Below are 199,760 nucleotides of genomic sequence, written 5' to 3' on the forward strand. Positions count from 1 at the left end.
CTGTATGTGCGCCTGGTGCTGGGTCACGGCCAGGCGAATGACAGCCCGCTGCACAACCTGCTGCCGCCCAATCTGCTGGTGGTGACCTTTACCGAGGCGGCCACCAAGGAACTGCGGGACCGCATCCGTACCCGGCTGACCCAGGCCGCCGAGGTGTTCTCGGACGCCGCCGAGAGCCTGGAGCCGTCCGCAGAAACCGCTCTGATCCACCGGCTACGGGATCACAGCTACCCGGACCCGGCCAGCTGGCCGGTCTGTCGCAAGCAGTTACTGCTGGCGGCAGAGTGGATGGACGAGGCGGCGGTGTCCACCATCCACGGCTTCTGCAATCGCATGCTCAGTGAACACGCCTTCGACAGCGGCAGCCTGTTCAAGCTTACCCTGGAGACCGACCAGAGCGAACTGCTGGACGACGTTGCCCGGGATTACTGGCGCACCTTTGTGTATCCACTGCCGGCGGCGCTGATGGACGAAGCCCTGAGCCACTGGAAAACCCCTGCGGATCTGCGCAAGGCGGTGCGCAACCTGATGGACGACCCGGACAGCCTCGGCACCCCGCCGGACAACGTGCAGCAGGCGATTGACCGGGTGGTGAACCAGCGTCTGGAACGCTCCCGCGCACTGAAAGCACAGCCCTGGGCTGACTGGCAGCACGACGTACTGGCGCTGCTGGACGACCTGCAGAAAGCCAGGCGGCTGCACGGTGGCAGCAAGAAAGCGATGGTTGCCAGCTGGGACATCCTGATCGCCTGGGCCGACTCCGATGAGCTGCTACCGCAGGGGCTCGACAAGGCCGGATTCAAGAACCAGACCCCCCACGGCCTCAACAACATCCTCAAAGGCGAGGACCCGGCGCCCCATCACCCGGCGTTCGACGCCATCAATGCGCTGCTGGATTTCAGCCTGAACCCGCCCAGTGCCAAGTCCGATATTCTGCGCCACGCCAGCCATTGGATGGCGGCCCGGCTGGAAACGGAGAAACAGCGGCGCTCGGAAATGGGCTTCGACGACCTGCTCACCCGACTCGACGACGCCTTGCACGGTCCCCGTGGCGACCAGCTGGCCGCCACCATCCGACGCCAGTTCCCGGTGGCACTGATTGATGAATTCCAGGATACCGACCCGGTGCAGTACCGCATCTTCGACCGCATCTACAACGTGGCGGGCAGTGATCCGGCCACCTGCCTGCTGATGATCGGTGACCCGAAACAGGCCATCTACGGCTTCCGCGGCGCGGACATCCACACCTACCTGCAGGCCCGCGTGGGCGTGCAGGAGCGCACCTGGACCCTGGGCACCAACTTCCGCTCTGCCGAGCCCATGGTCGAGGCCGTCAACCGGGTGTTCGAACACAGCGATCAGCACAGTAGCGACGGCGCGTTCCTGTTCGGCAAGGGCGACACCTCACCATTACCGTTCCAGGGCGTGGCGGCCAACGGCACCCGACGGCTCTGGTCGGTGAACGGCCAGGTGCAACCCAGCCTGACGTTCTGGACACTCGACTCCGATCGCGAATCGGATCACGAATCCGCAGGCAGCGGCAAACCGAAAGCCCTTGCCAAAGGCCACGCCACCGCCGAGGTGGCCGACAGCTGCGCCAGTGAGATCGCCCGCCTGCTGACCCTGGGGCAAAAACAGCAGGCCGGTTTTGCCCTGGCCGAGCAGCCCGATGACCTGCAAGCGGTTGCCCCGCAGGACATCGCTGTTCTGGTCAACAACCGCAACGAGGCCGCCGCCGTGCGCGACGCCCTGGCACGCCGGCGCATCAAGAGTGTGTATCTGTCTGACCGGGATTCCGTGCTGACCTCACGGGAAGCCCGGGAAATGCTGTGCTGGCTGCGGGCCTTTGCCGAGCCGCGCCAGCTGGCCTTCACCCGGGCGGCGCTGGCGACGCCGACACTCGGACAGAGCTGGCAGGCGCTGAATGCACTGCTCACCGATGAACTCGTGCTGGAGCGGGAAATCGAGCGTTTCATGGGCTACCAGCAGCAGTGGCAGAAACAGGGTGTGCTGCCGATGCTGCGCAGCTTCCTGATGGATTTCGAGGTGCCCGGGCGGTTGCTGCAACGGGCCGACGGTGAACGCCGGCTGACCGACATACTGCACATTGCCGAACTCTTGCAGCAGGACAGCCTGCAGCTGGACGGCGAACATGCCCTGGTCCACCACTACACCCAGATTCTGCGCGCGGCAGACGAAGAAGACGAACACCGCACCCTGCGCCTGGAAAGCGACGCCGGGCTGGTCAAGGTGATTACCGTGCACAAATCCAAGGGTCTGGAATACCCGCTGGTGTTCCTGCCCTTCGGCACCGCCTTTCGCGCCCAGAACGAAAAACAGGCCTTCGTACGCTACCACGATGGCCAGGGCCAACCGGTCATTGTGTTCGACCCGAGCCCGGAAGACGTCGCCCGGGCAGACCGGGAGCGCCTGGGCGAGGACATCCGCAAACTCTACGTCGCCCTGACCCGCGCGCGCTTCGCCACCTGGGTCGGCGCGGCGGCGCTCGAAGACTGGCAGCACAGTGGCCTGGGCTATCTGATCGGGGGTGACGGGCGCAATCGCATCACCGCCTGCCTGGAGCAGCTGGCCGAAGGCCGGGCGACCATCGCCGTCACCCCTCTGCCGCAGGCGGAGGCGGCCCAGTACACGCCACCGGCTCCAGACGCCCTGGGGCCGGCGCTGCAATCCACCCGTGAGGCCAGGGAAGACTGGTGGATTGCCAGTTACTCCTCCATCGAATACAGCGGGCGCTCCGGCACCGGCATCGCCTTCAGCGGTGAGGTGGAAGACGCCCAGACCCAGAACCTGCTGGAAGAAAGCAGCCAGGGCAACGGCGAGGACGGCGACTCGGCCCCCACGCCGGACACCCGCAATCACCATCACTTTCCGAAAGGCGCCGGCCCCGGCACCTTCCTGCACGACTTGCTGGAGTGGTGCACCCAGCACGGCTTCCAGCGCATACTGGAGCACCCCGCCACGCTGCGGGAACAGCTCACCCGGCGCTGCAGCACCCGGGGCTGGAACGACTGGGTGGCACCGTTGCAACAGTGGCTGCTGGCGCTGATCGACCGCCCACTGCGGCTGGACCGGGCCGGCGACACCGCCGTCAGCCTGTCGGCCCTGACCACCCTGCGCCCGGAACTGGAGTTCTGGTTTGAAAGCCGGAACGTCAGTATCCGCACCCTCGACCGGCTGGTCACCCGACACACCCTGAACGGCGCCGACCGGCCACAGGTCGAGGAGAACCGCTTCAACGGCATGATCAAGGGCTTCATCGATCTGGTGTTCGAGCACCAGGGCCAGTACTACGTGCTCGACTACAAATCCAATACCCTCGGCGAGGATGACAGCGCCTACACCGACCAGGCCATGGGGGATGCCATTCTGGAGAAACGCTACGATCTGCAGTACGTGCTGTACCTGTTGGCACTGCACCGCTTGCTGAAAGCACGGTTGCCGGATTACGACTACGACCGCCACATCGGCGGCGCGGTGTACCTGTTCCTGCGCGGTGTTGACTCCGCCAGCGGCGGCGCCTTTACCGACAAACCGCCGCGAGTGCTGATGGAACAACTGGATGCACTGTTCGATGGCCACAGCGGGGAGGTGGCGCCATGAGCCGCAAGCACGGTGGGCACAGCGACCATCAGATCGCCCTGGACCTGGGCGACAACGCGGAACCGATGATGGATAGCCGCCCACTCTCCAGCCTGGACACGACCGAAGCCCTGCTGCTGCAGTGGCAACAGGCCGAATGGATTCGCCCGCTGGACCTGGCTTTTGCGCGGCTGATCCGCGAGCTGTCGGAGGAGCAGGGCGACCGTCCCCGCCCACTGGTGTTGCTGCTGGCGGCGCTGACCTCCCATCAGGTAGGGCGGGGCCACGTCTGCGTGGATCTGACCAGCCTGCTGGCGGATGCCGGCAACACCCTGTCACTGCCGCCGGAAGAACCGGTGCGCGATCTGCTCAGCGATACCGAGACGGCAGAGCTGAGCCGGCTGAAACCCGCTGACGTCCTGGCCCGTGTCAGCCTCTCGGACTGTGAGCTGGCCCTGGTCAGCTCTATGGCTGTAAGTGATGGCTCACTGACGACCCCGCTGGTGCTCAACGACAGCCGTCTCTATCTGCGCCGTTTCTGGCGCTACGAGCAACGCATAGCCGACGGTATCCACCAGCGGCTGACGCACCCTTCGGCCCTGGCCGACCCCCAGTCGGGGCCGGCACGGACCCTGGCCACCGCCCTCGGTCAGCTGTTCCACGCCACCGACGCGGTGGATTACCAGAAGCTGGCTTGTGCCCTGGCCGCCCGCAATCGTTTCGCTGTCATCACCGGCGGACCCGGGACCGGTAAAACCACCACCGTGGTGAATCTGCTGGCCGCGCTGCAGGCGGTGGCCGGAGCAGCGCCGGAACGGGCCGGGCGCAAAGTGCGGATCCGGCTGGCGGCGCCTACCGGCAAGGCCGCGGCGCGCCTGAACGAATCCATTGGCGGTGCCGTCAGCCGCCTGCCACTGGCAGACCTGCCGGGCCGGGTGCAGCTGGCGGACATTCCCACCCGGGTCACCACCCTGCACCGCCTGCTCGGCAGCCGGCCGGACAGCCGTCGTTTCCGCCATCACCGGGACAATCCGCTGCCGGTGGATATCCTGGTGATCGACGAAGCCTCCATGGTGGATGTCGACCTGATGGCCTCGGTGTTCGACGCCCTGCCCGCCAGCGCCCAGCTGATTCTGCTGGGCGACAAGGATCAGCTGGCCTCGGTGGATGCCGGTGCCGTGCTCGGCGAACTGTGCCAGCGTGCGCTTGCCGGCCACTACGTGCCGGACACCGCGGACTGGCTGACCGCCATCACCGGTGACCGGGTACCCGAAACCCTGATCGACCCCCACGGCCAGGCCATGGACCAGGCCGTTGCCATGCTGCGCAAGAGTTACCGCTTCCAGTCCGACAGCGGCATTCGCGCCCTGGCGGAAGCGGTCAACACCCGTTCGCTGGACACCGCCATGCTGCGACAGATCCGCGACGGCGCCTTCGACGATGTGATCTGGCTCAACGGCCACACCGCCAGGCCCGATGCCGAGGCCACCCTGGAGCGGATCTGCCAGCACGCCATCAGCGGCACCCCGGCCAGCTTCCGCAACGCCGGGCAGGGCCGGGTGGTGAACCGCGCTGAATTACCGCCACCGGTCGGCTATCGGCACTACCTTGAGCGCATGCAGAACCACCCGCTGACCCCGGACAGCCCCCGGGAAGACTGGGATGCCCTGGCGCTTGAGGTGCTCGAGGCGTTCAACGACTTCCAGGTTCTCTGCGCCCTGCGCAAGGGGCCCTGGGGTGTCGAGGGGCTGAACGAGCGCATTGCGCGGCACCTGCTGGCAGAACAGTGGATTCCACGAGCGGAAGGCTGGTACCCCGGGCGGCCGGTGCTGGTCACCGGCAACGACTACAACCTGGGGCTGATGAACGGGGATATCGGCATTGCCTTCAATGTGCCCTGGGACCGCAACAACTCCGGCACGCCCAAAGACACCTTGCGGGTGGCTTTCCCCAGCAGCGACAGTGCCGGTGGCATCCGCTGGATTTCCCCCAGCCGGCTGCAACAACTGGAGACGGTGTATGCCATGACCGTGCACAAATCCCAGGGATCGGAGTTCAACCACACCTGCCTGGTACTGCCGGATCGCCTCAGCCCGGTACTGACCAAGGAACTGATCTACACCGGGATCACCCGCGCCAGGAACTGGTTCAGCCTGGTCACCGGCGACGCCCGGGTACTGAAAGACGGTGTGGCGCAGCAAGTAGTGCGGGCCTCTGGGCTGGCGTTGCGACTTGTGGATAACGAGTCTCCGGGACGCCAGTGAGGAGAGGGCTCAGCTAGAGTTATCATCACTCCGGTGCTGCTGCTCCCAAAGATGAGCGTAGTGGCCACCGGCCATCAGCAACTCTTGATGACTACCACTTTCCACGATCCGGCCACCATCCATCACCAGAATGGTATTGGCATCACGGATGGTGGACAGCCGATGGGCGATGACCAGGGTAGTGCGCTGCTGGCTGACCTCCTTGAGTGCGCTGAGGATTGCCTGTTCCGACAGCGAATCCAGTGACGAGGTGGCCTCATCCAGAATCAGCAGCGGCGGGTTCTTGAGAATCACCCGGGCAATGGCCACCCGTTGTTTCTCGCCACCGGACAGTTTCAGGCCGCGCTCACCCACTCTGGTGTCGTAGCCGTCCGGCAGGCTGTGGATAAAGTCTTCCAGGTGCGCCATGCGCGCGGCCCGATACACCTGTTCCTCGCTGGCCGCCGGATTGCCATAGGCCAGATTGCGGTACAGGGTGTCGTTGAACAGCACCGTGTCCTGGGGCACCACTCCGATGACTGAGCGCAGGCTGGCCTGGGTCACCTGGCGGATGTCCTGACCGTCAATGCGGATCGATCCCTGAGCCACGTCGTAAAAGCGGAACAGCAAGCGGGCGAGGGTGGATTTGCCGGCACCGCTGGCGCCTACCACCGCCACCGTGTGGCCAGCCGGTATGGAGAAATTCACATCCTGCAGGATCGGGCGGTCCGGGCGGTAGGCAAAGTGGATGTGGTCAAACTGCACCTCGGCCCTCTCCACAACCAGCGCCGTCGCCCCCGCCGCATCCTGAATCGCCGGCTCGTCGCCCAGCAGTTTGAACAACCGCTCCACATTCACCAGTGCCTGGCGGATCTCCCGGTAGACAAATCCGAGGGCATTGAGAGGAATAAACAGCTGCAGCAGGTAGGCATTGATCATGGTGAAGTCGCCCAGGGTGATTTCGCCACTGGCCACTTCGGCCACCGCCATGGCCATGATCACGATCATTGCCACACCGATAATCAGCGCCTGGCCGGCGTTCAGGGTGGCCAGTGACAGGCGGTTCTTCAGTCGCGCCTGTTCCCAGTCGTCCAGGTTCTGGTCGTACAACTGCGCTTCGTAACGTTCGTTATTGAAATATTTCACCGTCTCGTAGTTCAGCAGGCTGTCGATGGCCCTTGAATTGGACTGATTGTCACGGGCGTTGGCCTCCCGTACGAACTTGGTGCGCCACTCGGTGATTCTGATGGAAAACACCACGTAAACGACCACGGCCACCAGAATTGCCAGTACATAACCAACGTTGAACACCACCAGCAGGATACCGGCCACCATCAGGATTTCGAGGATCGTGGGCACGATGTTGAACAGCGTGAATCGCAGCAGAAAGCTGATGCCGTTGGTGCCGCGCTCGATATCCCGCGCCAGCCCCCCGGTTTTTCGGTCAAGGTGAAAGCCCAGCTCCCGCTGGTGCAAATGTTCGAAGATCCGCAGCGATACCCGCCGCATCGCCCGCTCCGCTACCCGCGCAAACACCGCATCCCGCAGTTCACTGAACAGGGTAGCGCCGAAGCGCAGCGAACCGTAACCGACCACCAGTACCAACGGTATCCACAGCAGCATGTCAGCACCGCGGTTCTGGTCGAGATAATCGACGATATACTTCAACGCAATAGGCGTGGCCACCGTCGCCAGTTTGGCCAGCACCAGCAGGGCCAGCGCCAGTGCCACCCGGCCGCGGAATTCCGCCAGGTAGGGCCACAGGCCGGAAATCACTTTCCAGTCGGGTTTGTGGTCGGCGGGGTAGTCGTTGTCGGCGTATGATTGCACGTCGTGTCCTTCAGTTACGGAGTAGTCGAGCGAGCTGTATGATAAGTCTTGTACGGAATCCCGATCGTATTGTTGCTGAAGTTTACAGCAGCCCACACCCAGGAGGCACACCATTAAAACCCGCCATCGCAAGGCCTTGAGACTGGTCGTCGAATTTATCAGCCCCTATCGGAGAGCCGTGGCCGGCGCTCTGGTCGCACTGGTGTTCACCGCTGGCATTACCCTGGGGCTTGGTCAGGGTTTACGCATACTGGTGGATCAGGGATTAGCCACCGAGTCACCGGAGAACCTGGCAAAGGCCATTGGGCTGTTTTTTGTGCTGGTGCTGGGGCTGGCGATAGGCTCCTTTACCCGCTTCTACCTGGTGTCCTGGATCGGTGAGCGGGTGGTGGCAGACATTCGCAAGAAGGTGTTCAACCATCTGATTGATCTGCACCCCGGTTTTTTCGAACAGAACCGGGCGCTGGAGATTCAGTCGCGGTTTACCGCAGACACCACCGTGCTGCAATCGGTGATTGGCTCCACCGTGTCCATTGCCCTGCGCAACACGCTGATGCTGGTCGGTGGCCTGCTGCTGCTGTTCATCACCAACGCCAAGCTGGCCAGCATTATTCTGCTGGGCTTCCCGCTGGTGATCGCACCGATCCTGTTTTTTGGCCGGCGGGTGCGACAACTGTCGCGCCTGAGTCAGGACCGGGTGGCGGACGTCGGCAGCTACGTGGGCGAGAATCTGACCCAGATTAAAACCGTACAGGCCTTCAACCACCAGCCCCACGACCGGCGTTTTTTTGCCGAGGTCTCGGAAAAGGCCTTCGACATAGCCCGCGCACGTATTCGCCAGCGGGCCTGGCTCACTACACTGGCGATTACCCTGGTGATGGGGGCCGTCGGCATTGTGATCTGGATCGGCGGACTGGATGTCATCCATGGTCGCATCAGCCCCGGGGAGCTGGCGGCGTTCGTGTTCTACAGCCTGCTGGTCGGTATCGCGGCCGGTGCCATCAGTGAGGTGATCGGCGAATTGCAGCGGGCGGCGGGCTCGGCGGCCCGACTGTTCGAGTTGTTACAGACCGAAGCGGCGTTTGCCCGCAACAGCGGCAACACCGTGCTGCCGCAGCCAGTACGGGGCGAGATCCGGCTGGAACACCTGGGGTTCAGTTATCCCGGTCGCACACTGCAGCCCGCCCTGAGCGACCTGACACTCACGGTGAAAGCGGGGGAAACCCTGGCGCTTGTCGGACCGTCCGGCGCGGGTAAATCCACGCTGTTCGATTTGTTGCTGCATTTCTACCAGCCCGGTGAGGGTCGCATCCTGATAGATGGTCTGGACAGTGCCGGGCTGTCACTGGAATCCCTGCGACGGTGTTTTGCGCTGGTGCCGCAGAATCCCGCCCTGTTCCATGGCACGGTGGCGGACAACATTCGCTACGCCCGGCCGGAAGCCAGCCAGGCAGACGTGGAGCAGGCGGCACGGATTGCCCACGCCGATGAATTTATCCAGAGCCTTCCCGAGGGCTACGCCACCCGCCTTGGCGATGCCGGGCTGGGTCTGTCCGGAGGCCAGAAGCAACGCTTGGCCATTGCCCGGGCACTACTGGCGGATGCTCCGGTGCTGTTGCTGGACGAGGCCACCAGCGCCCTCGACGCAGAAAGCGAGAACCTTATCCAGCAGGCCATGCCGGCGCTGACCGCGGGACGCACCACGTTGGTGATCGCCCATCGCCTGGCGACGGTCAGAGACGCCGATCGGATCGCGGTACTGGATCAGGGCCGCCTGCTGGCGGTCGGTACCCATGACGAGCTGATGCGCAACAACGACCTCTATCAACGGCTGGCCAGACTGCAGTTTCGCGATCATGCCGCCTGACGGCGACCATAGTCGGTTTGTTTCCTGTCACCGTACTACTTACACTGGTAGGTGAAACTTTCGAACCTGAAACCAGGGAGAATGGCAAAGTGAGCAATAAAGAATTGCAGGCACTCAAAGAACGCTACGTTGCAGCGGGCGCGGCAAGCCCCAATGAACAGTTTGCCGACCACGCAACAAATGCGGAACTGTGGGATGCGGACGGCAAACGCATGATCGATTTCGCCGGCGGCATCGGTGTCCTTAACATCGGGCATCGCCACCCGAAAGTGGTGGAAGCGATCAAGGCCCAGCTCGACAAACTCATGCACACCTGTCAGACGGTGATGCCCTACGAGGGCTACGTGAAGCTGGCACAGAAACTCAGTGAAGTGGTACCGGTCAAGGGTCACGCCAAGGTGATGCTGGCCAACTCCGGTGCCGAAGCGCTGGAAAACGCCATGAAGATCGCACGCGCTGCCACCGGCAAAACCAACGTGATCTGTTTTGACGGCGGTTACCACGGCCGGACTTTCTACACCATGGCGATGAACGGCAAGGCAGCGCCTTACCAGACCGATTTCGGACCCATGCCCGGGAACGTTTTCCGCGCGCCTTACCCGGTGCCGTACCACGGTGTGTCCGAAGACGAAGCACTGCGCGGTCTGAAGATGACCATGAAGGCGGATTCGCCGGCCCACAACACCGCCGCCATTGTGATCGAGCCAGTGTTGGGCGAGGGCGGTTTCTATGCCGCGCCAACCAGCTTCCTGAAAGAGATCCGCAAGATCTGCGACGAAAACAACATCCTTATGGTGGTGGACGAAGTGCAGAGCGGCTTCGGCCGGACCGGCAAGATGTTTGCTATCGAGCACAGCGGCATTGAGCCGGATATGATGACCATGGCCAAGAGTATGGCGGACGGCATGCCAATCTCGGCCATCGTAGGTACCGACAAGCACATGGATGCCTCTGGCCCGAACTCGCTGGGCGGCACCTACACCGGCAGCCCGACGGCTTGTGCAGCGGCACTGGCGGTCTTCGATGTGTTCAAGGAAGACGACATTCTGGGCAAGGCCCAGGCTCTGGGTGACAAACTGAAGCAACGGTTCAGCCAGTGGCAGGAGCAGTTCGAGCACGTGGATAACGCCCGCAACATGGGGCCAATGGCCGCGTTTGAGCTGGTCGAGAGCAAATCCAACCGCAAACCGATGCCGGAAATGGCGGCGGCAGTAACCAAGAAAGCCAAGGAGAAAGGGCTGATTCTGCTGAGTTGCGGTATGTACGGCAATACCCTGCGCTTCCTGATGCCGGTCACCATCGAAGACGATGTGCTGGAAGAAGGGTTGGCCATTGTGGAAGAAAGTCTGAAGGAGGTCGGGGCGTAACACCCTGACGGTTCCTGATGTTCAAAAACCGGGCCCCGCAGGGGTCCGGTTTTTTTATGGCGGCATACCCTTGTCGTCAGACACCGGGTTGTCGCTCAGACCCTCTCTGTCGCTGCCGACAGCCGCTTACCCCGGTCGGTGGATTCATCGTATACTGCCGAGAGTTTTCCGGCAGAGCCCGCAGGCCTGCCGCTGTTCCACCAACCAGGCAACGCCATGACTTCTCAGAATTCTTCCAGCATTCCGGATCACAAGCCAAGGCCGTGGGTCGATCTGCTGGTCAGCATTATTATTCCATCCGTGATCCTGATGAAATTCAGCGGTGATGAGCACCTCGGCAGCGTTAACGCGTTGCTGATCGGACTGGCGTTCCCCCTTGGCTGGGGGCTGTATGAGCTGATCAAATACCATAAGAAGAATTTCATCGCAGTGCTGGGTCTGATCAGTGTCGGGCTGACCGGCGGTATCGGGCTATTGGAGCTGGATGCCGGGTGGCTGGCCATCAAGGAGGCCGGGATTCCGGCAATCATCGGCCTGGCGGTGCTGATCTCCACCCGCACCCGATACCCGCTGGTACGCACCCTGTTGTACAACCCCTCCGTGCTGAACGTGGACAAGATTCAGTCTTCACTGAAAGAGCAGGGCAGCGAAGCCGAGTTTGAAGATCGCCTGCTCAAGGCCACCTATTTCTTCAGCCTGACCTTCCTGTTCTCCTCCATCATGAACTACGTACTGGCGAAATGGATTGTGGTCAGTCCCTCAGGCACGCAGGCGTTTAATGAGGAACTGGGCAGGATGACCCTGGTCAGCTACCCGATGATCGCCATTCCGTCGATGATCATGATGATCGCCATCTTTTACTACCTGTGGCGCTCTATCCGCCGGCTCACCGGCTACACCCTGGAAGAAGTAATGGCGCCCCATCTCGCCGCCCAGCACGAAGCCAGTAACTCCTCGGATTCCACCAACGGTAAGCAATAACTGCTCGGCAATTAACGGATTTCCAAAAAAAAGGCGACCCGAAGGTCGCCTTTTTTCGTCTTCCTGAAACGCTACACGTCCAGGTTGGTCACTTCCAGCGCGTTGGTCTGGATAAAGGCCCGGCGCGGCTCCACATCATCGCCCATCAGGGTGGTGAAGATCTGATCCGCCGCAAAGGCGTCCTCGATGGTCACCTTCATCATCCGGCGCGTCTCCGGATCCATGGTGGTCTCCCACAGCTGTTCCGGGTTCATCTCGCCCAGTCCCTTATAGCGCTGGATGTTCAGTCCCCGCTGAGCTTCCTTCATCAGCCAGTCCAGCGCACCCTCGAAGGACAACACCGCCTGCTTGCGCTCGCCACGCTGGATGTAGGCGCCATCCTCCACCAGTCCGTCCAGAGCTTCGCCCATTCTTGCAATGGAAAGGTACGACGACGACTCGAAGAATTCGTGATTGAACACGTGGGTATACGGAATACCGTGTACTGAAATCACCACCTTCGGCAGGTACAGATTGCGCTCGCCATCTTTCTCCACCGAGAAGGTATATTTGGTGCCGGTACGGGTATCCAGATCCAGGCCATCGCCAAGGCGCGCCACCCAGCGAGCTACCGCCGCTTCGTCCCGGAGGTCGTCAGGCTTGAGGGTGACGTTCTGCAGCATCTGCTCCAGAACCTTGGCGGGATAGGCTCGGGACAAACGCTCGATCATCGCCATCACCGCCTGGTAATCCTTCACCATGGTTTCCAGCGCGGAATCCTTGATTGCCGGGGCTTCCGGATTGACGTACAGCTGAGCGCCCTCCAAAGCGGTCTGGGTCAGGTAGGCCACCTTGGCCTTCTCGTCTTTCAGGTACTGCTCCTGCTTACCACGCTTGACCTTGTACAGCGGCGGCATGGCGATAAAGACGTGACCACGCTCGATGATCTCGCGCATCTGGCGGAACAGGAACGTCAGCAACAGTGTACGGATGTGTGAGCCATCCACGTCGGCGTCGGTCATGATGATGATGGAGTGGTACCGCAGTTTTTCCGGATTGAATTCCTCACGGCCGATACCGCAGCCCAGCGCGGTAATCAGTGTGCCGACTTCCACCGAGGACAGCATCTTGTCAAAGCGCGCTTTCTCTACGTTGAGGATCTTGCCCTTGAGGGGAAGAATGGCCTGTGTCTTGCGGTCCCGACCCTGTTTGGCGCTGCCGCCGGCCGAGTCACCCTCCACAATGAACAGTTCGGACAGGGCGGGGTCTTTCTCCTGGCAGTCCGCCAGTTTGCCGGGCAAGCCGGCAATATCCAGCGCACCCTTACGGCGGGTCATATCCCGCGCCTTGCGGGCAGCCTCGCGGGCACGGGCCGCTTCGATCATCTTGTTGACGATCAGTTTGGCCTCACCCGGTTGTTCCTGAAGGAAATCGGCAAAGGCCTGGTACAGCTCCTGCTCCACCGCGGTTTTGACTTCCGAGGAGACCAGCTTGTCCTTGGTCTGGGACGAGAACTTGGGGTCCGGTACCTTGACGCTGATGATCGCAGTCAGGCCTTCACGGGCGTCATCCCCGGACGTGCTGACCTTGGCCTTCTTGCCCAGGCCTTCGTGCTCGATGTAGTTGTTCAGCGAACGGGTCAGGGCGGCGCGGAACCCGGCCAGGTGGGTACCGCCGTCGCGCTGGGGGATGTTGTTGGTGAAGCAGTAAATGTTCTCCTGGAAGGCGTCGTTCCACTGCATGGCCACTTCCACCGAGGTGCCGTCTTCCCGATCCTTGTTGAAATGGAAGACCCGGTTGATCGGCGTTTTGTTGCTGTTCAGATGCTCGACGAACGCGCGCAGGCCGCCCTCATATTCAAAGACCTCTTCCTTGCCACTGCGCTCGTCGGTCAAGCGGATACGTACGCCGCTGTTCAGGAAAGCCAATTCCCGCAGACGCTTGGCAAGAATGTCGTAATGGAACTCGATATGAGTAAAGGTTTCCGGCGACGGAATAAAGTGAACCTTGGTACCGCTTGCATCGGTATCACCGACCACACTCAGAGGCGCGTTGGGCACGCCGTGGGTGTAGCTTTGCTCGTAGACCTTGCCTTCACGGCGAATGGTGAGGGTCAGGGTAGAGGAGAGCGCGTTCACTACCGACACGCCCACGCCGTGCAAACCGCCAGAGACTTTGTAGGAGTTGTCATCGAACTTACCGCCCGCGTGAAGCACCGTCATGATGACTTCCGCGGCGGACACCCCTTCTCCCTCGTGCAGATCTGTCGGGATGCCGCGGCCGTTATCCTTCACCGAGACCGACTCGTCCGGATGAATGATCACCCCAATCTCCGAGCAATGCCCCGCCAAAGCTTCGTCGATAGAGTTATCCACCAGCTCGAAGACCATGTGGTGCAGGCCAGTACCATCATCGGTATCGCCGATGTACATCCCGGGCCGTTTCCGAACCGCATCCAGTCCTTTCAAGACTTTGATACTGGAGGAATTGTAGTTCGATTCGCTCATTAGGGTACTCCTGAAGGGTGATTACCGGGTCCGGCTCTGATGGCGGGTTCTGACCACGCCAACCCTCTGCCACCCGGGTCTTATTCTTCCGTCAATTGTCCATGTTCCACGTGGAACATTCGATAGTCCGGTTTCGCGTTCTGCCAGAGTTCGTCCGGCCGAGGCGATTCGATGGAGGTAATAAACACCTGGCATCGTAATTCGTGTAACTTCCTGGCCAACATGGATCGGTGGCCAACATCCAGCTCCGCATTGATATCGTCGAGCAGAAACGTCACCTGTTTGCCCAGCTGGCTCAGCACCATGCCTTGAGCAATTTTCATCAGGATCACCAGGGTTTTCTGCTGTCCGCGGGAAAACGTTTCGGCCACCGGCCGCCCCTGGAACCGCAACTTGATGTCGGCCCGATTCGGGCCATACAGGGTGTGGCCCATCCGCAATTCCTGTTCCCGATGCGCGGCAAGAACTTCCGATAACGGCAGGCTGGTATCCCACCCGGCAAAGAAGTCCATTTTCATGCCTTCGACCCAGGGTGCGTCCACCTCTTTTACAAGGCTCTGGAACGCCGTCTGGAACAGCTCAAAGGCACTGCGCCTCGCGTCGGTCAGCTGCTTGGCCAGAACCGTGTACTGGTTGTCCCAGACCCGGACTAAAGCCTCGTCTAGTCTACCATTTCTCAGCGTTTGATTCCGCTGTGATGTCACTCTTTGACACTGCTGCCACACGCCGGCAAACGAAGGTTCCACGTGGAACACTGACCAGTCGAGAAACTGACGACGCTTGCCAGGGCCCCCGGCCACAATCTCGAACACCCCCGGATCAATCACGGAAACCGGTAGGTGCCTGGCCAGGACGGAGAGATTTTTCACCGCCTCGCCGTCCACTCTCAAGGTGGTCTCTTTCGATGAAACATCCCGCGCAAAACCCAACCGGTGCCGCAACTGACCCGGGCTTTGCTGACGGTCTTTGTCCGGCTCCAGTCCCTGATCCAGCCCGCCGAAAACCGTGAGGCGTTGCTGGCCATGACTGACCACGGCCTGATGACGACTGACGCGGAACGAGCGACCGAGGCCCAGGTAACCGATGGCCTCCAGAACGCTGGACTTGCCACTGCCGTTCTCACCGAACAGCAGGTTAAAAGAAGGGGAGAAAGTCACGGGTGCGGCGGCGAGATTGCGGAAGTGTTCCGTTTGCAGTTTGACCAGCGCCATAGAGTCAGAGGACTTCCGCAGAGTGTGTAAGAAAACAAAAAGGCAGCATCCGCGTAGCGAATGCTGCCTTAGTGTACAAAACCCTCAGCCCGTTGGCGACGTCCGTGATGCCTGCTCTTATGAGCATCGCACAACGGCTGGTCGGATCAATGCAGCATGTTCAGGCGCTCGTCCATGAACACGTCCATTTCCGGCGCCAGAATGTGCACATAGCGGTCGAAATACAGGAACTGTTTTAGCAACAGTGCAAACTCGCGGGGGAAATGCAGACCGTGGCTCTCGCCGATCTTCACCATATCCATCAGGATATTGTTAACGTCGTCGTCCGCCTGATCAGCTTCGTAGGGCACCTGGTCCGGAACCATCTTATCCATCTGCTGATACAGCTTGCGCAAGTCCGCCGCCAACGCCGACGTCTCCACATGCTCGTGGGTGATGCCGATACGGATCATGGCATCCGCCATGCCATCGAAGTTACCCACCATAATGGCCGAAATAAAATCACTGACCGCTTGCCAGGTGTCCGGTCGAATCCGCCCCACAATACCGAAATCGATGAACCCGACCCGACCGTCTTTCAGTACCATCAGATTTCCCGCATGCACGTCCGCGTGGAAGAATTCGCACTGGGTCAGGCTGGAGAACCAGGTATTCATCGCGGTGATCAGGGTGCGTTCCGGATCGCGGGCGTAGCCGCGAATACTCTCGAGATCGGTCAGCGGTACACCGTGGAACCGTTCCATGGTGAGAATCCGCCGGGTACTGCTCTGCTCGTACACCAACGGCACCGCCGCGTCTTCATTATGGGTGGTGCTCAGGAACTCGCGGAACACCTTCAGGTTATTGGCTTCCTTGATGAAATCACACTCTTCCATCATGGTGCGCTGAATCTCTTCCACAATACCGGACAGCGACGTCCAGGACAGCTTGGGCGCCAGCGTCTCGAGAATTTTTGCAGACAGGTACAGGAAGTTGAGATCGGTCAGCAGGATGTTTTCCACACCCGGCTTTTGGACTTTGATCACCACGTCTTCGCCGGTCAGCAATTTTGCCGCATGCACCTGGGCAATCGACGCCGAGGCCAGCGCCACCGGGTCAATTTCCGCGAACACCTGGTCGATGGGCCGGCCCAGTTCGTCGCGAATGATTTTACGAATCACACTGAACGGCAGGTTCGGGGTTTTATCGAGACAGTACTGGAACTCCTCCACGTATTCCTTAGGGAAAAACGTCGGAGAACTGGCAATGAATTGCCCCAGTTTGATGTAGGTGGCGCCGAGCGACTCAAAGGTCTGCCTGAGCAGGCGCGGGGTTGGCGGGCGATCGCCCCGCAGCCAGTTTAATCCGGTCCGCCCCAGCACCGACGCTGTCTGGCCGATGCGGAATGCACCTTTGATACCGTTACTTACCGTTCCGAAAACCATCTCGTCACTCACCTTTTTGCTGAACCCGATGTGTACCATCCCTGACTGCAACTGCTATGGTCACGCCATCCGTAGCCCGGTTCATTGTGTCCTACAGGCGCATCGGCATGACCACATACAGGCAACGGTTGTCGTTCTGGGCTTCAATCAACGCACTGCTGTTCGGATTCGACAGGGTGATCTTCACCTGCTCCTCATCCAGTGCATTCATCACGTCCACCAGATAGCCTACATTAAAGCCGATCTGCAGTGATTCGCCCTGATACTCCACCGGCAGCGCGTCTTCGGCCTGTTCCTGGTCCGGGTTGTTGGCAAACACCTGCAACTCGTTCGGCGCCAGATTCAGCCGCACACCGCGAATGTTTTCGTGAGACAGGATGCCGGCACGCTGCAGGGTGTTCTTGAGCGTAGCCCGGTCCGCAAGCACCACCTTGTCGCCGCCGCGAGGGATCACCCGGTTGTAGTCCGGGAACTTGCCCTCGATAAGCTTGGAGGTAAAGGTGTAACTGCCCACCGTGGCGCGCAGGTGGTTGTCGCCGATCACCAGGGTCACTGGTGTTTCCACGTCGTCCAGCAACCGCGCCAACTCCAGCACGCCCTTGCGGGGCACAATCACCTGCTTGAGATCACACCCTGTCGGCAGGTCAAAATGCGCCATCGCCAGACGGTGACCATCGGTGGCCACGGTCCGCACATGGCCCTGGTCCACTTCCAGCAACAGCCCGTTCAGGTAGTAGCGCACGTCCTGCTGAGCCATGGCGAACGCGGTGGCGTCCAGCATCCGGCTCAGTTCCTTTTGCGGCAGCTCGATGCGGAAACTTTCCGCCTCGTCTTCCACATTGGGAAAGTGTTCCGCCGGCAGCGTCGACAGCGTGAAGTGACTGGCACCGCAACGCAGGTGCAACCGGTCGCCTTCCAGCGCCAGTTCAATCGGCGCTTCATCGCCCAGGGCACGGCAGATATCCGCCAGCTTGCGGGCCGGCACCGTGATCTTGCCGGGCTGATCCACATGCACCGGTGTAATCCGGCCCACCAGCTCGACTTCCATGTTGGTGCCGGTCATGGTGAGGGTATTGTCCTCAGCCACCAGCAGCACATTGGACAGCACCGGCATGGTCTGTTTCTTTTCAACAACCCCGGCGATCGACTGCAACGGGGTAAGCAATGATTCTCGGCTGATCGTCAGTTTCATGGCACTCAGCATTCTTTTTCTGGAAGGTGAATGTTTGTCCGCCGCCAACCCGGGATCAGGTAGTCAGCAGCCTCATAAAATTCTGATAATCCTCGCGGATACTGGGATCCGTCTCCTGCAGTTCGACAATCTTCTTGCAGGCGTGCAATACGGTGGTGTGATCTCGGCCGCCGAAGGCATCGCCGATTTCCGGCAGGCTGTGATTGGTCAGTTCCTTGGACAGGGACATAGCCACCTGACGCGGCCGGGTCACTGTCCGGGTGCGGCGTTTGGACAGCAAATCCGCCACCTTGATCTTGTAATACTCCGCCACCGTGCGTTGGATGTTATCAATGCTGACCTGTTTCTCATGCAGCGCCAACAGGTCTTTCAGACTCTCGCGAATAAACGGCGGGGTAATTTCCGATCCCGTAAAGTGAGCATTCGCTATCACCAAACGCAGCGCGCCTTCTAACTCTCGTACGTTGGAGCGAATTTTCTGAGCGATAAAAAAGGCCGCTTCGCTGCTGAGTTTGACGTTCGCCTGTTCCGCTTTTTTCATCAGGATCGCCACCCGGGTTTCCAGCTCCGGTGGCTCCACCATCACCGTCAGGCCCCAGCCAAAACGGGACTTCAGCCGCTCTTCCATATCGACAATTTCTTTCGGGAAGCGGTCACAGGTCACGATCACCTGCTGGCCACCCTCGAGCAAGGCATTGAAGGTGTGGAAAAACTCTTCCTGTGACCGTTCCTTACGAGCGAAAAACTGGATGTCATCAATCAACAGTGCGTCCACGGACCGGTAATACCGCTTGAACTCGTTGATGGCATTCAGCTGAAGGGCTTTTACCATATCCGCCACAAAGCGTTCGGAGCGCAGATACGCCACCTTGGCCCTGGGATTTCGCCGCACGATGTCATTACCAATGGCGTGCATCAGGTGGGTCTTGCCCAGCCCCACACCACCATAGAGGAACAGCGGGTTATAGGCACCGCCCGGATTCTCCGCCACCTGCATCGACGCGGCTCGGGCCAGCTGGTTCGATTTACCCTCAACGAACGTCTCGAAAGTGAACCCTTCGTTGAGGAAACTCTGGTGCTTGATGTCACCTTCCACCTGAACCGTGCGCCGCTCGTTGGCGGATTTCGGCCTCACCGACGAGGATACAGCCGTTGCCGCCACCCCACGCTCTTCTTCCGTAACCCGGCTGCCGGACTCTTCCTGAGCTGCACTGCCGGCGTCGTTACCCGGGTCAGAACGCAGCACCAGATCGCCGGCCCGGGGTGCCGAGCCAACTTTCATATTTACCCGGGGAGCCTGGCCGCCATTAAGGTCCTTCAACACCTCTTCGATCCGCCTGAGATACTTCTCGTTCACCCAGTCCATAACAAACCGGTTGGGCGCGAACAGCATCAGCTGACCTTCACGATGGTCAGACTGCAGGGGCCTCAGCCAGGTGTTGAACTGTTGGGCGGGAAACTCGTCCCGGAGTACTTCTAGACATTGATGCCAGATGGTGTTCGGCACGACAGCCTGCCTCCGATGCCTCAGGAATTTCTCAAAACGAATCAGGTGCAATCCGCTACCAGAGATGACCCGGAATTCTAACCCGCACGCCTCCCAAGTAAAAGAGCGAAAAGCGACTCATGAACAGCCTGTGGAAATTTATTTTCTTTTCTTTCAATTTTTTACAGACTTACCTACAGGGTTGTGTACAGAAAAATAGTGGTGGATAAGGTTACCCACAGCCCTGTGTGTACAGCCTGCCCTCAACCCTGTGTGTAGCCACTTGACCAATGCAGGGATAACTTCGGTTTTTCACCCCCGACCAGGTTACCCACAATTCCTGCATCGCTTGTGCACAGCCCTCAGGCCGCTTTTTCAAGTGCCTTATGAATCGACCAACTTCTTGTTTTTAAGACGGAACCAGGCTCTATCCACAGAAAAGTGCCTCAGTAATAACAGTAATAATTAATCCTTAAGACATTTAAAAAAAGACTTATTACTATGATTACTATCCGCTGCTGACCCTTCAGATCGACACGATCCTCTGCGGATGACGCATTAACCATTGAATTCGTCGCAAGGTTTGCATAGAATGCCGCTCCTGTTTTGGCTGTTCATTTTCCAGCCAACCATGAATTTCCCAATACCTGTAATGTGAGATCATCACCATGAAAAGAACGTTTCAACCAAGCGTACTGAAGCGTAAGCGCGTTCACGGTTTCCGTGCCCGCATGGCTACTGCCAACGGTCGCAAAGTGATTTCCCGTCGTCGTGCAAAAGGTCGTGCGCGTCTGTCTGCTTAAGACATCGTTCGCCTCGTGAAGACTTTGACATTTCCGAAATCCCATCGGTTACTCACACCCAGGGATTACGGCAAGGTCTTCGACGACGTCCAAGTCAGAGTTCCGCACCGGAATTTTCTGATCCTGGCTACCCCCAATTCACTGGGGCATGCCAGGGTTGGTCTGGTGTTTTCCAAGAAAAACCTGAAACTTGCCGTTCAGCGAAATCGTGTCAAACGACGTGTACGGGAAACGTTCAGGCTCCAGCCCGATCTACCGGGGCTGGATATTATTGTTCTTGGCCGGCAGGGTCTGGTTCAGCTCGACAATCAGACTCTGACCGCAACCTTGAACGATCTCTGGTCACGCCTGATCAGAAAGAGCCGTCAAAGTCTGTCATCAACCGCCACCTCCCCTGCCGGTAAAGGAACGGATTAATGCGCAAACTGCTGCTTCTCCCGATCCGCTTTTACCAGTACGCCATCAGTCCGATGATGGCCAGTCATTGCCGGCATTATCCAACCTGTTCCCAGTACGCAATTGAGGCCATCAACCACCACGGTGCGCTGAAAGGACTTTTTCTTGCCACACGACGATTGTTGAGGTGTCATCCCTGGGCCGAAGGCGGTTATGATCCGGTACCGGGCACCCATTCCCATAACTCGAACCAGACTGAACAGTAAGTTTATGGATATTCAACGCATTGTATTGTTTGCCGGCCTCGCAATTGTCAGTTATCTGATGGTGCTTGCCTGGAACGAAGACTATCACCAGCCTCAACAGCAACCCCAGGTCACCGAACAGGCCAGCGTGTCCCAGAATGGCAACGGGGAAGATCTGCGGTTGCCGGAGGAAGGCGATACCGGCGTTGCCGCTGACGAAGAATTCTCCACCCCCGAGGGCAGCAGTCTCGGCGTCAGTTCCACTCCCGTGGTGTCAGAAAACAGTGACAAGCTGATCACCGTGCGTACCGATGTCCTGGAACTAACCATTGACCGCGTGGGCGGCAATCTGGTGGAAAGCTCCCTGCTGGACTACGACCGTTCGCTGGATAGTGAAGACTCCCTGAAAATTCTGACCAATTCCGGCAACCGCACTTACGTCATGGAAAGCGGGCTGATTGGCCGCAACGGCATCGACAGCCGTCGCAACGGCTCGTCGCCGGTATACGAGACCACATCCGCCAGCTACGAGCTGTCTGACGATGCCAACGAATTGATCGTCGACCTGACCTACACCACCGAAAGCGGCGTGGAAATTACCAAGCAGTACCAGTTTGCTCGTAACAGCTACGAGATCGACGTGCGCTACCTGATCAACAACCGCTCTTCGGAGGCCTGGCAGGCCAACCTCACCGGTAAGATTGTCCGTGACCGGGCGCCTGACCCGACGGCTCAGAACAGCCTGGGTATTCAGGCATTCCTCGGCATGGTCGTCAGCACCCCTGAGGATCCCTACGAAAAGTACGACTTCAGTGATCTCGCGGAAGAGCCCATCAACCAGTCCGTCACCAATGGCTGGCTGGCCTTCCTGCAGCACTACTTCATCGCGGCCTGGGTCCCGGAGCGGGATCAGCCGGCACAGTTCCAGTCGACACAACGGGGCCCGCTGCATGTGATGGGCTTTGTCTATCCGGCTACGTCGGTCGCTCCGGGGGATTCCGCGGAAGTGGGTGCCCGCGCCTATGTTGGCCCGAAGATCATTGAACGTCTGGAAACGGTGGCGCCGAACCTCGACCGCACCGTTGATTTCGGCTTCCTGTTCTTCATTGCTCTGCCGCTGTTTATCGTGCTGGACTGGTTCTATGGCCTGGTGGGTAACTGGGGCGTCGCCATCATTCTGCTGACGGTGGTGGTCAAAGGAGTGTTTTTCCACCTGTCGGCCACCAGCTATCGCTCAATGGCCAGAATGCGCGCCGTTGCCCCACAACTGACCCGTCTGAAAGAACTCTATGGCGATGACCGTCAGCGCATGTCCCAGGAGATGATGGCGCTGTACAAGCGGGAAAAGATCAATCCGCTCGGGGGCTGCCTGCCCATCCTGGTGCAGATGCCGGTGTTCATCTCCCTGTACTGGGTACTGTTCGAGAGTGTGCAGTTACGCCATGCGCCGTTCATGCTGTGGATCAACGATCTGTCGGTCATGGATCCGTATTTCATTCTGCCGATCCTGATGGGCGTCAGCATGTTCCTGCAGATGAGCCTGAACCCGACGCCGCCGGATCCCATGCAGGCCAAGATCATGAAAGCGATGCCGCTGATCTTCACGGTGTTCTTCCTCTGGTTCCCCGCCGGTCTGGTACTGTACTGGCTGGTGAACAACATTCTGTCCATTGCCCAGCAGTGGTACATTACGCGGAAGATTGAAGCGGAAGTGGCGGGCAGAAAGCACTGATCTGCGGATCCAGAGTCTGAACCCGTACCCTGACAGAGGCTCCTTCACGGAGCCTCTGCTGGTTCAGGACCCGGATAAACCCGCAAACTCCCGGAACAGGAACACAGAGCGCATCATGGAACACGTCACCGATACCATTGCCGCCATTGCCACGGCGCCCGGCCAGGCCGGTGTCGGTATTGTGCGGGTATCCGGTCCCCGCGCCGGCGCCATTGCCCATGCCATGCTGGGCTATCCACCCAAACCCCGGTATGCCCACTACGGGCCTTTTCACGATCAGCACAACCAGCTGATTGACGAAGGCATCGGTCTGTTCTTCCCCAACCCCCATTCCTTTACCGGAGAAGACGTCTTCGAGCTTCAGGGGCACGGTGGTACGGTCATCCTGGACCTGTTGTTACGTCAGGTCTGTGAACTGGGCGCCCGACTCGCGCGCCCCGGCGAATTTTCCGAACGGGCCTTCCTCAACGACAAGCTTGATCTGGCTCAGGCCGAGGCCATTGCCGACCTGATTGAAAGCAGCTCTGAGCAGGCCGCCCGATGTGCCGTGCGTTCCATGCAGGGGGTGTTTTCCCGCCGCATTGAAACCCTGGTGGACGCGGTTACCCATCTGCGTATCTACGTGGAGGCGGCCATCGATTTTCCGGAAGAAGAAATCGATTTTCTTGCCGACGGCAAGGTTGCCGCTGACCTGCAGCAGCTGATTGCCGATCTCGATGGCATCCTGGCAGAAGCACAACAGGGCACGATTCTACGGGACGGCATGAAGGTGGTGATCGCCGGCCGACCCAATGCCGGCAAATCGAGTCTGTTGAACGCCCTGGCCGGCCGTGAGGCCGCCATCGTGACCGCGATCGAGGGCACCACCCGGGACGTGCTGCGGGAACACATCCACATTGATGGTATGCCGTTACACATCATCGACACCGCCGGTTTGCGGGACAGCCCCGATGAGGTGGAACGGATCGGTATTGCCCGGGCCTGGGACGAGATCCGTCAGGCCGACCGAATTCTGCTGATGGTAGACGCCACCACTACCGCAGAAACCACCCCGCACCGGATCTGGCCGGATTTCATTGATCAGCTACCGCCCTCCGCACCGGTGACGGTGATTCGCAACAAGGTCGACCTGAGCGAGGAAGCGGTAGGACTGGAGCAACCGGACGGGACCGGGGCGCCGGTGATTCGTCTGGCCGCCAAATCGGCTGCAGGTCTGGAAATCCTGCGGGATCATCTGAAACAGTGCATGGGCTTTGCCGCCACCACCGAGGGTGGTTTCCTGGCCCGTCGCCGGCATCTGGACGCGCTCGAGCGTGCCCGCTCGGCCATGCTGCAGGGCCAGGGTCAGCTTGATGGTTTCGGTGCCGGCGAGTTGCTGGCAGAGGATCTGCGAGCGGCTCAGGACGCGCTGGGCGAGATCACCGGAGTGATGACCCCCGACGACCTGCTGGGCAAGATCTTCAGCAGTTTCTGTATCGGTAAATGACTCCGGATGCCCCGTCGCGTCCGTGCGACGAGGCCCGGAAGTGGATCAGAACCGGTAGGTAACCGACCCGCTGACTTCACGGCGCAGGCCATAGGTGGCGCTGCTGTCAAAGGCCGTGGCCACGTATTTCTTGTCCAGCAGGTTCTGGGCGTGCAGTCCCAGAGACACCTGGCCGATGTCGTAGGTGATCGCTGCGTCAACCAGGGTGACGTCCGGTACTTCCAGCGTATCGTTGGGACCGTTGAACAGGGCACCGTAGCTCTCGCCGATGTAGCGTACCCCCGCGCCAAGGCCGAGGCCATGCAGTGGGCCGCCATGGAAGCTGTACTTGCTCCACAGTGAGGCCTCGTGTTCCGGAGTGTATTCCAGTGGTTCACCCTCTTCCACCGGGTTGCTCGTTTTGGTGATTTCGGCGTCGGTGTAGGTGTAGCTGGCGATCAGATCCAGACCCTGCAGCACCCGTGTGCGGGCTTCCAGTTCCACACCCCGGGAGCGGGCTTCGCCCTGCTGCTCACTGAGGAAGGACACCGGATTGGTCGTCAGGTAATCTTTGCGGGTCAGGTCGAACCAGGCCATTGTCACCAGGGTGCTCGCCACCGGCTGATACTTGATCCCCACCTCGAACTGATGGGCGGTTTCCGGGGCAAATGGCTCGCCGTTACTGTCGGTGCCGGTGGTGGGCAGGAACGACTCCATGTAGCTGAGGTACGGTGCCAGACCGTTATCAAAGCGGTAAGTGACGCCGGCTCGGCCGCTGAACTCCTCGTCATCGCGGCTTGCGGTGGTGGCGGTCAGGTTGTCGACCGTCTCCGTGCGCGCCTTATCGAAACGACCACCGAGGGAGACGGTCCAGCGATCCACGCGGATCTGATCCTGCAGGTAGACTCCGGTCTGTTTGAGCTCGCCCTCCTGATCCTTGAAGATCGGGGCGTCGGCAATGGGGGCGCCGTACTGCGGATCGAAGATATCCAGGTCACTGGCGGCGCCGAAAAACTGGGTGGAGTGAACGTCCACATCCTGGTGATCCAGCCCCACCAGTACGGTGTGGTCCGCCGCCCAGGTACCGAAGCCGAACTCCACCTGAGTGTCCAGGTTCAGACCATCAATCCGGCCGAAACTGTCGAACCGTGACCGGGTAATCGTGCGCTGATCCGCCTGCAGACCGGTGGTGTAAATGGTGCGGTCGTCCACGTCGTTGCGGTAGTTGCGAACATTCTGGCGCAGGGTGACGCGATCATCGATGCGGTGCTCGAATTCATAGCCCATCGCGGTTTCCCGACGCTCGTATTCGTCATAGCCGGGTTCGCCGGTGAACCGGTTGTCGGGAATGCTGCCGTTGGGATTGGATTCCAGTGTGCCTTGCAGTGGGTAGCGCTGGGATGGCTGGGTGTCGTCATACTGCAGGTGAGCCAGCACGGTGAAGCGGGTGGCGTCGGTGGGTTGCCAGGTCAGGCTGGGTGCCAGGTATTTGCGGTTATCGTCGACGAAATCCACCTGGGTTTCGCTGTCCCGCACCAGACCCACCAGCCGCAGCGCCAGGGTGTCACTGTCATTGACCGCACCGCTGAGGTCGAACTGGCCCTGACGTAGCTGGTTGGAGCCGGCTTCGAGGCGGACTTCACGACGGCTGTCGAAGGTCGGTCGCTTGGACACGTAATTCACCAGGCCGCCGGGCCCGGCCTGGCCATACAGCACCGACGATGGGCCTTTCAGTAAGTCAATGCGCTCAGCGCCGTACGGCTCAAGGCTGTAGCCGCCGGTAAAGTCCGGGTTACTGAGTTTGAGGCTGTCACGGAAGATGCCGCTGGTGGCCACATCGAACCCGCGAATGCGCAGGAAGGTGGTACGGGGTTCAAAACCGAAGGTCTCGCCGCGGGCACCGGCGGTGTAGCGCAATACTTCCGCCAGGTTGGCGGCATTCTGGTCACGGATCTCGTCGGCATTAACGGTGCTGATGGACTGCGGCGTTTCGGTGATGGCGGTGGCGGTTTTGGTGCCGGTCAGCGTGGTGTCGGCGGCGTAGCCGTCAATCGGCGCTGTGCCGCTGTTCGCGAGCGCGTCCGCAGACACTTCGATGGCGCCCAGTTCTTCTACCTTGTCATCCCTGACCGGCCCGTCCTGGGCATGGGCGGCGGCAGGGACCAGAGCCGCGGTGGCCATCGCCAGCGCCAATACCGAGGGTGTGAAAGACCAACCGCAACTGGATCGTGTGACCATGACTTCTACTCCGAATGCTAAAAATAATGAGACGCATTCTTATTAATGTATTAATCAAAGTCAATCGTTATGGCGGTGCACGGTTGCGGTTTGCGGGGTGTTGCGGAGAATCGACCCCCGATAAGGCCGCCGTCGGCGTCTTTATCGGGGGTCGTTGCGGGTCGGTCAGGCGGTAAAGCTCATGTCCTCCGCATCCAGCTGCATCAGGTTCTTGCTGGGGCTGAGCATGCTGGTGGCATGGGCCTGGGCTCGTGGCAGCAGGCGCTCATAGTAGAACTCTGCCGTGGCCAGCTTGGCCTTGTAGAACGCCTCGGCATCGTCACCGCCGTTGTCCAGCTTGTCGGCCGCGACGGCGGCCTGACGCGCCCAGATGTAGGCCATGAACACATAGCCGCTGTACATCAGGAAGTCGTTGGCCGCGGCGCTGACCATGTCCCGGTCCTTACGGGCGGCCAGCATCAGCCGCACGGTCAGCAGGTTCCATTGTGCGGTGAGCTTGAGCAGTTCCACCGCGAACGGACGCAGCCGCTTGTCGGTCAGGTGCTTGCGGGCGAAGTTGGCGAGAATCAGGGTGAATTCGCGTACCGCGCCGCCCTGGGTCATCAGCAGAACCTTGCGGCCCAGCAGGTCCAGTGCCTGAATACCGGTTGTGCCCTCGTACAGGGTGCCAATGCGGGTATCGCGGGCAATCTGTTCCATACCGTGCTCGCGGATGTAGCCGTGGCCACCGAACACCTGAATGCCCAGGTTGGCCGCCTCGTTCCCCAGCTCGGTCAGGAAGCCCTTGAGAATCGGCGTCAGGAAGCCCAGCTTGTCGTCAAACTTCTCGGCTTTCTTTTCATCACCCTCGGTGTGGGCCTCTACCATGTGATCCGCCACCCGTGCTGCATAATACAGCATGCCCCGGCCGCCCTCGGCGATGGCTTTCTGGGTCAGCAGCATGCGGCGAACGTCGGCGTGGTGAATCAGTGCATCCGCCGAGTGCTCCGGGTCTTTCTTGCCCGACAGCGCGCGCATGGAACGGCGCTCCTTGGCGTAGTCCAGAGCCCACTGGTAAGACAGTTCCGCCGGACCCACGCCCTGAATGGCGGTGCCGATGCGGGCCGTGTTCATGAAGGTGAACATGCAGTTCAGGCCTTCGTTCTCCGGCCCGATCAGGAAACCGGTGGCACCGTCGAAGTTCATCACACAGGTGGCGGAAGCCTTGATCCCCATCTTCTTTTCCAGGCTGCCGCAGGTCACGCCGTTACGTTCACCCACACCGCCGTCGGCGCCGGGCAGGAACTTGGGCACAATGAACAGGCTGATGCCGCGGGTACCCTTGGGGGCATCCGGCAGCCGCGCCAGCACAATGTGGACAATGTTCTCGGTCAGGTCGTGGTCACCGGAGGAAATGAAGATCTTGGTGCCGGTCAGCTTGTAGCTGCCGTCCGCCTGGGGCTCGGCTTTGGTTTTCATCTGGCCCAGGTCGGTGCCACACTGGGGCTCGGTCAGGCACATGGTGCCGCCCCAGCGGCCTTCCGTCAGCGGTACCAGGTAGGTCTGCTTCTGGTCTTCGCTGCCGTGCAGGAAGATGGTGTTCATGGCGCCGAGAGACAGGCCCGGATACATCGAGAACGGCCAGTTGGCGGTGCCCATCATTTCCTGTTTCAGCAGGCCCATGGAGGCCGGCAGTCCCTGGCCACCGTAGGCTTCGGGTGCAGACAGTCCCTGCCAGCCGCCCATGGCGTACTGTTCGTATGCTTCCTTGTAGCCTTTCGGGGTTGTGACCACGCCGTCTTCCAGCTTGCAGCCTTCCTCATCGCCGGGCTGGTAGAGTGGGCTGAGGACTTCCTCGCACAACTTGCCGCATTCGCTGAGAATGGCTTCCACCACGTCCGGGGTGGCGTTTTCGCCGCTGTTCAGGGACGCATAGTGGCTCGGGTAGTCAAACACTTCATTGAGCAGGAACTTCATGTCGCGCAGGGGCGCCTTGTAAACCGGCATAACTGTACCTCTGTCCTGATGAAAAATCGGCTGGGAGGGGAGCATCCCCTCCGATGCCTAGTGTTTTACGGCATTCAAACGACCGTTCCATTGACGAAAACCGCCCGGAGGGGTGTCAGAAAAGACAATTGGCTGAAATGACGATAGCCGGTTAGTGCCTGCTTACGGGCTGATCGAAACAGGCCATTGGCCCGTATTAACTAGCCTGCTGGACAAGAAACGAACAGATATCCACCTGCCTTGGAGAGTGTAAAAGTCATGCAAATACCCGGATTCTGGAAGAAACCCGCTGGCCCGAAATCACAGGTCTGGTTATGGTTGTCGGTACTGTTTCTGGCCGGCTGTGCCGGGCCGTCTCTGGACGACTACCGCGATCGCGGGCCGGAACTGGTGCCGGACCGCTTTTTCGAGGGCGAACTTTCTGCCCGTGGCGTGGTCAAGGACTTTTCCGGCGAGGTGATCCGCACGTTTGATGCTGACATCGATGCCAGTTGGGATGAGAACGGCGTAGGCACCCTGGACGAAGTATTCCGCTTCGACGACGGCGAGGTGCAGACCCGGGTATGGACGCTAACGCCCAGTGACGAGGGCTACCACGCCGACGCCGGTGATGTGGTGGAACCCGGCACCATGCGCTGGCAGGGCAACGCTATCAATATGAACTATGTACTCCGGGTGGCATACGGCGATGGCACCATTGACGTCCGCATGGACGACTGGATGTATCTGATCACACCAGACACCCTCATCAACCAGACCACCATGAGCAAATGGGGCATTGATGTCGGGAAATTGGTGCTGGTCATTTCCAAAAAACCCTGAACACTGAATCGAGAGACGTATGCTGAAACAAAGTTTGATCGCGCTGGTGCTGGTGGCCTTTGCTGTCGGTGGCGTGCTGACGTACCAGTATGTGGATGGCGGATCAGACGACGGAGACCAGCGGGCGCGTCCGGCAAGCGTGGTGAATACCGCGAATCCGACCCGGGACACGGTGCGCGACCAGGTCAATGCAGTAGGCAGTCTCAAGGCACTGAATGCGGTGGAACTGACCACCGAGGTCAGCGGCCGCGTGGTGGAGCTGAATCTCCGCAGTGGCCAGCGAGTGGATCAGGGCGATCTGCTGCTGCGCCTGGATGACCGGCAGGCGCGGGCGGACGTACGCATGTCCGAGGCGGAAGTGGCCGATGCCCGTCGCCAGTATGACCGGGCTCGCAGCCTGCGTACCAACAACAGCATTTCCCAGGCCCAGGTGGACGAATTGCGCACCACCCTGGAAGTGGCGCAGGCCCAGCTCGAGGCCGCCAGCACCCGCCTCGACAATCACCGCATCACCGCGCCATTCGGCGGTGTGGTGGGGCTCAGTGATATCAGTATGGGGGCATATCTGAGTGCCGGCACCGCCGTCGCCACACTGGATTCCACCGATCGCATGGAGCTCGGTTTTTCGGTGCCGGAGCGGTTTCTCGGCCAGATCACCCTGGGCCAGCAGGTTCGTGGAAGTTCTCCGGCCTACCCGGAAGAGGGCTTCAACGGTGAGCTGGTGGAGCTGGGCACCCGCATTAATGAACTCAGCCGCACCCTGCCGGTGCGGGCGCTGATCGACAATCCGGACGGCAAGCTGCGCCCGGGCCAGTTCATGGCGGCGAACCTGACCCTGCGAGAGCGTGAGGCGCTGGTGATTCCCGAGCAGGCGGTTTTGCTCCGCGGTGCCGACAAGTATGTGTTCATTGCCGAAGACGGCAAGGCGCGCCGGGTTTCGGTGACCCTGGGCTCGCGCAAACCCGGTCTGGTGGAAGTGGCGGAGGGCCTGACTCTCGAGGATCCGGTGATCATCACCGGCCAGGATCGGCTCAGCAGCGGCGACCGCATTGAGGTGGTGGAAGACGACAAGGCGATTCCTGAAAACCGCTTTGCCAGCTCGCTGGAGTCGTAACGGATGATTCTTTCCGATATTTCCATCAAACGGCCGGTCTTCGCCACGGTTCTGAGCCTGTTGATTCTGGTGTTCGGCCTGGCTGCCCTGTTCGGCCTGCCGGTGCGCGAGTACCCGGATATTGATCCGCCGGTGGTGTCCATTTCCACCGATTACATCGGCGCCGCCGCGGAAGTGGTGGATACCCAGATCACGCAGGTGATCGAGGGGGCCATCAGCGGCATCGAAGGCATCCGCTCCATCGAATCCTCCACCGAACAGGGGGAATCCCGCACCAGCATCGAATTCAACACCTCCCGCAATGTGGACATTGCCGCCAACGATGTCCGCGATGCGGTGTCGCGGGTCAGTAACGAGTTGCCGGAAGAAGCCGATCCGCCGGTGGTCAGCAAGGCGGATTCCGATGCCCGCCCGATGATGTGGGTGACCCTGCGCAGTGATGTGTGGGACAGCGCCGAGCTCAGCGATTTTGCCGACCGGGTGCTGGCCGACCGCCTGTCGGTGCTCGATGGCGTGGCCGATGTGCGCATCGGTGGTGAACGCCGCTACGCCATCCGGGTGTGGCTCGACCGGGAGCGGCTGGCCGCTCGCAACATCACCGTGGCCGAAGTGGAACGCGCCTTGCGCGCCAACAACATCGAACTGCCGGCGGGATCGGTGGAATCCTCGACCCGCGATTTCACCGTGCGCGCCGAGGGCCGCTTGTCTACCGTGGAGGAATTCCGCGAGCTGGTGATCCGCCGCGATGGCAATGACCTGTTGCGTCTGGGCGAAGTCGCCAACGTGCGGATGGGGGTGGAATCTGACACCAGCCGGTTGCGGGCCAACGGCCAGACCGCCATCGGCATGGGCATCATCCGCCAGTCCAAGGCGAACACCGTGGCGGTGTCCGATCTGGTGACCGCGGAGCTGGAGAAGATCCGCGATACCCTGCCCCCGGAAGTCAGCATTGCCGAAAGCTATGACGAATCCATTTTTATTCGCGCCTCAATCAAGGAGGTCATGATCACCCTCGGCATCGCCGTGTCGCTGGTGATTCTGGTGATCTTCGTGTTCCTGCGTTCGTGGCGGGCCACCCTGATCCCGGCGGTCACCATTCCCGTGGCGGTGATCGGTGCGTTTATCGGTCTCGGTGCACTGGGCTTCTCGATCAACGTGCTGACCCTGCTGGCGGTGATTCTTGCCATCGGCCTGGTGGTGGACGACGCCATCGTGATGCTGGAGAACATCCAGCGTCGCATCGACGATGGCGAACCACCGTTGCTGGCATCCTATCGTGGCGCCAAACAGGTCGCCTTCGCGGTCATTGCCACCACGCTCACCCTGGTGGCGGTGTTTGTGCCCATCTCATTCATGGGCGGCAACATCGGCCGGCTGTTCGCTGAGTTCGGCTTTACCCTGGCGGCGGCCGTGGTGGTGTCCAGCCTGGTGGCACTGACACTGGCGCCGATGCTGTGCTCGAAGTGGCTGAAACACAGTCCCGAAACCGCCGAGGGTCACCGCGCCTGGAGCTTTATCGAGAACGGCTTGAACGCGCTGACCCGGGGTTATGAGCGCATGCTGCGTTTCTCGTTACGCCAGCCGGGCCTGCTGATCGGCCTCGGCCTGGTGGGCATGGTTCTGATTGCCGTGGTGTTTCCGAAACTGCCCCAGGAACTGGCCCCCACGGAAGACCGGGGTGTGATCATCATGCCGGTCAGTGCGCCCCGTGGCTCCACGGTTGAATACACCGATCACCACGTGCGCAAAGCCGAAGAGCAACTGATCCCTTATCTGCAAGACGGCACGGCCAACCGTTTACTGTCCATCGTCGGGTTCCGCAACGAGGCGGATAACGCGTTCATGATCATGGGTCTGGGCCCCTGGGACGAACGCGACATCAAACAGCAGCAGGTGACCAGTGAGTTGCGGGGCAAGCTATCACAGATCCCCGGCATTCGCGCCGTGGCGGTCAACCCGCCGGGCCTTGGCCAGCGTGGTTTCAACCAGCCGGTGGAGATCGTGGTGGGGGGCCCGGATTATGAATCGGTGCAGGCCTGGAGCGAGGAGCTGCTGGAACGGGCCAAGGACAACCCCAACCTGCTGAATCTGGAAACCGACTTCGAACTGACCCGGCCGGAACTGCGGGTCAATATCGATCGCGAACGCGCCGCGGACCTGGACATCACCATCGAGGATGTGGGCCTGACCCTGCAGACCATGCTGGCGTCGCGGCAGGTGACCACCTATGTGGACCGCGGCCGCGAATACGATGTCATCGTGCAGGCGGCCGATGCCGACCGGGCAACCCCGGAAGACCTGGGCCAAGTGTTCCTGCGACCGCGGGCGGGGGGCGATCTGATCCCGTTGCAGGCACTGGTGTCGGTGAGCGAGGTTGGTGCCAACCCGGACTTGCGGCGCATTGACCGGTTGCCGGCGGTGGTGATCAGCGGCTCACTGGCCGACGGCTATGACCTGGGTTCGGCGCTGACGTATCTGAACAATCTGGCGGTGGATAACCTGCCGCCAGAGGCGCGGATCAGCTACAAGGGTCTGAGCCGGGAGTTTGAGGAATCCTCTGCCGCGATCTATCTGACGTTCGGGCTGGCGTTCGTGATCGTGTTCCTGGTGCTGGCGGCGCAGTTCGAAAGCTGGATTCACCCGCTGATCATCATGTTGTCGGTGCCGCTGGCGATTACCGGGGCCCTGTTTGCGCTGTTCTGGTCCGGTATCAGCCTTAACATCTACAGCCAGATCGGGATCGTGATGTTGCTTGGGCTGATGGCGAAGAACGGCATTCTGATTGTGGAGTTTGCCAACCAGCTGCGGGACAAGGGCTACGAGGTGAAGGACGCGATCCTTGAAGGCGCCATCCTGCGCTTCCGCCCGGTGTTGATGACCACCATCTCCACCGTATTCGGGGCCATCCCTCTGGTGATTGCCACCGGCGCCGGGGCAGAGAGCCGGGCGTCCATCGGGGTGGTCATTCTCGGGGGGCTGATCTTTGCCACCACCCTCACCCTGTTCATCATCCCGGTGCTTTACAATCTGCTGGCGCGCTTCGCCAAATCCACCAACGCGGTGGAGCTGGAACTGGAAAGGCAGGCCCGGGGATCTGCCGGCGGCCAGGGTCTGGCGGCGGCGCCACAGAAACGGGCCGACGATTTCTGAGCGCCGGCGCTACAGCGTGGCGGGAAAGGTCAATTGTCCGTCGAACAGTTCATCGGGGTGCAGATCCACACACACCACCTGCTGGCCGAGTTCGGTGCAGATGCTGGTTGACAGCGTGACCGTGCGCTTGGCATCCGGCAAGGCTACGTAGGGACGGGAGACACTGATGTGCTGAGGCCGCGCCTGGGCGTTGCGGAAATATTCCCGGTGTGACCAGCAGGCGCCAGCCGAGTGATACAGCGGATTGAAACTGCCGCGGCGGATGTCCGGCGTGGCCCGGGCAAGGTTACCCTGCTGCACACCTGCCTGATTGAGCACGAAACAGCGTTTGACCCCGTCCATCTGCAGCAGGCTGGTGCAGGCCTGGTCAAACGACAGCCCGCGCGCCAGTTGATAGCAGGCGTCCATCATTTCCAGCCGCAGCAACCGCAGAAAGCCTTCATGGTGTTGCACATCCCGCAGTCCGCAGGCACTGGAACATTCGATTGTGCGGTATAAGGCCTGTTCGACGCGGGTCACCGTTCCGGTGTCAATGGTGCCCGGTCGCGCGAACAGAAATCCCTGCAGCAGGTCTGCCTCGGTATCCAGGGCAATGCGGGCCTGGGTTTCGGTTTCCACACCTTCCAGTAGCACCAGGCTGCCGCTCTCACGGATCATCCGCACCAGGCTCTCCAGCAGTAAGCGGGCGCGGGTGTGGCACTCCGCATTCACCAGCAGGCTGCGATCAAGCTTCACAATCAGCGGATTCATACGCCACAGGCGTTCGAAGTTGGAGTCGCCCATGCCAAAATCGTCAATGGCAATCTGAAAGCCGAAGGTTTTCGCCAGTTCCACAAAGGCCAGCAGCGCCTGGGGATCATCCGCGGCGGTTTCCACCAGCTCCAGCACCAGACGTTCCGGGTGAAGACCGGATTGCCGGCAGTGGTGGGCGAGCCGCTCCAGTGAGGCTTCCGGGTGAATGCAGGTGTCCGGGTTGATGTTGACGAACAGCCACGCCGGTTGGGACCCCGCCTGGAAGTTGTCCAGATGCAGGTGCAGCAGGAAACGGTCGAGCTCGGCGCTCTGGCCAAGCTCGGTGGCTTTTGTGAAGATGTCCGCGGGTGACAGTGCCTGGCCGTTGCGGGAGGCGCGCATCAGCGCTTCGTAACCCACCAGTTTCTGGTGGGTGGGGCTGAGGATGGGCTGATACACTGAGTCGAACCGGTGTTCAGTGATGATCGCCGGAACGTCCGGTGCCCGGTTCTGAACCAGGCCAGACCGGGCAAGAGCAACAACACGACTCATGGTCAGGAACCTTCGTTAACGTAAAGCCATCCTGGCCGTTGGTGATGACGGCGAATCGGGTCTATAAATACCCGGACCGCCGTGCTGGTTTTCATTTTCCACCGCGAGATTCGTGCCAACCGTCGAGATTTCGTCACGATCATGGGGTTAAAGGCGGCAGTAATTGGCCAAGGTGCCCCGGGTCACCAAAGATCGCACTTCAGTGGGGCACGTTGCCGCCCGGGTGCACTAGAACAGGACTGTTTATGACCCAACACAGCCAGTTCCGATTGCTGGGCCAGCGGCGTTTTCTGCCGTTCTACCTGACCCAGTTTTCCGGCGCCTTCAATGACAACCTCTACAAGAACGCCCTGTTGCTGCTGGTCACCTACAGTGCCGGAGGGCTGATGGGCCTGTCCGTGGACGTGGTGGTTAATTTCGCCGCATTTCTGTTCATCCTGCCGTTCTTCCTGTTTTCCGGCATGGCGGGCCAGCTGGCGGACAGCCTGGAGAAATCCCGCATTATCCGCGCGGTGAAACTGCTGGAGATCGGCATTATGGCCACGGCGGCGGTCGGGCTGTGGTTTGGCTGGTACGAGTTGCTGCTGGTGCTGCTGTTCCTTATGGGCACGCAATCCACCTTCTTCGGGCCGGTCAAATACGCCATCCTGCCGCAGGTTCTGGAGGACGACGAACTGGTCGGGGGCAACGCCCTGGTGGGCATGGGCACCTTTGTGGCCATACTTCTGGGCACCATCGCCGCGGGAGTGCTGATGGGATTCGAAGCAGCCGCCCGGCTGACGGCCATTGGTGTTCTGGCCATGGCGATTCTCGGCTATCTGGCCGCGCGGCAGGTGCCGGCCACCGATAACCGCGGTGCCGCGCCGAGGGAGCGTTTGCGCCCGGTGAAAGAAACCTGGCGTCTGATGACCCTGGCCGCGGAGCAGCGCCCGGTTTTGTTGGCGATCCTGGCGATTTCCTGGTTCTGGTTCCTCGGCGCGGCCTATCTCACCCAGTTTCCCAACTTTGCCAAGACCAATCTGCTCGGGGATGAAACCGTGGTGACCCTGTTGCTGGCCATTTTCACCATCGGCATCTCCATCGGTTCCATGCTCTGTGAAAAGCTCACCGGCCATCACATCACCCTGAAGCTCGTGCCCTGGGGCGCTGCCGGGTTGTCGTTGTTCGGCGTGGATCTGTACTTTGCGGTGCCCGCGGAACCGGTGGCCAGCACCTGGTGGACGCTGGTGTCCGATCCGGTTTACCTGCGGGTGCTGCTCGACCTGCTCGGCATCGGCGTGTGCGGCGGTCTGTTCATTGTGCCGCTCTACGCCTTCATCCAGCACGAAACGCCCCGCTTCAAACGCGCCCGGATCATCGCCGCCCTGAACGTCATGAACGCGCTGTTCATGGTGGTCAGTGCGCTCACCGGCATTGTGATATTGGGCGTTCTGGGCATCGGAATTCCCGGATTCCTGCTGTTGTTGTCACTCGTCAACCTGGTGGTGGTGGTACTGGTGTGGCGGTTATCGCGCCGGGTGATCATTCGCTCTTGTGGATAAAGGTTTGAATAAACTTCGAACAAGGGTTGGATGAATAAAATTTACTACTTAGAAAACAGTGAGATAACATTGATTTCAGGCTGCATAATAAGTGTTCGTGGATGTGGATAACTTTCTTGAAAAGTTTTCTGAGAACCTGAATCCAAGCCTCTGAAAACGTAAAGGTTTCGGATTACACTTATGTCCTGAGCCGCATGGGGGCTGGCCTGATCGGCATGGCGCGGGTGCCCCGGGTTTTCCCCGCGGGCGATTCTGGTTAAAATTTGCACATTCCGACTGCAATTTGCCGGGCGAGGCGTTATACTCGCCGCCCTGTTTTTTATCCTTATTTTCAAGCCCGAATTCCCGAGGTGAGCTGTGGATTTTCCGACCCGTTTCGATGTCATTGTCATTGGTGGTGGCCATGCCGGTACCGAGGCCGCGCTGGCGGCTGCACGCATGGGTTCGCAAACCCTGCTGCTGACCCACAACATCGAAACCCTGGGTCAGATGTCCTGCAATCCCGCCATCGGCGGCATTGGCAAGAGTCACCTGGTCAAGGAAATTGATGCCCTGGGCGGCGCCATGGCCGAAGCCACCGATCGTGCCGGTATCCAGTTCCGGGTGCTGAACAGCCGCAAAGGCCCGGCGGTACGTGCCACCCGTGCCCAGGCCGACCGGGTGCTGTACAAGGCCGCCATTCGTCATACCCTGGAAAACCAGCCCAACCTGACCCTGTTCCAGCAGGCGGCGGACGACCTGATTGTGGAAAACGAGCAGGTCACGGGCGTGGTGACCCAGACCGGCATCCGCTTCAACGCCAGAACCGTCGTGCTGACCACCGGTACTTTCCTGGGTGGAGTTATCCACATTGGTATGGATCATCATTCCGGCGGCCGTGCCGGCGATGCACCGGCCAACGCCCTGGCCAGGCGATTACGGGAACTGCCGTTCAATGTGGGCCGGCTGAAAACCGGTACACCGCCGCGCATCGATGCCCGCTCGGTGGATTTTTCGGTGATGCAGGAACAGTGGGGCGACAACCCCACGCCGGTCATGTCGTTTGTCGGCAGCCGTGATCAGCACCCGGAGCAGGTGTGCTGTTACGTCACCCGTACGACCGAACAGACCCACGACATCATCCGCAGTGGCTTCGACCGTTCGCCGATGTTCGCCGGCAATATCGAGGGGATCGGCCCGCGTTACTGCCCGTCGATCGAGGACAAGGTCAACCGGTTCGCCGACAAGGACTCCCACCAGATCTTTGTCGAGCCGGAAGGCCTGACCACTCATGAGCTCTACCCCAACGGCATCTCCACCAGCCTGCCGTTTGATATCCAGCTGGCAGCGGTGCGGTCGATTCCCGGGTTCGAGAATGCCCACATCACCCGGCCGGGCTATGCCATCGAGTACGACTTCCTCAACCCCCAGGATCTGCGCCATACCCTGGAAACCAAGTTTATCCAGGGCCTGTACTTTGCCGGCCAGATCAACGGCACTACCGGTTATGAAGAAGCCGGCGCCCAGGGGTTGCTGGCCGGCATCAATGCCGCCCTCAAGTCCCAGGAAAAAGACGAATGGTACCCGCGCCGCGACGAGGCCTATCTGGGTGTACTGGTGGATGACCTCATCACCATGGGCACTTCCGAGCCCTATCGCATGTTTACCAGCCGTGCCGAATATCGGCTGATCCTGCGGGAAGACAATGCCGACCTGCGCCTGACCGACACCGGCCGCAAACTCGGCCTGGTGAATGACGACCGCTGGCAAAAGTTCAACGTCAAGCGCGAAGCCATCGCCGGTGAGCGCAGCCGTCTGGAATCCACCCGGATTCACCCCGACACCGACGCCGGCGAACGGGCCAACGGCTTTCTCAAGCAGCCGCTGACCCGCGACCAGTCGCTGGCGGAACTGTTGCGCCGGCCGGAAATCGGCTACCGCCATATTGCCGACATCGGTGCGGCGCAGGCGGAGGACCCGGTGGTGGCCGATCAGGTGGAAATCGAGATCAAGTACGAGGGCTACATCTCGCGCCAGACCGACGAGATCGAACGCCTGCGCCGCAACGAGCACACGGCCCTGCCGGTGGATCTGGATTACGACGCCATCGGCGGCCTGTCCAACGAGATCAAGCAGAAGCTCAAGACCGTGCGTCCGGAAACCGTGGCCCAGGCCTCCCGCATTCAGGGTGTGACCCCGGCGGCGGTGTCTCAGCTGCTGGTGCATCTGAAAAAGCGCGACCTGCTGCGCAAACAGACGGCCTGATCCGCGACCATGAGCAACGCACTCTGGCAACGCCAGCTCGAAACCGGTCTGGCGGCTATGGGCCTTGAGCTCGAGGCTTCCGCACAACAGCAGTTGCTGGACTTTCTGGCCCTGCTCAACAAGTGGAACGGCGCCTATAACCTGACCGCGGTGCGTGACCCCGGGCAGATGGTGTCGCGGCAATTGCTGGACAGCCTCAGCGTGCTGCCGTTTGTCACCACCGACCATCTGCTGGATGTGGGCGCCGGCGGCGGCCTGCCCGGCATTCCGCTGGCCATTGTGCTGCCGCAGAAACGGTTTACCCTGCTGGACAGCAACAGCAAGAAAACCCGGTTCCTTACCCAGTGTGTGCTGGAACTGGGCCTGCAGAATGTCGAGGTCATCCATGGCCGCGCCGAAAGCTGCGACCCGCAACGCTTGTTCAGCCAGATCAGCAGCCGGGCGTTTACCGCGCTCGACAACCTGGTGAGCTGGTGCGGCCATTTGCTGGCAAATGACGGTGAGTTCCTTGCCATGAAAGGCCAGTTTCCGGATGATGAAGTGGCTGCTCTGCCAGCCGGATGGCAGCTGACATCCCGTCATTCGTTGCAGGTGCCGGGCTCCGAGGGTGAGCGGCATCTGCTGACCCTGAGCCGGAACGCCCAACCCCAGTGATCAAAGGAGGCAAGACATGGCGCGCGTGATTGCAGTGACCAATCAGAAAGGCGGTGTGGGAAAAACCACCACCTGCGTCAACCTTGCTGCCTCACTGGCTGCGACCAAGCGGCGGGTGCTGCTGGTGGATATGGACCCCCAGGGCAACGCCACCATGGGCAGCGGTGTCGACAAGAATGCCCTGGAACTGTCCGGTTACGACATGCTGACCAAGCGCGCGCCGGCGTCAAAAGTGATCATCGCCGCCGAGGCCTCGGGATTCGACATCATGCCCTCCAACGGTGACCTCACCGCCGCGGAAGTGGAGCTGATGAACGAGATCGGCCGCGAGCACCGGCTGCGTCTGGCGCTCAACACCGTGCGCGACAACTACGACTACATTCTCATCGATTGCCCGCCGTCCCTGAGCCTGCTGACGGTGAACGCGCTGTCGGCCGCCGACACGGTGCTGATCCCGATGCAGTGCGAGTATTACGCGCTGGAGGGCCTGGCGGCATTGATGAACACCGTGGAACAGATCCAGGAAACGGTGAACCCCAATCTGCAGGTGGAAGGCATCCTGCGCACCATGTATGACCCTCGCAACAGCCTGACCCTCGACGTGTCCGGTCAGCTCAGCGAATACTTCGGCGACAAGGTCTACAAGGCGGTGATTCCGCGCAACGTGCGGCTGGCGGAAGCGCCCAGCTACGGCATGCCGGCGCTGAAGTACGACCGGGTGTCCAAGGGCGCGGTGGCGTACCTGGCGCTGGCCGGGGAAATGGTGCGGCGCCACGGCTCGCAAAAGACATCCACGGCCGTTGCCGTGTAAACTAGCTCACCTTTGCACACTGATTTTCATCGGGAAGAATGACAAACACCATGGCGGCGAAGAAACGAGGACTGGGTGAACGCGGGCTGGGCGCGCTGTTGCAGGGTTCCAGGGTCAATCTCGATCAGGAACTGAAAGACCACGACGGCGAACTCCGTGAAGTACCGGTGGATCTGATCCAGCGCGGGCGCTTCCAGCCCCGCCGCGATATGGACCCGGCGGCGTTGCAGGAACTGGCCGACTCCATTCGTCAGCAGGGTGTGATGCAGCCGGTGGTAGTACGCCCCATCGCCGAGGGCCGTTACGAACTGATCGCCGGTGAACGGCGCTGGCGTGCGACCCAGATGGCCGAGCTGGACAGCATTCCCGCCATCATCCGCGATGTGCCGGATGAAGCCGCCATCGCCATGGCGCTGATTGAAAATATCCAGCGCGAGAACCTCAATCCCATCGAAGAAGCCTTTGCCCTGCAGCGCCTGCAGGATGAGTTTGGTCTGACTCAGGCCCAGGTGGCGGAAGCGGTGGGCAAGAGCCGCACCACCATTACCAATCTGCTGCGCCTGATCAGCCTGACCGAAGACGTGCGGTTGATGCTGGAACACGGTGATCTGGAAATGGGTCATGGCCGCGCCATGCTGACCCTGCCGCCGGAACAGCAGATGCAGGTGGCGAAACAGGTGGTGGCGAAATCCCTGTCTGTGCGCCAGACCGAAGCTCTGGTTCGTCGCATCCAGCAGGAAACCCCGGACCGCAAAAAACGCAGCGGTGAGGTGGATCCGAACATCCGGGCACTGCAGGACGATCTGGCCGAGCGCCTGGGAGCGCGGGTCTCCATTGATCACGGTCAGCGGGGCAAGGGCAAACTGGTGATCGAGTACAGTTCCCTTGACGAACTGGACGGGATATTGGGCCATATCCGCTAGGGTTTGTGACAATTCATTCCAAAGTACCGTATGTCACTGAAACCACCACATGTCGTGACGGGGTTGGTCAGGAAGCACAATTTGTGTGAAAGTGCCGCGATCTGGCGTGAATTCTGGTTATTTTTCCACCAAAAATTCGTGCGGGTTGTGTTGAACACCTACCGGTTAACACATATAATTTTGCGCGCTTGGAATGACAGCAGGTGGTATGAGTAAAAACCGATCACGAATCACCCACCTGCCCCTGGCCCGGTGGCTCACCATCGAGTTTTCGCTGATCGTCATTCTGAGTCTTTTGTGGACCATTGAAAGTCGTTTGGCCGGTTATTCCGCCTTTGTCGGCGGTCTTATATTTGTCATACCAAACGCGTATTTTGCTCACCGGATGTATCGGTTTGAAGGTGCCCGAAACGCGCACCGGATGGTGGGCAACATGTTCAGGGCGGAAAGCATCAAGATCGCCCTTACCGCAGTGTTCTTTGCGGCCGTTTTCATCTTAATGGAGCCAGTACACGTACCGGCTCTGTTATTCACTTTTGCTGTGATGGTTATGATGAGTGCAGTGTTGCGCTTCCTCATCCGGCCGCAACCACAGCGATGACTGGACGAGAGCAGTATGGCAGCTGATACCCCAGTAGAGTATATAAAGCACCACCTACAGAACCTCACCTACGGAAAACTCCCGGAAGGCTACGAGCGCGCTGACGGTTCCCTTGTTGACGAGGCCACCTGGACGTTCGCACGTACCGCCCAGGAAGCCTCCGATATGGGCTTTATGGCTTTCCACGTTGATACCCTGGGCTGGTCCCTGTTCATGGGTATGCTTTTCCTCGGTATTTTCCGCTTCGCCGCGGCGCGGGCGACCACCGGCGTGCCGGGCGGTCTGCAGAACGTGGTAGAAATGACCGTTGAGTTTATTCAGGGTGTGGTCAGAGACGGTTTCCACGGACGCAATCCGCTGATTGCCCCGCTGGCACTGACCATCTTTGTGTGGATTCTGCTGATGAACTGTCTGAAGCTGATCCCGGTCGACTACATTCCCTCCATTGCCCACGCGCTGGGTCTGGAGTACTTCAAGATTGTACCCACCACCGACCCCAACGGTACCTTCGGTATCTCCATCGGTGTTTTCCTGCTGATCATTTTCTACAGCCTCAAGGTCAAGGGAATTGGCGGTTTCACCAAAGAGCTGTCCATGCAGCCCTTTAACCACTGGTCGCTGATTCCGTTCAACCTGTTCCTGGAAATTCTCGTACTTATCGTCAAGCCGATCAGCCTCGCGCTGCGTTTGTTTGGCAACATGTACGCCGGTGAGGTTGTCTTCATTCTGATTGCACTGCTGCCGCTGTGGATCCAGTGGACGCTGAACGTGCCCTGGGCCATCTTCCACATCCTGGTGGTGGTACTGCAGGCCTTTATCTTTACAACGCTGACTGTGGTATACCTCAGCGCGGCGCACGAAGATCACTGATTAAACGCTTTAATACACAAACCCTTAACTATCTGAGAAAACTGAGGAGTCTTCAATGGAAATGGTATTTATTGCAGCAGCGATCATCATCGGTCTGGGCGCTCTGGCTACTGGCATTGGCTTCGGCCTGCTGGGCGGCAAGCTGCTCGAGTCCACTGCTCGTCAGCCGGAAATGGCTAACCAGCTGCAAACCAAAACATTCATCATGGCAGGTCTGCTCGACGCGGTTCCCATGATCGGCGTTGGTATCGCGATGTACCTGATCTTCGTTGTTGCTGGTTAATCAGCCGAAAGATGCGGGCGCCACTTCACTGAACTGAGGTCGCGCCCGGTTCTCCGGACACCAGGACGCAACGAATAGCAAGAGGTACATTGCCGTGAATATAAACCTTACGTTGATAGGGCAATCGATTGCCTTCGCTATTTTCGTCTGGTTCTGCGTCAAGTATGTATGGCCGCCGATCACGGCTGCCATGGAAGCGCGCCAGAAGAAAATTGCCGACGGCCTTTCTGCCGCAGATCGCGCGTCACGCGATCTCGAGCTTGCGCAGGAAAAAGCCTCCAAGGAACTGCACAAGGCGAAAGAAGACGCTGCAGCCCTGATTGACCAGGCCAACAAGCGTGCCGCCCAGATTGTCGAGGCGTCCAAAGACGATGCCCGCAAGGAAGGCGAGCGGCTTATTGAGCAGGCCAGGGCGGAAATTCAACAGGAGCGTATTCAGGCTCGCGACGCACTGAGAGCAGAAGTGGCAGCACTTGCCGTTGCCGGTGCCGAGAAGATTCTGGAAACCTCTGTAGACGCCAAAGCTCACAGCGAGATGCTGGAAAAGCTGGCCGCAGAACTCTAAAAGAGGGTCATCATGGCAGAACTGACGACGTTAGCCCGACCCTACGCGAAAGCCGTTTTTGGCGCCGCGCAAGACCAGAAAGCCGTTGATCATTGGGATCAGGCGCTGGCTTTCGCTGCTCAGGTAGCGGCTGACCAAGAGGTAAAGAACATCCTGGCCAATCCTGGCCTGTCTGAGCAACGCAAGGCGGAACTCTTCGCAGACTGTTTTGAAGAGCCGCTGCCTGAAGCACTCAGAAACTTCCTGTTGATTCTTGCTGAAAGAAAGCGTCTGGCCCTGTTGCCGGAAGTTTCAGCCCTGTTCGCCCAGTATCGCGCGGATCTTGATCGCACGGTGAATCTGAAGGTGAACACGGCGTATGAAATGACCGCCGAGCAACAGCAACAGTTGATCGACGCACTGTCCAAAAAGCTGGAGCGCAAGGTTTCCCTGGAAGCCGCTGTCGATCAGTCTCTGATCGGCGGGGTAGTTGTTCACACGGGTGACCTGGTTATCGACGCTTCAGTCCGAGGCAAGCTGGCCAGAATGGCCAAGGCTCTGGGCTCCTGATTTCAGCACAAGGTTTGAGGACAAAGGCATGCAGCAACTGAATCCATCCGAGATCAGTGACATCATCAAGAAGAGAATCGAGAAGCTCGACATCTCTTCCGAAGCAAAGAACGAAGGTACGATTCTCTCCGTTTCTGACGGTATCGTACTGATCCACGGCCTGGCCGACGTCATGTACGGCGAGATGATCGAATTTGCCAACGGCACATTCGGTATGGCGCTGAACCTGGAGCGTGATTCCGTCGGTGCGGTGGTACTGGGCGACTACGAAGACCTGGCAGAAGGCCAGAAGGTTCGTTGTACCGGTCGTATCCTGGAAGTTCCGGTCGGTCCGGAACTGATGGGCCGTGTGGTTGACGGTCTGGGTAACCCGATCGACGGCAAAGGCGATCTGGGCACCTCCCTGACCGCCCCGGTCGAGAAAGTGGCCCCGGGTGTTATCGCACGTCAATCCGTTGACGAGCCGGTTCAGACCGGTCTGAAAGCGATCGACACGATGGTTCCCATCGGTCGTGGCCAGCGTGAGCTGATCATCGGTGACCGTCAGATCGGTAAGACCGCGGTCGCCATCGACGCGATCATCAACCAGAAAAACACCGGCATCAAGTGTATCTACGTTGCCGTAGGCCAGAAGCAGTCTTCCATCGCCGCCGTAGTGCGCAAGCTGGAAGAGCACGGCGCCATGGACCACACCATTGTGGTTGCTGCCGGTGCTGCCGACCCGGCCGCGATGCAGTTCCTCGCCCCGTACTCAGGTACCTCCATGGGCGAATACTTCCGTGACCGTGGTGAAGACGCTCTGATCATTTACGATGACCTGTCCAAGCAGGCCGTTGCGTACCGCCAGATTTCACTGCTGCTGCGCCGTCCGCCGGGCCGGGAAGCCTATCCGGGTGACGTATTCTACCTGCACTCCCGCTTGCTGGAGCGCGCGTCCCGTGTCAACGCGGACTACGTAGAGCAGCTCACCAATGGTGAAGTGAAGGGCAAGACCGGTTCGCTGACGGCACTGCCGATCATCGAGACTCAGGCTGGTGACGTGTCTGCGTTCGTACCGACCAACGTGATCTCCATCACCGACGGTCAGATCTTCCTGGAAACCAACCTGTTCAACTCCGGTATCCGTCCGGCGATGAACGCCGGTGTTTCGGTATCCCGGGTCGGTGGTTCAGCCCAGACCAAGATCATGAAAAAGCTCGGCGGTAACATCCGTCTGGCTCTCGCCCAGTACCGTGAACTGGCGGCGTTCGCCCAGTTTGCCTCGGATCTGGACGAAGCCACGCGGAAGCAGCTGGAGCACGGTCAGCGCGTCACCGAGCTGATGAAGCAGAACCAGTACAGCCCGATGTCCGTTGCTGAGATGGGCACCGTACTGTTCGCAGCTAACGAAGGCTTCCTTGACGATGTCGAGGTCAGCAGTGTGGTCAAGTTCGAAGCGCAGCTGATTGACTGGATGCGTGCCGAACAGAAAGACCTGCTCGACAAGATCGGTGCAGACGGCAATTTCAACGACGAAATTACCGCCGGCCTGAAAGCTGCTCTGGAGAAATTCAAGACCACTCAAAGCTGGTAAACCCGAGGCCCGCTGCGGCGGGCCCGTTGGTTCACATGAGTGTCTAACTTGAAAAGGCAGTGACTTATGGCCGTCGGAAAAGAAATACGTAACCAGATCGGAAGCATCAAGAGCACGCAGAAGATCACCTCCGCCATGGAAATGGTGGCGGCGAGTAAAATGCGTAAAGCTCAGGAACGCATGCAGGCAACCCGCCCGTATGCGGACAAGATGCGCCAGGTAATCGGGCACATTGCCAAGGCAAACCAGGATTACCGGCACCCGTTCATGCTGGAGCGTGACGTCAAGCGTGTGGGTTACATCGTGGTGTCCTCGGACCGGGGACTTTGCGGTGGCCTGAACGGCAACGTGTTCAAGCTCCTCGTGCGCGAAATGCGTGAATGGAAAAGTAAGGGTGTTGAGACCGACCTCTGTGCCATCGGGCAGAAAGGCGCCTCCTTCTTCCGCAACTACGGCGGAAACGTGGTCGCCGCGCTGACCCACCTGGGTGATAACCCCAGTGCAGAGCAGCTGATCGGTAACGTCAAGGTGATGCTGGATGCCTTCGAGTCAGGCAAGATCGACCGCCTGTACCTGGTCGGTAACCGGTTCGTGAACACCATGACGCAACAGCCGCAATCAGAACAGCTTTTGCCGTTGCCGGAAGGCGAAGATGAAGAAGTCGGTCACCAGTGGGATTACATCTACGAGCCAGATTCACGCCCCATCCTTGATGGGCTGCTGCCACGTTATATCGAGTCCCAGGTGTATCAGGGCGTGGTGGAGAACCTGGCTTGCGAGCAGGCTGCCCGGATGATTGCCATGAAGAGCGCGACAGATAACGCCGGCGACATTATCAGCGAGCTCCAGCTGGCTTATAACAAGGCGCGTCAGGCAGCCATTACGCAAGAAATTTCGGAGATTGTGAGCGGCGCGGCCTCGGTCTGACGCTGCCCACAGTCCTACTGGTTTTATTGACTATCAAGATAACGAGGAACCGAGCATGAGTAGCGGACACATCGTTCAGATCATAGGCGCGGTTATCGACGTGGAATTTCCACGTGACTCCGTTCCGGGCGTTTACGACGCACTGCTGCTTGAAGGTGGTGAGACAACTCTGGAAGTCCAGCAGCAGCTGGGTGACGGCATTGTACGTACCATCGCCATGGGCAGCACCGAAGGCCTCAAGCGTGGCCTGAAAGCAGAGAATACCGGCAAGCCGATTTCCGTACCGGTTGGTACCAAGACGCTGGGCCGGATCATGGACGTTCTGGGTCGTCCCATCGACGAACAGGGCGAGATCGGCGAGGAAGAGCGTTGGGGTATCCACCGCAAGGCGCCGGGTTACGCTGACCAGGCCGCGTCTGCCGACCTGCTGGAAACCGGCATCAAGGTTATCGACCTGATCTGCCCGTTCGCCAAAGGTGGTAAGGTTGGTCTGTTCGGTGGTGCCGGTGTTGGTAAGACCGTCAACATGATGGAACTGATCAACAACATCGCCAAAGAACACTCCGGTCTGTCGGTCTTCGCCGGTGTAGGTGAGCGTACCCGTGAGGGCAACGACTTCTACTACGAGATGAAGGACTCCAACGTACTGGACAAGGTAGCGATGGTTTACGGGCAGATGAACGAGCCCCCAGGAAACCGTCTGCGTGTCGCCCTGACCGGTCTGACCATGGCCGAGAAGTTCCGTGACGAAGGTCGTGACGTACTGTTGTTCGTAGACAACATTTACCGTTACACCCTGGCCGGCACCGAGGTATCAGCACTGCTGGGCCGTATGCCTTCCGCGGTAGGTTACCAGCCGACACTGGCCCAGGAAATGGGTGAGCTGCAGGAACGTATTACCTCCACCAAGAACGGCTCTATCACCTCCATCCAGGCGGTATACGTACCGGCGGATGACTTGACCGACCCGTCTCCGGCCACCACCTTCTCGCACCTCGACGCCACCGTGGTATTGAGCCGTGACATCGCTTCCAAGGGTATCTACCCGGCGATCGATCCGCTGGACTCTACCTCCCGTCAGCTGGATCCGCTGGTGATCGGCGAGCAGCACTATAACGTGGCCCGTGGTGTTCAGAACGTTCTGCAGCGTTATAAGGAACTGAAGGACATCATCGCCATTCTGGGTATGGACGAGCTGTCAGAAGAAGACAAGCTGACAGTATCCCGCGCCCGTAAGATCGAGCGTTTCCTGTCCCAGCCGTTCCACGTTGCTGAGGTATTTACCGGCTCTCCCGGTAAGTACGTGTCTCTGAAAGAGACCATCGCCAGCTTCGAAGGTATTCTCAACGGCGATTACGACGACATGCCCGAGCAGGCGTTCTACATGTGCGGCGGCATCGAGGAAGCGATTGAGAAAGCTAAGGCAATGAAGGCGAAGGAAGGTAAGTAACCTTTCTTCACTTTCTGACCCAAGAGGCGTAAGAAATGGCTATGACCGTACATTGTGACGTCGTAAGTGCCGAGGAAAAAATCTTCTCCGGACTGGTAGAAATGCTGACCGCTACCGGTACCGAAGGGGAGATGGGTATCCAGTATGGCCACGCTCCGCTACTGACCGCGCTCAAGCCCGGTTCCGTGCGGATCGTCAAGCAGGGTGGTGCTGAAGAAGTGCTGTACGTCTCCGGGGGTTACCTGGAAGTGCAGCCCAACATCATCACTCTGATGGCCGATACCGCTGTTCGCGCGAAGGATGTGGACGAAGCAGCGGCACTGGAAGCCCAGCGTGAAGCCGAGAAGGCACTGGCAAACAAAACGGGCGAATTCGAGTATTCCCGTGCCGCAGCCGAGCTGGCAGAAGCTGCCGCTCAGCTGCGCACCATCCAGAAACTGCGCAAGAACATTCGTTAACAGCGATTGCCAGTTTCGGGTTCGCCTGATCTGAAGCCGCATCCTGACGCGGATTGCAGGTTTCTTTCCGAATCGCTCGATTCGAGGGAAACCGGCAGTCTGCCAGGGACGCGGTTTTTTCGTTTATGCCTATCCAACCCGACCATAGAACCGGGGGTCTGTTGTTATGAGTCCGTTACACGTCGTTATCCTGGCCGCCGGCCAGGGTTCGAGAATGAAATCCGCGCTGCCGAAGGTCCTTCATGGCGTGGCCGGGCGGCCGATGCTGCATCACGTCATCGCCACGGCCCGTCAGCTCGGCGCCGAACAGATTCACGCGGTGATCGGACACGGCGCAGACCAGGTCAAGGCGGCTACTGCCGGCCAACCGGTCAACTGGGTACTGCAGGAGCAGCAGCTGGGCACCGGGCACGCGGTGGCCCAGGCGCTGCCGGACCTGCCGGACGACGCGCGGGTGCTGGTGCTTTATGGCGACGTGCCGCTGACCGGTGTGGATACTTTGGAAGGGCTGGTCTCCAGCATCGACAACGACACCCTGGGCCTGCTCACCGTCACGCTGGACAACCCGCAGGGCTACGGCCGGATTCTGCGGGATGAACAGCACCAGGTGACCGCGATTGTTGAGCAGAAAGACGCCAGCGAGACCCAGCTGCAGATCCGCGAGGTCAACACCGGCATCCTCGCGGTCTCCGCCCGCCGTCTGAAAGACTGGCTGCCGCAGTTATCGAACCGCAACGCCCAGGGCGAGTACTACCTTACCGATATTATTGCCATGGCCGTGGACCACGGTATGGCGGTGGCGGTGTCGCAGCCCGGGAATGCGTACGAGGTACAGGGGGTCAATAACCGCCTCCAGCTGGCGGAACTGGAGCGCTGGTATCAGCGCCGTGAAGCGGACCGGCTGATGACCGAAGGCGCTACCCTGGCAGACCCCGCCCGGGTGGATGTCCGTGGCAACCTGACCATTGGCAACGACATCCTGATTGACGTCAACGTGGTGTTTGAAGGTGACGTGGAGCTGGGCGACGGTGTGTCCATCGGCCCCGGCTGTGTGATCCGTGATGCCCGTATAGCGGCCGGCGCCGACATCAAGGCCTACTCCGTGATCGAAGGTGCCGAGGTGGGCCGCTTCGCCCAGGTCGGGCCTTATGCCCGGCTGCGTCCCGGCACCCGCCTGGCCGACGACACCAAGGTGGGCAATTTCGTGGAAACCAAGAAAGCCGTGGTTGGTGAGGGCAGCAAGATCAACCACCTGAGCTACGTGGGCGATGCCACACTGGGGCGTAATGTGAATGTGGGTGCAGGCACCATCACCTGCAACTATGATGGTGTGAACAAACACCAGACGGTGATTGGCGACGGCGTCTTCGTCGGCTCGAACACGTCGCTGGTGGCGCCGGTAAACGTTGCCGGGGGCGCGACCGTCGGTGCCGGGTCCACCATTACCCGGGACGTGGCTGACGGTGAGCTGGCCGTGGCCCGCGGGCGTCAGCGCAATATCGCAGACTGGAGCAGGCCGGTTAAAAAGTCCTGAACTATCCGGCAACACAGCAAATTTTCTGACAGGTGATGAACACATGTGTGGCATTGTAGGTGCGGTATCGGAACGTGAGGTGCAGGGTATTCTTCTGGAGGGCCTGCACCGCCTGGAATACCGGGGTTATGACTCCGCCGGTATGGCGATCATCGACGGCGATAACGCCGTGCATCGGGCCCGGGAAGTGGGCAAGGTGGCGGCCCTGGCTGATGCCATCAGCACCAAGGCACTGCAGGGTACCCTGGGCATTGCCCATACTCGCTGGGCCACCCACGGCGAGCCGTCAAAGCTCAATGCCCACCCCCACATGTCCGGCGATCGCCTGGCCATCGTGCACAATGGCATCATCGAGAATTACCAGGAGTTGCGGGACGAACTGAAAGCCGACGGCTTCGAGTTCACCTCCCAGACCGACACCGAGGTGGTCGCCCACCTGATCGAGAAACACTACCGCAGCGCAAGCAGCCTGATTGACGCGGTGCGTGCCGCTATCACTCGCCTGCGCGGTGCTTACGCCCTGGCGGTGATCCACGCCGACGAGCCCGACCACCTGATTGTATGCCGTGAGGGCAGCCCGCTGGTCATCGGCGTCGGCATTGGCGAGAATTTCATTGCCTCCGACCAGCTGGCGTTGCTGCCGGTCACCGACCGTTTCATGTTCCTTGAAGAAGGCGACATCGCCGACATCCGTCGTGACCGGGTGGTGATCCACGATCGGGACGGCCAGGCGGTGGAACGTGCGGTGACTCGTTTCGAACACGGTGCCGACTCCGCTGATAAGGGCGAATACCGCCATTTCATGCTCAAGGAAATCTACGAGCAGCCGCGGGTGATCAAAGCCACTATGGAAGGCCGGCTGACCAAAACCCGGGTACTGGAACAGGCGTTGGGCACCTCCGCGGAAAAGCTGCTGGAGAACGTGCGCCACGTGCAGATCATCGCCTGTGGCACCAGTTACCACGCCGGTATGGTGGCTCGGTACTGGATCGAAGAGCTGGCCGGCGTGCCCTGCTCCGTGGAGGTGGCGTCGGAATTCCGCTACCGCAAGCATGTGATCCAGCCCGACACCCTGTTCCTGTGCATCTCCCAGTCCGGTGAAACCGCCGATACCCTGGCCGCCCTGCGCCAGGCGAAGAAGGCCGGTTTCCGCGCCGCGTTGGCGATCTGTAACGTACCGGGCAGCTCGCTGGTGCGGGAATCCGATCTGGTGATCATGACCCAGGCCGGCCCGGAAATCGGCGTCGCGTCCACCAAGGCCTTCACCACACAATTGACCGCGCTGCTGATCTTCACCCTGGCGCTGGCCCGCCACAACGGCCTGAGCGCGGACACCGAAACCGAGATTGTTGCGGCCCTGCATCAGTTGCCGGGTCAGGTGGATCAGGTGCTGGCGCTGGATGGCGAAATTGCCGAGATGTCCAAAGCCTTTATGGACAAGCACCACAGTCTGTTCCTCGGCCGTGGCTCCCAGTTTCCGGTGGCCCTGGAAGGCGCACTGAAGCTGAAAGAGATTTCCTACATTCACGCCGAAGCCTACCCGGCCGGTGAGCTCAAGCACGGCCCGCTGGCGCTGGTGGACAGTGAAATGCCGGTGGTCACGGTGGCGCCCAACAACGATCTGGTGGAAAAGCTGAAATCCAACCTGGAAGAAGTCCGCGCCCGCGGCGGCCAGCTGTTCGTGTTTGCTGACAAGGCAGCCGATGTGAAGCCCCAGGACGGCATCCACGTGATGCAGATCCCCTCGGTGCACCCGATTACCGCACCCATCGTTTACACCATTCCGCTGCAGCTGTTGTCCTACCACGTGGCGGTGCTCAAGGGCACCGACGTGGACCAGCCGCGGAACCTGGCGAAAAGCGTCACCGTAGAGTAGGAAAGAAAAGAGGGTCCCGCTGACACGTTACCTCAGCGGGACCCGGTTTGTGCTGCTGGTTACCCGCCCGATCACTCAGAAGATATTGTAATGCCCAACACGGTCATCTCAGGTTTCACCCACAACTTTCTCGGCAAGGCACCGGTCTGGTACAAGCAGATCATCCTGCTGTTCCTGGTCATCAACCCCATCATGCTGGCGGTATTCGGCCCGGTGGTTACCGGCTGGTTGCTGATCGCTGAGTTCATCTTCACCCTGGCCATGGCGCTGAAGTGCTATCCGTTGCTGCCCGGCGGCCTGCTGGCCATCGAGGCGTTACTGATCGGTCTCACTACCCCGGATGCGGTGTATCTGGAGGTGCTCACCAACTTCCCGGTGATTCTGCTGCTGATGTTCATGGTGGCGGGCATCTACTTCATGAAAGAGTTGCTGCTGGTCACCTTCACCCAGATCCTCGTCGGCGTGCGCTCCAAGTCGGCGTTGTCACTGCTGTTCTGTGCGGCGGCGGCGCTGTTGTCGGCGTTTCTGGATGCCCTGACCGTGACCGCGGTGATCATCAGCGTGGCGGTGGGCTTTTTCTCGGTGTACCACAAGGTGGCGTCGGGCAAGGGCTACCAGCACAAGGACCACAACGCCGGCAGCGACGACCACGTGATCGAGCTGCACCGGGAGGATCTGGAGAACTTCCGCGCGTTCCTGCGCAGCCTGCTGATGCACGGCGCCATCGGTACCGCCCTGGGCGGCGTGGCCACCATGGTGGGCGAACCCCAGAACCTGCTGATTGCCAAGGTGGTGGGCTGGGATTTTGCCGAGTTCTTTCTGCATATGGCGCCGGTCAGTGTGCCGGTGCTGTTTGCCGGTCTGCTCACCTGCTGGCTGCTGGAGAAACTGCGCTGGTTCGGCTACGGCGGGCGGTTGCCCAAGCCGGTGCGCCGGGTGCTGGAGGAGTTTGCCGATAACGAGCGCAACAAACGCACCAAAGCCGATCAGGCGGCGCTGTGGATCCAGGCCATTGCCGCCCTGATTCTGGTGGTGGGGCTGGCGTTCCACCTGGCGGAAGTGGGGCTGATCGGCCTGCTGGTGATCATCCTGATCACCTCGTTTACCGGCATCACCGATGAACACCAGATCGGCAAGGCCTTCCAGGAATCCCTGCCGTTCACCTCATTGCTGGTGGTGTTCTTTGCCATCGTGGCGGTGATTCATGAACAGCACCTGTTCAAGCCGATCATCGAATACGTACTGTCGCTACCCGTGTCACAGCAGCCGGGCATGTTCTTTATCGCCAACGGTCTGCTGTCGATGATCAGTGACAACGTGTTCGTGGCCACCGTTTACATCAGCGAGATCAAGCAGGCGCTGGACGCCGGCAGCATCAGCTACGACCACTTCCAGACCCTGGCCATTGCTATCAACACCGGCACCAACCTGCCCAGTGTGGCCACTCCCAACGGACAGGCCGCGTTCCTGTTCCTGCTGACTTCCGCCATTGCACCGCTGGTACGGCTTTCCTACGGCCGCATGGTGGTGATGGCGTTTCCCTACATGATCGTGATGGGCTCCGTTGGCCTGTACATGGTCATCAATCACATCTGAACAGCTTGGTAATCTGCTCTCCGAAGGTCTCCGGGCCAGGCGGGGAGCATGCCATTCTGACGTACTGAAATAAGCGGAACTGTTTATGATCAAATCGATTCAAGACAACTGGCTCACCAACATACGCGGTGACCTGCTGGCCGGCATCGTAGTCGCGCTGGCGCTGATTCCCGAAGCCATCGCCTTTTCCATCATTGCCGGCGTCGACCCCAAGGTGGGCCTGTACGCATCGTTCTGTATTGCCGTCATCATCGCATTTGTCGGCGGCCGCCCGGGCATGATCTCGGCCGCCACCGGTGCCATGGCGCTGCTGATGGTCACCCTGGTGAAAGAGCACGGCCTGGAATACCTGCTGGCGGCCACTCTGCTGACCGGTGTGTTGCAGATTGGTGCCGGCTACCTGAAGCTGGGCGGGCTGATGCGCTTTGTGTCCCGCTCGGTGGTCACCGGTTTCGTCAACGCCTTGGCGATTCTGATCTTCATGGCTCAGTTGCCGGAGCTGACCAACGTTACCTGGCACGTTTACGCCATGACCGCCGCCGGCCTGGGTATCATTTACCTGTTCCCACTGCTCCCGGTCGTGGGCAAAATCCTGCCCTCACCGCTGATCTGTATCGTTTCGCTGACCGCCGTGGCCATGTTCCTCAATCTGGATATCCGCACCGTGGGTGACATGGGTGAGCTTCCGGATACCCTGCCGATCTTCTTATGGCCGGATGTTCCGCTGAACCTCGAGACGCTGATGATCGTCCTGCCGTATTCCGTGGCACTGGCCGTGGTGGGCCTGCTGGAATCGATGATGACCGCCACCATTGTGGACGACCTCACCGACACCACCAGTGATCGTAACCGTGAGTGCAAGGGCCAGGGCATCGCCAACATCGGCTCCGGCCTGCTCGGTGGCATGGCCGGCTGCGCGATGATTGGTCAGTCCATCATCAACATCAAGTCCGGTGGCCGCACCCGCCTGTCGACACTGACCGCCGGTGTGTTCCTGCTGGTGATGGTGCTGGTGCTCGATGCCTGGCTGGTGCAGATTCCCATGGCCGCACTGGTGGCGGTAATGATCATGGTGTCCATCGGTACCTTCTCCTGGGATTCCGTGCTCAACCTGAAAAAGCACCCGCTCTCCACCAACATCGTGATGGTGGTTACCGTGATTGTGGTGGTGGCCACCCACAACCTGGCGTTCGGCGTGCTGGCCGGCGTGCTGCTGGCGGCACTGTTCTTTGCCAACAAGATCGGTCACTTCATGATCGTCAGTTCCGACCTGGATGACGCCAGCGGAACCCGCACCTACCGGGTGGTGGGCCAGGTGTTCTTCAGCTCCTCCGAGAAATTCACCGCATCGTTCGATTTCAAGGAAGCGCTGGACAAAGTGGTGATCGACCTCAGCCGCGCCCACTTCTGGGACATCACCGCCGTCGGTGCGCTGGACAAGGTGGTGATCAAGTTCCGGCGTGAAGGTGCTGATGTCGAGATCCTCGGCCTCAACGAAGCCAGCGCCACCATCGTCGATCGCTTCGGTGTGCACGACAAGCCGGATGCGGTTGACCAGCTGATGGGGCACTGATATGACTGTTGAATCCGTACAAGACAGCAACGAGGTAACGATGACCCGGGTCGTAGCATGCATTGATGGTTCCCGAGCGGCCCAGGCCGTGTGTGATTACACGGCCTGGGCCAGCCACCGCCTGCAGGCGCCGGTGACGCTGTTTCATGTGCTGGATCAGGAGCGCTATCCGGCGGAAACCGATCTGGCCGGTACCATCGGCCTGGGCAGCCGCGAACACCTGATGGAAGAGCTGGCGGAACTGGACCAGAAGCGCAGCAAGCTGGCGCTGGAGCAGGGCCATCACATGCTGAATGCCGCCGAGGAGCGGGTAACCTCCCACGGCGTTGCAGACGTGATCAAGCGCCAGCGCCACGGTGACCTGACCGATTCTCTGCTGGCCATCGAGCACGAAACCCGCCTGCTGGTGATGGGGCTGCACGGCGAAACCAGTACCGAGCGCGATATTCACATCGGCAGCCAGCTGGAAACCGTGATCCGCAGCGTACACCGGCCGATCATGCTGGTTCCGGACGACTACGCCGAGCCCCGCAGCGCGATGCTGGCGTTCGATGGTTCCGCCACCGCGTTCAAGGGGGTGGAACTGCTGGCCAGCAGCCCGGTGTTCCGGGGTTTCCCGCTGCACCTGGTGATGATCGGACCGGACACCAACGATCGCTGGGAGCAACTGAAGGAGGCCGAGCGCCTGCTGGCGGCGCAGGGCTGCGAAGTGCACCTGGCGATTCGCGCCGGCGATGTGGAAAAAACCCTGCACGCCTATCAGGAAGAGCACGGCATCGACCTGCTGGTGATGGGCGCCTATGGCCATTCCCGCATTCGTCAGTTTCTGGTCGGCAGCACCACCACCAATATGCTCAAGACCGCGGAAAAACCTCTGGTGATTCTGCGCTAATTCAGCGGCCTAGTTCCAGATCCCCATACCAGGCGGTGGCCGACTCCCCGGTGTTGTCCGAGTCTGACATGATGGCCACACCCCGTATGGGGGGCGGATCCTCCCCGAACGCCGCGCGGTAATCCGCTACCAGATCCCGTTTCACCGTTACCCATTCACCGGCCTGCTCGTTACCCGAGGTCACGGCGATCATCATGGTTTCCTCCGAGTACGGGTTGGCCACGGTTTCTCCCCGTGGCAGCCGGTTGGCCCAGATGTAATTGATGGCATTGCCCGGCAGCTCCTCCCCGAACACGGTGGCCACGGTTTTGCGTTTGGCGCGCTCGAACCAGCTGGCTTTCTGCGGCTCGAACTCGAACGCCACATAGATGCGGGCAGGGTAGTCGTCGCCGGATTTCTTGCGGGCATCGCCCTGGTCAAAGACATTGGACACCTTCCAGCGCCACGTCAGCATCAGCGATTCGCCGGGCTCCAGATCCAGGCGGGCAATCAGGCCGGAGGCGCTGTTGTCGGTGCTGGCTTCGATCACCTGGGTGCCGTCTTCCTCCACCAGGCGATAGTTGGTGTGGCGATCAATCTTGGGGAATTCCAGCGGTTCCCAGCCATCGTCCAGATCCGCCATGGTGGAAAAGGGCGTGATGCGGGTGTCCGCCCAGACCCCGGCGGGCAGCGCGATGAGGATCCCCAGCGCCAGGGCTGTCAGCGAAAGCGGTCGGCTCATAATGTCCCCCTGTTGGTGATGGAAGCGTTACCCACAGTGACCTGTGTGTCGCTAAAAAGTGCCTTGTTGCGTCTGATATTCATGTATATAGTGTTCTCATCCTTGGTCAAATACCAGATGTAGTGTTTGTTTTGTAAACACGCCGACGGTATCGGGAATCCGGTGAAACTCCGGAACTGACGCGCAGCGGTATTGGGGAACAAGCGTGCACTATGACACTGGCAACCGCCGGGAAGTCGCCACGCAAGGCCGAACCACACGGTTCACGCCCCTGAGTCCGAAGACCTGCCAGGGAAAACAACTGCACCTTCGCGTATAAGGTGAGCAGAATCGTAGGTCGGATTAGCGCAAGCGTAATCCGACGATGCCCTCTACCCGATTCTCTGCCTGCGCGAAGGACATGGAAACCACGCGTATTCAGGAGAACCGACATGTCCAGCTCTGCCCTGGCCGAAGCCCAGCCTGCCTCTCAACCCGAGACCACAACGCCAAACCAGGCCGAAACCCTTCAGGTCATTAAACGTAACGGCACCCTGGTTGGATTCAACTCCGCCAAGATCAGTGTGGCCGTCACCAAGGCCTTCCTCGCCGTGGAGGGCGACAAGGCCGCCGGCTCCGCCCACATTCACGATGGCGTTCAGCGCGTCACCGAGCAGGTGATCCAGGCCATCAGCCGGCGCCTGAAAGCCGGCGGTAAGGTCCACATCGAAGACATTCAGGATCAGGTAGAGCTGGCGCTGATGCGGGCGGAAGAGCAGAAAGTGGCCCGCGCCTACGTGCTGTACCGGGAAGAGCATGCCCGCGAGCGCGCCCGCCAGGCGCCGATGGAAGCGCATCCGCACCTGACCGTGAAACAGGCCAACGGCGACACCGTACCGCTGGACCTGGGCCTGATGAAACTGCAGGTGGAGCAGGCCGCGGCAGGGCTGGAAGGTATCGACGGTGAAACCCTGGTGGAAGACGCGCTGCGCAATCTCTATGACGGCATCGCCGAGGAAGACGTACTGTCGGCGCTGGTGATGACCGCCCGCGGCCGCATCGAACAGGAACCGGACTACAGCGCGGTCACCGCCCGGCTGTTGCTGGAGCAACTGCGACTGGAAAGTGCCACGGCGCTGGAGCTGCCCCGCAGCCTGCCGCTGGCGGAGATCTACCCCCAGGCCCTGAGCGCCTTTATCGGGGCCGGCATCCGCTACGAACTGCTGGACGACGCCATGGCGGGTTTTGATCTGGAGCGCCTGGGGGCGGCGATCAAGCCCGAGCAGGACCTGCAGTTCGGCTTCCTCGGCCTGCAGACTCTGTACGACCGCTATTTCCTGCACTGGCAGGGCGCCCGCCTGGAACTGCCCCAGGTGTTCTTCATGCGGGTGGCCATGGGCCTGGCACTGAAAGAGGACAACCCCAACGAGCGCGCCATCGAGTTCTATAACCTGTTGTCGTCTTTCGACTACATGGCCTCCACGCCCACGCTGTTCAACAGCGGCACCCGCCATTCCCAGCTGTCGTCCTGCTACCTCACCACCGTGGGGGATGATCTGGAAGACATCTACGGCGCTATTCGCGACAACGCCATGCTGTCCAAGTGGGCCGGCGGTCTGGGAAACGACTGGACGCCGGTGCGGGCGCTGGGCGCTCACATCAAGGGCACCAATGGCAAAAGCCAGGGCGTGGTGCCGTTCCTGAAAGTGGTGAACGACACTGCCGTGGCGGTGAACCAGGGCGGCAAGCGCAAGGGCGCGGTGTGCGCCTACCTGGAAAGCTGGCACCTGGACATCGAAGAGTTCCTTGAGCTGCGCAAGAACACCGGTGACGAACGCCGCCGCACCCACGACATGAACACCGCCAACTGGGTGCCGGACCTGCTGATCGAACGCATGCGCGAAGACCGCGACTGGACCCTGTTCTCCCCCAGCGATGTGCCGGACCTGCACGACCTGGTCGGCAACGCCTTCCGCGAACGCTACGAGCATTACGAGGCGCTGGTGGCGCAGGGCAAGATCACGTTGTCCAAAAAGATCCCCGCCAAGCAGCTGTGGCGCAAGATGCTCACCGTGCTGTTCGAGACCGGCCATCCGTGGATCACGTTCAAGGACCCGTGCAACCTGCGCTCACCCCAGCAGCACAAGGGGGTGGTGCACAGCTCCAACCTCTGTACCGAGATCACCCTCAACACCAGCGCCGATGAAATCGCCGTGTGCAACCTGGGCTCGGTGAACCTGGCCGCCCATATCCACGATGGCGAACTGGACGTGCAGCGTTTGGAACGCACCGTGACCACCGCCGTGCGCATGCTCGATAATGTCATCGACATCAACTACTACGCGGTGCCCCAGGCCCGCAACTCCAACCTCAAGCACCGCCCGGTGGGCCTCGGCCTGATGGGCTTTCAGGATGCGCTCTACCAGCTGGGCCTGCCCTACACCAGCGCGGAGGCGGTGGAGTTTGCCGATGCCGCCATGGAGCAGCTCAGCTATTTCGCCCTGCGCGCCTCCGCCACGCTGGCCGGTGAACGCGGCGCCTATGAAAGCTACGAAGGCTCCCTGTGGCAACAGGGCATTCTGCCCATTGATTCCATCAACCTGCTGAAGGACGCCCGCCGCGACGGCGACCTGGTGGTGAACACCACCACCCGCCTGGACTGGGCGCCGGTGCGGGAGCTGATCGCCCGCAATGGCATGCGCAACAGCAACGTGATGGCCATTGCGCCCACGGCGACCATTTCCAACATCGTCGGCGTGTCTCAGTCCATCGAGCCGGCATACCAGAACCTGTTCGTGAAATCGAACCTGTCCGGCGAGTTCACCGTGGTGAACCCCTCGCTGGTGCGTGACCTCAAGGCCGAAGGCCTGTGGGACAACGTCATGGTCAACGACCTCAAGTACTTTGACGGCAGCGTGCAGCAGATCGACCGCATCCCCAACGAACTCAAAGCCCGCTACGCCACCGCGTTCGAGATCGACGCCCGCTGGCTGGTGGAAGCCGCCGCCCGGCGGCAGAAATGGCTGGACCAGGCCCAGAGCCTGAACCTGTACATGGCGGAACCCAGCGGTAAAAAGCTGGACGCGCTGTACCAACTGGCCTGGGAACGGGGCCTGAAGACCACCTATTACCTGCGCTCCCTGGGCGCCACCGGCGCCGAGAAATCCGCCCCGGTCGCCGCGTCGCTGTCCATGGCACCCCAGCCGCAGGTGTGCAGCATCGACGAACCCGACTGCGAAGCCTGCCAATAAAACCGTAGGTCGGGTTAGCGAAGCGTAACCCGACAACCGGGCAAAACGCATACGCCAATGTCGGATTACGCTGCGCTAATCCGACCTACGACGACGAAGATTCTGAGGTAAACAAATGCTCAACTGGGACGACGAACCAAACACCCAAACCAGACCGGCCGCCACCGGCGCACCGGCCCCCGTCAACGTTGACGACAAGCGCGTGATCAACGGTGACACCGACATCAACCAACTGGCACCGTTCAAGTACCCCTGGGCCTGGGAGTACTTCATGAACGCCAACAAGAACCACTGGACCCCACTGGACGTGAACATGGCGCAGGATGTTCACGACTACCACCACCGCCTGACCGCGCCGGAGAAGCACGTGTACGAGAACGTGCTGGCGTACCTCACCACGTCCGACATCCTGGCCATGCGCAACATCGGCCTGGCGGTGATGGAGAAAATGAGCGCGCCGGAGCTGCAGATCTACCAGGCCCGCCAGGTGTACGAGGAAGCCATGCACACCTGGGCCTACCAGCACTGCATCGAAACCCTCAACCTGGATCAGAGCGAGATCTACAACCGTTACCGCGTGGTGCCCGCCATTAATGGCAAGATCCAGATGGCCAACCGCCGCCTGGATGCCGCCATGCGTTCCGACATGAACCTGCGCAACCGCGACGATCTGGAGGAATTCGTCATGTCTTACCTGTTCTTCGCGGCGGTGTTCGAAGGCACCTGGTTCTACAACGGCTTCAGCCCCATCTTCGCGCTGCAACGCCGCGGCCTGATGCGGGGCACCGGCGAACAGCTGCAGTACATCCTGCGGGACGAAGCCATGCACTTCTCCTTCGGCCTGAAGGTGGTGAACCAGATTCTGGAAGAGGAGAACATCACCCTCGATCCCAAAGCGGTCAGCCAGATGTGGGAAGAGTCCGAAGCGGCGGAGACCGCCTACGCCAACTACATCCTGCGAGACCCCATCCTGGGTTATTCCGCGGAGTACCACAGCGAGCAGTTCCGTTTCGTGGCCAACCGTCGTGCCCGCACCGTGGGCATGGACGAACCTTTCCCGGGGGCGAAGAACGTGTCGCCGTGGCTGGATGAGCAGGCCACCATGCGTAAGGAGAAGAACTTCTTCGAAACGCGGGTGATCGAGTACCAGACCGGCGCCCAGCTGGAGTGGTAGCCGCTCAGGCGCTGAGGCTGTCCATCAGCCTTTGACGGAACCATTGATGTGCGGGGTCGGTGTCCATCACCGGCGCCCACAGCAGGTAGACCGGCAGCGGCGGAAGGGTCGCCGGAAATGCCAGGGTCTGCAGGCCCAGGGCGCCGGCGTACTGGCGAGCCATGCGCTCGGGCACCGTGGCGATCATATCGGAGCGGCTGCAGGTAGCCAGCATGCTGGCAAACTGGGTGACCCGGGCGCCGCTGCGCCGCTGCCAGCCCGGTTCATTGAGAATCTGATCCAGCGGCAGGCGGCGGTTGCGGTCCGGCAGCACTACATGCTCGGCCTGCAGGAACTGTTGCTTGCTGCATTTGCCCTGAATAACCGGGTGGCCCTGCCGCGCCACCACCACTAACCGCTCCTCCAGCAGCACCTGTCGCCGTAACTGATCGTTCTCCGTGGCGAAGGCATCCACCGCGATGTCTGCTCGTGCGGTCGTCAGCTTGCGGGGCATGTTGTCGTCGGCCAGCGCCACTTCCACCACCACATTCGGCGCCTCCTGACGGATGCGCGTCAGCAGTGATGGCAGCACCACCATCTCGAAGTAATCGTTACTGAGCACCCGAAAACAGCGCTGGCTGGTGGCCGGCACAAAGCGGTTGGCCGGGTCCAGGGTGTCCCGCAGGGCGCCCAGCTGCTGGCTGAGGCTGGCGTGCAACTCGCGGGCGCGGGGGGTGGGCATCATACCCTGGCGGGTGCGCACAAACAGCGGATCCCCCAGGGTATGGCGCAGGCGCTGCAGGGCCGCGCTGATGGCGGGCTGGCTCATGCCCAGGGCATCGGCGGCCCGCGACAGCTGGCCGGCCTCCATAATGGCGTCGAACACCGGCAGCAGATTGAGGTCCACGCTTCGTAAATTCAGCTTCATGGATAATACTTATACCAAAGTTTGATTAGAAAAATATACCAGCGCGCCGTACCGTCATAACATCCAAACAACCCTCGTGGGGAAAACAACAATGGACGATCAAAAACTGACGATGCTGGTCACGGCTTTTATTGTGATCACCGCCCTGTGGGAGGTGGTCAGCGGCCGCACCCGGGATGGCCGCAAAAACCAGCAGGACTGGCGCATGGCCTTCCTCGCCACCTTCATGATGGTGGCGGTGCAGCGACCGCTGGTGTTGCTGTTGCTCACCCTGGGCCTGTCCACGCTGATCCCCGGCAGCGCCGGATCGCTGGCGTGGCTGGAGCAGGCCTATTTCTGGCCCACGCTGATCGTGTTTTTCTGTGTGGAAGAATTCATTCACGGCAGCTTCCACCTGTTTGCCCACAGCCGCCGCCCTAATAACCGGGTGCTGCAATGGGTGCAGGCCTTCTATAAGATGAACCACCGCCCGCACCACATGTCCGGCGGCCTGGACAACAAAGGCCAGCTCACCGTCACCCAGACCTTCGTGAACGGCTGGGCCTGGTGGCTGATCATGCCCAATTACACCTTCCAGCTGCTGTGCCTGTACCTGGGGCTGGTGGAGGTGTTCGTGATTGGCACCGCCTTCAAAGGCCTGTGGGCCGCCCACACCCACGTGAACTGGAACTACGACCTGTATTTCCACAACCATCGCTGGGCCTGGGTGCGCAAAACCATGTGGGCGCTGGCCCATATCCTGGTGTTTCCGACCCAGCATCACCACCACCACGCCCGCGGCCCCAACTCCGCCCGCAACGTAACCTCCACCCTGGCGATCTACGACTGGCTGATATTCGGTACCCTGGCCATCGAAACCCGCAAACCCAACGTGTACGGCTGGCGCCAGAAAGCGCCCGAAGCCAACAGCGTGCTGAAACGCTACTTCTGCTGGGATGTGCGCCCCTATGTGCCAAAAGCGCCAGCGCCGGCCTCGGCGGCTACCACCTCTCAACCTTCTGCCTGACCGCTAGAGCCAGCCGGCAAAAGACTGGAAAAATGATCATTGCGACCATGAACTGGGTGAGTTTATAGAAATCCGTCATTTTCAGATTCAGATCAGTGAGATGGAGAGATGCGCGAAAAAGTGGATAGTGGTCGTGGTGATCATTTTTGTTTGGGATGGGTGTCTGGAAAACAGCCAGAACTTATTGACCTGACAGGATTTTCTGCCTAGTTTTGGGGAATTGTTGAATTGAGATATGAGTCATGGGAAAAGTGATCATGGGGACTCATATACAAATGTTAAATGTAAGGGGTGAACGTCGTGGAAGACCTGGAAGGTGATGCTAGGGTACGGGTGCATTATTCCGAGATTCTCTGGGTTGTTACCGGTGGCAAAAACCGCGAAGGTAAAGAGATTTTTGGTATCCAGGATTCCATCCAACGTGTCGTCTGTACTCTTGAGGGCTACTCTGGAAAGTATGTCCGGTATCGAGACCACTACTACCCTCTGCATTCAAAGGCGGAGTTTGAAGAAATGAGGAAAGTAGCTATATCAGAAAGTTACATGTTTTACTCTAACCACCATGGGTTCAGTCAGGACAATAAAAAAATGCGCGATATCTCCAGCGCTTCGTTTATTTATGAACATGAAATGGGGCCGCTTGCCATTTAACAAGGCAATCAAATTCGTTCCGGCCTACGGCCTCCACCGGACGCCCTTGTCAGGGCGCCGTTTATTGCTGGCGTTATACGGAATCATGAATATTCGACTTAGAAGTTTTGCGATGGCTTTCGGTTTAGCTCCGGTAGTAATCGCTCCGCAGCTTATGGTGATTGAGCTCTGCGATTACTTTCAGATCGTGTGGCCCACGTTCGTCCTGGGCCCTATGGCGATTTTGGTGTTTGGGCTAGGTTGGGTGCACTACGTCACTGGCATGAAGTGCAAAGCATGTGATGGGCATTACGGGGTTTCTTTCAGCTTTATCAGCGTATTGTCGATCCCAGAAAGATGCATGAAGTGCGGTACGCCTGCCGACACCGCATAACAATGCACTGTTGCCGTACAATTTTTCCACCGCTTCGCGGTTCCAAAGTTGCCGCAAAGTCTCAGCGTTAGCTGTGATTGCCTCACGCGAAAAGTGATACTATAGTGTCACTTTCAGTCTGATTCAGGGTGAGCCCATGAAAGTTGAGCTTGTTACGAACCTAAAGCGCCAAGCCACAAAGATTCTGGCAGATCTGCATTTGTCTAAAGAGCCGATACTGATCACGGAGCATGGTCAGCCATCCGCGTACCTTGTCGATGTGCAGGATTACGAGTTTATGCAGCGCCGACTTGAGCTGCTTGAGGGGCTCTCACGGGGAGAGCGTGCTGTACTTGAGGGAAGAACGTACAGCCAAAGTGAGGCCAGGGAGAAAATGAGTAAATGGCTGAAGTAATCTGGACGGAGCCTGCCCTTCAAGAACTGGATGCCATCGCTGAGTACATTGCTCTGGACAATCCTGTTGCCGCAAGTCATTTGGTCCAAGAAGTTTTCGATAAGACCGAGCGCTTGGAAGATTTTCCCGAATCCGGACGGATTCCTCTAGAGCTCCCTAATTCGGTATACAGGGAGGTAGTGGTTCCACCGTGTCGCATTTTTTATCGTGAGGATAAGAAGCGGATTCTCGTCCTCTATGTCATGCGAGAGGAGCGGCAGCTTCGTGCGTACATGCTTGGGAACAGCTAACCAGGCGCGTCACTCGGATGCCTTTGTCTCCGCTTCGCTACGTCAAAGTCACCGGTGCGCTTGGGCGTTAGCCACCATATCCGATAAGGCTTTCATTCGTGCGCTAGGCGGTTGCTTGCACCATCCGACAGGAATCGGTTAATGCCATTTTTTGAAGTTGAGCAAAAGCATGATGACTTCATGCAACAGAGCCGGATCTGGGTGTTCTTCGGGGCGGCCATACTCTCCCTGATCGCAGGCTACGTGAATGTCGTTATGCTTAGCTTTTTTGCGGTGCCTGTAAGCCATATGAGCGGTGCTGTCTCACATCTTGGTATTGTTTTAACCGATGTCGGCCTCAAAGATCTGTTATTGGTCACTTCAATTGTGGTCGGGTTCTTCAGTTGTGCCTTGGTCTCCGGGATCATTCTGCGTGACACCTCATTCAGAATGCGGCGTCGCTACGGTGCGATATTGCTGCTGGAAGGCGCATTGCTGCTCGTGACAATGTTTCTGGCATTAGAGGGCTTAAAGGCAGCAGTCCCGATCGCCGCGATGGCTTGCGGGTTACAAAATGCAATGGCGAGCAGTTATCGTGGCCTGACACTGCGCACGACCCACGTTACTGGAATAGTCACCGATCTGGGCGCGTTGCTCGGCAATCGGCTTCGGGGTCGTGAGGTTAAGAGCTGGAAGTTTGGCCTGTTGCTGTGTGTACTGATTGCCTTCTTTATCGGCGGGATGGGCGGCGCCCTTTTGCTCAGCCTCTTCGGAATGTGGGCCTTAGGAGCCGCGTCCGGGCTATGCTTAATCAGTGGAGTAACAGTGATTTTTATCGCGATGGCTGCGGGCGTGGCGGGAACATAGTCTCTGGTGACCATCCTGATATATTGCTCTGGAATCTGGCGAATAAAGCAATGCGCGCGACGAGCGTGTGATTGCAGCGTTATGCGTCACTGCTCAAGAAGAACATCACTGTTTATCTCGCGAGGAAATGACAATGAACCAAACCGGTCAATGCTTGTGTGGATCGATTAAATACGACATCACAGGCAGTCCCAATTTAGTGGCCGTCTGTCATTGCAGGGATTGCCAGCGCAGTGCTGGCGCACCACTGGTTGCGTGGGCCATGTTTCCTGAATCATCAGTCAAGGTTACAGCCGGTGTGCCGAAGACAGTCAATTCATCCGGCACGGCCATGCGTTCGTTCTGTCCAGAGTGTGGCACAGGGCTGTTCTACCGAAATGCCGATGTTCTGCCGGGTCTTATTGACGTTCAGACAGCCACTCTCGATAACCCGAACTCGCTACCGCCCGCGGTTCAGATTCAAACGGCCGAGCGCCAAGCGTGGGTGCCCCACCTCAGTACACTGAAGGCTTATGATCGGTTTCAGCACGCCAGTTGGGTGGTCTCACCCGTGTCCACCTCCACGTAACTGATCTTCACGGTCTTGAAGTTCAGGTCCACGAACAGGTGGCAGTAATAGTCGCCATGGCGCCAGGCCATGGCGACGCTTGAGTTGTTGGAGTAGTTCAGCTCGAAGTGCCCATCGAAGGCCGGGTAGTTGCTGCGGAATTTCATCAGGCGCAGCAGGCGTTGCACCACCGGTTTCTGGATGTCCCGCTCCACCTCTTCCAGGCTGTAGTAATGGCGGTTGATGTCCCGCAGTTCGCCGCTTTCTTCCATCAGCTCGTGATCATTGCAGCCGGCCAGCAGCCCCACGTAGTAAACCTGCGGAATGCCCGGCGTGAAGAACTGGATGGCCCGGGCGGCGATGTAGGCGTCGTCGTTTTGCATCAGCGCGTCATAAAAGGTGCAGGTTAGCTGATAGATGGCCCCCACGCTGTGAATGTTGGCCGCTGAGCGCCGCATGATGGGGTCTGCGCTGCGGGCGTCGATGTTGTCGATCAACACTCGGATTTTCTCATCCGGTAACACGCCTTCCACATCGGGAATGCAGATGCCGTCGTGGGTATCCAGCACGGTGACCATGTTGCGCGGGCACATACGCAGCCAGTTTTTCAGGTAGTTGCTGTTGGCGTCCAGCAACGAATACAGCAACAGCGGCGGCAGGGCAAAGCCGTAGGGGTGCATGTTGCGCCGGCTGATGGCGTACTGGTAGCTGGAGTGGTCGTGCACTTCCGGCAGGCATTCCGCGCCGTGTTTCAGGGCGACCTGGTTGACCCAGTCGAGGATCTGGTACACCTCCGGTTCCACCAGAAAGCAGCTGGTGCCGATCCGTTTGGTGGTGTACCCGAAAGCATCCAGACGCAGCAGGTTGACGCCTTTGGAGGTCAGAAACCCGATGTAACTTTCCATCAACTGGTAGGCCAGATCGGACTCGTAATTCAGGTCGATCTGCTGTTCGGTGAAGGTGCACCAGACCCGGGTTTTGGTGCCGTCCGCCAGGGTCACTTCGCGGAAGGGTTCTTTCTCCTTGCGGATGTGAATCTTCGCCATGTCGTCGGGTGAGATCTCGCCGAATTTGTCCACGTGCACAAACAGGTCGGCGTAGTCCGAATCAAAGCCGTTGGTGATGAAGTCGGTAAACTCCGGCGACTCGTCCGATATGTGATTGACCGTCAGGTCGACGCACAGATCGTACTTTGCGGTGAAGGCTTCGATGTCGTCCCAGGTGCCCACCTTCGGGTCCACTTCCTTGTGGGTGAGCGGCGAGAAGCCGCCATCGGCGTTGGAGGGAAAAAACGGCAGGATGTGCAGGCCGCCGATGGCGTCGGACAGATGCGTGTCGACCACCGTGTAGAGGTCTTTCAGGTTATGGCCGATCCGGTCCGGGTAACAGATCAGCTGCACCGCATTTTTAAGCATCATGGTTCGGTGTCCTTGGTTCAGGCGGCGCAATGACCAATGGGCAGAATTTTTCCCAGTTTGATGGCGCGTCGTTGTTCGGCCGTGTCGATGAATTCCCGCCCCCAGTAATCGATGTCGTAACGGCTGACCACTTCGAAGGCCTCGCTGAGCCGGTTCTGCGCTTCGCTGCGGCTCATCGCCAGGGCGTAGTAGCAGGTGTCCGCCAGGTCCTGGGGGTGATGGGGGTTGGCCAGAATAGCGCCGCGCAGTTCGGCGGCGGCGCCGGCGAATTCCGACAGCACCAGCCGGCCGCTGCCATTGGTCAGGCCCTGGGTGGCGATGTATTCCTTGGCCACCAGGTTCAGGCCGTCCCGCAGCGGGGTAATCCACATCACGTCCGCCATGGTGTAGTAAGACACCAGCTCCTCGAACGGCAGCGCGCGGAAGAAGAACTGCACCGGGGTCCAGCCCACTTGTGCGAACTGGCCGTTGATGCGACCGACGGTTTGCTCGATCTGCGACAGCAGTTCTTCGTAGATGGTCATCCCGGCGGCCGCCGGCACGCAGACCATCATCAGGGTGACCTTGGTTTCCAGCTCCGGGTGCTCGTTGAGCATGCGCTCGTACGCATCCAGTTTTTCGATGATGCCTTTGGTGAAGTCCAGGCGCTCGACCGACAGAATCAGCCGCACGTCCATCAGTTCTTCGCGCAGGGTTTCCATGCGGTCAATCACACTCTGTTGCGTCAGGGCCTGTCGCACCCGGTTCAGGTCCAGCCCCACCGGGTGAGCGCCAAGCCCGATCTTGCGGTCATTCACCTTGATCTCGGTGCTCATCTCATCCAGGCCCACAGCACAGCCGTAGGTCAGAAACCGTGGCGCACAGCCTGCTTTTTCAGTGACTTCCAGGGGCGTGACACCGCGAGCCACATCGACAAAGTTTTCCGCCTGCCGCGGAATATGGAAGCCGATGTGATCGCACTGCAACAGGCTGCCAACGATTTCCCGGCGCCAGGGCAGCACGTTGAACACGTCCGCCGAGGGAAAATAGGTGTGATGGAAAAAGGCGATGGTGAGGTCCGGGCGCATCTCGCGCAGATACGCCGGGACCATCCAGAGGTTATAGTCGTGAATCCAGACCACCGCGTTTTCCGCCGCTTCCTCGGCTGTGCGCTCGGCAAACCGCTTGTTCACCTTGAGGAACACCTGCCAGTGATCATCGCGGAAGGTGGCCCGTTCCCAGAAGGTGTGCAGGGTGGGCCAGAACGCCTCTTTGGAGAACCGCTTGTAGAAAATGTCGACGTCGTCTTTGCTCAGTGGCACCCGTGCCGCGACCAGTTGTTCATAGCGGTCGGTATCGACTTCGGTGTGGGTCTGAAAGGGGCCGAGTTCAGGGTCGTCAATCGACCAGGCTACCCAGGACCCGGCCTTGCCGTCGGCAAAGAAGCTCAAGAGTGTGGGAATAATGCCGTTGGGTGATTTCGGGCGTCGGCGGATCAGCTCGCCGTTTTCGACCACTTCTTCGTAGGGCAGGCGGTGGTAAACAATCACCAGGTCGGATTTGCCGGAGTTCATGGCGTCCGGCGCTTCCGCTTCAATGCCCAGATGGCCGAGATAGCCGAAGTGTTCGAAGGCTTCGAGGATGCCGCCACAGCCGGTCGCGTCGGCATGCAGCACCCGTGCCTTCTGCTCGGTGGCCTGCAGCAGCGCGGACTCGGATTCCCCCACGCAGACGCCTTTGAAACCGTACTCGTACATCGACAGGTCGTTCAGAGTATCGCCTGAGACCAGCACGGATTCCGGGTCTACGTCCAGATGTTCCACCAGGCGAGACAGGGTGCGCCCCTTGTTCACGCCCCGCGGCAGAATGTCCAGGTACTTGCCGCCGGAGAACAACACATTGCAGGACAGGGCCTCGACCCGGGCGATCATCTCATCGGTGACCACATCGCTCGAGCAGAAATACGACACCCGGCGCTCCTGCGGGACTTCCTGTCGCTGCAGACCGTCAAACGACTGCAGGACATCTTCAATCATCTGCTCGCCGGGCCAGAGATCGTCAATTTCGCCTTGCAAGGGCTGAATCGCCTGCTGCGAGTGGCCGTTGACCACCGTGCAACCGACGTCACAGATGATGTAGTCCGGTTGCGGAATCGTTGGGTCGGACAGCAGCGGCAGCACCGATTCCAGTCCGCGACCGGTCACAAACACCAGATCGATTTCGGGGTGGGCGACGATCAGTCGGTAGAGTTTGAGGCGGTTTTCGGGGTCGCCCGCGAGAAAAGTACCATCGAGGTCGGTGGCCAGTAACATGGTTTGCTCCTATGAAGGCTTTCACTCATGTCAGGAGTTCTCTGCACCTTTCATACCGGAATCCGTTTGATCGGGGCTCCCCATGGCGCAGCGATTGCAAGACAACCGGGTATCCCGCCGCAAAGGCCATTCCCGGGAGGTGTGTATCTGGTCACTCATGCGCCCTATTGGTGCAATTCTCGTCAGCGTCGCGCTATTACAGCTCGGTAGCGGCCTGCTCAACACCTTGTTGGCCGTCACGGCGAACGAGCAGGGGTTCTCCACGGCCCGTATCGGCGTCATCATGTCCGGGTTTTTTGTCGGTTTTGCCTGCGGCATCTTTGTCAGCGGTCGCCTGATCCGGCGGATGGGGCACATTCGCACCTTTGCGTTCTGTGCGGCCCTGTGTGCCTCCATCGCGCTGCTGCATTCCCTGTGGGTCGATCCCTGGGTGTGGTTGGTGCTCCGCTTCATTTACGGACTGTCGTTGGTCACCCTGATGACAGTGACGGAGAGCTGGCTTAATACCCGCGCTGAGAAGCACGAGCGCGGGCGGGTGTTCGCCATTTACATGGTGGTCAATCTTGGCGGCATTGCTCTGGCGCAGCAGCTCCTCAGGCTGAGCCCGGGTGAGCTGTTCGTGCTGTTTTCGGTGTCGGCCGTCCTCAGTTGCTGGGCGTTGCTGCCTATCACCATCAGCAGTCGCAGCCAGCCCCACATTCCGGAGCGTGCCAGGAGCAGCCTGAAAAAAATTATCAGCTTTGCGCCGCTGGCCGTGGCTACCTCGGCTCTCTCTGGCCTGGCGATGGGTGCGTTCTGGGGGATGGCGCCGTTGTATGCCAGCAAGCTCGGATTCGGGTTGTCTGAGGTGGGCGTGTTGATGAGCCTGACCATTGTGGGCGGTGCGCTGCTGCAGATCCCGATCGGCCGGTTTTCGGATACTCAGAACCGCCGGAAAGTGCTGATCGTTGTGGCCGCGCTGGCGGCCGTCATGTGCCTGATGATGCCGTTTGCCTGGAGCAACGGGTCACTGATGACGGTGTTCTTTCTGTGGGGTGGGCTGTCGTTTTCGCTCTACCCGTTGGGCGTGGCGCAGCTACTCGACCAGCTGCACCCCGATGAGGTGGTTTCCGGTTCGACCGACATGCTGGTTCTGCACGGTGCAGGCGCTGCTCTGGCGCCTTTGATCGTGGGTGTCATCATGAATCTGGTGGGGCCTCAGGGCATGCCCCTGTACATGGCGGGTATTCTGGGCGTGCTCACCCTTTATGCGATCTATCAGGTGCGCCATGTCTCCGTGCTCACCGCCGGTGAGCAAGCGCATTTTGAGCCGATGGCGCAGACCTCCCATGAGATCGTTGAAATGATCGAGCGATAGAAACGTACGTTGGTCCGGACTTCCAGAAGCTCTTCTCCGAAAGGTCATTCATGGAGAAAGCCGATAGGACCACTACTCAGCCCCGCCTCCACCAGCGGCTGGCGGAATTCCTCGGTTTCCTCGGTCATGGCCAGACCCGTGGGGGCACCGATGACCCGGTCGCCGTCCATAACCTGCCACGCTGCCGCAAATCGGTGGTACGGTTTATTGTCGTTTTATCTTGCGCTGGTCCTGGTAAACGACCAACCGGTTTCGCCCCGAATTCTTGGCCTGGTACATGGCCTTGTCCGCCATTGAGACCGTCTGGTCGAAACTGCCGTTCTGCCAGGTGGCGATGCCCATGGAGGCCGTGACCCGCAGCGCCTGCCCTTTGTAGAGTACCCGGCATTCTGCGATGCTTTTCAGTATTTTCTTGCCCATGACCCGCAAGTCGATCTGCGCAGAGTCGTAGACAAGGATCATGAACTCTTCACCACCCCAGCGGCCAAAACTGTCCGCCTTGCGAATGGTCTGCTGAACCGCTTTGGCAAAGGCCTGGAGGATGAGGTCTCCGGCTTCGTGGCCATACTGATCGTTGAGCTGCTTAAAGTGATCGATGTCGAGCAGCATGATGGAAAAGGTGCTTCCCGAGCGGCTGCAGCGCAGTACTTCCAGATGGCCCCGGCTGATCAGGTTGCGGCGATTGTGTACACCGGTCAGCTCATCGGTCAGGGCCAGGCGTTCAAGCATATGGTTGGCTTCCTCCAACTCGCTGGTGCGAAGGGACACTTTGTTTTCGAGGGTTTCATTGGCATCCCGTAGCTTAGCGAGCAGGCTCTCCAGTTGACGTTGCTGTTCAATTTCCCGAGAGATATCTCTGACGATCCCGACAAAATGCGAAGTTTTTCCCCGCCAATCACGAATGGGATTGATGATGAGGTTATTCCAGAACAGTGTGCCGTCCTTGCGAAAATTGCGCACGGTGATGCGGATCGGCTCCTCCCGCAGAATCGCCTCTCTGATTCTCCTGACCTCGGGCTGATCGTGTTCAACACCGTTCAGGAACCGGCAGTTACGACCAAGGATGTCCTCTTTTTTATAGCCGGTCATGTCGATAAAACCCTGGTTGCAGTAGATGATCGGCTGATCGTCTCCGGCCTCGGTGATCAGCACGCCTTCACTGGTGGCTTCCAGGGCGCTTTTATACAGGTGCAGGCTACCGCTTTTTCGGCGGATCTGGGTCACAAAGGCGGCGATGAAGAGCACGATCACGGTAAACAGCATTATCTCCTCTTGCAGCAGAATAGCGGCGGATTCCGGAGCGCCTGCTAAAAAAGGGCTTTGGCCTTGAGCGGTAGTGATCGCCCCATAGAGCACAACCGCTGCGGTAAGAGCGGATGCGGGCATCGGCCCCAGGCGCACCGCAGCCCAGAATGGCGCCACCATCACCAACAGAGGCGACAGGACAAGCATATCCCCGTCACTGATACCCAACGAAAACACGAAAAAACTGGTGAAGAGCGCGGTAATCACCAAGCCTGCCCACTCGATGCCGCCGGCCGACCGATACAGGGCATCGGGCCAGTAAGCCCGGTAATTGAACATCATGTGCAGGATGGGGGTCAGCGCGACCAGGCCAGTTGCATCTCCGAACCACCAGATACGCCAGAACACCAGAAAGGGCAAAGGATCAAGCAGGACAGAGGTATAGATGAAGGCGCCGGCCAGAGCGGCAATGGGGGAAGCAACGAAAAATGTGATGAGAATGAACAGCGCCAACGCACGCGGCTCGGCCCAGTCCGGATGGCTGCGCTCACTGGGGCTGAACCGCTGCAGAAGTAGCGCAGCTATGGCGCATTCAGCCACGTTGACGAGCCCGAAAAGCACGGCCGCGTGAACCGGGAAGACGGATTGGTCGGCCAGCACTTCGGCCAGTATCACGACAATGGCGAGCCCTGGCCAGTGTCGCCAGGACAGGGTCAGGAATGCAGCCAGTAATACCGCATTAGGCGGCCAAAAAACGACGACCCCTGAGGGCAGGCTGAGAAAGTGCACACCGATCAGTGCGGAAATGTAATAGAGCAGGCCAACACCGAGATAGGCCAGTAACGACACGACCATGGGCGTCTCCTTCGCTCATGCGTGATGTCTCCGGATCTCGAAAATGGCCCTTATGTTGCTCCGAACTATTTTCTCCGGCTATCCAAGGAGCCGGTAAAGAATTCTCCGGGGCCTTCAAACCTAAAGTAAGCTGAATAAAGGAATACATGCAAGCAGCGTTTACACCATTGGCTGGCGCTCTCAGCAGTTCAGCTCCTTCCGATAAAACATCAGCGATTTCTCCGTCTCCACAGACTGATCGATGTCTTTCCAGGGAAAGGCCGCGTGAACCTCTGGCATGGGCTGATAACCGAAGCGCTGCCAGACCGGACCGAGGGGCTGGTAGTCGGTCGGCTTCATTGGGTGTTTGTCCGGCCGCTGGACCGCGCAGAATACGCTGAGGGTTTTGCCCAGCTGGCGGGCACGGGCTTCCCGCTCTTCAAAGAAAGTCCGATACAGGCCATGGCCGCGGTAATCCGGGAGTAGCACAGACTCGGCGCAGTAAAACACCGACCCGGTATCCAGCCCCGCCTCCACCAGCGGCTGGCGGAATTCCTCGGTTTCGTCGGTCATGGCCAGGCCCGTAGAGGCACCGATGACCCGGTCGCCGTCCAACGCCAACACGCAAACCGAGGTCTCGGAGTCCACATAGGTCTGCAGATAACGGCGTTCGTACGCCAGCGAGCCGTCGTAGAGGTAGGGGAAGTCGCGAAACACCCGAATGCGCAGTTCGGCTACGGCCGCGAGCCAGGGAGAAAAGTCACTGCCGGTAACAACCAGGGTGCGCAGGTGGTCTGGTGTCATGGATAGCCTCTGTGTCTGGTGTTGATTGGCGGCAGTCTATCAGTTACAAGAAGATTCGATCATCTGGCACGGCGCCGCAAAAAACGGCGACAGGCATGACGCGTCGAGGAGAAGCCGGTTCACCCGGATACGCAGTTGCCGGTGTCCTTACTTATCATCGTGGAGTGAAGCGGGCACGTATGAGCGGTCTGACTCAAATCGTTATACTCACCTTGATCGCCGGGCTTGCGATGCCCATCGGAGCGTCGCTTGCGGCGGTAGAGCGAATCAGCCCGCGCTGGCTGGAAACGGAAGTGCGCCACGGTGTGGTTGCCTTTGGCGGCGGCGCCCTGTTGTCTGCCGTGGCGCTGGTTCTGGTCCCGAAAGGCGTGAGTAATCTGTCCCCACTGCTGGTGGCCGCCTGTTTCGCGGGCGGCGGCGGCCTGTTCATGATGCTCGATATCCGTTTGGCGGCCAACAAGACACCCTTCAGCCAACTGACCGCCATGTTGTCCGATTTTGTGCCAGAGGCCCTGGCGCTGGGTGCCACCTTCACGGTCTCTGCAGAAGCCGGTCTACTGCTTGCCGGTATCATTGCATTGCAGAACTTGCCGGAAGGTTTCAATGCCTTCAGAGAAATTACAGCGTCCACGGGGTTCAGCCGGCGGCAGATCGTTGGCGCGTTTACGCTTATGGCCGGGTTGGGACCCATCGTAGGCGTTACGGGTTACTTTGTGCTGTCCGGATACCCGCAAATTGTTTCCGGAATCATGTTGTTTGCTGCAGGTGGTATCCTGTACATCGTCTTTGAGGACATTGCACCGCAGTCCAGGCTGAAGAACCACTGGGCACCGCCGTTGGGCGCTGTTGCCGGGTTCTTGCTGGGTGTTCTGGGTCATATGGCGGTTGGGGCGTAACCCGATGCGCAGAGTTCGATACATACTAAAAGAGAAACGCTGATATGAATTTTGATCTGGTGGTTGTGGGTCAGTTGATGCTTGTTTTTGCGGTCGTTGTGGGGCTGGTGAGCTATTTCCTGGGCCGTCGCAAAGTCACAAACCCGATACTGGCGGGGGTGATCGGTTTCGTGTTTTCCATCGTTCCTGTCTTTGGACTGTTGTATGTTGTTGTCTTGATAACCAAAGACGATCTCGACAAGGGTCGTGAGGACCCCTCGTAACGGGTATAACGCGATCATCCACCCAATCTGACCAGACAGGACTCTTTATGGCCGATCACACCTACACCCCACCGAAAGTCTGGAAATGGGACGCCGCCAGCGGCGGGGCCTTTGCCAATATCAACCGCCCCATCGCCGGGCCTACCCACGACCAGGAGCTGCCGGTTGGCAAGCATCCGTTGCAGCTGTATTCCCTCGCCACGCCCAACGGGGTGAAGGTTACGGTGATGCTGGAAGAGCTGCTGGAGATGGGGTTTGCAGGCGCCGAGTACGATGCTTACCTGGTGCGTATTACCGAGGGCGATCAGTTTGGCAGTGGCTTTGTGGGTGTGAACCCGAACTCCAAGATTCCGGCAATGATGGACTACAGCACCAATCCGCCGATCCGGTTGTTCGAGTCCGGTTCGATTCTGCTGTATCTGGCCGAGAAATTCGGCGCCTTCCTGCCCAAAGATCCGGCCGGCCGCGCCGAGTGCCTGAACTGGCTGTTCTGGCAGATGGGCAGCGCGCCGATGCTGGGGGGCGGGTTTGGCCACTTTTACGCCTACGCGCCCGAGAAGTACGAATACCCGATCAACCGCTACACCATGGAAGTGAAGCGTCAGCTTGATGTGTTGGATCGCCAGCTGGCGGACCACCCGTACATTGCCGGAGATGAATACACCATTGCCGATATGGCGATCTGGCCCTGGTACGGTGCGCTGGTCAAGAACAAGGTCTACGAAGCAGCCGAGTTCCTGGAAGCCCACACCTACACCAACGTGATCCGCTGGACCGACGAGCTGGCCAAACGCCCGGCCGTGCAGCGGGGCCGTATGGTCAACCGGGCGTGGGGTGAGCCGTCAAGCCAGCTGCATGAGCGGCACGACGCCAGCGATTTCGAGCTGCGCACTCAGGACAAGTTGGGCGCGGCGAATTCCACCTCGTAATCCTTGAGCCGGAACGCGTTCAGGCGACGCTTGAGGGCGCCCAGTGACCAGGGCCAGGCGGCGAAATTGCGGCCGTTCTGGTCGAGGTAGTAGCTGCTGCAGCCGCCGGCATTGAACACGGTGGTCTGCAGGTTTTTCTGCACCCGCTCATTGTGCTGCTTCAGTACCGACGGCTTGACCGTCAGCCGGCTGATGCCCTTTTCGCGGATTTTCCACAGGCCGTCGATGATGTAGTCGAGCTGCGCCTCCGCCAGGCGGATAAATGAGTCGTACACCAGCACGTTGGGCCCCAGAATCAGGAACGCGTTCGGCGAGTTTGCCAGCGTGGTGCCCAGATAGGCCTCCGGCGAGCTGTCTTTCCACAGGTCAGCCCAGCGTTCACCGTTGGCGTTGAACACCTTGTTGCCAATGGGCGGGTGCGACACGTCAAAGCCGGTGCCCCAGATGATCACATCCACTTCCCGACGTTCGCCATTGGCGGCAATCACCGTGTTGCCTTCCACCTTCACCAGCCCGCTGGGAATCAGTGTGGTGTTGGCTGCCTGCAGCGCCTCGTAATAGTCGTTGGCGAACAGCAGGCGTTTGCAGCCGATGTCGTAGTTCGGGGTCACCGCCTTGCGCAATTGCGGATCCCGAATCTGCAGTTTCAGCAGCTGTCTGGCGGCCACATTGACCGGTTTGAGGAACGCCGGGTTGCGCAGGCCGAAATTGATCACGTTCAGTGAGCTCGCGACGGCCTTGCGCCAGGTGCTCTGGATCACCGGAAAGCGATCGATTACCCGCTTGCCGTTGTCGCCCAGCACCATATCGGGCTTGGGCAGTACCCACGGGGCGGTGCGCTGGAACACGTGAAGTTCGCCCGCTTTGGGCTGGATGCGGGGCACGAACTGGATGGCTGAGGCGCCGGTACCGATGACGGCTACGCGCTTGCCGGTCAGGTCGTAGTCATGGTTCCAGCGTGCGGAATGGAACATCTCGCCGGTGAACGAATCCAGGCCCGGAATCGGCGGGATCTTTGATTCGGTGATCGGGCCGGTGGCGAACACCACGGTGCGGGAGAGGTACTGGCCGCTGCTGGTGTCCAGTCGCCAGAGCTGGTGTTCATTGTCCCAGGCGGCGCGTTCGAGCTCGTTGTCAAACTCAATAAGCGGGTTAATACCGAACTGGTCGCTGACCTTTTCCAGGTAATCCAGAATTTCCGGCTGCTTGGCAAACAAGTTGCTCCACCGACTGCTGGGGGCAAAAGAATAGGAATACAGCGATGAGGGCACATCACAACCGCAGCCGGGGTACGTGTTCTCCCGCCAGGTGCCTCCGACTCGGCTGGCCTTCTCGATGATCTTGAAGTTGTGATAGCCGGTTTTCTTCAGTTTGATGGCGGTGGCCAGGCCGGAAATGCCGGCGCCCACGATAAACGTGTCGTAAATGTGTTCCGCGTTGGCGGCGGCGTTCATATTCGGAGTTGCCATGAATCGTAACCGTTAGTGAATGCTGTGATGTGAAAGGACGGCCTTACCCGACTACGCCCGCACCGGCGGGACAATTTGCTTCAGCAGGTAAGGGGCCAGCAGGCCGGTCTCGGGATTGAGCAGGCGTTCCTTGTAGTAGGCCAGGTATTCCGAGGTGTCGTGGTCATTGGGGTGAAAGTCCGGGCGCAGGTAATCGAACACATGGCCAAGGGTACTGCCGTAAACGCCATCACCGCGACCGATCATCAGACCCAGGCTGCGTTTGGCGTCTTTCCAGAAACGCAGGCTGATGAGGTTGCTGGGTTTGCGGATGAACGGGATCAGCACGCCGCCGAGCGGAACCAGAAACCAGATGGTGATCAATGCCAGCGCGAAGCCGCTGACGCGCAACGCGTAATTACCGGAAAGTTGCTGGAATACGTCGTAGGCAATGTCCTTGTGCTCGGACTCTTCCAGCATGTGCCACATCCACAGCCCGCGCTGCTTTTCATCTTCGCTGTGAAAGAAGTTTTCCTCGTGCTTCATCATGAATTCCGCCAGCACGGCGGTGAAGTGCTCGATGCCGGCCATCAGCGAAAGCTGCAACGGCTGCGGAAAGCGTCGGAAGCCATAGTTGAACACGTTGCGGGCCAGAAAGCGGTAGAAGGTGACCGGGAAGCGGTGTTCCTTCAAGACCTCGTTCCATTCCTCATGCACCTTGGAGTGCAGCGCTTCCTGCCCGATCAGGGAGGTGACCCGCTGTTTCAGCACCGGATCGGTCAGGAAATCCCGATGGTAACGAGCCGTTTCGATCACCAGGTCCTCGCCGTAGGTGAGAAAGATCGACAAGGCCTCGAAGTAGGCGGAAGCCAGCTCCGTATTGACGTAAAAATTGGGGTCGGCGTCCTTGGCGTCGAAATCGAATTTCATGTGTCGGATCGGGACGTCGGTTTCGCGGGTTTGTGCCGGAGTGGCCGCGAATTCAAGTGTCTCTGCGGTGGCGGTGCTCATCGTGATTTCCTCGGGTGCCGGGGTTACAGGTGCAAGCCCGGCTTAAAAAATGTGTGAGGTTAAGAGTAAGGCGATGGATTGTTCGGGTTCAATTCGGAACCTGCACACCCGCAAGGGGCGGCGTTGGCGGCCGGTCACTGCGTTGCATCGGCCGGATACCGCCAAAAATCGAATGCTTGTTCGGATTATTGGTCGTCTTTCTGGCCAGGTTGGGGAGCATCGCCCGTCAGAGGGAGGTGTTTTCGGCATTTGTGACTATGCTTTGCACAGGGCCCTGAATTGAATGCCGGGTCCTGTGCAGCGGGCAAAAAAACCGGAAATACGGGGGATTTTGTGGCGGAACGGAAAGGGATCACCGTGTTTTACGATGACCGGGTCTTGAAGCATTTTCCGGATGCAAATGCGGCGTTCTTGCCGGGACGGCTGGACAAGCGCATACGCACCATCCTGTCGGGCCTCAACGTGCAGTGGAAGTACCCGGAGCACCCGGGCCGCATCGAGGCCATCATGAAACTGCTGGAGCAGGAACCCATTGCCGGGCTGGCTTTCGCGCCCGGGCAAGCGGCAACGCGGGAGCAACTGGCGCGTGTCCACACCATGTCGTTCCTCGACGATATCTTTTCCCTGCGGGATGAAAGTGCCTGGTTGGATGTGGACACCACAGCGGTGTCGCCCGGCAGCGTGGAGGCGGCAGAGGTCGCCGCCGGTACCGCCATTGCCGCGGTGGAAGCGGTGATGGCCGGCCAGACGGAGAGCGCCTTCGCGGTGGTTCGTCCACCGGGTCATCATGCCGAGCCGGCCCGGGCCCGGGGGTTCTGCCTGTTCAATAACGTGGCGGTGGCGGCCGCCCACGCTCAGGCGGCACTGGGATGTGAGCGGGTGATGATTCTCGATTGGGACGTTCACCACGGCAACGGTACCCAGGACATTTTCTGGGCGGATCCCGACGTCCTGTTCATCGATCTCCACCGCGCCGCGCCCTTCTACCCCGGTACCGGTTCGTTACCGGAGGTGGGTGCCGGGCGCGGTGAGGGTACCACCGTGAACGTGCCGCTGCCGGGCGGCGCCGGCGATGTGGCCTACTTCAAGGCGATGCAGGAGATCGTGGTGCCGGCAGCAGACTATTTCAAACCGGATCTGGTTCTGGTGTCCGCCGGTTTTGATGCGCACTGGTTCGATCTCGCCATGAACGTCAGTTACGAAGGTTTCGCCGCCATGGCCAGCGTGATGCAGGCGGTGGCCAGGAAGCACTGCGATGGGCGGCTGGTGTGCGTTCTGGAGGGTGGCTACAACACGGAATCACTGGCCCGTGGCGTGCATTCGGTGCTGGAGATGCTGGCCGGCGGCTCGGTGCCGGACCCCCGGGTGTGTGGCATCGAGGAAGTTGAGGCTGCCATCGAGTATCACCGGGGCGCGTTTACCGACGACAACCCGGTCTAGGCCTGGCCACTGCGGAACGCGACTGACCAAAGCGCCGCCGGCAGGACTCAGTTGCAGCTGGCCAGCTGATTGATCCAGTCTGCGATCAGTTGGGCACCCACGGTGTCCGGCTGCAGGATGCTGATGGGCGGCATGCGGAATGACCCTTCGGCAAGCATTCTCAGGTATAGCAGCGAATTGTCGGCGTCCCCCGGTGCCAGCAGTTGCGCGCCGGGTCGGTCCGGATCGGTGTTGGTGGGTGAAATGCCGCAGGTCCGGGTATCCCCCAACGTGGTGCCGAAGCGCAGATCCATCGTGCTCTGGGTGGTGCCGCCCGGGCGGTGGCAATGACTGCAGTTGCTGTGCAGGTAGCTGCGCGCCCGTTGGCCGAGGGTAGCGCTGTCGTCGGTGCTGCGGCTCAGGGTCTGGCTGCGCTGGGCCGAGGTGATGGGTTCGCTCAGCACGCCAATGCCGGCCAGGGTTGTCAGCTGATTGGCGGTATTCCCGGTCTGCGGATAGGTGAAATTGCTGTTCAGCTGTGAGGTTTCCAGCCCGAGACTGAAGCCCGCCGCCGCAGTGTGGCACAGGCTGCACTCACCGGCTGACGGGTAGTGCCAGACCTGGCCGCCCACGTCCACGTCCTGGCTGCCCTCCACCAGTTCGGCGTCGCTGCCGGCGTCATCCCATTGGTAGCTGTACCCGGACCAGCTGCCATCGGCGTTGTGCAGGAACAGCCGGGTTTCAATCAGGCTCTGGTCCAGCAGGAAATTCTTCACCAGCACCGAGCCCCGGGGTAGGGCGAAATCACCGCTGCTGTCCACGGTGATGCGGGTGTTGTCCGGCAGCGCCACGTAGCGGGTTTTGTCGGTCCCGTCGGACCAGAAGGGCTCAATCACGGTGTAGGGGATCAGCCCGTCGGCGGGCTGCCAGGGGGCGCTGGCCTGAACGCAGCCGGTGTCGGACAACCGCTGGGGCAGCTCGACTTCCTCGCTCACCGGATCGATCCGGAACAGGCCGGAGAAGGTCACCAGATAGAGCTCGCCGGCGGTGTCCTCGGCAAAGGAGGCCACGTTGCGGCCGGTCTCCAGCAGGGTGCGGCGCTGAAAACTGCCGTCGCCCTGCGGTGCCAGCGCCCACAGTGTGCCGGAGCCAAAGTCGGCAAACAGGTAATGGCCCTGGAGTGCAGGAATGTTGTTGCCGCGGTAGACGTAGCCGCCGGTAACCGAGGTGCCCTCGGAGCGACCGTAAGCCGCCATCGGATCGATAAACGGGCCGGAGGGCGATGCACCGCAGCTGTTGTCGGTGCGCTCGAAGCCTTCGAAACAGCGCCAGCCGTAGTTGCCGCCGGCGCTGATGCGGTTGATTTCCTCGAACCGGTTCTGGCCCACATCGCCGGCCCACAGCTCATCGCTTGCGCGGTCGAAACTGAAGCGCCAGGGGTTGCGCAGGCCGTAGGCGTAGATCTCCGGCAAAGCACCCGATATGCCACTGCCCGCCGGGCTGCCGTCGGCATTGAGCCGGAGGATGCTGCCCAGCCGTGTGGACAGATCCTGGGCCTGATTGGTGGGGTCGTTGGCGCTGCCGCCGTCGCCCAGGGCGACGTACAGCCGGTCGTCGGGGCCGAAGACAATGTGGCCGCCGTTGTGGTTGGAAAAAGGCTGGGATTGTTGCAGCAAGTCACTGCGCAGCAGGGCGCCGGCGCCGTCGACCCGCAGGCTATTGCCGTTGTCGGCGGATTCGAAACGGGCGACCACCGAGGTCATGCCGCTGCCGGTGTCCTCGGTGAACGACAGGTAGAGCAACCCGTTGCTGGCGAATTCGGGATCAAACGCCATGCCCAGCAGCCCGCACTCGCCGCAGTCACTCAGGGTATAGGTGTCGGACAGGTCCACCAGTTCGGTGCGGCTGGGCCCGGCGAGTTCGACTCGGTGGATTACGCCGCCCTGTTCCACCACATAGACAATGCCGGCCAGACCGGGATGGGGGAGCATCAGCAGGGGTTGGCTGAAACTGAGGGAGGGCGCCACGGCGCTCAGCCGGACTTCTCCCGAGCCTTCGAAGGCGAGGCATTGCGTATTGCCCGGTCGCTCGGAGAGTCCGAGCGTGCTTCCGGAGCCGCTGCCTGAACCGCCGCCGCAAGCGGTGACGGACAGGCAGAAGAGTAGCAGAAGACACCGTGTCATGAGCTCTGTCCTCCCTGCAGAGCTTAAATCATAGCCCATCCAGGGCGTGGCGCCAGGGTTACTCGGTGGTGCGCTCTTTCATGTCCCGGGCGCCGTCCTTGAAGTTTTGCCAGGTGGAGGACGTTGCCTCCTTGGTATTTTCCCACGCGCTTTCACTGGTTTTCTTGGTGTTCTCCCAGGCCTGACGCAGGCCGCTGCGGGTCTGGTTCCACCAGCTTTCGTCGTACTCCGGCAGATTTTTCACCGCGTTGCTGTCGGCTTCCATGTGGATCTGATAGTCCAGATCGTCGAAGCGCTTGATGCCGTCATCGTCCGCTTCCAGGCGCACGGTGAAGCTGCCACGTTCAGCCACCACATCGCGGCCGCCAAGGCCCAGCACGTCGCCGGTCTTGATCACGAGGGAGTGAATGGCCATGTCATCGCCGAGCAGAATGTCTTCCACCTCGCCGATTTCTTTGCCGCTGCTGTCATACACATCCGCATCCAGCAGCTCATCGGCGGAATACAGACCCTCAACGGCGTGGGCGGAGGTGCTCAGGGCCAGACTGCCGGCCAGCAGGGACGCGGTCATTGCCTTGATCATAGGTGTACGCATATCGGAACTCCTGTAAGGGTTGAATCCTGAAACAGACCCGGAAACAGCGCAGGTCCGGTGCCTGCTCTCAACTCCAAGCTAACAAAGGCCAGCAGCAGTACCTAGTGACGTTCCGGCAATGATCCTGTAGTCAAATCGTGACAAACCGCCGTTATGGTGTGAGAGGCGTCTGTGGGCGAGGATTGCGGGGAAAGGCCGGCACAGCGGTTGATTTACCGCAAACAGCCCGCATGTAGGGGGCACTGAGGATCGTTCGGGTCTGTTTGACTGAGGTTTCCAATGATAGGGGTTCCCTATACCGAGTTTGGAAATAATCAATTTAAACCACGAACAGAAAATCCGTATCTTTACACTCGACTTTCCAACAACCCTTGAATCCATTAAACAGGAGTTAGCTTACATGGGTATCATCAATAGCGAGATCAAGCCGTTCAACGCCACCGCATTCAAGAGCGGTGAGTTTGTTGAGATCAGCGAAGCAAATGTAAAAGGTAAGTGGGCGGTATTTTTCTTCTACCCGGCCGACTTCACGTTTGTATGCCCGACCGAGCTGGGCGACGTGGCTGACAAGTACGAAGAGCTGCAGAAGCTGGGCGTTGAAGTGTTCTCCGTGTCCACCGACACCCACTTCACTCATAAAGCATGGCACGACAGCTCCGAGACCATCGGCAAGATTAACTATTACATGGTTGGCGACCAGACCGGCACCATCACCAACAACTTCGGTGTGATGCGTGAAGGCCAGGGCCTGGCCGACCGTGCCACCTTCCTGATCGATCCGGACGGCGTGATCCAGGCGATGGAAATCACCGCTGAAGGCATCGGTCGTGACGCCGACGACCTGCTGCGCAAAGTGAAAGCGGCTCAGTACGTTCGCAACAATCCGGGCGAAGTGTGCCCGGCCAAGTGGAAAGAAGGCGAAGCCACTCTGGCGCCGTCTCTGGATCTGGTTGGCAAGATCTAAGCCACTCCCTGCGAGTAGCTCAGAAGCAGAAAACCCCGGTTTATCCGGGGTTTTTTGTGTCCGGTGCAGCCCCCGTGCCCCGTGCCTTGAGGCGATAGAACTCTTCGACCACACCGGCCATGGCCTCCGGGCAGTAGGGGCGCAGGCCGCTCAGCACCAGCCGTTTGCTGACTTCACCCACGGCGTTGCCGCCGGCGATCAGCTGGTATTCCAGCAGAACGTTGCCGCGCTTCCCGGCGGCGTCCAGGGAGGCGTTGCTCAGCTCGAGATCCGGCGACGGCAGCTCCAGACTGGTGAGGGTGAGGCTCATGCTCTCGTACATGACCATCGGCCGGTCGGGATTGAACATCACCCCGTTCGATTCCATTAACGGTTTCAGGGTATGGGGGAAGTTTTTACCGGAGGCCGCAACGTAGGCGCGGGTGATGTCCTCGATCAGTTGTTCGTCTGTGGTGCGGGCACCACTGCGGGCCACTTCGATGTAGACCTTGCCGGCGTCATCGCAGACGTCTATGCCATTCGCGGTGTCCACGAATTGCAGCGGCACGCCGGCACCCAGCAGGCTGCGGAAACGGAAGGTCATGTGTTCCGAGAGCCCGAAGCGGGCCACTACGATGGCGAACAGCAGGTCGCCGGGCACGCAGAAGCGGCGGGCATCCGGGTCGTGAATGGGGTTGAAGTCCCCCGCAATTTCTTTGGCGAACTGGCTGGCCTGCGGAGCGGAGATGTGTACGCGCCCGTTCTGGACGGAGTGGAAACGATCGAGAAACATGCGCTGCCTATGCTGGATGCCAGAGTGTGATGGTTCGGTGTCTCTGGCACACGATACGCTGACAAGCGGCCGTTGGGTATTCGCTATTGGTCAAGACCCCGGAGTCGTAATTGGATCAGGATAGCAAAGCTCTATCAAACAGTTTGGGGCAATTAATTTGAGCATTGGCTTGCCAACCCGTATCTTCGCTTCAATCTAATCTATTGTCCCGTTTCAGCATCTTAAAGGAGAAGCACGACTATGTTGGATGCCAGCATCAAGGAACAACTCAAAGCCTACATGGACAAGCTGCAGCAGCCGATCGAGCTGGTGGCCGCCTATGATGACGGCCCCAAGTCCCAGGAGCTGCGTGAGCTGCTGGAAGAGCTGGAGCCGATGTCCGCCAAGATCAGCCTGCGCACTGAGGAAGATCCTGACGTACGCCGCCCGTCCTTTGCCATCAACCGTGTGGGTACCGACATCGGTGTACGCTTTGCCGGCATCCCCATGGGCCACGAGTTCACGTCGCTGATTCTGGCGCTGCTGCAGGTGGGCGGCCATCCGTCCAAGGCCACTCAGGACGTGATCGAGCAGGTTCAGTCGCTGGACGGTGAGTTCGAATTCGAGACCTACTTCTCCCTGTCCTGCCAGAACTGCCCGGATGTGGTGCAGGCGCTGAACCTGATGAGCGTGCTCAACCCGAAGATCCGGCACACCTCCATCGATGGCGCGCTGTTCCAGGATGAGGTGGAAAAGCGTGAAGTCATGGCGGTGCCGAGTGTCTATCTGAATGGTGCAACGTTCGGCCAGGGCCGGATGACCATGGAAGAAATCGTCGCCAAGCTGGATACCAACTCCGACGCCCGTGAAGCCGAGAAGATCAACGGTAAAGACGCGTTCGAGGTGTTGGTCGTCGGCGGTGGCCCGGCAGGCTCAGCCGCGGCCATCTACGCCGCGCGGAAGGGGATCTCCACCGGTATCGCTGCCGAACGCTTTGGCGGGCAGGTCGCTGACACCATGGGCATCGAGAACCTGATTTCGGTGCCATACACCGAAGGCCCCAAGCTGGTTGCCGCCATGGAGCAGAACGTCAAGGAATACGACGTCGACATCATGAACATGCAGCGCGCCGAGAAGCTGATTCCGGCACCTCGCAAAGGCGGTCTGCACGAGGTGCGTCTGGCCAACGGTGCGTCTCTGAAAGCCCGCACTCTGGTGCTTTCCACTGGCGCCCGCTGGCGCCAGATGGGTGTCCCGGGCGAAGAGGAATATCGTAACAAGGGCGTGGCATACTGCCCGCATTGTGATGGCCCGCTGTTCAAGGGCAAGCGCGTGGCGGTCATTGGCGGTGGCAATTCCGGTGTAGAAGCGGCCATTGATCTGGCCGGTATTGTCGGCCATGTCACGCTGATCGAGTTCGGCGCGGAGATGCGAGCGGACGAAGTGCTGCAGAAGAAACTTCGCAGCCTGAAGAACGTGGAGATCATCACTTCCGGCCAGACCACCGAGATCACCGGTGAGAATGGCAAGGTGAACGGTCTGCAGTACACCGACCGCAACACCGATGAGAGTCATCATGTGGCGCTGGAAGGTGTGTTCGTGCAGATCGGTCTGGTGCCCAACACCGAGTGGCTGAAGGGCGACATCGAACTGAGCCAGCACGGCGAGATCGTCGTCAATGAGCGGGGCGAAACGTCCCTGCCGGGTGTATTCGCGGCTGGCGACGCCACCACCGTGCCGTACAAGCAGATTGTCATCTCCATGGGTGAGGGTTCGAAAGCCGCCCTGAGCGCCTTCGACTTCCTGATCCGGAACTCCGCAGACGACAGTGACAGTGAGGGAGAGAGCGACAGCGCCGCGGCGTAACCCGTCGTCCCGCGACTGTGAAACAGGCACCGGTAACGCCGGTGCCTTTTTTATGGCGGCGGGAAATCCCCTTGTCTGCCCGCCGGCACGCATATAGCCTTGCAGGTCTGTGTCGGGTTGCCGCGCTATCCAAGAGGTATTAAAACCGCATGTTGTCTCGTGCCTGTCTGCTTTGCATCGGTCTGGTCTGTTGTCTGGTGATTCGCACCGTGGATGCTGACCCGCGCCCTCACGTGGTGTTCTTGTCCCCCGACGACTCCAACTTCTGGTCCATGACCGCTGGATTCATGGAAGAGGTTGCGGCTGACCTCGACATGGGTCTGGAAGTCCGTTTTGACCATGACCGGCACCGGTTCAGCTACCAGCAGCTCGCCGAGCGGGTACTCAACCGGAAGCAGCGGCCGGACTATCTGGTGTTCATGGCCAAGGAAAACGTTACCGAACCCATGCTGACCCTGGCCCATGAGGCGGGGGTGAAGACTTTCACCTTCAACACCGAGATTCCACAGGCCGCCCAGGCGACGCTGGGCTTGCCGCGCGAGACGCTGGCCAACTGGATCGGTCATGTGGTTCCGGACAACGTGCAGTCCGGACAGGTTCTTGCCGAGATCCTCGCCGGGCAGGCGCGTCAACTGAGCAAGGCCGAACACCGCGCACCCACCAGGATGATCGCGCTTAGCGGAACGCTGGACTCGTCCGCCGCCAAGGACCGGAATCTGGGGTTGGAGAAGGTGGCCGACGGCGAACAGATCAAGCTGATGCAACTGATCTACGCCGACTGGAGCCGGCAACAGGCGGAGGAAAAAACCCGCGTACTGTTATCGCGGTATTCGGGCATCACCGCTATCTGGAGCGCCAGCGACGGCATGGCCATGGGCGCGATTGACGCGATCAGGCAAACCGGCAGAGCATCGGGTCAGGACATCGTCGTCGGCGGTATGGACTGGGAGCCTCAGGCACTGGCGGCTGTTCGCAGGGGGGAGCTTGCGGTGAGCCTTGGCCGGCATTTTATGGGAGGCGGGCTGGTGCTTTTGCTCCTGCACGATTACCACAAAGGCTACGATTTCGCCTCGGCCTCGGCCTCGTCATCCGCTGCGCTGAAGTATCAGCTTCAGCCGGCCACACCAAGTAATCTGGACAGGGTAGAGCGGGTGATGCGACCGGAGAGTTGGCGGAGGGTGGATTTCCGCGCCTTCAGCCGGGTTCATAATCCCGATCTGGACGGGCAGGCATTCAGCGCAAATCAGGTGATGGACGGATTCATGGCTGCACTCGCGGCTGACGCTGGCGCCAGCCAGCAACCCTGAATCCGCCGAGCCGCTTTCAACCGAGATCGGTTTGCAGACTGCCGGACGTCGCAGGCTGCCCGGACGCATCTGAAAAAAGATGGGGATAGGCGGCCTCGATGCCTTCAACGATGAACCCATGGGGTACGTCATCGAACACGCCATGGTCATTCACATATTCCATGTGCGCGCGGCCGGACTCGGTGAATTCCTGGAAAATGGAATCGTTCACCCCGTCGAATTCCAGCGGCTCCACTTTCATCAGTTCGCACAGCTGGCGGTTGAACGCCGGAGTGGCCTTCACCCAGCGTCCACCCAGGTACAGTTCGATGAAACCGTGCATCCGGAAAATGTCTGACTGGAGCCACTCGATCAGCCTGGGGCTGGAAAGGTGGTTACGCACGTCCGCCAGACCCAGACGGCTGGGAATGCCGATGGAACGGGCTGCCGCCCCCAGCAGTACCGCTTTCGGAATGCAGTAGGTCTCACCGCTTTGCAGGGCGTAGCTGGCGCTGAACGTGGCCGGATCGGTGCGGAACACGTAGGGGTTGTAGTTGATGCTGTCCCGCACCGCGAGGTACAACGCCCTGATCTGCGCAGCCGGGTCGTTCGGTACACCGTCAAGCTGCTCACTAATCCAGGATTTCAGTTCCGGGTTGTCGAAATCAAAAAAATCGGTGGGTTGAAGGTAGCGTTCCATAGGGCTGATCCAGGTTCGGCGCATCGGACCTTCATCGTGGCCAATTAGCAAGCTACACGCAATAGCCATTTCCACCAAGGCCGTTGCCCGGTTTGCTCACGGTTTTCAGGCGCGCCGCCGGGTTCCCTCGGTATGTTCAATTGGCAAGCGGTACCCTCCAGCGCCGGAAATACCGCCTGAGGACTGACCCGTTGAACATACGGCAACCGGGAGCTTGGCCAATTCCCTGGTTGCCGTAACTCGTTACCGTTGGTCCATAGCTGGCCCCACGTTGTCTAACCTGTGTCAGGGCCTGATAAGAATCCACACGGAGCGAGGCCGCTACCATGAGCCAACAACATTTTGATGTACTGATCATCGGCGCCGGGGTGTCCGGCATTGGCATGGCGTGTCACCTGAAACGCGAGTGCCCGGGCAAATCCTTTGCCATCCTCGAACGCCGCCAGTCTCTGGGTGGTACCTGGGATCTGTTCCGCTATCCCGGCATCCGGTCCGACTCTGACATGTTCACCTTCGGCTACAATTTCCGCCCGTGGACCGGTGGCAAGGTGCTGGCGGACGGCGCCTCCATCAAAAACTACGTGAAAGAGACCGCCGCGGAAAACGGGGTCGACAAGCACATCCGCTACGGTCTCGCGGTCAAGACTGCGGACTGGTCGAGCGCTGACAAGTGCTGGCATGTGACGGCCCAGCGCGAGGAAACCGGCGAGACCGAAACCTTCACCGCCGGGTTCATGGTGGGCTGCACCGGCTACTATAACTACGACAAGGGCTACAAGCCTGACTTCCCCGGTGAGGAGAACTTTAAAGGCCAGGTGGTTCACCCCCAGCACTGGCCGGAAAACCTGGATTACACCGGCAAGAAGGTAGTGGTGATCGGCAGTGGTGCCACCGCCATTACCCTGGTGCCGACCATGGCGGAGAAGGCGGCTCATGTCACCATGTTGCAGCGCTCGCCGACGTACCTGATGCCGCTGCCTTCCACCGACAAGGTCACCCTGGCGTTGCAGAAAGTGTTGCCCGCCAAGACCGCCTATAAGCTGACCCGCGCCCGCAACATCTCCGTTGCCCGCTTGCTGTATGAGCGTTCGCGAAAGAGTCCGAAAGCCATGCGCCGGCTGTTCCTGAGCGTGATCAAGCAACAGGTGAACGGCAAGGCTGACATGCGCCACTTTACCCCGGACTACAATCCCTGGGACCAGCGCCTGTGTGTGGTCAAGGACGGTGATCTGTTCAAGGCGCTGAAGGCGGGTAAAGCCGACATTGCCACCGATCACATCGAGTGTTTCACCGAAACCGGCATTCGCCTCAAATCCGGTGAAGAGCTGGCGGCAGACATCATCATTCCGGCCACCGGCCTGGAGGTCCAGATGCTGGGCGGGATCGAGCCGGCGGTGGACGGTGAGCCAGTGGTGTTGAAAGACAAGATCATCTACAAGAACGTATTGGTGGAGGGTGTGCCCAACGCCGGGATGATCTTCGGTTACACCAACATCTCCTGGACCCTGAAAGCAGACATTGCCAGCGAGTACCTGTGCCGGCTGATCAATCACATGGACCGCAAGGGTACGCGGGTGGTGATTCCGCGGGATACCGAGAACAGCCGTGGCGAGGATACCATTCTGGGCGCGCTCAGCTCCGGCTACATCAAACGTGCTGAGGACCGTCTGCCAAAGCAGGGTACCCACGGCCCGTGGAAAGGTTCGCAGAACTACCTGGAAGACGTGAAGGTGCTGCGTTTCGAGCCCATTGAGGACGGCTACCTGGAGTTTGACGGCAAGCGTTCCCGCAGCAACTCCGAGGCCGGTAGCGTCGGTTTCCTGCGGCCGTTACGTTCGGCGCTGTTCGGTTCGTGACAGAACCGGAAGCCGCAAACTGGTTACCATAGTCAACTATGAGTCTGTGCAAGAATGTGTCAGGCTCTTGGCCTCTCGTATTTTGAGCACAGGCTAAGTTGTATGTCGCGCACCGCCAAGAAAAGAAACAAGCCCCTGTGGCACCCGGTTTACTGGCCGTCATGGCTGATGGTTTTCACGCTGTACCTGCTGTCGCTATTGCCCATGTCGGCCAAACAGCGGTTTGGCCGGCGCCTCGGGTGCTTTCTGGAGCGCAAGCTGAAAGCCCGTTCACGGGTTGCCCACACCAACCTCAGTGCCTGCTTGCCCGAGCTGGATGACAGCGCGCGACAACAGCTGGTGCAGGACAATTTTGTGGCCTGCACCCGCGGCTTTCTGGAAAGTACCCACGCCTGGTGGCGGGACATGTCGGGCTATTACGACACCACCGAAATGCTCGGCCTGGAGCATCTGGAGGTCGCCAGAGCGCAGAACCGCGGTGTACTGCTGATCGGTGGCCACTACAGCATTTTTGATTTCGCCCTGCCGCTGATCGCCTGCAAGCTGGACAAACCAGGGTACATGTACCGGCCCAACAACAACCCGGTTATCGACCGCATGATCGAAAACGGGCGGCGCCGTCACTTCAATATCCGGCCTTTTTCCAAGCGGCAGTTACCGCGGATGATGACGTTCCTGAAGGAAGGTGGCCAGGTGTGGTTTGCCTGCGACCAGGATTTCGGCCGTAAAACCGAGCTGTTCGTGCCGTTTTTCGGGGTGGATGCCGGCTGCATTACGTCGCCCAGCTACATTGCCCGGGAATCCGGCGCCGCGGTGATCTGTGTCAGCCACCTGCGGCTGCCCGACGGTCGTTATCGTGTGGAGTTCTCCCCCATTCAGGAGGATTTTGGCCAGGACACAGCCCGCGACGCCGAAACCTGGAACCGCTTTATTGAGTCCACCATCCGCGAGTATCCCGACCAGTACCTGTGGCTGCACAAGCGGTTCAAGAGCCGGCCAGAGGGTGCTGAGAAAATCTATTAGAGTGCGCTATGTCTTCACAGCCTTTCACCACCTCGGAACTGGCTCTTCTGGTCTACCGGGCCGCGCAGGATCGCGAGCGCTGGCCGGAACTGGTCCATGGCCCTCAAGGAGACGGCCAACCCGTTCGATGAAGAGGCGGTCTATGGGGATCGTGAAGCCCGTAGCCGAATCATGGAGGAGTTGCTGCCCCATATCCGCCAGGCGCTGGAGATCGAGCAGGCCATGCGCCAGGGCGAGGCCGCTCGTGACCTTCTGAGCCAGACTCTGGAAATGCTGCCAGTGGGCATTGCGCTGGTGGATGACAGCCTCAATATCCTCACCATGAACCGGCAGGCCGATATCAGCCTGCGGGAGAGCCGTATTCTCGGCAGTCACGGTGGTCGTGTTCGCATCAATAACCGCGACCAGCACCGTGCCCTTCACCAAGCGATTCAACAGTCATTGCAGGCGGGCAGCAGTCATACCCTGATGCTCAGTGATCAGCGCCCCGGTGGTGCCATCTCGCTGATGGTGTGTCCGGCCGACGTTGTGAGAGCCACCGATCAGCAGGAACCGTCTGCCGTCACGCTGTTCATTTCGAATCCGGAAATCAACAACCTGGTGAATGAGCAGACCGTAGCCGACCTGTATGGCCTGAGCGAAGCCAGTTCAAATCAATCTTCCGTAAGACCGATACCAACCGTCAGGCGGATCTGGTGTCGTTGATTCTGTCCGGCCTTGCGCCGATCGGTAATAGCCTGCCAACCGTCGCCGACCGCAGTGGATCTGGCCCGGCGCAGACTGATCCGGGCGGGCGACCATTGAAGGGGTTGTTTCGCCTGGCTGTGACGCTGGCGGACAAGGCGCCGTCACTGGCGGAGCGGATTCTCAACCAGATGGCCCGCAGTATACTGCGGAACCCTGCAAAACATCTGGGGTCGGATGCTGACCGGCAGCTGCTGGCAAATCCGCAAACCCGGCATCAGTATGCGCGTGCCATGGCGGAGTCGTGCAGTCGTGGCTCAGGTGGCTTCGTGGAGGATCTCAAGGCTGTTGCGCGAACACCGGAACTCTCGCCTGACCAACTGGCGCTGCCGGTCTACCTCTGGCACGGTCAGTTGGACGGCTAGGTCTCCGTAAGACAGGCCATCTGCCTGGACGAATGGCTGACGAACAGCGAACTGACTCTGCTTCCCGATGGCGGCCACTTTTTCATCTATGACCGCTGGGAAGCCATTCTGGAGTCATTTACAGGTTGAGGGACGTCCTTGCCAAGGCGACTATTTCCCGCCCAGATAACGGCGAATTGTATCCTCCCAGCTCGCCGTTTCCGTTACCGCCAGTACCCGCTCTGATACCGGCCCACGGATTTCGCTGCCCGCAGGCAAGGCAAAACCGTAAAGCTGTTGCTGGAAGATGTCCGGAAGCACAGTGAGCCGTTTCTTGCCCAACTGCAGATTGCGGTACTGCATCAGCGCCCGGTCATACACCACGGCGTCTGTCTCGCCATTGGCGACCGACAGCATGGCGGCGGTCAGGTCCGGATAGAGTTGATGCCGAATGCGCTCGTCCCGCAGATAAGCCTCGCTGGCCGTTCCGGCGATGGTCGCGACATTGGCGCTGATCAGATCTTCCGGCCCCTGGATCTGATGCTGAAGGTTGCTGACGGTCAGTGAGGAGGTGATAGCGGCGGTAAAGCTGGCCACCATGATCAACCCGGCAAACATCCACGCCAGGGCGACGGCGCGCCCGGCAAAGGACACCGGGGCCTTGTCACCGTAACCCACGGTGGTCATGGTGACGGCGGCCCACCAGAAACTGGCGCCAATGCCCTTGATGGGATCACCGCCGAACTGTTCCGGATTGCGTTTGCGCTCGAACAGCCACAGCACGAAGCCCACGCCCAGCAGCAGCGCACCGAGCGCAATGATCACGCTGACAAACTGCCAACTGATCAGTGCCCGCAAGCTCGCCCAGAGGCCTTGCTCCGGTGCCGGCGGTACGGCAATGGACAGGCCTGTCTGGAAGAACGGGTGGGTGAAGTCAAACTTCACCTCCCGCTCGGCGGTCATGGTCAGTGCACCGACGGCGACGTCGATATCGCCGCTTTCCACCTGAGCAAGCAAGTCCCGGAACGAGAGCGGAACCAGAGTGTAATCACGGCCGATGCCGTCGGCGACTTCCCGCCACAGATCTACACTGATCCCTTCCCATTCACCGGATTCTGCCTCCACCACAAACGGTGGCACCGGGGTGATCCCCACCTTCAAGGGCTCGGATTGAGCTGACAGCTGGCCTGCAGCCAGTGTCAGCAGAACCAGAGCGAACAGACGGCTCCATGTTTTCATTATTTTCTCCTATCCATGGTGCGTTATTCGAACGAAGAGCTGATTACATCGCGATAGTTCCGGATGCGCTGCACGTAGTGCACCGGCTCATAGCCACGGGCATAGCCGTAACGGGTCTGTGGGTAGTACCGCTTGTCCGCTTTCAGGGGCAGAACTTCTTTCATGTCGTCCCACGAATCCGGATTTTTACCCAGGTCCCGCGCCAGCTGGCGGGCGTCCAGTAGGTGCCCCCGGCCGATGTTGTAGCTGGCCAGTGCCAGGAAAGTGCGGTCCGGTTCCGGAATGGTATCCGGCAGACGACGATGGCGGTCGGCCAGGTAGCGGGCGCCGCCATCAATGGCGGCAACCGGATCCAGCCGATCGGTTACGCCAAGAGATTCAGCGGTGTTTTTGGTCAGCATCATGATGCCGCGTACGCCGGTTGGCGACACAGCGGTGGGATCCCAGTGGGACTCCTGGTACGACAGCGCTGCCAACAGATCTGCAGGCATGCCGGTGGTGGTTTCTGCTTCGGCAAAGTGACTGCGGTAGTCGGGCAGGCGGTCGTCGATGCGGCGGTTAAGGGCCCGCAGGTCGACAAAATCGAACTCACCGATGTAGGCGTAGTAACGATTTTCCATGTAGCCGATAGCCTCGTCACCGGCCGTGCTGTTCATCCACTCACGGGCACTGTTTGCCAGATCGGCGGCACCGGCCGGAAGATACCAGCCCAGGTTTTTGCCGGTGGTCAGGTTCATCGCAACTTCAAGGTTGGGGAAGTGGCGGCGCATGACCTGCACGATGTTGGAGTCGGCAACGGTGCATTTCAGCGACTGCTCTGCCACGGCGGCAAGCAGGATTTCCGTGGTTCGGCTGTCGTCTTCCTTAAATTTGATGCCTTCGTGTTCCGTCGCCAGGCCGTTCAGGGTTTCGACATAGCTTGAATCCGCAGTCACGGTGATGGCGACGTCGGTCAGAGCATCAGGCGTGCGGGGCAATGGGCGCATTTCCCGGTGGCACACCAGTTGTTCGGTGATCTCTGTATGAGCGGGGCCCAGAGTAAAACGTTCGGTCCGCGAGGGCAGGTGTGTTAACCCGGCAGCGGCGAGATGCGTTGCGCCGGACTCCAGGGCCTTGATGACCTCGGAGGTGGAATCGTACATGGTCCAGTTCACCTGCCAGCCCTGGCTCTCGGCAAAACGGCTGATCAGGCTGTGCTCGGGACCGATGGGATTTTCGTGGCGATCCAGATAGTAAGTGGTGGAGCCATTTCGGGTGGCGACTTCCAGAATGCCGGTTTCTGCGGGGGGGGCCAGTTGTTTGGCCGGCTTGGAACCGGTACTTTCGCTCTGGCCACATCCCACCAGTGTGGTGAGAAGACAGGCAGACACAGCGTACTTCAGAATCGGAGTCATCACAGACCTCTATTTTTTAAGCATTGTCCGACAGGTTACGAATCGGTCATCCGACTGTATCACCGATGAAACAGTAAAATAGGTATTTACCGATATCCGGACCTCCGGTCAGCGAATGATTGGCCTGTTAAGAGCGAATGACAGTGGCGATGCCTGGCGGGTTTTCCAGAGCTTCCCTAAACTGGGACCCTCACGCCCGATGGATGCCTTATGCACGCCTTGTTCAGTTCCTGTCTTGCTTACGCCGCGCTGCTTGCCGGCGTGCTGGCTTTTTTGCCCGGTGCGGGGCTGTTGGGAGCGCTGGCGGTCAGTCTGGCCGTGGTGATGGGCTGGCGCTCCATGCGAACGGTGCCGCGGGGTGTGTTCGTGGTGGCCGGGTTGGCGTTGGTGTTCGCGCTGGGGCGTGATCCGGCGCTGATTGCCGGTGCTGCCACCAACATGACCCGCCTGGCAGGACTGATCCTGGCAGTGCTTTTGTTGTCGTCGGTCCTGGCCCGCTCCCGGGACCTGCAAAAAATCTCCTCCAGTTTATTCAGCGGTCCGCCCCGCGCTCGCTATGCCAGTGTCACATTCGGCACCGCGCTGGTGGCTGTTCCCCTGAATTTCGGTTCGGTTGCCGTGGTGGGCAGCCTGATTGCCGAGCGCATTCGCACCGATGGCGACAGCAGTGCCGCCCGCAACGGCACTCGTGCTGTGCTCCGTGGCTTCGGCGTGTCGCCGATCTGGTCACCCCTGTCGATTTCCGTGGCGCTCACCCTGACATTGTTGCCCGGGCTGAGCAGTGCGCAGTTGCTTTCCGTTGCCCTGCCGTTCGCTTTGCTGATCTTGCTGGCCGGTTTTTTCTGGCGTGAAGCTGAGCCGGTTGCGATCTCGCTGCCGTCGGAGGACCGTGCCGGGTGGGCGAGCTGGTTGCGGTTCGGCAGCATTATTGCCGCCATCTGTGTCGGAGTGTTCCTGTTCAGCCACACCTATGGCCTGAGTTATGCCCGCTCGGTGACGCTGAGCTGCCTGTCGGCAGTTGTGGTGGGCTGGGCGTTGTCCTGGTTCATTGGCAACAACCCCAGGCTGCCGAATATGGCCAACGTCAGCAACGAGCTGGCCATTGTGGGCGGTTCGGCGTTTATCGGATCCATCATCAGTGCCGTGGTGCTGGGCCACATGGGCGGCTCGATCAGTTTGCCCACCTGGGCCTGGCCACTGCTCGCGGCGCTGGTGCCCTGGGGCTTTTTCCTCGCCGGGCTGGCGGGGGTCAACCCGATCGTGATGGGTACCCTGGCCGGCGGTATCCTGGGCTCGGTGTGGCCCGGCGGTGCCCTGTTGGGCCTGGGCTTCGCCATGGTCTCGGGTTGGGGGATAACCGCCTTCGGTACCCCGTTTGCGGCCAACGCGCTGATCATGGAGCGGCTGACCGGTTACCCGGCGCGAGATGCCTCGCTGCGGTGGAGCCTGATGTTGTCATTGAGCGCACTGGTTCTTGCCAGCGCGGTCGCTTCCATCCTCACAATCGGGCTTGGGTGATCTGGCTGGAACTGGGGCATTGCGTGAAAAATAAATAGCGGCCTACTGAAAAGCACCTATAGCTATTTAGCGGGCCCTCTGTTAACGTGCCCTCATCCTGCCTCTAAGGATTTCCGCAGTCTCCGGCCCAGTGCCGCTTTGCGACCCATCCGATACGACCTGTCAGAGGACGTCACCCCGTTACCAGCGAGTGACCGTAGTCGTCTTTTTTTCCATGAGTTTTCATGGCATCTGCCCGCATTCGCCGAAGACGGTGTTCGTGGAGGCAGAATTAATCAAGAGTACTTATATGAATTTTTCTTCCCTCGGTTTGTCCGAGCAGCTCGTCCGTGCCACTTCCGATCAGGGTTACGATACCCCTTCGCCCATTCAGCTTCAGGCCATTCCTGCGGTGCTGTCGGGTCGCGATGTGATGGCTGCGGCCCAGACGGGCACCGGTAAAACTGCCGGGTTTACCTTGCCGATCCTGCAGCGCCTGGGTGAAAACCCGCGCAGTGGTAAAGGCCCCCGCGCGTTGATTCTGACGCCGACACGGGAGCTGGCAGCACAGGTTCACGATAGCGTGAATCTTTACAGCAAATACATTCCCACCAAGGCCGCGGTGGTTTTCGGTGGCGTCAAAATCAATCCGCAGATGATGAAGTTGCGCAAAGGCGTTGACGTTCTGGTGGCAACACCGGGCCGGTTGATGGATCTGTACCAGCAGAATGCCGTGCGCTTCAACGAAGTGGAATTCCTGGTGCTGGACGAAGCCGACCGCATGCTGGACATGGGTTTTATCCGCGACATCCGCAAGATTCTTGCGTTGCTGCCGGCGAAACGCCAGAACCTGCTTTTTTCTGCCACTTTCTCCAGCGAGATCCGCGGCTTGGCGGAAGGTCTGCTGAATAATCCGGTGCAGGTCGAAGTCGCTGCCCGCAACACGTCGGCGGAAAACATTATTCAGTCTGTGTATCCGGTCGATCAGAGCCAGAAAACCGCTCTGCTCAGCAAGCTGGTACGTGATAACAGCTGGGAACAGGTACTGGTGTTTACTCGTACCAAGCACGGTGCCAACCGCCTGACCCAGAAACTGGAGAAAGACGGCATCACCGCCGCTGCCATTCATGGCAACAAGTCCCAGGGGGCCCGTACCCGCGCGTTGGCGGATTTCAAGGCTGGCGAAGTGCGGGTGCTGGTGGCAACCGATATCGCTGCGCGTGGTCTCGATATCAAGCAGCTGCCCCAGGTAGTGAACTTTGAGCTGCCTAATGTGCCGGAAGATTACGTGCACCGTATCGGCCGCACCGGTCGTGCTGGCGAAAGCGGCCACGCGTTGTCGCTGGTCAGTGCCGACGAAGGCAAGATGCTCGCGGGTATCGAAAGGCTGATCAAGAAGCAGTTGCCGCGCAAGAGCATGGAAGGCTTTGAGCCGACCAACAACCTGCCGCTCAAGCCGAAGGCCAAAGCCGATCCCAGCCGTGCGCGCAATCGCAACGGTAATGGCGGTGGTAACGGTAAGCCCGGCGGCAATGGCCGCAGCTTTGGCCCCAAGCCCGGCGGTCGCAGTGGTGGTCGCGGCCAGAACGGCGGTGGCGGCCAGGCGAGGCGCTCACCCCAACGTGAAAGCGCCTGATCCACAGCGCGCTGTTAAAAAGCCGTCGAGGCTCTGAACTCGACGGCTTTTTTATGTGCAATCCAATGGTGCGCGATTTTGCCAGTTTGTGGAGCGCATGACCTGAAACAGTGCGCTCGGCAGTATTACAAATCTATGACGCGGTCGTCATAATTACTCAAGTTATTGTTTTTAAAGTTTATTAATTTTTGGCACGGTCGTTGCTCAGCCTTAGAGGAGTGTTTCCAAACTGTAACCTTTAAGGTGGTCCAATGAAAAAGCAATCCCTTCGAATGATGGTTTCCTTGTTGAGCGCTGGTGTCATCGGAGCCGTTGCCGTTCCTTCAGTAGCCTCTGCAGAAACCACAGCCAACGTTAGTGTTGTCAGTAACTACATCTTCCGTGGCGTGACTCAGACCGACGGCGACGCAGCCGTTCAGGGCGGTCTCGATTATGCGGACGAGTCAGGCCTCTATGTAGGCGGCTGGGCGTCTACGGTTGATTTTGGTACTGCAGACCCAGTTACGTCTTATGAGATCGATCTCTACGCGGGTTTCGCTGGGGAAGTTGAGGGCGTTGGTTACGATGTCGGGTATTTGTATTATGCTTACCCCGATTCGGACACCAACATTGACTTTGGTGAAATTTATGGCGAACTGAGCTACAGCTTGTTTGCGCTTGGAGTAGCGTATACCGTCAACAGCGAAAATAAAGATTCCGTTTTCGACACCGGTGATATTTATTACTACGCATCGGCTGGTGTTCCGTTGGCGAACGATTTCAGCGTAAGCCTGACAGCCGGCTACTACGACTTCGACGTAGATGGCGATCCAGGATTTGACGATGTAAGTTACGCTCATTACGCTGCTGGTATTGCTAAAGATGCCGGTGAATTCGGTGAGGTTAGCTTTAACTTTGAGTATGCTGATATTGAAGAAAGTAATCCCGTTTTCGGGTCGCTCCGAGCTGAAAAGCCTCAGTTCTGGCTGGGCTGGAGCAAGAGCTTCTGATCATCTCCAGACTCTAAAACCGCAGTTAGAAAAAGGGAGCCGTATGGCTCCCTTTTTTTTGTCCGGATCTGGCCCGGTTGGATCAGAACCGGTAGATGAACCCCGCCATGTAAACCATCGGGTCGATTTCAACCTCGGTGGTGATTTCACCCACTTCCACATCACCCGCCAGCGCCGTGATGGTGGCGTCGGTCTCCAGATCCACCCACCAGATGGCCGCGTTCAGACCGAAATTCTCGCTCAGCATGTAGTCCACGCCCAGCTCCAGGGCGACCCCGACACTGTCATCCAGATCCAGTTTCGAACCGTCCACGGTGCCGGCCGGTGTGCCGAAGTTGGCCTGTGCCACCGAGTCGATCACCGTGTTGAGCGTGCCGGTGGTTTTTTCCTCGAAGAAGGTGGTGTAGTTCACGCCCACGCCGGCGTAGGGTTGCAGCCGCGATGCGCTGTCCATGGGGAAGTACTGCAAGGTCAGCGTCGGTGGCAGATGTTTGGTTTCTGCCAGTTTGCCGAAGCCTTCCAGGCCATCGGCGCCGCTGATGTTGTGCTTGAACGGAGTGGCACCCAGCACGCCGATACCGATGTGGGAGGTCACCATATAGGTGGCGGTGATGCCCAACTGGTTGTTACTGTCGACCGCCACACCGGTGCCTGGCAGCGCCAGATCCTGGCCCGCAAGAGGGCCTTTGCCGGCAAAGGCAAGATCGCTGCTGGAATCATCCGGCGCCACGTGGGCGGGACCGATCCGCACCATGAAATCACCGGCTTCATAAGCCTGGACAACGGGCGCCATCGCCAGTAAGCCGGCAGCCAGAGCGCTGAGGGTAAATGCACGGGACATCACAATCTCCTTGAACCTGAATAGTCGATGGCTACAGGTTAAGGACAATCGCGGGAGAGAACTTGATGTAGAGCAAGTGCGCGGGCCCGTGGCTCAATAGCTCACGGAGAGATTGATTCAACTCAAAAAAACGGCAGCTGGGGGCCTTCTGCGGATTGTCAGCCAGTCTTCTTTTTGCTGTCCGATGGTTTGAGCTGGCCGATGTTATCGCCCGGCACAAAGACGTCACGTACGGTCAGCGGCTTGCCGTCAGCGTCACGGACATCCACCGGCAGTATGGTGCGGCCGGTTTCACGGTCTCTCAGGTCCAGTGGCGCCTGATCCGGCGCGGGATTCCATTTGTCGCCCCACTGGCGCAGGGCAATCACGATCGGGAACAGGTCACGACCCTTTTCGGTCAAGCGGTATTCAAAGCGGGAGCCGTGTTCGCCCACATCCACTTTTTTCAGAACTTCGTTGTCCACCAGCCGAGCCAGACGGTCACAGAGGATGTTGCGGGCAATGCCCAGTTCCTGCTGAAAGTCCACGAAACGCCGTGTGCCGTGCATGGCATGCAGCACGATCAGCAGCGACCACCAGTCACCCACCTCATTAAGGGCGCGGGCAACGGAGCAATTGGAATCATCAAAACGTTTTCTGGCCATGCTTTGGAGTGTACAGAATAGGGTTGCATTTTAAAACCAGATTCAATAGGGTTGCTTTACGAAACCAAATTGATGAGGTTGCTATAGTCCATGAGCATAAATCTCGGTCCCATGTTTGAACCGTTTGAAATTCACAACCTGACACTGCGCAACCGCGTGGCTATGGCCCCGATGACCCGCAACTTCTCCCCGGGCAATGTCCCCGGCGATGATGTGGTGGCGTACTATCGCCGCCGTGCCGAGAACGGGGTTGGCCTGCTGATCACCGAGGGCACCACCGTGAATCACCCGGGTGCCAACGGCTACCCGAATGTGCCCTTCTTCCACGGCGACGAATCCCTCGCCGGTTGGAAAAGCGTAGTTGATGCCGTTCACGAAGCCGGCGGCGCCATTTTCCCTCAGCTTTGGCACGTGGGTGCGGTGCGCAAGGAAGGTGTTGAGCCGGATCCCTCCGTGCCCGGTTACAGCCCGTCCGGCCTGTTCGCACCGGGCAAGCCCAACGGCAAGGCCATGAGCAAGGGCGACATTGACGACGTGATCACCGCCTTCGCCGATGCCGCCCAGGACGCCAAAGCACTGGGCTTTGACGGCGTCGAGATCCACGGCGCCCACGGTTACCTGCTGGATCAGTTCCTGTGGGAGGGCACCAACCAGCGAGACGACGAGTACGGCGGCAGCATGGAAAACCGTCTACGTTTTGTGGTGGAAATTGTCGAAGCCGTACGCCATCGCGTGGGCCCGGATTACCCGATCATGCTGCGGTTCTCCCAGTGGAAGCAGCAAGACTACGAAGCGAAACTGGTCAACACCCCGGAAGAGCTGGAGCAGTTCCTCAAGCCTCTGGTAGACGCCGGTGTCGACATTTTCCACGCCTCCACACGCCGTTTCTGGGAGCCGGAATTCGAAGGTTCCACCCTCAATCTGGCGGGCTGGACCCAGAAACTGAGCGGCAAGCCGACCATGTCGGTGGGCAGTGTGGGCCTGACCGAAGACTTCATCAGCGGCACCTTCGCGAGCAAAAAGGAGGCGGTGGAACAGTCTGGCATTGATGAACTGGTGGAGCGCATGAACAATCACGAGTTCGAGCTGATCGCGGTCGGCCGCGCCTTGCTGCAGGACCCGGAATGGCTGGTGAAAGTGAAAGAAGGTCGGCTTAACGACGTGGAAGCGTTCGCCAAGAAGTCCCTGGCCAAACTGTACTGAGCCTCCCCTTCCGCCGCGCCGTTGAAAATGGCACCGTTGAGCCGTCGTCAGACCCAACGGTGCCGGCGCGTCAGCCTCTTAGCCCGGTCACCAGTTTGTCGATGCTGTCCTTGGCATCGCCAAACAGCATGCGGGTGTTGTCCTTGAAGAACAGCGGGTTTTCCACACCGGAATAGCCGGTGGCCATGCCCCGCTTGAGGACAACCACCTGTCGGGATTTCCACACTTCCAGCACCGGCATGCCGGCAATCGGGCTGCCGGGATCTTCCGCTGCGGCCGGGTTGACGGTGTCGTTGGCACCGATCACCAGCACCACGTCGGTGCTTGGAAAGTCGTCGTTGATCTCGTCCATTTCCAGAACGATGTCATAGGGCACGTGGGCTTCCGCCAGCAGCACGTTCATGTGGCCGGGCAGGCGACCAGCGACCGGGTGGATGCCAAACCGCACATTCACACCACGCTCCCGCAGGATTTTGGTCATTTCGCTGACGCCGTTCTGGGCCTGGGCCACGGCCATGCCGTAACCGGGCACGATGATCACTGAATCGGCGTTGCGCAGTTCCTCGCACACATCATCCGCACTGGACTCATGGACGGTCTGATCCGGATCGGCAGCGCTTGCGCTGCTAGTGGTCTGGCCAAAGCCACCGAGGATCACACTGATGAATGACCGGTTCATGGCCTTGCACATGATGTAGCTGAGAATGGCACCGCTGCTGCCCACCAGGGCACCCACCACGATCAGCAGGTCGTTGCCCAGCATGAAACCGATCGAGGCCGCCGCCCACCCGGAATAGCTGTTGAGCATGGACACCACTACCGGCATGTCGGCACCTCCGATGGCCATGATCAGGTGCACGCCCAGCACGCAGGCGATCACCGTCATGATGACCAGATAGAGAATGCCCAGGCCCGTGCTGTCGGTGCCCAGGAACCAGCTGCCCAGCACCACGCAGGCGATGATGGCCGCCAGGTTCATCAGATGCCGGCCTGGCAGGGTCAGCGCCTTGCTGTCGATGCGGCCATCCAGCTTGCCACAGGCAACCAGCGAACCGGTGAAGGTCACAGCACCGATAAAGATGCCCAGAAAAACTTCCACCAGATGGATGGTGTGCTCGGTGCCAGTAGTGGCAACCAGCGGTTCAATGTAGCCTGAGAAGCCCACCAGAACCGCAGCCAGGCCCACAAAGCTGTGCAGCAGGGCTACCAGCTGGGGCATCTGGGTCATTTCCACCTTGTTGGCAATGGGGATGCCGATACCGGCACCAATCAGTATGGCAATCGCAATGGCGATGATGCCGCCGTCGCTGCCAAAGCTCGCCAGGGTGGCACCCACAGCGATGATGATCCCGGCGACACCGTATAGGTTACCGCGGCGGGCAGATTCCTGGTGGCTGAGGCCACCCAGGCTAAGGATAAACAACACACTCGCGACCACGTAGGCCACGCTCACCATTCCTGTACTCATGTTGGGCGCCTCCTACTTGCGGAACATTTTGAGCATGCGATGGGTGACGTAGAAGCCCCCGCCGATGTTGATACTGGCAATCAGTACGGCAATAAAAGCCAAAATCCCGACGACAAAGCTTTCCGCCTGGGCAAGATGCAGTATGGCGCCAATCACGATGATGCCGCTGATGGCATTGGTCACACTCATTAGCGGCGTATGCAGTGATGGCGTTACGTTCCAGATCACCTGCCAGCCGATGAAGCAGGACAGCACGAATACGGTGAAGTGGCTCAGGAAGCTTTCCGGCGCGTGGGCGCCAACGCCGTAAAGCGCAAACACCGTGACCGCCAGCAGGGCCACCTTGCCAATAAGGCTCTTTTTCCTGGCGGCTTGTTCAGCGGCTTCCTTCTTTGCCTGGACCTCGGCCGGAGACGGCTCTTCTGTACCCGGCTTGTGCTGAGGCTGGGCTGGTGCCTCCGGCTGGGGCGGTGGCCACGTGATGTCTTTATCGTTCACCACCGTCAGACCACGAATCACCGTGTCTTCCATATCCACCACCGGCTTGCCGTCTTTCTCCGGCGTCAGCTCGGTCATCAGGTGGACCAGGTTGGTGGCGTAGAGATCGCTGGCCACCTTGGCCATGCGGCTGGGCAGGTCGGTGTAACCAATCACGGTAACGCCGTGCTTGGTGGCCACCTTGCCCGGTTCGGTGGCTTCGCAGTTGCCGCCACGCTCTGAGGCCAGGTCGACAATCACGCTGCCCGGCTTCATGGATTTCACCATGGCTTCGGTGATCAGTTTGGGGGCCGGCTTGCCGGGAATCAGCGCGGTGGTGATGATGATATCCACCTCCTTTGCCTGCTCCGCAAACAGCGCCATTTCCGCTTTGATGAACTCGTCGCTCATCTGCTTGGCGTAGCCGCCGGAGCCGCTGCCGTCCTCGTCCGCGAAATCCAGCATCAGGAACTCGGCGCCCATGCTCTCGACCTGTTCCTTTACCTCCAGCCGGGTATCAAAGGCCCTTACTACAGCGCCCATGCTGTTGGCCGCGCCAATCGCCGCCAGACCCGCGACACCGGCACCGATCACCATGATTTTCGCCGGCGGCACCTTGCCCGCCGCGGTGACCTGCCCGGTAAAGAAACGTCCGAAATTATTGGCCGCCTCGATCACCGCCCGGTAGCCGGCAATGTTGGCCATGGCGCTGAGCGCATCCATTTTCTGGGCGCGGCTGATGCGGGGCAGGCTGTCGATGGCAAACGAGGTGATCTTGCGGGCCGCGAGTTTTTCCAGCAGCTCGGCGTTCTGTGCCGGCCAGAGGTAGCTGACCAGGAACGCGCCTTCTTTCATCAGATCCACTTCGTGCTTGCCCAGGGCGGGGTTGTCCATGGGCGCACGCACCTTGAGGATCACGTCCGCCTGCTGCCACAGGGCGGTGGTGTCAGCGGCGATGACGGCGTCCACTTTCTCGTACGCGTCATCGGCGTAGTGCGCGGCTTCGCCGGCGCCGGCCTCCACAACGACCTCGTAACCGAGGCCGATAAGCTTGTGGACCGACGGCGGCGTGGCCGCCACTCTGCGCTCATCCGTGAAAATTTCCTTGGGAATTCCGATTTTCATGATGGGTACAACCTCCGGATTGCCCGATGAACCAAGTCGTTGAATAACCCTATACTAGTTCAAGCTGCCAGATCTGCCCGGAGTTGTTGAAAACACCCCGGCCCGACACTCAAACCCGGGACTGTGCCAGCGATTCCACCTCGGTCTGCGACAGATTATCCAGCATGGCGCCGCGGAACTGGCGGTTGATAAAGCGCTCGGTCTCCCGCTGAATGCTCTCCCGCTGTTCCGGCTTTTCGATGTAATCCATGGCGCGGATCAGAATGTAGCGAATGGTCATGCGGGAAATTTCATGGATGGTCTCCGGCGGCACGGCGCTGACCAGCTGGCGGTCGATGATGTCTTCAGCCATTTCCCGGGCGCTGGCGTTCAACTGCGCTTCCAGCGCCCGCCGCAACAGCGGTGAGGGCCCATGCAGTTCCCGGACGGCGACGGTGGTGGCGGCCGGATTGGACTGGAAATAGCGGTACACAAAAGTCACCGTATCGTGAGACGCCTGCTCCGAACTGGCCGCCATCCGCCGCAACTCCCGCACACCGGATTTCATGTCCTCGGCGATGTACCCCAGAACCTGCAGTCCGAACTCGTCGAGATTCTTGAAATGGCGATAGAAGGTATTGGGATTCAGTCCGGCCTCACGGGCCAGTTCCCGCAGGCCCAGCGAGGTCAGGCTGCGGGTTTCGGTGATCAGGCGCAGGCCCGCCTGCACCAGTTTCAATTTCCCGCCAGTCAAAACGTTCATACAGTTCCCACCCAAGTTTGATGGTTGAGTTGGGCCGTTGGGGCTTCCGAAAATGCTCGTAGCCATGGATGGCGGAGAGCAAGCGTACATAGACGTACTTGCAGCGGTTTTCGGAAGCCCCAACGGCCCGGCTCGACCTGCCCGCGTGGTCCGTGGAGTCGGGACAAACCGTTGTCTCCTTGGGCCAAACGAGGCCTTTCTGAATTCAAAAAGTATACATCTGTCTACTTGGTTGTGTATACATGTGTATACCGTCAATCATCATGGCGAAACAGACAACAACAGGCAAGGCCGAATGGCCAGCGAACAATGAGGTAGGGTTATGAATCAGTCAGCACAGATTGCCATTATCGGTACCGGTTTCTCCGGGCTGGGCATGGGTATCAAACTCAAGGAAGCGGGTTACGACAACTTCGTCATTCTCGAGCAGAGTGACGACATCGGCGGCACCTGGCATGAGAACCACTACCCGGGTTGTGCCTGTGACGTACAATCCGCCCTGTACTCGTTCTCGTTTGAACAGAATCCTGACTGGAGCCGCATGTACGCCCAGCAGAAAGAGATCAAAGCGTATCTCAAGCGCTGTGCCGAAAAGTACGGGCTGACCGAGCACATCAAACTGAACACCCACGTGGCCGGCGCCCGCTTTGACGAGAAAACCCAGAGCTGGACGGTGGAAATCTGCGACAGCCCGAAGCTCTGGGCCTACATGCAGAACAAGGGCCTGAATCCCGGCGACAAGCTGGATCGCAAGGATAAGGAGCTGCCGAAGTTCAGCTCGTTCAAGGCTGACATCGTGGTGTCCGGCATGGGCGGCCTGAGCACCCCCGCGTACCCGAACGTCAAAGGCATCGAGACCTTCACCGGCACTAGCTTCCACTCCCAGGACTGGGACCACAGCTACGACTTCAAAGGCAAGTGGGTGGCGGTGATCGGCACCGGCGCCTCGGCCATTCAGTTCGTGCCGGAAGTGGCCAAAGAAGCTGGCCATCTGGATCTGTACCAGCGCACGCCGCCGTGGATTGTGCCCAAGCCGGACCGCGAGATCCGTCCGCTGGAAAAGCTGATGTTCCGCAAGTTCCCGCAGACCCTCAACGCCTTCCGCCAGAGCATTTACTGGATGCTGGAAGCGCGAGTACTGGGTTTCGTGGGTAACCCGCGCATCCTCAAGATCGGGGAATTGCAGGCCCGTCGCCACATTCGTAACCAGATCAAGGACAAGGAACTCCGCAAGAAAGTAACGCCGGATTTCCACTTCGGCTGCAAGCGGGTGCTGATCTCCAACAACTACTACCCGGCCCTGGCCCAGGACAACGTGGATGTGCTCACCGACGGCATCCGGGAAGTGCGCGGCAATGTGATTGTGGACAACAACGGCAACGAGCGGGAAGTGGACTGCATCATCTACGGCACCGGCTTCAAGGCCCAGGACCCGATTCCCGCTGGTATGGTCTACGGCCGCAACGGCGAGGATCTGCTGGACGCCTGGAAAGACGGCGCGGAAGCCTACAAGGGCAGCGCTATTGCCGGTTTCCCCAACTTCTTCATGCTGATGGGACCGAACACCGGCCTCGGCCACAGCTCCATGGTGTACATGATCGAAAGCCAGATCCAGTACGTGATGGATGCCCTGAAGAAGATGGACAAGCACGGCTGGAAGAGCGTGGAAGTGAAGGAAGACGCGCTCAGCCAGTACAACGCATCCATTCACGCCAAGCTGGGTGAGTCGGTGTGGCAGACCGGGTGCAAGAGCTGGTACGTGAATGAAAATGGCAAGAACACCACCCTGTGGCCGGGCTTCACGTGGCAGTTCCGCCAGCAGACCAAGCGGTTTGATGCGGCGCAGTATGTGTGTGAGCCGGCAGGCGAACTGGCAGGTGACAGCGTCGCTGCCAGCGCCTGAGGAATTCCGGTAGAACGTGAGAAACGTCAGTAAAAAGGGGCCAAGAGGCCCCTTTTTACTGTCTGCAACTGACCGGTAAGCCCAGCGATTAACTCACCAGGGTGCCGCCATCCACAGCCAGGCACTGCCCGGTAATATGCCGCCCGGCCTCGGAGGCTAGCAGTACCGCAGCGCCTTTCAGGTCCTCCTCGCCACCAAAGCGGTTCAACGGAATGCGCTGCAGCATGGTTTCGCCCTGAGCATCCAGCAGGCCCTGAGACATCTTTGACGGGAAGAAGCCCGGGCACAGAGCGTTCACGTTGATGTTGTAGTGGCCCCATTCGGACGCCAGCGCACGAGTGAAGTTCACCATGGCACCTTTGCTGGTGTTGTAGGCGATGGTTTTCATCCCCTCCGGGTTGCCGGACAGGCCCGCGATGGAGGCGATGTTGATCACCTTGCCGGTGTTGCGGGGAATCATGCAGCGCTTGCCGACGGTCTGGGTGAGAAAGAAGCTTGCGTTGACGTTCAGGTTCATCACCTTCATCCAGCCTTCCGCCGGGTAGTCCTCTGCCGGTGCACCCCAGGTGGCGCCCGCGTTGTTGATGAGGATGTCGATGTCCCCCAGCTGTTCGACGACCTGATCCACCACTTTGGGAATGCCTTCCAGATTGCCGAGGTCGGCGGCGATGGTCACCACCGTCACGCCTTGGCTCTCCAGATGTGCCTTGGCCTCATCCAGTTCGTGCTGCTTGCGGGCGCTGATGGCGATTCGCGCGCCCAGCTCGCCGAGGGCTTCGGCCATCTGCAGACCCAGGCCACGGGAGCCGCCGGTGATGAAGGCGACCTTGCCGGTCAGGTCCAGTAACTGTTTTACACTCATCATGCTCTCCTTGAGGGTTCAGGCGGTCTTCGCCAGCAAGCCGTCGCTGACCTGTGCCAGGTGATGATCGGCATCGCCGAACAGCAGGTTGATCAGGGTCAGGCGCTTGAACAGGTGGGCGGCGAACATCTCGTCGGTCACGCCCATACCACCGTGCAATTGTACCCCTTCCTGCCCCACAAACCGTGCAGCCTGGCCCACCAGGGTCTTGGCCATGGAAACGGCTTCACGGCGGCGGGCGCGGTCACCGGAGTCCGCTTCGCTGGCGGCGAGAATGGCCATCGTTCTGGCCTGCTCGGTGTGGATGAACATGTCTGCCATACGATGCTGGAGCGCCTGAAACTTACCGATGGGCACGCCGAACTGCTTGCGGGTCTTGATGTATTCCAGCGTCGCGGCGTTCATGGCTTCCATGGCGCCAACAGCTTCGGCACACAGCGCGGCAATGCCCAGGTCCACCGTTTTCTCGATGATCGGGAAGGCTTCTCCCACGGTGCCAATCAGGTTGTCGGCGCTGACCGCCACCTTGTTGAACCGTATCTCGGCAGTGCGGTGGCCATCGTGGGTGGCAAAGTCATCCACGGTGACACCGTTGGCATGGCGATCCACCAGAAACAGGGACAGCCCGGCTTCCTCGTTGACGTCACCACGGGTGCGCGCGGAAACAATCAGCTGGCTGGCCTGGCCACCGTGCAACACTGCGGTTTTCTGGCCGCTGATCAGGAACCGCTCGCCATCTTTACGGGCGGAGGTCCGCACATGGCTAAGGTTGTAGCGTGCCCCAGGCTCACTATGGGCCAGGGCCAGCAGCCGTTCACCGCTGGCGATGCCGGGCAGGATGTCGGCTTTCTGGGCCTCGTTTCCGGCGTCGCGGATCAGCCCGCCGGCGAGCACCACGGTGGCCAAGTAGGGTTCCACCACCAGGCCGCGGCCGAGATTCTCCATCACCACCAGGGTGTCGATGGCGTTGCCGCCCAGCCCGTCGTAGTCTTCCGGAAAGGTGAACCCGAGCAGGCCCATCTCCGCCAGCGCGGACCAGGTGGCGGCAACGGTACCGTACCCGGAATGGATGATGTTCCCGCGCTTTTCGAAACTGTATTCGTTGGTCACAAAGCGGCGCAGAGAATCGCTCAGCATTTGCTGTTCTTCGGTCAGATCAAAACTCATAAAATTATCTCCAGACTTCGAGGCTGCCGAATGGGTTACAGACCCAGCACGAGTTGCGCGATGATATTGCGCTGGATCTCGTTGGACCCGCCAAAGATCGACAGCTTGCGCATGTTGAAGTAATCGCCGGCGGCGGGGGTGGCATCGATCGAACCGCTGCGCGGGCCGTTGTAGTTCAGTTCCAGCGCGTCCGGAATATGGGCGATGGCATCCTGGCCGGTGGCCTCCATCAGCATTTCAAACAGCTGCTGACCAATCTCGGTACCGCGAATTTTCAGGATCGACGCCTGGGGCCCGGGACCGCGCTTGTCCGTGAGCACCCGCAACACGGTCAGCTCCAGAGCCCGCAGTTCCATATCCAGCTGTGCCAGGCGGTCGCGGAAGCGGGTATTCTCGATCAGCGGCCGCTGGCCATCCTGCTCTTCCCGCGCCGCGGCCTTGAGGCGCTTCATCAACGCCTTCCACTGACCCACGTTGGCCAGGCCGGTGCGCTCATGACCCAGCAGGAACTTGGCGTAGGTCCAGCCCTGGTTTTCTTCGCCGATCAGGTTTTCCGCGGGTACCTTCACGTTGTCGAAGTAGACCTCGTTAATCTCATGCTCACCGTCCAGCATGATGATGGGCCGAACCTCGATGCCCGGGGTGTTCATGTCGATCAACAGGAAGGAGATGCCCTGCTGCGGTTTACCCTCAGTGCTGGTGCGCACCAGGCAGAAAATCCAGTCCGCATGCTGGCCCAGGGTGGTCCAGGTTTTCTGGCCGTTGACCACGTAGTGGTCGCCCTCGAGTTTGGCGGAGGTGCGTAGCGAGGCCAGGTCTGAACCGGCACCGGGCTCGGAATAGCCCTGGCACCACCAGTCTTCACCACTGAGAATGCCCGGCAGGAAGCGCTGTTTCTGCGCGTCATTACCGAACGTCATGATCACCGGCGCGACCATGCGCAGGCCGAAGTCGAGCTGGCGAGGAGCGCCAGCGAGAGCACATTCTTCCTCGAAGAGGATCTGCTCAATCGGGCTCCAGCTGGTGCCGCCGTATTCTTTCGGCCAAGTTGAGGCGCCCCAGCCCTGATCAAACAGGATTTTCTGCCAGCGCTCGGTCATGGCTTTGTCCGGTCGCAGGCGTTTCTGCACTCGTTCGCGGATGTCGTCTGGCAGGTTGTCTGCCAGAAACTGTCGAACTTCGGCGCGGAAGGCCTCTTGTTCCGGGGTGTAATTCAGATCCATGGTGCACCTCTTCTGTTGGTTGAGGTCGTTGGCTCCTTGTTTAGGAGCCGCCTTAGAGTTTGGTATAGCGCGTCTTCAAGCCCGAGAGTGGCGCCGACCAGGTATATCCCCTTTCAAAACACGCTCCTTCGGCACATCCATGTGACGCTTGGGCTCCGCCGTGCACTCAGGCCTCAGGCAACCTCAAACAGACCGGCCGCACCCATACCGGTACCTACGCACATGGTAACAACGACGTATTTAACGCCACGGCGCTTGCCTTCGATCAGGGCGTGGCCGACCAGGCGGGAACCGGTGGTGCCGTAGGGGTGACCGACGGCGATGGCGCCGCCGTTGACGTTCAGGCGGTCCATCGGGATGCCCAGTTTGCGCTGGCAGTACAGAACCTGAACGGCGAAGGCCTCGTTGAGTTCCCACAGGCCGATGTCGTCGACCGTGAGGCCGGCGCGCTTGAGCAGTTTGGGTACCGCGAATACCGGGCCGATGCCCATTTCGTCCGGTTCACAACCGGCCACAGCGAAGCCACGGAAGATACCCAGCGGAGTCGCGCCGCGCTGTTCGGCAATTTTGCTGTCCATCAGCACACAGGCCGAAGCACCGTCGGAGAACTGGCTGGCGTTGCCGGCGGTGACCACGCCGCCTTCCATCGCGGAGCGGATTTTACTGACGCCTTCCAGGTTGGTACCGGGGCGAATGCCTTCGTCCTGGCTGACGGTGACTTCCTGGCTGCTGAGCTGACCGGTGGCCTTGTCGGCAACACCCATGGTGGTCGTGATCGGTACGATTTCGTCGTCGAATTTACCGTCCTGGCGAGCCTGATCAGCCAGGGTCTGGCTGCGGACGCCGTATTCATCCATGTCTTCTTTCTTGATGCCGTAACGCTTGGCCACGGTTTCGGCGGTGTCCAGCATGGACCAGTAAAGCTCTGGCTTGTTCTTTGCCAGCCAGGGTTCCATGAAGTAGTTCTGGTTGACGTTGGCCTGGACGGTGGAGATGGATTCCACGCCGCCGGCGACCATCACCGGCACCCGGTCCACAGCAATGTGGTGCGCCGCCATGGCAATCGCCTGCAGGCCGGAGGAGCAGAAGCGGTTGATGGTTGCGCCCGCCACGGAGACCGGCAGGCCGGCACGGATGGCGCCCATACGGGCGACGTCGTTACCGGTGGAGCCTTCCGGCAGGGCACAGCCCATCAGTACGTCTTCGATTTCGTTGGGGTCGACTTTCGAGCGCTCGACCGCGTGCTGGATGGCGTGGCCCGCGAGGGTCGCACCGTGGGTCATGTTCAGGCCGCCGCGCCAGGATTTGGCCAGGGGCGTGCGGGCGGTGGATACGATGACAACATCATTAGACATAACAATTCTCCTCAGGTCGGGGCTGCGGTCCTTCGATAAGGGATAGGCAGCCCCGGATCAATTCGCGGACCGGTTATTTAGCGTCGAAACCCTTGCCTTCCTCAGCGCGCCTGGCCAGCAGCGCCGCCGGCTCCCAGAAACCTGGCTGGGTGTGGCGGTCTTCGGTAAAGGCCTGCATGGCGCGCACCACGTTGGGCAGCCCGACTTCCTCGGCGTAACGCATGGGGCCGCCGCGGAACACGGGGAAGCCGTAACCGGTCAGGTACACCATGTCGATGTCGGAGGCGCGCTGGGCGATGCCTTCGTCCAGAATCTGGGCGCCTTCGTTGACCAGGGCATAGACACAACGCTCGACGATTTCCTGGTTGCTGATCTTGCGCGGGGTGATGCCCAGCTCGGCGCGGACTTCGTCCACGACCTTGTCTACTTCGGGATCGTGCAGGGCGTTGCGGTTGCCGGGCTCATAGCGGTAGAAACCGGCGCCGGTCTTCTGGCCGTAGCGGCCCATTTCACAGATGCGGTCGGCGACCACCATCTTCACCATGTCCGGGTTTTCCTCGTACTGGCGCTTGCGGATGGCCCAGCCGATGTCCCCGCCGGCGAGGTCGGCCATGCGCAGCGGGCCCATGGCAAAGCCGAACTTCTCGATGGCCTTGTCGATCTGCTGGACGCTGGCGCCTTCTTCCAGCATCAGCAGGGCTTCGCGCTGGTACTGGTTGATCATGCGGTTACCGATAAAGCCGTCGCAAACGCCGGAAACCACGGCGGTCTTGCGGATGGCTTTGGCCAGTTTCATGGCGGTGGCCAGTACGTCCTTGGCGGTCTTCTCGCCACGCACCACTTCCAGCAGCTTCATGATGTTGGCCGGGCTGAAGAAGTGCAGGCCGATGACGTCTTCCGGGCGCCTGGTGAAGCTGGCGATCTTGTTCAGGTCCAGCGTCGAGGTGTTGGAGGCCAGGATGGCGCCAGGCTTGCACACTTCGTCCAGTTTCTCGAACACGGACTGTTTGACACCCATTTCCTCGAACACCGCCTCGATCACCAGGTCGACGTCGCTGAGGTCGTCATAGGTGAGGGAGGGTTTGAGCAGCGCCAATTTGGCTTTGGCCTTGTCTTCACTCATGCGGCCTTTCTTGACCTGGCTTTCGTAGACTTTCTGGATGGCGGCGACACCACGGTCCAGACCTTCCTGCTTCATTTCCACCAGTGTCACCGGGATGCCGGCGTTGAGGAAGTTGATGCTGATGCCGGTACCCATGGTGCCACCACCGATCACGCCCACGTTCTTGATGTCGCGAACCGGTGTGTCAGAGGGCACATCAGCAATCTTGCTGGTCAGGCGCTCGGAGAAAAACGCGTGGCGCAGAGCGCGGGATTCCGGAGTCTGCATCAGGTTAACGAACGCTTCGCGCTCGACTTCCATGCCCTTGTCGAAGGGCAGGGTCACCGCAGCTTTCACGGCCTCGACACACTTCAGCGGCGCCGGGTAGTTCTTGGTCATGGCGCCGACGGTGTTCTTGGTGAACATGAAGAAGCCTTCCGGATTCGGATGTTTGGCTTTCAGGTCACGCACTTTCTTCAGTGGCAGGTTTTCGCTGACGACCTTGGTGGCGTAGGCGATGGCGGCGTCCAGCAGATCGCCGTCGATAATCTCATCGAACAGGGCGCTGCCCTTGAACTGTTTGGCAGGCACAACGCTGCCGGAGACGATCATGTTTACGGCATGCTCGGCCCCGATCACGCGGGGCAAACGCTGGGTACCGCCAGCGCCGGGCAGCAGCCCCAGTTTGACTTCTGGCAGAGCGATCTGCGCGTCCGGTTTGGCAATGCGGTAGTGACAGCCCAGGGCCAGCTCCAGACCGCCGCCCATGCAGGCACCGCTGATGGCCGCGATTACCGGCTTGCGGCTGCTTTCGACATAGTTGATTACGGTGTTCAGGTTGGGCTCGGCGGTGGCTTTGGCGCTGCCGAACTCGCTGATGTCGGCGCCGCCGGAGAAGGCGCGGTCGGAGCCGATCAGTACCACGGCCTGGACGGCATCATCGGCTTCCGCCTGGCGGATGCCGTCAACGATGCCCCGGCGCAGGTCGAAGCCGAGGCCGTTGACCGGTGGGTTGTCGAGGCGAATGACGGCGATGTTGCCGTTCACATCGTAATGGGCAGTACTCATAGGGTAGCTCCCTGTTATTGGCATCGGTTTGAATCGGGGTTGTGCACGGACGCTGTATTGAATTATCCATACACTGGTGTATTGTTTGTCCATACACTAATGTATGTTTCAGGCAGGGTCAACGCTTTCAAACTTGTGGCCGCCGTTGATGTAGAATCCACTCCCAATCGCCAGCAGCAGGACCAGAATCCAATATGACGGACGCCAAACCGCCGAAACGCTCCCGCCGCAAGACGCCGGAGAAGGCGCAACTGACCCGCGACGACTGGCTGGATGCTGCGGCCGGAGAAATTGCGGCCGGCGGCTTCAGTCACCTGCGGGTGCTGACGCTGGCCAAGAAGCTTGGCGTTACCCGCGGCAGTTTCTACTGGCATTTCAGGGATCATGAGGATTTGGTGGTCAGCTTTCTCGACCGCTGGCGAGACCGCCGCCTCCACGAACTTCAGTACTGGAAGCCCAAAGGGGGGGATGTGGAAACCGAGCTGCGGCAGATTCTGGAGCTGCTGCTGACCGATGCCTCCCGCAACATCCGGCGCCTGCAGGTGGAACTGGCGGTGCGGGATTTTGCCCGCCGGAACGATTACGCTGCGGATCTCGTTACCGAGGTGGATGAAGCGCGGATCAGTCAGAACTGTGAACTCTATGAACGGCTCAGCAGCAATCCCCAGCGTATCCGCGACCTGTCCCTGCTGATGTACGTGGCCACCATCGGATCCCAGGTGGTGCTCACGGGCAAGAAGGGCGACGCCGAAACCATCCGCCGGGTGGAAGACCTGATGGCGCGGGTGGCGCTGGGACAGCGTGATGGTGACTAGGGGCCTGGCGTTGCTGCTACTGGTGCTCGGGCTCTGCACCACGGCCGCCGGTGCAACCGGGTCTGCCTGCCTGGACAGCGCCAAAACCGAACTTGAGGCGCTGTACTGCAAAGTGGTCAGTGAAGGGCAGGGCGCGGGGTTGCCCTCGCCCACCGACTTCAAACGCAACGACCCGGCGGTGCAGGCGCTGCTGCTGCGTCGTCCTGCCGCTCGCCCTGGCCTTGACGTGCCGGAGATCGACGGCACGTCGTTGACGCCAGCGCCCGCGCAAGCGAAACCAGAACCAGCCGCTGAGCAACCGGCGGAAAGACCCGATCCGGCCCGCCAACTGAGCGGCTGCCGGCTGGAGGGCCAGCGCATTAACTGCCCGCAGCGCCGTTTTGAACTGGCGATGAATCAGCCCAACAGCAAGCTGGCAAAGGGTGTGCTGGGGCCGGACAATCGTCTCGGTCTTACTCCGTTTGCCGGTAACCGCAGTGACGAGGACGCGGTCAGGCGCTATCTGTCAGACGCGTACGATCGCTACATACCGAAGATGTTGGAGATCGGCCTTGGCGCCAACACCATGAGCTTCACCGCTTTTCATCATGCCTTTCACACCACCGAAGACGCGGGTGTCGACTTTGCCCGGCGTATGGAACAGACCTTCTCCCTGCTCAAACAGGACAAAAAAACCCTCGCGGTCAAAGCCCGCTATCACGACAACCTGCCACAGGATCTGTCCCTGTGTGAGGTGATCAATGCCGACATCATCGTATGCGACGATGTCGGCACCAACTGGCTGTTTGTCGCGCCGTCCCGATAGCCCCCTTACAGGATGCCCGCCGGTTGCCCCAGATCCCGCAATACGGTCTCCATAACCATGGGGCTCCACAGCAGGCGATGATGGCCCAGGCCCTGGGTGCGCAAGAGGGTGGCGTTTTCCCAATTGTGGTAGATGCCTTCACTCTCCTGCGGCGAAATGGAATTGTCGTCGTCATCGATCACGATCAGCCCGCGCTGGGTGAATGACGGTGACAGTGCTTCCAGGTCCAGCTGCTCCCAGACCGAGCGGCCGAAACGCTCCTCCATCAGTCGCAAGTGCACGCCGAGCACCTGCGGGCTCAGCCCCAGTTGCCGGCCGAGACCGCGCATCACCGCGCTCAGGCTGACCGGGGGTGCCAGCATGGCCAGATAGCTCGGCTGCAGGCCGTCAGCGATGGCCCGGGCCACCGCGATACAGCCCATGGAGTGGGCCAGAATGCCGTGAACCTGACCCACACTGGCGGCCACTTTCAGGATCACCTCTGCCATATCGAACAGGTTGGTGCTGTCGCCCTGGGCGCGACCGTGGGCCGGGGCATCGAACAGCACCACGCGATAGCCGGACTCCACCAGCGGGCTCACCCAGGCGCCATATTGTATGCCGGCGCCGGCCCAGCCGTGCACGCCCAGCACCACCGGCCCCTGGCCCCAGGAATACACCGGGATGGTATTGCTGCCGTGATGAAGCTGGGTGTGGCTATCGGCGCAGTCCAGCAGGTACTCGTAGCGCGACGGCATGGGCAGACGGGACGGCTTGAGGGCCATGTGATGCACCAGCCGGCCCGCCTTCTCCGGCGACACCCGGGCATACAACTGCAGTGCCAGCCGGGTGGCTGAAAGCCCGACATGGCGGGCCGGTTGGCGTGCTGGTGGGCGCTGAAAGTTCTCGAAATGAGCGTTCAGTTGTGAGGTCATGGTGAAAGTCCTTCTTCCTGCATTGGTGGATGACAGGTTCAGGTTAGGACTTGCTGGCGGCCAGCAGGAGTGTCATATTTGACATATAAAGTGCGAAAAGAGCCATAACCATGCTTACCATCGCGATCGTTGCGTTCCCCAACTGCCATGCCTCCGGTGTGCACGGCGTGATGGACTTCTTCACCGTGGCCAATTATTGCGGCCGCAGTCCCGCGGGACGCAGCGAGCCCCTGTTCAATTGCCAGGTGGTCACGGTGGATGATCAACCGGTGCGCGGGTACAGCGGTGCGGTGGTCACGCCCACGGCCAAGCGGGAGAGTTTGCATGCGGATCTGATCGTGGTGGGCTCCTCGGTTGAGGCAGCCGTGGGTGAACACCGGCTTGAGCAAACCCTGGCGCCGTCGAGGCCCCTGCACGGCTGGCTGCGGAGCGCGCTGGAACGCGGCGCGGTGCTGGCCAGTGTCTGCACCGGCAGCTTTGTGCTGGCGGAAGCCGGCTTGCTGGACCATCAGGTCGCGACTACCCACTGGCGCGCCGCACCGCTGTTCCGCCGTCGCTATCCGCACCTGCGTCTGGAGGAGGAGCATCTGGTGGTGGATAACGGTCAGGTGATCTGTGCCGGTGGCGCCACCGCGTTCGTGGATTTGTGCGTTTATCTGGTGGAGCGGTTCGCCTCCCCGGCCGTGGCGCTGGCGTGCAGCAAGATGCTGGTGTTGGACGGCCGGCGCACGGAGCAAACACCCTACATGGCGTTCTACAGCCAGAAAGCCCATCAGGATGGGGCCATTCGCAAGGCCCAGGGCTGGCTTGAACAGCACTACGCCGAGGCGCTGACCATCGACGACGTGGCCGCCGTGGCCGGGCTGGGTCCCCGCACTTTCAAGCGGCGCTTCAAGGACGCCACCGGGGAAACGCCCCTCGGCTATCTGCAGCATTTGCGGATCGAGGCGGCCAAACACTTGCTGGAATCCAGCCGTGAACAGACCGCGCGGATTATCTGGAGCGTGGGCTATGAAGACGCCAGCTCGTTCCGACGGCTGTTCAAGCGCACCGCGGGCTGTACCATGGAGCAGTACCGCAAACGGTTCAGTTATGTGTCGCCGGTGGAGGCCCACAGCGTCGCCATCGGCTAGCCCCGGATACGTTCAGTCCCTTACGGCGCCCGGGCACCGCGGCCGCTATGCTGTACCGCTTTGATCTCTGGCCGGATGTTCCGAATGATTGACGTGTTTTTCAGTACCTACATCAGCAGTACCATTCGCTTCCTGTTCCTGCTGGCGCCGTTCTTTGTGGTGACCATGTTCCTGGCTCTGACCCGGGGCTTGCCGGTGTCGGAGAAGAACTCGATTATTCGCCGCTCCACGGTGTCTGCCCTGATTCTCGGGCTGGTGCTGTTCTTTGCCGGCCCGCTGTTGTTCAGCGCCATTGGCATCACCCTGAACTCGTTCCGCATCGGTGCCGGCAGCCTGCTCTTTCTGACCGCCATCAGCCTGGTCACCAGCGGTACCCGCAACCATGCCACCGGTCTGCCGGAAGAGGATCGGGATGACATTGCCGTGGTGCCGCTGGCGATCCCGGTGATGATCGGTCCGGCCACCATCGGTGCGATTCTGGTTTACGGGGCCGAACTCAAGGCGGTGCCGGAGGTGGCTGGCGGGCTGCTCGGTCTGGTGTCCGGGCTGCTGATTCTGGCGATTCTGTTGCGGTTGTCGGGGTATCTGGAGAAAGTGCTCGGCAAAACCGGCCTGAATATCCTGTCCAAGATCAGCGGGTTGATTCTGTCGGCCATGGCCGCTGAAATCGTGCTTACCGGTATTGCGGGTTTTATCGCCTCGACCTAGAGTAACAGTCGGTTTGCTCAACCCCGCCAGGAGGCCGCTATGGCTGCCAATACCATTGAACTGAACCGGCGTCGTCATAATTTTGAGGGCGTGGAGTCGATCTGGCTGTTCGGGTATGGCTCACTGATCTATAAGGTGGATTTCCCCTTTCTGGAGCAGCGCCCGGCATCGATTGATGGCTGGGTCCGGCGGTTCTGGCAGGGCTCACACGACCATCGTGGCACGCCGGAGGCGCCGGGCCGGGTCGTCACACTGATCCAGAAACCCGGTGCTGTCTGCAAGGGTATGGCCTTCCGGGTTTCTCCTGCCGTGTTTGAGCATCTGGACCACCGTGAGAAAAACGGGTATCTGAGATTGAGTGTCGGGTTGACGTTCGATGATGGCAGTCAAAGTGACGGCCTCGTCTACATTGCCACCGAGGACAACGAGGCTTTTCTCGGTGAAGCCGCGGACGTTGATATCGCACGCCAGATTGCCAGAGCCGTCGGTCCGAGTGGGCCCAACTCCGAGTACCTCTTTCGCCTGGCGGACTCGCTCAGAAGGCTGGGCGACGACTGTTCTCACACCTTTGCCATCGAGTCCCACCTGCACGCGACGGTGAAATCCGACACCTGAGCAGCGCAGGGCGCGGGCCTCCGTGATACTCATGTGCTGATCGGGGCGTCCCGCCGCTGAGTGGTGGGGTTGAAGCCCCGAGCCGGCGCCCTGCGCCGGTGCTTCAGCCCGATCATGATCAGGGGCACCACGATCATGATGCTGCCGGCCAGGAAGTACAGGTCGGGCACTTCGCCGAACCAGATCCAGCCGATGCCCACGGCCCAGATCAGCCCGGTGTATTCGGCGCTGGTTACCTGGTTGGCATCCACCTGACGATAGGCCAGCAGTACGGTGATGTTGTACCCCAGGATAAACAGCGCGGATCCCAGGGCGCTGATCAGTATGGTGCTGTCCCAGCTGGCGTCTTCCCACCATGCCAGCGCGCCGGCGGCCGGCAGGATCAGCACGTAGTTCAGAAACAGTTTGTGGACAGTGGATTGCTGTGTCGGCAGCCGCCGTACCATTACCGCGTTGATGGCCAGTGCAAAGGCAGACGCCAGAGCGGCAACGGCGGCCCAGTTGAACTCCATTGGGCGCAGGATCACCACGATGCCGGTGAAGCCGCTGAACACGGCGAATACGCTCAGCGGTGTCAGTTGTTCCCGGAAGATGAAAACGGACAGCACCATCACCAGAATCGGGGCGGCATAGAAGATGGCGTTGGCGGTGGCCAGAGGCAAATGGCCCAGGGCTACCACCATGCACAGGATGCCGGCCAGGTGAATGTGAGCCCGCAGGGTGTGGATTCCGACACCGGCGAACAGGGCCTTGCGGTTCAGTTGTCCGGCCAGTGGCAACAGCAGCAGCAGGGTGATCACGCAGCGCAGGAAAGCAAACTGGAAGATCGGCGCGCCCGGCTCCAGCAGCTTGATGAATACGTCTGAAATCAGTGCCATGGCGTTGCCGACCACCAGCAGGAGAATGGCGCTGTTTACGGTTTTTCCTGACATTTCGTTGACCTCAAACTTGTTACTGCGGTTTTCTAGCAGGTTGGGTAAAGCCCTTCCGAAAACCGCTGTGAATACGTCCGTGTACGCTTGCTCTGCGCCATCCATGGCTCCGAGCATTTTCGGAAGGGCTCTACCCAACCTGCTCCCATACTTCTGTGTTTGTCCCGCACAGCAGTGAGAACTGACCGTGCCGTGTTCCTCGGATCGAGTGGTTGCATTCTAGGGCTGTGCTAATATCCGATAAAATGATCTTTAATCACCAATCATTAGATATTTAGATAATGAAGCTACCCCCACTGAAATCCCTCCCGGTCTTCGAGGCCGTCGCCCGCCTCAACAGCTTCTCGCTGGCGGCGGAAGAGCTGGCGGTCAGCCAGAGCGCTGTCAGTCATCAGATCAAGCAGCTGGAAACCTACCTGGGGGAAACCCTGTTCAATCGCACCGGGCGGTATCTGGCGATGACTGAAGAGGGCCGGCAGTATCTGGAGGCGGTCAGCTCCGCGCTGTTGCAGATCGAGCGGGCCAGTGAGCAGTTGCTGGGGCATGAGGAGTCGCGGTTGCGGCTGTCGGTGTTCAGCTCGTTTGCGGTGCGCTGGCTGGCTCCAAGGCTGCCGGAGCTACAGCGCTCGCATCCGCAGGTGGAGCTGTCACTGGAGATGAGCAGCGAGAATCCGGTGTTGTCGGACCGGGTGGCGGACTGTTTTATTACCATCAAACCGGAGTCGCCGGCCTTCAGTTACGAGCTGCTCTACAAGGAGCGGCTGTTCCCGGTGTGCAGTCCGGATTTCTGGCAGCGAATCCGGCGGGAACTGGCGCTGGATGACGCTTCGGCTGAGGTGGGTTCGGTGTCGTTAACGCCGGAGCAGGTGGCGTTGTTCCCGTTGCTGTCTACCCACAGCATTTACGACAAGCAGGCGGGTGACTGGGAGGCGTGGTATCACGAGGCCGGTCTGGCGTTGCCCGCGTCCAGTCGCTTGCTGCACTCCAGTCACATGCTGCTGTCGCTGGAGGCGGCGCGGTTCCATCAGGGCATTGCCCTCACCAACGATTACATGCTGAGCACGCGGAAGGATTCCGAAGATTTCGTGAAGTTGCCCTGCCATTTCGTGGTCACCGGTGACCGTTTCTATTTTGCCTGGAAAACCAGCCGGCGCCGGGAGCGGGGCATTCAGTTGCTCCGGCGCTGGCTGGTGGCGCAGGCGGTGGAGGGCGGCCTGCGGAGTGTCAGTGAGAGTGACGAGGCGTCTGACGTCACACTCGGCGTCTAGTGCGGCCCAGAGAACGTCTCTGCCTTTCTCCGGAGTTGCACCGGATGTGATCATCAGCATACACAGCACAGGCCAGACTTCAGCGATGTCCAGCTGGCTACCGCCGAAGCGGGAGCGAGGGGGTTAATCCTCGTCCCGCGGCGGGCGCTCCACCACTTTGCGTTTGCCCTTGGCGCAGCGCGACAGGGCTTTCAGGCCGTCGCCCTCGAAGGCGTCCACCCGAATGACGTCGTACAGCGCTTCCAGGGCTTCCAGAAGTTTGTCACATTCGGCTTCCTTGATAATGCCTTTGTCGCAGGCCCAGTCCACCAGCTCCTTGCGCTGGTGCCCCATCAGCAGGGCAATGCCGTCGATCTCGTCCTCATTACGGCTGCGAATGGCTTCGTGCAGGCGATTGCGCATATCCACGGTTTCATTGGCCAGGCGATAGGCGTTGAGGACCCGCCCCAGCGGATCGTCCGGATCTGTGTTGATGTAGGCACCGCGGCTGACCCGCTGGCGTACCGGGGTGTCCTTGACGATGGTATCTGCCACCTGCGCCCCGAGCTTGTCATCGGGACCGTTGAGCCCCGTGGCGCCCAGCGGGAACACCAGCAGCCGCAGGGGCCAGCGCAGGGCCGGTACCGGGAAGTTGATGATGGCATCGCGCATGGCATCCTGCAGGTCCCGCAGGCAGGTTTTCAGGCTCCACTCCACCAGCGGGCGCTGGTCTTCCGGGTAGCCTTCCTCATGCCACTGTTTGATGACCGCGGTGGCGTAGTACAGATGCACCAGGCAGTCCGCCATGCGGCCGGACAAACGCTGGCGCGCTTTCAGGCCGCCACCGACGGTCAGCAGGGTCACGTCGGTCATCAGGGCAAAGGCGGCGGAGAAGCGCGCCAGCTGACGGTAACAGGGCTTGATGTCGCCCTGGCGTGGCACGGTTTCCAGCATGCCCCGGGTCAGCCCCAGCACAAACGCCCTTAGCGCATTGCGGGTGGTGTGCGCGATGTGACGATAGAAAATACCATCGAATTTCCGGACGGCCTTGTCCTGATCTTCCATCCCGGCGGCTTCGATTTCCTCGACGATAAACGGATGGCAGCGAATCGAGCCCTGCCCGAAGATCATCAGGCTGCGGGTGAGGATGTTGGCGCCCTCCACGGTAATGCCGATGGGGACAGCCTGGTAGGCGCGGGCCAGGAAGTTGCGGGGGCCGGTGATCACGCCGCGGCCGGCGACAACGTCCATGGCGTGGTTGATCACCTCGCGCATCAGATCGGTGTTGCGGTATTTCAGCACGGCTGAGGGCACCGCCGGACGCACGCCCCGGTCCAGCATGCCGGCGGTCAGCAAACGTGCGGCATCCATCATGTAGGTGTAGCCGGCGATGGGCTCCAGGGCTTCCTGCACCCCTTCAAACTGGCTGATGGAGCGGCCGAACTGTTCCCGTGTCAAGGCGTAGGAGCCAGTGGCCAGGCTGGCGACTTTACCGGCCCCGGTGCCCAGCGCGGGCAGGGAAACCGAGCGCCCGATCGACAGGCACTCCAGCAGCATGGTCCAGCCCTTGCCGAGCATGTCCTGGCCGCCGATCACCTGGTCCATGGGGATAAACACCTCGGTGCCCCAGGTGGGCCCGTTCATGAACACCGTGTTCATCGGCAGGTGGCGGGCACCGGCGTTCACCCCTTCGGTTTCCCGCGGCACCATGACACAGGTCACGCCAATGTCGTCCTGATCACCCAGCAATTTGTCCGGATCATACACCTTGATGGCCAGACCAATCAGTGTGGCCACCGGTGCCAGGGTGATGTAGCGCTTGTTCCAGGTGACCTTCAGGCCGAGAACTTCTTTGCCTTCCCATTGCCCCTTGCAGACGATGCCTTTGTCAGGGATGGCACCGGCATCGGAGCCGGCCACCGGTGAAGTCAGGGCAAAGCAGGGAATTTCCTCGCCACCGGCCAATCGGGGCAGGTAGTGTTGCTTCTGCTCGTCGGTGCCGTAGTGCATCAGCAGTTCGCCGGGCCCGAGGGAGTTGGGCACCATCACCGTGACGGCGGCAGAGACACTGCGGGTGGAGATCTTCATCACGATCTCCGAGTGGGCGGTGTTGGAGAAGCCAAGGCCGCCGTCCTCCTTGGGGATGACCAGCCCGAAGAAGCCGTTCTCACGGATGAACTTCCAGACCTTGTCCGGCAGATCGTATTCCTCGTGGGTGATTTTCCAGTCGTCCAGCATGGCGCACAGTTTTTCCACCGGGCCGTCGAGAAAGGCCTGTTCCTCGCTGGTCAGGTGGGCGGGTTTGGCGTCCAACAGCTTCGACCACTGCGGCTGTCCGGAGAACAGCTCACCGTCCCAGTCAACGGAGCCGGATTTGAGGGCTTCGGATTCGGTTTCGGAGAGTTTTGGCAGACGGTTGCGAACCCAGCCCAGCAGCGGGCGGCTTAGCTTGTCGAGGCGAAGATCGCCCGGGAACACCAGCAGCAGGGCCAGGGCCAGCAGGCCACCGCCGAACACCAGGCTGAGCAGATGCCAGTCGTCCTGGAAGAAGCCGGCCACGGTGGCAATGGCCATCACGGCTGCCGCCGTTTTCCCGCCAATTCCCAGATAAATTAGCACCAGTGCACTGATCAGAAGGAGCAGAACGCTCATGAACAGACCTCCGTATCGAGAGTGAAATCAATCAGATCTGTCCCTAACCATCGGTCAAAGACTGGTCAGTTGCAAGCGGCCGACACGGATTCTGGCCTGTTTTCCGGGTGTCACACGTAACTGGCGGCAAACACCAGACCGAGCACCACGGGCATCACCACCAGGCTGCCCAGGTTGCTGATCAGCACCAGTGAGGCCACTTTATGGGGTTCCTGCTGGTATTGCTCCGCCACCATGTAGTTCAGCACCGCCGGTGGCAGGGCGGCGAACACCCAGAGCGACGCGATCTGCAGGCCAGGCAGGTCCAGCAGGGCGATCATCGGCCACGCCAGAATCAGTCCCGACGCCGGGCAGGCGATGGCGCCGAGCATGCCCAGTTTCCAGTCCCGGAAATCCACGTCGAGCATGCGCACCCCGAGGGCGAACAGCATCAGTGGAATACAGATACCGCCAAGCATATCCATGGATTCCAGCAGCCAGCCCGGTATCGGCACTCCCGCCAGGTTCACCGTCAGGCCGGCAATACTGGCAAACACAATGGGCAGGCGCAGGCGCTGAATGATCGAGGTGTGGGGGTCCAGCATGTACAGGCCGACGGAGAAATGCAGCAGCATTTCCACGATGAACAGTACGATCGCGGCCGGCAGTGCTGCGTCTCCGAACGCCAGTACCAGGATAGGAATGCCCATGTTACCGGAGTTGTTGAACATCATCGGCGGCAGGAAGGTTTTCAGGTTCAGGTCCAGCACCCGTGCCAGCGGATACAGCAACAGGCCCGATCCGAGCACGACCACGGTGGCGGCCAGCGCCAGGCTGGCATAGTCCTGTAGCGGTGCCTGCTGATCGGCCAGCACAGCAAACACCAGCAGCGGCACAAACAGTTCCATGTTGAGCTTGTTGAGACCCTGGATATCCGGGGTACGGTAGCGACCATACAGCGCGCCACAACCGGCAATAAGAAACACCGGTAACATCGTGGACAGGATCTGACCAATCATTCTCAGGCTCCGAAAGGTTCGCCGCAACACCCGGCGGGCACAAACCGTTAGGTTCGCAAGTATCCACGGTGGTGGGCAAGTGAAACCTGCCCATGTTCGACCAAAGCCCAAGGGGGCATCGGTATCGCAAGGACAGCGGCTTGCAGCGGTCCATGCGGCTGTCACAGAATGAGGGTCGTTTCACACCAACCGGAGTAGATTGTGGCCACCGATTTCGACAACCCCGTCCGCCGTGAACAGACCTGTTCGGTAAAATTCGACGCCCGCAAAGCCGTTTTCGGGCGGGACGACGTGATGCCCCTGTGGGTGGCGGACATGGACTTTGCCGCGCCGGCAGCGGTCAGTCAGGCGCTGGAAGCCCGGGCCCGGCACCCGGTGTATGGCTACACCCTGTTTCCGGACAGCCTCTATCAATCGACGATCGACTGGTTTGCCGATCGCCATGGCTGGGCCATCGAGCGAGAGTGGATTCTGATGGCGCCCGGCGTGGTGCCGTCGCTGCACGCCGCCTGTCTGGCTTTCGCTGGCGCGGGTGAGGGGGTCATTATCCAGCCCCCGGTCTATCCGCCGTTTTTCAGTTCGGTTCGACAGACCGGCCGCACCGTGATTGAGAACCCTTTGCGGGAAACGGAGGGACACTACCACATGGACCTGGCGCACCTGGAAACGTGCGCTTCCCGTGAGGATGCCCGCGTGCTGGTGCTGTGCTCCCCCCATAATCCGGTCGGACGGGTGTGGCGTGAACAGGAGCTGCAGCAGGTTCTGGACATCGCCCGGCGCCATCAGCTGGTGGTGCTGTCCGATGAAATCCATTGTGACCTGGTGTACCCCGACAAGCCCCGACATCACGTACTGGCGCGCCTCGCGGGACCGGACGATGCGCTGATCACCGCGGTCGCTCCCAGCAAAACCTTCAATATGCCGGGCCTCGGGCTGTCGGCACTGGTGGTGCCGGACCCGGCCCGCCGTCAGGCCCTCAAAGCCGTTTTTGATTCGATGCACATGAGCCAGTGCAATCCATTCAGCATTACCGGATTTGAAGCGGGTTACCGACACGGAGCGCCTTGGCTGGAGGAGTTACTGCCGTACCTTCAGGCCAACCGGGACTTCGTCGCAGAGCGCTTGCGCAGCCGCTTACCGGAGATTGCCGTGACCGAGCCGGAGGGCTGCTACCTGCTCTGGCTCGACTGCCGGGCGCTGGCGCTGCCGGATGCGGAACACAAACGCTTTTTCATTGAAGAGGCCGGTATTGGCATGAATCCCGGCATCACCTTCGGTGACGCCGGCCGTGGTTTTATGCGGATGAACATCGGCTGCCCCCGGGCGGTGCTGGCTGAGGCGCTGGAGCGCATGGAGCGGGCGCTTAGCGCAAGGTTCCGTTAACAACGGCCCGACAAGCTGTCAGCAACTTTTACAGTTGGCCTGTTGCCGAATCCCCCGAGTCATCTCAGGTGATTGTTTTCGCACCACTAAGCGTCAAACGGTACGCGGGATGCTTTTGCCATGGAGCAGTATTCATTAACGGAATACGGGGATAACCCAGGGAGGCAAGCATGCCAAAATCGACACTGGCCACGTTGTTGGCTGTGGTTCTGTTTTTACCAACGCTGGCAAGTGCAGCGCTGATATCTGCCAGCTATCAGGTGAATCTGCATGGAGCAGATCCCGGATTGGTGGTGGACTCCACTGATATAGCGGCAAATCCGTTCGCTTTTGAACTGGATGCAGGTGAGAGTGAGTATTTCACTCTTTTCCGGATCTGGACCGATGAGTCGGCGGTAAACGGTGATGATCAGGTCGCGAAAGACATTTCCGTGGACTTCAATTTCACCTCGCCGGACGCGCTGTCAGGTTCTGTCACCGGTGACACGGTTGGCATCAAAGGCGGCTTCTTTGGCAGCTATCAGGCCGGCATGCTGACCTGGGATAGCGCCCTGGATCTGGCCTTCGGCGATGGCGGTCTGATGAGAGTGACTCTCTACGACGCCATGTTCAATGAGGGCTATCTGTGGGGCACTGCAGACGGCTGGAAACACGGCGCCAAGGTGAAGGCGAAAATTGAGCTGATCACCGACGCTGCGTCCGTCCCGGAGCCGGGAACGCTGGCTCTGCTGGGGTTGGGTTTGCTGGGGCTGGGTGTGAGAGCTCGTCGCCGCACCGTCTGATCCCTGTTCTGGAACTGCGCGAAACCCGGGTCACACCCCGGGTTTTGTTGTTTTAGCGGTCGGGAGCTTGCTGCGGTGTGTGGGCGTTCGCTGCCGCTGTTGGTTTGCCCGCAAGGGTGGCCAGATACAACCCGGCAAGAATCAGCAGACCACCCACGATGTGGAAAAGCCCCAGCCGTTCGTCCAGAAACAGGCCGGCCATGACGGAGGCAAATACCGGGGTCAGATACATGAACATGGCGGCCCGCGCCGGTCCGATCCGGTGTACACCGAAGTTCCAGAAGGCATAGGCAAGAATGCCGGGGAAAAACGCGAAATACAGCAGTGGCATGAGGGTGGCCTGGCCGAGCTCAAAGCCGCCTTTGAACACCAGCAACTCGACCAGATAGAACGGCAGAATGATCAGTGTGCCCAGGGCTATCTGGGTGGTCAGAAACGTCAGCGCCGGCAGTGGCACTGCCTGGCGCCGCAGCAGAACCGAGAACAGGCCCCAGCTGGCCACGGCGGCCACCATGATCAGATCACCGGGCTGGGCTTCCAGGTTCAGCAGCACGGAAAACCGGCCGCGGGCGACCACGGTGAGGATACCCAGCACCGCCAGCGCGATCCCCAGCACCTGCACGGGCCGGGTGCGGTCACCGAGCAGCAACCAGGCCAGCAACGCGATAAAAATGGGAATGGTGGCGTTGATCAACGCGATGTTGGTGGCTGTGGTGGTGATGGCGGCGTAGTACAGCAGGGAGTTGAACGCCGCCACGCTGAAGGTAGCCAGTGCCACCATGGACCCCAGATACTGCCGGATGACCCGGCGGTGGCGCAGCATGCCGGGCAGACCGAAAGGCAGCAAAACCGTCAGCGCAATGACCCAGCGCCAGAACGACATGGACAGAGGCGGGATACTCTCAATGGTGCCCTTGGCAACGACGGCGTTACCGGCCCAGAACAGCGGGGTCAGCACCAGGCCCGCGTAGGCCAGCCATAACGACTTTGACGATTGCATGGGTGCCATATGAGTAGTTCGGCTCCTGTTGCGGCGTTCGTGCCCCGGGGTGCGAGCCCGGAACACGTCGGAAGCCGATAGCATACTACTCGCCGGGCACTTCTGCCTCCGTACCAACGTGGTAGGCGGCAAAACCGGCCATCACCACCTGGTCCACCGCCATCCCGATGATGCGCCCGTCACTGATGGCGCGTATCGGATGCTGGGCGTTGGTGATGGGGTCTGCCACATAGCCCAGCACTTCGCCTTCGCTGACCCGGGCGCCAAGATCCACCTCGCTGAACAGAATGCCGCCGTTCGGCACTCGCACCCAGTTGGAGTCGTAGTAGACCGGCTCGGGGTCACCCCAGACAAACATCCGCGAAATCATGCCTTCCTTGTCCAGCAGGCTGGTGAGGCTGTTCACACCGGCATCGATCTGATGCTCCTGGATGCGGTGAGATTCACCGGCTTCCATGGTCACGGTGCGGATGCCGGCGTCGACGGCGGCGGTGCGCAGCATGCCGGACGATCCGGTGCTGTGCACGACCGCCATGCGATCAAAGCCACGGGTGAATGCGGCCACGTCCGGGTTGTTCATGTCCGCGCGAAGTTGCGGCAGGTTGGTCCGTTTCTGGGAACCGGTGTGGATATCCACCAGCATGTCGCATTTGCGAATCACGTTCTCGAACAGCGAGTACGCGATACGATCTGCCAGGCTGCCGTCCGGGCTACCTGGGAAATGGCGATTGAGATCCCGACGATCCGGCAGGTAGCGGGTGGCCTGCTGGAATCCCGGCAGGTTGACGATGGGAATACCGACGACCCGTCCGGACAGTTTTTCCGGATTGAGGTCGTACACCGTGCGGCGCACAATCTCGATACCGTTGAGCTCGTCCCCATGAACGGCGGCGGTCAGGCACAGGGTGGGGCCGGGGTTGACGCCATTGACCACCAGCACGGGGGTGGGCTGGGACAGGCCGGCGATCTGGATATTCGGTGACCAGGACAGCCGGGTCGACGTGCCGGGCCGGACTTCGGAGCCCAGCACCGCAAAGGCGGTGGCCTGCTCCGGTACCGGAGCGTCGGTTGCTTCTGCTGCCTCGCCTGGCGGTTCCGGTACAGTTGCGATGTCTTTGAGATCGATGTCGGGAGCCACCTTGGCCGGCTCGTCTGTGTTGGCGCCTTCCGGCGGTTCGTCCTGTGAGGGGTTTTTGCGTGCCGCCCTGGGTGTCGCCTCCCGCAGCGGCAGAGAATTTTCTACGTCTTCGACGCTTTCATCCTCAGCCAGTTCGGCAACCAGCACCTCCCTGTCGCTGATTTCCTGGTCAGCCAGCGCTGGCTGGGCGGCAGTCAGCGCCGCTGCAGTCAGAGTGCCAGCCAGTAGGGTGTATGACAGGTTGTTGAACCGGTTAAACAGCATAATTCCTCACAGATCGTCAGCCAGTCAGGGCACATTCCCGGAACCGGCATCGTAAACGGTCACTAGGATAAAGCGCCCCTGCGAACATGAATACGGCTGTGACAAAGGTTTAATGCCACCTTCATGAAGTCTTTGTTTATTTCCGCAAAATGGCGTAATACATACATCTACAGGCGCCGTTTTACGTTCCTGTGACATTTATACGTGCTGAAGGGAGTGAACTGTATGGATCTTTTGCGAATTCTGGTTGCGATTTTGTTACCGCCGTTAGGCGTGTTTCTACAGGTAGGTATTGGTAAGCATTTCTGGATCAACATCCTGTTGACCCTTCTCGGCTACATTCCCGGCATTGTGCACGCGGTCTATATCATCGCCAAAAAATAGGCGACAGCGACCAGCCCGGGTACGCCCCGGGCTCAGTCAGAGGTTCTCTCCGGTCACCGACCAGACACTGTTCTTCTCCCGGGCTTTGCCATCCGCCTTCAGTTTCACCAGATGGGCCAGTGCCGAGCGGGCGGCAAGGCCGTGAATCGCCGCCGGCACGTCGTCGTAGGCCACCGCCGTCAGATCTTTCAGGGTCACTGGCGCAAGCTGCGCCAGAGCCTTGGCTACTTTGTGCTCCCGCGCCAGACGATGGGTGATCAGGTAGTCGATCACCGCCTCCGGATGTCCCATCAGAAAGCCGTGGGCCGGTGCAATGAAACGAATGGATTCCGCCAGCAGGTCGTACAGCGCTTCCAGATACGCTTTCATATCTCCGTCGGTTGGATTGATCACCACCGTGGAGCCTTGCATGATGTGATCGCCGGAAAACAGCAGTTGCTGATCCAGCAGTAAATAGCAGATGTGATTCGATGCGTGACCCGGGGTATGAAGGGTCTTCAGGATGCCGGCCTCGGTGACGATGAGATCACCGTGTTCCGGTTGGTCATCGGGTGCAAACGTTTGGTCCTGAGACGCCCCCGCGGGTGCCGACAGCCCGAACACCCGGCAGTCGGTACGGGCTTTCAGCGCCGCTGTGGCCGGCGAATGATCCAGATGGGTGTGGGTTACCACCACCTGATCAATGACCCCGCCGGTCAGTTCCAGAATGCGCTCGATATGAGCCGCATGGTCCGGACCGGGATCCAGCACGGTGAACCGCTCATGACCGATCAGATAAGTGTTGGTGCCGGGCCCGGTCATCATCCCGGGGTTCGGCGCTGTTAAGCGGATCACCCCGGCCGCCACTTCCACCGGCTGCCCCGGCACGATCTCCGCGTGGGTCGAGCCCTCCCCCTCCGGATCCAGTTTTGCAGCTTCGTCATAAGCCGGCGAACCCGGCTCCAGCATGACCTGCTGGCCTTTTTTCAGCGCCGGCCAGGGCTGATCGGGGAACGGCTCTGGTGGGTTGGCGTGGGCATAGCGCATGACCGCTTCGGTGGACTCGAAACTGCTGAGTATCCGCAACGTGCGGATCGTTGGCAGCCCTAGCAAACGCTTGCCGTCGCGGTGCTCTGCCAACGCATCGGCCGGACTCATCCACACATGATCGATGGTCTCCACGCCATCATGGCAGGCGGTCTGGTCTGCGGGCGCCACGGTCACGAAAAACCGGGTATCGAACCTCCGTGGCGGTCCCGGCGGCGTGATCCAGTGCCCCAGATAGGCCAGCCGATCCAGCGGAATGGCCAATTCGTGCTGAGCACACAACTGCGCCAGTGACCGCTCACCGGCGAACAGCGCTTGGCGCTCTTTGTGTACTGGGTGGTGGCCACCGATGGTGGCCCCGTCTGCGTCCACCGCCAGCAGAATCCCGGCCTCCTCGAAACACTCCCGCACCGCGGCCAGCATGTAATCCGCACCGCCCTCATCCAGACTCAGGGTCTGACTGATCTGCGCATCCGCCGGCCCCAGAGCATGTTCCCGCGCCAACGGTTCCTGCTGATCCACGGCACCGCCCGGAAACACGTAATAGCCAGGCAGGAACACCGCATCCCAGGTACGTTGAAGCAGCAGCACCTGCAGACCTTCTGTGGTGTCGCGTGTCAGAACCAGTGTGGCAGCAGGGCGAATATCCATAGACGTTCCGTTGTTAATTCTTGAGTGCGCTGACAAGGTTAGAACGAGGGTAGGAAAGTCCTTTCCTGCCCTCACCACCTCCAAGTCAAAAGGCGCATGAGTTCAAACGCAAGATAACCCATTTCTGGCAGAGCGTCCCGAGATGACCACTAAAGTCCAAGAGCGTATGATTCCGCTCTCACCCGAACTCGCACTCGCACTCGCACAGAAACAGGTACCCGACCTTGGCTCGTATAAAGCTTTCATTCCCGGACGACGTGTTTTGTTTTGAAACCCGGATGCCCGTCCGCATCACCGACATCAATGGCGCCAACCATCTGGGAAACGACGCACTGATTTCCATGCTCTCCGAAGCGCGGGCCCAGTTTCTGGTGAAGTACGGTATCCAGGAGGCCGACCAGAACGGTGTGGGTATTATCGTGACGGACCTGGCCACCATGTACCAGTCGGAATCCTTCTTCCCGGAAATGCTGCGGTTTGAAGTGGGGCTGATGGACTTCAACAAGTACGGTGGCGATTTCGTGTTCCGTGTAAGCAAAGCCGACAGCGGGCAGCCGGTGGCTCTGGCCAAGTACGGTTTTGTGTTCTTCAATTACCAGCGCAAGACCGTGGTGCCGATGCCGGAGGCGTTCCGCTCACGCTTTGACTGAGCGCTGCAGTTTGGCCATGCCGGCACGATAGAAGGTATAGGCCATGGTGCCGGCCAGCAGATTGCCCAGCAGCGCGCCGCTCATCAGTCCGGTCAGATCGCCCAGCCGGGCCCCGACCCACAGCAGCGGCAGAAAACACACGAACAGTCGCAGCGTGGATACCAGCAGTGCCCGCAGCGACAGCCCCAGGGCATTGCACACCGACACCATCAGCATGCACACCCCCAGCCCGCTGTAACTCAGCGGCACCCGCACCAGATAGTTACCCAACACCTCTTGCACCTCGGCGTCGCTGGTGAACAGTTGCGCCACCAGCCCGGAGGCCAGTACCCAGATCAGTCCGATGGCCAGCTGCCAGGCCACCACAAAGCGCACCGCCAGCCGCACCAGCGTGCGGATCTGGCCAATGTCACCGGCGCCCAGCATGCGCCCGATCATCGGCGGCATCGACATGGTCAGCGCCAGTACCACCACAATCGAGAAAAACTCGAGCCGCGTGCCCAGTCCCCAGGCAGCCACCGCCGCCGAGCCGAATCCTGCCACCAATGCAGTGGCCAGCATGGCCGCCGCCGGCGGCATCAGTTGACTGACCATGGCGGGTGCCATGATGCCGTTGAGCTGCTTCAGGGTGTTGAGCAGATTCAGCTGGCGCAGCTCAAAGCTGATCCAGTGTCGCTTTAGCAGCGCCGGGTAAATGATCAGCGCGCCGATGCCGAAGGCGGTAATGGTTGCCCAGGCCGCCCCCGGCAGGCCCCAGTCAAAGACAAAGATATACAACGGATCAAGGGCAATGTTGAGCAGGCTGGTGGCGATCATCAGGTAGCCGGGCAAACGGGTGTCGCCGTGGGAGCGGCACACGCTGTATCCGAAATAGAGCATGGCGCCGGTCCACGCCGATACCAGCCAGGGCGCCCAGTATTGGTTGATCACCGGCCGCAGGGCGGCTTCCGCGCCCAGCAGGTTCAGAATAGGGCCCTGCAACAGCCACACCGAGGCACACAACAACAACGCGAGACTGGCACCCACCGTGATCACCAGACCGCCCAGCCGCTGGGCGCGCAGGTCATCACCCTGACCAAGGGTGCGGGAGATAATGGCGGTGGTGGCAATGCCGAGACCCACGTACATACCGCTGACCAGCTGTTGCATGGGCACGGTAAAGCCGAGGGCGGCCAGCGGATCACGACCAAGCTGGCCGACAAACACGCTGTCGGCCAACTGGAAGGTCATCAGTGAGAGCACCCCGAACAACATGGGCCAGGTCATGGTGAAGAGCTGGCGGGCAAGGGAGGGGGTGTCGGGTGCGTTACTCACTGGTTGACAGGTGCTCGAATCGGAACGTGAAGGGCGCCGTAGGTCGGGTCAGCGCAGCGTAACCCGACAGTCTACAGGATCAGGCCAATATCAGAGTGCCTTCAGCGCCGCGTCGTAGTCCGGCTCGTGCTTGATGTCGTCAACCAATTCGCTGTGCAGAACCTTGTCGCTCTCATCCAGGACGATCACCGCCCGTGCGCACAGTCCGGCCAGTGGTCCGCTCTGGATGGCCACGCCGTAGTCCTGCTGGAAACTGTAGTTGCGGAAGCTGGACAGCGGAATCACCTCTTTCAGGCCTTCGGCACCGCAGAAGCGACCCGCGGCAAATGGCAGGTCCGCAGAGACAACCAGAACCACGGTGTTGTCGAGGCTACTGGCCTGTTCATTGAATTTGCGGGTGGAGGCGGCGCACACACCGGTATCGATGCTGGGGATGATGTTCAGGATTTTGCGCTTGCCGGCGTAGGCGTCGAGTTTGACGTCTTCCAGGCTGGTGTTGGTCAGGGTCAGTGCGGGGGCGTTGTCGCCGACCTTGGGGAAGGTGCCGCTGACTTCGATGGGATTGCCGTCAAGGTTAACGTTGCTCATGGAATGCTCCTGTTGTCTGGTTTGTTCTGACTAGCCTACTCTGTTTAGCGCAGAATGGATTGTTTTGCACCTCAAGTTCGGGAGAGGTCGGCCAGGGTAGCACTTCCCAAAACACGCTCAAGCCCATCCCTCTGGCTAACGCGTTGAAACCGACTCGGGCTCGAAGCCCACTGCCGGATGGCGTTGAACGAGCAGCAGGTAACTGGCCAATGCAGCGGCCGCACAGGCTGCGATAACGGTCGCCATGACCAGTGAGGTGCCGTTGTGCAGGTGGCCGACGAGTACCCCGGCCACGGCGGCGATGGCCATCTGGGTAAAGCCGAACAGGGCGGAGGCGGAACCGGCCATGTGGGGGAAGTTGGCCATGGCACCGGCCATGGTCTGGGGCAGCACCATGCCTACGCCGATCATGAACAGGGTCTGCGGCAGGATCACGGCCCAAACGCTGTAGACCTCAGCCAGCGCGAGGCCGGCCATGACAGCGCCCCCGGCAACGGCAATGGTCAGGCCGCGCACCAGGATCTGATCCGGCATCAGCCCGCTGCCGAGGCGGACGGCGGTGAGGTTGCCGGTAATGTAGCCCACCACAATGCAGGCGAAGAACAGCCCGAAATGCACGGGTTCAACGCCGAGAAAATCGATCAGCGCGAAGGACGAGCCCGACAGGAAGGCGAACAGGCCGGAGAAAATCAGCGCGTTGGTCAGGGTATACCCGAGGAAACTGAGGTCGCTGGCAATGGTGCGATAGTTGCGCATCAGACTGCACATCCGCAGTGGCTGGCGGTATTCCGCACGCATGGGCTCGGGAATGCCGAAAGCCACCACCACTGCCATGACCAGCGCGTAACCGGCCAGTGCCACAAAGATAGACGCCCAGCCAAGGCCGGAAACCATAAACCCGCCGATGGTCGGCGCCACGGCGGGCGCCAGCGCCATGATGCTGGCCAGAATCGCCATGATGCGAGCGGCTTCACGTGGCGTGTAGATGTCACGAATCGCGGCACGGCCGAGTACGGGTCCGGCTGATCCACCGAGGGCCTGCAGGAAGCGGCACAGCATCAGGGTTTCGATGTTGGTCGCGAAGGCACAGCCGATACTGGCGAGGGCAAACAGCAGAAAGCCGCCAATCATGATGGGCTTGCGGCCAAAGCGGTCTGCCAGGGGACCGCAAACCAGTTGCGCCAGGGCAAAGCCCAACATGTAAAGGCTCAGTGTCAGTTGCACCTGATCGGTACCGGTGCCAAAATCGGCGCCAATCTGTGGCAAGGCCGGTAGATACATATCGGTCGCCAACGGCCCCAGAGCCACAGCGGCGGCGAGTAATATGGTTGTCCAAACGCTGGTCAGCGCAAGCATGAAATTTCCCGATCGTATATAAAGATGAGCAAGCCCCTCCCCACTACCTGCGACCTACTCGAAGTCAGAGAAGTCTACGCCCGGAACCGGTGTCAGATAACAACCGGAACCCTCATACAACGTATGAGCAAAATCGATTGATTAATCGTGAAGGCCGTTCATGGTCGCGGCCACGGCGTTCACCTGGTTGCGGAGCCAGCGGTGGGCGGGATCGTTCTGATTGCGGCGGTGCCAGAGCATCAGCAGGGTGAAGGGTTTGAAATCGAAAGGCAGGGGCACCCAGGCAAAACCGCGGAGTAAATGATCACTCATCCGCTCCGGCGCCGTAGCCAGCATATCGGTGCCACGCAGGAACTCCGGCAGGCCCGAGAAATTGGACACCGTCACCGCATTACGCCGGGTCAGCCCGCGGGTGTTCAGCGACGTTTCCAGGGCCGGCTTTTCGCCGGTGGCGAACAGCAGCGACACATGGTCGGCCTTGAGGTAATCCGCCATGTCCTGCGGCGGCGCCCGGTGGTCCGGATCGTAGAACACCACCATCCGGTCTGCCATCAGGCCCCGCTGCATGATGTCCGTGGCCTCCGGCGCGTGAGGCGAGATGATCAGATCGCTGACATCCTTGCGCAGCATGTCAGCCGTGGGAATGCCGGAAGGAACCACCTGCAGCCGAATCCCTGGCGCCTCCTGACGCAGCGTGCGGAGCAGTCCCGGCAGCAGCAGATCGCGCTGATAATCGTTGGCCGCGATGGTGAAGGTGAACTCGGCCGTGGCCGGGGTAAACAGTGGGCCGCTGGACAGCGACTGCAGGTCGTCCAGAATCTGCCGGATATGGGGCCCCGCCCTCAGTGCGTATTGGGTCGGCGCAATGCCGCGGCCGGATTTCACAAACAGCGGATCACCCAGCGACTGCCGCAAACGGTCCAGGGTATGACTCACCGCCGACTGACTGACGCCAAGGCGAACCGCCGCGCGGGACACGCTGCCCTCATCGAGCACCGCCAGGAAGGTGGTCAGGGATCGGGTGTCGAGATTCAATGTATCGATGCTGTTCATGGATCGAAGTGTAATCCACTTCCACCCGGGCCGCCTACCTCTCCCTGCCTGCGTTCGAAGACGCTTTGCCGGCCCCGACCGGAACAGCAAAACGTCAGTCAGACCGCTCAGCCAGCCACTCCGCCAACTCCAGCCAGCTCTCCGAAGGCGCCTTGCTGCCCGCCAGAATTCCCATGTGTCCGCCGGGCACCACCCGGAACGTCTTGTCGGCAGAACTGACGTGGTCCATCACCCGCTTGGCGGCACCCGGAGTGGCCAGCGTGTCCTCCTGACCGGCGATCGCCAGTAAGTTGGCATTCACATTGCCGAGGCGGGCAACGTCCTCACCAATCTGGATTTCACCGTTCGACAACTGGTTGTCGATCCAGATCCGCACCACCGTGTCCTGAATAATGCCGCCGGGGTAAGCCACCATCCGGTCCAGAAACGCCGATGTAGTGGCGTGGTTAGTGACAAACTCCCGGTCACCCAGGCGCACAATCAGCTCCCAATAGCCCATCACACTGCCGATCGGATTGGTCAGCTTGAAGCCGATGGTGTTGGCCCAGCCGGGGGTGTGAAACCAGTGGGGTTTGACGTCGTGGATGCGAAAACCGGTGCGCTTGCGGACAAAATCCGCCACATCCGCCACCCGCTGGTACATCAGTCCCATCAGCCCGGAGGCGTGGCTGTCGATGGGCAGCCCCAGCACCACGGCGTTGCGGATGTGCTGATCCTCGCTCAGCGCCGAGTAGAACAGAGTGAACATGCCGCCCATGCTCCAGCCGTGCAGCGACAACTCCTGCTCGCCGCTGTGTTCACGTACCCGGTTCAGGTACGCCGGCAGCAGCTCCGCCACGTAGGTATGCAGGTTGTAGTGACTGTGCTGGCGCGTGGGCATGCCCCAGTCAATCAGGTACACCTCGAAGCCTTTCGCCCGCAGGAAACGCACCAGGCTGCGTTGTGGAAACAGATCGTAGATCAGCATGTTCACCGCCAGCGGCGGCACAATCACGATGGGCGTTTTGTGGGCGGTGTGCTCCACCGCGATGGTTTTGCCATCTAGCTCGATGGCATCCTCCGCCAGCGGCGGGTAATAGCGCAGGCTGACCAAGCCATCGGTGTACAGCGTCTCGAACGGTGTCTGCCCGGCCTGAACCAGGCTGGCGGCGCGGAAAACGCGATCGAAGGCATTACCCGCGTAAAGCGCGGTCTGCCGGGTAAGACCGGCCGCCCTGTCAGCAGCAGACTTGAAAAGGTTTGGCATGGGCATGTCCATGATGGAGTTGAAGCTCGCTGTAAATGCATTGATCACCAGACTCCGGTCCCCGAAGTCTGAGCCGGAAGGCTACCGCTGCCGTCGGCAATGAGCCATGGCACAATTGTCACATTCCGGTGGCACGCCGGTCACTTCGGGCCACTGCCCAATGACGCCTGTGGTTGATATGATTGCTGCCCATTGGACACAACAACCACAACAGGACCACCATGCTCAGCTTCCTGCCCGCTCCCGTTATCGGTGTTATCAACTCCATCCTGCTGGGACTCAATACCCTGTTCTGGTGCCTGCTGCTCTACATTCCGGCGCTACTGAAACTGCTGGTTCCCCATAAAGGCTTCCGTGTGCTCTGTACCCGCGTCATCATCTGGATCTCGGAATCCTGGGTGGCCTGCAACACCGGCTGGATGAAGCTCACCCACGGTACCCGCTGGGATGTGAGAGGGGCAGAGAACCTGCAGCGGGAAAGCTGGTACCTGGTGCTGAGCAACCACCAGAGCTGGGTCGACATTTTTGCCATGCAGCGGGTGTTCAACCGCCGTGCGCCATTCCTCAAGTTCTTCCTGAAACAGCAACTGATCTGGGTGCCGGTGATTGGCCTGGCGTGGTGGGGGCTGGATTTCCCGTTCATGAAACGGTACACCCGGGAATATCTGATCAAGCATCCGGAGAAGCGCGGCGAGGATCTCAAGGCCACCCGCATCGCCTGTGAAAAATTCCGCTACACCCCGGTGAGCGTGATGAACTTCGTGGAAGGCACCCGGTTTACCCGGGCCAAGCACGACAAACAGAAATCACCCTACACCCACTTGCTCTCCCCCAAGGCCGGCGGCGTTGCGTTTGTGCTTGATGCCATGGGCGACTCCATCCAGACCCTGGTGGACGTCACCATCGCTTACCCCGATGGCGCGCCCACCTTCTGGGATTTCATCTGTGGCCGGGTGACGGAAGTGAAAATGGAGATTCAGACGGTCACCATCCCGGAGCACCTGAAGGGGCGCGATTACTCGGCAGACGCCGAGCACCGCCGAAACGTGAAGGATTGGCTCGCGGAGCAATGGCGAGCCAAGGATCAGCGGCTGACCGCCATGCTGGGGCAAGATGGCAATCAGCCAGGCGCCGGGCGCTAGTTTGACGCGAGGGCGTCAGCCAGCTCCGGGTAGACCTGCGAGGCGGCAGCCATGACCTCGTTGAACGACGCCTCGGTGCCATAGGTGGTGCGCAGATAAGTGGCCATATCCGCCAGCGACCGGAAACTCTGATCGGAGGTGGCGCGGATAAAATCCCAGCCTCCGGACGCTTCGATGGCAGTGTTCCGCCCGATCGATTTACCGGCTCCGGCTCCGAGCATGCCGCCGAAGACACCGGCAAAGGGGATCGACTCCAGGGCCTTATTAGCGGCGTAGGCACCCGCTACGCCACCGATGGCACTGCCCGCGGTGGCGCCCAGGTTGGCATTGAGGGCCTTATTCACCCACTCGGCGGTAACGCCGTCACTGGTATAGGGGCTCAGGTAGGCGCCGGAATTGTCGGGCAGCACCAGATTTCGCAAGGCAGCTGCCTGTTGTTCCTGCTTTGCTGTCTCGTGGTGCTGTTTGATCGCCAGTAATTGATCGCTGTCCGGCCGTGCACGCGTGAGGACGACATCCCGTGGGTGAACGTCTCCGGGTGCTTGCACCTGGAGCTGGACCTGACTGCCCGCTTGGCCCCGGATCAGCCAGACTAACTGCCTCAACTCCAGCCCTGCAGCACTGCGAAGGTCATCACCGGCGGTTTCAGCAACTGCTAAGATCCGGTCACCGACCTGCAGTTCACCGCTTTGAGCGGCAGCGCCACCCGGTGTCAGGTAGTCAACAACGAATTGACCGGTCTCTTGACGGAGTGAGGCGCCGATCAACCCGTCGCCCGGACGGTCAGTGTCGGCAACCGGGTAGCCCGTGACATTGGCGTGAAATTCCCGCACTGCGAAGCCCGCCCCCGGAGAATAGCCGCCGCCACTGCAATACCAGTCTGCGGTTGTGGCATCGGTGCTTTCGGTGACCTGATCCCGGGGCGGCTGGATGGTAATGGTCTCGCCGGCGAAGGTCTGGCGCGTGCACACCCAGCGACTGCTGTCCATAAACTGGGCCATCGTGACGCCGGTCTGGTTCGGGGACGACATCGGCGTCGGGGCCGATGCGCAGCCACTGACCAGCCCTGCGCAGATGGCGATCGCCGAAAGTGCGATTGAAGAGCGTGAGACAAATGCTGCCATTTTGTTCTCCTGATCCGCTTACTGACTGATGGCAGCCAGCGTCTGCAGCGCCAGTTCCTGGCCCACATCGCGCAGGGACACCTGTCGTTCCAGCTTCTCGAAGCCGCGGTCCGTGGCGACCCAACGGCGGTCTTCGTCGGTTTCCGGCGGCACGCCGTTGGAATTGACCATGGCGCGAATGGCGCCATCGGTGACGTCCAGAACGTGAACGTGGAACTCACGGCCGGAGACCTGGCTGAGCACCATCAGATAATCCGCATGCTCGCTCAATGCGCGCATTTCCAGCCGGGCCTGATCCGGTGACAGGCGGGCGAATTCGCCATTCTCCAGAGCGTTATCGGTAATGCGCAGGATGGCATCACGATCAACGACGGTGACGCCGGCTTGCGTCAGCTGGGAAACGAAGCCGGTCTGGAGATCGAACGCGGGTGCCATCGGCGCACTGCGCCGGCCGGAACGGGTTTCCACTTGCGCCGCCGCGTTGGACTTGCCGTCCAGATTGACCTTGCCGTCCGGAATCTCACCCCGCAGGCTGCCCTGACCCGACACCACCACCCGGCGTTGACTGGCCCAGTCACTGACCTGATCGTTGAACGCACGGTTCCAGAACACCGCCATGCGTGGATTGCCGTTACCGACTCCGGCGCGGAACCGCTGCAGGATGGCCTCCGCGGTTTCGGTACGCTGGGAGGCGTTGGCTTCATTGCGCAGATCATCCAACGTCAGCGGTTTCTGGGGCGCCGCCTTCATCGGGGCGGCGGCATGGTCAGTGGCGGCCTGGGCGGCCAGCGGCAACAGGCCGGCGGCCAGCAGGGCAATCAGGGCTCGTTTCATCATTCAAGCTCCCGCACTTCAACCCGGTACTGCAGCGACTGTGTGCCGGTGGACAGGGTCTTGTAGGCACTGACGCTGTTGGCGGGAATGGTGCTGCGCTGCCAGACCGGTTTGGCATCCACGGGCACGCCGTCTTCATCGAAGAACTGGGTGCGCGCCTCGATGCGATAGTCGAAGTCGGTGTGGTTGCGCAACACCGCATACACTTCGGTGGTGCCGGTCTCGGTGCGGCGCCGGCCATGGTTCTCCACCGACAGGCGGTAGGTCTGGCCACTGCCCAGAATGCCTTGCGTCCAGGTGCGGCTGAGATCGTAGTCGGTAAACACCACGGTGTTGTATTCTACCGGCGCGGTGCGGCCTTCCAGTCGCGTGGAGTCACTGGGCAGAGAGGTGCAGCCGGCCACCAGCAGGGTGGTTGCGGCAGTGATGGCAATCAGTGTGCGGATCATCGTTGTTCTCCTGTACCTGTCAGGGGCGCCGGGACGTGGCGAGAGCCAGTCCCTGACCGCGGCCGTCGAAGCGGAACTCAGTGGTATCGGTCAGACCGGGAATCGGCTGGCCGTTCTTGTCGAGAAAGCGCACGGTGACCTGCTGACCAGGCTCCGCTCGCAGTGGAATGATGTGCAGGGTGTCTGGCAGCGCTTCCCAGTAACGGATATCGGCGCGCACATTGGCCGCCGCGGACATGCCTTGGGCCGCCACGCTCACCAGGCTGATGGCGGCAAAGCCGGCCCCCAGCACGCCGCCAGCCGAGGCACTGGCGCCCGCCAGCAGACTGTTCTGGCTGACCGAGCTGAGGTTGGTGCCAATGTCGCGGGTGGTGGTTTTGTACTGGACCTGGCCCTCAACAATACGGTCGATGGCGCGACCGCCGCGGGTGGACGCCTGGAAATAGATATCTTCCATCGGGTATACGGTTTCCCAGGTTTCGCCGGCCTGCCATTGCGCGCCCACGTCCGGGAAGTCCTTGCCGCGGCGGTACACCAGCTGGTAATGGCCGACGCCATCGCCCAGTTTGCGGGGTGACTGGCCGGTTTCCACGATAAGCAAGGCGTTATGGTCGTCAGCAGGAATAGGCGCATCCGGGCGGAACGCCATCAGTTCCTGAAAGTGCTCTTCCGCCAGCTTGTTGCTGTCCATCCGCAGCGCAGCCCAGCCGGCAAGATAAATCAGCGACGCGAAATCGGCACTGTTCTGCTCTTCCTCGGCAAAGGCGTCCTGTAGCAGACCACTGATAAAGCTGGCTCGGGCGTTGCCATAATCGCCCTGCTCGAGAAAAATCAGGCCCAGGTAGAGGTACACCATGGAGCGCTCGTAAGGCTCGCCCTTGAAGTCTTTTTCGGCTTCCTCGTACCAGACGCTGCGGGCCTTGCGGGCGGCGTCGTCATCGGCGTAGATACTCTCAATGCTGACCCTGGCGCGATCCAGTGCCGCTCTGGCTTCGTCCAGGTGGCCGGCACGATAGGCCTTTAGGCCGATCTCCATCAGGTTGAGCACTTCGTTCCGGCGCCCCTCCTCGTACAGGTTGCGATAGTCCTGCTGTACCACCGTGGGTTTGCTGGCGATGACCTGTTCCTGGGCCGCAGTCAGACTCGAGCGATCGTAGGTCTTGGGGCCGGTGGCACACCCCACCAGCGACAGCGACAGAATGGCGCTGGCCAGCAGGGCCGGCCGGCGCTCAGCGATAAACAACATCGTCCCGACCTGCTTTGCGCATCTCGTAGAGGCCGCTCCAGATGATGGTGCCCAGTTCCATATCGACCATCTCGAAACTGATCTGGCTGTAACGTGACTGGGTGCCATCACTGCGATCGGCGGCATCCAGTGAGGTGATTCGACCGGCCAGACGGTAGTCGGCACCGGCCTGTGCCGCGGTCTCGCGGATGGTGCCACCATCCACGGCGCCGTCGCGCTTGAGGTCGCGTTCTTTCTGCACCATGGCAGCGTATTCACGCCCCACGAAAATCATCCGGCCATTGGAGGCGCGGTTCAGTTCAATGCGCAGACGGTCGGTCAGCATATTGGTGTTCACCACTGAGGAGCTTTCGTTGCGCATGTACTCGTTATCAATAATGATCCGCGGCGGAATGTCCCGGCCCGCCAGCATGCGGTTGGCCAGCATGTCGCGCATCATTTCGTCGGTGACTGCCACAATGTCCTGGCTTTCGATGCCGACACCGCCCACGCGCCCGGTGGTGGAGGCGTCTTCGTACACGGTGGCTTTGCCACGGGTGTTGTCAATCTGGCCGGCGCAGCCGGTTAGCAGGAGCGTGGTTGCCGCGACAGCGGTGAACAGGCATGTCTTGGTATCCATCTTCATAGTCAGTCTCCGATCAGTAAGTGGAAGCCAGTACGGCACCGAACTCCGGGTATATCTGTGAGGTGGCCTTCACCGCGTCGTTGAAGTTCGCAGTGGTGCCATACTTTCGCTTCAGGTAGCGGGCCATATCAGTGAGCGAATCGAAGCTGCGGTCTGAGGATGCCTTGATGGCTTCCCAGCCGCCGGATGCGGAGATCGCGGTTTCCCGCCCGGTTTCCTTGCCTATTTCAGCGCCCACCGCGCCACCGATCAGCCCACCGAGTCCGAAGGGCACGAAATCCAGGGCCTTTTCAGCGGCATAGGCTCCGGCCATGGCGCCAGCGGCGGTGCCGACGGATGCCCCCATACTCGCGTTATTGGCGAGATTGACCCATTCCGCGAACACATCATCGCTGGTGTAGGGGCTCAGGTAGGGACCAGCGTTATCTTTGCGAACCAGCCTTTCCAGAAGCTGCTCTTCGGTGAGCATCTGCCCCTGGGCATCTTGCAGCGGGCCTGTTTTCGCGGCTGCGATCAGCTCGGCTGAGCGCTCTGTGTTGGACATGTAGCTCACGATGCTGGCCGGAACACCGTTCTCCACCAATGTGCGACGGTGCTCGTCAGTCATGTTGGGGTAGTAAGGCCACTGGGCCCGCTTTTCGGCATAGGTCTCCAGCAGGTTTGTGACCAACTGGGGATTGGTGTCAGCAAACACCGTGCGGTATCTGGTCTCAACTCTGCGGGTTTCCTGGTTCCACTGAGTCAAGTCCGCCGGATAGCTGCTGACGACCTTGCGCAATAGCTCAGCTTCCTCCTCGCCATTATCCAGAGCTTCTTTGATTTGCCAGCCTTTTAGCCCGTCAGGCCCAATCAGCCAAGCCTGCGCTTCCAGTGGAAGCACGTTAATGTAGCCGGGCAGTTCAGCATAAGTGCGATGGTACTCCAGGCGGTTATCCACGGGGGCAAGGGCGGCAATGCCGGCGACTGCCAGTGGATTGAATAACGGAGCGTCGCCGGTTTTCACAAAGGCTGCCAGGGCGTCAGGATCGTCTTTCGCTATTCGATCAAACCGAGGTTGCTGCTCGGCAATTGTATCCGCGATGTTGCGGGCATGAATGACACTGATGGTCTCCAGGGTGTCCGTAAGATCGGCCTGATCGGTTTCATAGAGTGAGCCGAGGAAAAGCATGGGCGTCGGAAAGTAGACACTGAAATACTGCTTGATGCTGTAGCTTGCCGAGCTGGTGGCGAGTGTCTCGCCGTCCCAAACAACCTGCAGAGTGTCGGTGTACTCGTGGCCATCGACGGCGGGAACCAAGGTCAGGGTGAGCAACGATGCGAGAAAATTCAGTCCGGATGTGGTGATGTAATTGGCCGACTGAGACTGCACAACCTCCACGGCCGGTAAATCGTCTGCCGCAGGTATGAGCCATGGTTCGAGTATGGGGGAATCCGTGGTGAAGGGAGTAGTTTGTTGATAGGCCTGGGCGTTTTTATCGAGAGCACTGTCATCCAGTTTATAGACGGCACAGCCTGACAGCGCGAGTGTTGCTAGTGTTGCCGTAAAAACGGCTTTCCATTGGCGGGCGGAGCTTTTTTCCATGGTTGGGTACCTGAGTCTCATGATGCGATCGCACGACGCGCAATGTTTGCTGCAACATTCCGCGAATTGTGACGCAGTCGTTGTTTTGCATTACGGATACTTCATTTTGAGGGATCGGGGAATACCCTAGGCAGGGTAGGACTATCGTTTGGCCCGATAAGAGTTTTGGCCTTTGACGACAATGAATGCAAGTCATTAAATTTTATATTAAAGATGAGGTTGCGCGCAGATTGTAAAATTTCGCAAAATCAGGCGCTGAGTCGGCGCAGGGGGGCGAGTTTGAGCGCTGATGGGGTCAGCGCTCGTTGTCTTCCACATCCTCCGGGTGCTCCTGCTTGTAGCGCTCCCACTCTTCCCAGTCATGGGGCGTGCCGGCATGGGGCCGGCGCAGGTGTTTGGCGTGCTCCAGGGCGTTGTGGCGCAGGCTGTGGTCTCGCTCTTCCTCTTCCTTGTCGAAACCGTACTTTTTCAGGAACTCATCGGGGCTGATGGGCATGGGCGATCACCTCCGTCGGTGAAATGAACTCCTCAAGAGTACGATGCGCCCGTCTCCTCGGTTTTTCAAGTTGCGGTATCGGTGCTCTCGGCATCTTTGCCGGCGACGATTTCCTCGGCACTCACCAGTTTGAAGTTGATCTGTTTCCGTTCCTCATCCACGTCCGCGAAGGTCACGGTGACCGGCTGTTCCAGCTGGAAAATCCGGCCGTTCTTGTTGTGGATCAGGCGCAGGGTGACGGGATCGAAGCCGTATTTGCCGTCCAGAGTGCGGCAACTGACAAACCCTTCCAGGCCATTGGCGTCCAGGCGCACAAAGAAACCGGCGGGCACGGTGCGGCTGATGACACCGGTCATCGGGTCGTTGCCCAGGGTTTTGGCAAAGTCGCTCTTGAGCCAGCTTTCCAGACTGTTGGCGGCCTGGCGGGCGCGGATCTGGGTGGTCTGCAGTTCCGCCAGCTGCTCGGCGCTTAGCTCGCCCATGGCTTCCTGCCACAGCACTGCCTTGATCAGACGGTGCACGTAGAAATCGCTGAACTTGCGCAGCGGCGAGGTGAAGGTGGTGTAAGCCGCCAGCCCCATGCCTTGATGAGGCGCGGCGTCAAAGGCCAGCTCCGCGCGGGCCAGCTGGCGGGAGAGGATGGCCTTGACCGGGACGTCTGCGCTCACATTGTCGGTGCGTTTCATCAGTTCGCGGAAACCCGCGGCCGATGTGGCATCCACGCCTGACAGGTTCGGTGCGTAGCGTTCGAGCAGGGTGCGAACGTTGTCGGCACGGTCATCCCGCAGGCCGGGATGCTGGATAAACAGGCCTTTGGCCTGCTGACTGAGGAAGTCGGCCGCGCAGCGGTTGGCAGCCACCATGCATTCCTCCACCAGCCGGTGGGCTTCGTTCTGTACCGAGGGTTCAATCAGCCGTACCCGCTTGTTCTCGTCCAGCCGCAGGCGGAATTCCGGGCGATCGGCACTCAGCAGCGCGTGTTCGTTGCGCCATTTGCGCAGGGCAGTGGCGGTCTGGTGCAGCTGGTCGAGGCTGTTGGAGACGGCATCCGGCAGCGCCTTGATATCGTCGTCTTCGCGGCCTTCGATCAGGTTGGACACCAGCTCATAGCTGAGCTTGCCCTTGGACTGGATGACCGCCGTGTGGAAGCTGTACGCGCCCAGGCTGCCATCGTTGTTGACCTGCAGATCGCACACCAGGGCCAGACGTTTGACCTCCGGCATCAGCGAGCACAGGCGGGTGCTGAGGCTGTCCGGCAGCATCGGCAGCGGTTCACCGGGGAAGTAGATGGCCGTTGCCCGGCGGTAGGCTTCGGCCTCCGCCGCGCTGCCGGGTTCGATCACCGCGGTAGGATCGGCGATGGCAATCGACAGCTTCCAGCCGGTGGCATTGGGTTCCGCCAGCAGGGCATCGTCCATGTCCTGAGTGCCGGGGCTGTCGATGGTGACGTAGGGCAGGTCGGTGCGATCTTCACGATCCGCGGTCCGCGCCTCGATGGTGGCCTCACTCAGAGCTTCCGCCTGTTGCTGCACCGCCTCCGGCCAGGTGTCCGGCAAATCGAAGGTGGCCAGCGTCAGCGCCCGTTCGATACCGGTATCCCCGGGTTTGCCCAGCACTTTCAAAATCTGGGCCTGGCCCTTGCCGTCCTTGATCGGATGCTTGTGGATGCGGCAGTAGATGAAATCGTCCGGGCTGGCGTTCATCCGCTCTTTCGGCGGAATGAAGATCCAGCGGTTGATGCCGGGGGTCTCCGGCACCACGAAGTGGCCTTTGCCCTTGATCAGGTAGCGGCCGACGAAGGTGTCGAGACTGGTTTCCAGCAGCTCGTCGATCACGCCCTGGATCTTGCCCTTGTCGCCTTCCTGTTCGGTGACATTGACGCGGTCGCCGGGCAAGACCTTCAGCATTTCCTCCGGCGGCAGGAACACGTCCCGACCCTCATCCAGCGCTACGAAACCGAAACGTCCGTTGGTGGCTTTGACGGTGCCGGGAAAGACTACCTTGTTTTCTTTGATGTCGGTTTTCAGCTGGCGCAACTGGCTGAGAGCGTCGGCATTGAGCATGAACGGAACCTGGCTGGCGAAGTTGTGAGTGTCAGGGCCGAAGTATAACGGTTATGGCCGGGCACGTCAGACCTCTTACACAACCGCAACGCTGGCGGGGCGTCAGCCAGCCCGACGCCCCGATTCAGGTCTGTGGCGCCTCAGTTGTGTTCGGCAAATACCCGGGTCTGGCCCTGCTCGTTGAACAGAATAACCTTGTAGTGATCCTTGCGGTCACCCATTTCCATGCCCGGTGAGCCTGCCGGCATGCCCGGAACACTCAGGCCGGTGGCTTTGGGCGCTTCCGACAGCAGGCGCTTGATGTCATCCGCCGGCACGTGGCCTTCAATCACATAGTCACCGACAAAAGCGGTGTGGCAACTGCCCAGCCCGGCAATCAGCCCGGCATCGGCCTTGATCTTGCCCATGTCGTTAGTGTCGGTGGCCGTGACCTCAAAGCCGTTGTCTTCGAGGTGATCGATCCAGTCACTGCAGCAGCCGCAGGTGGGGGACTTGTACACATGGATACTGTCGGTGTCGTCCGCTGCCAGCAACGGGCTGCTGACGAGGGCACTGAAACCGAAGGCAATGGCAAGGCCGAGCGCTTTTTTACGCAGAGTCATAGGGTATTCCTCAATGATGATGGCTGTGATCGTCGGCAGCGCCAGCGGAGGACGGTGACAGCCAGAACCACCACACAATCGCTGCCATCAACAGCACGCCACTGGCATTGACCAGGAAGGTTTCCATCAGTTCCGCTCCTCATGCTGACCGGTGTTCGGTGTTTGGCTGGTCCGGAACAGCCGCAGACGGTTGGCGTTGGTGACCACCGTGACCGACGACAGCGACATGGCCGCGCCTGCCAGGATGGGGCTCATCAGAATGCCCCACACGGGGTAAAGCAGGCCGGCGGCGACCGGTATCCCCAGGGCGTTGTAGATGAACGCGCCAAACAGGTTCTGGTGAATATTACGAACGGTGGCGCGGGATATCTCAATGGCATCCGGCACGCCGTGCAGCGAGCCCCGCATCAGGGTGATGGCGGCGCTCTCGATGGCGACATCGGTGCCGGTTCCGATGGCAAAGCCCACGTCCGCGGCCGCCAGTGCCGGGGCATCGTTGATGCCGTCGCCCACCATGGCCACGGTGTACCCTTTGCCGCGCATGGCGCTGACCACTTCGGCCTTGTCTTCTGGCAGCACCTCGGCGCGGTAGTCGTCGATGCCGGCTTTGGCCGAAATGGCTTTGGCGGTGGCGTTCACATCGCCGGTCACCATCATCACCCGGATCCCGGCCTCGTGCAGGCGGCGGATGGCCGCTCTGGAGTCCGGCTTGATGGCATCGGCCACTCCGATCACCCCCAGCACCTCCGTACCCAGGGCCAGGAACAGCGGCGTGCCGGCTTCCTCGGTAATGGCTTGTGACGCTTCGTCCAGCGCCTCGACAGACAGGCCTTCGGCCTCCAGCCAACGGCGATTGCCCAGACGCAGGGGCTGGCCATTAAACTGGCCCTGCACGCCTTTGCCGTTCAGTGCCTCGAAGCCGGTGACGTTCTCCGGTTGCACGCTGCCTTTTTCGGCTTTGCCCATAATGGCCTCGGCCAGCGGGTGTTCGGAGTGCCGCTCAAGGCCCGCGGCCAGTGCCAGCAAACCTTGCTCATCGCCATCGCTGGCGTGCAGGCGAGTCACCGCTGGGTGACCCTCGGTGATGGTGCCGGTCTTGTCGAGAATTACCAGGTCCACCTTGCCGGCGGTTTGCAGCGCATCGCCCTGGCGGATCAGCGCGCCGTATTCCGCGGCCTTGCCGACACCCACCATCACCGACATCGGCGTGGCCAGGCCCAGGGCACAGGGGCAGGCGATGATCAGCACGGTGGTGGCTGCCACCATCATATGTACCACCGCAGGCTCCGGGCCGACGTTGTACCAGACCAGCGCCGCCACCACCGCAATCAGCATCACGCTGGGCACGAACACCGAGGAGATCGTGTCTGCCAGACGACCGATCGCCGGTTTCGAGCCCTGGGCTTTTTTCACCAGTTTGATGATCTGGGCCAGTGCGGTGTCGCTGCCAACCCGGGTGGCTTCGTAGATAATGGCGCCGTGAGTGTTGAGGGTGCCGGCGGAAACGTCGTCGCCTTCACTCTTGCTGACGGGCATAGGCTCGCCGGTCAGCATGCTTTCGTCGATGCGGGTGCTGCCCTCGGCAATCACGCCGTCGACCGGCAGTTTTTCCCCGGGGCGTACGCGAATGTGATCGCCTTTGCGTACGTCCTCCACTGGAATGTCCCGTTCCTCACCGTCGCGAATCACCCGTGCGGTTTTCGCCCGCAGGTCCAGCAAACGGCGAATCGCCTCGGAGGTCTTGCCCTTGGCCCGTAATTCCAGCGCCTGGCCAAGATTGATCAGGCCGATGATCATGGCGGAAGCTTCGAAATAGACATGGCGCGCCATTTCCGGAAGGGCGTCCGGGATACTGGTCACCACCATGGAGTAGAGCCAGGCCGTGCCGGTACCGAGAGCAATCAGTGTGTCCATGTTGGCGTTATGGTGGCGGAAGGCTTTCCAGGCGCCGATGAAAAAATGGCCACCGGTGGCAATCATCACGCCCAGGGTAAGCACGCCCAGGTTGAGCCAGGTCACCTGATTGTCGGCGCTGACCATCATCGATCCGAAGCCCATGCCCCAGACCATGAGCGCCACACCCAGGCTCAGGCTGATGGCCATTTTGATCAGCAGGGTCCTGTACTGCTTGCGATCGTCCTGCTGGCGGCGGTCGTCGGCTGCGTCTTCGTCTTCGATCACGCTGGCCCCGTAGCCGGAGCTTTCCACCGCCTTGATCAAGGCCGCGGGGTCGGCATCACCGCTGGCGGTCGCGGTGTTGTCTGCCAGGTTCATGTGGGCTGCGGTTACCCCATGCACCGACGTCAGTGCTTTCTCTATGGTGTTCACGCAGGACGCACACGTGGCGCCGGTGACCGCCAGGTGAATCTGCCGGTCACCGGCGGCCGGGGTGTCGGCCTGTTCTTCCCGGTCATCGGTGGACTCCACGGTGACCGCAGCCGGTTCGGACTCGTGTGGGTGTTCCTCGTGCCCGGCCTGCCGCTCTTCGCCGTGACCGTCTCCGTGGGGGGGCAGAGGTTTTGCCAGATAGCCGCTGTCGCTGACCAGCCGCGCGGCTTTATCCAGATCAATGTCTTCCGGCAACGCCACGATCTGGGTTTCGAGATTGACGGCGACATGATCGCCGTTGCTCACCAGGGGCTGCAACGCCTTACGGATTTTGCTGGCGCAGCCCTGACAGCTGGCGCCGGAAATGGCGAGGGCGGGGCGTAATTTGACGGTCTGATTCATGTCGGTTTACTCCCTGAAGCCGTTAACGGTGGCAGGTTCATCCCAGTGTTCGATCAAACGGCAAATGGTGTGGCCGTCCGGGGTGCCATCCGGCATGGCCTGCCATGCGGTCAGCGCGGATTTCATGCGATCGCGCAGCTGGTTGAGTTCGCGGATTTCCCGTTCCACTTCCTCCAGCCGTTGCTCGAAGACCTCCCGCACCAGCGGGCAGGGGGAATGGTGGTCATCGGCCTGATTCAGGATGGACCGGATCTCGGGTAATGAAAAGCCTAATTGCCGCGCCTTGCGGGCGAAACGCAGACGGCGTAGATCTTCGGAATCGAACTGCTGGTAGTTGTTATCCGGATTACGCGCCGGGCTGAGCAACCCTTCGCGGGTGTAGAAGCGCACAGTGTCGGGTTTTACCCCGGCGGCCTTGGCAATGTCGACGACTTTCATCGTTCTACCCATACGGTGGTTTAGTATGAGTATAGTCTAAAACCTGTGAGCTACTCACAGGTCAAGGGTTACATTGGCAGTTGGCGTTCAGGTGTTCCTTGCGCGCAGGAAGACACTGCAGCTACGGCACTGGTCTGGCGCCATCAGCTTCGCCTGCCAGCCGATGCGGTGGCCGCAGGCCGGGCAGGCAAGGCGCAGTTGCAGGGCGATGATTGGTGCCACCAGGGCCGCCAGCAAAACTCCCAGCGGTCCCCAGCTGTCGCCACTGGATAATCCCAGTTGGCTGCTGAAGATCAGAATGATTACCAGCGCGAAGAAAGCGAACAGAAAGTAGTTGCGGTTCCAGCGCTCCCAGCGGCGCAGTGCCCGGTCCTGCTCGGGCGAGAGGTAGGTCTGTGTCATTGCGTTATTCCCGGAAAGTGTTGCCGGAATTCTGGCGAACAAGCGTGACGATTACAATCCGCTCCGGGCCGGGGTATCGGTAATCATGGAGCCTTCGGACAGGGCTTTCTCCAGCGCGGCGGCGGGCACCGGCCGGCTGATCAGGTACCCCTGGGCAAGGTCACAGCGCTGGTTTTTCAGGAACACCAGCTGTTCCATGGTTTCGACCCCTTCGGCCACCACGCGGATGCCCAGGTTGTGCGCCAGGTTGATAACCGCGCGGGTGATGACGGCGTCGTCGTGGCGTTCGGTGACCTCGGTGATAAAGGAGCGGTCAATCTTCAGCAGATCCACCGGGAAGTCCCGCAGATAGCCGAGCGAAGAATAACCAACGCCGAAATCGTCGATGGCCAGTTGCACGCCCAGCTGGTGCAGTTTCGACAGCTGGTCGCGGTTGTGCTCGATGTTCTGGATGAAAATCTCTTCGGTGAGCTCCACTTCCAGCCGGCTGGGGGGCACACTGTTGCTTTCCAGCGCCTCGCGGATATGGTCCACCAGGCCTTCGTCGTCCAGCTCGCGGCCCGACAGATTCACCGCAATCCGCAGATGCTCGAAGTCGGTACCCTGCCAGCGGGCGAGCTGGCGGCAGGCGGCCATGACCACCCAGCGACCGATCTCGGTAATGCGGCCACTTTCCTCGGCCAGGGGGATGAACTCAATGGGTGGGAGCAGGCCGCGGCGCGGGTGTTGCCAGCGGATCAGCGCCTCGACGCTGTGAATCTCTGCGCTTTCCAGTTCCACCTGGGGCTGGAAGTAGAGTACGAACTCGTCGTTGGCGAGAGCCTGGCTGAGGTCCTTGTCCAGCTCCAGCCGCATGACCTCGCGATCCTGCATGCCTTCGGTGTAGAACTGGTAGGTATTCCGGCCCTGATCCTTGGCCCGGTAGAGCGCCACATCGGCGTTGCGCAGCAGGGTATCGGCATCAAGACCACTTTGCGGGTAGACCGCGATTCCCATGGTGGCGGTCACACTGTGAGCGTCGCCCTGCACCTCGAAGGGTTCGGCAAAGATCTGCTTGATCTGGCCGAGCAGGTTGATCACATCGTCAAGATCGTCGACGTGCTGCTGGCAGATCATGAACTCGTCACCACCGGAATAGGCCACCAACACTTTCTCGTTGCTGAGGCCGTTGAGCCGTTCCGACACCTTGATCAGCAGCTCATCGCCGAACTGGTGGCCAAGCGAGTCGTTGAGCATCTGGAAGCGGTCCAGATCCATCATCACCAGAGCAACCTGTCGCATCTGCCGGTCGGCAATATTGAGGGTGTGGGTGAGGTCTTCCATGAAGAACCGGCGGTTGGCCAGGCCGGTGAGGGCATCGGTAGACTCCAGTCGCGCCAGGTCCTGCTGCACCGCCTTGCGTTGGTCAATTTCGGATTCCAGTTCCCGCCGGGTTTTCAGCAGCGCCTGGTTACGTTTGAGGATCAGCTGCACCAGCAATGTGGTCAGGCTGGTCAGAATGCCCATGAATAATACGGAAATGAACGTTGCCAGCGGCCAGACGCTGCGCTGGGAATCCACCCACGCCGCAGACGGGGTAACTGTTAGCGCCCAGTCCAGCGTGGGTAACGCCACGGGTACCGAGTGGGAAAACGCCGGTGCAGTTTCGCTGGAGGTGTTGAGTTCGTGCGCAAGTTTGCCATTGTCGGTGATGCGTATCCGGAAGGCGTCAAGCACGCGGCTGGTCAGCAAGTGGCGAGCCAGGGTCTCCATCTGGAAGACACCGGCAACGAACCCTTTATTGTCGGCGCCGGCGTACACCGGCACGTAAATGACCAGCCCCCGGCCGCCCTGGCGCAGATTCAGCACCCCGGAAATGTCGATCTCGCCGCTGGCCTGGGCCTGTTCCAGCGCCTGTCGGCGCTCGGGGTTGATCGCGACATTGAAGCCGACTACGTCTTCGTTGCCGGACAGGGGCTCAAGCCAGCGGATAATGAAGTCCCGGTCAATCCACTCGATGGCCTGATAAATTCCGAAGTCTTGAAGGTAGTTACGAGCGTCGTGGCTCCAGATTTCTTCGGGCATGTCAGGGTTAGCTTCGAGGCGCCGTGCTAAGCGGCGAATGGCTTCCAGGTGGACCAGAAACTCGCGTTCCAGATTGGTGGCCATGGCCTGGGCCTCGTTGTCGAGGCTGGACTGAATCTGATTCCAATCCTGTTTTTCGATGCCGTATTTCAATCCGGACGCGGTGGCCAGAAAAACCAGAATGATCAGCACCGGCAACAGAGGGTGCAACAGCCCCTTGACGACGTTGTTTGTCACTGAATCAGGTTTCTCCACGCTGGACTCCGCTCCGGTACGTCAACAACGTAACATATCGGCAGGTATCGACCGACTATGAGGGTTCGTTGCGGTTGCCGACCAGTATTTGTTATATGCCTTCTTGTAACGAAATGCCACCGGGACCCTGAGACGGTGCGGGTGTCACCGCGCGGGCGGGACCCCCAGCCGGGGTATTTCCTGTTTCGGGCACCGATCCATGATCACCATCAGCCCGGCCGCTTCGGCCTTATCGGCACCGGCTTCGTTGATCACGCCGATCTGCATCCACACCACCGGTACCTCGAGTTCGATGGCGGCGTCGATGACCGGGCCAGTGCGTTCCGGAGCCAGAAACAGCTCCACCATGTCGGGTTTGACCGGCAGTGCGTGAAGGTCCGGATACACGATTTCCCCCAGCAGGGTCTGACCCGCCAGCTTCGGGTTAACCGGAATCATCCGGTAGCCGCGGCTTTGCAGGTAGGCCATGACGTCGTGGCTGGGGCGGTGGGATTTATCGCTGGCGCCGACCAGGGCGATGGTGCGTACGGTCGACAGAATCTGCCGCATCCGGTCAGGGTTGGATCGGGACATGGTGTGCGGGTGCTCTTGTGCTGCGCCGACTTGCGGCCGTGAGTCAGGATTTGGAGCGGTGAGCTTCCAGAGTCACCGACACCGACTCGGCGTAGCGTAACGCGTGGGGCTTGTCGATTTCTACCGCAGCCCAGGTCACGGCCGCGTGCTCCATCACAATCGCCAACACCTCGTGGGTCAGGCGCTCCAGCAGAGCGAAGCGGTTGCCATCCACATGGCGGATGATTTCCTTGGTGATGGTGCGGTAGTTGAGAGCGGCGGCAATGTCGTTTTCATTGATGGCGTTGGTGCCGTCGTAGGACAGACAGACGTTGATCAGCACATCCTGCTGGTTGTTGATCTCCTCCTCCTTGATGCCGATGTAGGCCCGAAGGAGCAGATTCTTGATGCGTACAGTGGCCTGGTGATCTCCGGTGACGTCTGTCATGCCATTTCCTGCGTTTTCGGTGCCGCCTCAGCGGCTGATGAGATTCAGAAACTCCGTTCGTGTTGCCTGGGACTTGCGGAAAGCGCCCAGCATCATCGAAGTTTTCATCCGGGAGTTCTGTTTTTCCACGCCCCGCATCATCATGCACATGTGCTGGGCCTCGATGACCACGGCAACGCCGTTCGCGTTGGTCACGCTCTCGATGGCTTCCGCAATCTGCCGGGTCAGGTTCTCCTGAATCTGCAGGCGGCGGGCATACATGTCGACGATGCGCGCAAACTTGGACAGCCCCAACACCCGGCCCTGGGGCAGGTAGGCGATGTGGCATTTGCCGATGAACGGCAGCATATGGTGCTCACACATGCTGTACAGCTCGATGTCCTGAACCACCACCATTTCATCCATGGCGGATTCAAACACCGCATTGTTGACAAGCTCGCTCAGGTCCTGCTGATAGCCTTGAGTCAGGAACTGCATGGCCTTGGCAGCCCGCATGGGGGTGTCCTGAAGACCTTCGCGGGCGGTGTCTTCGCCCAGTCCGTTAATAATGTCGCGGTAGTGCCCCGCTAAATCGTCAAGGGGTGTGCTCATAATCGGTTCCGGTGTTCCGTGTCTGAATCAGGGCGAAAGCTTAAGGCAAATTGCCGGGCATCTCTACGGTTTACGGTCGGGTGACAGGAAAAGACCACCGCTGGCCGGGGTGACGCCCGCAAATTCCACAACCGACTATGGCGGTACCCGGCGGTTTGTTCTAGAGTTTCAGGCTGTAACGGTTTTCCGGGAACAGTGCATGGATCAGGTGATAGCCGGTAATTCGGCGGCTGCCCACGCGACGCAGCAAACAGGCACAATGGAATGGTGGCAACAGGGCGGTAAGTGGTTCAGCTACGAGGGCCATGCCATATTCAGCCGCATGGCGGGGCAGGGCGAGCCGCTGGTGCTGTTGCATGGTTTTCCGACCGCAAGCTGGGACTGGAACCGGGTCTGGCCCATGCTGACCCAGAATCACAATGTCCTGGTACTCGACATGCTGGGCTTCGGGTTTTCCGACAAGCCTGCCGGCTACGACTACAGCATTGAGGATCAGGCCGACCTGTTCGAGGGCTGGATCGAAGGGCTGGGGCTAACGAGCGTGCATCTGCTTGCACACGATTACGGCTGCAGTGTGACCCAGGAGTTGCTGGCCCGGGAACAGGAGGGTGGCCTCGGTTTCCGCATCGCCAGCGTGTGCTTTCTCAACGGCGCCCTGTTTCCCGAAGTGCACCATCCCCTGCTGATTCAGAAACTGCTGCACAGCCCACTGGGCGGCCTGATCAGCCGTGGCTTGACCCGCCGCACCTTCGAACGTAATTTCCGCCGCCTGCTCGGGCCGGCCAATCCGCCCGATCGTCAGGATCTGGACGATTTCTGGCACCTGCTGACCTACAACAATGGCCGCGGCATTCTCCATCAACTGATTCATTTCATGGAAGAGCGGCGCTGTCACCGCAATCGTTGGGTCGGCGCGTTACAGCAGGCAAAACAGCCCATGCGGTTAATCTCCGGCATGGCGGATCCGGTGTCCGGAGCGGCGACGGCGCGACGCTACCGTGAACTGGTGCCCAATGCTGACGTGGTCAGCCTGCGTAATGTCGGCCACTATCCGCACTTCGAAAGCCCCTGGGATGTGTTTACCGCCTACCGGGATTTCCGCCGCAAGCCGTGAGCTCAGAGCCGGCTGGCTGCTGACCCGCCAGTTCGCTAAACTCCTCCCGAAATTACTGGGGAGAACCATCATGACAGCCATCCACACCCGAGCGCCGGCATTAACCGTGCGCGCCGGCCGCCGTGCTCTGCAACGCCTGCAGGACAACCCATTGTCGGCGGCAGATGTGCATGTCATTCCCGGCGCCGCCGGTGGCCCTAAGGCGCTGGGGCTGTCAGGACTGGACAAGGCGATTTTTGGCGACTGGCTTCCCGGGGTGCCGCAGGAGCGCTCGCTGATCGGCTCCTCGATTGGCAGCTGGCGGTTTGCGGCGGTGGCGTCGACGGACAACCCCAAAGCCCAGCTGGCAAAGCTGGCGGAGTTGTACACCTCCCAGCGGTTTTCAAAGGGCGTCAGCGCCGCGGAGGTCAGTCGCAAGAGTGTGCTGTTTCTGGAAGAGCTGCTGGGCGGCCACGAGGACGACCTGCTGAATCACCCATTCTATCGTTTGAATGTGGTGGTGGTGCGCAGCCGCGGCATGCTTGAGCACGACACCCGCGGGCGGCTGAGTCTGGGGCTCATGAATGCCATCAGTGCCAATATGGTGAGTCGCCGCCATCTTGGCCGTTACATGGAGCGGGGCATTATTCACGACGCGCGGCTGAAAACCCCGGTGTCGAAGTTGGTGGATTTCCCCAGCCACGAGGTGGCGCTGACGCGGGACAATCTGCTGCCGTCGTTGCTGGCGTCCGCGTCTATTCCCCTGGTGATGGCGGGGGTGCGCAATATCCCCGGGGCGCCGGAGGGTGTCTACCGCGACGGCGGATTGTTGGACTATCACCTTGATCTGCCCTATGAGCAGCCGGGGATCATCCTGTATCCGCACTTTACCGATAAGGTGGTGCCGGGCTGGTTCGACAAGACGTTGCCCTGGCGTCGGGGGGATGCCACGCGGCTGCAGGATGTGCTGTTGGTGGCGCCCTCTCAGGAGTATCGGGCGTCACTGCCGGATCGCAAGTTGCCGGACCGGAAGGATTTCGAGAAGTACGTCGGCGACGATGCGGGGCGCGAGCGGGCCTGGCGCCGGGCGATTGTGGAGAGTGACCGGCTGGGGGATGAGTTTATGGAGCTGGTTGAGCGCGGGCGCTTGGCTGAGGTGGTTCGGCCGCTCTGATTTGGTTGGCCGTGTGGTCTGGTAACCTGGGAGTTTCGGGCCGTTGGAGGCCACCGAGTCAAAAAGGAGAAACGGGGTTTCTTTTAATTTTTTGACTCGGTGGCCCCCAACGGCCCTTGTTTCAACTGGGGTGTTTGACCGTTGGTTCTACGCTTGTTGGGGGCGGATCGCTTGTTTTTGGGGCAGGCCGGCGGCCAGGGCGGCGGCGGTGGCTACCAGAGCTGCGGAGATCCACAGGCAGGCTTCCAGGCCGTGGTTCTGGTAGACCCAACCGGAAAGCACGGTGCCCAGCAACCGGCCGGCGGCGTTGGACATGTAGTAAAAGCCGACATCGAGCGAGACGCCGTCGCCGCGGGCGAAGCTGACGATCAGGTAGCTGTGCAGTGACGAGTTAACAGCGAACAGCACGCCAAACAGCAGCAGGCCGCCGATGATTACCGGTTGCGGGGGCAGGTCGGCGGTCAGCCCTGAGGCGATGGCTGCGGGGATCAGGGCCAGTGCCGCCGCCCAGGCAACGGCGGGACCACGGCCGGGGGTGTGGGTATTGCTGCTACCGGTGATCTTTGGCGCGAGGGTCTGAATGAAGCCATAGCCGATGATCCAACTGGCCATGAAACCACCGACCTGCCTGTGATCCCAGCCGAACACCGTGTTCAGATACACCGGTAACGCCACCACAAACCACACATCCCGGGCGCCGAACAGGAACATTCGGGCGGCGGACAGCACGTTGATGGCGCGGCTCTTTGACAGGATCTCTCGGAACCTGGGTTTGGCCGTGCTCTTGCCCAGCTCCTGTTTCAACAGGAACAGGCTGGCCAGCCAGACTAGCCCGAGGGCCACCGCCATGATGATCACGGCACCCGTGAAACCGGCGGTCATCAGTAATACACCGCCGAGGAAAAAGCCCACACCTTTGAGCGTGTTCTTGGAGCCGGTGAGGATCGCCACCCACTTATACAGAGTGCCTTGCTGTTCATCCGGCACCAGCAACTTGATGCCGCTTTTGGCAGACATCTTGTTGAGATCCTTGGCGATGCCGGACATGGCCTGGGCGGCCATCACCCAGGGCACGGTGAGCATGGCGGCCGGCACCGCCAGCATGGCCAGCGCCACGATCTGCAGGAACAGGCCAATGTTCATGGTGAGGTTCAGGCCCAGGCGTGCGCCCAGATACCCCCCCACCAGGTTGGTGACCACCCCGAAGAACTCGTAGAAGATGAACAGCAGCGCGATTTCCAGGGGCGAGTAACCCAGCTGGTGGAAATGCAGCACCACCAGCATTCGCAGGGCGCCATCGGTGAGGGTGAAGGCCCAGTAGTTGCCGGTGATGACCAGATACTGTCGGATGGCGGCCCTCATGTCAGGCAGAGCCTACCCGGCGCGCCAGCTCGGCGGTACGGTTGGCGTAGCCCCACTCGTTGTCGTACCAGGCGTACAACTTCACCTGGGTGCCGTTGACCACGAGCGTGGACAGGGCATCAATGATCGACGAGCGCGGGTCGGTCTTATAGTCGATCGATACCAACGGGCGCTCCTCGTACCCCAGGATACCTTTCAGCTCACCCTCGGCCGCCGCTTTCAGCAGCTGGTTCACGGTGTCGCGGTCGGTGGGCGTGTTCACTTCAAAGACGCAGTCGGTCAGTGATGCGTTGATCAGCGGAATCCGCACTGCATGGCCATCCAGGCGGCCCTTGAGCTCCGGGAAAATCTCGATAATGGCCGTGGCGGAGCCGGTGCTGGTGGGGATCAGGGAACTGCCGCAGGCCCTCGCCCGGCGCAGGTCCTTGTGGGGGGCGTCGATAATGGTCTGGGTGTTGGTCAGGCTGTGGATGGTGGTGATGGAGCCGTTCTTGATGCCCAGATTTTCGTGGATCACCTTCACCACCGGCGCCAGGCAGTTGGTGGTGCAGGAGGCGGCGGTCACGATGCGGTCGTTGGCCGGGTCGAAAATGTCGTCATTCACGCCCACCACGATATTCTTCGCGCCTTGCTCTTTCACCGGTGCGGTCACTACTACCCGCTTCACGCCCTGGTCCAGGTAAGCCTGCAGCACACTGACCTTTTTGTTGACGCCACTGGCCTCGATCACCAGATCGCAGCCGGACCAGTCGGTCTCGCCGATGGTTTTGTTATGGGTCACGCGGATACGTTGCTCTCCGATCACCACGTGAGTGCCGTCGGAGCTGGCCTCGTGATCCCAGCGTCCGTGCACGCTGTCGAAATTCAGCAGATGGGCCAGTGTGCCGGCATCTGCGCCGGGGTCATTGATGGCCACGAACTCCATCTCCGGCCATTCCCAGGCCGCCCTCAGTGCGAGCCGACCGATGCGGCCGAAGCCGTTGATACCTACTTTTATCTTGCTCATGGGGGTTCTCCTGAACTCTGATAATTCGAATCAGCCGCGTCTGACCCTGTGATTGCCTGTTTTTCAGACCGACGGTTGTGGAAACCAGTGCCGGGTGCGGTTGGCAAAGGCGACCAGTGTCAACATTACCGGCACTTCCACCAGTACCCCCACCACCGTCGCCAATGCGGCGCCGGAGGTCAGCCCGAACAGGCTGATGGCCACGGCCACCGCCAGCTCGAAAAAGTTGGAGGTGCCAATCAGCCCCGCCGGCGCGGCGACGTTATGGGGCAGCGCCATTTTGCGCGCGGCAAAGTAAGCGATAAAGAAAATGCCGTAGCTCTGGATCAGCAGCGGGATGGCAATCAGGCCGATGGCGTAGGGGTTGTCCAGAATCCGGTCGGCCTGCAGGCCGAACAGCAACGCCACGGTCGCCAGCAGCCCCAACACGGTGGTGGGTTTGCTGTGTTGCAGCCAGTGTTCCAGTTTATTGTGACCACCACGTAACAGGTGTCGGCGGGTCAGTATGCCGGCAATGAGCGGGGCAACCACATAGAGCATCACCGACAGCAGCAGGGTTTCCCAGGGCACGGTGATTGATGACAGGCCCAGCAGGAACGCGGCAATGGGGGCGAAGGCGAAGATCATGATGATGTCGTTCACCGACACCTGCACCAGGGTGTAGCCGGAATCGCCTTTGGTCAGATGGCTCCAGACAAACACCATGGCGGTGCACGGGGCCACGCCCAGCAGGATCATGCCGGCGATGTATTCGGTGGCGGTGGCCGGGTCCACCAGATCGGCGAACAGCACCTTGAAGAACAGCCAACCCAGCGCCGCCATGGTGAAGGGTTTGATCAGCCAGTTGATGACCAGTGTCAGGATCAGTCCCTGGGGTTTGCGGCCGACGTTTTTGATGGCGGTGAAATCCACCTGCACCATCATCGGGTAGATCATGGCCCAGATGAACACCGCCACCACCAGGTTGACGTGGGCGTAGGTCAGGTTGGCGACGAACTCGTACAGACCTGGCAGCAGGGTGCCGGTGGTGATGCCCAGCAGGATGGCCAGGGCGACCCACAGGCTCAGGTAACGTTCGAATAATCCCATCAGGCGCAGTCCATTTTTACGGGGCGGTCCGGCATGGTGGCCAGCCGCGTCAGGCTCGGTTCGAGAAACGGGGAGTTGGCCGCTGCGGTGTCTCGCAGTACCCGGTGAACCCATTCTGGCAGGGCCGGATGCAATCGGTAGTAAACCCATTGGCCGCGTCGTTCGTCATCCAGCAGGGCCAGTTCACGCAGCTGGGCCAGATGGCGGCTGACTTTCGGTTGCGGTGCGGCCAGTGCGGTGGTGAGTTCGCACACGCAAAGTTCTGTCTGCTGCTCGATCATCAGCAGGATGGCCAGCCGGTTTTCTTCCCCCAGTGCCTTGAACACGGCCGCGGGGTCGTAGCTGACGGCTTGGCGGATTGATTGCTTCTGCACCATCACAGGTTGTGGCACCTTTCGTGGCTGCGTCGCTAAAGACAAAGCAGCAGATTAATATATGTTTTTCTGCATATGCAGTTTATCGAATATGATGATATTGCAATTCACTACCAGTGGCAACGGTAGTCCGTGCAGCAGCTGTACTGGCTGAACCACAGGGTTCTGATCCTCATGGCGCAGGAGCTCAATGCATCCCGGGTCGCGCACTGAGGCGGTAACCTGTGAAACCATGGAGCGGATCCTGCAGCGCGAGAACCCGAAGTGTCACCGGAACCGCGTTGGCCTCGGGGCCGGCGGACAGCAGATCCAGATCAATCCGCTGCAGCGCTTTTTCGCTGCGGGCGGCTTCCAGGGTCCGCTGGAGGTTGGGCTGGGAGCGGGCGCTCACCAGTTCCTCAAAGCGGGTTCCGGCCAGGTCAGCGGGTGCCCGTTGCAGCCATTCGGCCACTTCTGCGGAGACGAAGCCGATTCGCCCCTGCTCGTCCAGTTCACCAACGATGGCACCCGACAGTGCCACCAGGTCGCGACTGCGTTGTTCACTGTCGTTCAGGGCCTGACGCAGAATGGATTTCTCCACCTGGTTGTTGTCCAGTTGCTGTTCCTGTTTTTCGGTCAACACCTGTTGCCCGCCAAGCTGCCCACGCAAGCGGACGATGCGGGCACATAACAGCAGTGTCAGCGCCACCCCGAGCGCGGTGATCAATGCTCCGGCAAGCCAGGTGACGATGCGTACACGGTTGGTTTGCGCCCTCAGCACGGCCGTGTCGGGAATGGTGGTGATCAGCCAGTGATGATCCGGCAGATTGACCTCGGAGCGCAGCGACAGTGAGCCGTCCAGGGGCGCCGAAGTGCCACGCAGGAACAACGGCGTTTTGCTGTGTCGCTCCAGGGTATCCACCCGGATGGTCAGCAGATTCGGCGATGCGTCTGGAAACACCGACGCCAGCCAGTCCTCGATCTTTGGTTCCGGAGATTGCGCGGCAGCCCGGGCGTGCAGGCGCGACACCAGGGCATCGTGCTGGGCAGAATAGGCCTGCTGAGCCAGCGTGCGGGTGTGGTCGGCCATCAAGTAGGCCGTGCTGGCGGTGACGGCGAGCCCGAAGGCCAGCACCAGAAGGGGCACCCAAAGAAACGGGCGCCACAGTGACCAGATGCGTTGAACCGGGCTTCTCTCGAAGTGGTTTGCGGAGCGAGGGCTGTCCATGGCCGGGTCCGTTCAGGCGATCAGCGATGTCCTTCACTGTAGACCAGTGTTGCCCGCAGCGAAACGTCCGCGTTCAGGAACGTGCGGGGCGGGCGCTGCCGTAGATCAACAGGAACACGCTGAATGCGGTGACCACCACGGACGGCCCTGCCGGAGTGTCCAGGTGCCAGGACAGGCTCAGCCCGCCGCCCACCGCGACGAAGCCGAACACCATGGCCAGCAGGGTCATGTGTTCCGGGCTATGCGCCAGACGGCGGGCCGTGGCCGCGGGGATAATCAGCAGCGCAGTGATCAGCAGTACGCCGACAATCTTCATGGCCACGGCAATCACCAGCGAGAACATTAGCATCAGCACCAGGCGCAGACGTTCCACCGGTATACCTTCAACCCGCGCCAGTTCCTCGTGAATGGTGCTCATCAGCAGACCTCGCCACAGCGTGGCCAACAACACCAGAATCACCGCCGCGCCGCCGTAGATCCACAGCAGGTCGTTGCGGCTCATGGCTAACAGATCACCAAACAGCAATCCGGTCAGATCCACCCGCACGTCCGGCATGAAACTGAGGGTGACCAGGCCGATGGCCAGCGCGCTGTGGGCGAGGATACCCAGCAGGGTGTCGGTGGCCAGGGTGCGGCTGCGGGAGAACAGCACCAGGGCAATGGCCAGTACCACGCAGGTGATGATCACGCCCACGTTCAATGGCACGCTGATCAGGAAACTCAGGGCGATGCCCAGCAGCGCCGAGTGGGCCAGGGTGTCGCCGAAATAGGCCATCCGGCGCCAGACCACAAAGCAGCCGAGGGGACCGGCGACCAGTGCAACACCTAGGCCGCCGATCAATGCGCGCCAGAAAAAGTCATCAAGCACGGCGTCAATGATGGGCATGGCCGCACTCCTTGTGGTCAGGGTGGCGCCCTGCGTCCACCACATCGCCGTGCAGATCGTGGTGATGGTTGTGGTGGTGATGGTAGACCGCGAGGCTGTCGGCAACCGGCTGTCCAAAGGTTTCGATGAACGCAGGATCGTGGGAGATGTCCGCCGGGTAGCCGCTGCAGCACACATGCTGGTTGAGGCAGATCACCTTGTCGGTGGCGGCCATCACCAGATGCAGATCGTGGGAAATCATGATGACGCCGCAGTGCAGATCGTCGCGGAGTTGACGAATCAGGTCATACAGCGCCGCCTGACCATTGATATCGACACCCTGGGCCGGCTCATCCAGCACCAGAAAGTCGGGCTTGCGTGCCAGCGCTCGCGCCAGCAGCAAGCGCTGCCGTTCGCCGCCGGACAGGTGATGAATGGAGGCGCCCATCAGGTGCCCGACGCCGGTTTTGTCCAGGGCCGCCTGGCACTCCTGCAGGCTGCGACCGCTCAGGCTCATAAACCGTTGCACGCTCAGGGGCAGCGTGGTTTCCAGGTTCAGGTGCTGTGGCACGTAGCCCACGGTGAGGCGGTCGGCGAGGGTGACCGAGCCGGAGGTGACCTTCTGTATGCCCAGAATCGCCTTGATCAGGGTGGTTTTTCCGGCGCCATTCGGTCCGATCACAGTGATGATATCGCCGCGATGCAGCGTAAGGCTGACCCGATCCACGATGGGGCGGCCGTCAAACGCAACGGTCAGTTGATCCAGTGTTACCAGCGGTTCAGTCATTGCCGGCGTCCGCCTGGCAGCGTGGGCAAAGCCCGGCCACTTCGATGGTGACGTCCTCGGGGCTGAACGCTTCGGCCGAGGCGGCTTCAGAAACCGCGCTTGCAACTGCGGGGGCTGTCAGCTCCAGCACGTTACTGCATTGGCGGCAGATCAGAAACAGACCGTTATGATTCTTGCCGGCGTGGGTGCAGCCAACAAAGGAATTCAGTGAGGCAATGCGATGCACCAGCCCGTGCTGCTGCAGAAAATCCAGGGCGCGGTACACGGTGGGCGGGGCGGCGTTGTGGCCATCTTCCGCCAGTACCGCCAATACATCGTAGGCACCCAGTGGCTTGTGAGACTGCCATATCAGCTCAAGCACCCGTTCCCGGGTCGGTGTCAGCCGGGCGTTGTTCTGCTGGCAAATGGCGCGGGCATCGGCCAGTGCCCGGGAAACGCAGGCATCGTGATTGTGGGGGCGATAGGGAAGAGCGTTGGCAGACATGGGGCGCTGTCCTGGAAAATTTGCAACATTATAACATTTGCAAAGGACAGTGCCATCCGCCAGATCCGGTCAGCGCTTCAATCAGCGAACAGCGTCTGCCGCCAGCGATTCCAGGTACTCCAGATTCGGAATCCACGCAGTATCCCCTTCCACCTCCACCTGCATCAGATCGGCAGGCCCTGCCTCGCCATCAAGACGGCGAATCTGCTCTTCGGTCAGGCGGGTCTGGCTGGGAATGCCCTGGGTTACCAGCGCCATGAAAGGCACTCGCTGGTGGTGGTCGCTGACCGTGTTCAGCACCACGATACGGCCGCGATTGTCACCGGGAATGGTGAGCGTTGCGCCGTTGGCGGCGTCGTAGGAAATCACCGGCAGCGCCAGTCCTCGCCAGTCGAGGTGGCCCACCAGCCACTCCGGCGTGTTGGCACCGGCATCGTTGCTGGCGTAATCCACCACCTCGGCAATGGTCACGTTGGGCAACAACAGCTGTCGGCCGTTCATCGGGATGATAACGCAGGAGAGGGTTTGGCTGTTTTCACTCATTACTCATGTCCTCAGGCGGAATCCCTGTTTTGCCGGCCTTTAAGCAGGCAGGATTCTTCAATCGTTTTGACCAGTTCCCGCGCCAGTTGTTCGGGTGTGCCACAGAAGGAGGCGCACCCGGTCGCGGCGACCGAGTCCGGCATGGAGCTGTTGCCGCAGCTTTTGCTTTCCTGCACCCAGATCCTGCTGCCATAAGCCTTCAGCATCGGGGCGGCAATAGCGCCATCGTTACCCATTCCGGAGAACAGGATAGCATGGCAGCGGGCGCCGAAATGATCGGCAACGTTGAGCAGGACCTGGTCGATGGAGGGCCCGAAGGGGCCCGGCCACGGCGAGTCCTTTTCGGCCAGCGCACCGGCCTCATCGAGGTTCCACTCCCGCTCCACTGGCATCATCACCACATCGCCGTTTCGGATGCGGTAGCCGGTGCGCGCTTTTTTCAGCTGATAGTGGGCGTGGCGGCCCAGTACCCGGGTCAGAACCTCGGTGAAATTGCCATCGATGTGCTGGGCGTATACGAAACCCACAGGCAGGCCTGCAGGCAGGTAATCAAGAAAGGTTTTGACCGCCGCCGGACCGCCCAGTGAGGCACCAAGAATCCAGATCTCCTCGGCTATGGAATCCGGCGCTGCCGGTGTGATCCATTGCGACAGCACGGGCGCCGGGGTGTCCGTTGGCTCCTGCCCGGCGAGTTCTTCCAGACTCGCTTCCGAATCCAGCTCCTCCAGGTGGCCCAGCTGTTGTTCCAGTTTGTTCAGCAGCCGCCGTTCCCAGCGGAAATAGTCGATGGAGCCTGGCTTGGGTGCCGGGTCCAGCCCGAACAGCACGGGTACATCGGTGTTTTCCAACAGGTGATCGAACAGTACCGGGTGGTCGGCTTCGTCTTCCAGAGTGATCAGCCAGAGGCTGGCCTCCGGAAATTCCGGGTAACCCTGCAGACGCTCCGGATCGCCGGAAAAACACACCTCCAGGCCGAACTTTGACGTGGCCGCCTGCAGACGGTGACGCTGCAGGACGATATCCGACACGATCCCGACCCTGAGCCGGCCGGCAAGGCCGGTCATCACTGATTACCGGTCAGCCGGGAAATGGTCTCAAGCAGCTCGGTTTCCTGGAACGGCTTGCCGAGATACTCGTTTACGCCGATGGCCAATGCCCGCTCGCGGTGTTTTTCCCCGGTTCGCGAGGTGATCATGCAGATCGGGGTGTCGCGCAGGTTGTCGTCGTGGCGCACAAAGCTTGCCACTTCGAAGCCGTCCATGCGTGGCATCTCGATGTCCAGCAGGATGATGTCCGGTTTGTGATCCTGCAGCTGCGCAACCGCATCGAGACCGTCTTTCGCGGTCACCACTTCCATGCCATTGCGTTCCAGCAGGCGCGAGGTGACTTTCCGCACGGTCACCGAGTCGTCCACCACCATTACCACGGTGGCGCGCTCAATGTAGCGGGCGGATTCGCGGGCTTTTTCAAGGCTGGCCAGACGCTGGCGCTCGGACAGAATGTCGGAGCGGATCATCGCCGGCAGGTCGAGAATCACCACCACGTTACCGTCACCCAGAATGGTGGCACCGGACACGCCCCGTACCGAGCTGAACTGCGGCCCGAGGGATTTAACCACGATTTCACGGCTGCCCATCAGGTTGTCCACCTGCAGGGCCATAGGCTGTTCCGCACCGCGCACCAGAATGACCGGCAACGGCAGGGCCTGGCCCTGGAGTTTCGGGTGGTGGTCACTGTTCAGCAGGTTGCCCAGGTACTGCAGGCGATACTGCTGGCCGGCGTACTCGTACATCGGGGCGTCCGGCTTGTAGTATTCCTCGAGCTCATAGGTGCTGACCCGCACGATACCCTCGATGGTGTTCAGCGGTATGGCGTAGAAATCCTCACCGGTGGAGACCATCAGTGCACGGTTGACCGACACGGTGAACGGCAGCCGCACCGTAAAGGTGGTGCCTTTGCCGACGGTGGAGTCAATGTCGAGGCTGCCGCCAAGCTGTTTGATCTCGCTGGCCACCACGTCCATGCCGACACCGCGGCCGGAAATCTGGGTGACCTGCTGGGCAGTGGAGAAGCCCGGTTGCAGGATGAACTGCAGGACTTCCCGCTCGCTCAGCTCTTCATCCTTGCCCAACATGCCCTGGCGGATGGCCTTGTCACGGATCACGCTGGACGGAATGCCGGCACCGTCGTCGATCATCCGCAGCACCACATCACCGCCCTCGCGGGTCAGTGACAGGGTGACTTCACCGGTGTCCGGCTTGCCGGATTTTTTGCGATCGGCCGGCGTTTCAATGCCGTGGTCCAGGGCGTTGCGCAGCATGTGCTCCAGCGGTGCAATCATCCGCTCGAGGATATTGCGGTCCATTTCCCCTTCCGGGTTGCGGACGTCGAATTCCACCTTCTTGCCCAGCTCGCCGCTGATCTGGCGAACGATCCTGCGCAGGCGCGGCACCATCGAGGAGAACGGAATCATCCGGGTCTTCATCAGACCTTCCTGGAGTTCCGTGTTGATGCGTGACTGCTGCACCAGCAGGGTCTCGGTATCTCGCACCCGGTCGGACAGGGTTTCCCGCAGGTCGGCAAGGTCTGACGACGACTCGGTCAGTGCCCGCGACAGCTGCTGGATCGAAGAGTATCGGTCCATTTCCAGCGGATCGAAATCGTCGCCGTAGTCCGGCCCGTGTTCCTTTTCCGCACGGAACAGGATCTGGGTTTCAGTCTCGATTTCCATGCGCCGTAACTGCTCGCGCAGACGCTCGATGGTGGCGGCCATTTCATCCAGGGTGTGGCTGAAATCGCTGCTTTGTTGCTCAAGGCGGCCACGGGTAATACTGGTCTCGCCGGCCAGGTTGACCAGTTCGTCCAGCAACGGTGCCGAGACCCGGATGGTTTCCTGGGCGGCACGTTGCGCCTCAGCGGCTTTTTTGCGCGGCTTGGCCAGGCCTTTTCCGGTCTGCGGAGCCGGCGCCGGTTCCGCTGGTTTGGTCGCCGCGGGGGCCGGCGTGTCGGTGGGCGGTTCCGGTTTTTGTTCCGGTGCCGGGGTCGGCATCGGGCTGCCCTGTTCAACGCTTTGGCGAATACCGCCCACTAACGCCACGATGGTGTCGTTGTCCGCGGTGATGGCTTGCCAGGTGCTGTCGTCCGGGGCGTTGCCACCGAGATCGATCAGCCGGGTCTCAAAGGCGTGGGCCTTGTCGCCCAGTTCGCGCAGCTGTGACAGCCGCGCGCCCCCCTTGAGTGTGTGCAGTGCCCGCTGGGCTTCCTGATTGAAATGGTGGTTGGTCGGTTCCTTGCGCCAGTCATCGAGCAGGTGCTCGAGCTGGTCGAGAATTTCCCCGGCTTCCTCCAGGAAAATCTCCAGGACTTCCGGATCCAACTCGGTCTCTTCGGATTCCGTCGGCTCAGCGTGAGTGTTCTCTGCGTCCCGATGGGCGTCGCGGAAGGCACGCCACAGATCGTTATCGGCAACCGGCTTTCCGCCTTCTTCCAGGCTGGTCAGCATCTCTTTCAGGCGGGTGAGCGCCCGGTCACTGAGGGTCAGCAGGATGGCCTGATTGCTGTCGCCGCTGATCAGCGGGTCGAGGGCATCGGACCAGGCTTCCGCGAGATCGGCAATCGGATCCACATCCGACAGTCGTGCACCGCCCTTCAGGGTGTGCAGCTCCTGTTGCAGCTGGGTCACCCCGGTGAGCTCGTCCGGTTCCTCGCGCCACTGGGCCAGGCACTCACTGATGGCGCCCTGAATCTCCAGGCCTTCATCGAGGAAGATGCCGATCAGTTCGTCGTCGGTGGCCTCGGGAATGGCCTCGGCCATGGCCGGCGACAGATCAAAGTCGTCGCTGTCTGCAGGCTCCGGCCGCGCTTCGGCCGGTTCCGCTGTTTCGGTCCGATCCTCTTCCGCCAGGGATTCACCGGCAAGAATCGCTTTCACCTGCATTACCAGTTCGTCTGCCGGCGGGCACGGTCGCTGGGTGGCGACCTGTTCCACCATCTGGGCGAGGCGGTCATGACAGGCGAACAGCAGATCGTTCATGGCGTCACTGGCGTCCAGCTGACCTTCCGCCACCTTCTCGAACAGATCCTCGAGAACGTGGGTCAGGTCGCCGATGGCATCGACACCGGCCATGCGGGCGCCACCCTTGAGGGTGTGCACATCCCGTTGCAGCTCGGCGGCAACGTCCCGATTGGAGGGATCTTCACTCCAGGTGTGCAGGGCGCTGCCGGTGGAATTGATCAGGTCGTAGGCTTCTTCCAGGAAGATGCCGATCAGTTCCGGGTCCATGTGAGACAGATCAGAGGCCTGGAGCTCGTCGTCGGCCTGATCCGGTGTCGGTTCGTCGTCACCTTCGGCGGATTCGTCCAGATCCGGCAGCGGCAGTTCGTCATCCGTGTCGGGCTCCGAGGTTTTGACATCGGTCACCGGCCGCGAGCCCGTCGCGCTGTCCATGTACTGATGGATTTCACCGATCAGATCCGGCGCCGGGCGCGGGGTTTCCTGTTGTTCCAGTGCGTCTACCATTCCGGCGAGGCGGTCATGGCTGCGGAACAGCAGGTCGGACAGTTCATCAGTAATCGATAGCCGTTGCTCGGTCAGCCCCTCGAACAGGGTTTCCAGTTCGTGAGACAGGTCGCCGACCGCGGGAATGTCCGCCAGACGAGCACCCCCCTTGAGGGTGTGCAGATCCCGCTGGAGCAGGCGTAACTGGTCGAAATTGCCCGTGTTGTCGCTCCAGCTCTGGAGCGTTTCCGCGGAACTGTTGATCAGGTCACGGGCTTCTTCCAGGAAGATTTCTGCCAGTTCCTGATCCGTTTCGTCGTCAGTGTCGGCGTCGTGTTGTTCCTGAGGCGGTTCATCACCGGCAAGGGTCGGCAGCTCGGCTTCGTCCAGGTCGAAACTGAGGTCGATCTCTTCCAGGTCGTTGGTGAACTCTTGCTCGAACGGGTCGGGTTCCTTCGGCGTGGGCTCCCCTGCGTCGGCAGCCAGGGCCTCCAGTTCGCCGATGAGTTCATCACCCGACTCGGTGGCCAGGCCCGCGGCGACCTGATCCATCATGTTGATCAGTTGTTCGTGGGCGGCGCGCACGGCCGTAAAGAGCGTGTCGTCCGGCGTCACATTGCCGCTGGCGGCCTGCTCGTACGTCTGTGACAAGGCCGCCGACAGGCCGGCCACATCGGCCAGGCCAGTGTCTCGGGCACCTGCGGTGAGCTGCTGGAGCTCGGTGCGCAGAGTTTCAACCGCAGCAATCCGCCCCGGGTCCGCGGCCCAGTCGTCCAGAATACGGTCGGCGTCGAGCAGAATGTCCAGCCCCTCATTGAGGAACAATTGCACGAGTTGCGGTGCGGACGGCTGGCTGGTCTGCTTGTTGTCGTCACTGGTGTAGCTGCGCAGGGTGTCGGCAGAAATCTGTGCCAGTCGCTCGAGGTAGTCGTCGGTGCCCGCCAGTGGTGCTTGCGGGTCCGCTCTGAGCTGGCTCAGGCCCTGATTGAGGAATTCACAGGCGTCGGCAATCAGCCCGGTGACTTCACGATCGGCCCGCTTGTTCTGGGCCCGCGCCTCCTTGACGAAACGCTCCAGCGGCGTAATGACCGCAGCGATGGGCGCGATGCCGGCAGTGTGTGCGCTGCCCTTGAGGGTATGAAGTGCCCGCGACAGATCGTCGGTGTAGGCCACGGTGGCCTTTTCGCCCGCGCCTTCCAGAAATGCCTGAAGTGTCTGCAGGTGCGTTTGCGCTTCGCTCTCGAAAATGCCCAGCAGAACCGGATCAACACCGTTGTCGTCGACATCGGAGATCAGCGACAGCAGTTCTTCAGTATCACTGTAAGCGCTGGTGTCGGTCGGTTCCGACGCCGGCATGCTGGTCGCGTCGGGAATCTCGCCGTTGGCAAGGGCGATGGCGCGGGCCTCGAGTGCGCTAATGTCCACGCTTGCTGCGCGGCGTTTTTCGAAATCTTCCACCAGTGTCGGCAGCACAGCGGTGACGTCGTCCAGCAGGGTGGCGATGTCATCGTTCATGAAGATGCTGCCATCGATGATCCGGTTCAGCATGTTCTCAACCGACCAGGCCAGCTCACCCACCACCAGGGCACCGACCATGCGACCGCTGCCTTTCAGGGTGTGGAATGCACGGCGAACTTCCGACAACGCGGTGCGGTCGTCGTGTTGCCGCAGCAGCATCGGCAAGTATTCGCGAATGGTGTCCAGGACCTCGCCGGCTTCCTCGATAAAGATCTCGAGAATCTCGTCGTCAATAAGGTCGTCATCGTCCTCGGCTGACGCCGATGCGGCGGCGACCGGTGCTTCGCCGACCTCGGGGGCGGGTTCCGCAACGGCGGTGTCTGCCGCATGTTCACCATCGGATATGCGCGTGGTGGACATGGCTTCGGCACGCTCGATCAGCTGTGCCACGTCGCCACCGCTTTGACCCTCGCGGAATTCGCGAATCAGTGAGGGCAGGCGGGCATTGACGTCGTCAATCAGTGAAAACAGCTCGTCGTTGGGCTTGATGGTCTGATCGATTACCCGGTTCAGCAGGCTCTCCACCGACCACGCCAGCTCACCAATGCTGGCAGCGCCCACCAGACGGCCACTGCCTTTCAGGGTATGGAACGCGCGACGAACTTCGGTCAGGGCCTCACGGTCGTCGTGATTCTGGCGCAGCCGTGGATAGAACTCGTGAATGGTTTCAAGAACCTCTTCAGCTTCTTCCACGAAGATGCCGAGAATCTCGTCGTCCAGCAGTTCGTCGTCGGAGGTCTTGTTTTCTGCGGCCACCGGCTGCTCTTCCAGCACCGGTAACTCTGTCTCCACCACGGGAACGTCTTTATCTCCGGCCTGCTGCCAGGTCGGTTCGGCGCCCACCGGGAAGCCCAGCGACGCCAGGCTGTCCTCGGCCACATGGAGAATGCTGTCGTTATCGCTGATACCCTCGGCCAAACGCTCAAGGTAGTACTCGATGCTGGTCACCGCGTCGGCCAGGGTATCGAGCTGTTTCCAGTCCGGTACCTGACGGCCACCGAGCAGCACGTCGGTGATGTAGCGCTCGGCGGAACCGAGCATGTCGGCCACCCGCTCAAGGGGAATGAGGCCGAGGCCGCCGCGAATGCTGTGCAACAGGCCGGGCACGTGTTCGATTTCCCGCACATCCCATTGGGAGGCGATGAAATTCACGATTGCAGTTTTCACCTGTTCCAGGGTGTTGCGGGATTCCCGCAGCAGCGCTTCACTGGCTTCACCCAGCTCGCGGCTGCCCATGTTGACGGTCTGTTCGCCATCGGCGGACTCACCGGTTTGCTGGTAACGATCGCTGTCCAGGCCGGCCAGGCTGGCTTCGACATAGAGCAGGGCGCCGGCGATATCCATCAACGTGCCGTCGTCGACGACGTCGGACTGGCGGGCCAGTCTTTCCACCAGTTCAATCTGCTCGTTCACCACCCGGCGTGGAATGCCCAGGCCCAGTACCGCCAGGGTATTGGCCACCTGTTTCAGGCCCGGTAGCAGGTCTTCAAGCTCATCGTTCTGGCGCAGTTCAGCGCGCACAAACAGATCCAGCTGATCCTTGAGTTTGGCCAGCTCTTCGTTGAGGGCGCTGACCACCGAGTGGATGGCTTCACGGCCGGGACCGGAGACCCGAGTGCGGGCGGCGTCCACGTCATCCTCGGACGGCAATGCCTGATCCAGCTGATAACGGCGGCGCAGGTCGGACACCAGCGGTGTGTCGAGATCACGTGCGCGGGCCACGTAATACAGCAAGTGCTTGAGCATTGCCTCGGGCACCGCCTGTTGCAGAATGTCCACATGCTCATCGGTGAGGCGGCGGATTTCCGCATCCAGTTCCCGCAGCAGGGATTTGACCGCGGTATTGACCGGGTTGGCGTGTTGCTGGAGGGTTTCCACGAACGCGCCGGCGGCCTTCCAGAGTTCGCCGCGGGGCGTTTTCTGGCACAGACGGATCAGGCGCTGGATAACCTTCTGCATGTAATCGAAATGGGCGTCCAGATCGGCTTCGCGCACCACGCCGGCGAGGGCAAACTGGTACATCTGGCGCAGCTTGCGGATGTGACCCAGTACTTTGGGGTCCTGCAATCGCTGGGAGGCATTGGCGGCGGCACGTTGCCGCGACGGGCCCAGGTCCGGCTTGAACAGTGAGGTATCCGACAGCAGGGATTCACCCCGAGCGGCACGCAGGTCGTTAAGCAGCGGCAGCAGCACCATGGGAAAGTCGTCCTTGCTGCTGGCAAGGTGCTCCAGGTACTGGGGCAATTGCAGGATGGCCTGCATCAGTACCTCAACGGCATCGTCCACGTTGGCAACGGTATCGTTCAGTACCGCCTGGGTGAGCTTCTCCATTTCCTCGGTCAGCAGGGCAGCGCCATACAACTCCACCATCTGCAGGGTGCCGTGCACCTGATGGAGGTAGTTGAGGCAGAAGCGAAGCCGCGCGGTATCGTCGCGGTTTTCGACATACGCTTCCAGTGCCTGCTGACCCTGGGTCAGCGTGTCCTGTATTTCGCCCCGAACCCAGTCCAGGGCGATGCTGTCATGGTGATTGCCCATAACCACTCCGGTTATTCTTCGTCAGTCTGGCGTTTGATCCACGCCAGCACATGTTCCGAGGGTACCCTCTGTAAGCCAGGGGGCTGCCAGTCGGTCAGCTCCCCCTGGCCCAGGACCAGCAACCCCCCGGGCGCCAGCCTCTCTGCAAGTCGCTTGACGATTTCCCGCCGGCGCCAGCGCCGGAAGTAAATCAGCAGATTCTGGCAGAAGATAATGTTCATGCCGTGCATGGGTGCCTGATTCAGGTCCAGCACGTTCAGTCGGGTGAAGCACACCCGCTCGCGGATGCCCTCAACCATTTCCACGGAGTTCCGCTCCGCCGGCCGGAAATACCTGGCCTTGAGATCGTCATTCATACCCGCCAGTTTGCGGGCGTTGAACAGGCCTTTCTGGGCTTTCTCAATCGCCGGTTTGCTGATGTCCGAGCCGGTCACGCCAAACAGCGGCGGAAGCTCCAGCTGGGTCATGCATTCGTTCAGCACCATCGCCAGCGTGTAGGGCTCTTCTCCGGTGGAGCAGCCCACGCTCCAGGCTTCCAGTGGTCGCCGTTTCAGCTGTTCTCGGGGCCGGGTCAGGACAAAGTCCGAGACGAACCGGAAGGCATCGGGATCCCGGAAGAACCGGGTTTCCTGAACGGTCAGGCGGTCAACCAGAGTTGCCCACTCGACAATGGCATCGGGGCCGGAGACGATTTTCTCGTAATAGGCCTGATAACTGCTGCACCCGATTTCGCGCATACGGATCCCGAGATTGGTCTCGAGAAACGAGCGGCGACCGGAGGAAAGCGTAATCCCGGTTCGGTGTTCCAGCAGTGTTTGCCACTGGCTGAACTGCGCCTCATCCATATAGGGAAGTCGGCGCAGGGACCAGATGCCCTCGGCAGTTGACAGGTCGTTGCGTGTTTCAGCCATAAACCGTCAGTCGCCTCGGCAGTGTGATCAGCCCACCACCGGGACGTCGCTGTCTTCCTCTTCGTACTGTTCCGACCCTTCTTCCTCGGGCAGGGTGAAGCCGGCAACGGAGGACCGCAGCTCGGACGCCATTTCTGCCAGGTTCCCGATGGACTTCGCGGTCGCGTTGGTACCGGAGGAGGTCTGGGAGGTGATTTCCTGGATAACGTTCATCGTGTTGGAGATGTGTGCTGCCGAGGACGACTGCTGACGTGCAGCGTTGGAGATGTTCTGGATCAGTTCCGCCAGAGACATGGATACGTTCTCGATTTCCTCGAGGGCGATACCCGCGTCCTGTGCCAGACGGGCACCACGGACCACCTCGGCGGTGGTGTGTTCCATGGAGATAACGGCTTCGTTGGTGTCGGACTGGATTGTTTTAACCAGTGCTTCAATCTGCTTGGTGGCTGCAGAGGAACGTTCCGCCAGTCGCTGTACTTCGTCCGCTACCACCGCGAAGCCCCGGCCCGCATCACCGGCCATGGAGGCCTGGATTGCTGCGTTCAGGGACAGGATGTTGGTCTGGTCGGCGATGTCGTTGATCAGCGATACGATATCACCGATTTCCTGGGAAGATTCACCCAGGCGCTTGATCCGTTTGGACGTTTCCTGGATCTGCTCACGGATGTTATCCATGCCGCGGATGGTGTTCTGTACCACTTCCGCGCCTTTCTTGGCGATCGCAACCGACCGCTCCGCCACCGCGGAGGATTCCGCAGCGTTGGAAGATACCTGGTCGATGGACACCGCCATCTCGTTAACCGCAGCGGAGGCGCCGGCAATTTCCTGGGCCTGGTGCTCGGAAGCATCCGCCAGGTGCATGGCCGTGGCCTGGGTTTCCTGGGCGGCGGAGGCTACCCGTACCGCGGTGCCACGAATCGCCTGAACCAGGCCGCGCATCTGGTCGATCGCGTAGTTGATGGAGTCGGCGATGGCCCCGGTGAAGTCCTCGGTAACCGTGGCCTCCGTTGTCAGGTCACCGTCGGCCAGGTCGGCCAGTTCGTCCAGCAGTCGCAGGATCGCGTTCTGGTTCTGCTCATTCTGTTCCTGGGTGGTTGCCAGACGCTCCTGGGCTTCGCGGTAGAGCACTACACCGATCAGGACAACGATACCGACCATGGCGGCCAGCAGGATAAACGCCAGTGTCGGGCTGATCAGCCGGGAGCCGGCCTGCCCGGTAAACTGGTTGGCCAGAACCGAGATGTCGTCCAGCAGGATCTGGGAATTCTGGAAGATGTCCGAGGCCGCGGTACGCACCTTGAAGAGGTCGGGAGAAGCTTCAAGGATGGCGTCAACGTTCTGGGACACGAACTCGAACAGTTCGCCGACCGCTTCCAGGCCGTAGATGGCGTCTTCGTCGTCTACGCGGGAGATGCCCATGGCGGGATTGCCTTCCACCTGGCCCTGCAGTACACGGCCAAACAGGCTGGCGTCACGGCCAAAACGGTCGGCGGCGATAACCGCGTCTTCATCACCGGAAAGAACGTTGTTGACCGAGCGTACGATCCGTTCCGCGAGCAGTGACTGGCGCTGGGCCAGTGCCACCTGTTCGGCCGGCGCGTTGTTGTCCAGCAGGATCTGTACGATGTCGTCGTATTCCACCTGCAGCTGGGGAATGGTTTCGTTCAGGGTGCGTGCCACTTCGTGGAGGCCGAGTACCGCATCGCGGGTGGAGAGGATGCTGTCGGCGTTGTCACGAACCACGTCCCAGTTGGTTTGCACGCTGCTCTGGCGGGCAATCTCGCTGGGAGGCAGGCCGGTTTCCGGGTTGCCATCAACCACGTAGGACCACAGTTGCTGGAACTCGTCACGGGAACGACGCAACTGATCGAACGCGGAGGCGGTGCCACCGGCGGCTTCGGTCGCGTTCTTGGCGATCTCCTGTGACAGTACCCGCAGCCCGGAGGCGTGGGCGATGTATTCCTGATCGTTCTGGCTGTCCTTGTTGATTATGAACAGAACCACAACAAGCAGGACGGTGAGTGCAATCAGTGCGGCAATCAGGCCGGCAACGAGTTTGTTGCCCTCCTGTCCCATACTGAATCTTCCGGCTGTGTTTTTCATTTTCTGGCTCCCGGCCTTTTCATTATATTGGCAAGTTTGCTTTTGCGAGCTTGGGCAGCAGGGATGATGCTCCTGCCATTGTCATCATCCTTACCACTGCGCAACGTCCAGAAACCGTTCGTCATCCACGAGGTCGGCGGCGGAGAACACTTTCCAGACTTCTTCGTTTCGTTCATAACCGCCATTCACAAACGGCTGAACGCTGCCGGGAACCCCTTCGGGCGAAGCCACGAAGTTGTCCCTGGCGAAATACTGCATACCGGACACGCTGTCGACCACCAGTCCGCTGAACACATCACCCTGTTCCACCACCAGCACCCGGCGCTCCCGCAGACTGCGTGAGGATCGGGGGATGTCAAAGAAACCAGCAAGATCAACAAGGGGAAGGAGGCGGCCACGAACATTGGCGGCGCCCATCATGAACGGCTGAACGCCCGGAATGTGCGTAAACCGGGGCACATGGAGAATTTCAGTGACCTCGCCCATGGGCGCGACGTAGCGCTCCCCTGCCAGCACAAAGCCGATGCCGTTCCAGAGTTCGACGGCTTCTTGCTGTTCCGGCAGACCGGCCGCCATGGACCGGCTGCGCTGGGCGATATCCGTCAGAACGGCAAAAGGGGCGGCCTGGGCGGACATGCTTACTCCACGGTTAGGGATCAGGCAATCAGACTGTTAATGGTCGTGATCAGATCATCTTCATTGACAGGCTTGACCAGATAGCCTTTGGCGCCCTGACGGGTACCCCAGACGCGGTCAGTTTCCTGATCCTTGGTGGTGACAATAACCACCGGAATAGAGGCAGTTTCCGGAGCGCGGGTGAGCTGCCGGGTGGCCTGAAAACCGTTCAGGCCAGGCATGACTACGTCCATCAGAACCAGATCCGGAGTTTCAGCGCGCGCTTTGGCGACGCCATCAGCACCGTTATCAGCAGTCATTACTTCATGCTGGTGCTTTTCCAGAATGGTTGAGATTTTTTTAACCTCGGTGGGGGAGTCATCAACAATCAGAATGCGGGCCATGATTTCCTCAGAGTTTCTTTACTTCGGCAGATTTACTGTTCCGCCTGCGGTACATACTGGCGGATGGTGTTGAGAAGCTCGTCCTTGCTGAACGGTTTGGTCAGGTACTGGTCAGAGCCGACAATGCGGCCCTTGGCCTTGTCGAACAGACCGTCCTTGCTGGAGAGCATGATGACCGGCGTCTTTTTGAAAGAGGAATTGTTTTTGATCAGGGCGCAGGTCTGATAACCGTCCAGGCGGGGCATCATGATATCGACAAAGATGATATCCGGCTGGGAATCGGCGATTTTCGCCAGAGCGTCAAAGCCGTCAGTTGCGGTGATGACCTCACAGCCGACCTTTTTCAGAAGGGTTTCTGCGGTGCGACGAATGGTCTTGCTGTCGTCGATCACCATAATCTTCAGATTCTCGAAGTTGTCATCCATTGTCCAACTGCCTTGCGCTCTGCGACTGTCATTATTTTAAACGTGGTCTTTAACACAAACCTTAAGGTTCTTCTTTATAGAGGATCGATCGCCGGATAAAAAGCACAACTTTGTGACTAAATGTACTTCTGCCCGCAACGTCACGTAATGCACAGCGGATTTCTCCGGATGCATTCAAAGCTCGGGTACAATACCATCTGTGTTCACAGCATAGCACTGATTCAATCCTTCGCTCTGCTGACCGGTTCGTGTTTTTAAACCCTGGAGCTCAAGAGGCATTATGACAGTCCGACTCGGGATCGTGATGGACCCCATCGAGAAGATCCACTTCAAGAAAGACAGCTCTCTGGCCATGTTGCTTGCCGCTCAGAAACGCGGCTGGGAAATCGAATACATGGAGCTGCCGAACATGTATCTGAAGGGCGGGCAGGCGAGGGCGCATACCCGTGACCTGACGGTGCACATGGATCCGGAGAACTGGTATGCCTTCGGCGCTTCGCAGGACCGGGCACTGGGCGACCTGGACGTGATCCTGATGCGTCAGGATCCGCCGGTGGATCGCGAATTCCTGATGGCCACCTACATCCTCGAGGCTGCCGAGCAGCAGGGTGCGCTGGTGGTGAATCCTGCGGCCACCCTGCGGGACTGCAACGAAAAGCTGTTTGCCGCCCAGTTTGAAGACCTGACACCGCCGCTGATCGTGACCCGTTCATCGGCCCGGTTCCGGGAGTTCTACGCCGAACATAAAGACATCATCATGAAGCCGGTGGACGGCATGGGCGGGCGCTCGATTTTCCGCATCAAGGAAAACGACGCCAATCTGGGGGTCATTATTGAAACCCTCACCCAGCACGGTGCTCATCAGGCGATGGCGCAGAAATTCATCCCGGAAATCAGCGACGGCGACAAGCGCATTCTGCTGATTGATGGTGATCCGGTGCCCTATGCCCTCGCACGTATTCCCTCCCATGGCGAGAACCGTGGCAACCTCGCTGCCGGCGGCCGGGGCGAAGGCCGTGAGCTGACCGCGCGGGACCGCGAGATCTGTGACCGTGTGGCGCCAGTGATTAAAGAGAAGGGGCTGATGTTCGTCGGGCTGGATGTGATTGGTGATTACCTCACCGAGATCAACGTTACCAGCCCCACCTGCATTCGCGAGCTGGATTCCGCCTTCGGCATCGACATTGCCGATCAGTTGATGGGCGCCATTGAGGGGCGGTTGAAGTAGCAATGGCTGGACAGGTAAGCGATTTCGACCGGTTTTCCTTCACGCTGTTTATGGCGCTGGCGGTTCATGCGGTGGTGGTTCTGGGGATAACCTTTGCGCCGGAGTCGCCGCGCTCGTCGGCGCAGACCATGGAAATCACCCTGTCCCAGTTTGACGACGAGACCGATCCCGACGAAGCGGATTTCCTTGCCCAGACCAGCCAACAGGGCAGTGGCACCGAGGAGGATGCGCGGGAGATGACCTCGCCCCAGCCCACGGACGTGAGCCAGCCCGAGATCGCCGAGGTGCAGCCGGAGCCACCGGCACAGACCGAACCGGTTACCCGCCGGGAGCAGGCCGTGGTGCAGACGCAGGCCGCTAGCCGGCGTCAGGTGAGCCAGCCAGACGAAACCGTGGAAGCCACCGATGAGCCCTTGCCGGTGCGCCAAAAAAAGAGTCTGATGGAACGTAGTCTGGAGATTGCCAGCCTGGAGGCGCGTCTGGATGCCCAGCGCCAGGCCTACGCGAAGAAACCGCGGGTGATGCGGGTGACCGCTGCCTCCACCCTGCGCTCAAGTAACGCCTGGTACGTGCAGAACTGGATCAGCAAGGTGACCCGCGTGGGCAATATCAATTACCCCACGGAAGCCCGACGGGCAGGCATTTACGGTACGCTGCGAATGCTGGTGTCTCTGAAGAAGGATGGCACAATCAAGGAACTGGTTATCCTGCAGTCGTCCGGAAGCACCGTGCTGGACGATGCCGCCATCGGCATCGTCCGCATGGCTGCGCCCTTTGCGCCATTTCCGGACGAAATGCGAGAAGAGGCGGATGAACTGGAAATCATTCGAACCTGGTCTTTCCAGCGGCGGGGGCTGACATCCGGATGACGGCATCGAAACACTCTCCCAACAGTCTGCGGCACCACTTTCTGGTGGCGTCGCCCTATCTTGAAGATCCGCGCTTCCACGGTGCGGTGATTTACCTGTGCGAACATTCCGACGACGGCGCACTGGGGCTGATGATCAACCAGCCGTTGGACATTCACCTGGGTGAGATCCTCGAACAGCTGGACATGGACGGCGGCGAGCTCGATCTGCCGGTGTTCAGTGGTGGTCCGGTGCAGCCTGAGCGCGGCTTCGTGCTGCACGGTCCGGGCACCACCTGGCATAACACGGCGCGGGTGACCGACGACGTCATGCTGACCACGTCGCGGGATATTCTGGAAGGCATTGGCGGTGGCGAAGGCCCGGACGAATTTCTGGTGGCCCTGGGGTACTCCGGCTGGGGTGAGGGTCAGCTGGAGGAAGAGTTGGGCAGCAATGCCTGGCTGACCTGCCCGGCCACCACTGACCTGCTGTTCCGCACACCGTGGGAAGAGCGCTACAGCGCGGTGTTGAAGTTGATCGGCATTGATCTGAACCAGCTGAGCGAGTCGATCGGCCATGCCTGAGGCGGGTAACCAGCGGGTGATGGCGTTCGATTTCGGCACCCGCCGCATTGGCGTGGCCACCGGCCAGCAGATGCTTGGCACCGGCCAGCCCCAGGCCATGATACCTGCCCGTGACGGCATCCCCGACTGGGAGGTGATCGCCCGGTTGCTGGCAGAATGGCAGCCGGATCTGGTGGTGGTTGGCCTGCCCCTGAATATGGATGACAGTGAAAACGACATGTGTGCCCGCGCCCGAAAATTCGGGAAACGGCTGCACGGCCGCTTCCATGTACCGGTGGAAATGGTGGATGAGCGCCTGACCAGTTTTGAAGCCAAGGGCGAGGTCATGGCCAGTGGTGGCAGCCGCGACTTCGGTCGCCACGGCGTGGACGATCGCGCCGCCGTACTGATTCTGGAAACCTGGTTTCGCCAACAGTGAGGGAATAGATGACCGCATTGCTTGATATGAACCGGCTGTTGGATGAACTCGAAGCCGGCCTGCGTGAGATTATGGCCGCACGGGGTGTGGCGTCGCCGGCACTGATCGGTATCCGCACCGGTGGTGTCTGGGTGGCGGATGTCATGCGCAAACGTCTGGGCCTGGAAGAGCCCTATGGCGAACTGGATATCTCCTTCTATCGCGACGATTTCAGCCGCATCGGACTGAACCCGAAAGTGATGCCCTCCAGCCTGCCGTTCAGCACCGAGGACCGCGACATCATCCTGATCGACGATGTCATTATGAGCGGGCGCACCATTCGCGCCGCCATGAACGAGGTCTTCGATTATGGCCGGCCCGCCAGCATCATTCTCGCCACTCTGGTGGACCTGGGGGCGCGGGAATTGCCGATCCAGCCGGATGTCACCGGCGAGGTGCTGGCCCTGGAGAGTCACCAGCGGGTGAAACTCCGCGGCCCCGAGCCGCTCCACATCGAATTGCAGGAAACCGGGCAGTAACCACCGCGAAACGACCACGCGCACAGGCGAACAGGCGACCCATGACTGTAGAACAAGCACCCAACCGATCCCTGCAGCTGACCGCAGACGGCCAGCTGCGTCACTTCCTCACCCTCGACGGGCTCGACCGCGCCCTGCTGACGGACATCCTCGACACCGCCGACTCGTTCATCGAAGTGGGCGAGCGCAGCATCAAGAAGGTGCCGCTGTTGCGGGGCCGCACCGTGGTGAACCTGTTTTTCGAATCCAGTACCCGCACCCGCAGCACCTTCGAACTGGCGGCCAAGCGGCTGTCGGCCGACGTGCTGAATCTGGACATCAACACCTCCGCCACCTCCAAGGGCGAGTCCCTCTCGGACACCCTGCTGAACCTCGAAGCCATGGCCAGTGACATGTTTGTGGTGCGGCATTCCCAGAGCGGCGCGCCGCACTTTATAGCCGAGAGCGTGACCCCGGGCGTGGCCATCATCAACGCCGGTGACGGTCGGCATGCCCACCCGACCCAGGCCATGCTCGACATGCTCACCATCCGCCAGCACAAGGGTGGCTTCGAAAGCCTGAAAGTCGCGGTGGTGGGTGACGTGCTGCATTCCCGTGTGGCCCGCTCCCAGATCCGCGCGCTCAACGAACTGGGCGCGGCGGAAGTGCGGGTGATCGCCCCCGGTACGCTTTTGCCGCGCGACGTGGAGAGCCTCGGCTGCTCGGTGGAATATGACATGCAGAAGGGTATGAAGGACCTCGACGTGGTGATCATGCTGCGGCTGCAGAAAGAGCGCATGGAGGGTGCCCTGCTGCCTAGCGAGCGGGAGTTCTACCGCCTCTACGGCCTCAATCAGGCCAAGCTGGCACTGGCCCATCCCCAGTGCATCGTGATGCACCCGGGGCCGATCAATCGCGGGGTGGAAATTGAGTCCGCGGTGGCGGACGGGCCGCAATCGGTGATTCTGGACCAGGTCACCAACGGCATCGCTATCCGTATGGCGGTCATGTCCATGGCCATGGGTGGGCAGGTCGCTGAGCGTAATCAGAAACAGGCCGGGAGGGCGCAGGCGTGAGCGTAACCAATGACACCCCCGGGCTGTCCCTGAAGATAACAAATGGCCGTCTGATGTTGCCCGGCCGTGAGGAATTGACCAAGGCGTCACTGGTGGTCGCCGACGGCGTGATCACTGCGTTGGGCGCGGCGGCAGACACCGTCAGCGCTGATGAGGTGTTCGACGCCGCCGGCAGCATCGTGGCGCCGGGGCTGGTGGATCTGTGTTGCAACCTGCGGGAACCCGGCAATGGCCAGAAAGGCAACATAGCCTCGGAAACCCGGGCCGCAGCAAAGGGTGGTTTCACCACTGTCTGCGCGTCGCCGGAGACCTCGCCGGTTAACGATTCCGGGGCGGTCACCCATCTGATCCGTGACGGTGCCCAGGCCCGTTCGCCCATTCGGGTTCTGCCCATTGGCGCCATAACCCGTGGCCTCGACGGTGAGCTGCTGAGCGATATGGCAGGGCTTGCGGGTGCCGGCTGTGTTGCCCTCGGTAATGGCAGTCGCGGGGTTCGCAATGCGCGTATTTTGCGTCGCTGCATGGCCTACGCCCAGACCTTCGGCATGACCGTGATGTTCAGCCCGGAGAATCAGGCTCTGGCCGCCGACGGCTACGCCCATGACGGTCTGGTGGCGTCGCGGCTCGGGTTGCTCGGCATTCCGGAAGTGGCGGAAACCACCGCCGTGATGGAGATGTTGCTGCTGGCGGAGGAAACCGGCGTTCGCCTGCACCTGAGCCAGCTGTCTTCGGCGCGCAGTGTCGACATGGTGGCGGACGCCCGCCGTCGTGGTATTGCGGTGACGTCGGATGTGGCCATGCACCAGTTGCTGTTCACCGAACATGCTCTGGCCGGCTTTGACAGCCGTTTTCACGTGCGCCCGCCGCTGCGGGCCGAGTCTGACCGGCAGGCGTTGCTGGCCGGTGTTCGTGACGGCGTGATCGATGCCATCGTCAGCCAGCATCAGCCTCACGATTCTGCGGCCAAACAGGCGCCGCTGGGGGCCACCGAGGCGGGGCTGTCCACCATCGAGAGCGTGCTGTCCATGGGGCTGATGCTGGTAGACCGTGGCGAACTCAGCCTGCCTCGCCTGCTGGCGGCGCTGACCCGTGGTCCCGCGGCCATCCTCGGTGAAACGGCCATTCTGGCGGAGGATGAGCCCGCCAACCTGTGCGTGTTCGACCCGGATGCCCGCTGGACGCCGGACCCGCACACCCTGGTTTCGGCCGGGCGCCACGCGCCGATCCTGGGCAATGCATTGCCCGGTGTGGTCCGACTTACGCTTTGCAACGGGCACCTGGCCTGGGGCGGGGATGCCCGCTGAGGGCTGCCCATTCCGGAAATGCGGCAGAGGTTGCCCAACCTCTGTCGAACCCATCACAGATTCTCACCTTTTTGCTGAAAAGCCCTTGAAGGCAGGCACCTGTGCCAACGTATTCTTGTGGGGACCGACCTAACCTCGGTCAAGGAGCTCACGATGATCGGATACAACAGGATGTGTCTGACGTCTGACAATAATAATTCAGGAGTTATCCCCGTGAAATCAGCTAACCTCCCGCACAGGGTGGCCGCCGCGGCCGCGTTGTGTGTCAGTCTCTTGCTGGCGCCTGTCAGCCAGGCCCAGGAAATCCCTCTCGAAAGAAGCTTTTGTGTGTTTGACCCGGTGGGTGCCAATGGCCCGCTGTTCGCCATCACCAAAACTTTCCAGCCCGTCGCCCTCAAAGAAGGCATCAAGCTGAATCTGCGCGCCTACACGGATGAGAAAGTGGCCGCGGAAGACTTCAAGGCCGGCCAATGCGATGCGGTGCTGCTGACCGGAACCCGCGCCCGTGAATTCAACAAGTTCACCGGTTCTCTCGAGGCCATGGGCGCCGTGCCCGGCGAAGAGGAAATGCGCCTGCTGTACAACACCCTCAGTCAGCCCAAGGCCCGCGAGCTTCTGATTGATGGACCTTACGAGGTGGCCGGGGTGTTCCCCGGCGGGGCGGTTTACCTGCACACCCGTGACCGCGCCATCGATTCGGTGGAAAAGCTGCAGGGCAAGCGTATAGCGACTCTCGACTTTGATAGCGCCTCGGTGCGCATGGTGCGTCATGTAGGCGCCTCGGTGGTAGGGTCCAACTCCGCCAACTTTGCCGGCAAGTTCAACAACGGCAGCGTGGATCTGGCCTATGCGCCGGCTGTGGCCTACACCCCCCTTGAACTCTATAAGGGCGTGACCCCGAACGGTGGCGTGTTCAAGTACGCCCTGGCCTACATGAATTTCCAGGTGATCATCCACCGTGACCGTTTCCCGGATGCGGCCGGCCAGATGGTGCGGGACCAGTCCATCAAGCGCATCGATGAAGCCTACAAAATCATTGCTCAGGCTGAAGCGGAAATCCCGGACGACGTGTGGATGCACCTGCCACAGGAAGACACGGCGGAGTACGACAAGATGCTGCGCAACGTGCACCTGTCATTGCTGGAAGACGGTGTCTATGACGAGCGGGCGATCAGACTGATGAAGGCCATTCGTTGCCGCGTGGACGGTGCCCGATCCGAGTGTGCGTCCTGAGAAGGGTTTGCGCAGAAATGCTGAAGAGAAACGGTGAAAAGGCCCGCAGGCGCGGGCCCGATCCGATCAGCTGATCGAGTCTTTCAGGGCCTTGCCGGCCTTGAACCCGACGGTCTTGCTGGCAGGAATCCGGATGGTGGCACCGGTCTGTGGGTTGCGGCCATCGCGGGCTTCGCGGGCGCGAATGTTGAACGTGCCGAAGCCGATCAGCGTGGTGTCTTCGCCCCTGGAGGCTGCAGCCGAAATCTGGTCCGTGAAGGCAGTGATCACCTCGCTGGCTTTATCGCGGGTGAGGCCGGTTTTGTCGGCAATGGCGGCTGCCAGTTCAGGTTTGCGCATCGGGTACTCCTTGTTGTCGTTGTTTTGGTTATACACCAGCGGCAAGCCAGCCGCCGGCTGAACCAATCTATAGTGGTTCCGGTGCGTTTGTGCAAACCCGCGCCGGGGAAGTCAGGGCAGCCTTCGCTGCCAATTGCGGTGCGGTTCTCATAAAAACACGGGGTTGTCCGCCATAATGCGCACCTGGTTACATACTGTAACAGAGTGCGGGTGACAGACCGGACGGCCCGTTTCTCTCGAAAATAAGAAAACAAGGTGCAGAAGTTATGACAGATCTCCAGCAAGCAGCCACATCGCGGTTGCCCGGAATGGCCCGGCTGCGCGGACTGACCGCCGCCGTCGTCGCCAGTGTTGCACTGAGCGGTTGCGGCGTGGTGAATCACATGATTTACAAAACCACCGGCGACGTCATGCAGGGTTTTTCCAAAAACCACACGGTGCCTTACCTGCTGGAGAGCAGCGATCTGGCGATGGGGTGCTCCATGAGTGAGGCCACCGCGCCGCTGTTGATGTCGTTCGGCCGTGTAACCAGCGAGCCGGACCAACTGGCGGTGATGCTCTATCTGTCAGCGGGTGGCTGTTCCGAGGAACATGCCCGGGAATACGAACTGCAGGGACTGGCGGCACTGCGCGCGATGAACGCGGACAGCGCAGAAGACGCCATGATCCGCCAGAAGCGGGCCCATGCTACCGCCGCCAAGCGATATTTCCGGGGTTGGCAGCACCACAACACCTTCTACGGCGAGCCCGGCAACGGCGAATGTCCCGACTTCGACGACGATCTGGACGAATTTATCTACCTCGCGGGCCTGTTGTCCGGTCTTCAGGCCCTGAATGCCGAAATCCAGTCCACCTCGGCCATCGGCGTGCCCAAGAACGTAGGTTCCATGGTGGCCCGCGCCACCAGCTGTCTGGACAACGAAAAATGGTGGGGTGCGCCGATGGCCCTGCGCGCCACCGTCTGGGCGATGATCCCCGGCGCCACGCCGGACGGTGAGGATCCCTTCCAGCGACTGGAAATTGCCGACCGTCAGGGTGAGGAAGCCGGCGTACGCATCAGCCATGTGTTCCACGCCCTTTCTGCCCAGAACAAGGGCGATAACGAGCGTCTGCGCGACGTGATCCGCAATCACGCGGAATCCCTCGACGAAACACCGTCCAATGAACAATGGCGCTTTGTTGATGCCATGGCAACGCAGATGATTGTGGCCATCTCCGACCGCATGTGGGTCGAGAGCAATGGTCATCGTACGCCGATGGGCCAGTTGGGGACCTTCTGGGATGACGAGGGCGACGCCGTCGAAACCATGGATCTGGACGATTTGCTGTAACCACTATGCCTTCAGAACGCGCGGTTGTGTCTCAGGTTGGTTTTCGTCGCAGCGGGCTGGAGTGGCTCTCCTCTCTGCCCGCGTGTCTGCTGCTGCTGTCGGTGGTGCTGTTTTCCACCAGCAGTGACATCCATAACCAGATGTTGCGGGGTGGGGAGCAGTTGTGGAGTGGCTATTACAAACTCCGCATGGACCCCGTACAACCAACCTGTGATCCCGGCCGGGATATAGACGCAGCGGTGCAGAAGGAGTTGGCGGATGACAGCGCCGCGGATCCCATGGCGGCTCTGTTGGGCTCGGTCGAGAAAGACCCGGCCGACGTGCGCCTGGCCATCGAACGCTCGGTGGCGAATTGCCAGGCCAGCTTCGCCAGTTACGAGGATCTCACGGACAAACTGACGCCCGGGGTCAAAGCTTACCGCGCGGTGGAACTGTTCGTGGCGGACCTGATTGCCTTTGGCCTGGAGTCGCAGCGCTTTATCCTGGTGATTCTGGTGATGCTGTGCGCCGTCACCGCGACCCTGACCCGTCATCACATCGCCATGCGGGCCATGGAAACCCGCCTCGATTACACCGTTTCCCACACCTTTCAAACCGTGGCCAACGCCATGCTGCTGGGCTCGAGCGTGATCTTCCGGCAATCCAGTATGGCCAGTGAAACGCTGATGTCTGGCGAGGAACTGCTGCTCCATAACCTGTGGATTACCGGCTTCGCCTGTCTCACCCTGGCCAGTCTGTTCCGGCTGATTCGTGTACCTGACGATCTACGGCCAGGCGGCAGCCTGAACGAGGCCATGCTGGCGGTGCCGTTGTACACGGTCATGTGCCTGATCTCCGGTACCTATTTTGCGCTGATCGGTCATGCCTCCGGCATTGGTATCTATCTGGGCAAAATGATGGAGCTGTCCGACATGTTCCTCAATGTCGGGCTCTATGTCTGGGTCGGCATGATGCTGAAGCAAACCCGCCTGGCCACGCTGGTGTTCAATGTGTTCCGGCCGTGGAAGATGCCGCCGGAGATGCTGGCGCTGGTGGCCGTGCTGGTGGCGGCCATACCCACGGCCTACACCGGTGCTTCCGGTATTTTTGTCATCGCCGCCGGTGCGGTGATCTACAGTGAACTGCGTGCCGCCGGTGCTAGGCGTCATCTGGCTCTGGCCGCCACGGCCATGTCCGGCTCCCTGGGTGTGGTGTTGCGGCCCTGCCTGTTGGTGGTGGTGATCGCGTACCTGAACCGTGAAGTGACCACCGACGAGCTCTTTGGCTGGGGCATCTGGGTGTTCGTGCTCACCGCCACCATGTTTGCCATGGTCGCGCTGACGGTGAACCGCCAGAGCGAGTTCAATCTGGCGCCGTCTTCGCAGGCCTTTCCGGCGATGATGCAGGCGCTTCGCCCACTGATTCCCTATGCCCTGGTGATCACCGGTGTGGTGCTGGTGTACCGCTTCGCACTGGATGTGAAGATGGACGAATTCTCCGCGCCACGGTTGCTGCCGGTGATCATGCTGGCCCTGCTGGTGTACGAACACGTCACCCTGAAAAACCGGAAAGCGCGCGCCAGCGGCGAGGTTCACCATCAGGGCCTGGAGCGCAGCATGCGCTCCGCCACCAACGACACCACCGCCGAAATCGGTGCGCTGCTGTTACTGCTGGGCCTCTCCGTCAGCATCGGTGGAGTGATCGAACGCTCCCACATCATGGAAGCCTTCCCTCAGGCCTTTGATAGCGCCTGGTCGGCCATGCTGCTGATGGTGGTTATCCTGGTGATCCTCGGCATGATCATGGACGCTTTTGGCGCGGTGATCCTGGTCACGGCCACCGTGGCCACCATTGCCTACAACAGCGGTATTCACCCCATTCACTTCTGGATGGTGACCCTGGTGGCGTTCGAGCTCGGCTACCTGAGCCCGCCGGTGGCGCTCAACCACCTGCTGACCCGACAAGTGGTGGGCGAAGCGGAAGTGCTGGCGGCGCAGCAGGAGGAGGGTACGTTCTATCAACGCCACGAGCGCATCATCATGCCGCTGATCGCCATGGGCATCTCGCTGGTGCTGGTGGCGTTCGTGCCGCTGCTGTTCTACGCCTGACAGTATATTTGGGCTGCCATGCTCCGGACGTTTTACCGCATTGCAGCCCTTTCTTCACGGCACTCATAAGAGCCCATTTCAAACTCCCGGCAGATCCAGGGCCGGTTGTCATAGATGGTGCACAGGAAGGTTTCCCGATCCAGGGCCGAGCACCAACCATCGGCTAGTCGCTTCATGGTTTCACCGCCCCATTCATCGAACGCAATATGTCGCTCGGGAACCCCGGTATCGGAAATGATCATGACTTCGAGACGGCAGCAACAGGCTTCGCAGTTCGAGCAGGAAATGTCCGGGGCGGTTACGTTTTTCAGGGGAATCTTCATGAATACGGGATCGGCTCACGGTCGTCATGGGGCTTCAGTGTTCGCCATCCTATCAAAACGCCGGGGCGGGTGCGTGACCGTTGGCGCGCCACTATGGACGTTGCTGGTCAAACGCCCTTGCCGCGTCCCGCTCTCCGGGTGCGTAGTGCTGTTGCAGTAAGATCTCAATCTGCCGGTCTTTCTCCGCCTGGTCCAGGCCGGCGTTATCGATCAGGCGCTTTTCCGCCTGAAACGCCTGGTAGCGCTGTGCCCACGCGTTCTCGAACTCTGCCAGCTCGGCCTGCGCTTCCGTCTGGGGCGCACCGCGCTCTGTGGTGCTATCGTCAGCAGCGGTCCCGTTTTCGGGTTGGCCGTCATCGGTGTCTGCGAACAGCCGGGCGGAGAGCTCCGGTCCGAACCATTCCTCACGCAACTGAGTGAGCCGCGCCTGGGCCTCCTGCTGGTCAGCCATGGTGGTGACCGGCCCAAGGTCCTTCATCAGGCGAGCCTCCGCCTGTTCCAGGCCATAGAGGTGGGTGATGATGAACGCCAGGTCTTCCGCTTCCGCTGTGGAGAGCTCCCGTTCGATCAGACTGGAGAGTGTGTCGAGGTCTTCGCGGCCGAGGTGTTCCGGCATGCTGGCCACGAAGGCATCAATGGCGGCACGGCCCTCCCGGTCCAGCGTGAAGTCGTACTGGAATGACGGCGCGACGCTGTTCTGAAACACCTCGCGCAGGTGTTCGAGTTCTGCTTCCTGTAACCTGGATGCCGGTTGAGCAGCGGCGTCTTCTGTACCTTGGTCGCCGGTCGTCGTTGCAAAGACTGGGGGCGCGGTCTCGGCTTTGTTCTCTGGCTCCCGGCGGTCGGCAGGGTTCAGAGAAGCCGTTTGAGGCGTTACAGCGGGGGCGGGTTGCACCGCGCGGTTATCGCGCTCCGGCGCGGCAAAAAAGACGTAGGTCAGCAGCAGGCAGACACTGCCGACCCCAAGCAGGGTGACGCCTGACCGTATTATCGCTGACCCGCTGTTTGCCGCCATGGTTCTTTTAGTCCGTGGGTCGGGTAACGTGTTGATCGTTGAACACGATCGAGGCGTTGTCGGCGAGTTCTCCAAGTTTCTTGTCCAGCTTCTGGCTCACCAGCTCCGCCCGGATCAGCTCCCGTTCTTCCTCGTAGCTTTGCTTCGCCATGACCTGCTTGTCAATTACCTGAACCACCTTCCAGTAGCCATCCTGGAACACCGGGTCGTCGGCAAATTCGTTCACCGCCAGCTGCCGGACGATGGCGTTCACTTCCGGCGCAATGTCAGTATCCCGCAGCCAGGGCGTCTCGATCACGTCTGCATCGCTGGCGCCTGCATCGTTACCGGCTTTGAGGGCGCTGAGGAACTTCATCGCACGGTCCGGGTCGGTGGTGCGCCAGATCATGAAGCGGTACATGGCCTGCTCGCGTTGCTTATCGTAGTACTGGCGTATGTCGGATTCGTCAATCTCGATGGCGGCCATCAGCTGTTTGACGTACAGCTGTGCCAGCAGGGTTTTCTCGGCCATCGCCATTTCCACTTTAACCCGCTCGGACTCGTGCAGGCCCTGCCGGGTTGCCTGCTGCGCCAGCACCTCCGTCATCACCAGATCTTTGGCCGTTTGCTGGCGGTTCATCTCGGCATCAAAGCCGTCGTCGTAGGCCTGTCTTTCGGTGGTGTCCTGCGCCCGGGAACCCAGCAGGAAGTGGTAGAGATTCGCCCCCAGCGGCGTCCCGTTGACCGTGGCGAACACCTCCGGGTCTTCGGTATGGACTTGATGGGTGGATTGGTGTTGCTCGTCCGCCTGCAGGCAACCGGCAAAAACCAGCAGAAGGCCAAGCGCCTGGGGCCACATCAGTTTGTTCATTCATCGCCTCAACTTGGAAAAGGGGACGGCTCCCATACGAAAATGAGCAAGCCAGTTTGCCTGGCTTGCTCACCCGGAATTCCCTGTCCTGAAGTGCGTTAATCAGAGCGCAACGCGCCGTGAATTACAGGAAACGCCTGACGTCGTCGTAAACGCCTTTCCAGACCATCAGCGTCAGGTGACCCACACTGGACGTACGGAGGCTGTTTCCGCACTTTGCATTGGTCTGCGGGATGATGATCTCATCAAGGGCGGACCACAGGGACACATCACACCCGCGGCCGTTGAGAGACTGCAGGAACGAGGAATTGTAACGCATCTCGGAACAGGCCGGGCTCCAGCAGCCGTAGGCCCAGGCCGTGCCCTTGTGGGGCGTACCGAGTGTGACCAGGCGGTTGGTTGCCGCAGAGCCACCTTCGAATACCCGGTACCAGCGTGAGACCAGGCCCCCGTTGGAGTGGGCAATGATCTTGGCCTTTCGCCAGCCGTGGTTCGGGCGGATGTTGTTGACGAACGCCTTCAGCTCCCGGGCGCTGGTCTTGTTGCTCTTGCCCAGGCTGTTGTAGCCGAACTTGTACAGGGCGCAGGCCGGTGTGCCGTCGTTCTTGAAGCGGTTGATCATCATGTCAAACTGCGACTTCCAGCCTGAATATCCGTGAACGAACACGATCGGATCGGCGTTGCAGGCCGCCTGGGCAGAGCCGGCGAAGAGCAACGATGCCAGCAAGGCCAGCATGGACAGCTTTTTGATGGGGTTGATCATGGTGTTGTCCTTTGTTGTATTTATTTTTAACGTGTTGGGCTTTGGAAACGTTGAAACTACAGCCACGAAATAGTCTCACCGGAGGGGCTCGGTGCCACTCCGGTTGATCAAATTTAGACCAGTGCTCGCGGCATCAGCCATCACCCGTATGGGTGATCCTGACGAGGATGTGACCTGGTTCACTAATCAGGGGGGTGGCAAAGCGCCGGTGTAGAAGGGAGCGCAGTCGTTGTTGGTGACGGCTTGCACGCCGCGCTCGACCAGGTTGAGCATCGGTCCGGTTACCGCCACCAGAACATTGGGCTTGTCGATTTTCGGGTCGTGGAACGGACCGGTGATCTGTTGCTCAACCACCGCACACCCTTCGGAGTCGACCACCGCCACCTTCAGGTGGTGGAAGCTGGCGTTGCCAAAGTCGAGGCCACCGCTCAGCGCGAGGCGGTGTTTCGGGGTGCGGAAGGCCACGTCACGAGACCGGGCCACACCGGCCTCAATGGCCCATTCCGACACCATCTGTTCAATGGTGGTGCTGCCCTCACTGCCTGCCAGTAAACCGGTGAACGCGTAGCCCCGGGTCACGGCAAGCCCCACCGGCCCGGCCAGAAACACGGCCCCGACATCGATCAGGTTGAAGCGTTGGGTTTCGGTGTAATCTTCCAGCTGCTCATCCAGATCATAGCCCTGAAAGGTCAGTTCGGTGGCGCTCATGGTGAGTTTGCCGCTGGCGCTATGTCGTAGCGCTGGCAAGGACGCGCCAGCGGCCTGCAGGTCAAGCTCAAGATCGATCTTGCCGGTGGCCTGCTGATCCGGATTCAACAGCCGGATGAAGGCGCCGAAATCGAACCCGTCCAGCCGCTGCTCAATCCGAAGGGTGGGTGGGCCGGCCGAAAAATCCGCTGCGATTCGCCCCGACAGCGCCCCATCGAACGCTACTGCGGTTAGCGGATCCAGAGTGAACGCGCCCTGGTCACCCTTCAGTTCGACCGACAGGTCAGAAAGCCGGAACCGGTCCCTGCTGAGCGATTGGCATTGCATGGCGCCTTCGGCTGCGAGCGTGGCCAGCACCTGATCAACCGTCCCTCCGCCATGGCGGAGGACGTGCAGGTTCACATCGCACTGCGCCATCTGCCAGTTGGTTTCTGTGGTTCGGTCCTGATACCGGAGGCGGGCATCGGTCACCCGCAGCTGCTGGAGCGAGAGGGCCCCGAGCTGCCCGGGATCCGGTCGGGCGAGGTTCAATTCACCCGAGCGGTTCTGCTCGACGGTCAGTTGCGGTTGATCGAGGTGCACGGTCTCAGGCTGCAGCGTGCCCCTCAGCAGCGGGGTGATGGCAAACCCGACCCGAAGGCTTTCTGCCGTGGCCACGGCCCGGTCCTGGTGGCGTACTTCCAGTTTCTCGACAGCCACGCCGGGCCCCGGCAGCAGGCTGAGTCGCGGCGAACGATGGATCTGCACCTCCATGCCGAGGGATTTACTGAGCCGGGCTTCGAGTTGCTGCCGGATCTGGTCGCTGTCGATCAGCAGCCAGGCCGCCAGGGCCACGGCCAGAATCAGCAGCGCGACCAGCGCCAGAACGATCCTGACCACGTTCCGAAATGGATGATTGCCGATTGGCATCGTCAGACCTCCCTGTCGTGCTGCCCTGCAGGTTGCATCTCATCCAGTTTAGAAACACCTCGCCGATCTGCGCAACGCTTTTTCTCAGACCCCGGCGGGTTCCTGAGTTAACCGCTCCCAGGTCTGAACCATCAGTTTTTTGCCGGTACCCCAGCGATACCCGCCCAGCGCGCCACTTTGCTGAATAACCCGGTGACAGGGTATCAGCAGGGCCACCGGGTTCGCGCCAATGGCGTTACCCACCGCGCGTGCGGAGTTGGGGGCATCCAGCGCGCGCGCAATCTGAGCGTAGCTGGCCAGCGCGCCCGGAGGTATGTGCAACAGGGCCCGCCACACTGCGATCTGGAAATTGGTGCCGCCAACGTGGAGCGACAGTGGCCGGTGCACCGACCCCGCATCGCTGCCGAAAAGCGCCTCGATCACCCGGCGCGGTGCCTCGGGGTTTTCCCGAATGACACTGAGCGGCCAGGCCCTTTGCAGACTCGCCAGCAACGTGTCCAGGTTCTGAAAGTCCATGAATTCCGCGCGGCACACACCGCGCGGCGTGACAGCCACAAACATCGGCCCCAGTGGGCTGGGATGCACGCCGTATTCGATCTCAAGCTGCTTTCCCTGGGATTTGTACTCGCCGGGGGTAACCGCTTCCAGCTGCACAAAATGATCATGCAGCCGGGAACTGCTGCTTAACCCGAGTTCAAGTGAGGCGTCGAGCAGAGAGCGGGTCTGAGCCAGCAGGGTCTTGCCACGTTCCAGTGTAAGAACCTGCAAGAAGCGCTTAGGTGTGGTGCCGGCCCACCGACAGAACAGCCGCTGAAAGTGAAACGGACTCAAATGCACATGGGCGGCAACCTCTTCCAGGCCGGGCTGTTCCGGGGCATGAGCGACAAGATACGCCATGGCGCGTGCGATTCTGTCGTAGTCTGTCATGGCGCAATCTCTCAATCACGATTTATGGGGGCACTCGCTATCGTAATAGGCCCGGCGCTGACTGCCGACCCGAATCTTGCGGTATCGCAGCTTGTGCCCGTTTTCAGAAGTGTCCGCAGCAGCGGGGCAGAACGCCACTCGCGTTGGATTTCGCCAGGCCGGCTACCTGGCCATAAACCGCTGGTAAACCGACTCGTAGCGCTCGGCGGAGGCTCCGCTCAACGTCGACTGATACAGTTCCTTTGCCCGGGATTGCACCTTGAGTTCGGTAAATCTTACGTTCAATAATTCGATGATATCCCGGCCCCGGTCATCCCGAGTGCAGGCATAATGCAGTTGGCTGTATTCCGGCGTCTCGGTCAGCGGTCTGAAGGTGAAAGCCTTACTGGCCTTCTGGTCGGGTGTTAACTGATCCACTTCGGAGGCGGTGCCCAGTATGGCTACCAGTCTGCCGGTCAGAAGCATGCCAGCCAGCACTTCGTTGGTCCTCGCACTGCCATACAAGTCAGTATTCTCCGGGTTGTCCTCCTCGTAGGTCCGCAGTAGATCGTCCACCGGTTTACTGTAAGTGCGATGTTTCAGATACCCGATAGGGCCAAATCCGGAGCTCAACACGGCAACCAGGCTGACCGGCCGGTTGGGGTCAGACTGATCGCCGGGCAACCTGGGCAATGCGTCTGTGCGGACGATCAAACCCTGTGACAGCATGGGAATAATCGGTCGGGAAAAGTGAAAGAAAGGCGCTCTTTCCGGGGTTTTGATCAGTGCCTGTGAACAAAATGACCTGCCCAGTTTCGCGTTGTACAGGATCCGAGAATAGTTTGCCTGAGTGAATCGATGATCGTACTCGGGCAACCCTTCGATCAGTTCACTGTGCAGTTGGTCGAAATAGCCAAAGTCGCCCCTGTCTGGATGCTTGTGAAAGGGCGGAAAGTAGGGGGCCAGCCATTCAACGACCTCCCGTGATTCGGTGTTTTCCTGGCTTTTTGCGTTTTCCATCAGGCCCAGCAATACAACCACTGCCCCCAGCAGGCCTTTAAAGAGAGGTGATTCAACGGCCGCCGGGGTGCGCCTGTGCATTGGATAGATCCTCGCAAGGGGTTAACGCCATACCAATCACAGCGCCTGAGACACCAAGCGACTCGGCCAGGTGCAACCCTACGGAAGGCTGCGGAGCGTCTCACGCATCCGCTGGCCTGACTCGTTAATTATGGCCGTGATGGGAACAACTGGCCACATACCAATACACCCTTGTTCATTGAAGGAAACACAACCAGCAGCACCCATAACCCACCCCAGATCATTCGCTGGTACAACCAGGGCGCTGTGAAATCGGGTTTCATTGATCGCTCCCGGCTTTCTATTCGCTCAGGCAACCCTGAGCCTCAGCTGCAGTATGGCGCCCGCTCCAATACCCGAAGGGCCGCATCAAACCCGGAATTTTCAGATCGTTTCCGCGAAACCCAGCGACGGAAAGAGAAACGGTTGCAAGGATGCTCAGCCCCATACCCACCAGCATGAAAATATTGTTGAGGCCATCGTCTGAAAGGTAAGGGATGCTCGTGCCTGCGTCACGAACCGCAATACGAATCCCTACAGCCAGTGCCGCCAAAAGCATGAGGTAAACAAATGTTGATAGCCAAAGATCCATGACCTTCAGGAGAGTCATCTTGCTTTGGGTGAAATCGAAACGACGAGCCGATAGCAGGAAAAGAACCACCAACGGTACGTACAGCCAGAAATAAGTGTAGAAAATGATCAAGCTGACCAGTGGCACCGTTCCAGCAATGAGGCGTTCTTGAGGGCTTACTTCCATGTGCTGATGGTCTCCTTGAAATTAACGCTCTGGCTTTGCGGCGTGCCAGAGCGCCAGCGTAGGCACGTCCGACAACAGCCATTGGTTCAATGATTGCATGCGCATTTTGATGCGCATAGACTCGGGTTGTGGATTAAAAAGCTACCTGGAGGCCCCATGGCCGAACTCTACAATTCAGCCGCGCCAAAAAAAGCAACGAACCTCTCAATCAACAGCGATCTACTGCGTAAGACCCGGGAACTGAACATTAACTTGTCTGCCACCCTGGAACGAGCTCTAAAAGAAGAGCTTTCGAAACGCGAAGCCGCTCAATGGGTTGAAAAGAATCGCGCTGCGATAAAAAGCTACAACGATTTCGTCGAACAACATGGATGCTTCGGCGACGAATTCAGGGAGTTCTGATGTCACAGTTTGATGTGTACCCCAACCCGAGCAAAATCAGCAAGGCTCACTATCCTTACCTGGTGGATATTCAAAGCAGCCTTCTGAGCGATTTGGCCACTCGCATTGTTATCCCTTTGGGCAAACGGTCTGCCTTCGGTGGCGAAGCCATGCAAGGGCTCACTCCCGAAATCAGCTTTGCCGATCAGGAGCTGTTGCTGTTAACTCCGCAAATTTCCTCCGTGCCTGAAAAACATCTCAAGAGCCCTATTGGCTCTCTCTCACATTTCAGAGACCAGATTGTTGGAGCTTTGGACCTGGCTATCACCGGCATTTAACGCCGCCAGCATGCGCGGCTACGAAGTGGAGGCGAAGCCTCAATGTAGTAGGCGTCGCCGTGACTGGCCTTGTTACACCCCATCGAATTGGCTTTGAACAATGAAGAAGATGGGCATCAGAAGAACGAACGCGACACAGACCGCTGGATACAATGCCCGACCCACCAATGACGAGAAGGTAGGCTTTGTGCTCAAGACCACACCGGGAAGTTCATCTGAAACCCAAACATCCATCTCGGCACCAACCTCCAATTCTTCGTCGGGAGTGTAGGGTGGAGGCGCGATAAAGTGTATAGGGCCCCTGCCTTCAATTCTGATTCCCAACTGAACCAACCGGTCCAGACGAGCGCGATGATTCTGCTCAACCAATGCCAAGGTTTGTCGGGCCCCAAACAATGGTTTCAGCTTAGAAAAACGCACTAGTGAGATCAGCAAAAAGATCGCTGATACCGCTATTAGATAGTAAACGACGAACTCAGTTGTATTCATGCGGTGTAACGCGGAGCTGTGCGGCAATTTTGGAGCCGCGAAGCGGTGGAAAATTGTTCGGCAACAGCGGCTGGTTATGCATTATTCGTAGTAGCTCCAGAGCCTCTTCAGCGCCCCACCTGTAACGTGGGGATATTCTCACCACCCAAATCCACATAATGAATCGCCTGAATTGCCATTTGATTCCAGAAAACGGAGAAGTATCCACTCAATAACAACGCCGGCGCGATAAAGACCGCGAGAAACGCGGCAATAAAGAAAGAGTCTGGCCCCACACCAGACTCGAAGCGCAGTACGCTACTGAACGGAATTGCCACGAATACAACGAGAGACGCTCGCCGAACAAGTGCGAGCTTCACGGACCGGGTCAAAGACAGTTTCCTCCCGAAGATCCCCCTCCCCACGGCACCCAGAACATAGAGCACCAGGGAAACTCTCGCCACGACCGAGAGCGCAGCTTGCAAGCCATTCACGTCGTTGTCGCCTAGCTGGGTTTGGTCGGTACCGAAAACCAACTGCCCGCCCTCTTTCATCGGCGCGAAGACATGACCACCCCACTCAACCAACAGTTCCAGAATGGCGATAACAGCGTTTTGTGAGAACAGAGCAACGACAAACAGCCCCAGAGCCATCCAGACGGCGGCGGCCAAAGCAGTCATAAAGTAGCCTGTATAGCCAATGAACTGCTTCAACAACACCCGCATGGCAGCTGACTGGGGCACGCTGAACGTAAAATCAAAACGGACATTAGCCAAAAGTACTTCTCCCTGGCGTTTGATGTTCCTGCTGCCCTTCATCACAGCTCACTTTGGCGGACCCTCGAACTTTGGAACTTGCGAGATTTCACCGTCCCAAGCAGCTTCACTGGATCTGAAAATGTGCACTGTGGGCAATGTACAGACTTTTGTGTCGAAACACCCTGCGGGAACGACAAGCAAACCTGCCGGCTAATGCCGAACCGCATAACGCCCGGCTCACGCGCCGGTTTGGAGCCGCGAAGCGGCGGAAAAGCGGTCGCTGTGCAGCCGATTGTTAAAGCCTGCCAAGCCAGTACTGCGGACGCCGCCGGTCATGGGCAACCGCCAGAACTTGAAAACCATCAGGTTTCTCTCGGTAAACGATGGATAGCGGAAATCTGTGAAGGGGCGCGCTACGAATATCTGGCTGCAACTCAACTTGCCAGGCTTTTGGTGACTCGCCAACTAAATTGGCCAGGGCCTCAAATTCCTCTATGAAGGCACCACCCAATCCCGGAACTTTTGATTCGTAATAACCAACTGATTCCAGGAATTCGGCTTCCGCTGCCGGGTGAAACGAATAGTTCATTTGATCAGTGCTCTAGCCTTCCTCATGACATCTTCACCGGACACGGCCTGAACTGAGCCATTATCGAGCTCTTCGCCTCTACGGCGGGCCTCAAGCAACCAATCTGACCTGAGTTCTTCTTCTGACGGAGACTCCAGACTCAACACCAGTCGCTGGATCAATTGGGCTCGCTCCTCTTTCGGGAGATGTAGCGCCTCGTCTTCAATTTTCTGGAGATTCATGGAAGAAACCTCTCGTTCGCGTATTACTCAATTTTGACACGGATGAGTACCGGGTGCCACGACTCGGTTTTTTCGCTTTAACGTTTGTATATGAGTCCCAATGATCACTTTTCCCCTGACTCATATCTCAATTCAACGATTCCCCAAAACTAGGAAGAAAACCCCATAAGGTCAATAAGTTCCGGGCGTTTTCCTGGCTTTGCCTATGCGGGGGGCTTTTCTGAAGGCATAAAAAAAGGTTCATCGCGCTTTACCGGGAAATGCTGCTTTTATCTTCAGAAAGAAGTAGTCGTTATCCCGGTAGCCGTAGGCC

General features: G+C 60.3%; 173 protein-coding genes and 1 riboswitch (1 of these 174 only partly in view). Of the genes, 83 read left to right on the forward strand and 90 right to left on the reverse strand.

Annotated features, from left to right (window positions below):
* Together recB and recD are read left to right on the forward strand one after the other, a co-directional pair.
* On the forward strand, positions 1 to 3,621 hold the 3' portion of the coding sequence (recB, locus tag MLC70_RS04195) for an exodeoxyribonuclease V subunit beta (RefSeq protein ID WP_248181818.1). It extends 105 nt beyond the left edge of the window; 3,621 of the gene's 3,726 nt are visible here — the last part of the coding sequence; its start codon lies off the left edge, out of view; its stop codon occupies positions 3,619 to 3,621.
* Positions 3,618 to 5,864 carry an exodeoxyribonuclease V subunit alpha gene (gene recD / locus MLC70_RS04200; protein WP_248181819.1) on the forward strand — a complete coding sequence of 749 codons (2,247 nt, stop codon included), beginning with the start codon at positions 3,618 to 3,620 and terminating at the stop codon, positions 5,862 to 5,864. The genes recB and recD overlap by 4 nt, the downstream gene beginning before the upstream one ends.
* Before the next feature lie 9 nt (positions 5,865 to 5,873).
* Here the strand turns inward: recD and MLC70_RS04205 are convergent, their stop codons facing one another.
* Positions 5,874 to 7,673 (reverse strand): ABCB family ABC transporter ATP-binding protein/permease, encoded by a 1,800-nt coding sequence (locus MLC70_RS04205; protein WP_248181820.1) that lies wholly within the window; start codon positions 7,671 to 7,673, stop codon positions 5,874 to 5,876.
* 136 nt (positions 7,674 to 7,809) lie between these two features.
* Between MLC70_RS04205 and MLC70_RS04210 the strand changes: the two genes are divergently transcribed.
* The 3 genes from MLC70_RS04210 (at position 7,810) to MLC70_RS04220 (ending at position 11,888) form a co-directional block, all read left to right on the forward strand.
* The gene (locus tag MLC70_RS04210) at positions 7,810 to 9,540 is read left to right on the forward strand and encodes an ABC transporter transmembrane domain-containing protein (protein ID WP_248181821.1); all 1,731 of its coding nucleotides are present in this window, start codon (positions 7,810 to 7,812) and stop codon (positions 9,538 to 9,540) included.
* Positions 9,541 to 9,629: 89 nt separating this feature from the next.
* Positions 9,630 to 10,907 (forward strand): aspartate aminotransferase family protein, encoded by a 1,278-nt coding sequence (locus tag MLC70_RS04215; protein WP_248181822.1) that lies wholly within the window; start codon positions 9,630 to 9,632, stop codon positions 10,905 to 10,907.
* A gap of 216 nt (positions 10,908 to 11,123) precedes the next feature.
* Positions 11,124 to 11,888, forward strand: coding sequence for a VC0807 family protein (locus MLC70_RS04220; protein ID WP_248181823.1), 765 nt, complete (start codon positions 11,124 to 11,126; stop codon positions 11,886 to 11,888).
* A gap of 71 nt (positions 11,889 to 11,959) precedes the next feature.
* Here the strand turns inward: MLC70_RS04220 and gyrB are convergent, their stop codons facing one another.
* The 5 genes from gyrB to dnaA all read right to left on the reverse strand — a co-directional run bounded on the left by gyrB (position 11,960) and on the right by dnaA (position 19,708).
* Positions 11,960 to 14,374, reverse strand: coding sequence for a DNA topoisomerase (ATP-hydrolyzing) subunit B (gyrB, locus tag MLC70_RS04225; RefSeq protein ID WP_248181824.1), 2,415 nt, complete (start codon positions 14,372 to 14,374; stop codon positions 11,960 to 11,962).
* 80 nt (positions 14,375 to 14,454) lie between these two features.
* Positions 14,455 to 15,585, reverse strand: a complete 1,131-nt coding sequence (gene recF, locus MLC70_RS04230) for a DNA replication/repair protein RecF (protein WP_248181825.1) — start codon at positions 15,583 to 15,585, stop codon at positions 14,455 to 14,457.
* Between the two features lie 146 nt (positions 15,586 to 15,731).
* On the reverse strand, positions 15,732 to 17,009 hold the full coding sequence (locus MLC70_RS04235; RefSeq protein WP_248181826.1) for an ABC1 kinase family protein: 1,278 nt from the start codon (positions 17,007 to 17,009) through the stop codon (positions 15,732 to 15,734).
* A gap of 91 nt (positions 17,010 to 17,100) precedes the next feature.
* The gene (gene dnaN, locus MLC70_RS04240) at positions 17,101 to 18,201 is read right to left on the reverse strand and encodes a DNA polymerase III subunit beta (RefSeq protein ID WP_248181827.1); all 1,101 of its coding nucleotides are present in this window, start codon (positions 18,199 to 18,201) and stop codon (positions 17,101 to 17,103) included.
* Between the two features lie 55 nt (positions 18,202 to 18,256).
* Positions 18,257 to 19,708, reverse strand: a complete 1,452-nt coding sequence (dnaA, locus tag MLC70_RS04245) for a chromosomal replication initiator protein DnaA (RefSeq protein ID WP_248181828.1) — start codon at positions 19,706 to 19,708, stop codon at positions 18,257 to 18,259.
* Positions 19,709 to 20,355: 647 nt separating this feature from the next.
* Between dnaA and rpmH the strand changes: the two genes are divergently transcribed.
* The 5 genes from rpmH to mnmE all read left to right on the forward strand — a co-directional run bounded on the left by rpmH (position 20,356) and on the right by mnmE (position 24,349).
* A complete protein-coding gene (gene rpmH, locus MLC70_RS04250; RefSeq protein ID WP_008172542.1) occupies positions 20,356 to 20,490 on the forward strand; it encodes a 50S ribosomal protein L34 in 135 nt (44 codons plus the stop codon).
* A gap of 15 nt (positions 20,491 to 20,505) precedes the next feature.
* Positions 20,506 to 20,907 carry a ribonuclease P protein component gene (gene rnpA / locus MLC70_RS04255; RefSeq protein ID WP_248181829.1) on the forward strand — a complete coding sequence of 134 codons (402 nt, stop codon included), beginning with the start codon at positions 20,506 to 20,508 and terminating at the stop codon, positions 20,905 to 20,907.
* A complete protein-coding gene (gene yidD, locus MLC70_RS04260; protein WP_248181830.1) occupies positions 20,907 to 21,152 on the forward strand; it encodes a membrane protein insertion efficiency factor YidD in 246 nt (81 codons plus the stop codon). The genes rnpA and yidD overlap by 1 nt, the downstream gene beginning before the upstream one ends.
* Before the next feature lie 4 nt (positions 21,153 to 21,156).
* Positions 21,157 to 22,863 carry a membrane protein insertase YidC gene (gene yidC, locus MLC70_RS04265; protein ID WP_248181831.1) on the forward strand — a complete coding sequence of 569 codons (1,707 nt, stop codon included), beginning with the start codon at positions 21,157 to 21,159 and terminating at the stop codon, positions 22,861 to 22,863.
* A gap of 115 nt (positions 22,864 to 22,978) precedes the next feature.
* Positions 22,979 to 24,349, forward strand: coding sequence for a tRNA uridine-5-carboxymethylaminomethyl(34) synthesis GTPase MnmE (mnmE, locus tag MLC70_RS04270; protein WP_248181832.1), 1,371 nt, complete (start codon positions 22,979 to 22,981; stop codon positions 24,347 to 24,349).
* Between the two features lie 45 nt (positions 24,350 to 24,394).
* Here mnmE and MLC70_RS04275 read toward each other — a convergent pair whose 3' ends face one another.
* The gene (locus tag MLC70_RS04275; protein WP_248181833.1) at positions 24,395 to 26,566 is read right to left on the reverse strand and encodes a TonB-dependent siderophore receptor; all 2,172 of its coding nucleotides are present in this window, start codon (positions 26,564 to 26,566) and stop codon (positions 24,395 to 24,397) included.
* Positions 26,567 to 26,731: 165 nt separating this feature from the next.
* Complete coding sequence (locus MLC70_RS04280; RefSeq protein ID WP_248181834.1) at positions 26,732 to 28,552, reverse strand: acyl-CoA dehydrogenase C-terminal domain-containing protein; 1,821 nt, start codon at positions 28,550 to 28,552, stop codon at positions 26,732 to 26,734.
* 258 nt (positions 28,553 to 28,810) lie between these two features.
* Here MLC70_RS04280 and MLC70_RS04285 point away from each other — a divergent pair, with 258 nt between their 5' ends.
* Genes MLC70_RS04285 through MLC70_RS04295 form a run of 3 tightly spaced genes read left to right on the forward strand, consistent with a single transcriptional unit; the run spans position 28,811 to position 33,638 of the window.
* Positions 28,811 to 29,374, forward strand: coding sequence for a DUF3833 domain-containing protein (locus tag MLC70_RS04285; RefSeq protein ID WP_248181835.1), 564 nt, complete (start codon positions 28,811 to 28,813; stop codon positions 29,372 to 29,374).
* Positions 29,375 to 29,393: 19 nt separating this feature from the next.
* On the forward strand, positions 29,394 to 30,488 hold the full coding sequence (locus tag MLC70_RS04290; RefSeq protein ID WP_248181836.1) for an efflux RND transporter periplasmic adaptor subunit: 1,095 nt from the start codon (positions 29,394 to 29,396) through the stop codon (positions 30,486 to 30,488).
* Between the two features lie 3 nt (positions 30,489 to 30,491).
* Positions 30,492 to 33,638: an efflux RND transporter permease subunit gene (locus MLC70_RS04295; protein ID WP_248181837.1), complete on the forward strand. Its 3,147-nt coding sequence runs from the start codon at positions 30,492 to 30,494 to the stop codon at positions 33,636 to 33,638.
* 9 nt (positions 33,639 to 33,647) lie between these two features.
* Here MLC70_RS04295 and MLC70_RS04300 read toward each other — a convergent pair whose 3' ends face one another.
* A complete protein-coding gene (locus MLC70_RS04300) occupies positions 33,648 to 34,922 on the reverse strand; it encodes an EAL domain-containing protein (RefSeq protein ID WP_248181838.1) in 1,275 nt (424 codons plus the stop codon).
* Positions 34,923 to 35,167: 245 nt separating this feature from the next.
* Here MLC70_RS04300 and MLC70_RS04305 point away from each other — a divergent pair, with 245 nt between their 5' ends.
* The 19 genes from MLC70_RS04305 to MLC70_RS04395 all read left to right on the forward strand — a co-directional run bounded on the left by MLC70_RS04305 (position 35,168) and on the right by MLC70_RS04395 (position 55,842).
* Complete coding sequence (locus tag MLC70_RS04305; protein ID WP_248181839.1) at positions 35,168 to 36,463, forward strand: MFS transporter; 1,296 nt, start codon at positions 35,168 to 35,170, stop codon at positions 36,461 to 36,463.
* Between the two features lie 357 nt (positions 36,464 to 36,820).
* Positions 36,821 to 38,707, forward strand: coding sequence for a tRNA uridine-5-carboxymethylaminomethyl(34) synthesis enzyme MnmG (mnmG, locus tag MLC70_RS04310; RefSeq protein ID WP_248181840.1), 1,887 nt, complete (start codon positions 36,821 to 36,823; stop codon positions 38,705 to 38,707).
* 9 nt (positions 38,708 to 38,716) lie between these two features.
* On the forward strand, positions 38,717 to 39,361 hold the full coding sequence (gene rsmG / locus MLC70_RS04315; RefSeq protein WP_248181841.1) for a 16S rRNA (guanine(527)-N(7))-methyltransferase RsmG: 645 nt from the start codon (positions 38,717 to 38,719) through the stop codon (positions 39,359 to 39,361).
* Positions 39,362 to 39,377: 16 nt separating this feature from the next.
* Complete coding sequence (locus tag MLC70_RS04320; RefSeq protein ID WP_248181842.1) at positions 39,378 to 40,172, forward strand: ParA family protein; 795 nt, start codon at positions 39,378 to 39,380, stop codon at positions 40,170 to 40,172.
* A gap of 50 nt (positions 40,173 to 40,222) precedes the next feature.
* Entirely contained in the window at positions 40,223 to 41,095 is an 873-nt protein-coding gene (locus MLC70_RS04325; RefSeq protein WP_248181843.1) for a ParB/RepB/Spo0J family partition protein, read from the forward strand.
* A gap of 208 nt (positions 41,096 to 41,303) precedes the next feature.
* Positions 41,304 to 41,696, forward strand: coding sequence for an ATP synthase subunit I (locus tag MLC70_RS04330; protein ID WP_248181844.1), 393 nt, complete (start codon positions 41,304 to 41,306; stop codon positions 41,694 to 41,696).
* A gap of 15 nt (positions 41,697 to 41,711) precedes the next feature.
* Positions 41,712 to 42,566 (forward strand): F0F1 ATP synthase subunit A, encoded by an 855-nt coding sequence (atpB, locus tag MLC70_RS04335; RefSeq protein WP_248181845.1) that lies wholly within the window; start codon positions 41,712 to 41,714, stop codon positions 42,564 to 42,566.
* Positions 42,567 to 42,621: 55 nt separating this feature from the next.
* Complete coding sequence (gene atpE, locus MLC70_RS04340; protein WP_203299202.1) at positions 42,622 to 42,849, forward strand: F0F1 ATP synthase subunit C; 228 nt, start codon at positions 42,622 to 42,624, stop codon at positions 42,847 to 42,849.
* A gap of 94 nt (positions 42,850 to 42,943) precedes the next feature.
* Positions 42,944 to 43,414, forward strand: coding sequence for a F0F1 ATP synthase subunit B (locus MLC70_RS04345; RefSeq protein ID WP_248181846.1), 471 nt, complete (start codon positions 42,944 to 42,946; stop codon positions 43,412 to 43,414).
* Positions 43,415 to 43,426: 12 nt separating this feature from the next.
* Positions 43,427 to 43,963: a F0F1 ATP synthase subunit delta gene (locus MLC70_RS04350; RefSeq protein ID WP_248181847.1), complete on the forward strand. Its 537-nt coding sequence runs from the start codon at positions 43,427 to 43,429 to the stop codon at positions 43,961 to 43,963.
* Positions 43,964 to 43,991: 28 nt separating this feature from the next.
* Entirely contained in the window at positions 43,992 to 45,536 is a 1,545-nt protein-coding gene (gene atpA / locus MLC70_RS04355; RefSeq protein ID WP_248181848.1) for a F0F1 ATP synthase subunit alpha, read from the forward strand.
* Positions 45,537 to 45,602: 66 nt separating this feature from the next.
* Complete coding sequence (atpG, locus tag MLC70_RS04360; RefSeq protein ID WP_248181849.1) at positions 45,603 to 46,463, forward strand: F0F1 ATP synthase subunit gamma; 861 nt, start codon at positions 45,603 to 45,605, stop codon at positions 46,461 to 46,463.
* Positions 46,464 to 46,518: 55 nt separating this feature from the next.
* Positions 46,519 to 47,913, forward strand: coding sequence for a F0F1 ATP synthase subunit beta (gene atpD / locus MLC70_RS04365; protein WP_248181850.1), 1,395 nt, complete (start codon positions 46,519 to 46,521; stop codon positions 47,911 to 47,913).
* 35 nt (positions 47,914 to 47,948) lie between these two features.
* The gene (locus tag MLC70_RS04370) at positions 47,949 to 48,371 is read left to right on the forward strand and encodes a F0F1 ATP synthase subunit epsilon (RefSeq protein ID WP_248181851.1); all 423 of its coding nucleotides are present in this window, start codon (positions 47,949 to 47,951) and stop codon (positions 48,369 to 48,371) included.
* Between the two features lie 166 nt (positions 48,372 to 48,537).
* Entirely contained in the window at positions 48,538 to 49,905 is a 1,368-nt protein-coding gene (glmU, locus tag MLC70_RS04375) for a bifunctional UDP-N-acetylglucosamine diphosphorylase/glucosamine-1-phosphate N-acetyltransferase GlmU (RefSeq protein WP_248181852.1), read from the forward strand.
* A gap of 43 nt (positions 49,906 to 49,948) precedes the next feature.
* On the forward strand, positions 49,949 to 51,781 hold the full coding sequence (glmS, locus tag MLC70_RS04380) for a glutamine--fructose-6-phosphate transaminase (isomerizing) (protein WP_248181853.1): 1,833 nt from the start codon (positions 49,949 to 49,951) through the stop codon (positions 51,779 to 51,781).
* A gap of 90 nt (positions 51,782 to 51,871) precedes the next feature.
* Positions 51,872 to 53,377 (forward strand): sodium/proton antiporter NhaB, encoded by a 1,506-nt coding sequence (nhaB, locus tag MLC70_RS04385; RefSeq protein ID WP_248181854.1) that lies wholly within the window; start codon positions 51,872 to 51,874, stop codon positions 53,375 to 53,377.
* Positions 53,378 to 53,462: 85 nt separating this feature from the next.
* Positions 53,463 to 54,950, forward strand: coding sequence for a SulP family inorganic anion transporter (locus tag MLC70_RS04390; RefSeq protein ID WP_248181855.1), 1,488 nt, complete (start codon positions 53,463 to 53,465; stop codon positions 54,948 to 54,950).
* Between the two features lie 40 nt (positions 54,951 to 54,990).
* A complete protein-coding gene (locus MLC70_RS04395; RefSeq protein ID WP_248181989.1) occupies positions 54,991 to 55,842 on the forward strand; it encodes a universal stress protein in 852 nt (283 codons plus the stop codon).
* Between the two features lies 1 nt (position 55,843).
* Here the strand turns inward: MLC70_RS04395 and MLC70_RS04400 are convergent, their stop codons facing one another.
* Positions 55,844 to 56,563, reverse strand: coding sequence for a DUF3047 domain-containing protein (locus MLC70_RS04400; protein WP_248181856.1), 720 nt, complete (start codon positions 56,561 to 56,563; stop codon positions 55,844 to 55,846).
* Between the two features lie 110 nt (positions 56,564 to 56,673).
* A riboswitch (cobalamin riboswitch) is annotated at positions 56,674 to 56,870 on the forward strand.
* A gap of 124 nt (positions 56,871 to 56,994) precedes the next feature.
* Here MLC70_RS04400 and MLC70_RS04405 point away from each other — a divergent pair.
* Together MLC70_RS04405 and MLC70_RS04410 are read left to right on the forward strand one after the other, a co-directional pair.
* Entirely contained in the window at positions 56,995 to 59,793 is a 2,799-nt protein-coding gene (locus MLC70_RS04405) for a ribonucleoside-diphosphate reductase subunit alpha (RefSeq protein ID WP_248181857.1), read from the forward strand.
* Between the two features lie 115 nt (positions 59,794 to 59,908).
* Positions 59,909 to 60,967, forward strand: coding sequence for a ribonucleotide-diphosphate reductase subunit beta (locus tag MLC70_RS04410; protein ID WP_248181858.1), 1,059 nt, complete (start codon positions 59,909 to 59,911; stop codon positions 60,965 to 60,967).
* A 4-nt stretch (positions 60,968 to 60,971) separates the two neighbouring features.
* Here the strand turns inward: MLC70_RS04410 and MLC70_RS04415 are convergent, their stop codons facing one another.
* Positions 60,972 to 61,874 (reverse strand): LysR family transcriptional regulator, encoded by a 903-nt coding sequence (locus MLC70_RS04415; RefSeq protein WP_248181859.1) that lies wholly within the window; start codon positions 61,872 to 61,874, stop codon positions 60,972 to 60,974.
* Positions 61,875 to 61,965: 91 nt separating this feature from the next.
* On the opposite strand from MLC70_RS04415, the gene MLC70_RS04420 reads away from it, so the two are divergent.
* From MLC70_RS04420 to MLC70_RS18735, 6 genes are all read left to right on the forward strand, one after another.
* A complete protein-coding gene (locus MLC70_RS04420; protein ID WP_248181860.1) occupies positions 61,966 to 62,880 on the forward strand; it encodes a sterol desaturase family protein in 915 nt (304 codons plus the stop codon).
* A gap of 300 nt (positions 62,881 to 63,180) precedes the next feature.
* Entirely contained in the window at positions 63,181 to 63,531 is a 351-nt protein-coding gene (locus MLC70_RS04425; RefSeq protein ID WP_248181861.1) for a hypothetical protein, read from the forward strand.
* Between the two features lie 509 nt (positions 63,532 to 64,040).
* Positions 64,041 to 64,298, forward strand: coding sequence for a type II toxin-antitoxin system Phd/YefM family antitoxin (locus tag MLC70_RS04430; RefSeq protein WP_022992576.1), 258 nt, complete (start codon positions 64,041 to 64,043; stop codon positions 64,296 to 64,298).
* Entirely contained in the window at positions 64,286 to 64,588 is a 303-nt protein-coding gene (locus tag MLC70_RS04435; RefSeq protein WP_248181862.1) for a type II toxin-antitoxin system RelE/ParE family toxin, read from the forward strand. The genes MLC70_RS04430 and MLC70_RS04435 overlap by 13 nt, the downstream gene beginning before the upstream one ends.
* 141 nt (positions 64,589 to 64,729) lie before the next feature.
* Entirely contained in the window at positions 64,730 to 65,434 is a 705-nt protein-coding gene (locus MLC70_RS04440; RefSeq protein ID WP_248181863.1) for a YoaK family protein, read from the forward strand.
* Positions 65,435 to 65,567: 133 nt separating this feature from the next.
* Positions 65,568 to 66,002, forward strand: coding sequence for a GFA family protein (locus MLC70_RS18735; RefSeq protein ID WP_410797633.1), 435 nt, complete (start codon positions 65,568 to 65,570; stop codon positions 66,000 to 66,002).
* Here the strand turns inward: MLC70_RS18735 and gtfA are convergent.
* Both gtfA and ggpS read right to left on the reverse strand, forming a co-directional pair.
* Complete coding sequence (gene gtfA / locus MLC70_RS04445; protein WP_248181864.1) at positions 65,957 to 67,399, reverse strand: sucrose phosphorylase; 1,443 nt, start codon at positions 67,397 to 67,399, stop codon at positions 65,957 to 65,959. The genes MLC70_RS18735 and gtfA overlap by 46 nt on opposite strands.
* Before the next feature lie 17 nt (positions 67,400 to 67,416).
* Positions 67,417 to 69,690, reverse strand: coding sequence for a glucosylglycerol-phosphate synthase (gene ggpS / locus MLC70_RS04450; RefSeq protein ID WP_248181865.1), 2,274 nt, complete (start codon positions 69,688 to 69,690; stop codon positions 67,417 to 67,419).
* Between the two features lie 157 nt (positions 69,691 to 69,847).
* Here ggpS and MLC70_RS04455 point away from each other — a divergent pair, with 157 nt between their 5' ends.
* The gene (locus tag MLC70_RS04455; RefSeq protein WP_248181990.1) at positions 69,848 to 71,047 is read left to right on the forward strand and encodes an MFS transporter; all 1,200 of its coding nucleotides are present in this window, start codon (positions 69,848 to 69,850) and stop codon (positions 71,045 to 71,047) included.
* A gap of 44 nt (positions 71,048 to 71,091) precedes the next feature.
* Here MLC70_RS04455 and MLC70_RS18510 read toward each other — a convergent pair whose 3' ends face one another.
* The 3 genes from MLC70_RS18510 to MLC70_RS04465 all read right to left on the reverse strand — a co-directional run bounded on the left by MLC70_RS18510 (position 71,092) and on the right by MLC70_RS04465 (position 73,930).
* A complete protein-coding gene (locus MLC70_RS18510; RefSeq protein ID WP_282448298.1) occupies positions 71,092 to 71,217 on the reverse strand; it encodes a hypothetical protein in 126 nt (41 codons plus the stop codon).
* 34 nt (positions 71,218 to 71,251) lie between these two features.
* On the reverse strand, positions 71,252 to 73,147 hold the full coding sequence (locus MLC70_RS04460) for a sensor domain-containing diguanylate cyclase (protein WP_248181866.1): 1,896 nt from the start codon (positions 73,145 to 73,147) through the stop codon (positions 71,252 to 71,254).
* 180 nt (positions 73,148 to 73,327) lie between these two features.
* The gene (locus tag MLC70_RS04465; protein WP_248181867.1) at positions 73,328 to 73,930 is read right to left on the reverse strand and encodes a GNAT family N-acetyltransferase; all 603 of its coding nucleotides are present in this window, start codon (positions 73,928 to 73,930) and stop codon (positions 73,328 to 73,330) included.
* Between the two features lie 179 nt (positions 73,931 to 74,109).
* Between MLC70_RS04465 and MLC70_RS04470 the strand changes: the two genes are divergently transcribed.
* Genes MLC70_RS04470 through yghU form a run of 3 tightly spaced genes read left to right on the forward strand, consistent with a single transcriptional unit; the run spans position 74,110 to position 76,018 of the window.
* Entirely contained in the window at positions 74,110 to 74,826 is a 717-nt protein-coding gene (locus MLC70_RS04470; RefSeq protein ID WP_248181868.1) for a ZIP family metal transporter, read from the forward strand.
* Between the two features lie 44 nt (positions 74,827 to 74,870).
* Entirely contained in the window at positions 74,871 to 75,089 is a 219-nt protein-coding gene (locus tag MLC70_RS04475) for a hypothetical protein (protein WP_248181869.1), read from the forward strand.
* Between the two features lie 47 nt (positions 75,090 to 75,136).
* Positions 75,137 to 76,018: a glutathione-dependent disulfide-bond oxidoreductase gene (yghU, locus tag MLC70_RS04480; protein WP_248181870.1), complete on the forward strand. Its 882-nt coding sequence runs from the start codon at positions 75,137 to 75,139 to the stop codon at positions 76,016 to 76,018.
* Here the strand turns inward: yghU and MLC70_RS04485 are convergent.
* Both MLC70_RS04485 and MLC70_RS04490 read right to left on the reverse strand, forming a co-directional pair.
* A complete protein-coding gene (locus MLC70_RS04485) occupies positions 75,982 to 77,487 on the reverse strand; it encodes a flavin-containing monooxygenase (RefSeq protein ID WP_248181871.1) in 1,506 nt (501 codons plus the stop codon). The genes yghU and MLC70_RS04485 overlap by 37 nt on opposite strands.
* A 51-nt stretch (positions 77,488 to 77,538) precedes the next feature.
* On the reverse strand, positions 77,539 to 78,477 hold the full coding sequence (locus tag MLC70_RS04490; RefSeq protein ID WP_248181872.1) for a metal-dependent hydrolase: 939 nt from the start codon (positions 78,475 to 78,477) through the stop codon (positions 77,539 to 77,541).
* A 333-nt stretch (positions 78,478 to 78,810) separates the two neighbouring features.
* Here MLC70_RS04490 and MLC70_RS04495 point away from each other — a divergent pair, with 333 nt between their 5' ends.
* On the forward strand, positions 78,811 to 79,917 hold the full coding sequence (locus tag MLC70_RS04495; RefSeq protein ID WP_248181873.1) for a histone deacetylase family protein: 1,107 nt from the start codon (positions 78,811 to 78,813) through the stop codon (positions 79,915 to 79,917).
* 47 nt (positions 79,918 to 79,964) lie between these two features.
* Here MLC70_RS04495 and MLC70_RS04500 read toward each other — a convergent pair whose 3' ends face one another.
* Together MLC70_RS04500 and MLC70_RS04505 are read right to left on the reverse strand one after the other, a co-directional pair.
* Entirely contained in the window at positions 79,965 to 82,079 is a 2,115-nt protein-coding gene (locus MLC70_RS04500; protein WP_248181874.1) for a PQQ-dependent sugar dehydrogenase, read from the reverse strand.
* A gap of 58 nt (positions 82,080 to 82,137) precedes the next feature.
* Positions 82,138 to 82,674 carry a PRC-barrel domain-containing protein gene (locus tag MLC70_RS04505; protein ID WP_248181875.1) on the reverse strand — a complete coding sequence of 179 codons (537 nt, stop codon included), beginning with the start codon at positions 82,672 to 82,674 and terminating at the stop codon, positions 82,138 to 82,140.
* Between the two features lie 400 nt (positions 82,675 to 83,074).
* Between MLC70_RS04505 and ahpC the strand changes: the two genes are divergently transcribed.
* Positions 83,075 to 83,638 carry an alkyl hydroperoxide reductase subunit C gene (gene ahpC / locus MLC70_RS04510; RefSeq protein ID WP_248181876.1) on the forward strand — a complete coding sequence of 188 codons (564 nt, stop codon included), beginning with the start codon at positions 83,075 to 83,077 and terminating at the stop codon, positions 83,636 to 83,638.
* Positions 83,639 to 83,678: 40 nt separating this feature from the next.
* On the opposite strand, the gene MLC70_RS04515 is transcribed toward ahpC, so the two are convergent.
* Complete coding sequence (locus MLC70_RS04515) at positions 83,679 to 84,410, reverse strand: DUF3581 domain-containing protein (protein WP_248181877.1); 732 nt, start codon at positions 84,408 to 84,410, stop codon at positions 83,679 to 83,681.
* 240 nt (positions 84,411 to 84,650) lie between these two features.
* On the opposite strand from MLC70_RS04515, the gene ahpF reads away from it, so the two are divergent.
* On the forward strand, positions 84,651 to 86,255 hold the full coding sequence (ahpF, locus tag MLC70_RS04520) for an alkyl hydroperoxide reductase subunit F (RefSeq protein ID WP_248181878.1): 1,605 nt from the start codon (positions 84,651 to 84,653) through the stop codon (positions 86,253 to 86,255).
* 149 nt (positions 86,256 to 86,404) lie between these two features.
* Positions 86,405 to 87,562 carry an ABC transporter substrate-binding protein gene (locus MLC70_RS04525; protein WP_248181879.1) on the forward strand — a complete coding sequence of 386 codons (1,158 nt, stop codon included), beginning with the start codon at positions 86,405 to 86,407 and terminating at the stop codon, positions 87,560 to 87,562.
* A gap of 16 nt (positions 87,563 to 87,578) precedes the next feature.
* Here MLC70_RS04525 and MLC70_RS04530 read toward each other — a convergent pair whose 3' ends face one another.
* A complete protein-coding gene (locus MLC70_RS04530) occupies positions 87,579 to 88,241 on the reverse strand; it encodes a transglutaminase-like domain-containing protein (RefSeq protein ID WP_248181880.1) in 663 nt (220 codons plus the stop codon).
* Between the two features lie 326 nt (positions 88,242 to 88,567).
* Between MLC70_RS04530 and MLC70_RS04535 the strand changes: the two genes are divergently transcribed.
* From MLC70_RS04535 to MLC70_RS04550, 5 genes are all read left to right on the forward strand, one after another.
* A complete protein-coding gene (locus MLC70_RS04535) occupies positions 88,568 to 90,097 on the forward strand; it encodes a flavin-containing monooxygenase (RefSeq protein ID WP_248181881.1) in 1,530 nt (509 codons plus the stop codon).
* A 102-nt stretch (positions 90,098 to 90,199) separates the two neighbouring features.
* The gene (locus tag MLC70_RS04540; protein ID WP_248181882.1) at positions 90,200 to 91,120 is read left to right on the forward strand and encodes a lysophospholipid acyltransferase family protein; all 921 of its coding nucleotides are present in this window, start codon (positions 90,200 to 90,202) and stop codon (positions 91,118 to 91,120) included.
* A gap of 8 nt (positions 91,121 to 91,128) precedes the next feature.
* Entirely contained in the window at positions 91,129 to 91,251 is a 123-nt protein-coding gene (locus tag MLC70_RS18515) for a hypothetical protein (RefSeq protein WP_282448300.1), read from the forward strand.
* Positions 91,217 to 91,825, forward strand: a complete 609-nt coding sequence (locus tag MLC70_RS04545) for a hypothetical protein (protein WP_248181883.1) — start codon at positions 91,217 to 91,219, stop codon at positions 91,823 to 91,825. Before MLC70_RS18515 ends, MLC70_RS04545 begins: the two co-directional genes overlap by 35 nt.
* Complete coding sequence (locus MLC70_RS04550) at positions 91,816 to 92,229, forward strand: hypothetical protein (RefSeq protein WP_248181884.1); 414 nt, start codon at positions 91,816 to 91,818, stop codon at positions 92,227 to 92,229. Before MLC70_RS04545 ends, MLC70_RS04550 begins: the two co-directional genes overlap by 10 nt.
* A 150-nt stretch (positions 92,230 to 92,379) precedes the next feature.
* Here MLC70_RS04550 and MLC70_RS04555 read toward each other — a convergent pair whose 3' ends face one another.
* Positions 92,380 to 93,447 (reverse strand): transporter substrate-binding domain-containing protein, encoded by a 1,068-nt coding sequence (locus tag MLC70_RS04555; protein WP_248181885.1) that lies wholly within the window; start codon positions 93,445 to 93,447, stop codon positions 92,380 to 92,382.
* Between the two features lie 23 nt (positions 93,448 to 93,470).
* On the reverse strand, positions 93,471 to 94,841 hold the full coding sequence (gene mltF / locus MLC70_RS04560; RefSeq protein ID WP_248181886.1) for a membrane-bound lytic murein transglycosylase MltF: 1,371 nt from the start codon (positions 94,839 to 94,841) through the stop codon (positions 93,471 to 93,473).
* Positions 94,842 to 95,051: 210 nt separating this feature from the next.
* On the opposite strand from mltF, the gene MLC70_RS04565 reads away from it, so the two are divergent.
* The 3 genes from MLC70_RS04565 (at position 95,052) to MLC70_RS04575 (ending at position 98,963) form a co-directional block, all read left to right on the forward strand.
* Positions 95,052 to 96,359: a hypothetical protein gene (locus tag MLC70_RS04565; protein WP_248181887.1), complete on the forward strand. Its 1,308-nt coding sequence runs from the start codon at positions 95,052 to 95,054 to the stop codon at positions 96,357 to 96,359.
* Positions 96,360 to 96,648: 289 nt separating this feature from the next.
* Positions 96,649 to 97,974 carry a DEAD/DEAH box helicase gene (locus MLC70_RS04570; RefSeq protein WP_248181888.1) on the forward strand — a complete coding sequence of 442 codons (1,326 nt, stop codon included), beginning with the start codon at positions 96,649 to 96,651 and terminating at the stop codon, positions 97,972 to 97,974.
* A 251-nt stretch (positions 97,975 to 98,225) separates the two neighbouring features.
* Positions 98,226 to 98,963 (forward strand): TorF family putative porin, encoded by a 738-nt coding sequence (locus MLC70_RS04575; protein WP_248181889.1) that lies wholly within the window; start codon positions 98,226 to 98,228, stop codon positions 98,961 to 98,963.
* An 82-nt stretch (positions 98,964 to 99,045) separates the two neighbouring features.
* Here MLC70_RS04575 and MLC70_RS04580 read toward each other — a convergent pair whose 3' ends face one another.
* Both MLC70_RS04580 and MLC70_RS04585 read right to left on the reverse strand, forming a co-directional pair.
* The gene (locus MLC70_RS04580) at positions 99,046 to 99,804 is read right to left on the reverse strand and encodes an OmpW/AlkL family protein (protein WP_248181890.1); all 759 of its coding nucleotides are present in this window, start codon (positions 99,802 to 99,804) and stop codon (positions 99,046 to 99,048) included.
* A 158-nt stretch (positions 99,805 to 99,962) separates the two neighbouring features.
* Complete coding sequence (locus MLC70_RS04585; RefSeq protein WP_248181891.1) at positions 99,963 to 100,448, reverse strand: winged helix-turn-helix transcriptional regulator; 486 nt, start codon at positions 100,446 to 100,448, stop codon at positions 99,963 to 99,965.
* Positions 100,449 to 100,538: 90 nt separating this feature from the next.
* Between MLC70_RS04585 and MLC70_RS04590 the strand changes: the two genes are divergently transcribed.
* Complete coding sequence (locus tag MLC70_RS04590) at positions 100,539 to 101,651, forward strand: NADH:flavin oxidoreductase (RefSeq protein WP_248181892.1); 1,113 nt, start codon at positions 100,539 to 100,541, stop codon at positions 101,649 to 101,651.
* 70 nt (positions 101,652 to 101,721) lie between these two features.
* On the opposite strand, the gene pntB is transcribed toward MLC70_RS04590, so the two are convergent.
* The 3 genes from pntB to MLC70_RS04605 form a co-directional block, all read right to left on the reverse strand.
* Entirely contained in the window at positions 101,722 to 103,119 is a 1,398-nt protein-coding gene (gene pntB / locus MLC70_RS04595) for a Re/Si-specific NAD(P)(+) transhydrogenase subunit beta (protein ID WP_248181893.1), read from the reverse strand.
* Between the two features lie 12 nt (positions 103,120 to 103,131).
* Positions 103,132 to 104,721 (reverse strand): Re/Si-specific NAD(P)(+) transhydrogenase subunit alpha, encoded by a 1,590-nt coding sequence (locus tag MLC70_RS04600; RefSeq protein WP_248181894.1) that lies wholly within the window; start codon positions 104,719 to 104,721, stop codon positions 103,132 to 103,134.
* Positions 104,722 to 104,830: 109 nt separating this feature from the next.
* On the reverse strand, positions 104,831 to 105,463 hold the full coding sequence (locus MLC70_RS04605; RefSeq protein WP_248181895.1) for a TetR family transcriptional regulator: 633 nt from the start codon (positions 105,461 to 105,463) through the stop codon (positions 104,831 to 104,833).
* A gap of 322 nt (positions 105,464 to 105,785) precedes the next feature.
* Here MLC70_RS04605 and MLC70_RS04610 point away from each other — a divergent pair, with 322 nt between their 5' ends.
* Complete coding sequence (locus MLC70_RS04610) at positions 105,786 to 107,366, forward strand: flavin-containing monooxygenase (RefSeq protein ID WP_248181896.1); 1,581 nt, start codon at positions 105,786 to 105,788, stop codon at positions 107,364 to 107,366.
* An 88-nt stretch (positions 107,367 to 107,454) separates the two neighbouring features.
* On the opposite strand, the gene MLC70_RS04615 is transcribed toward MLC70_RS04610, so the two are convergent.
* The 5 genes from MLC70_RS04615 to MLC70_RS04635 form a co-directional block, all read right to left on the reverse strand.
* Positions 107,455 to 108,231 carry an SDR family oxidoreductase gene (locus MLC70_RS04615; RefSeq protein WP_248181897.1) on the reverse strand — a complete coding sequence of 259 codons (777 nt, stop codon included), beginning with the start codon at positions 108,229 to 108,231 and terminating at the stop codon, positions 107,455 to 107,457.
* A gap of 15 nt (positions 108,232 to 108,246) precedes the next feature.
* Positions 108,247 to 109,395 (reverse strand): acyl-CoA dehydrogenase family protein, encoded by a 1,149-nt coding sequence (locus MLC70_RS04620; protein WP_248181898.1) that lies wholly within the window; start codon positions 109,393 to 109,395, stop codon positions 108,247 to 108,249.
* Positions 109,396 to 109,430: 35 nt separating this feature from the next.
* Complete coding sequence (locus MLC70_RS04625) at positions 109,431 to 110,618, reverse strand: acyl-CoA dehydrogenase family protein (protein WP_248181899.1); 1,188 nt, start codon at positions 110,616 to 110,618, stop codon at positions 109,431 to 109,433.
* Positions 110,619 to 110,791: 173 nt separating this feature from the next.
* Positions 110,792 to 111,973 (reverse strand): acetyl-CoA C-acyltransferase, encoded by a 1,182-nt coding sequence (locus tag MLC70_RS04630; RefSeq protein ID WP_248181900.1) that lies wholly within the window; start codon positions 111,971 to 111,973, stop codon positions 110,792 to 110,794.
* A 73-nt stretch (positions 111,974 to 112,046) separates the two neighbouring features.
* Positions 112,047 to 114,143: a 3-hydroxyacyl-CoA dehydrogenase NAD-binding domain-containing protein gene (locus tag MLC70_RS04635; RefSeq protein ID WP_248181901.1), complete on the reverse strand. Its 2,097-nt coding sequence runs from the start codon at positions 114,141 to 114,143 to the stop codon at positions 112,047 to 112,049.
* A gap of 194 nt (positions 114,144 to 114,337) precedes the next feature.
* On the opposite strand from MLC70_RS04635, the gene MLC70_RS04640 reads away from it, so the two are divergent.
* Positions 114,338 to 114,958 carry a TetR/AcrR family transcriptional regulator gene (locus tag MLC70_RS04640; protein WP_248181902.1) on the forward strand — a complete coding sequence of 207 codons (621 nt, stop codon included), beginning with the start codon at positions 114,338 to 114,340 and terminating at the stop codon, positions 114,956 to 114,958.
* Positions 114,948 to 115,763 (forward strand): hypothetical protein, encoded by an 816-nt coding sequence (locus MLC70_RS04645; protein WP_248181903.1) that lies wholly within the window; start codon positions 114,948 to 114,950, stop codon positions 115,761 to 115,763. Before MLC70_RS04640 ends, MLC70_RS04645 begins: the two co-directional genes overlap by 11 nt.
* Positions 115,764 to 115,768: 5 nt before the next feature.
* Here MLC70_RS04645 and MLC70_RS04650 read toward each other — a convergent pair whose 3' ends face one another.
* Entirely contained in the window at positions 115,769 to 116,677 is a 909-nt protein-coding gene (locus tag MLC70_RS04650) for an alpha/beta fold hydrolase (RefSeq protein WP_248181904.1), read from the reverse strand.
* 110 nt (positions 116,678 to 116,787) lie between these two features.
* Between MLC70_RS04650 and MLC70_RS04655 the strand changes: the two genes are divergently transcribed.
* The 3 genes from MLC70_RS04655 to MLC70_RS04665 all read left to right on the forward strand — a co-directional run bounded on the left by MLC70_RS04655 (position 116,788) and on the right by MLC70_RS04665 (position 119,133).
* Positions 116,788 to 117,810 carry a GlxA family transcriptional regulator gene (locus MLC70_RS04655; RefSeq protein WP_248181905.1) on the forward strand — a complete coding sequence of 341 codons (1,023 nt, stop codon included), beginning with the start codon at positions 116,788 to 116,790 and terminating at the stop codon, positions 117,808 to 117,810.
* An 84-nt stretch (positions 117,811 to 117,894) separates the two neighbouring features.
* Entirely contained in the window at positions 117,895 to 118,518 is a 624-nt protein-coding gene (locus MLC70_RS04660; RefSeq protein ID WP_248181906.1) for a MarC family protein, read from the forward strand.
* Positions 118,519 to 118,557: 39 nt separating this feature from the next.
* A complete protein-coding gene (locus MLC70_RS04665; RefSeq protein ID WP_248181907.1) occupies positions 118,558 to 119,133 on the forward strand; it encodes a gamma-glutamylcyclotransferase in 576 nt (191 codons plus the stop codon).
* Positions 119,134 to 119,162: 29 nt separating this feature from the next.
* Here MLC70_RS04665 and MLC70_RS04670 read toward each other — a convergent pair whose 3' ends face one another.
* The gene (locus tag MLC70_RS04670) at positions 119,163 to 120,065 is read right to left on the reverse strand and encodes a DMT family transporter (protein ID WP_248181908.1); all 903 of its coding nucleotides are present in this window, start codon (positions 120,063 to 120,065) and stop codon (positions 119,163 to 119,165) included.
* Between the two features lie 281 nt (positions 120,066 to 120,346).
* Between MLC70_RS04670 and MLC70_RS04675 the strand changes: the two genes are divergently transcribed.
* Entirely contained in the window at positions 120,347 to 121,333 is a 987-nt protein-coding gene (locus MLC70_RS04675) for a LysR substrate-binding domain-containing protein (RefSeq protein ID WP_248181909.1), read from the forward strand.
* Between the two features lie 123 nt (positions 121,334 to 121,456).
* Here MLC70_RS04675 and MLC70_RS04680 read toward each other — a convergent pair whose 3' ends face one another.
* The gene (locus MLC70_RS04680) at positions 121,457 to 123,964 is read right to left on the reverse strand and encodes an acyl-CoA dehydrogenase (protein ID WP_248181910.1); all 2,508 of its coding nucleotides are present in this window, start codon (positions 123,962 to 123,964) and stop codon (positions 121,457 to 121,459) included.
* A gap of 110 nt (positions 123,965 to 124,074) precedes the next feature.
* Positions 124,075 to 124,962 carry an AEC family transporter gene (locus tag MLC70_RS04685; protein WP_248181911.1) on the reverse strand — a complete coding sequence of 296 codons (888 nt, stop codon included), beginning with the start codon at positions 124,960 to 124,962 and terminating at the stop codon, positions 124,075 to 124,077.
* A gap of 201 nt (positions 124,963 to 125,163) precedes the next feature.
* On the opposite strand from MLC70_RS04685, the gene MLC70_RS04690 reads away from it, so the two are divergent.
* Complete coding sequence (locus tag MLC70_RS04690; protein ID WP_427902090.1) at positions 125,164 to 126,345, forward strand: MalY/PatB family protein; 1,182 nt, start codon at positions 125,164 to 125,166, stop codon at positions 126,343 to 126,345.
* A gap of 170 nt (positions 126,346 to 126,515) precedes the next feature.
* The gene (locus MLC70_RS04695; protein ID WP_248181912.1) at positions 126,516 to 127,127 is read left to right on the forward strand and encodes a PEP-CTERM sorting domain-containing protein; all 612 of its coding nucleotides are present in this window, start codon (positions 126,516 to 126,518) and stop codon (positions 127,125 to 127,127) included.
* A gap of 52 nt (positions 127,128 to 127,179) precedes the next feature.
* Here the strand turns inward: MLC70_RS04695 and MLC70_RS04700 are convergent, their stop codons facing one another.
* Together MLC70_RS04700 and MLC70_RS04705 are read right to left on the reverse strand one after the other, a co-directional pair.
* Complete coding sequence (locus MLC70_RS04700) at positions 127,180 to 128,136, reverse strand: DMT family transporter (RefSeq protein WP_248181913.1); 957 nt, start codon at positions 128,134 to 128,136, stop codon at positions 127,180 to 127,182.
* A gap of 76 nt (positions 128,137 to 128,212) precedes the next feature.
* The gene (locus MLC70_RS04705; protein WP_248181914.1) at positions 128,213 to 129,529 is read right to left on the reverse strand and encodes a succinylglutamate desuccinylase/aspartoacylase family protein; all 1,317 of its coding nucleotides are present in this window, start codon (positions 129,527 to 129,529) and stop codon (positions 128,213 to 128,215) included.
* Positions 129,530 to 129,754: 225 nt separating this feature from the next.
* Here MLC70_RS04705 and MLC70_RS04710 point away from each other — a divergent pair, with 225 nt between their 5' ends.
* A complete protein-coding gene (locus MLC70_RS04710) occupies positions 129,755 to 129,913 on the forward strand; it encodes a YqaE/Pmp3 family membrane protein (RefSeq protein ID WP_248181915.1) in 159 nt (52 codons plus the stop codon).
* 36 nt (positions 129,914 to 129,949) lie between these two features.
* Here MLC70_RS04710 and MLC70_RS04715 read toward each other — a convergent pair whose 3' ends face one another.
* Complete coding sequence (locus MLC70_RS04715) at positions 129,950 to 131,590, reverse strand: MBL fold metallo-hydrolase (RefSeq protein ID WP_248181916.1); 1,641 nt, start codon at positions 131,588 to 131,590, stop codon at positions 129,950 to 129,952.
* A gap of 224 nt (positions 131,591 to 131,814) precedes the next feature.
* On the opposite strand from MLC70_RS04715, the gene MLC70_RS04720 reads away from it, so the two are divergent.
* A complete protein-coding gene (locus tag MLC70_RS04720; protein WP_248181917.1) occupies positions 131,815 to 132,240 on the forward strand; it encodes a thioesterase family protein in 426 nt (141 codons plus the stop codon).
* Here the strand turns inward: MLC70_RS04720 and MLC70_RS04725 are convergent.
* From MLC70_RS04725 to MLC70_RS04745, 5 genes are all read right to left on the reverse strand, one after another.
* Entirely contained in the window at positions 132,226 to 133,506 is a 1,281-nt protein-coding gene (locus tag MLC70_RS04725) for an MATE family efflux transporter (RefSeq protein ID WP_248181992.1), read from the reverse strand. The genes MLC70_RS04720 and MLC70_RS04725 overlap by 15 nt on opposite strands.
* A 138-nt stretch (positions 133,507 to 133,644) precedes the next feature.
* Positions 133,645 to 134,142, reverse strand: a complete 498-nt coding sequence (gene tpx / locus MLC70_RS04730; protein WP_248181918.1) for a thiol peroxidase — start codon at positions 134,140 to 134,142, stop codon at positions 133,645 to 133,647.
* 135 nt (positions 134,143 to 134,277) lie between these two features.
* A complete protein-coding gene (locus MLC70_RS04735; RefSeq protein WP_248181919.1) occupies positions 134,278 to 135,498 on the reverse strand; it encodes a multidrug effflux MFS transporter in 1,221 nt (406 codons plus the stop codon).
* Between the two features lie 141 nt (positions 135,499 to 135,639).
* Positions 135,640 to 136,551, reverse strand: a complete 912-nt coding sequence (locus tag MLC70_RS04740; protein ID WP_248181920.1) for a LysR family transcriptional regulator — start codon at positions 136,549 to 136,551, stop codon at positions 135,640 to 135,642.
* Positions 136,552 to 136,645: 94 nt separating this feature from the next.
* A complete protein-coding gene (locus MLC70_RS04745; protein WP_248181921.1) occupies positions 136,646 to 137,797 on the reverse strand; it encodes an alpha/beta fold hydrolase in 1,152 nt (383 codons plus the stop codon).
* 221 nt (positions 137,798 to 138,018) lie between these two features.
* Between MLC70_RS04745 and MLC70_RS04750 the strand changes: the two genes are divergently transcribed.
* The gene (locus tag MLC70_RS04750) at positions 138,019 to 138,939 is read left to right on the forward strand and encodes a 1-acylglycerol-3-phosphate O-acyltransferase, YihG family (RefSeq protein WP_248181922.1); all 921 of its coding nucleotides are present in this window, start codon (positions 138,019 to 138,021) and stop codon (positions 138,937 to 138,939) included.
* Here the strand turns inward: MLC70_RS04750 and MLC70_RS04755 are convergent.
* From MLC70_RS04755 to folE, 16 genes are all read right to left on the reverse strand, one after another.
* Positions 138,936 to 140,063 (reverse strand): S41 family peptidase, encoded by a 1,128-nt coding sequence (locus MLC70_RS04755; protein ID WP_248181923.1) that lies wholly within the window; start codon positions 140,061 to 140,063, stop codon positions 138,936 to 138,938. The two genes, MLC70_RS04750 and MLC70_RS04755, sit on opposite strands and share 4 nt — an antisense overlap.
* A gap of 18 nt (positions 140,064 to 140,081) precedes the next feature.
* The gene (locus MLC70_RS04760; RefSeq protein ID WP_248181924.1) at positions 140,082 to 140,900 is read right to left on the reverse strand and encodes a hypothetical protein; all 819 of its coding nucleotides are present in this window, start codon (positions 140,898 to 140,900) and stop codon (positions 140,082 to 140,084) included.
* Complete coding sequence (locus tag MLC70_RS04765; protein WP_248181925.1) at positions 140,897 to 141,346, reverse strand: YcfL family putative periplasmic lipoprotein; 450 nt, start codon at positions 141,344 to 141,346, stop codon at positions 140,897 to 140,899. The genes MLC70_RS04760 and MLC70_RS04765 overlap by 4 nt, the downstream gene beginning before the upstream one ends.
* Positions 141,347 to 141,365: 19 nt before the next feature.
* Positions 141,366 to 142,592, reverse strand: a complete 1,227-nt coding sequence (locus MLC70_RS04770) for a COG3014 family protein (RefSeq protein WP_248181926.1) — start codon at positions 142,590 to 142,592, stop codon at positions 141,366 to 141,368.
* Positions 142,576 to 143,217 (reverse strand): penicillin-binding protein activator LpoB, encoded by a 642-nt coding sequence (locus MLC70_RS04775; protein ID WP_248181927.1) that lies wholly within the window; start codon positions 143,215 to 143,217, stop codon positions 142,576 to 142,578. The genes MLC70_RS04770 and MLC70_RS04775 overlap by 17 nt, the downstream gene beginning before the upstream one ends.
* Positions 143,218 to 143,230: 13 nt before the next feature.
* Entirely contained in the window at positions 143,231 to 144,799 is a 1,569-nt protein-coding gene (locus MLC70_RS04780; protein WP_248181928.1) for a carboxyl-terminal protease-like protein, read from the reverse strand.
* 295 nt (positions 144,800 to 145,094) lie between these two features.
* Entirely contained in the window at positions 145,095 to 145,295 is a 201-nt protein-coding gene (locus MLC70_RS04785) for a hypothetical protein (protein ID WP_248181929.1), read from the reverse strand.
* Positions 145,296 to 145,360: 65 nt separating this feature from the next.
* Positions 145,361 to 147,358, reverse strand: coding sequence for a ribonuclease R family protein (locus MLC70_RS04790; protein ID WP_248181930.1), 1,998 nt, complete (start codon positions 147,356 to 147,358; stop codon positions 145,361 to 145,363).
* A 140-nt stretch (positions 147,359 to 147,498) separates the two neighbouring features.
* Positions 147,499 to 147,960, reverse strand: coding sequence for a DUF411 domain-containing protein (locus MLC70_RS04795; RefSeq protein ID WP_248181931.1), 462 nt, complete (start codon positions 147,958 to 147,960; stop codon positions 147,499 to 147,501).
* Between the two features lie 126 nt (positions 147,961 to 148,086).
* Positions 148,087 to 150,690, reverse strand: coding sequence for a heavy metal translocating P-type ATPase (locus MLC70_RS04800; protein ID WP_248181932.1), 2,604 nt, complete (start codon positions 150,688 to 150,690; stop codon positions 148,087 to 148,089).
* A 6-nt stretch (positions 150,691 to 150,696) separates the two neighbouring features.
* A complete protein-coding gene (locus MLC70_RS04805; protein ID WP_248181933.1) occupies positions 150,697 to 151,128 on the reverse strand; it encodes a MerR family transcriptional regulator in 432 nt (143 codons plus the stop codon).
* Between the two features lie 87 nt (positions 151,129 to 151,215).
* A complete protein-coding gene (locus MLC70_RS04810; protein ID WP_248181934.1) occupies positions 151,216 to 151,530 on the reverse strand; it encodes a hypothetical protein in 315 nt (104 codons plus the stop codon).
* A 51-nt stretch (positions 151,531 to 151,581) separates the two neighbouring features.
* On the reverse strand, positions 151,582 to 153,831 hold the full coding sequence (locus tag MLC70_RS04815) for a putative bifunctional diguanylate cyclase/phosphodiesterase (protein ID WP_248181935.1): 2,250 nt from the start codon (positions 153,829 to 153,831) through the stop codon (positions 151,582 to 151,584).
* Between the two features lie 162 nt (positions 153,832 to 153,993).
* A complete protein-coding gene (locus MLC70_RS04820; RefSeq protein ID WP_248181936.1) occupies positions 153,994 to 154,422 on the reverse strand; it encodes a CoA-binding protein in 429 nt (142 codons plus the stop codon).
* A 43-nt stretch (positions 154,423 to 154,465) separates the two neighbouring features.
* Positions 154,466 to 154,849, reverse strand: coding sequence for a dihydroneopterin triphosphate 2'-epimerase (gene folX / locus MLC70_RS04825; protein ID WP_248181937.1), 384 nt, complete (start codon positions 154,847 to 154,849; stop codon positions 154,466 to 154,468).
* A 27-nt stretch (positions 154,850 to 154,876) separates the two neighbouring features.
* Positions 154,877 to 155,440, reverse strand: coding sequence for a GTP cyclohydrolase I FolE (gene folE / locus MLC70_RS04830; RefSeq protein WP_248181938.1), 564 nt, complete (start codon positions 155,438 to 155,440; stop codon positions 154,877 to 154,879).
* Between the two features lie 199 nt (positions 155,441 to 155,639).
* Between folE and MLC70_RS04835 the strand changes: the two genes are divergently transcribed.
* Together MLC70_RS04835 and MLC70_RS04840 are read left to right on the forward strand one after the other, a co-directional pair.
* On the forward strand, positions 155,640 to 156,554 hold the full coding sequence (locus tag MLC70_RS04835; protein WP_248181939.1) for an alpha/beta fold hydrolase: 915 nt from the start codon (positions 155,640 to 155,642) through the stop codon (positions 156,552 to 156,554).
* Positions 156,555 to 156,624: 70 nt separating this feature from the next.
* On the forward strand, positions 156,625 to 157,707 hold the full coding sequence (locus MLC70_RS04840) for a patatin-like phospholipase family protein (protein WP_248181940.1): 1,083 nt from the start codon (positions 156,625 to 156,627) through the stop codon (positions 157,705 to 157,707).
* 147 nt (positions 157,708 to 157,854) lie between these two features.
* Here MLC70_RS04840 and arsJ read toward each other — a convergent pair whose 3' ends face one another.
* From arsJ to pilG, 16 genes are all read right to left on the reverse strand, one after another.
* Positions 157,855 to 159,069 (reverse strand): organoarsenical effux MFS transporter ArsJ, encoded by a 1,215-nt coding sequence (gene arsJ, locus MLC70_RS04845; RefSeq protein WP_248181941.1) that lies wholly within the window; start codon positions 159,067 to 159,069, stop codon positions 157,855 to 157,857.
* A gap of 1 nt (position 159,070) precedes the next feature.
* Positions 159,071 to 160,075, reverse strand: coding sequence for an ArsJ-associated glyceraldehyde-3-phosphate dehydrogenase (locus MLC70_RS04850; protein WP_248181942.1), 1,005 nt, complete (start codon positions 160,073 to 160,075; stop codon positions 159,071 to 159,073).
* Positions 160,076 to 160,138: 63 nt separating this feature from the next.
* A complete protein-coding gene (gene arsB / locus MLC70_RS04855) occupies positions 160,139 to 161,164 on the reverse strand; it encodes an ACR3 family arsenite efflux transporter (RefSeq protein ID WP_248181943.1) in 1,026 nt (341 codons plus the stop codon).
* On the reverse strand, positions 161,164 to 161,541 hold the full coding sequence (locus MLC70_RS04860) for a metalloregulator ArsR/SmtB family transcription factor (RefSeq protein ID WP_248181944.1): 378 nt from the start codon (positions 161,539 to 161,541) through the stop codon (positions 161,164 to 161,166). The genes arsB and MLC70_RS04860 overlap by 1 nt, the downstream gene beginning before the upstream one ends.
* Positions 161,542 to 161,725: 184 nt before the next feature.
* The gene (locus tag MLC70_RS04865; RefSeq protein WP_248181945.1) at positions 161,726 to 162,745 is read right to left on the reverse strand and encodes a PAS domain-containing protein; all 1,020 of its coding nucleotides are present in this window, start codon (positions 162,743 to 162,745) and stop codon (positions 161,726 to 161,728) included.
* Between the two features lie 73 nt (positions 162,746 to 162,818).
* Positions 162,819 to 163,631 (reverse strand): iron chelate uptake ABC transporter family permease subunit, encoded by an 813-nt coding sequence (locus tag MLC70_RS04870; protein ID WP_248181946.1) that lies wholly within the window; start codon positions 163,629 to 163,631, stop codon positions 162,819 to 162,821.
* Positions 163,618 to 164,397 carry a zinc ABC transporter ATP-binding protein ZnuC gene (znuC, locus tag MLC70_RS04875; protein ID WP_248181947.1) on the reverse strand — a complete coding sequence of 260 codons (780 nt, stop codon included), beginning with the start codon at positions 164,395 to 164,397 and terminating at the stop codon, positions 163,618 to 163,620. The genes MLC70_RS04870 and znuC overlap by 14 nt, the downstream gene beginning before the upstream one ends.
* Entirely contained in the window at positions 164,390 to 164,881 is a 492-nt protein-coding gene (locus tag MLC70_RS04880) for a Fur family transcriptional regulator (RefSeq protein WP_248181948.1), read from the reverse strand. The genes znuC and MLC70_RS04880 overlap by 8 nt, the downstream gene beginning before the upstream one ends.
* Before the next feature lie 81 nt (positions 164,882 to 164,962).
* On the reverse strand, positions 164,963 to 165,424 hold the full coding sequence (locus MLC70_RS04885) for a chemotaxis protein CheW (RefSeq protein ID WP_248181949.1): 462 nt from the start codon (positions 165,422 to 165,424) through the stop codon (positions 164,963 to 164,965).
* A gap of 11 nt (positions 165,425 to 165,435) precedes the next feature.
* Positions 165,436 to 166,488, reverse strand: a complete 1,053-nt coding sequence (locus tag MLC70_RS04890; RefSeq protein ID WP_248181950.1) for a chemotaxis protein CheB — start codon at positions 166,486 to 166,488, stop codon at positions 165,436 to 165,438.
* Positions 166,488 to 173,978 (reverse strand): Hpt domain-containing protein, encoded by a 7,491-nt coding sequence (locus MLC70_RS04895; protein WP_248181951.1) that lies wholly within the window; start codon positions 173,976 to 173,978, stop codon positions 166,488 to 166,490. The genes MLC70_RS04890 and MLC70_RS04895 overlap by 1 nt, the downstream gene beginning before the upstream one ends.
* 11 nt (positions 173,979 to 173,989) lie before the next feature.
* Entirely contained in the window at positions 173,990 to 174,889 is a 900-nt protein-coding gene (locus tag MLC70_RS04900) for a CheR family methyltransferase (RefSeq protein WP_248181952.1), read from the reverse strand.
* 27 nt (positions 174,890 to 174,916) lie between these two features.
* Positions 174,917 to 176,992 (reverse strand): methyl-accepting chemotaxis protein, encoded by a 2,076-nt coding sequence (locus MLC70_RS04905; protein ID WP_248181953.1) that lies wholly within the window; start codon positions 176,990 to 176,992, stop codon positions 174,917 to 174,919.
* A 90-nt stretch (positions 176,993 to 177,082) separates the two neighbouring features.
* Positions 177,083 to 177,628 (reverse strand): chemotaxis protein CheW, encoded by a 546-nt coding sequence (locus tag MLC70_RS04910; protein ID WP_248181954.1) that lies wholly within the window; start codon positions 177,626 to 177,628, stop codon positions 177,083 to 177,085.
* A gap of 20 nt (positions 177,629 to 177,648) precedes the next feature.
* Positions 177,649 to 178,011: a response regulator gene (gene pilH / locus MLC70_RS04915; protein ID WP_248181955.1), complete on the reverse strand. Its 363-nt coding sequence runs from the start codon at positions 178,009 to 178,011 to the stop codon at positions 177,649 to 177,651.
* Between the two features lie 32 nt (positions 178,012 to 178,043).
* A complete protein-coding gene (gene pilG, locus MLC70_RS04920) occupies positions 178,044 to 178,436 on the reverse strand; it encodes a twitching motility response regulator PilG (RefSeq protein WP_008175635.1) in 393 nt (130 codons plus the stop codon).
* A gap of 280 nt (positions 178,437 to 178,716) precedes the next feature.
* Between pilG and gshB the strand changes: the two genes are divergently transcribed.
* The 8 genes from gshB (at position 178,717) to MLC70_RS04960 (ending at position 185,624) form a co-directional block, all read left to right on the forward strand.
* Positions 178,717 to 179,664, forward strand: coding sequence for a glutathione synthase (gene gshB / locus MLC70_RS04925; protein ID WP_248181956.1), 948 nt, complete (start codon positions 178,717 to 178,719; stop codon positions 179,662 to 179,664).
* Positions 179,665 to 179,666: 2 nt separating this feature from the next.
* On the forward strand, positions 179,667 to 180,533 hold the full coding sequence (locus MLC70_RS04930; RefSeq protein WP_248181957.1) for an energy transducer TonB: 867 nt from the start codon (positions 179,667 to 179,669) through the stop codon (positions 180,531 to 180,533).
* The gene (locus tag MLC70_RS04935) at positions 180,530 to 181,096 is read left to right on the forward strand and encodes a YqgE/AlgH family protein (RefSeq protein ID WP_248181958.1); all 567 of its coding nucleotides are present in this window, start codon (positions 180,530 to 180,532) and stop codon (positions 181,094 to 181,096) included. The genes MLC70_RS04930 and MLC70_RS04935 overlap by 4 nt, the downstream gene beginning before the upstream one ends.
* Positions 181,089 to 181,514: a Holliday junction resolvase RuvX gene (ruvX, locus tag MLC70_RS04940; protein ID WP_248181959.1), complete on the forward strand. Its 426-nt coding sequence runs from the start codon at positions 181,089 to 181,091 to the stop codon at positions 181,512 to 181,514. Before MLC70_RS04935 ends, ruvX begins: the two co-directional genes overlap by 8 nt.
* Before the next feature lie 8 nt (positions 181,515 to 181,522).
* A complete protein-coding gene (gene pyrR, locus MLC70_RS04945) occupies positions 181,523 to 182,032 on the forward strand; it encodes a bifunctional pyr operon transcriptional regulator/uracil phosphoribosyltransferase PyrR (protein ID WP_248181960.1) in 510 nt (169 codons plus the stop codon).
* 41 nt (positions 182,033 to 182,073) lie between these two features.
* On the forward strand, positions 182,074 to 183,087 hold the full coding sequence (locus tag MLC70_RS04950) for an aspartate carbamoyltransferase catalytic subunit (RefSeq protein ID WP_248181961.1): 1,014 nt from the start codon (positions 182,074 to 182,076) through the stop codon (positions 183,085 to 183,087).
* Positions 183,088 to 183,140: 53 nt separating this feature from the next.
* A complete protein-coding gene (locus MLC70_RS04955) occupies positions 183,141 to 184,391 on the forward strand; it encodes a dihydroorotase (RefSeq protein WP_282448320.1) in 1,251 nt (416 codons plus the stop codon).
* A 213-nt stretch (positions 184,392 to 184,604) separates the two neighbouring features.
* The gene (locus tag MLC70_RS04960; RefSeq protein WP_248181963.1) at positions 184,605 to 185,624 is read left to right on the forward strand and encodes a putative solute-binding protein; all 1,020 of its coding nucleotides are present in this window, start codon (positions 184,605 to 184,607) and stop codon (positions 185,622 to 185,624) included.
* Between the two features lie 66 nt (positions 185,625 to 185,690).
* On the opposite strand, the gene MLC70_RS04965 is transcribed toward MLC70_RS04960, so the two are convergent.
* On the reverse strand, positions 185,691 to 185,963 hold the full coding sequence (locus MLC70_RS04965; protein WP_248181964.1) for an HU family DNA-binding protein: 273 nt from the start codon (positions 185,961 to 185,963) through the stop codon (positions 185,691 to 185,693).
* Positions 185,964 to 186,229: 266 nt separating this feature from the next.
* Here MLC70_RS04965 and MLC70_RS04970 point away from each other — a divergent pair, with 266 nt between their 5' ends.
* Together MLC70_RS04970 and MLC70_RS04975 are read left to right on the forward strand one after the other, a co-directional pair.
* The gene (locus tag MLC70_RS04970) at positions 186,230 to 187,294 is read left to right on the forward strand and encodes a hypothetical protein (RefSeq protein ID WP_248181965.1); all 1,065 of its coding nucleotides are present in this window, start codon (positions 186,230 to 186,232) and stop codon (positions 187,292 to 187,294) included.
* Between the two features lie 26 nt (positions 187,295 to 187,320).
* On the forward strand, positions 187,321 to 189,381 hold the full coding sequence (locus MLC70_RS04975; RefSeq protein ID WP_345799534.1) for a TRAP transporter large permease subunit: 2,061 nt from the start codon (positions 187,321 to 187,323) through the stop codon (positions 189,379 to 189,381).
* A gap of 32 nt (positions 189,382 to 189,413) precedes the next feature.
* Here MLC70_RS04975 and MLC70_RS04980 read toward each other — a convergent pair whose 3' ends face one another.
* From MLC70_RS04980 to MLC70_RS05015, 8 genes are all read right to left on the reverse strand, one after another.
* The gene (locus MLC70_RS04980; RefSeq protein ID WP_248181967.1) at positions 189,414 to 189,704 is read right to left on the reverse strand and encodes a YkgJ family cysteine cluster protein; all 291 of its coding nucleotides are present in this window, start codon (positions 189,702 to 189,704) and stop codon (positions 189,414 to 189,416) included.
* Between the two features lie 91 nt (positions 189,705 to 189,795).
* Positions 189,796 to 190,719, reverse strand: a complete 924-nt coding sequence (locus MLC70_RS04985) for a lipase secretion chaperone (protein ID WP_248181968.1) — start codon at positions 190,717 to 190,719, stop codon at positions 189,796 to 189,798.
* 7 nt (positions 190,720 to 190,726) lie between these two features.
* Positions 190,727 to 191,569, reverse strand: coding sequence for a foldase protein PrsA (locus MLC70_RS04990; protein WP_248181969.1), 843 nt, complete (start codon positions 191,567 to 191,569; stop codon positions 190,727 to 190,729).
* Between the two features lie 124 nt (positions 191,570 to 191,693).
* Entirely contained in the window at positions 191,694 to 192,332 is a 639-nt protein-coding gene (locus MLC70_RS04995; RefSeq protein WP_248181970.1) for an esterase/lipase family protein, read from the reverse strand.
* A 186-nt stretch (positions 192,333 to 192,518) separates the two neighbouring features.
* Complete coding sequence (locus MLC70_RS05000) at positions 192,519 to 193,949, reverse strand: AsmA family protein (protein WP_248181971.1); 1,431 nt, start codon at positions 193,947 to 193,949, stop codon at positions 192,519 to 192,521.
* Between the two features lie 84 nt (positions 193,950 to 194,033).
* Positions 194,034 to 194,876, reverse strand: coding sequence for a methylated-DNA--[protein]-cysteine S-methyltransferase (locus tag MLC70_RS05005; protein WP_248181972.1), 843 nt, complete (start codon positions 194,874 to 194,876; stop codon positions 194,034 to 194,036).
* 162 nt (positions 194,877 to 195,038) lie between these two features.
* Entirely contained in the window at positions 195,039 to 195,956 is a 918-nt protein-coding gene (locus MLC70_RS05010; RefSeq protein ID WP_248181973.1) for a hypothetical protein, read from the reverse strand.
* A gap of 280 nt (positions 195,957 to 196,236) precedes the next feature.
* The gene (locus MLC70_RS05015) at positions 196,237 to 196,692 is read right to left on the reverse strand and encodes a hypothetical protein (RefSeq protein ID WP_248181974.1); all 456 of its coding nucleotides are present in this window, start codon (positions 196,690 to 196,692) and stop codon (positions 196,237 to 196,239) included.
* Between the two features lie 156 nt (positions 196,693 to 196,848).
* Between MLC70_RS05015 and MLC70_RS05020 the strand changes: the two genes are divergently transcribed.
* Both MLC70_RS05020 and MLC70_RS05025 read left to right on the forward strand, forming a co-directional pair.
* Positions 196,849 to 197,094, forward strand: a complete 246-nt coding sequence (locus MLC70_RS05020; RefSeq protein WP_248181975.1) for a type II toxin-antitoxin system CcdA family antitoxin — start codon at positions 196,849 to 196,851, stop codon at positions 197,092 to 197,094.
* Positions 197,094 to 197,411 carry a CcdB family protein gene (locus MLC70_RS05025; RefSeq protein ID WP_248181976.1) on the forward strand — a complete coding sequence of 106 codons (318 nt, stop codon included), beginning with the start codon at positions 197,094 to 197,096 and terminating at the stop codon, positions 197,409 to 197,411. The genes MLC70_RS05020 and MLC70_RS05025 overlap by 1 nt, the downstream gene beginning before the upstream one ends.
* 596 nt (positions 197,412 to 198,007) lie before the next feature.
* Here the strand turns inward: MLC70_RS05025 and MLC70_RS05030 are convergent.
* The 3 genes from MLC70_RS05030 to MLC70_RS05040 form a co-directional block, all read right to left on the reverse strand.
* A complete protein-coding gene (locus MLC70_RS05030; RefSeq protein ID WP_248181977.1) occupies positions 198,008 to 198,697 on the reverse strand; it encodes a hypothetical protein in 690 nt (229 codons plus the stop codon).
* Positions 198,698 to 198,932: 235 nt separating this feature from the next.
* Positions 198,933 to 199,226 carry a type II toxin-antitoxin system RelE/ParE family toxin gene (locus MLC70_RS05035; RefSeq protein WP_248181978.1) on the reverse strand — a complete coding sequence of 98 codons (294 nt, stop codon included), beginning with the start codon at positions 199,224 to 199,226 and terminating at the stop codon, positions 198,933 to 198,935.
* Positions 199,223 to 199,447 (reverse strand): addiction module protein, encoded by a 225-nt coding sequence (locus MLC70_RS05040; RefSeq protein WP_075196060.1) that lies wholly within the window; start codon positions 199,445 to 199,447, stop codon positions 199,223 to 199,225. The genes MLC70_RS05035 and MLC70_RS05040 overlap by 4 nt, the downstream gene beginning before the upstream one ends.
* Positions 199,448 to 199,760: the final 313 nt, after the last annotated feature.

Origin of the sequence: Marinobacter goseongensis (assembly GCF_023156235.1) — a bacterium.
In the GTDB taxonomy this organism is placed as follows: domain Bacteria; phylum Pseudomonadota; class Gammaproteobacteria; order Pseudomonadales; family Oleiphilaceae; genus Marinobacter; species Marinobacter goseongensis.

Bases quoted from the DNA above. Each gene is read 5' to 3' on its own strand.
- MLC70_RS04760 (WP_248181924.1), bottom strand. From the start codon at position 140,900: ATGATGAAACGAGCCCTGATTGCCCTGCTGGCCGCCGGCCTGTTGCCG.
- MLC70_RS04950 (WP_248181961.1), top strand. From the start codon at position 182,074: ATGACTGTAGAACAAGCACCCAACCGATCCCTGCAGCTGACCGCAGAC.
- pilG (WP_008175635.1), bottom strand. From the start codon at position 178,436: ATGGATGACAACTTCGAGAATCTGAAGATTATGGTGATCGACGACAGC.
- MLC70_RS04640 (WP_248181902.1), top strand. From the start codon at position 114,338: ATGACGGACGCCAAACCGCCGAAACGCTCCCGCCGCAAGACGCCGGAG.
- MLC70_RS05035 (WP_248181978.1), bottom strand. From the start codon at position 199,226: ATGAACTATTCGTTTCACCCGGCAGCGGAAGCCGAATTCCTGGAATCA.
- MLC70_RS04710 (WP_248181915.1), top strand. From the start codon at position 129,755: ATGGATCTTTTGCGAATTCTGGTTGCGATTTTGTTACCGCCGTTAGGC.
- atpB (WP_248181845.1), top strand. From the start codon at position 41,712: ATGGCAGCTGATACCCCAGTAGAGTATATAAAGCACCACCTACAGAAC.
- MLC70_RS04665 (WP_248181907.1), top strand. From the start codon at position 118,558: ATGGCTGCCAATACCATTGAACTGAACCGGCGTCGTCATAATTTTGAG.
- MLC70_RS04525 (WP_248181879.1), top strand. From the start codon at position 86,405: ATGTTGTCTCGTGCCTGTCTGCTTTGCATCGGTCTGGTCTGTTGTCTG.
- MLC70_RS04320 (WP_248181842.1), top strand. From the start codon at position 39,378: ATGGCGCGCGTGATTGCAGTGACCAATCAGAAAGGCGGTGTGGGAAAA.
- MLC70_RS04280 (WP_248181834.1), bottom strand. From the start codon at position 28,552: ATGCCGGTTTACAAGGCGCCCCTGCGCGACATGAAGTTCCTGCTCAAT.
- MLC70_RS04880 (WP_248181948.1), bottom strand. From the start codon at position 164,881: ATGTCTGCCAACGCTCTTCCCTATCGCCCCCACAATCACGATGCCTGC.
- MLC70_RS04235 (WP_248181826.1), bottom strand. From the start codon at position 17,009: ATGGTTTTCGGAACGGTAAGTAACGGTATCAAAGGTGCATTCCGCATC.
- MLC70_RS04535 (WP_248181881.1), top strand. From the start codon at position 88,568: ATGAGCCAACAACATTTTGATGTACTGATCATCGGCGCCGGGGTGTCC.
- MLC70_RS04290 (WP_248181836.1), top strand. From the start codon at position 29,394: ATGCTGAAACAAAGTTTGATCGCGCTGGTGCTGGTGGCCTTTGCTGTC.
- MLC70_RS04530 (WP_248181880.1), bottom strand. From the start codon at position 88,241: ATGGAACGCTACCTTCAACCCACCGATTTTTTTGATTTCGACAACCCG.
- ahpF (WP_248181878.1), top strand. From the start codon at position 84,651: ATGTTGGATGCCAGCATCAAGGAACAACTCAAAGCCTACATGGACAAG.
- MLC70_RS04635 (WP_248181901.1), bottom strand. From the start codon at position 114,143: ATGAGTACTGCCCATTACGATGTGAACGGCAACATCGCCGTCATTCGC.
- MLC70_RS04680 (WP_248181910.1), bottom strand. From the start codon at position 123,964: ATGAGCGTTCTGCTCCTTCTGATCAGTGCACTGGTGCTAATTTATCTG.
- yidC (WP_248181831.1), top strand. From the start codon at position 21,157: ATGGATATTCAACGCATTGTATTGTTTGCCGGCCTCGCAATTGTCAGT.
- dnaN (WP_248181827.1), bottom strand. From the start codon at position 18,201: ATGAAACTGACGATCAGCCGAGAATCATTGCTTACCCCGTTGCAGTCG.
- MLC70_RS04580 (WP_248181890.1), bottom strand. From the start codon at position 99,804: ATGTCCCGTGCATTTACCCTCAGCGCTCTGGCTGCCGGCTTACTGGCG.
- MLC70_RS18510 (WP_282448298.1), bottom strand. From the start codon at position 71,217: ATGGACGGCGACCGGGTCATCGGTGCCCCCACGGGTCTGGCCATGACC.
- MLC70_RS04470 (WP_248181868.1), top strand. From the start codon at position 74,110: ATGAGCGGTCTGACTCAAATCGTTATACTCACCTTGATCGCCGGGCTT.
- MLC70_RS04455 (WP_248181990.1), top strand. From the start codon at position 69,848: ATGCGCCCTATTGGTGCAATTCTCGTCAGCGTCGCGCTATTACAGCTC.
- MLC70_RS04575 (WP_248181889.1), top strand. From the start codon at position 98,226: ATGAAAAAGCAATCCCTTCGAATGATGGTTTCCTTGTTGAGCGCTGGT.
- MLC70_RS04850 (WP_248181942.1), bottom strand. From the start codon at position 160,075: ATGAGCAAGATAAAAGTAGGTATCAACGGCTTCGGCCGCATCGGTCGG.
- yidD (WP_248181830.1), top strand. From the start codon at position 20,907: ATGCGCAAACTGCTGCTTCTCCCGATCCGCTTTTACCAGTACGCCATC.
- MLC70_RS04655 (WP_248181905.1), top strand. From the start codon at position 116,788: ATGCTTACCATCGCGATCGTTGCGTTCCCCAACTGCCATGCCTCCGGT.
- MLC70_RS04910 (WP_248181954.1), bottom strand. From the start codon at position 177,628: ATGTCCGCCCAGGCCGCCCCTTTTGCCGTTCTGACGGATATCGCCCAG.
- MLC70_RS04475 (WP_248181869.1), top strand. From the start codon at position 74,871: ATGAATTTTGATCTGGTGGTTGTGGGTCAGTTGATGCTTGTTTTTGCG.
- MLC70_RS04570 (WP_248181888.1), top strand. From the start codon at position 96,649: ATGAATTTTTCTTCCCTCGGTTTGTCCGAGCAGCTCGTCCGTGCCACT.
- MLC70_RS04300 (WP_248181838.1), bottom strand. From the start codon at position 34,922: ATGAGTCGTGTTGTTGCTCTTGCCCGGTCTGGCCTGGTTCAGAACCGG.
- MLC70_RS18515 (WP_282448300.1), top strand. From the start codon at position 91,129: ATGTCTTCACAGCCTTTCACCACCTCGGAACTGGCTCTTCTGGTCTAC.
- MLC70_RS05005 (WP_248181972.1), bottom strand. From the start codon at position 194,876: ATGACAGACTACGACAGAATCGCACGCGCCATGGCGTATCTTGTCGCT.
- MLC70_RS05040 (WP_075196060.1), bottom strand. From the start codon at position 199,447: ATGAATCTCCAGAAAATTGAAGACGAGGCGCTACATCTCCCGAAAGAG.
- MLC70_RS05020 (WP_248181975.1), top strand. From the start codon at position 196,849: ATGGCCGAACTCTACAATTCAGCCGCGCCAAAAAAAGCAACGAACCTC.
- MLC70_RS04885 (WP_248181949.1), bottom strand. From the start codon at position 165,424: ATGAGTGAAAACAGCCAAACCCTCTCCTGCGTTATCATCCCGATGAAC.
- MLC70_RS05025 (WP_248181976.1), top strand. From the start codon at position 197,094: ATGTCACAGTTTGATGTGTACCCCAACCCGAGCAAAATCAGCAAGGCT.
- atpE (WP_203299202.1), top strand. From the start codon at position 42,622: ATGGAAATGGTATTTATTGCAGCAGCGATCATCATCGGTCTGGGCGCT.
- MLC70_RS04460 (WP_248181866.1), bottom strand. From the start codon at position 73,147: ATGGTCGTGTCGTTACTGGCCTATCTCGGTGTTGGCCTGCTCTATTAC.
- MLC70_RS04670 (WP_248181908.1), bottom strand. From the start codon at position 120,065: ATGTCAGGAAAAACCGTAAACAGCGCCATTCTCCTGCTGGTGGTCGGC.
- MLC70_RS04400 (WP_248181856.1), bottom strand. From the start codon at position 56,563: ATGAGCCGACCGCTTTCGCTGACAGCCCTGGCGCTGGGGATCCTCATC.
- MLC70_RS05000 (WP_248181971.1), bottom strand. From the start codon at position 193,949: ATGCCAATCGGCAATCATCCATTTCGGAACGTGGTCAGGATCGTTCTG.
- MLC70_RS04935 (WP_248181958.1), top strand. From the start codon at position 180,530: ATGACGGCATCGAAACACTCTCCCAACAGTCTGCGGCACCACTTTCTG.
- MLC70_RS04625 (WP_248181899.1), bottom strand. From the start codon at position 110,618: ATGGATCTGAATTACACCCCGGAACAAGAGGCCTTCCGCGCCGAAGTT.
- MLC70_RS04685 (WP_248181911.1), bottom strand. From the start codon at position 124,962: ATGATTGGTCAGATCCTGTCCACGATGTTACCGGTGTTTCTTATTGCC.
- rpmH (WP_008172542.1), top strand. From the start codon at position 20,356: ATGAAAAGAACGTTTCAACCAAGCGTACTGAAGCGTAAGCGCGTTCAC.
- MLC70_RS04395 (WP_248181989.1), top strand. From the start codon at position 54,991: ATGACCCGGGTCGTAGCATGCATTGATGGTTCCCGAGCGGCCCAGGCC.
- mnmE (WP_248181832.1), top strand. From the start codon at position 22,979: ATGGAACACGTCACCGATACCATTGCCGCCATTGCCACGGCGCCCGGC.
- MLC70_RS04795 (WP_248181931.1), bottom strand. From the start codon at position 147,960: ATGACTCTGCGTAAAAAAGCGCTCGGCCTTGCCATTGCCTTCGGTTTC.
- MLC70_RS04895 (WP_248181951.1), bottom strand. From the start codon at position 173,978: ATGGGCAATCACCATGACAGCATCGCCCTGGACTGGGTTCGGGGCGAA.
- MLC70_RS04785 (WP_248181929.1), bottom strand. From the start codon at position 145,295: ATGCCCATCAGCCCCGATGAGTTCCTGAAAAAGTACGGTTTCGACAAG.
- MLC70_RS04700 (WP_248181913.1), bottom strand. From the start codon at position 128,136: ATGGCACCCATGCAATCGTCAAAGTCGTTATGGCTGGCCTACGCGGGC.
- glmU (WP_248181852.1), top strand. From the start codon at position 48,538: ATGAGTCCGTTACACGTCGTTATCCTGGCCGCCGGCCAGGGTTCGAGA.
- MLC70_RS04965 (WP_248181964.1), bottom strand. From the start codon at position 185,963: ATGCGCAAACCTGAACTGGCAGCCGCCATTGCCGACAAAACCGGCCTC.
- pyrR (WP_248181960.1), top strand. From the start codon at position 181,523: ATGACCGCATTGCTTGATATGAACCGGCTGTTGGATGAACTCGAAGCC.
- MLC70_RS04860 (WP_248181944.1), bottom strand. From the start codon at position 161,541: ATGGTGCAGAAGCAATCAATCCGCCAAGCCGTCAGCTACGACCCCGCG.
- tpx (WP_248181918.1), bottom strand. From the start codon at position 134,142: ATGAGCAACGTTAACCTTGACGGCAATCCCATCGAAGTCAGCGGCACC.
- recD (WP_248181819.1), top strand. From the start codon at position 3,618: ATGAGCCGCAAGCACGGTGGGCACAGCGACCATCAGATCGCCCTGGAC.
- folE (WP_248181938.1), bottom strand. From the start codon at position 155,440: ATGAGCACACCCCTTGACGATTTAGCGGGGCACTACCGCGACATTATT.
- MLC70_RS04780 (WP_248181928.1), bottom strand. From the start codon at position 144,799: ATGGAAAAAAGCTCCGCCCGCCAATGGAAAGCCGTTTTTACGGCAACA.
- yghU (WP_248181870.1), top strand. From the start codon at position 75,137: ATGGCCGATCACACCTACACCCCACCGAAAGTCTGGAAATGGGACGCC.
- MLC70_RS04995 (WP_248181970.1), bottom strand. From the start codon at position 192,332: ATGATCAACCCCATCAAAAAGCTGTCCATGCTGGCCTTGCTGGCATCG.
- MLC70_RS04985 (WP_248181968.1), bottom strand. From the start codon at position 190,719: ATGGCGGCAAACAGCGGGTCAGCGATAATACGGTCAGGCGTCACCCTG.
- arsB (WP_248181943.1), bottom strand. From the start codon at position 161,164: ATGGGATTATTCGAACGTTACCTGAGCCTGTGGGTCGCCCTGGCCATC.
- MLC70_RS04725 (WP_248181992.1), bottom strand. From the start codon at position 133,506: ATGACCTGGCCCATGTTGTTCGGGGTGCTCTCACTGATGACCTTCCAG.
- MLC70_RS04715 (WP_248181916.1), bottom strand. From the start codon at position 131,590: ATGGATATTCGCCCTGCTGCCACACTGGTTCTGACACGCGACACCACA.
- MLC70_RS04750 (WP_248181922.1), top strand. From the start codon at position 138,019: ATGCTCAGCTTCCTGCCCGCTCCCGTTATCGGTGTTATCAACTCCATC.
- ahpC (WP_248181876.1), top strand. From the start codon at position 83,075: ATGGGTATCATCAATAGCGAGATCAAGCCGTTCAACGCCACCGCATTC.
- gtfA (WP_248181864.1), bottom strand. From the start codon at position 67,399: ATGATGCTTAAAAATGCGGTGCAGCTGATCTGTTACCCGGACCGGATC.
- MLC70_RS04515 (WP_248181877.1), bottom strand. From the start codon at position 84,410: ATGTTTCTCGATCGTTTCCACTCCGTCCAGAACGGGCGCGTACACATC.
- MLC70_RS05015 (WP_248181974.1), bottom strand. From the start codon at position 196,692: ATGGAAGTAAGCCCTCAAGAACGCCTCATTGCTGGAACGGTGCCACTG.
- MLC70_RS04420 (WP_248181860.1), top strand. From the start codon at position 61,966: ATGGACGATCAAAAACTGACGATGCTGGTCACGGCTTTTATTGTGATC.
- MLC70_RS04430 (WP_022992576.1), top strand. From the start codon at position 64,041: ATGAAAGTTGAGCTTGTTACGAACCTAAAGCGCCAAGCCACAAAGATT.
- MLC70_RS04900 (WP_248181952.1), bottom strand. From the start codon at position 174,889: ATGGCTGAAACACGCAACGACCTGTCAACTGCCGAGGGCATCTGGTCC.
- MLC70_RS04870 (WP_248181946.1), bottom strand. From the start codon at position 163,631: ATGCCCATCATTGACGCCGTGCTTGATGACTTTTTCTGGCGCGCATTG.
- glmS (WP_248181853.1), top strand. From the start codon at position 49,949: ATGTGTGGCATTGTAGGTGCGGTATCGGAACGTGAGGTGCAGGGTATT.
- MLC70_RS04775 (WP_248181927.1), bottom strand. From the start codon at position 143,217: ATGAAGATGGATACCAAGACATGCCTGTTCACCGCTGTCGCGGCAACC.
- MLC70_RS04765 (WP_248181925.1), bottom strand. From the start codon at position 141,346: ATGATCCGCACACTGATTGCCATCACTGCCGCAACCACCCTGCTGGTG.
- MLC70_RS04435 (WP_248181862.1), top strand. From the start codon at position 64,286: ATGGCTGAAGTAATCTGGACGGAGCCTGCCCTTCAAGAACTGGATGCC.
- MLC70_RS04500 (WP_248181874.1), bottom strand. From the start codon at position 82,079: ATGACACGGTGTCTTCTGCTACTCTTCTGCCTGTCCGTCACCGCTTGC.
- folX (WP_248181937.1), bottom strand. From the start codon at position 154,849: ATGACAGACGTCACCGGAGATCACCAGGCCACTGTACGCATCAAGAAT.
- MLC70_RS04735 (WP_248181919.1), bottom strand. From the start codon at position 135,498: ATGCTTGCGCTGACCAGCGTTTGGACAACCATATTACTCGCCGCCGCT.
- pntB (WP_248181893.1), bottom strand. From the start codon at position 103,119: ATGAGTACAGGAATGGTGAGCGTGGCCTACGTGGTCGCGAGTGTGTTG.
- MLC70_RS04390 (WP_248181855.1), top strand. From the start codon at position 53,463: ATGATCAAATCGATTCAAGACAACTGGCTCACCAACATACGCGGTGAC.
- MLC70_RS04740 (WP_248181920.1), bottom strand. From the start codon at position 136,551: ATGAACAGCATCGATACATTGAATCTCGACACCCGATCCCTGACCACC.
- arsJ (WP_248181941.1), bottom strand. From the start codon at position 159,069: ATGAGGGCCGCCATCCGACAGTATCTGGTCATCACCGGCAACTACTGG.
- MLC70_RS04415 (WP_248181859.1), bottom strand. From the start codon at position 61,874: ATGAAGCTGAATTTACGAAGCGTGGACCTCAATCTGCTGCCGGTGTTC.
- MLC70_RS18735 (WP_410797633.1), top strand. From the start codon at position 65,568: ATGAACCAAACCGGTCAATGCTTGTGTGGATCGATTAAATACGACATC.
- MLC70_RS04465 (WP_248181867.1), bottom strand. From the start codon at position 73,930: ATGACACCAGACCACCTGCGCACCCTGGTTGTTACCGGCAGTGACTTT.
- MLC70_RS04745 (WP_248181921.1), bottom strand. From the start codon at position 137,797: ATGCCAAACCTTTTCAAGTCTGCTGCTGACAGGGCGGCCGGTCTTACC.
- MLC70_RS04555 (WP_248181885.1), bottom strand. From the start codon at position 93,447: ATGAAAACATGGAGCCGTCTGTTCGCTCTGGTTCTGCTGACACTGGCT.
- MLC70_RS04695 (WP_248181912.1), top strand. From the start codon at position 126,516: ATGCCAAAATCGACACTGGCCACGTTGTTGGCTGTGGTTCTGTTTTTA.
- ruvX (WP_248181959.1), top strand. From the start codon at position 181,089: ATGCCTGAGGCGGGTAACCAGCGGGTGATGGCGTTCGATTTCGGCACC.
- rsmG (WP_248181841.1), top strand. From the start codon at position 38,717: ATGAGCAACGCACTCTGGCAACGCCAGCTCGAAACCGGTCTGGCGGCT.
- MLC70_RS04220 (WP_248181823.1), top strand. From the start codon at position 11,124: ATGACTTCTCAGAATTCTTCCAGCATTCCGGATCACAAGCCAAGGCCG.
- MLC70_RS04800 (WP_248181932.1), bottom strand. From the start codon at position 150,690: ATGAATCAGACCGTCAAATTACGCCCCGCCCTCGCCATTTCCGGCGCC.
- MLC70_RS04330 (WP_248181844.1), top strand. From the start codon at position 41,304: ATGAGTAAAAACCGATCACGAATCACCCACCTGCCCCTGGCCCGGTGG.
- znuC (WP_248181947.1), bottom strand. From the start codon at position 164,397: ATGACTGAACCGCTGGTAACACTGGATCAACTGACCGTTGCGTTTGAC.
- MLC70_RS04865 (WP_248181945.1), bottom strand. From the start codon at position 162,745: ATGGACAGCCCTCGCTCCGCAAACCACTTCGAGAGAAGCCCGGTTCAA.
- MLC70_RS04540 (WP_248181882.1), top strand. From the start codon at position 90,200: ATGTCGCGCACCGCCAAGAAAAGAAACAAGCCCCTGTGGCACCCGGTT.
- atpD (WP_248181850.1), top strand. From the start codon at position 46,519: ATGAGTAGCGGACACATCGTTCAGATCATAGGCGCGGTTATCGACGTG.
- ggpS (WP_248181865.1), bottom strand. From the start codon at position 69,690: ATGTTACTGGCCACCGACCTCGATGGTACTTTTCTCGCGGGCGACCCC.
- MLC70_RS04405 (WP_248181857.1), top strand. From the start codon at position 56,995: ATGTCCAGCTCTGCCCTGGCCGAAGCCCAGCCTGCCTCTCAACCCGAG.
- MLC70_RS04675 (WP_248181909.1), top strand. From the start codon at position 120,347: ATGAAGCTACCCCCACTGAAATCCCTCCCGGTCTTCGAGGCCGTCGCC.
- MLC70_RS04605 (WP_248181895.1), bottom strand. From the start codon at position 105,463: ATGAACGTTTTGACTGGCGGGAAATTGAAACTGGTGCAGGCGGGCCTG.
- MLC70_RS04645 (WP_248181903.1), top strand. From the start codon at position 114,948: ATGGTGACTAGGGGCCTGGCGTTGCTGCTACTGGTGCTCGGGCTCTGC.
- MLC70_RS04615 (WP_248181897.1), bottom strand. From the start codon at position 108,231: ATGATGAGTGTAAAACAGTTACTGGACCTGACCGGCAAGGTCGCCTTC.
- MLC70_RS04610 (WP_248181896.1), top strand. From the start codon at position 105,786: ATGAATCAGTCAGCACAGATTGCCATTATCGGTACCGGTTTCTCCGGG.
- MLC70_RS04630 (WP_248181900.1), bottom strand. From the start codon at position 111,973: ATGTCTAATGATGTTGTCATCGTATCCACCGCCCGCACGCCCCTGGCC.
- MLC70_RS04295 (WP_248181837.1), top strand. From the start codon at position 30,492: ATGATTCTTTCCGATATTTCCATCAAACGGCCGGTCTTCGCCACGGTT.
- MLC70_RS04590 (WP_248181892.1), top strand. From the start codon at position 100,539: ATGAGCATAAATCTCGGTCCCATGTTTGAACCGTTTGAAATTCACAAC.
- MLC70_RS05030 (WP_248181977.1), bottom strand. From the start codon at position 198,697: ATGAAGGGCAGCAGGAACATCAAACGCCAGGGAGAAGTACTTTTGGCT.
- MLC70_RS04770 (WP_248181926.1), bottom strand. From the start codon at position 142,592: ATGTTGTTTATCGCTGAGCGCCGGCCGGCCCTGCTGGCCAGCGCCATT.
- MLC70_RS04285 (WP_248181835.1), top strand. From the start codon at position 28,811: ATGCAAATACCCGGATTCTGGAAGAAACCCGCTGGCCCGAAATCACAG.
- MLC70_RS04600 (WP_248181894.1), bottom strand. From the start codon at position 104,721: ATGAAAATCGGAATTCCCAAGGAAATTTTCACGGATGAGCGCAGAGTG.
- MLC70_RS04350 (WP_248181847.1), top strand. From the start codon at position 43,427: ATGGCAGAACTGACGACGTTAGCCCGACCCTACGCGAAAGCCGTTTTT.
- MLC70_RS04810 (WP_248181934.1), bottom strand. From the start codon at position 151,530: ATGACACAGACCTACCTCTCGCCCGAGCAGGACCGGGCACTGCGCCGC.
- MLC70_RS04980 (WP_248181967.1), bottom strand. From the start codon at position 189,704: ATGAAGATTCCCCTGAAAAACGTAACCGCCCCGGACATTTCCTGCTCG.
- MLC70_RS04325 (WP_248181843.1), top strand. From the start codon at position 40,223: ATGGCGGCGAAGAAACGAGGACTGGGTGAACGCGGGCTGGGCGCGCTG.
- MLC70_RS04505 (WP_248181875.1), bottom strand. From the start codon at position 82,674: ATGCGTACACCTATGATCAAGGCAATGACCGCGTCCCTGCTGGCCGGC.
- MLC70_RS04490 (WP_248181872.1), bottom strand. From the start codon at position 78,477: ATGAGCACCGCCACCGCAGAGACACTTGAATTCGCGGCCACTCCGGCA.
- MLC70_RS04990 (WP_248181969.1), bottom strand. From the start codon at position 191,569: ATGAACAAACTGATGTGGCCCCAGGCGCTTGGCCTTCTGCTGGTTTTT.
- atpA (WP_248181848.1), top strand. From the start codon at position 43,992: ATGCAGCAACTGAATCCATCCGAGATCAGTGACATCATCAAGAAGAGA.
- MLC70_RS04410 (WP_248181858.1), top strand. From the start codon at position 59,909: ATGCTCAACTGGGACGACGAACCAAACACCCAAACCAGACCGGCCGCC.
- MLC70_RS04905 (WP_248181953.1), bottom strand. From the start codon at position 176,992: ATGAAAAACACAGCCGGAAGATTCAGTATGGGACAGGAGGGCAACAAA.
- gyrB (WP_248181824.1), bottom strand. From the start codon at position 14,374: ATGAGCGAATCGAACTACAATTCCTCCAGTATCAAAGTCTTGAAAGGA.
- atpG (WP_248181849.1), top strand. From the start codon at position 45,603: ATGGCCGTCGGAAAAGAAATACGTAACCAGATCGGAAGCATCAAGAGC.
- MLC70_RS04660 (WP_248181906.1), top strand. From the start codon at position 117,895: ATGATTGACGTGTTTTTCAGTACCTACATCAGCAGTACCATTCGCTTC.
- gshB (WP_248181956.1), top strand. From the start codon at position 178,717: ATGACAGTCCGACTCGGGATCGTGATGGACCCCATCGAGAAGATCCAC.
- MLC70_RS04565 (WP_248181887.1), top strand. From the start codon at position 95,052: ATGCACGCCTTGTTCAGTTCCTGTCTTGCTTACGCCGCGCTGCTTGCC.
- MLC70_RS04705 (WP_248181914.1), bottom strand. From the start codon at position 129,529: ATGCTGTTTAACCGGTTCAACAACCTGTCATACACCCTACTGGCTGGC.
- MLC70_RS04755 (WP_248181923.1), bottom strand. From the start codon at position 140,063: ATGGCAGCATTTGTCTCACGCTCTTCAATCGCACTTTCGGCGATCGCC.
- MLC70_RS04620 (WP_248181898.1), bottom strand. From the start codon at position 109,395: ATGAGTTTTGATCTGACCGAAGAACAGCAAATGCTGAGCGATTCTCTG.
- MLC70_RS04545 (WP_248181883.1), top strand. From the start codon at position 91,217: ATGGCCCTCAAGGAGACGGCCAACCCGTTCGATGAAGAGGCGGTCTAT.
- mltF (WP_248181886.1), bottom strand. From the start codon at position 94,841: ATGACTCCGATTCTGAAGTACGCTGTGTCTGCCTGTCTTCTCACCACA.
- recF (WP_248181825.1), bottom strand. From the start codon at position 15,585: ATGGCGCTGGTCAAACTGCAAACGGAACACTTCCGCAATCTCGCCGCC.
- MLC70_RS04790 (WP_248181930.1), bottom strand. From the start codon at position 147,358: ATGCTCAATGCCGACGCTCTCAGCCAGTTGCGCCAGCTGAAAACCGAC.
- MLC70_RS04970 (WP_248181965.1), top strand. From the start codon at position 186,230: ATGACAGATCTCCAGCAAGCAGCCACATCGCGGTTGCCCGGAATGGCC.
- MLC70_RS04370 (WP_248181851.1), top strand. From the start codon at position 47,949: ATGGCTATGACCGTACATTGTGACGTCGTAAGTGCCGAGGAAAAAATC.
- MLC70_RS04275 (WP_248181833.1), bottom strand. From the start codon at position 26,566: ATGGTCACACGATCCAGTTGCGGTTGGTCTTTCACACCCTCGGTATTG.
- MLC70_RS04955 (WP_282448320.1), top strand. From the start codon at position 183,141: ATGTTGCCCGGCCGTGAGGAATTGACCAAGGCGTCACTGGTGGTCGCC.
- MLC70_RS04930 (WP_248181957.1), top strand. From the start codon at position 179,667: ATGGCTGGACAGGTAAGCGATTTCGACCGGTTTTCCTTCACGCTGTTT.
- MLC70_RS04585 (WP_248181891.1), bottom strand. From the start codon at position 100,448: ATGGCCAGAAAACGTTTTGATGATTCCAATTGCTCCGTTGCCCGCGCC.
- MLC70_RS04820 (WP_248181936.1), bottom strand. From the start codon at position 154,422: ATGTCCCGATCCAACCCTGACCGGATGCGGCAGATTCTGTCGACCGTA.
- MLC70_RS05010 (WP_248181973.1), bottom strand. From the start codon at position 195,956: ATGCACAGGCGCACCCCGGCGGCCGTTGAATCACCTCTCTTTAAAGGC.
- MLC70_RS04305 (WP_248181839.1), top strand. From the start codon at position 35,168: ATGACCCAACACAGCCAGTTCCGATTGCTGGGCCAGCGGCGTTTTCTG.
- MLC70_RS04840 (WP_248181940.1), top strand. From the start codon at position 156,625: ATGACAGCCATCCACACCCGAGCGCCGGCATTAACCGTGCGCGCCGGC.
- pilH (WP_248181955.1), bottom strand. From the start codon at position 178,011: ATGGCCCGCATTCTGATTGTTGATGACTCCCCCACCGAGGTTAAAAAA.
- MLC70_RS04890 (WP_248181950.1), bottom strand. From the start codon at position 166,488: ATGACCGGCCTTGCCGGCCGGCTCAGGGTCGGGATCGTGTCGGATATC.
- MLC70_RS04440 (WP_248181863.1), top strand. From the start codon at position 64,730: ATGCCATTTTTTGAAGTTGAGCAAAAGCATGATGACTTCATGCAACAG.
- MLC70_RS04835 (WP_248181939.1), top strand. From the start codon at position 155,640: ATGGATCAGGTGATAGCCGGTAATTCGGCGGCTGCCCACGCGACGCAG.
- MLC70_RS04485 (WP_248181871.1), bottom strand. From the start codon at position 77,487: ATGGCAACTCCGAATATGAACGCCGCCGCCAACGCGGAACACATTTAC.
- MLC70_RS04805 (WP_248181933.1), bottom strand. From the start codon at position 151,128: ATGAAAGTCGTCGACATTGCCAAGGCCGCCGGGGTAAAACCCGACACT.
- MLC70_RS04650 (WP_248181904.1), bottom strand. From the start codon at position 116,677: ATGACCTCACAACTGAACGCTCATTTCGAGAACTTTCAGCGCCCACCA.
- nhaB (WP_248181854.1), top strand. From the start codon at position 51,872: ATGCCCAACACGGTCATCTCAGGTTTCACCCACAACTTTCTCGGCAAG.